This is a genomic window from Streptomyces deccanensis (assembly GCF_022385335.1).
GTDB classification, from domain to species: Bacteria; Actinomycetota; Actinomycetes; order Streptomycetales; family Streptomycetaceae; genus Streptomyces; species Streptomyces deccanensis.
Genome location: NZ_CP092431.1, coordinates 1656918 through 1886969, shown reverse-complemented (window position 1 = coordinate 1886969; position 230052 = coordinate 1656918). Strand labels below are relative to the sequence as shown.

Sequence of the window (230052 nt, the reverse complement as noted above, 5' to 3'; positions counted from 1 at the left end):
CTCGTGCATGTGGCCGGAGAGGTCACGACCAAGGCGTACGCGCCGATCGCCCAGCTGGTGCGCGACACCATCCTGAACATCGGCTACGACTCGTCGAAGAAGGGCTTCGACGGCGCCTCCTGCGGTGTGTCGGTGTCGATCGGCGCGCAGTCCCCGGACATCGCGCAGGGTGTGGACACGGCCTACGAGTCGCGGGTCGAGGGCGACGAGGACGAGCTGGACAAGCAGGGTGCGGGCGACCAGGGCCTGATGTTCGGTTACGCGTCGGACGAGACGCCGACGCTGATGCCGCTGCCGATCTTCCTGGCGCACCGCCTGTCGAAGCGCCTGTCCGAGGTCCGCAAGAACGGCACCATCCCCTACCTCCGTCCCGACGGCAAGACCCAGGTCACCATCGAGTACGACGGTGACAAGGCGGTCCGCCTGGACACGGTCGTCGTCTCCTCGCAGCACGCCAGCGACATCGACCTGGAGTCCCTCCTCGCCCCGGACATCCGCGAGTTCGTGGTGGAGCCCGAGCTGAAGGCCCTGCTGGACGACGGCATCAAGCTGGACACCGAGGGCTACCGCCTGCTGGTCAACCCGACCGGCCGCTTCGAGATCGGCGGCCCGATGGGCGACGCCGGCCTGACCGGCCGCAAGATCATCATCGACACGTACGGCGGCATGGCCCGCCACGGCGGCGGCGCCTTCTCGGGCAAGGACCCGTCCAAGGTCGACCGCTCGGCGGCGTACGCGATGCGCTGGGTCGCCAAGAACGTCGTCGCGGCCGGCCTCGCCTCGCGCTGCGAGGTGCAGGTGGCGTACGCGATCGGCAAGGCCGAGCCCGTCGGTCTCTTCGTGGAGACCTTCGGCACCGCCAAGGTCGACACCGACCGGATCGAGAAGGCCATCGACGAGGTCTTCGACCTCCGTCCGGCCGCCATCATCCGTGACCTCGACCTGCTGCGCCCGATCTACGGCCAGACCGCCGCGTACGGTCACTTCGGCCGCGAGCTGCCCGAGTTCACCTGGGAGCGCACGGACCGCGTCGAGGAACTGCGCAAGGCCGCGGGCCTCTGAGCCCTCCTGACCCACTGCCTCTTCCGCTCCACGGCGAGGCCCGGCACCCCTTCGGGGGTGCCGGGCCTCGCCGCGTTCCCCGACCCTCGCGGCCGCCGGACTGCCGGGTGCGCACCCCGCGCCCGCCGCGCACCGGGGTCTCGGGCGGCGTCGGCTGTCAGTGGGGTTTGGGAGGATGGGGGTGTGAGCAGCGAGGACGGTACGAGGGGCGGGGGCGCGGCGGGGGGCGGGGAGCCGGAGCAGTTGGCGCTCGTCCGGGAGGCGGTGCGCAAGGCCAAGGTGCCGCGGGCGAAGCCTCGGACCTGGCGGGGGGCGGCGCTGGCCAAGGAGTTGCCGGTCGCCCGGGTGCTGGTCGACAAGGGGGTGCTGCATCTCGACCGGTACTTCGACTACGCGGTGCCGGAGGAACTGGACGCGGACGCCCAGCCGGGGGTGCGGGTGCGGGTGCGGTTCGGCGCCGGGGGGCGCAACGTCCGCGAAGGGCGGCGCGAGGGCGGCTCGCTGATCGACGGGTTTCTCGTCGAACGGGTCGCCGAGTCGGACTACAGCGGGCCGCTGGCCGCGCTCGCCCAGGTCGTCTCCCCCGAACCGGTGCTGGGGCCCGAGCTGTTGGGGCTGGCGAGGGCCGTGGCCGACCGGTACGCGGGGAGCCTCGCCGATGTGCTGCAGCTGGCCGTTCCCCCTCGGCACGCTCGCGCGGAGGCCGTGCCGATGGGCGAGCCGGCCGCCCCGCCCGCCGCGCCCGAGCCGGGATCGTGGCTGCGGTACGGGCGGGGGGAGGGGTTCCTGCGGGCGCTGGCCGGCGGGGGTGCGCCCCGGGCCGTGTGGACCGCGTTGCCGGGGCCGGAGTGGGCCGAGGAGATCGCGCGGGCCGTGCAGGCGACGCTGGCGTCGGGGCGAGGCGCGCTCGTGGTCGTACCGGCCGGGCGGCCCGCGGCTCGGGTCGACGAGGCGCTCGGGCAGTTGCTGGGGGAGGGGCGGCACGCGCTGCTGACCGCCGACGCCGGGCAGGAGAGGCGCTACCGGGAGTGGCTGGCCGTGCGCCGGGGGGCCGTACGGGCGGTGGTGGGGACCCGGGCGGCCATGTTCGCGCCGGTGCGGGATCTCGGGCTGGTCGTCGTCTGGGACGACGGGGACGCCAGTCACAGCGACGACAACGCCCCCTTTCCCCATGTGCGCGAGGTGCTGGAGCTGCGGGCCACCCGGGACAAGTGCGGCTTCCTGCTGGGGAGTTGGAGCTGCACGGTCGAGGCCGCCCAACTCGTCGAGAGCGGCTGGGCGGCGCCGATCGTGGCCGGGCGGGAGCAGGTGCGGGCCGCCGCGCCGCTGGTGCGGACCGTGGGGGACGCGGACCTCGCGCGGGACGAGGCGGCTCGGGCGGCTCGGTTGCCGAGCCTCGCCTGGCAGGTCGCGCGGGATGGCTTGCGGGACGGGCCCGTGCTGGTGCAGGTGCCCCGGCGGGGGTATGTGCCGCGGATGGCCTGCGCGCGGTGCCGGGAGCCGGCTCGGTGCCGGCACTGCGCGGGGCCGCTGGCGGCGCAGGACGGTGCGGGGGCCCTGCTGTGCGGATGGTGCGGGCGTGAGGAGAGCGGCTGGCACTGCCCCGAGTGCGGGAGCAACCGGCTGCGGGCACAGGTCGTGGGGGCGCGGCGGACCGCCGAGGAACTGGGACGGGCGTTTCCCGCCGTGCCCGTACGGACCTCCGGCCGGGAGCAGGTGCTCGACACCGTGCCCGGGACGCCCGCGCTGGTCGTGAGCACGCCCGGGGCCGAGCCGGTCGCCGAGGGCGGGTACGCGGCGGCCCTGCTGCTCGACGGCTGGGCCATGCTGGGGCGGCCCGATCTGCGGGCCGGGGAGGACGCGCTGCGGCGCTGGATCGGCGCGGCCGCGCTCGTACGGAACCAGGGGGCCGGCGGCACGGTCGTCGTGGTCGCCGAGCCGATGCTACGGCCCGTGCAGGCGCTCGTGCGGTGGGACCCGGTGGGGCACGCGGTGCGGGAACTCGCCGAACGGGCCGAGCTGGGCTTTCCGCCGGTGTCGCGGATGGCCGCCGTGTCCGGACCGGTCCAGGCCGTGGCCGAGTTCCTGGCGGCGGTCGAACTGCCGCCGGACGCCGAGGTGTTGGGGCCTGTGCCGGTGGCCGGGCCCGCGGTCCCCGGGTCGGGTGCGGGTCCTGCGGCCGGTGGGGCACGAGCGCGGCGGGCCGGCGGGCCGACGACGGCGGAGCACTGGGAGCGTGCGCTGATCCGGGTGCCGCCGGGGAGCGGGGCGGCCCTGGCCGGTGCGCTGAAGAGCGCGCAGGCGGCGCGGATGGCACGCGGGGTGACTGAAGGGGCGCGCGTGCGGATCCGGGTGGATCCGTTGGACATCGGGTGAGCGGGCGCGGGGTGGGAGGCTTCGGCATGGGTCTGCCTCCCGCAACGGGTCTGCCTCGCCTCCCGGCATGGGACTGCCTCCCGGTCGGACACCGGGAGGCAGGGGTGCGGGTGGTCAGCCGTTGCGCGGGCCGGGGAAGGCCGTGGGTCTCACGTCGTCGCGGAGGGTGGGGCTGCCCGACGTCGGCTGGGTCGGCATGTGCGCGGGGACCGGGGCGGGCAGGGGCGCGGGCATCGAGCGGGCCGCCGGGACGGTGGGGATGCCGGAGCCGACGTTGACGGTGCGGGTGCCCTGGGGTTCCCCCGTGCGTTCCGCTTCCGCGGCGGCCTGGGCGGCGGCACGGCGGGCGCCGTAACGGCGGTGAACGGCCTGCTTGGTGACGCCGAGGGCCGAGCCCACCGCGTCCCATGAGAAACCGAGCGAGCGGTCGAAGTCCACGGCTGCCGTGACCAGGGTCTCGACACTGTCCCGCAGCTCCTGGGCGAGGCGGACGGTCGGGGCGGGGGCGCGTCCGTAGACGACGAAGCCCGTGGAGGGGCCGGAGCGGCGCGGGCGGTAGACGTTGCCCAACTGGGCGGTGAGGGTGCGCAGTGCGTCCACCTGCCGGCGGACCCGCTCGATGTCCCGCACCAGCAAGTGCAGGCTGGCCCGAGCCTGGGCGTCGTGGGTTGCGTGGTCGGCCATGAACAAGCCTCTCGAACCGGCGTTGAAAAAGGGGAGGTGCCGCGATTGCGGCGCGTATCGGTCAACTCTTTCTTGACCAACGCGAATTCGCTCCGCTGGTAACGGGGTGGGGGCGTGGGGGCATATGCGTGGGGCGCGTGGGTGGGGGTGCGCCCCCGCTGGGGCTGGGGTCCGGCCTGTTTTTCCCACCCGCGCACCGCCCGTTGCTCCTTCGTCGAGAAGTACGGGTCTCCCGTGGGGGTTCCTCGCCGTCGGCGGCCGCGGGCCGTCGGGGTGGTGGGGGTGGAACATAGACTGGGGTGTTGTCCCCGTTGCCGCGTGGGGCGTACGAACTTTTGTCCGAGAGGCCGTCAGACATTCATGAAGCTTGTCTTCGCCGGTACCCCAGAGGTCGCTGTTCCCGCGTTGGACGCGTTGATCGCGTCGGGGAGGCATGAGGTGGCCGCGGTCGTGACGCGGCCGGACGCGCCGGCGGGGCGGGGGCGGCGGCTGGTCGCCAGCCCGGTGGCGCAGCGGGCCGAGGAGGCCGGCATCGAGGTGCTGAAGCCGCACCGGCCTCGGGACGAGGATTTCCTTGCGCGGCTGAGGGAGATCGCGCCCGACTGCTGCCCGGTCGTCGCCTACGGCGCCCTGCTGCCCCGGGTCGCCCTCGACGTGCCCGTCCACGGCTGGGTCAACCTGCACTTCTCCCTGCTGCCCGCCTGGCGGGGCGCCGCCCCCGTCCAGCACTCGATCATGGCCGGGGACGAGATCACGGGGGCGTCCACCTTCCTGATCGAGGAGGGGCTCGACTCCGGACCGGTGTACGGGACGGTCACCGAGGAGATCCGGCCGACCGACACGAGCGGGGATCTGCTGACCCGCCTCGCCTTCGCCGGCTCCGGGCTGCTCGCCGCGACGATGGACGGGATCGAGGACGGGACCCTGAAGGCCGTGCCCCAGCCCGCCGACGGGATCACCCTCGCGCCGAAGATCACCGTCGAGGACGCCCGGATCGACTGGGCCACACCCGCGCTGCGTGTCGACCGGGTCGTGCGCGGCTGCACGCCCGCGCCGGGCGCGTGGACGACCTTCCGCGGCGAGCGGCTGAAGCTCGTCCAGGTCGTGCCGGTGCCCGAGCGGACGGAACTCGCCCCGGGCGCACTCGAAGTCGGCAAGAACCACGTGTACGTCGGGACCGGGTCGTACGCCGTGGAACTGCTCTGGGTGCAGGCGCAGGGCAAGAAGCCGATGCGTGCCGCCGACTGGGCACGCGGCGTCCGCATCGACTCCGGCGAGTCGGTCGGAGACTGACCGGTCGCGGGGGGGGGGGCCGACACGGCCCCCGCCCCCGCGGCGTACCCTGGGCCTGGTATCTCGTCCCGTATCCGGAGCACCTTTTTCGTGAGTGAGCAGTCCCGTCCGCGTAAGCCGGGCAAGCCGTACCGTCGTCCCCAGAAGGACCCCGTCCGTATGCTCGCCTTCGAGGCGCTCCGGGCCGTGGACGAACGGGACGCGTACGCGAACCTCGTTCTGCCGCCGCTGCTGCGCCGGGCACGGGAGAAGGAGGGGCCCGAGAAGTTCGACGGGCGGGACGCGGCGCTGGCGACCGAGCTGGTGTACGGGACGCTGCGACGGCAGGGGACGTACGACGCGGTCATCGCGCAGTGCGTGGACCGGCCGTTGCGCGAGGTCGACCCGCCGGTGCTCGATGTGCTGAGCCTCGGTGCGCACCAGCTGCTGGGCACCCGGATCCCGACGCACGCCGCCGTGTCCGCCTCCGTCGATCTCGCGCGCGTCGTGCTCGGCGACGGGCGGGCCAAGTTCGTGAACGCCGTGCTGCGCAAGATCGCACAGCACGACCTCGACGGCTGGCTGGAGCGCGTCGCGCCGCCCTACGAGGACGACCCGGAGGACCATCTCGCGGTCGTGCACTCGCATCCCCGCTGGGTCGTCTCCGCGCTGTGGGACTCCCTCGGCGGCGGGCGGGCCGGGATCGAGGATCTGTTGGAGGCCGACAACGAGCGGCCCGAGGTCACCCTCGTCGCCCGGCCCGGACGGTCGACCGCCGAGGAACTGCTCCGGGAGGAGTCCGCGGTGGCGGGGCGCTGGTCCCCGTACGCCGTGCGGCTGTCCGAAGGCGGGGAGCCCGGTGCCGTGGACGCCGTACGGGAGGGCCGGGCCGGTGTGCAGGACGAGGGCAGCCAGCTCGTGGCGCTCGCCCTCGCCAACGCCCCGTTGGAGGGTCCCGACAAGGCCTGGCTCGACGGGTGTGCCGGGCCCGGCGGCAAGGCCGCGCTGCTCGCCGCCCTCGCCGCCGAGCGCGGCGCCGTGCTGCTCGCCTCCGAGAAGCAGCCGCACCGGGCCGGGCTGGTCGCCAGGGCACTGGACGGCAATCCGGGGCCGTACCAGGTGATCGCCGCCGACGGGACCCGGCCGCCCTGGCGGCCGGGCGCGTTCGACCGGGTGCTGATGGACGTGCCCTGTACGGGGCTGGGGGCCCTGCGGCGGCGCCCCGAGGCCCGTTGGCGGCGGCGGCCCGAGGACCTGGACGGGTTCGCCCCGCTCCAGCGGGCGCTGCTGCGGACCGCGCTGGAGTCCGTACGCGTCGGCGGGGTCGTCGGCTACGCGACCTGCTCGCCGCACCTGGCCGAGACCCGCGCGGTCGTCGACGACATGCTCAAGCAGTACGGCGACGCGGTCGACCTGATCGACGCGCGGCCCCTCCTGGAGGGCGTACCGGCGCTGGGCGACGGGCCCGACGTCCAGCTGTGGCCGCATCTGCACGGGACGGACGCCATGTATCTGGCCCTCATCCGCCGGGTCGCGTGACGCTCCGGCCCCTCAGCCGTCCGGTCCCGCTGTGCTGCCCGCCGGTTGTTTCGGTGGCGGTGGGGGTGTGCCGCCGCCGTCCTCCCGGGCCAGTCGGTGGGGCCACCACACCTTCGGGCCGACGTCCAGGAACAGGGCCGTGACCAGCACGGATCGCACGATGAAGGTGTCCAGGAGGACGCCCAGGGCGACCGCGAAGCCGATCTCGGCGAAGGCCACCATGGGGAGCGTGCCGAGGGCGGCGAAGGTGCCGGCGAGGACCAGGCCGGCCGAGGTGATCACCGCGCCGGTCGTCGCCAGGCCCGTCACCACGGCCTTGCGGGTGCCCTGGCGGGCGGCCTCCTCGCGGATACGGGTGGTCAGGAAGATGTTGTAGTCGATGCCCAGGGCGACCAGGAACACGAAGACGAACAGGGGGAAGTCGGTCGACTCGCCCGCGTAGTCGAAGAGGTGTCTGAACGCGAGCGCGCTGATGCCCAGCGCGGCGGCGAAGGACAGGATCACCGTTCCGATCAGCAGGAGCGGCGCGATCAGCGCGCGGAGCAGGGCGCAGAGGATCAGCAGGACCACGACCAGCACCAGCGGGATGATCAGGATGTTGTCGTGGGTCGTCGCCTCGTCCATGTCCAGCAGGGCCGCTGTACCGCCGCCCACCTGGGCGTCGGCGTCCGGGACCGCGTGCACGGCGTCCCGGACCCGCTCGACGGTGTCCTTCGCGGCCTCGCTGTCGGCCGGGTCGGACATGGTCGCCTCGAAGAGGACCTTGCCGTCGTTCGCGGGTTTCGTGCCGGGCGGCAGGCCGAGCGAGTCCGCGACGACGCCTTCGGTGTCGGCGACCACGCGGCCCACCTCGCGGGCCTGCGCCTGGTTGCTGATGATCACCAGGGGATCGCCGCTGCCCGCGGGGAAGTAGCGTGCGGAGACCTCCTGGCCGACGATCGAGTCGGGTTTGCCGGTGAAGGCGTCCGCATTGCTGATGCCTTCCGCGCGCAGCTGGATCAGGCCCAGCGAGCACAGCGCGAGGGCGGCCGCCGTCGCCACCCAGACCGTCCGGGGGCGGCGGGAGAAACGATGGCCCATGCGGGCCCACACACCCCGCTCGGTGGGGTCGGCGCTGCCCAGGTGCGGGATCACCGGCCAGAAGATCCAGCGGCCGAAGATCACCAGCAGGGCCGGGAACAGCGTCATCATCGCGAGCAGCGCGACCGCCACACCGATGGCCGCCACCGGGCCCAGACCGCTCGTGGAGTTCATCTCGGCCGCCAGCAGCACCAGCATGCTCAGCACCACCGTCGCGCCGGACGCCAGCACAGCCGGGCCCGCCCGGTGCAGGGCGAGGGCCATCGCCTCGTGGCGGTCCTCGTGACGGCGCAACTCCTCGCGGTAGCGGGCCACGAGCAACAGGGCGTAGTCGGTGCCCGCGCCGAACACCAGGACGGTGAGGATGCCCGCGCTCTGGCCGTTCACCGTCAGGCCGGCGTGTTCCGCGAGCAGATAGATCAGTGCCTGGGCCGTGAACAGAGCCGCGATGACCGCGAGGAGCGGCACCAGGATCAGGGTCGGACTGCGGTAGGTGAGCAGGAGCATCACGATGACGACGGCCATCGCCGACAGCAGCAGCGTGGAGTCGATGCCCTCGAAGGCTTCCGAGAAGTCGGCGGACGTACCGCCCGGACCCGTGATGTGCACGGCGAGCCCGTCGCCGCCCTCACCCACGTCGTCCCGGATCGAGTCCACCGCGGGCGCGATCCGCTCCCAGCCCTTCTCGTCCATCGTGATCGGCACATAGACCTGGGCGGCCCTCGGGTCGGTCGCGCGGTCGTAGACGGGGCCCCGGGTCTGGTCACCGATGATCTTGTGAGCGGTCAGCTGCTTGAGCTCCCGTACGTCCGCCTCGATCGTCGCCCGGTCCTCGGCGGTCAGGCCGCTCTCCCGGGCGTAGACGACCACGGCCGGGATCTGCTCGGGCCGGAAGCCCTCGGAGATCTCCAGGACCTGCGTGGACTCCGCCGAGCCCGGCAGCCACGAGGCGGCGTCGTTGTCCTGCGCGTCCGTGAGCTTCGTGGCGAACGGCGCCACCACGAACAGCACCACCAGCCACAGCCCCAGCACGATCCACTTGGCCCGCCGCCCGCAGACGAGATGCCCGATGCCGCGCTTCCCTGTCATACCGACCTCCACGACCGCGCCCCGTGAGGGGCGCGGGACTGTGACATCTGCGGCTCCGCCGCGTGGGCGCGCTCAGCCGAAGACGGCCCGCAGCCGGAGAACAACGGTCCCCAGGACGGACCGATGCCCGCAACCCCTGGAGGGCATGGCAGTCTTGGCCCATGGCCGCGCAGATCAACCCCAGCATCCTGTCCGCCGACTTCGCCCGTCTCGCCGACGAGGCGAAGGCGGTCGAGGGAGCCGACTGGCTCCATGTAGACGTGATGGACAACCATTTCGTCCCGAACCTCACGCTCGGTGTGCCGGTCGTAGAGTCCCTGGCCCGTGCGACGGAGACGCCGCTGGACTGCCACCTGATGATCGAGGCCCCCGATCGGTGGGCGCCCCAGTACGTGGAAGCGGGTGCCGGTTCCGTCACCTTCCACGCGGAGGCGGCCGCCGCACCGGTGCGACTCGCCCGTGAGATCCGGGCCAAGGGTGCCCGGGCCTCCATGGCGCTCAGGCCCGCGACGCCGATCGAGCCGTTCGAGGACCTGCTGCCCGAACTCGACATGGTGCTGATCATGACGGTCGAACCGGGCTTCGGTGGCCAGGCCTTTCTCGACATCATGCTCCCGAAGATCCGCCGGACCCGCGAGTTGATCAGCAAGCACGGCCTCGACCTGTGGCTCCAGGTCGACGGCGGCGTCGCCGAGTCCACCATCGAGCGCTGCGCCGAGGCGGGCGCGGACGTCTTCGTCGCCGGTTCCGCGGTCTACGGGGCCGAGGACCCGGCCGAGGCGGTCCGGGCGCTGCGGGCGCGGGCGGAGGCCGTGACGGCGACCGCGGGCTGGGCCTGCGGCCACTGAGACACGGCGGAACGGCCGTGCGAACGCCGAGGCGGGCGGGGCACGTCGTGCGTCCAGAGGGCCAAGGAAACGTGAACGGCTTTCCTTCGGGCTGATCGAAAACGCCGGATCTGCAAGGATGAACGGCGTATCCATGTGTGAAGAGCAGTGAGGAGATGGCCGTGTCGGGTATGTCGGCGGGCCGATCAGCCATGCGGATGGGACCCGCTGAGCTGGTACAGGCGGCGGCCATGGCTCGCCGCTTCTACCTCGAGGGCAAGTCCAAGATCCAGATCGCCGAGGAGTTCGGCGTGAGCCGCTTCAAGGTGGCCCGGGTCCTGGAGACCGCCCTCGAGCGGGATCTCGTACGAATCGAGATCCGCGTCCCCGCGGAACTGGACGCGGAGCGCTCCGACGCGCTGCGGGCCCGCTACGGCCTGCGGCACGCCGTGGTCGTCGAGTCACCGGCCGACGCCGAGGAGTCCCCCGACCCGGAGAACCTCGGCGAGGTCGCCGCGGACCTGCTCGGCGAACTGGTCAACGAGGGCGATGTGCTCGGCCTCGCCTGGGGCCGCTCCACCATCCACATGGCGGCGGCGCTCGACCGGCTGCCGCCGTGCACGGTGGTGCAGTTGACCGGCGTGTACGACGCCGGGACCGCCGAGCGCGGCTCGGTCGAGGCGGTACGGCGGGCCGCGCAGGTGTCGGGCGGCGACGCCCACCCCATCTACGCGCCGATGCTGCTGCCGGACGCGGCCACCGCGGCCGCGCTGCGCCACCAGACCGGGATCGCGCGGGCCTTCGAGTACTTCGACAAGGTCACCGTCGCCTGTGTCTCCATCGGCTCCTGGGAGGCGGGCATCTCCACGGTGCACGACATGCTCAGCGACGAGGAGCGGGGGCACTACGCCTCCCTCGGGGTCGCCGCCGAGATGTCGGCACACCTCTTCGACGCGGACGGCCGCCGGGTCGGACGTGACCTCGGCGAGCGGTGCATCACGGTCAAGGCCGACCAGCTCCGCCGTATCCCCGAGGTCGTCGCGATCGCCGGCGGGCAGCGCAAGGCGGCCGCGATCGACGCCGTCCTGCGCTCGGGGCTGGTGACCAGCCTCGTCACGGACACCTCGGCGGCGGACTACCTGCTGACGGCCGGTCAGACACCGCGTCCGGCGCTCAACCGGGCGGACCCGGACGGGGTGTAGCGCTCCGTCCGGGTCCGCCCGGTGGGGCGTGGGAGCGTCTGCCGGGTCGGGGTCCGGGGGCGGCCGCAGGTCGTGTGGGGTCGATCGCGCGGTTCCCCGCGCCCCTCGCGGGGCGCGGGCCGTGCTCGCTCTCGGAGGATCCTCCCAGGTCGCCCGACGCCCCTCTGGAGGATCCGTCGGGGCCGCTCATACCCGCCGACATGGGACAATGAGGTACGTGCTCTTCCCCCTGGCGGTCCTGTCAGGGGGTCACCTCTGATCGACCGGGATGTGCGGCACGTGCGTTTCCTCAATGACATCCAGCCCGCGTACGACCTGACGTACGACGACGTCTTCATGGTTCCGAGCCGTAGCGCCGTCGGATCGCGGCAGGGTGTGGACCTGGCCTCACCGGACGGCACGGGGACCACCATCCCGCTCGTCGTCGCCAACATGACCGCCATCGCCGGCCGCCGGATGGCCGAGACGGTCGCCCGCCGCGGTGGCCTGGTGGTCGTCCCGCAGGACATCCCGATCGAGGTCGTCACCGACGTCATCTCCTGGGTGAAGAGCCGCCACCTCGTCCTCGACACCCCGATCGTGCTCAACCCCCACCAGACGGTCGCCGACGCGCTGGCCCTGCTGCCGAAGCGCGCGCACAACGCGGGCGTCGTCGTCGACGACGCGCTGCGGCCCGTCGGCGTCGTCACCGACGCGGACCTCACCGGCGTCGACCGCTTCACCCAGCTCGAAGTGGTCATGTCCCGGGACCTGTTGCTCCTCGACGCCGACATCGACCCCCGTGAGGCCTTCAACCGGCTCGACGCGGCCAACCGCCGGTACGCGCCCGCCGTCGACCGCGACGGCCGTCTCGCGGGCATCCTGACCCGCAAGGGCGCGCTCCGCGCCACGCTGTACAGTCCCGCCGTCGACGCGAACGGCAAGCTGCGCGTGGCCGCCGCCGTCGGCATCAACGGTGACTTCGTGGACAAGGCGAAGCAGCTGCTCGCCGCGGGCGTCGACACGCTCGTCATCGACACCGCGCACGGCCACCAGGAGTCGATGATCAACGCGATCAAGCTGGTGCGCGATCTCGACCCCCGGGTGCCGATCGTGGCCGGCAACATCGTCGCCGCCGAGGGCGTGCGGGACCTGATCGAGGCCGGCGCGGACATCGTCAAGGTCGGGGTCGGGCCGGGTGCCATGTGCACGACCCGGATGATGACCGGCGTCGGGCGTCCGCAGTTCTCCGCGGTGCTGGAGTGCGCGGCCGAGGCGAAGAAGTACGGGAAGCACGTGTGGGCCGACGGGGGTGTGCGGCACCCCCGCGACGTCGCCATGGCGCTGGCCGCTGGCGCGTCCAACGTGATGATCGGGTCGTGGTTCGCGGGGACGTACGAGTCGCCGGGCGACCTCCAGCAGGACGCCGGCGGGCGGCTGTACAAGGAGTCCTTCGGGATGGCGTCGGCGCGGGCCGTTCGCAACCGTACGAGCGAGGAGTCGGCGTACGACCGGGCGCGCAAGGCGTTGTTCGAGGAGGGCATCTCGACGTCGCGGATGTTCCTGGATCCGGCGCGGCCGGGGGTCGAGGACCTGATCGACTCGGTCATCGCGGGGGTGCGGTCGTCGTGCACGTACGCGGGGGCCGGGTCGCTGGAGGAGTTCGCTGAGCGGGCGGTTGTGGGGATTCAGAGTGCGGCCGGGTACGCGGAGGGCAAGCCGTTGCATGCGAGTTGGAGTTAGGGGCGCCTGAGAGCTCGGGGGGAGCTGTGCGGTGGCGGGTGCGGGTTCGTCGTGGTTGTTCGCGCGGTTCCCCGCGCCCCTGACCATGGTTGCGCGCAACGCTCTGAACCGGCCATGCAACGAAGCTTCGCGCACCCGCCGGTAACGCAACGATCTTGCGTTGGTGCGCAAGGTTGCCGCATTACGCTCGCGAAGCTCTGGCTCATAGGGTCAGGCGCTGTACGTGGCGTGGCGGGGACCTCCTGCTCGGTGGCCCCCTGCTGTTCGGTGCTGTCGGTCCTCACCCGCCCTGACCGGCAGCGATGAAGGAGCCACGCGTGCTCGACCAAGGCGCACCCCCACAGCACGAGAATCGGTCCGCCCCGCCCTCCAGAGGCCTCGGGGCGGGGCTGATGCGCCGCAAGCCCGTGGAACGCCTGGTCGCGGAGGGTGGCCAGGGCGAGGGAGGGTCGCTGCGGCGCACCCTCGGGCTGTGGCAGCTGACGATGATCAGCATCGGTGCCACGCTCGGCACCGGCATCTTCGTGGTCCTCGGCGAGGCTGTCCCGAAGGCCGGCCCCGCCGTCACCCTCTCCTTCGTGATCGCGGGTCTCACCGCGCTGTTCTCCGCGCTGTCGTACGCGGAACTGGCCGGCACCATCCCGGTCTCCGGGTCCTCGTACTCGTACGCGTACGCAACGATGGGCGAGCTGGTCGCCTGGGTCTGCGGCTGGTGTCTGGTGCTGGAGTACGGGGTGTCGGTGTCGGCGGTCGCCGTCGGCTGGGGCGAGTACCTCAACGAGTTGCTGGACGGGACCCTCGGTGTGACCATCCCGGCCGCGCTGTCCGCGCCGCCCGGCGACGGGGGCATCTTCAACCTGCCCGCGCTGATCGTCGTCCTGCTGGCGATGGCCTTCCTGCTGGGCGGCGCCCGGGAGTCCGCACGGGCCAACACGGTCATGGTCGTGGTGAAGATCGCCGCCCTGCTGCTCTTCTGCCTCATCGGCCTCCAGGGCTTCCGGTCCGGCAACTACGAGAACTTCATGCCGCTCGGCATGGCGGGTGTCAGCGCGGCCGGGGCCACGCTCTTCTTCTCGTACATCGGGTTCGACGCGGCCTCGACCGCCGGTGAGGAGGCGAAGAACGCCCAGCGCGACCTGCCGCGCGCCATCATGCTGTCGCTGGTCATCGTCACCGCGCTGTACGTGCTGGTGGCCGCCGTCGCGATCGGGGCACGGCCCTGGGAGGGGTTCGGCGAGTCCGAGGCCGCGCTCGCCGGGATCATGAAGGACGTCACCGGGGACGCGTTCTGGGGCACGCTGCTGGCGGCCGGGGCCGTCATCGCCATCGCGAGCGTGGTGCTCACCGTGCTGTACGGGCAGACCCGCATCCTGTTCGCCATGTCCCGGGACGGGCTCGTGCCGAGGGTGTTCTCGCGCGTGCACCCGAAGACCGGGACGCCTCGCGTGAACACCGTGATCGTCTCGCTGTTCTGCGGTGTGCTCGCCGCCGCCATCCCGCTGGGGCAGCTCGCGGACGCCACGAGCATCGGTACGCTGTTCGCGTTCGCGCTGGTCAACGTGGCTGTCGTGGTGCTGCGGCGGACCCGGCCGGAGATGCCGCGGACGTTCCGGGTGCCGTTGTCGCCGGTGCTGCCCGCGCTGGGATTCGCGTTCTGCGTCTGGATGATGGGCAGCCTCGACAGCGTGACCTGGGTCGTCTTCGGGGTCTGGATGGCCGCCGGGCTCGTGTTCTACTTCAGTTACGGCTACCGCCGTTCCCGTCTCGCGACTCCAGAGAAGTGATCCACCCGCAGTGCTGAACGATCTCGACGAACGCATCGTGCACGCCCTCGCCGAGGACGCCCGCCGCTCCTACTCCGACATCGGCCAACTCGTGGGGCTCTCCGCGCCCGCGGTGAAGCGGCGGGTGGACCGGCTCCGGGCGACCGGGGCGATCACCGGATTCACCGTCCGGGTGGACCCCGCCGCGCTCGGGTGGGAGACCGAGGGGTTCGTCGAGATCTACTGCCGGCGGAACACCTCGCCGGAGACGATCCAGCGGGGGCTGGAGCGGTATCAGGAGGTCGTCGCCGCCTCCACCGTCACCGGGGAGGCCGACGCCGTGGTTCAGGTGTTCGCATCTGATATGCGGCACTTCGAGCGGGTGCTGGAGCGGATCGCGGGGGAGCCGTTCGTCGAGCGGACGAAGTCCGTGCTCGTGCTGTCTCCGTTGCTGCGGCGGTTTTCTTCCGGATCGCCCGCCTGAGAGCTCGGGGCGGCCGGTGCGTTGGCGGGTGCGGGTGCGTGGGGGTTGTTCGCGCCCACGCGGCGGAGCCGCATATCGAATACCGCCCCGCGCCCCTTCAGTGCCCGGGGTTCTCCAGTCACTCCGCAGTCACTCCGCGGTCTTCCTCGCCAAGGCGTTGTTGCCGATCGAGTTGTGGACGCTGAAGCTCACGGCGTCCGGGCGGTAGCGGTCGTCGGACCATTCCACCGGGCGGCCCTCGCGGGTGGTGGTGACACGGCGGACCCGGAGGAGGGGGCTGGTCCTGCGTACGGCCAGGAGTTCGGCGTCCCGGGCGCCGGCCGCCACCGCGTCGATGACGTGCTCCCCGTAGGCGAAGACGAGGCCCGTGTCGTCGAGCAGGCGCTGGGTCACGGAGGGGCAGTCCGCCTCGATGGGCTCGACGGCGGGGGAGATCCAGTCGGCGTAGACCGTGCGCTCCAGCAGGACCGGCTGCCCGTCGAGACCGCGCAGCCGCAGCACGTGCAGGACCTGGGCGCCCGGGGCGAGGTGGAGACGTACCCGGTCCTCGGCGCCGGCCGTCCGGTACTCCTGGGCGATCACCCGGCCCGTCGCCTCGCGGCCCATCGCGCGCGCCCACTGGGCGAAGCTGCGCAGCTCCGCGAAGCTCTGGCTGCGGCGGCCGGCCAGGACCACACGGCGGGCACCCTGTCGTGAACCGATGAGGCCCTCGGCGGTCAGGGTCGCCACCGCCTGACGGACCGTGCCGCGCGAGACGCCGTAGCGGGCCGCGAGTTCGGTCTCCGGCGGCAGCAGACTGCCCACCGTGTACTCCTCACGGTCGATCGCCCGCCGCAGCGCCTCGGCGATCTCCTCGTGTCGCGCCGCCATGCTCCCCCTCCGCTCGTCCGGTCGTCCGCTGTGTGCAGCACGACCAGCCTAACGAGGTGGGGAAGCCGCCGGTGAACAACGCCCTCGGCCCACGTTTGTGCGGGAAATCGTGCACGAGTATTTCGCCGCCGTTTACGTGCGTGATATGAAGCGCGGACCTAATGAGGCCAACTTGTTCAGACAAGTGCTCCACCCAGATCGTCCCTGCGCGTACCCCTGGAGAGCTCGTGAACCTCTTCCTGCCGAGAACCGCCGTACTCGGCGGCAGCCTCGCCGTCGCCGCCGCACTCACCCTCAGCGCCTGTGGCGCGGCCCCCGAGAGCACCACCACCGCCGACGGCAAGAGCGCGGCCACCGCGACCTCGGCCGAGGACTTCGGCGGCATGGACGCGCTGGTCGAGGCGGCCAAGAAGGAGGGCAAGCTCAACGCGATCGCCCTGCCCCGCGACTGGGCCAACTACGGCGCGCTGATCGACGGCTTCGAGAAGAAGTACGGGATCAAGGTCGAGGTCGAGAACCCGGACGGCGCCAGCCAGGACGAGATCAACGCCGTCACCTCCCGCAAGGGACAGGACCGCGCTCCCGACGTGCTCGACCTCGGCAGCTCCTTCGCCCTCAGCGCCGCCCAGCAGGGGCTGCTCGCGCCCTACAAGGTGGCCGCCTTCGCCGACATCCCCGAGGGCCAGAAGGACCCGAAGGGCCAGTGGTACAACGACTACGGCGGCTACATATCCATCGGGTGCGACGCGAAGCGGGTCAAGGAGTGCCCGGAGACCTTCGCCGACCTGCTGCAGCCGAAGTACAAGGGACAGGTCGCGCTCAACGGCAACCCCACCAAGTCCGGTTCGGCCTTCGGTGGCGTCTGGGCGGCCTCGCTGGCGAGCGGCGGTTCGTTCGACGACATCCAGCCCGGTCTCGACTTCTTCGCCAAGCTGAAGAAGAACGGCAACTACACGCCCGTCGAGTCCACACCCGCGACCGTCGAGAAGGGCGAAACGCCCATCAGCATCGACTGGGACTATCTGAACGCCGGGTACGCCGACGAGTTCAAGTCCAAGGGCGTCGACTGGAAGGTCGTCGTCCCGGAGGACGGCAAGTTCTCGCAGTACTACTCCCAGGCCATCAACAAGGACGCCCCGCACCCGGCCACCGCCCGCCTCTGGCAGGAGTACCTCTACAGCGCCGAGGGCCAGAACCTGTGGCTCGCCGGCTACGCCCGCCCGGCCCTGATGCCCGCCATGGAGAAGGCCGGCACGCTGGACGAGAAGGCCGCCGCCAAGCTGCCGAAGGTGTCGGGCACCCCCGAGTTCCCGACCGAGGAGCAGCAGACCAAGGCCAAGGACGCGCTCGCGCAGGGCTGGGCCAAGGCGGTCTCCGGGTGACCGCCGTCGCCACCGGGGCCGACCCGGCGCTCGGGGCCGCCGCTTCCGTGAAGCGGCGGCCCCGCCGCGGCGGATGGCTCGCCGTGCTCCCGCTGCTGGCCTTCGTCGCGATCGCCTTCGGGCTGCCCGCCGTCGCCATGCTGAACGGCGCGTTCACCGTCAAGGACCCGGCGACGGGCGCCACGTCGTACACCACGGCGAACATGTCGGCCTCCGTGCAGGGGGCCTACCTCACGGCCATGCTCGGCAGCGTGAAGCTGTCCGCCGTCGCGGCCGGGCTCGCCGCCGTCCTCGGGCTGCCGCTCGCCCAGGCCGTGGTGACCTCCCGCTTCCCGGCGCTGCGCGAGGCCGTGCTCACCGCCTCCGGGGTGCTCGCCAACTTCGGCGGAGTCCCGCTCGCCTTCGCGTTCGTCGCCACCCTCGGCAACTCCGGTGTGCTGACCCGGGAGTTGGGCCTCACAGACAAGGGCTGGGACCTGTACAGCTTCTGGGGACTGGTCATCGTCTACCTGTACTTCCTGATCCCGCTGATGGTCCTCACCATCACCCCCGCCCTCGACGGACTGCGCGTCCAGTGGCGGGAGGCCGCCCAGAACAACGGCGCCACCGGCCCGCAGTACTGGCTCCACGTGGCCCTGCCCGTCCTCGCGCCCTCGCTGCTCGGCGGGCTGGTCCTGCTCTTCGGCAGCGCCTTCGCCGCGTACGCCACCGCCGCGGCCATGGTGGGCAGCTCGATCCCGCTGGTCACCCTGCAGATCGCCGACGCCATCTCCGGCAACGTCCTGGTCGGCCAGGAGAACGTGGCGCTCGCCCTCAGCCTCGACATGGTCCTGATAGCCGGGCTGGTCATGGCCGTCTACCTGCCCCTGCAACGACGGAGCGCCCGATGGCTGGCCTGAACCCGGGGCGCCCGGCCGCGCGCCGCCCCGCCCTGCGCCGTCCCGCCCTGCGCCGCCCCGCCCTGTGGCGCCCGCTCGTCCTCGCCTGTGCCGGGCTGTACTTCCTCGTCCCGCTCGCCGCCTCCGTGATCTTCACGGTCGACGTGCCCGGCGAGGGCCTCACCTTCGACGCGTACACGCGGATCCTCGGCACCGACGGCTTCGTCTCCAGCCTGCTGCTGTCGCTGGAGCTGGCCGCCGCGACCATCGCCGTCGTGCTGCTGCTGATGGTGCCCGCCATGGTCGCGCTGCGCCTCGGCGCCCCCAGGCTGCGGCCCGTGGTGGAGGTCGTGTGCTCCCTGCCGCTGGTGGTGCCGCCCATCGCGTTCGTCGCCGGCCTGGGCACCGTCCTCAAGTGGGGGCCCGAACACCTCTCCCGGACGCCGCTGTTCCAGACCTTCGTCGCGGTCCAGAACCCCGACTTCCCCGTGGTGCTGGTCCTCGCCTACGTGGTGATGGCGCTGCCTTTCGTGTACCGGGCACTCGACGCCGGCCTCCGCGCCATGGACGTCCGCACCCTCGTGGAGGCCGCCCGCAGCTGCGGGGCGAGCTGGCCGCAGGCGCTGGTGCGGGCCGTCCTGCCCAACCTGCGCGGGGCGCTGCTCAACTCGGCCTTCCTCACCCTGGCGCTCGTGCTCGGCGAGTTCACCGTCGCCCAACTGCTGGGCTTTCGGCCGTTCGCCGTGTGGATCGTCAACGTCAGCGGCTCGCAGGCCCAGCTGTCCGTGGCCGTCTCGGTGCTCAGCCTCCTCGTCACCTGGGCCATGCTCCTCGCGCTCGCCTCCTTCGGCGGACGTACCCGAACCGCTTCCGCCTCCCGGGGATGAATCATGACCGTGCTTGAGAAGACCGTGACCGACACCGCCGCCACCGTCGAATTCCGTGGCCTGCGACGGGAGTTCGGCGCCACCGTCGCCCTCGACGGCCTCGACCTGACCGTGCGCCCCGGCGAACTGCTCGCCCTCCTCGGCCCCTCCGGCTGCGGCAAGACCACCGCCCTGCGGATGCTCGCCGGCTTCGAACACCCCGACGCCGGCGAGGTGCTGGTCGACGGCGAGGACGTCACCCGTGTCCCGGCCCACCGGCGCGACGCCGGGATGGTCTTCCAGTCGTACAGCCTCTTTCCCCACCTCAGCGCCCTCGACAACGTGGCCTTCGGGCTGCGTATGCGCAAGGTACGCACGGCCGAACGGCGGTCCAGGGCGGCCGAGTTGCTCGACCTCGTGGGCCTCGCCGACAAGGGTGCCCAGTACCCGCACCAGCTCTCCGGCGGCCAGCAGCAGCGCGTCGCCCTCGCCCGGGCGCTCGCCCTGCGCCCCCGTGTCCTGCTGCTCGACGAACCGCTCTCCGCCCTCGACGCCAAGGTGCGGCTCACCCTCCGCGAGGAGATCCGCCGGCTCCAGCAGGAGCTGGGCATCACCACCCTCTTCGTGACGCACGACCAGGAGGAGGCCCTCTCCATGGCCGACCGGGTCGCCGTGATGCACGCCGGACGGCTCGAACAGTGCGCCACCCCCGTCGAGTTGTACGGCCGCCCCGCCACCGCCTTCGTCGCCGAGTTCGTCGGCACCATGAGCCGGATCCCGGGACGGCTGGACGGGACGACGGTCGAGGTGCTGGGCCTGCGGCTGCCCGTCGACGGGACGGCACCCACCACCCCGGAGGTCGACGTCCTCGTCCGGCCCGAGACGGTCGCCGTGCGGGCGGACGACACCGGCGACGCCCGCGTCGTCGCCACCGCGTTCCTCGGCGCCGCCACCCGCCTCACCGTACGGCTCGCCGACGGCACCGAGGTCAAGGCCGACCTGCCCACCCACGAGGCGGCGGCCCTCGGCGCCGGAAGCTCCGTGACCGTCAGCCTCCCCGAGCGGCCGGTGCTCGTGGCGGCCCGCCCCGCCGGCTGAGACAGGGGTGCCCGCCCCCACGGCGGACACGCGGTCCCGACACACCCCCCACGGAAAGAGAGTCCCGTGTCCCGATCCCCGCTCCAGGCCGCCCTGTTCGACATGGACGGCACGCTCGTCGACACCGAGCGGCTGTGGTGGGACGCGGTGGCGGAGGTGGCCGCCCGCCTCGGACGCGCGCTGTCCGAGGCCGACCAGCCGGACGTCCTGGGCCGCCCCGTCGAGCACACCGCCGACTGGCTCGCCGCGCTCACCGGCGCCGACCGGGACGCGCTCGCCGCCGAACTGCACCAGGAGTTCGCCGACCGGGTCCGCACCGGGACCGTGCCCCGCCCCGGCGCGCTGGAGCTGCTGCGGGCCCTGGCCCGCGAGGACGTCCCCACCGCCCTGGTCACCGCCTCGCCGCGGGCCGTCGCCGACACCGTCCTCGACGTCCTCGGCCGCGACCTGTTCGCCGTCTCCGTCACCGCCGACGACACCGAGCACACCAAGCCCGCCCCCGATCCGTACCTCGCCGCCTGCCGCGCCCTCGGCGTCGACCCGGCCGCCTGCGTCGCCGTCGAGGACACCAGGACCGGCGTCACCTCCGCCGAGGCCGCGGGCTGCGTGGTCCTCGCCGTCCCCTCGCTCGCCCCCATCGAGGAGGCACCCGGGCGGACCGTCCGCGAGAGCCTGGAGGGCGTGACACCGGCGAGCCTGCGCCTGCTGGTCGCGCCCGATGGTCCCGTCCTGCGCGTGATGACCTGGAACCTCTGGCACGGCGGCACCAAGGTCCGCGACCACCGCGCCAAGCAGCTCAAGGTGATCACCGAGACCGGTGTCGACGTGGTCGGCCTCCAGGAGACGTGCGGCACCGCCGCCCAGGAACTCGCGGAGGCCCTCGGCTGGCACCACCACCGGGCCGGCGACAACCTCGGCATCATCAGCCGCCACCCGATCACCGAACGCCTCGGTGACCCCGACGTCGGCTTCTACGGGGCCACCGGAGTCCGGATCAGGACCGACTCCGGCACCGAGGTGGACGTGTGGAGCGTCCACCTGGACTACACGCCGTACGGCCCCTACGAGGCCGCCTTCGACGGGCTGCCCGCCGCCGAGCTGATCGCCCACGAGGAGGTTCGGCTCACCCAGCTGCGGGACTGTCTGCGCCGGATCGACGACACCGCGCCCGGCGCGCCTGGCGCGGCCCCCGTGCCCGTCGTGCTCGTCGGCGACTTCAACAGCCCCTCGCACCTCGACCGGCCGGACGTCGGCTGGCCGGTGACCAGGGCCGCCGAGGCGAGCGGCCTGCGCGACTCCTACCGCGAGGCCCACCCCGACCCCGTACGGGAGCCAGGTCACACCTGGTCGCCGATCCACACCGTGCACGAGGACGGCAGCGGCCGGCCCGAGCCGCAGGACCGGATCGACTTCGTGCTGCACCGCGGCCTGGCGGTGCTCGACTCCCGCACCCACGTCAGCGGCACCCCCAGCCCCTGGCCGGACGTCGAGGACAACGACTGGCCGTCGGACCACGCCGCCGTGATCACCACGTTCGCGCTGGAGCCGGGCGCCCGCGAGTGATCCCCGATATCCCCTGGGCCGGACGGGGGCGGCCCGGCTAGCATCGGTGCCATGACCTGGCGACATTGATCCACCAGCCGCGCCTCCCGAGGACCGCCTCGGACGCCGTACCGACGACGTCCGATCCGCTCCTTCCGGAAGGCCTCATGACTCTCTCACCCGCGCGTGAGCCCGCTGTCGCGACCACCGGTGTCCGACGGCTCACGGCCACGCTGTACGGCTACGCGTTCCTCGACGACTTCGTGCTGCTCTATCCGGTGTACGCGCTGCTGTTCAGCGACACCGGGCTGTCGATCTGGCAGATCTCCTCGCTGTTCGCCCTGTGGTCGATCACCGGGATCGTGCTGGAGGTGCCCTCCGGTGCCTGGGCCGACGCCGTCTCCCGGCGGCTGCTGCTGTGGGTGGGACCGCTGCTCACCGCCGCCGGCTTCGCCCTGTGGGTGATCACCCCCTCGTACTGGGCCTTCGCCCTCGGGTTCGTCCTGTGGGGCGTGCGGGGCGCGCTCGGTTCCGGCGCCCTGGAGGCGCTGGTCTACGACGAACTCGACCGGCTCGGCTCGGCCGACCGGTACGCCCGGATCGTCGGCCGGGCCCAGGCGGCCGGGATGGTCGCCGTGATGGCCGCGATGGGACTGGCCGGTCCGGTCCTCGACCTCGGCGGCTACCCGGCCGTGGGCGCGGCGAGCGTCCTGGTCTGTGTGCTGACCTCGGTGGTGGCCACGCGGTTCCCGGAACACCGGGAGGCGGCGCCGGGGCCGAAGCACGCCTCCACCCTCGCCACCCTGCGGGCCGGGCTCACCGAGCTCCGCCGGGACCGTTCCGTACGGGGCGCGATGCTGCTCGTGCCGGCCGTCGGGGCGGTCTGGGGCGCGCTCGACGAGTACACGCCGCTGCTGGTCCGGGACACCGGGGTGGCCGAGCAGACGGTGCCGTATCTGCTGCTGGTGATCTGGGTGGGGCCGGCGATCGGCAGCCTGCTCACCGGCGTGGGGGAGCGGATGGGCTCCGCCGGGCTGGGGGTGGTGCTGGCCGGGGCGTCGGTCGCGCTGGCCGTGGGGGCGTTGATGGGGACGCCGGCCGGGATCGGGCTCGTCGCCGTCGCCTTCGGGGGGTTCCAGCTGGTCAATGTGCTCGCCGACGCGCGGTTGCAGGACCGGATCGAGGGGGCGCGGCGGGCGACGCTGACGTCCGTCGCGAGCATGGGGACGGAGACGGCGACGGTCGCCGTCTTCGCCGTATATGCCGTGGTCGGGGGTGCGGGGTATGCGCACGGGGTGGTGTTCGCCGTGTTCGCGGTGCCGTATCTCGTGACGGCGGGTGTGTTGGTGGTGCGGAGGGGCGCGTAAGGGGGTGGGGCGTGGGGTTCGTGGGCGGCCGCGGGTTCGGTGTGGCTGGTCGCGCAGTTCCCCGCGCCCCTGAAGGGCGCGGGTGGAGCCCTTTTTCAGGAGCGCAACGAATCGTCGTGCGGGCCCGGCCGCACGCAACGAATCGCCCATCGGTGCGCAATGGCCGCCGCTTGTCCCGTTCGGCGCGGCGGCCGTACCGTCTTTCTGGCCCCCGAATCCCCCTTTGTCCCGGTGAGGAACACGCATGCGTACCGCCCTGCTCCAGAGCTCCGGTCGGCCCGGCTCCGTCGTCGGGAACCTGAAGGTGCTCGACGAGGCCGCGGCGCGGGCCGCCGAGGCCGGGGCGGGGCTGGTGGTGGCGCCGGAGATGTTCCTGACGGGGTACGCGATCGGGGACGACATCGCGCGGCTCGCCGAGGCGGCCGACGGCGACTCGGCCGACGCGGTCGCGGAGATCGCCGGGCGCCACGGGATCGCGATCGTCTACGGGTACCCGGAGCGCGCCGGTGAGACGGTCTTCAACTCGGCGCAGCTCGTCTCCGCCGACGGCGTCCGGCTGGCGAACTACCGCAAGACCCACCTCTTCGGCTGCTTCGAGCGCGACCACTTCACGCCGGGCGAGCGGAGCGTCGTCCAGGCCGAACTGGGCGGCCTCCGCGTCGGGCTCCTGATCTGCTACGACGTGGAGTTCCCCGAGAACGTCCGCGCCCACGCCCTCGCCGGCACCGATCTGCTGGTGGTGCCGACCGCCCAGATGCATCCGTTCCAGTTCGTCGCCGAGTCGATGATCCCGGTGCGGGCCTTCGAGAACCAGATGTACGTCGCGTACGTCAACCGGGTCGGCCGCGAAGGGGAGTTCGAGTTCGTCGGGCTGTCCACGCTGGCGGGGCCCGACGGGATCGCGCGCACCCGCGCCGGACGCGAGGAGGACCTCGTCCTCGCCGACGTCGACCCCGCCGTCGTCGTGGCCTCCCGCGAGGCGAACCCGTACCTCCAGGACCGTCGCCCCGGGCTCTACGGCTCCCTCGTCTGAGCCCCGCCCCGCCCCACCCCGAACCCCCGTTCCACCGCAAGGAGTCCGTACCCCATGACGTCCACCGTGCCCAACGCCGTCGAGCACGCAGACGAGCAGCAGCCGCCGATCACCATGTTCGGCCCGGACTTCCCATACGCGTACGACGACTTCCTGGCCCACCCGGCCGGTCTGGGCCAGATACCGGCCACCGAGCACGGGGCCGAGGTCGCGGTCATCGGCGGGGGCCTGTCCGGCATCGTGGCGGCGTACGAGCTGATGAAGATGGGGCTCAAGCCGGTCGTCTACGAGGCCGACCGGATCGGCGGGCGTCTGCGGACGGTCGGCTTCGAGGGCTGCGACCCGTCGCTCACCGCCGAGATGGGGGCGATGCGCTTCCCGCCGTCCTCCACGGCACTCCAGCACTACATCGACCTGGCGGGTCTGGAGACCCGGCCGTTCCCCAACCCCCTCGCGGAGGCGACGCCGTCGACCGTCGTCGACCTCAAGGGCGAGTCCCACTACGCCGAGACCATCGACGACCTGCCGCAGGTCTACCGGGACGTGGCCGCCGCCTGGAAGGCCTGCCTCGAAGAGGGCGCCGACTTCTCCGACATGAACCAGGCGCTGCGCGAGCGGGACGTGCCGCGCATCCGGGAGATCTGGGCGAAGCTCGTCGAGCGGCTCGACAACCAGACCTTCTACGGCTTCCTCTGCGACTCCGAGGCCTTCAAGTCCTTCCGGCACCGCGAGATCTTCGGCCAGGTCGGCTTCGGCACCGGCGGCTGGGACACCGACTTCCCCAACTCCATCCTGGAGATCCTGCGCGTCGTCTACACCGAGGCCGACGACCACCACCGCGGCATCGTCGGCGGCAGCCAGCAACTCCCGCTGCGGCTCTGGGAACGCGAGCCCGAGAAGATCGTGCACTGGCCGTACGGGACGTCCCTCAGGTCCCTGCACACTGCGGGGGAGCCCCGGCCCGCCGTGACCCGGTTGCAGCGGACCGCCGGCAACCGGATCACCGTGACGGACGCGAACGGCGACATCCGCACCTACCGGGCGGCGATCTTCACCGCGCAGTCCTGGATGCTGCTCTCGAAGATCGCCTGCGACGACTCGCTCTTCCCGATCGACCACTGGACGGCGATCGAGCGCACCCACTACATGGAGTCCAGCAAGCTCTTCGTGCCCGTCGACCGGCCGTTCTGGCTGGACAAGGACGAGGTCACCGGCCGGGACGTCATGTCGATGACGCTCACCGACCGCATGACGCGCGGGACCTATCTCCTCGATGACGGCCCGGACAAGCCCGCCGTCATCTGCCTCTCCTACACCTGGTGCGACGACAGCCTGAAGTGGCTGCCGCTGTCGGCGAACGAGCGGATGGAGGTCATGCTGAAGTCGCTCGGCGAGATCTACCCGAACGTCGACATCCGGAGCCACGTCATCGGCAACCCGGTGACCGTCTCCTGGGAGAACGAGCCGTACTTCATGGGCGCCTTCAAGGCGAACCTGCCCGGCCACTACCGCTACCAGCGGCGCCTGTTCACCCACTTCATGCAGGACCGGCTGCCCGACGACAAGCGGGGCATCTTCCTCGCCGGCGACGACATCTCCTGGACGGCCGGCTGGGCGGAGGGCGCGATCCAGACCGCGCTCAACGCGGTCTGGGGCGTCATGCACCACTTCGGCGGCGCCACGGACGCGACCAACCCCGGCCCGGGAGACGTGTACGACACGATCGCCCCCGTCGAACTCCCCGAGGACTAGGGCGGTTTCGCGGGAGGAGCCACCCCCGGCCGCACGAGCCGGGGGTCACCCGCGAGGACGGCAGTCGGCGCGTTCGGGCATCGGGGTCAGCAGCATGCGGCCCGCGAGGCCCACCGCCGCGTCCAGCCGGTGGGCGAACTCCTCGGCGAGATCGGGGAGACCGCGCAGCGCCCACAGCGCTCGGGCGGCCGACCAACTGGCCTCACGGGCGCGTTCCAGGCTCCACGCGCCGAGCAGATGCGTGAGCGGATCGGCGATCTGGAGAAGATCGGGACCCGGCATCAACTCCTCGCGGATACGTTCCTCCAACGACACGAGCACATCGCCCACCTGCTCGAACTCGTCCTCCAGCTCGGCCGGTTCGCAGCCGAGCGTACGACAGGTGTCCACGACGGCCAGCGCGAGATCGTGCCCGATGTGCGCATTGATGCCGCAGAGGGCGAACTGCAGCGGCCGTACCCCGGGGTGGCGCCGGAACTGCAGCAGCGGCCGCCAGCACGCGGGCGCGTGCCCGCCCTCGGCGACCCGCAGATACCGCTCGGCGAAAAGCACGTCCAGGGTGATCGCGGCCTCGGCGTCCGGGAAGTGACCGGTGTCCAGGCGCCGTCCGATGGCCTCCGTGACAGCGAGGTAGACGCCGTTGAAGACGGCGATCCCGTCCCGCTCGGGAAGGACGGCGTCCAGAGCGCGCATACGGGAGACGACCGTGTCCACGGGATCGTCCGCCGGGTCCACGGAAGGGGTGAAATGTTGCGACTGCGCCATAGTTGGCAGGGTCGCAGGCCTACGCTGACACCGGTGCCGCCGTGCCCTGCGCGTCCCCGGAACGGGGTAACGCGGGCGCGGCGGGAAGTACCGGGAAGCCGACGGAGCGCGGTCCGGGGAACAGGGGGGAGCACCACGTGTCAGGCTTACGCGCCCAGCGTCTGGCCGCACGCCGAGCCGAACGCCGGCGGGCGGCGAGGCGCGGCGCCATGACGGCGGCGGCGTCGCTCATGGCCGTCGTCGGGACGATCACCGGCATGGTGGCGGCGATGGGCGGTGAGAGAGGCGCCGACGAGGCCCGACCGCGGACGAGCCGCTCATGGGCCCTTCCGTCCGACCCCTCCACCCCTTCCGGGCTCTCCGGCCCGACCGGAGGGAGCGGGCCCGCCCCGGACCGCTCCACCCCGGCGCGCGTCCCGTCCTCGTCGTCGCCCCCGCCCGGCCCCTCGGTGAAGGCCGGAGCGCGGCCCCCGGCGGAGCGGACCGCACAGCGCGCGGCGCCCGGGACCGGCCCCGGTGTGCTCTACCGCCACCCCGACTCCCAGGTCCTCGACTGGGTCCGTGACCACCCCGACGACCCGCGCGGCGCCGCCATCGAGTCCGGCATCGCCGACCGCCCCGCCGCCGTCTGGTTCACCGCCCCCGACCCCGCCGCCCTCACCTCGCAGGTCGCGGCCGTCGCCTCCGGGGGCGCCGCGCGGGACCAGGTGCCGGTCCTCGTGGCGTACGCGATCCCCGACCGCGACTGCGGCGGTGCCTCCCAGGGCGGGGCACCGAACCTGGACGCGTACGACGCCTGGATCGACGCGTTCGCCGCCGGGCTCGGCTCGGAGGACGTCATCGTGATCCTGGAGCCGGACGCGATCGCCCAGTCCGACTGTCTCTCCGCCGACGGCCGCGCCGACCGCTTCGCCTCGCTCGCCCGCGCGGGCCGGGTCCTCAAGGCGGCCAACCCCGACGCCCGCGTCTACTACGACGCCGGGCACTCTCGGTGGAACACCCCGGGCAAGCAGGCAGCGCTCCTGCGCCGGGCGGGCGCCGCCGCCCCCGACGGCTCCGACGGCGTCTTCAGCAACGTGTCGAACTTCAACCGCACGGAGGCCGAGGTCGCCTACACCCGCCGGGTCCTCGACGCCCTCGGCGCTCCCGCCGGGCTCGGCGCCGTCATCGACACCAGCCGCAACGGCAACGGCGCCCCGGCCGACGGCGCCTGGTGCGACCCCACCGGCCGCGGCCTCGGCCGCCCGCCCACCCTCACCACCGGCGAGCCCCGCGTCCACGCCTACCTGTGGGTGAAACTCCCGGGCGAGTCCGACGGCTGCCGAGGGCGGGCCGGGGCGTTCTCGCCGGCATACGCGTACGAGCTGGCGCGGGGCTGAGCGAGGCGTCGCGGGCGGCCGGATCAGGCCTTCGGGTCGGGCAGCGTCACGTTCGGCAGGGGCACCCGGGGGCGGTCGGAGTCGCTGGTGCGCAGCACGCCCGCGAAGGCGACCAGGCCGCACGCCAGCACGGTCACCAGGCCGAACGACACGACCAGACTGGTCAGTTGAGCCAGACCGCCGATCGCGCTCGGCGCCACGAGCCCGGAGGTGTACGTGATGGTCGCGACCCCCGCGATGGCCTGACTGGGGTTGGGCCCGCTGCGGCCGGCGGCGGCGAAGCAGAGCGGTACGACGACCGCGATGCCGAGGCCCATCAGCGCGAACCCGGTCATCGCGACCGCCGGCGCGTTCGCGACGACGATGAGGACCCCGCCGAGGGCGGCCAGCACGCCGCTGACCCGGACCGTACGGACCGAGCCGAAGCGGTTGACCACCGCGTCGCCCGCCAGCCGGGCGACCGCCATGGTCAGCATGAACCCGGTGGTGCACGCCGCCGCGAGCCCGGCCGAGGTCTCCAACTGGTCCCGCAGATAGACCGCCGACCAGTCCAGGGCCGCCCCCTCCGCGAACACCGCGCAGAAGCCGACCGCGCCGATCAGCAGCGCCGACTTCGGCGGCAGCGCGAACCTGGGCGGCGGCTCCTCGTCCTCGGTGGGCCGCAGATCCAGTACCCACTGGCAGGCGACCAGTCCGAGGACGGTGAGCGCGGCCGCCGCGAGCACGTGGTGCAGCCGGGCGTCCGAACCGAGGTGCGCCGCGAGGGTGCCGGCCGCCGAGCCGACGAGGGCGCCCGCGCTCCACATGCCGTGGAGACCCGACATGATCGACTTCCCGAGGCGGCTCTCGACCTCGACACCGAGCGCGTTCATGGCGACGTCCGACATGCCCGCCGACGCGCCGTACACGAACAGCGCGAGGCAGAGCGTCCAGAGGTTCGGCGAGAGGGAGGGCAGGACCAGCGCGAGCGTCCACATCGAGAGCAGTCCGCGCAACGCCGTACGGGCGCCGAACCGGTGACTGATCCGACCCGCGAGCGGCATCGCCAGCGAGGCGCCGATCGCCGGGAAGGCGAGGGCGAGACCCAGTTGGCCCGCGCTGACCCCCGCATGGTCCTGGATCCACGGCACACGGGTCGCGAACGAGCCGGTGACGGCGCCGTGCACCGCGAACACGGCCGCCACGGCGTAGCGCGCCCGCCGCACCTCGCGCTGCTCGTAGATCACCGCACTCATTCTCCGCCTCCCTGAATCATCCGCCCGCCGCCCTCGACCCTCCGGTTCCCGGATGTCCTCGGCCCACCCCGACCCCGTAGCGCTCGCGTAAACTATCAGGAACCCTGCCTGATAGATAGTGAGCGGGGTGGGGAGCAGACGCTTCGGGCCGACCGCCCCGCGGTGCCGCCTATCTGGGAGGATCCCGGCATGCCCGCATCACCCAGCACCGCCCGAGCCATCAACGACCGGCTCGCCCTGCGACTGCTGCAGCAGGAAGGGCCGCTGACGGCAGGGCAGTTGAAGCAGCTCACCGGCCTGTCCCGGCCCACCGTCGCCGACCTCGTGGAGCGCCTCACGGCCGCCGGCCTGATCGAGGTCGTGGGGGAGTCCGGGGAGCAGCGGCGCGGGCCCAACGCCCGCGTCCACGGCATCGTCGCCGACCGCGCGCACCTCGCCGCCGTCGACGTGCGCACCGAGGGGGTCTCGGTCGTCGTCACCGACCTGATCGGTACCGAGCTGACGCGGGCGTCCGTCCCGATCGCGGACGACGCCGGCACGGGGCCCGCGGTCGAGCAGGCGGTCGCCCTGGTGGAGCGCGCCGCCAAGGAGGCGGGCGCCGACCGGCTGCACACGGTGGCGATCGGCGCCCCCGGTCTGATCGACCCGGCCACCGGCGAACTCCGCGACTCCAGCGGCCTCCCCGCCTGGCACCGCCGCCTGGTCGCCGCCCTCGGCGAACGGCTCCCCGCCCGCGTCCTCGTGGAGAACGAGACCAACCTCGCCGCGCTCGCCGAACAGCGCGACGGAGCCGCCCGCGACCGCGACACCTTCGTCCTCCTCTGGCTCGGCCTCGGCACCGGCGCCGCCGTGGTCCTCGACGGCCACCTCCGGCGCGGTGCCTCCGGCGGCACCGGCGAGATCGGCTTCCTCCCCGTCCCGGGCACGGCCACGGTCCCCTCCGCCGTCGACTGCGAGGGCGGCTTCCACTCCCTCGGCGGCGCGGCGGCGGTGGTCGCGCTGGCTGCCGCCCACGGCCTCAGGGCCGAGGCCGCGGCGCACGAGCCGTACGCGGCGACGCTGGTGCGCACGGCGGCGACCGCCCTCACGACGCCCGGCGGCACGGCGGCCTCGACGACGCCTGCCTCTCGCACGGCCTCCGACGCCGCCCTCATGGCGCCCGGCGGCGCGGCGGCCTCGACGCCGCCCGCCTCTCACGAGGCCTCCGACACCCCCTCCGACACCACCCCCCACGCCGCCTTCCTCGATGCCCTCGCCGACCGTGTGGCCATCGGCGTGGCCTCGGTCGTCGCCGTGCTCGACCCCGGCTGTGTGGTGCTCGGCGGCGAGGTCGGCCGGGCCGGCGGTCGCGAACTCGCCGGCAGGGTGGGGAAGCGGCTGGCGGCGATGTCGCCGTTGCCGACCGAGGTGCGAGCCAGTGGCCTCGGCGGGGCCGCCGTGCTGCGCGGCGCGCTGCTCATGGCCCGGGAGGCGGCCCAGGACGACCTGTTCGGCTCGCCCGCGCGGTAGCCCGGGCGCCCCCTTGCCCGTTACCCCTCACCCCTCACCCCTTGCCCGGCGCCGCCCCGAACCGCTGCTCCAGGTACTGCGTGAACGTCACCGTGCCCACCGCGCGCCCCGGCGTGAGATGGCCGCCGGCGCGGAAGCCCCGGTAGGCCTTGCCGAACAGCGGGACGTTCACGAGCGGGCGGCGGCGGCCGGTGGCCGACAGATAGGCGCGGGCCAGCTTGGGGAAGCTGAGGACCTCCGGGCCGCCCAGGTCGTCGACGCGACCGGCGGGGGCACCCACGGCCAGCTCCGCCAGCCGGTCCGCGACCTCGGTGACGGCGACGGGCTGGTCGCTCACCCCGGCGGGGAGCATCATGACCGGCGGCTTGGAGAGACTCTGGAACAGCAGCACGACCAGGTCGTGGAACTGGGTCGCGCGCAGGATCGTCCAGCCCAGCCCGGACCCCTCGACCAGCCGCTCGACCGCCAGCTTGGACCGGTAGTAGCCGAGCGGCACCCGGTCCACCCCGACGATCGAGATGTAGACGAGATGGCGCACCCCGGCCCGCCGCGCCGCCTCGATCAGATGCTCCGCCGCCTTCTCGTCGCCCCCGCGCGGCGACGTCGCGCAGTGCACGATCGTGTCCACCCCCGCCACGGCCTCGTCCAGCCCGCTCCCGCCCGCGACGAGGTCGACGGCGTACGGCTGGGCGTGCCGGCTGAGGACGCGTACATCGTGTCCGGCCGCCCGCAGCCGCTCGGTCAGGGGGTGCCCGAGGACGCCGGTGCCACCGGTCACCAGGATTGTGGTCATGCTGTTTCCTTCGCGTCGGCGAGCGGAACCAGCCCGCGCGGCTGCCGTCCCGCGACCTCCAGCCTGCGCGTCCCGGCCCCGGTCGGCAGTGCGGGGGACCCGGCGGCGGGGCAAGGGCCGTCGTCACCGCCGCCGGGCCGTTCAGGGCGGGTACCGCGACCGCAGACTTTAAAAGGACTAGACCAAGCTGGTCAATGGGTTTCGGCCCCTTCGAGTGGTGTCACGGCCACGGAAGTTGACCCTTGGTCAGTGATAGCCGAAAACCGGCGGTGCTCGCCGGAGAAGTCCAGCGAAGTCGTCTGTGAGCCACCCCACAGCCCTCACCCGCATGGGTGCCGATCGGGCGTGGCACACTGGCCATGTACCAGAAGCAGCGCACTCCGGGGTCGGTGAAAGTCCGAACCGGCGGTTATAGTCCGCGACCCGGTCGCTTCCAGCGGCCGGTTGACCAGGTGAAATTCCTGGACCGACGGTTAAAGTCCGGATGGGAGGCAGTGCGCGGCGGGCGGGCATGCGTGCGCGCCGCCGTCTGTTTTTGGCCTACCCCGACAGGGGTGGGTCTTCTACGCGGCGTCGCCCCCTGTGCCGCTGTCCGCTCTGTCTGTCGTCTTCGACAGCCCCGGAGTCCGTGCCCCACGAGGCAGGAGGACCCGGGAAGTGTTCACCGGAATCGTCGAAGAGCTGGGTGAGGTCACCGCCGTCGAGAATCTCGGCGACTCCTCCCGCTTCCGTCTGCGCGGCGCCGTCGTCACCGAGGGCGCGAAGCACGGCGACTCCATCGCCGTCAACGGCGTCTGTCTCACGGTCGTGGAGCACGAGGACGACTGGTTCACCGCCGACGTCATGGCGGAGACCCTCGAACGCTCCAGCCTCGGCGCCCTCGGCGTCGGCTCCCGCGTCAACCTCGAACGCCCGATGGCCGTCGGCGAGCGCCTCGGCGGGCACATCGTGCAGGGCCACGTCGACGGCACGGGCCAGGTCATCGAGCGCAAGCCCTCCGAGAACTGGGAGATCGTCAAGATCTCGCTCCCGGCGGACCTCACCCGGTACGTCGTCGAGAAGGGCTCCATCACCGTCGACGGCATCAGCCTCACCGTCGTCGACGCGGGCCCCGACTACTTCACGGTGAGCCTCATCCCGACCACACTCGACCTGACCACGCTCGGCCGCAAGCAGCCCGGCGACCCGGTCAACCTGGAGGTCGACGTCATCGCCAAGTACGTCGAGCGCCTGCTGGGCAACCAGGGAGCGGCGAACACCGGGGGAGCGGGACGGTGAACTCCCTGAACACCGTCGCCTTCACGGCCTTCGGCCAGCAGATCCTCTGGTCGGACATGATCGGCAACGTCCTCGGACTGATCGCCCTCGCCCTCGGCGCGATCCGCTCCCTCTGGAACTGGCCCGTGCAGTTCCTCTCCGGCCTCGTCCTCTTCGGCGCCTTCGTCGGCCACCTCACCGGCAGCGCCGGCAAGCAGGTCATCGTCATGGTCGTCGCCGCGTACGGCTGGTGGCAGTGGAACCGTACGAAAGGTCAGTCCGCGGACGGTGCCATCACCCCGCGCTTCGCCACTTGGCGCGAGCGCGGGTACCTGATCGCCGGCGCCGTGCTCGGCACCCTCGCCGTCGGCGGCCTCTTCACCGCCTTCCCGACCCTGTCCTGGGACCCCTGGCCGGACGCCTACATCTTCACCGGCACCATCGTCGCCATGTACGCCCAGGCGCGCGGCATGGTCGAGTTCTGGTTCGCCTGGCTGCTCGTCGACCTCGTCGGCGTCCCCCTCAACTTCGCCAACGGATACGCGTTCTCCGGATTCGTCTACATCATCTACGGCGCGCTCGTCCTGTGGGGCATGCGCGACTGGTGGCTGCGCTCCCGCAAGCCCGCCCTGGAAGGAGCCCCCGCATGAGCACGGCGCCGATCCTCTACAGCACCGACGACATCGAGGAGTTCGGGCTCGACCCGGTCGAGCAGGCCATCGCCGACATCGCGGCGGGCCGCCCCGTCGTGGTCGTCGACGACGAGAACCGCGAGAACGAGGGCGACCTCGTCATCGCCGCCGAGAAGGCCACCCCCGAGATCATCGCCTTCATGATGAGCGAGTGCCGGGGCATGATCTGCGCCCCCATGGAGGCGGACGAACTGGACCGGCTCGAACTGCCGCAGATGGTGCAGCAGAACACCGAGTCCATGCGCACCGCCTTCACCGTCACCGTCGACGCGGGCCCCCAGCACGGTGTCACCACCGGGATCTCCGCCTCCGACCGCGCCACCACCCTCCAGCTCCTGGCGAGCGGCACCGCCGAGCCCGGCGACTTCGTCCGGCCCGGCCACATCTTCCCGCTGCGCGCCCGCTCCGGCGGGGTGCTCGTGCGCGACGGCCACACCGAGGCCGCCGTCGACCTCGCCCGTCTCGCGGGCCTGCGCCCGGCCGGCGCGATCGTCGAGATCGCCGGCGAGGACGGCCGCATGCTGCGCCTGCCCGAACTGATCCCGTTCGCCCGCAAGCACGGCCTGACGATCATCTCCATCGAGGACCTGATCGCCTACCGCCGCAGCTCCGAGCCCACCGTCAAGCGCGAGGCGAAGACCCAACTCCCCACCGCCTTCGGTGACTTCACGGCCTACGGCTACCGCTCCACGGTCGACGGCGTCGAACACGTCGCCCTCGTCCACGGCGAGATCGGCGACGGCGAGGACGTCCTCGTCCGGGTCCACTCCGAATGCCTCACCGGCGACATCTTCCATTCCCTGCGCTGCGACTGCGGCCCCCAGCTGGAGACCTCCCTCCAGCGCATCGCCGCCGAGGGCCGGGGCGTCGTCGTCTATCTGCGCGGCCACGAGGGCCGCGGCATCGGACTGCTGTCCAAACTGCGCGCGTACGAGCTCCAGGAACTCGGCCGCGACACCCTCGACGCCAACCTGGAGCTGGGCCTGCCCGCCGACGCCCGGGACTACGGGGCCGGGGCGCAGATCCTGCGGGACCTGGGTGTGCGCGGTGTGCGCCTGATGACCAACAACCCCGAGAAGACCGACGCCCTCGTCCGGCACGGCCTCGTCGTCACCGACCGCGAGCCGATGCCCGTCCGCGCGGGCGAGCACAACCTCCGCTACCTGCGCACCAAGCGGGACCGGATGGGCCACGACCTGCCGTGGCTGGACACGACCAGCGCGTCCACCTGCGGCAACCAGTAACACCAGCGGCAAGATCCACGAAGAAGAGTTCCAGGAACCAAGGAGCAACGTGAGCGGCAAGGGCGCACCCGAACTGTCCGTACGCAACTGCGGCGACCTGCGCGTCGCGGTCATCGCGGCGCAGTGGCACGAGAAGGTGATGGACGGCCTCGTCGAAGGCGCCCTGCGCGCCCTGCGCGACCTGGGCATCACCGAGCCGACCCTGCTGCGGGTCCCCGGCAGCTGGGAACTCCCCGTCGTCGCCAAGGTCCTCGCGGGCCGCGGCTACGACGCCATCGTCGCCCTCGGTGTCGTCATCCGCGGCGGCACCCCCCACTTCGAGTACGTGTGCCAGGGCGTCACCCAGGGCCTCACCCAGGTCTCCGTCGACACCGGCGTCCCCGTCGGCATGGGCGTACTGACCTGCGACACCGAGGAGCAGGCCCTGGACCGCGCGGGCATCGAGGGCTCCAACGAGGACAAGGGCCACGAGGCGGTGACGGCGGCGGTGGCGACAGCGGCCACGCTCCGCTCAGTATCTGAACCGTGGCGCTGACGAAACGCCGGTGTGGCATAGGCTGAGCGTCACCATGTCCAAGAAGACGTTCGAGGAGCTCTTCACCGAGCTCCAGCAGAAGGCCATCACCGGCGACCCCGCCACTTCCCGCACCGCTGAACTGGTCGAGAAGGGCGTCCATGCCATCGGCAAGAAAGTCGTCGAGGAGGCCGCCGAGGTGTGGATGGCCGCCGAGTACGAGGGCAAGGAAGCCGCCGCCGAGGAGATCTCGCAGCTGCTCTACCACGTCCAGGTGATGATGGTCGCCCGCGGCATCTCCCTGGACGACGTGTACGCCCACCTGTAAGTCAGCCCGTTCCGCACCTCACCTCTCACGCAAAGGAAGCTCGCCTCATGCTGCGCATCGCCGTCCCCAACAAGGGTTCCCTGTCCGGCCCTGCGGGGGAGATGCTGCATGAGGCCGGCTACCAGCAGCGCCGGGAGTCCAAGGAACTGCGGATCGTCGACCCGGTCAACGAGGTGGAGTTCTTCTACCTCCGCCCCCGCGACATCGCGATCTACGTCTCCTCCGGCCGTCTCGACATCGGCATCACCGGCCGGGACCTGCTCATCGACTCCGGCGCCAACGCCGAGGAGATCCTCCCGCTCGGCTTCGCCCGCTCCACCTTCCGCTTCGCCTCCAAGCCGGGCACGGCGAACGGCGTCGCGGACCTCAAGGGCAAGACGGTCGCCACCTCCTACGAGGGCATCGTCGCGGGACACCTCGCGGACAACGGCGTCGACGCCTCCGTCGTCCACCTCGACGGCGCGGTCGAGACCGCCATCGAGCTGGGCGTCGCCGAGGTCATCGCCGACGTCGTCGAGACCGGCACCTCCCTGCGCAACGCCGGCCTGGAGGTCTTCGGCGAGCCGATCATGAAGTCCGAGGCCGTCGTCATCCGCCGCGTCGGCGCCGCCACGGCCGCGGAGTCCGCGGAGTCGTCGGAGCACGAGGCCAAGGTGCAGCAGTTCCTGCGCCGCCTGCAGGGCGTCCTCGTCGCCCGGACCTACGTGATGATGGACTACGACTGCCGCGTCGAGCAGTTGGAGAAGGCCGTCGCGCTCACCCCGGGCCTGGAGTCCCCGACCGTCTCGCCGCTGCACAACGAGGGCTGGGTCGCCGTCCGCGCGATGGTCCCCGCCAAGGAGGCCCAGCGGATCATGGACGATCTGTACGACATCGGGGCCCGGGCCATCCTGACCACCGCCATCCACGCCTGCCGCCTCTGACGGCCGGGGAGTCGTACGCCATGCCGGACCAGCCCTCCCTCCCCGCCCTGCCCGTCACTTTTCGGCCGGGCCGCACCCGGGCCGTGCTGCTGACCGCAGCGGGCGCGATCTTCGTCGTCATCACCGTCGTCGCGGTGCTGTTGCCCACGCTCGGCCCCGGGGAGCGCCTCAGCTTCGTCTTCACGGCGGCCATGCTCGCCGGGGTGCTGTGCATGCTCTCCCGGCCCAAGGTGGTCGCCGACGAAGCCGGGGTGACCGTCGTCAACATCACCGCGCGGCGGCAGCTGGGCTGGGCCGAGATCGTGCAGGTGAACCTGCGGGTCGGCGACCCGTGGGTCTTCCTCGACCTCACCGACGGCACCAGCCTGCCCGCGCTCGGCATCCAGCCGGGCATCGCCAAGCAGCACGCCATCGAGGACGCCCGGACCCTCCGAGCACTGGTGGAGAGCCGCTCGGTCGCCGAGCCGGAGCAGCAGCAGGGCTGACCCGACCGAAGCTCAGGACTGACCCGACCGAAGATCAGGGCCGACTCGTGGCCGTCGCCCCTGCCGCACCGGCCCCTGTCTTGATTAATCTGTTGGCGGAGGCGTTTTCGTCGCGCCTCCGCCTCTGTCGTTCCACCCCGGAAGGCAGGGGCTCCCTGCTATTCGAGGAGTGACTCCCTCCAGCGATGGACGGATCGTCCTGTAGTACCTGCGCCGCCCCCTCCCGAGATACCGAGGCGGCGGCATGACCATCCCCCTGCTGCTCCTCGGAGCCGCGTTCCTGCTGATCCTCGCCAACGGCTTCTTCGTGGCCGCCGAGTTCGGCCTCGTCACGGTCGAACGACCGGAGGCCGAGAAGGCCGCCGCCGAGGGCGACCGCCGGGCCCACAAGGTGGTGGACGCGCTCAAGGAGCTGTCGTTCCAGCTCTCCGGCACCCAGCTCGGCATCACCATCACCTCGCTCGTCGTCGGCATGCTCGCCGAACCGGCGCTCGCGGAGATACTCCACGGCCCCTTCACCGCCATCGGCATACCCGAAGGCGCCGTGTCCGGTGTGTCCGTGGTCGTCGGCATGCTGCTGGCCTCCGCCGTGCAGATGGTGATCGGCGAACTGGTCCCCAAGAACTGGGCGGTGTCGAAGCCCATGCAGGTCGCCCGCTTCGTCGCGGGCCCCCAGCACGTCTTCTCCCGCCTCTTCCGCCCGGTCATTGCCGCCCTCAACGCGGTCGCCAACCGCCTGGTCCGCGCCTTCGGCGTCGAGCCCACCGACGAGCTGGCCTCCGCCCGCACCCCGGGCGAACTGGTCTCCCTCGCCCGGCACTCGGCCCAGGCCGGCGCCCTGGAACAGGACACGGCCGACCTGTTCGTCCGCACGCTGTCCCTGGGCGACCTGACCGCCGAGAACGTGATGACACCGCGCGTCAAGGTCAGCGCCCTGCAGTCCTCGGCCACCGCCGAGGACGTGGTCAACCTGACCCGCGCCACCGGCCTCTCCCGCTTCCCCGTCTACCGGGAGCGGATCGACGAGATCGTCGGCATGGCCCACCTCAAGGACGCCCTCGCGATCCCGGCCCACGACCGACTGCACACCCCGGTCGGCCGGATCGCCAAGACCCCGCTCCTCGTCCCCGAGTCGCTGCCCGTGCAGCCGCTGCTGGCCCGGCTGCGCAGCGAGCAGCCCATCGCCGTCGTCGTCGACGAGTACGGCGGTACGGCCGGGGTGGTGACCCTGGAGGACATCGTCGAGGAACTGGTCGGCGAGGTGCGCGACGAGCACGACGGGCACGAGCGGCCCGAACTCGCCGCCGCCCCGCCCGAGGACGGCCACCTCGCCTGGGACGCCGACGGCAGCTGCCGGGTCGATGTGCTCCAGCGCATCGGCCTGGACGTCCCGGAGGGCCCCTACGAGACGGTCGCCGGCCTCGTCGCCGACCTGCTCGGCCGCATCCCGGCCCCCGGCGACCGCGCCGAGCTGCCCGGCTGGCGGCTGTCGGTGCGCCAGGTCGGCCACTACCGCGCGGAGCGCGTACGCCTGATCCGCACGACTCCCACCAAGGAGACCGCCCCTGACGCGGGCACCGTCTCCGCCAGGGAGACCGTCCGCGTCAGGGAGACCGTGGCCGTCAGGGAGACCGTCCTCACCACGGAGGGGACCCGCGCCACGGGCCCCACCCCCGGCACGAACCCCGCCTCGGCCGTGGAGGCAACCCGATGAGCATGCTCCAACTCCTGTTCGCCCTGCTCCTCGTGCTCGCCAACGGCTTCTTCGTCGGCGCCGAGTTCGCCCTGGTCTCCGTCCGCCGCAGCCAGATCGAACCACTGGGGACCACCCGGGCCCGCCAGGTCCTCTACGGCCTGGAGAACCTGCCCCAGATGATGGCGGCGGCCCAGTTCGGCATCACCGTCTGCTCACTGACGCTGGGCGCGGTCGCCGAGCCGACCGTGGCCAAGCTGCTGGAGCCGGTCTTCGAGGCCGTCCACCTGCCGCACGGCATGATCCACCCCCTCGGCTACGTCATCGCGCTGGCCGTGGTCGTCTTCCTCCACCTCGTCATCGGAGAGATGCTGCCGAAGAACCTGGCGATGGCGGCGCCGGAAAAGACGGCGCTGTGGCTGAGCCCGGCGCTGGTGGCCTTCGCGCGCCTGTGCAAGCCGGTCACGATCGGTCTCGGTGCCTGCGCCCGCGTGGTCCTGCGGCTCTTCCACGTCGAGCCGAAGGACGAGGTCGAGGCCGTCTTCACCAGCGTCCAGCTGGGCCGACTGGTCGAGGACTCCGGTCAGGCCGGGCTGCTCGACCCCGAGGAGCAGGAGCGCCTGGAGGACGCGCTGGAGCTGGGCTCCCGCCCGGTGACGGACGTCCTGCTCAAGCGCGACACCCTGGTGACGGTGGGCCCTTCGGTGACCCCCGCGCAGGTGGTGGCGCTGACGGCCCGTACGGGTTACTCCCGCTTCCCGGTGGTCGCGGAGAACGGCGCGTTCATGGGCCGCTACCTCCACGTCAAGGACGTCCTCGACCTGGAGGACTCCGAGCGCGCCGTCCCCCAGCAGATCTGGCGCCCCATGACCACCCTCCGCGCGGAGCTGCCGCTGGACGACGCGCTGACGGTGATGCGGCGGGCCGCCACGCACCTGGCCCAGGTCGCGGACGCCTCCGGCAAGGTGCTGGGTCTCGCGGCCCTGGAGGACGTCCTGGAACTCCTGGTCGGCGAGGTCCGCGACCCGGCCCACCGTGATCTCCAGCCGGTCCGCGTGACGGAACCAAGGGGCAGCGAATCCCCGAAGGAGGCCCTCGCAGGCTGATTCAGCTCTCCGCGCCCCTGATGAAATGGCCGCAGGCCTATCAGGGGCGCGGGGAACTGCGCGAGAAGCCCCACCGGACGGACGTATGGGGGTCGAAGGGGCGCAGCCCCTGGGACGGGACGGGTAGGGGCGGCGGGGGCGAGAAAACCTCACATGGCCGATGGTTCCCCGGGCCCCCGCCCCGACAGAACCTCCCCGTACGCCTGCATCAGGTCCGGCAGACGCAACGTCGACAGATCGTCCCGCGTGGGAATCGACGGATACCCCGACAACCGCAGATCCCGATACGCGCAACTCTTCTCGTACAACGTCCGCAAGAACCGCCCGTTCCCGAGCTCGTCGATCCACCCCTGCTCCACGACATGCCCGGAGATCGACCGCAACTCGTCGAGCGCCTCCTCGTCCCACACGTCCCCGTTGTCCGCCGCGAGCACCTCCCCGATGGAGGTCAGCTCCAACGGCCGGTAGGACGGGAAGTCGACACGCGTCGTGAACCGGGACGACAGCCCGGGATTCGCCGCCAGCAGCCGGTCCATCCCCTCCGGGTACCCGGCAAGGATCACGACCAGATGATCCCGGTTGTCCTCGGCCCGCTTCAGCAGCACCTGAAGCGCCTCGTCCCCGTACGCGTCCCCCTTCCCGTACCCGGAGTTGGACAGGGAGTACGCCTCGTCCACGAACAGCACCCCGCCGATCGCCGAGTCGATCAGCTCGTTCGCCTTCACGGCGGTCTGCCCGAGGTACTCGCCCACGAGATCCGCCCGCTGTGCCTCGACGAGGTGATCACCGCCCAGCAGCCCGAGCGCGTAGAAGACCCGGCCCAGTATTCGGGCCACGGTCGTCTTCCCGGTCCCCGACGGCCCGGAGAAGACGAAGTGCCGCTTGGGCGGCTGCACCGGCAAACCCTGCCCCGCCCGCAACCGCGCCATGTTCAGCTGCGCGGACAACGCCTTGACCTGCCGTTTCACCGGCTCCAGCCCGACCATCCGCTCCAGCTCCGCGAGCGCCTCCTCCAGCAGCTCGGGATCCGTCGGCCCGGCCGGCAGGGACAGCGGCTCCACCGGCACCACGGCGGACTTCTCCCGTACGAAGGTGTCGCCCGCCTCGGGCGGAAGCCCGCCCGACGGCGGCGGTCCGGGATCCGACACCTTCAGATCCCGGCCCTCGGCGTCGAAGAACGGCTCCAGGCCGTCCCCGTCGAGCACGTCCTGCCCGATCCCGGCGAGCGCGATCGCGGCGAAGTCGCTCGCGTCGTCGTCGTACCCGTCCCCCTCGGCGATCGCGGCCAGCCGCGCGGAGGTGTCCATGAAGGCGGGGTCGACCCGGTGCACCGCCCGGTACAGCGGCAGCGCGGCCGCGCTGCGCCCCGTGCCCTCGTGGGCGCGGGCCAGCCAGTACCGCAGCTCCTTGCGCTGCGGCTGCTCGCTGCGGCAGCGCATCAGCGCGGCGGAGAGCAGCGGCTCGGCCTGCCCGTACGTCTCCAGCCGGACCCGGGCCATCCCGCCGAACAGGCCGGCCTCGATCCCGAGCAGTGGATCGTCGAGCAGTGGATCGGTGTGCCGGACCAGCTGTTCCCAGTCCTTGACCAGGTAGGCGCGGCAGGCGTGCAGGAACCGCACCTGGTGGTCCGCGTCGACCGGCGGCAGCCCCGCGAGCGCCCGGTCCAGCTCGGGCACATGGCGCCCGTCCAGCCAGTGCGAGGCGTGCGCGAGGAGCAGATCACGCGGGCTCTCCAGCACCGGCTGCACCCACCAGCCCAGCCAGTACCAGGAGTTGAGCGTGCGACGGTGCCGGGAGCGCTGCTCCCCGAAACGCTCGCGGTGCCGGAACATCCTCAGCAGCGCGGTCGTCGTGTCCACCCGCAGCGCGTGCAGCCCGAGCCAGCCGTCGGCCATCCCCGGGTCCATCCGCACCGCGGCGCGGAACTCCTCCTCCGCCTGCGGATAGGCGCCCATCGTGTAGGCGTCCACGCCTCGCAGCCAGGCGAGGTCGGCCGGGGCCTCGGGGCCCCGCGAGCCGAAGTCCATCCCGTCCCCCACAAACCGTGCCCCCGCTGGAAACCGAACGGGCCGGTGCCCGTCGGCAGCCTTCGTCGAACCGCTGTGCCGCGGACGGGAGTTGCGCCGGTGCGTTGCCGCTGCCGTCCGAAGGTCGCACCTTGGGCATCGTACCTGCGGGTCCCTCGCCCTTCGAAGGGTGCCGCAGCCCTCGTCCTACGAGGTGGGAGCAGAGGGGGCGCGTTGCGGACGGTGACCGAGGGTGAAGGAACGGTGTGCCGGGAGTTCCCGAAAGCCGCGAAAAGGCAGAACGAAGCCCCCGATCACGGGGGAACAACCGGGGGCTTCGCGTATGGGGGCGGTATCGAATGACCGCACATTGAGAACGTAAGTCCTGTACGGCCCCTCGGTCAAGCCGAGTTGGAGCACTCGGAGAACTTCTCGGACGGCCGTCTTCACAAGTTCAGCACATTGCGGACGGCTCGTCACCCTGAGTGAGGCGAGGTGCCGATCCGGGAGTCGTCGCAGGTCTCGTGAGCACCTCGTACCCCCTGTTTCCCGGCCGAATCAGCTGATCGGCGAACGGCCGAGAAGGATCCCCGGCGAAATGCCGGCGTTCCGCCCGGACCCATCCGGCCCAGAACTCGCCCTGCTCCGCCCCGTCCCGTGCGCGCCCCCGCGCCCAGGCCGTCTCTTCCGCCACTTCCATCCACACCAGCCACGCCAGATGCGGCCGCAGCGCACGCCGGCCCGCGCCCACCCCCTCGACGACGACCACGGGCGCGCTCGGCAGCACGCGCGCCGGGCCGAAGCGGCGCTCACGCCAGTCGTACGGGGCATAGCGCGCGCTCCGCCCGTGGCGCAGCGGCTCGATCACCTGGTCCAGCAGGCGATCCGTCCACGCGAACAGTTCCTCGTGCGTGGCGATGTCGTCGAGGTGGAGGACCGGGGCACCGCCGAGCGCGTCGGCCAGCCGCCCGGCGAAGGTGCTCTTCCCGGACCCGGCGTGCCCGTCGACCCCCACCAGCCGGACCGGCCCGCAGGACGGCGGCAGCCGTCGCAGCCGGGCGGCGAGGGCGTCGACGGCGGGGTCCGCGGGGGAGGGGGAGGCATGCATACGTGGATTGAACACCGTGCCCGGCGCCTCGGGGTACGCCACCGGTGTCGACCAATATTGGCGGGCGTGGCGCGGCGCGCGGTGCTGGCAGAAGTCGTTCCCCGGCGTCCATAGTGGGCGAACAGCCGTGCGTCTGAACCGTTCCTTCCGGACCACTGGGGGTCACCCACAGATGACGAGCCTCTCCGAGCCGTCCCGCAGGACCGTCCTGACCGCAGCCGTCGCCACCGCCGCCGCGGCGGCCGGAGGAGCGACGAGTCAGGCGGTCGCAGACACCACGAGCGGTCGGGGCGAAGCCCTCGTCCGCCCCGCGCGAGCACCGGAACGCTTCACCGACTACCGCGCCTGGACCGCGTACGCCGACTGGTGCTCGGGCAGCGCCCGGGGCACCCTGGCGAAGGCGGGGACGCGGCCGGGGCTGGTGATCGACACGCCGCTCGGGACCACCGACTACACCGACCCGCACACCGGACGCACGGCCGCCTGGGAGTACGCGACCTGGACCTCCCCGGTGCACCGGCTCACGGTGCCCGCCACCGAGGCCATCGCGTCCTGGAACGCGCACACCCCCGACGGCACCTGGATCGGGATCGACCTCCAGGGCACGTACTCGGACGGCACCGACACGCCCTGGTACGTGCTCGGCCGGTGGGCGGCCGGGGACCGGGACATCAGACGGACCTCCGTCGACGGCCAGAAGGACGGCAGGAGCAGCGTCTGGACGGACACCTTCGCGATCGACGACCCGGCGACCGGCCTGCGTCTGGCCTCGTACCGGCTGCGCCTGACCCTGTACCGCACGCCCGGCACCCGGCTCACCCCCACGGTCTGGCGGCTCGGCGCGATGGGCTCCGACGTCCCCGACCGCTTCACCGTCCCCGCCACGACGCCCGCGGTCGTCCGGGAGCTGGACGTCCCGCGCTACTCGCAGGAGACGCACAAGGGCCAGTACCCCGAGTACGACAACGGGGGCGAGGCCTGGTGCAGCCCCACCTCCTCGCAGATGGTCATAGAGTTCTGGGGCCGGAAGCCCAGCGCCGCCGACCTGGCCTGGGTCGACCCGGCGTTCGCGGACCCGCAGGTGTGCCACGCGGCGCGATTCACCTTCGACTACCAGTACGAGGGCTGCGGCAACTGGCCCTTCAACGCCGCGTACGCCGCCACCTACAAGGACCTCCAGGGTGTGGTGACCCGGCTGGGCTCGCTCACCGAGCTGGAGACGCTGATCGCGGCGGGCATCCCGGCGATCACCTCTCAGTCGTTCCTGGCGGAGGAGCTGACGGGCGCGGGCTACGGCACCGCCGGGCACCTGATGACGGTGATCGGCTTCACCGCCGACGGCGACGTCATCGCCAACGACCCGAACTCGCCCACCAACGAGGCCGTGCGCCGGGTCTACCGGCGGCGCGAGTGGGAGAATATCTGGCTGCGCACCAAGCGGTACAACGCCTCCGGCAAGGTCGTCTCCGGCACCGGCGGCGTCTGCTACCTGTACTTCCCGGCGCGCCCCACCGCCCGCCAGCGTGCGGCGCTCTCGGCGGTGGGCATCCGCTGACACGGCATGCCCTGTGCGGCGCGGCTCCCGGACGACGGGGGGCCGCGCCGACGTGTGACCAAGGTCTCGGCCGCGAACCGCCCATGCGGTAGCAAGGTGGACACTGCGGTGGGGGGAGCCCACCGCACACCGATCACACCAGCGAGCTGCCATGACCGCGACCTCCGCCACCGCCACCCGCGTCCGGACCCGCACGGGCGGGCCCGAGGACGACGGCCCGAAGATCGTCGAGCACGTGATGGGCTGGACCCTGGTCGTGGTCGTCGCGATGCTGGTGGCCCAGCTGGGTCTGCTGTGACCTGATCCGCCGGTCGATTCTGTCGATCAGAGTCGAACAAGCTGGTGGTGAGGGTCTGCCATACTGCGGTTGTCCCGCTGGCAGTTGGAGACCAGGACCGAAATTGAATAGCAGTCAACAGCGTGGAGTCGAACCGCCGCGGGCCCGTGGCACCGACCGTTCGCTGGCGCGCCGCGCCGAACTCATCTCCATCGGGCGCAAGTTGTTCGCCGACACCTCGTACGACACGTTGTCCATGGACGACATCGCGCGACAGGCGCACGTGGCCAAGGGACTGATCTACTACTACTTCAAGTCCAAGCGCGGCTACTACCTCGCGATCGTCGAGGACTCGGTGGCCGACCTGATCACCTTCGCGGCGAGCGGGCTCCAACTGCCGCCCGTGGAACGGGTCCACCGGACCATAGACTGCTATCTGCGGTACGCGGAGGACAACCAGGCCGCCTACCGCACGATCGTCAGTGGCGGCGTCGGCTTCGACGCCCAGGTGCACGCCATCCGGGACGGCGTCCGCGAGGCGATCGTCGCCACCATCGCCGAGGGCGCGTACGGCAGGACCGACATCGAACCGGTGGCCCGCATGGGCCTGTTCGGCTGGGTGTGCGCGGTCGAGGGCGCCACCCTCGACTGGATCGCCCGCCCGGAGCTGCCCCGCGACACCATGCGCGATCTGCTCGTCAAGATGCTGGGCGGTTCGCTGCGCGCCATCGAGGAACTCGCCCCGGCCCATCTCGCGCCGGAGCCGGCCCGCCGGGACGTCTGAGCCCGCGCAGCCGCGTGGAACGCACTCGGGGTGGGGGTCCGCCGACCGACCCCCACCCCGAGTCCCCCGTCGCGACGGTTACTTGATCGCCTTGATCAGCTCACCGTCGGCGGTGTCGCCGCTCAGCTCCCAGAAGAAGGTGCCGCCGAGACCCTGTGCGTTCTTGTACGCCATCTTCCCCTTGATGGTCCGCGGGGTGTCGTAACTCCACCAGTCGTCCCCGCACTTGGCGTACGCGGTGCCGCCGACGATGCCGTTGGCCGGGCACTTCTCCTTGAGCACCTTGTAGTCCTCGTAGCCCGCCTCGTACGTGCCGGCCGCCGGGCCGGTCGCCGTACCGCCGGGCGCCGACTGCGTGACACCGGTCCAGCCGCGGCCGTAGAAGCCGATGCCGAGCAGCAGCTTGGAGGACGGGATGCCGAGGCTCTTCAGCTTGTGGATGGTGGCGGCCGTGTTGAAGTGCGGGTCGGCGACGCCCGGGTACGGGTACAGCGGCGAGTGCGGGGCGGTGGTCGCGTCCCACGAGCCGAAGTAGTCGTACGTCATCGGGTTGTACCAGTCGACGTACTTGGCAGCGCCCGCGTAGTCCGCCGCGTCGATCTTGCCACCGGGCTTGGCGTCGGCCGTGATCGCCGCGGTGACGAGTTCCTTCTTGCCGAATCGTTTGCGCAGCGCGGCCATCAGGTCCTCGAAGGCCTCGCTGCCGCTGGTGTCGCAGGTGAGGCCGCAGGCGTTCGGGTACTCCCAGTCGATGTCGATCCCGTCGAAGACGTCCTTCCACTTGGAGTTCTCGACGAGGTCGTAGCAGGAGTTCGCGAAGGCCTCCGGGTCCTTGGCCGCCTCGCCGAAGCCGCCGGACCAGGTCCAGCCGCCGAACGACCAGACGATCTTCAGCTTCGGGTGCAGCTTCTTCAGCTTGAGCAGCTGGTTGAAGTTGCCGCTCAGCGGCTGGTCCGCGGTGTCCGCGACGCCGTCCACGGACTCCTCGGCGGTGAACGGCTTGTCGGTGTCGGCCCAGGCGTCACCGAGGGCGCACTTGCCGTCGACGACGTTCCCGAAGGCGTAGTTGATGTGCGTGAGCTTCTTCGCCGAGCCGGACGTCTCGATGTTCTTGACGTAGTACTTGCGGCCGTAGATGCCCCAGTCGATGAAGTAGCCGACGACCTTGGACGGGGCCGCGCCGGGGGTGCGGTGCTGGGAGCCGGGCTGCGCGGAGGTGGCGGTCGCGGTGCCCGCTCCGGCGAGGAGCCCGGCGCCGAGGGCGGCGCAACACGTGGCGGCGACAAGCGTCCTGACGGGGACGCGGGGGCTGTGCGGTCTGAGCATCGTGACTCCGGGGGAGGGGAGCGAGACGGGGAGGGGTGCTGCCTGGACCTGCGGTGCCGAGGGGCGTGAACGCGGTGTCGCGTTGTTGGGGGAGAACGTAGAGGACTAGACCACTGGGGTCAATGGTTCGGACCAATTCGGGCCCGGCGCGGCGGACCGTCGAATGTGTCCTAATGAACGGTCGTTAACTGGTGACTCGCTGCTCCGGATCGGGCATACTCCAAGCGCCACCGCCGCTGATCAGCGGCTTCCGTGATCCGGAGGAGGACCATCGGCCGTGGCACGTGAGACCCGGCGGCACCACCTCATCCCCGGTGCGTGTCCGCCGCAGTGCCCGACAGGGAGGAGAGCGTCGCCATGCCCGACCGCGCCGCGCAGCCGGTGGACCGTCAATTGCCCACGGAAGAGGCCCGGGATCTGATCTCGCTCGTCCGTGAGATCGCGCAGCGGGAGATCGCCCCGCACGCGGCCGAGGAGGAGGACGCCGGCCGCTTCCCCCGCGAACTCTTCGGCCTGCTCTCCGAGTCGGGACTGCTCGGCCTGCCGTACGACGCGGAACACGGCGGCGGCGACCAGCCGTACGAGGTCTACCTGCAGGCCCTGGAAGAGCTGGCCATGGCCCGGCTCACCGTCGGCCTCGGGGTCAGCGTCCACACCCTCGCCTGCCATGCCCTCGCCAACTACGGCACCAAGGAGCAGCAGGTCGAGCATCTGCCGGCGATGCTCGGCGGCCGTCTACTCGGCGCCTACTGCCTCTCCGAGCCCTCCTCCGGATCGGACGCCGCGTCCCTGCGGACCAAGGCCGTGCGGGACGGCGGCGACTGGGTGATCAGCGGCACCAAGGCCTGGATCACCCACGGCGGCCTCGCGGACTTCTACACGGTGATGGCCCGCACGGGCGGCGAGGGCTCCGGCTCCCGGGGCATCACGGCCTTCCTGGTGCCGGGCGACGTCGAGGGGCTGAGCGCCGCGGCGCCCGAGAAGAAGATGGGCATGAAGGGCTCACCCACCGCGCAGCTCCACTTCGACGGGGTGCGTGTCGCCGACAGCCGGCGGATCGGCGAGGAGGGCCAGGGCTTCGCGATCGCCCTGTCCGCGCTCGACTCCGGGCGGCTCGGCATCGCGGCCTGCGCGATCGGCGTGGCCCAGGCGGCCCTGGACGAAGCGGTCGCCTACGCCACCGGGCGGCAGCAGTTCGGACGGCCGATCTCCGACTTCCAGGGGCTGCGCTTCATGCTCGCCGACATGGCGACCCAGGTGGAGGCGGGCCGCGCGCTCTACCTCTCCGCCGCACGGCTGCGCGACGCGGGCAGGCCGTTCTCCAAGCAGGCGGCCATGGCGAAGCTGCTGTGCACCGACGCCGCGATGAAGGTCACCACGGACGCCGTCCAGATCCTCGGCGGGTACGGCTACACGGCGGACTTCCCCGCCGAGCGGTACATGCGCGAGGCCAAGGTGCTCCAGATCGTCGAGGGCACCAATCAGATCCAGCGGATGGTCATCGCCCGTCACCTCGCGGGGCCCGAGTCACGCTGAACGAGCCACGGAAGAAGTCGGGCGCCGCGAAGGGGTCCGAGGGGGTGCCGAACTGGTCGAGGCCGCGCGGCGGCGTCACCAGTCGCACCCACTCCGGATCGTGACGCCCCGGCAGGGTGCGGCCCCGGTCGGCCCACGTACGCATCAGCGCCCGGTAGATGGGCGGGTCCTGCTGCTGGGCCGACCCTTGCGGAAGCGATTCTGCCGAAGCCGGCACGAAGATGTGACGCCGACTCCCGGTCACCGAAAAAGTTGGGGTCATACCGGGCAAACGCGCACGAGGGCGAGCCGGTCACCGTTCCCGGGAATCGTGTCTGAGTTCGCGCCGGAACCGAACGGGGCAGGACGTGCCTGCCCGCCGGGCGCGGAGAGGGTGCGCCGAAGCGGCCCCGGAATCAGGCGGCCTGGCGCTGATCGGCCTGGCGCTGCTCGGGCTGCTGACGCCGCATCACCGGCACGCGCATCGGGCGCGAGCCCGGGCCGCCGACGTGCGAGAAGGGCTGGGTCCGCCAGTCGAGTCCCTGAGGGAGCGTCAGCAGCAGCGCGGTCTCCTGCTCCTGCGGCTCCACGGACTCGTCGGCCGAGCGGGCCTCGCTCGCCGAACGGCCGGTGCCGGCGCAGACCGTGAGCCCGAAGGGATTCCACGGCGACACGACGCGCGCGTGCTCGGGCAGGCTGTCCTCGTCGGACAGCAACGCGATGGGCTGAGCGCAGTCCGGGCAGATCACCCGGAACATCTCGAAGGTGTCGTACGCGTCGAACTCGTCGTCCGGTTCGACGCCCTCCGGCTCGGGCTCGACGACTGCCTGAAGCCGCTTGGGCGCGGTACGACCAGGGCGCTTAAGACTCTGCATGGGATTCTCCCCCTCGAACTGGGCCGTGAAGGCGCTGCGGCCTCGACCACAGCAAGCACTTCCCGTCCCGTCTCGGCGGTAATCACGAGATCATCACGAAGCCTGTTCGGGTGCTGTGGTCTTCGTCACATGCCGCTCGCGGTTGCCCCGCATGGTCCGGCTGTCACCCGTATGGCTCACAGGTGGCTCTCAGGCACATCACGAACCGGGCATGACCTGCGCCGCTCAGGTATCGGAGGAGATCAACCGCCCTGTAGGTTCTTGCGCCATGGAGGAGCTGGACCGACAGATCGTGCAGCTGCTCGTCGCGGACGGGCGGATGAGCTACACCGACCTGGGCAAGGCCACGGGCCTGTCCACGTCGGCGGTGCATCAGCGTGTGCGCCGACTCGAGCAGCGTGGCGTCATCCGGGGCTATGCCGCGGTCGTCGACCCGGAGGCCGTCGGGCTGCCGATGACCGCGTTCATCTCGGTCAAACCGTTCGACCCCAGCGCCCCCGACGACATCGCCGAACGCCTCGCGGGCGTCCCGGAGATCGAGGCCTGCCACAGCGTCGCCGGCGACGAGAACTACATCCTCAAGGTCCGTGTGGCGACCCCGCACGAACTGGAGGAACTCCTGGCGCGGCTACGGTCCCTGGCCGGTGTCTCGACCCGGACGACGGTCGTCCTCTCCACGCCGTACGAGGCGAGGCCCCCGCGGATCTGAGCCGCACGGTACGGGCGGCGGAAGGCCGTCGGCTGTTCACCACTGTGCGCAATCGTTCCGCAGGGCGGAACGGGTGGGCACAGCCGACAGCGCCGGATGCTCGGAACCGCGGCCCACGTGCGTCGCGGCACCCCGCACGCGCGAGACTGTCCCCATGAGTGATCGCACCGCCCCGTCGGACACCGTGCTGCTCCGCGGTGGAGAAGTCCACAGCCCCGCCGACCCGTTCGCCACCGCGATGGTCGTGGAGCACGGCCAGATCGCCTGGGTCGGCTCCGAGGGCGCCGCCGACGCCTTCGCGGCCGGCGTCGACGAGGTGGTCGACCTCGAAGGCGCCCTGGTCACCCCGGCCTTCACCGACGCCCATGTGCACACCACCGCCACCGGCCTCGCGCTCACCGGCCTCGACCTCTCCGCCGCCCCCTCCCTGGAGGCCGCGCTCGTTCTCGTACGGGAATTCGCAGCCGCCCGCCCCTCCGACCGCGTCCTCCTCGGCCACGGCTGGGACGCCGCCCGCTGGCCCGGGGGCCGCCCCCCGACCCGCGCCGAACTCGACGAGGCCACCGGCGGGCGCCCGCTCTACCTGAGCCGGATCGACGTCCACTCGGCGGTCGTCACCACCGCCCTGCTGGACCTGGTCCCGGGCGCCGGCGCCTTCGAGGACGGCCCCCTCACCCGCGACGCCCACCACGCCGTACGCGCCACCGCCCTCGGCGCCATCACCCCCGCCCAGCGCACCGAGGCGCAGCGCGCCGCGCTCGCCCACGCCGCCTCGCTCGGCATCGGCTCGGTCCATGAGTGCGCGGGCCCCGAGATCTCCTCCGAGGACGACTTCACGGGGCTGCTGCGGCTCTCCGCCGAGGAGCCCGGCCCGCGCGTGGTCGGCTACTGGGCGGAGCGCGACGTGGAGAAGGCGCGCGCCCTCGGCGCGGTCGGCGCCGCCGGTGACCTCTTCGTGGACGGCGCCCTCGGCTCGCACACGGCGTGCCTGCACGAGCCGTACGCCGACGCCGCCCACACCGGCACGGCCTACCTGGACGCCGACGCCGTGGCCGCCCATGTGGTCGCCTGCACCGAGGCGGGCCTCCAGGCGGGCTTCCACGCCATCGGGGACGCGGCGGTGGCCTCGGTCGTCGACGGTGTGCGGGCCGCGGCCGAGAAGATCGGTCTGCCCCGGGTGCGGGCGGCCCGGCATCGTGTCGAGCATGCCGAGATGCTCACTCCCGACACCGTCGCCGCCTTCGCCGAACTCGGCCTCACCGCCTCCGTCCAGCCCGCGTTCGACGCGCTGTGGGGCGGGGAGGAGGGCATGTACGCCCAGCGGCTGGGCGCCGACCGCGCCCGCACCCTGAACCCGTTCGCGGCCCTGCTGCGCGCCGGCGTGCCCCTGGCGTTCGGCTCCGACAGCCCGGTCACGGCCCTCGACCCCTGGGGCACCGTCCGCGCGGCAACCTTCCACCGCACGCCGGAGCACCGGATCTCCGTGCGCGCCGCGTTCACGGCGCACACGCGGGGCGGCTGGCGGGCGATCGGACGGGACGACGCGGGCGTTCTCGTGCCGGGAGCGCCCGCCGACTACGCGGTGTGGCGCACCGGCGAACTCGTCGTCCAGGCCCCCGACGACCGCGTCGCCCGCTGGTCCACCGACCCCCGTTCCGGCACCCCCGGACTGCCCGACCTGAGCCCCGGCTCCGACCTGCCCGTCTGTCTGCGGACCGTGGTGGCGGGGCGCACGGTTTTCGTACGGCCGGGCGAGTGATCTCCCGGGACGACGCGGAGCCGATCATGGCCCGCCGGCGCGCCGCGCGACCTGCGGATCCTCCCCGCCGACCAGGCATTTGAGGGAATCGTCGCAGGTCAAACGGCGGTTGACAGTTGGCGGCGGGGGGCGGGTAGGTTCTGCCGGGTCCACCACCGGACGTCCGACCGGGGAACTTCCGCGCGGTCGTCGAAGCGCCGCTGGGTCAGGGGGCGGTGTGCCGCACCGGCGCACCACCACTGGGAGCCAGGCCCAGGGTTCGCGCTCCGGCGAGGGAACGTTCCGGCCCGGTCGGGTAGGTGTGACCCGGGTGGGGCCCGGACGCTCAGTAGACAACGGCTTTCGGTCGACCCGCAGCCAGCGGGCCCCAGGTCGGCCCGAAGGGCGCCGGGCCCCCATCCGCAGCGCGCGGTACCCACCCCCTGTCTGTCGCGTTGTCCGTTGAATCGACACCCCTCTGGACACCGGCCGACACTCCAGCGCAGGCCGTGGCCACTATGGTGGTCCTCTGCGTACGGAGGACTTGAAGGGGCAGCAGTGAACGACGGCGACGGGACCCTCGCGGCTCAAGGCCAGGAGAGGCGGTTCGGCCCGCTCGGCACGGCCTTGGTGATCATCCCGACCTACAACGAGGCGGAGAACATCAAGGCGATCGTGGGCCGGGTGCGCAAGGCCGTTCCCGACGCACACGTGCTGGTGGCCGACGACAACAGCCCCGACGGCACCGGCAAGCTCGCCGACGAACTGGCCGTCGAGGACGACCACGTCCAGGTGTTGCACCGCAAGGGCAAGGAAGGGCTCGGCGCGGCCTACCTCGCGGGCTTCCACTGGGGGATGGAGAACGGCTACGGCGTCCTCATCGAGATGGACGCCGACGGCTCGCACCAGCCCGAGGAACTGCCCCGCCTGCTCACCGCGCTCAAGGGCGCCGACCTCGTCCTCGGCTCCCGCTGGGTGCCGGGCGGGCGCGTGGTGAACTGGCCCAAGTCCCGCGAGTTCATCTCCCGCGGCGGCAGCCTCTACTCCCGCGTGCTGCTCGACGTCCCCGTGCGTGACGTCACCGGCGGCTACCGGGCGTTCCGCCGCGAGACCCTCGAAGGGCTCGGCCTCGACGAGGTCGCCTCCCAGGGGTACTGCTTCCAGGTCGACCTCGCCCGCCGCGCGATCAAGGCGGGCTACCACGTCGTCGAGGTGCCCATCACGTTCGTCGAGCGCGAGCTGGGTGACTCCAAGATGAGCCGCGACATCCTCGTCGAGGCGCTGTGGCGGGTCACGGCGTGGGGCGTGGGGGAGCGGGTCGGCAAGGTGCTGGGGCGGGACGACAGGCTGGGACGGGACGTCAGGGCGCCGGAACGGGACGACAAGCCGGAACGGGACGACAAGAAGGCCTGATCATCCCCTTATCCCGTGCTGAGCCCGGTCCAGGCACACTGGGAGCATGACGACTGGCGTTCCGTCCTCGACCCAACCCGCCCGGCCCCGGCGTTCCCGGCTGCGCACATTGCTGCCGCTGGGCGTCGCCGCGTGGCTGGTGCTGGAGATCTGGCTGCTCACGGTGGTCGCGGGCGCGGCCGGCGGATTCACGGTCTTCCTGCTGCTCGTCGCCGGGTTCATCGGTGGTTCCGCTGTGGTCAAGCGGGCCGGGCGGCGGGCGTTCCGGGCGTTGTCCGAGACGCTGCAACAGCAGCAGGGCGGGGCGGCCGGGGCCGAACCGGGTTCCGGTTCCGGGTCTGGTTCGGGGAAGAGCGAGGGCAACGGCTTCCTGATGCTGGGGGGTCTGTTGTTGATGCTGCCGGGGCTGGTCTCGGACGTGGTGGGGCTGGTGCTGCTGGTTCCGCCGGTGCAGCGGGCGTTGGGGCGGTACACGGAGCGGACCTTCGAGCGGAAGATTCGTGAGGCGGGGGCGGGGAGTTTCGGGGACGCGTTTCAGCAGGCGCGTATTCATCGGCCCGACGGGAAGGTCGTGCCGGGTGAGGTGATCCGGGACGACGCGCCGCCGGCTGGGCCGTATCCGCCGCTCAGCAACTGAGGGGTTTCTCGCCCCCGCCGCCCCTGCCCGTCCCTCCCCCACTCTCGGCTTCGCTCGAGCGGGAGGTGCCCCCACCAAGGGGCTGCGCCCCTTCGACCCCCAGGCGTCCGTCCGGTGGGGGCTGGTCGCGCAGTTCCCCGCGCCCCTCAAAAAGCAGGGGCTGCGCCCCGTGCTTTTTGCCCGCACCCGACCACGCATGACAAAGACCGCGGGCGCCGTACATGTTCGTACGGCGCCCGCGGTCTTTGGTTGCGCTGTGTGTCCGCCCGACCCCCGGAGGGGCTACGCGGACTTGCGGCTGTCTCGCGGATGTACCGCGATGTTCATCGCGCCGGAGCGGAGGACCGCAAGGCGCTCTTCGAGGACCTCTTCGAGTTCCTCACGGGTGCGCCGCTCCATCAGCATGTCCCAATGTGTACGCGCGGGCTTGGCCTTCTTTTCCTCAGGGCCGTCGCCGTCCACGAGGAGTGCTTGGGCCCCGCAGACCTTGCACTCCCACTCCGGCGGAATCTCCGCCTCGACCGAGAAGGGCATCTCGAAGCGGTGCCCCTTCTCGCATGCGTACTCCACGGCCTGGCGCGGAGCCAAGTCGATGCCGCGGTCCGTCTCGTAGCTGGTCACCACGAGGCGCGTGCCGCGAAGAGCTCGCTCACTCATGAATCGTGCCTCCCGGGCTTGTCGCCCACAGGACAGGTGTCGCTGTCGTCGTCATCCGGTCAACGTCCGGTCGGCGGTAAAGATTCCCGTTCCGTGTCCCGTTCCGGGTCATGCGTCGCCGTCGTAGCCGCCCTTGTTGTACCCACCGGCGCCCGGTTTGTCACATCTGACAGCAGATGTCACCCAGCGTTTCGGCATCTTTGACGCGCAGTAACGGTACGCCTGGCAGGCCAAACGCGTACACTACAGCCCTTTCGCTTCCGGCGCTAAATCCTGTCCGGCACGGGGTTGCCCGCGTCGCTGATCGCCCGGCGCACCGGAACCCTCGTGAGCAGGGCGAACCCCAGGACGAAGAAGGCCACCAACGAGATGATCGCGTCCCGATAACTTCCGGTCAGCTGGTAGGTCACGCCGAACAGCAGCGGGCCCAGCCAGCTCATGCCGCGGTCGCTCATCTCGTACGCGGCGAAGTACTCGGCCTCCTTGCCGGGCGGCACGAGGTGGGAGAAGAGGGAGCGGGACAGCGCCTGGCTGCCGCCGAGGACCAGGCCGATGCCCGAGGCGAGGACGAAGAACCACAGCGGCGCGCTCGCCGGGAGGAAGTAGCCGGCGGCGAGGATCAGTGTCCAGGCGACCAGGGAGCCGAGGATCGTGCGCTTGGCGCCGTAGCGGCGGGCGAGTCGGCCCATGCCGAGGGCGCCGCCCACCGCCAGGACCTGCACCAGCAGCACGGCCACGATGAGCGTGGACTGCTCCAGGTCGAGTTCCTCGGAGCCGTACACCGAGGCCTGGGAGATCACCGTCTGGATGCCGTCGTTGTAGACGAGGTAGGCCAGGAGGAAGCTCAGGGTCAGCGGGTGGCGGCGCATGTCACGGACGGTGGCGGCCAGTTGACGCAGCCCTGGGGCCGTCGCCCCCTCGGCGCCCGCGGACTCTCCGGCCGGTCGACGCCGGTCGCGCAGACGTTTCAGCGGGATCAGGGTGAAGGCGCCCCACCACAGGCCCGCCGAGGCGAGACAGATACGGACGGCCATGCCCTCGGAGATGCCGAACGAGTCGTGGGCGGTGAAGAGGATCAGGTTCGCGACCAGGACCAGGGAGCCCGCCGCGTAGCCGAAGGCCCAGCCACGGGAGGACACGGCGTCGCGTTCCTCGGGCGGGGCGATCTGGGGCAGGTAGGAGTTGTAGAGCATCATCGCCACGGACTGCGCCGCGTTCGCCACGATCAGCAGGGCGCCGCCGAGGAGATAGCGGTCGCCGTCCAGGAAGAACATCCCCGCCGTCGCGGCCGCCCCGACGTAGGCGGTCGCGGCCAGGAGGGGCTTCTTGCGGCCCGTACGGTCGGCGGCCGCGCCCACCAGCGGCATGATCACCACGGCGAGGATCACCGACAGGGACACCGAGTACGCGAAGAAGGAGCCGGCGCGGACCGGTATGCCCAGCGGGTGGACGTAGCCGTCAGGGTCGGCGGCGGACTTGGCGACCTCGGTCAGATAGGGGCCGAGGAACACGGTCAGGACGCTGGTGGAGTAGACGGAGCAGGCCCAGTCGTAGAAGTACCAGCCGCGCTGTTCGCGCCGCCTGCCCGCGGCCTCGTCGGCCTCGTCCGTCCGCACGGTGTCGGTGCCCACCCGTGCCCCTCGCTTCCCCGTGAACGGGCCGCGCGAGGGCCTCAGACCCAGGCCCCCCGGTCCTCAAGCACCTTGCGCAGCGTGTCGATGTGATCGGTCATGATGCCATCGACGCCCAGGTCCAGGAGTCGGTGCATACGTTGCGGTTCGTTCACGGTCCAGACGTGCACCTGCAGCCCGCGCGCGTGGGCCGCGCGCACGAACCGGTGGTCGACCACGGGCACCCCCGCGTGCGACTCGGGCACCTGCGCGGCGACCGCCGAGCGCCGCACCGTGGCCGGGACGCCCCACGACCGCAGCCGCAGCCCCAGGACGCCGCTCGTGCCGTACGAGGTGGCCAGGCGCGGACCGGCGAGGCGCTGGGCGCGGGCCACCCGGGACTCGGAGAAGGAGCCGACGCAGACCCGGTCCCAGGATTCGGTCCGGGCGATGAGGTTGAGCAGGGGGTGGAGGGCCGACTCCGCCTTGACGTCGATGTTCCAGCGGACGTCGGGGAACTCCTCCAGGAGATCCTCGAAGAGGGGGACCGGCTCGGCGCCCGCCACGCGCGCGCGGCGGATCTCCTTCCACGGCAGGTCGGCTATCCGGCCCGCCCCGTCGGTCATCCGGTCCAGGGTCGAGTCGTGGAACGCGACGAGCTTGCCGTCGAGCGTGGCGTGGACGTCGGTCTCGATGTAGCGGTAGCCCGACTCCACCGCCCGCCGGAACTGGGCGGTGGTGTTCTCCAGGCCGTCGGCCGCCCCGCCCCGGTGGGCGAAGGCGATCGGGCCCGGGTGGTCGAGGTAGGGGTGGCGTATGAGGGCGGTCACCCGGGCAGTATGGCTCGCTTCGATGGACCGGTGGCAACGACCGTGCTGCCGGATCCCGAGGGCACGGCGAACACCCGAAGGAAGAACTGGGCGAGGGGACCGATGCAGAGGGCGTAGAGCAGGGTGCCCACCCCGACCGTGCCGCCGAGGGCGAAGCCGGTCGCCAGCACCGCCACCTCCACGGCCGTCCGCATCAGCCTCAGCGAGCGGCCGGTGCGCCGGTGCAGCCCCGTCATCAGGCCGTCACGCGGGCCCGGACCGAAGCGGGCCGCGATGTAGAGGCCGGTCGCCGCGCCGTTCAGCACGACCCCGGCGGCCAGCAGGGAGATCCGTACGGCCATGGAGTGCGCCTCCGGCACCAGCGTCAGGGTGGCGTCCATCGCGATGCCCACCACGAAGACGTTGGAGACCGTGCCGAGACCAGGGCGCTGCCGGAGCGGGATCCACAGGAGCAGCACCACCGCGCCCACGGCGATCGACACCACCCCGATGGTCAGCCCGGTCAGCTCCGCCAGGCCCTGGTGCAGCACGTTCCACGGCTCCAGGCCGAGACCCGAGCGTACGAGGAGCGCCGAGCTGGCGCCGTACAGCGCGAGACCGGTGTAGAGCTGGACCAGCCGGCGGCCCGTGTGCCTCCGGAGTCCGTGTGGTGGCTCGTGTCGTGGTTCGTGGCGTGCGGACAAGATGTCCCCCCTGGTGGTGCCGGTGGCCTGACGCATGACACTCTGTGGCTTGGAGAAAGTTGGCATCCATGGCCAATTCGCGGAAGGTGGACTGGAATCATGGCGCAGTGGACTTCGGCGGTCGGCGCGGCACAGCTCGCGCGGCTGCTCACCTCGCAGCAGGAGCGTCCCGCCGGCCCCGGCACGCGCCGCCCGCCCGCCTATCGCGCGCTCGCCGACGGGATCCGTCTGCTGGTGCTGGAGGGCCGGGTGCCCGTCGCCGCCCGGCTGCCCGCCGAGCGGGAGCTGGCGCTCTCCCTCTCCGTGAGCCGTACGACCGTGGCGGCGGCCTACGAGGCGCTGCGCACGGAGGGGTTCCTGGAGTCCCGGCGGGGAGCGGGCAGCTGGACCGCCGTACCGGCGGGGAAGCCGTTGCCCGCGCGCGGCCTGGAGCCGCTGCCGCCCGAGGCGCTCGGCTCGATGATCGACCTGGGCTGCGCGGCCCTGCCCGCGCCGGAGCCCTGGCTCACCCGGGCCGTGCAGGGCGCCTTGGAGGAACTGCCGCCCTACGCCCACACGCACGGCGACTACCCGGCCGGGCTGCCCGCCCTGCGCTCCATGCTCGCCGAGCGGTACACCGCGCGCGGCATCCCGACGATGCCCGAGCAGATCATGGTGACCACCGGAGCCATGGGGGCCATGGACGCCATCTGCCATCTCTTCGCGGGGCGCGGTGAGCGGATCGCGGTGGAGTCGCCGTCGTACGCGAACATCCTGCAGCTGATGCGGGAGGCGGGCGCGCGGCTGGTGCCGGTCGCCATGGCGGACGGGCTCGCCGGGTGGGACATGGACCGGTGGCGGCAGGTGCTGCGGGACGCGGCGCCCCGACTGGCGTACGTCGTCGCCGACTTCCACAACCCGACCGGGGCGCTCGCCGACGAGGACCGCAGGCGTGGGCTCGTCGACGCGGCTCGGGGCGCCGGGACGGTGCTGGTCGCCGACGAGACGATGAGCGAGCTGTGGCTCGACGACGACGTGGAGATGCCGCGGCCCGTGTGCGCGTTCGATCCGGCGGGGTCCACGGTGATCACGGTCGGGTCGGCCAGCAAGGCGTTCTGGGCGGGCATGCGGATCGGCTGGGTGCGGGCGGCGCCGGATGTGATCCGGAGTCTGGTCGCGGCTCGGGCGTACGCGGACCTGGGGACGCCGGTGTTGGAGCAGTTGGCCGTGAACTGGCTGATGAGTACGGGGGGTTGGGCGCAGGCCGTGGGGGTGCGGCGGGAGCAGGCCCGGGAGAACCGGGACGACCTGGTGGCCGCCGTGCGTCGGGAGCTGCCGGACTGGGAGTTCTCGGAGCCCCGGGGTGGGTTGACGCTGTGGGTCCGCACCGGGGGACTCTCGGGGTCGAGGCTCGCCGAGGTGGGGGAACGGGTGGGGGTCCGTGTGCCGTCCGGGCCCCGGTTCGGGGTGGACGGGGCGTTCGAGGGGTATGTGCGGCTGCCGTTCACGGTGGGGGGAGCGGTGGCCGAGGAGGCGGCGGTGCGGTTGGCGGCGGCGGCGCGGTTGGTGCGGGACGGGGCGTCGGGTGGGGGCGAGGGGCCGCGGACCTTCGTGGCGTGAGGGGTCGGTGGGCGGGTGTGCGGCGGGTGCCGCCGCCCACCCGTGCCGCCCGCACGACTGCCCGCGGTGGGGCTCACGTCTCCGCCGGGGCCGCCTTCGTGAACGCGTCCGCTGCGGGTGTGTGGGGCGGGAGCAGGTCCAGGACTGCCTGGCGGTGGGGTTCCGGGGTGGTGTCGTCGTAGGGGTCCGGGGTGGTGGGGACCTGGAGGCGGAGCGCGGGGGCCGGGCCCAGCCGGGCGTAGCCGCGGCCCGGCGGCATGTCCGGGGTGGGCGTGGTGGGGGGCGCGGCGCCCAGGACCGTCTCCACCTGTTCGGGGGAGGCGGGACCGAGGACGACACGCGCGCGCGTGTGCTGACGTACCGCGTCCGTGAGGGAGTCCAGGTGGTCGAACTGTTCGGTGATCACGACGGCGACGTCGACCGCGCGGCCGTGTCTGAGGGGGATCTGCAGGAGGGACTGCGGGTCGGTCCTGCCCTCGGCCGCGGCGAGGTGGGACAGCACGCTCGGGCGGTCGAGGAGGAGCCAGAGGGGCCGGCGGATGTCGTCCGGCGGGGGATGGCCCGCCTGCCGGGCCCGGTTCGTGGCGATCAGCCGGCGCTCCGTCTCCTGGGACGCCCACTCCAGGCTCGCCAGGGCCCCGGAGAGTCCGCTCTCCACGGCGAGCACGCCGTCGCGGCCGGTCAGACACGCGTACTCGCCGCTGCCGCCGCCCTCGACGATGACGACGTCGCCGTGCTGGAGCGCCTGGAGGGCGATCGAGCGGAGCAGGGTCGTGGTGCCGCTGCCGGGCTCGCCCACGGCCAGCAGATGCGGTTCGGTGGACCGGACGCCGGTGCGCCAGACGACCGGCGGCACGTCCCGCTGCTCCTCCCCGGAGGACAGGGGAAGGGTGCGCTGGACCTGGGTCTCGTCGGTGAAGCCGAGGACCGTCTCGCCCGGTGCCGTCACGAAGCGCTGGGCGGTGATGTCGGTGGCGAGCGGGGGGAGGACGGCGACGGTGAGCTCGTTGCCCTCCTCGTCCCAGGTGAACCGGTACTCGCGGCCGCGGCCCGCCTTGGTGTGCAGCAACTGCTCGACGCGTGCGCGGGCCTCGGCCTCGCCGTCCGGGAAGTACGCCGGGTAGCGGATCAGCAGATGGCAGACGCGGCCAGTGCCGTCGAACGCGTACGTGGGGAAGGCCTTGTCCCAGGCGCCGCCGTGCGTGTAGAGCGGCTCGGGGTCCTCCGCGGCCGAGAAGGAGGGGACCAGCGCCTCGTAGAGGGAGCGCAGGCGCTGGGTCTGGGACTCGTCCGGGCCGGCCGGCTCGGTGACGGCGCCCTCGCGGCCCGCCCACGCCGCCGCCGCCATCAGCGCGATGACGGCGAGCAGCGGGCCGTACGGCACCAGGGTCACGACCAGGACGATCGAGGCCGCCAGGAAGAGCAGTGACCCGCGACGGTCCTTCGGGGTCTCGGCCCATCTGAGGCGGCCGGCGGCGACCAGCCGGCGCAGTCCACGCGTGATCGTGATCAACGGGTGGAGGACGTCGGTGGCGCCGTCGGCCGCCGTCCGGGCCAACTCCCGGCTCCTGGCGAGGTGCGCGCCACCGGTGCTCAGAATGCGGGGGAGGGGGACCCGGGCCACAGCTGTCTCCTGGGGGTGCGTGCGGATGGGGGCGGGGTCAGAACTTGATCCCGCCGAGGAGGCTCGCGAGGCTCTCGCCGCCCGCTGTGATGCTCGGGGCGATGCCCGTGCTGGCGAGGTAGAAGCCGAAGAGCGTGACGACGATGCAGTGCGATGCCTTCAGGCCGTCCTTGCGGAAGAACAGGAAGACGATGACGCCGAGCAGGACGACGCCTGAGATGTTCAGGATCATGTGGGCTCTCCTGGTTGATGGGGACAATCACCATGAGTTCTTCCAAGGTCACAGGATGTATCCATACGATAAAAGGTGCATATGGGTGAAATATCGAGGATTTCGCCCAGTCGGCCGCATCGGGACTGGGCCGTCCGGGCTGGGCTGTTGCGCGCGACGGGACTCGGTGTGATCTTTGCCTCGGCTCTGTCCGCTGATGTGCGCGTCGAGCCAGTACCCTGACGATTCACCCGTTCGGCTCGAAGTGCGTATGTGAGAGGTGGTCCCGGCGATGAGCGAAGCCCCCGACCCGGCGGTCGTGGAGCTGGCGACCAAGATCTTCGATCTGGCCCGTAGGGGCGAGACCGAGGCGCTCGTGGGGTACGTCGACGCGGGCGTGCCGGCCGACCTCACCAACGACCGCGGCGACTCGCTCGTGATGCTCGCCGCGTACCACGGTCACGCCGACGCCGTACGGGAGCTCCTGGCCCGTGGCGGGGAGGCGGACCGGGTCAACGACCGCGGTCAGACTCCCCTCGCCGGGGCGGTTTTCAAGGGCGAGGAGAGCGTCATCCGGGTCCTCCTGGAGGCCGGGGCCGACCCGGCCGCGGGCACGCCGAACGCGGTCGACACCGCACGCATGTTCGGAAAGACGGAACTGCTCGAACTGTTCGCAGCACACTGATCAACATGTTCTGACCAGGTAAAACGCAAAAGACGGGGGAGGCGGTACGGGGCCGCCGGAAATTTCGGTCGCGGCAGGAAGAACCGCCGGGTCATCATGACGTCGTGATTCACGGACATGACGGCTGGGCAGGTGTTGCCGCACCGCGTGGGCCGTGACGCGGTCCGCATGGGCCACCGACGAGAGGCAGAGGAAGATGGTCTTCAGCAAGCAAGAGACGGCGGGCGCACCGACGTGTTGTCACGCGGCCAGGTAATGCAGGATCCCCGGTTGCGTCGACGCTTGATGTGAGGCTGTTTCCCATGTTCGAACCGGTCATAGCGCCCAGCGGTACGCTGCTCGGCCTGCTGCAGCGGGGCCGCGGCGACGGCACCCTGCACGCGCTCACCGCCCCGCGGGCCGAGGCGCTCGCGGCACTGAACCACTGTGTGCTGAGCGACCCCCGCCACGACTGGCAGGTGGAGAACCGCTCCCTGTACTACGCCCGTCTCTACCTCGACCTGAGCGGCGAGCTCGACGAGATCGAGCGGCACCTCTTCGACGCCGAGGACGTGCTCGACACCGACGAGTCGCGCACGGGCCTGGCCCTCGCGGTCCTCGGGCACCTCGCCTCGTACGGCAGGCGGGACGCCCTCGCCCTGCTGCGCAGGTACGCCGCCGTGGGCACCAGCTGGGCCTGGGCCCTGGACGAGCTGGCCCTCCGGGACGACGACGAGGGACTGCGCTCCCTCGCCGAACCCGTCCTGGCCCGTTTCGCCACGGATCCGGAGGGCGAGGCCGAGCTGGCCGCCGCCGTCCGTGACGCCTTCGAACCCCGGCCCTGGCGGCTGTGGGCCGACGATCCCCGTGAGGCGATCGCCACCCGTGTGCGGGCCGCCCACGAGACCGGCTGTTTCGACCGCTGGCAGCGGCAGATGCGACCGAGCGGGCCCCGGCCCGGATGGAGCGTCGCGGCCGTGTTCGAGTGGGCCCAGCAGGGCATCGAACGCGGAGCCGTCCTCCATGTGCCGGCCGCCCGGTGTCTGACCGCCGTCGCCGGCCCCGAGGACCGGCCCGAGATCCTCGCCGCCGCCCGCTCGGGCGACGACGGCGCCCGCTGCACCGCCTTGCGCTACCTCGCCGACGGCAACGATCCCGACGCCCTCGACCTGATCGAGGGCGCCGTGACCGACGGCACGACGATGGTCGTGGAGGCCGCCGTCGACGCCTTCGAACGGATGCGCAGCATGGCCGCCGTCGACCGGGCACGCGGCTGGGTGCACCGGCCCGACCCCCTCGGCGCCGCCGCGGGACGCATGCTCGCCTGTCTCGGCGGGACCAAGGACAGCGACCTGGTGCTGGGCGCGCTGCGCGAGGCCGTACGCGGCGAAGGACCGGACGCGCAGACCCTGTGGACGCTCGTCGACGGCGCCGGACGCCTCGGCATCGTCTGCGCCGCGCCCGTCCTGCGCCACATCTACCGTGAGACCGCCTCCTCCCACCTCCGCGGCCGCGCCGCCCGCGCACTCGCCGCCACCGACCCCTCCTTCGCGGCCGGCTTCGCCGTCGAATGCCTCTGGGACTGCGAGGAGACCACCCGCGAGATCGCCGCCCGGCACGCCGAGACGGGAGACGCGCGCGTCGTCGACCAACTCCGCAGGCTCGCCGCCGACCCGGCCGAGGAGGCCGAGGTCCAGACAGCCGTACGCAGCCGAATCGGTCCTGACATGCCCGCAATGTGAACACCCCGTGACCCGGAGGTCAGGAGGGCATGGACACGGTCTGACCTGGACATGTGTGCAGCGCAACGCTCATGGGACGTTCCTCGTCCGGAAAGATCCACGTTGACGCGGCCACGTCCAGCACGACGACAACACCCCTATGCGTGTCGTCATAGTGACCGAGTCCTTTCCCCCCGATGTGAACGGCGTGGCCCACTGCGCCCTGCAGACCGCGCGGCACCTCGTCGCGCGGGGGCACGCCCCGCTCGTCGTGGCCCCGGCCACCGCCCAGGGAACCGGAGCCGGAGCCGACCTCCAGGCACCGTGCCCCGTCGTCCGCGTCCCCTCCCTCCCGCTCCCGGGCTATCCCCAGGTCCGCGTCGCCCTGCCCAGCCGCAGGGTCGCCGCGGCGATCGTCGAGCACCGGGCCGACATCGTCCACCTGGCCAGCCCCTTCGTCCTCGGCGTGCGCGGCATGGCGGCCGCCGCCCGGCTCGGTGTGCCCGCCGTCGCCATCTACCAGACCGACCTCGCGGGATACGCCCGCACCTACGTCCACGCCGGTGAGGCGGCGGCCTGGCGGCGCATCCGCTCCGTGCACGCCGCAGCCGACCGCACCCTCGCCCCGTCCAGCGCGGCCCTGCGCGACCTGGAGGCACACGGTGTGCCCCGCGTGAGCCTGTGGCCGCGCGGCGTCGACACCGTCCGGTTCCGCCCCGAGCTGCGCGACGAGGCCCTGCGCCGCGAACTGGCGCCGAACGGTGAGCTGATCGTCGGCTACGTCGGCCGTCTCGCCCCCGAGAAGCAGATCGAACTGCTCGCGGGTGTGTGCGGGCTGGAGGGAGTGCGGGTCGTCGTCGTGGGCGACGGGCCGAGCGAACCGGGGCTGCGCGAAGCCCTGCCGGGAGCCGTCTTCCTGGGGCGCCGCACCGGCGACGAACTCGCGCGGATCTTCGCCTCGTTCGACGTCTTCGCCCACACCGGCCCCTTCGAGACCTTCTGCCAGACCGTGCAGGAGGCCATGGCCAGCGGGGTGCCCGTGGTGGCGCCCGCCGCCGGGGGCCCGCTGGACCTCGTCGCCCACGGGCGCACGGGGCTCCTGGTCCCGCCGCGCGACGCGGCCGCCGTACGCGACGCCGTGTGGTCGCTCGCCGCCGACCCGGCACTGCGGGCCGCCTACGGGGCCGCCGGACGGGCCATGGTCGAAGGGCGCACCTGGGCGGCCGTCGGCGACCAGCTCATCGGGCACTACGCCGACGTGCTGACGGCGCGGACGGCGGTGGCGGCATGACCGGGAACGCTGTCGAGGGAGCACCGAGGGACGGTGCCCGGACCGGGCTGCGGATCGTGCGGCTCGCCAACTTCGTCGCCCCCTCCTCGGGCGGACTGCGGATCGCGCTGCGGGAACTGGGCAGGGGATACGAGGCGGCCGGGCACGAGTCGGTACTGATCGTGCCCGGCGAGCGGTACACCGACCGCGCGACCGAGCAGGGCCGGGTGATCACCCTGCCAGGACCGCTGCTGCCGGGCACCGGCGGCTACCGGGTCCTCATGGACAAGGGGCGGGTGGCCGGCCTCCTGGAGTCGCTGGGGCCCGACCGGCTGGAGGTCTCCGACCGCACCACGCTGCGCTGGACGGGGAAGTGGGCGCGGCGGGCCAGGGTGCGCGCGGTGATGGTCTCGCACGAGACCGCCGACGGGGTCCTGCGGACCTGGGGGCTGTCCGAGGGCATGGCCCGACGGGCCTCGGACGCCCTCAACGTCCGTACCGCCCACACCTACTCGCGAGTGGTGTGCACCACCGAGTTCGCCGAACGGGAGTTCGTGCGGATCGGGGCGCGCAACGTCGTCCGGGCCCCCCTGGGCGTCGACCTCGTGGGACGGCACCCTGCCCTGCGCGACCCGGGGCTGCGGGAGCGGCACGCGCGCGAGGACGAGGTCCTGCTGGTGATGTGCTCCCGGCTGTCCGTGGAGAAGCGGCCGGGCACGGCCCTCGACGCCCTGGAGGCGCTGCTGCGGCGCGGACGGCGGGCCGTGCTGGTCGTCGCCGGTGACGGCCCGCTGCGCGGCAGGCTCGAACAGCGGGCCAAGGGGCTGCCGGTGACCTTCCTCGGGCACGTGGGCGACCGCGAGACGCTGGGCGCCCTGCAGGCCTCCGCCGACGTCGCCCTGGCCCCCGGGCCCGCCGAGACGTTCGGGCTGGCCGCACTGGAGGCCATGGCCTGCGGTACCCCCGTGGTGGCCAGCTCCTCCTCGGCGCTGCCGGAGGTCATCGGCTCGGCAGGCGCCACGGCGGCCGACAACGGGGAGTCCTTCGCGGACGCCGTCGAACTGCTGCTGGACCGCACCGAGGGCGAGCGCAGGGAGGCGGCACGCGCGCGTGCCGAGTGCTTCGGCTGGCAGACCGCGGTGGACGCCTTCCTCACCGCGCACGACGCGACCGTCGGGCGCCCGGTGCGGGAGGGCGTGGGATGAGAGCCCTGCGGTTCGTGGCCCTCGGCGACTCCCTCACCGAGGGCGTGGGCGACCCCGTCGAAGGCGGCTGGCGGGGCTGGGCCGCGCTGCTCGCCGAAGGGCTCCGAGCGGACGTGGGGCCGGGCGGTGGGGCGGATGCGAGGCCGGGCCGTGGGCCGGATGGGGGGCCGGGCGGCGGGTCGGGGGTGGGGCTGCACGCGGGGTCGGGCCCGGGGCTGCATGCGTGGCCGGGCGCCGGGCCCACCGTGGAGTTCACCAACCTGGCCGTCAGCGGCTCCCAGACGCGTGACGTCCTGGAGCGGCAGCTGTCCGCCGCGCTCGACCTCCGCCCGGACATCGCCTCGGTCGTCATCGGCGTCAACGACACCCTGCGGTGCACCTTCGACATCCACGCCGTCACCGCTCGCCTCGACGCCGTCTACGCGGCGCTCCGGGAGCGCGGAGCGGTGCTGCTCACCGCCTGTCTGCCCGATCCCGGGGCGATGCTCGGTCTGCCGGGGGCGCTCGCCAGGCCCCTCGCCCGGCGGCAGCGGGCCGTCAACACCGTCGTGCACGCCCTGTCCGAGCGCCACGGAGCCGTCCATCTGCACGCTTCGGAGGGCGCCTGGCTGACGGACCGCGCGATGTGGAGCGCGGACCGGTTGCACCCCGGCGAACGGGGACACCGGCAGCTCGCCCTCCGCTTCCACGCCCTGCTCACCGAGGCGGGCATCGCCACGGGCCCGGCGCCCTCCGCCGAGCCCGAGTTCGAGGCGCCGGGCCGCGCCGCCGGCTTCTGGTGGCTGGCCACCGCGGGCACGGGCTGGGTGGCCCGGCGCTGCACCGACCTGCTCCCGCAGCTCCTGGCCCTCGCCGCCGCCGAGGTACGCCACAAGGCGCGCGGCACCAGCGCCCGGCTGGACCTGTCCGCCTCCCACGCGGTCGCGTCGGCCCTGGCCGCGCTGTCCGCCCCCGAGCAACGGCCGGAGGTGGCGTGAGGCGGCCCGGGGCGACCGGACCGACGCCGGGCGCCACCCCTGGTCAGCGGCGGTGCCGTACGGCGACGAACCGTACCGGCGTGCCCGGCGTGGCCTGGGCCGCGCCGGGCAGGTCCGCCGGGTGGACGACCGCGATCACCGGATAGCCCCCGGTGGTCGGGTGGTCGGCGAGGAAGACGACCGGACGGCCGTCCGGCGGCACCTGGACGGCGCCCAGCACCATTCCCTCGCTGGGGAGTTCACCCGGCCGGGAGCGCTCCAGGGCGGGCCCCTCCGTGCGCAGCCCGATGCGGTTGCTCGCGGACGACACGGCGTACGGATGCCTGGTGAGGGTGCGCAGCGCCGTGTCCGTGAACCAGTCGTCGCGTGGTCCCAGGGTGACGCGCAGCACCAGCTCCGAGGGCGGCGCGGGGTGCGGGACGACGTCCACGCGCGCGTGCGGGCGGCACGGGCGGCCGAGCGGGAGCACGGTGCCGTCCGTCAGCGGGGGCGGACCGAGGCCCGACAACAGGTCCGTGGAGCGGCTGCCCAGCACCGGTTCGACGGCCACACCACCGGCGACGGCGAGATAACCGCGTACGCCGGAACGGGCGGGGCCGATGTCGAGGAGGGCGCCGCCGGGGACACGTACGGGCGCGCCCCACGGGGCCGGGCGGCCGTCCACGGTGACCGGACCGGGGGCACCGCCGACGGCCACGACGACCGCCGAGCGGGGCCGCACGGAGCAGCCGTTGAGGGTGGTCTCCAGCACGGCCGCGTCCGGGGAGTTGCCCACCAGACGGTTGACCAGGGCGGCCGCCGGCGCGTCCAGGGCGCCCGAACGGGGCACGCCGAGGTGGGCGTGCCCGGGGCGGCCCCGGTCCTGGACGGTGGTCAGGGCGCCCGCGCGGACCACCACGAGGGCATCGTCCGTCACGGCGTCTCCAAGGGGGTGAAGCGGACCCGGGTGCCCGGCGCCAGCAGCGCGGCCGGCACGCGCGCGGGGTCCCACAGCACCGCGTCCGTCGTGCCGATGAGCTGCCAGCCGCCGGGGGACGCGCGCGGGTAGACGCCGGTGTACGGGCCGGCCAGGGCGACCGACCCCGCGGGGACCGACGTGCGCGGGGTCGCCCGGCGCGGGACCTCGCGGGGCAGCCCCGTGAGGTAGCCGAAGCCGGGGGCGAAGCCGCAGAACGCCACGCGGTACTCGGCGCCCGCGTGGGCGCGGACCACCTCGGCCTCGTCGACACCCCAGTGCGCGGCGACGTCCGGCAGATCGGGGCCGTCGTACCGCACGGGGATCTCGACGACCTGCTCCGCGCGCGGCGGGACCGGCGGGATGTCCCAGGAGACGAGGCGTTCGGCGAGGCGGGACGGGGCGTCGAGGCCGTCCAAAAGGACCGTACGGGCGGCCGGGACGATCTCGGTCGCCGACAGGTCGCCCGTCGCGCGGCGGCGGAGCAGCTCGGCGTGCAGGGCTTCGGCCTCCTCGCCCGTCCCCACTTCGATCAGCAGGGCGCGGTCTCCGACCGGCAGGGCTCTCATGAGAACGCCTCCACGCGCACGCCGGCGGCCGCCAGCGAGGACCGCACCCGCCGGGCCAGCTCCACCGCGCCCGGTGTGTCGCCGTGCAGACAGAGGGAGCGGGCCCGGACGGGGACGCGTACGCCGGAGTGGGACACGACCGTGCCGTCCGTGGCGAGGCCCAGCGACCGGGCCACCACCGCGTCGCCGTCCGTGATGACGGCACCGTCCTGACCGCGCGGCACCAGCGTGCCCAGGTCGGTGTAGGCGCGGTCCGCGAACGCCTCGGTGACGGCGGGCAGTCCCGCCCCTTCGGCCAGCGCGAGGAGACGCGAGCCGGGCAGGCCGAGGACGGGCAGCGCGGCGTCGGCGAGGCGCACTCCGTCGACGACCGCCGCCGCCTGTTCCTCGTCGTGCACGACGCGGTTGTAGAGCGCGCCGTGCGGCTTCACGTACGACACGCGCGTGCCCGCCGCGCGTGCGAAGACCTCAAGAGCACCGATCTGGTAGGCCACTTCGGCCGCCAGTTCGGCGGGCGGCACGTCCATCGCGCGTCGCCCGAAGCCCGCCAGGTCGCGGTACGAGACCTGGGCGCCGATCCGGACACCGCGCTCGGCCGCCAGCTCGCAGACCCGCCGCATGGTGACCGGGTCCCCCGCGTGGAAGCCACAGGCCACGTTGGCGCTGGTGACGACGGACAGCAGCCGCTCGTCGTCGGTCAGCGTCCAGCGGCCGAAGCCCTCGCCGAGGTCGGCGTTGAGATCGATCGAGCCCATGAATCCCATTCTCTCGCTTGTATGTCAGAGCACGCGGTACTGCTCGTCGCGGGCGTCGGTCAGGAACATCTGCCCCGGGGCGTGCGTGATCGCGAACGGCGGGCGTGACGCCATCACGGCGGCCTGGGGTGTCACCCCGCAGGCCCAGAACACCGGGATGTCGTCCGGTGCGGCGTCGACCGGGTCGCCGAAGTCCGGACGGGACAGGTCCTCGATGCCGAGGCCCGTCGGCTCGCCGCAGTGCACCGGGCCACCGTGCACGGCCGGCAGCAGACTGCTCTCCCGGATCGCCGCCGCCAGGTGCTCGGGCGGCACCGGACGCATCGACACCACCAGCGGGCCACGCACCCGCCCGGCGGGCCGGCACCGGCGGGAGGTGACGTACATCGACACGTTGCGGCCCTGCTCGACGTGGCGCATCGGGACGCCCGCCCCGGTCAGCGCCGACTCGAAGGTGAAGCTGCAGCCGATCAGGAACGACACCAGGTCCGCCCGCCAGACGTCGACCACGTCCGTCGGCTCGGCCACCAACTCGCCGTGCTCCCAGACCCGGTAGCGCGGCAGGTCGGTGCGCAGGTCCGCGCCCCGGGCGAGCGGGGTCGTCCACGCGCCGGCGTCCGTGACGTCGAGCACGGGGCACGGCTTGGGGTTGCGCTGGCAGAACAGCAGCATGTCGTACGCCCAGTCGGCGGGCACGGAGATCAGGTTCGCCTGGGTGTGTCCGGCGGCCACTCCCGCCGTGGGGCCCGCGGCACCCGTACGGAACCGGGCGCGCGCCTCCTCGGGGGTCCACGCGTGCGCGTGCGGGTCGACGGAGGCGAAGGGCCGGTCGTGCGGGGCGGCTGCCGGGTCGGGGTGCCGCGTGGTCAGGGGGTTCACAGCAGTTCCCTTCCGCGTGTCTCCGGGAGGCCGAGCAGGGCCACCGCCGCCAGGCCGTAGCCGATCGCGCCGAAGACCAGCGCGCCGCCGACGCCCCAGCTGTCCGCCAGGAAGCCGACCGTGGTCGGGAAGACGGCGCCCACCGCGCGCCCGGTGTTGTACGTGAAGCCCTGCCCGGTGCCGCGGACGGCCACCGGGTACAGCTCGCTGAGGTACGAGCCGAAGCCGCTGAAGATCGCCGACATGCAGAACCCGAGGGGGAAACCCAGCACCAGCAGCAGGGTGTTGGCGCCGTTCGGGATGTTCGCGTACGCCAGGATGCACAGCGCCGAGAGCACGGCGAAGAGCCAGATGTTCCGGCGGCGGCCCAGCAGGTCGGTGAGATAGCCGCCGGTGAGGTAGCCGATGAAGGCGCCGGAGATCAGGAACGTGAGGTAGCCGCCGGTGCCGACGACCGACAGACCCCGCTCCGTCTTCAGATAGGTCGGCACCCAGGTCGCCAGCGTGTAGTAGCCGCCCTGGACGCCGGTGGAGAGCAGCACCGCGAACACCGTGGTGCGCAGCAGCCCCGGCGCGGAGGCCGTGCCCGGCCGGAAGATCACCGCGAACGAGCCCTTCTCGGCGCTCCGTTCGCGCGCGGCCGCGGCCTGCGGGGCGTCCTCGACCGACCGGCGCACCCAGATCACGAGCAGCGCGGGCAGGGCGCCGGTCCAGAACATCACGCGCCAGGCCAGGTCGTCGTCGAGGAAGGAGAAGACCATCGTGTAGACGATCACGGCCAGACCCCAGCCGACCGCCCAGGAGCTCTGGATCGCGCCGAGCGTACGCCCCCGGTGCTTGGCGCTCGCGTACTCGGCGACGAGGATCGCGCCGACCGCCCACTCCCCGCCGAAGCCGAGCCCCTGGAGGGCGCGGAAGACCAGCAGCGTCTCGTAGTTGGGCGCGAAGCCGCAGGCCACGGTGAACACGGCGTACGTGATCACGGTGATCATCAGCGCCTTGACCCGGCCGATCCGGTCCGCGAGCACACCGGCCGCGGCGCCGCCGATCGCGGACACGACCAGCGTGACCGTGGTGAACAGCCCGGTCTGGCCGTTGTCCAGGCCGAAGTAGGCCGTGAGCGCGACCATGCTCAGCGGCAGCGTGAAGTAGTCGTAGGAGTCGAGGGCGTAGCCGCCGAACGCGCCGCCGAAGGCGCGGCGGCCGCGCGGGCCGAGGGCCCGCAGCCAGCCGAGGGGGCCGTCGTCGGCGGGCCGGCCGTCGGGGTCGGGTTCGCTCGTGGAGGTCAGGGCCTGGGAAGGAGGGTTCGTACTCATGTGCACCTCGCGGTGAGGGGGGAGGGTGCGTGAGGACTGAGCCGTGGTGCGGAGGGCGCCTGTCCAGCAAGGTAGAGGATCGTTGAACGATCCTTCAATACCCCTGTTGTTTCGTTCTCCTCTCTGCGATTGAATTCCGGCATGGCCGCCGAACTGACGGGACTTGCCGACGACCGCGCCCTCCTGGGGCGCACCAGCACCGCCGAGCGGGTCTCGGACATCCTCCGCAGCCGCATCGCCGAGGGCTTCTTCCCGCCCGGGACCCGGCTGTCCGAGGACAGCATCGGCGGCGCCCTCGGTGTCTCCCGCAACACCCTCCGCGAGGCGTTCCGCCTGCTCACCCATGAACGGCTCCTCGTCCACGAGCTCAACCGGGGCGTCTTCGTACGGGTGTTGACCGTCGAGGACGTGGAGGACATCTACCGCACCCGCCGCCTCGTCGAGTGCGCCGTCGTGCACGGGCTCGGGGAGCCGCCGTACGGTCTGGACGGGCTCGCCGCGGCCGTCGCGGAGGGGCAGCGCGAGGCCCGCGAAGGCGACTGGAAAGGGGTGTCCACCGCCAACATCCACTTCCACCGCGAACTGGTCGCCCTCGCCGGCAGCGCCCGCACCGACGAGCTGATGCGCAGCGTCTTCGCCGAACTCCGGCTCGCCTTCCACGTGGTGGACAACCCGCGCAAGTTGTACGAGCCGTACCTGGCGCGCAACCAGCTCATCCTGGAGACGCTGCGGCGGGGGGAGCGGGACGAGGCCGAGCGGATGCTGGCGGCGTATCTCGACGACTCGCTCCGGGGACTGGTGGAGGTCTACGGACGGAGGGTCCGCGACAGCGCCCCGTGAGCGACAGCGCCCCGTGAGCGGCGCGGGGGCTCGCCCGGCGGCGCGTTTGGGTCGATGTCAGACCCAGGACCTAGTCTGTGCACCGTGACTTCACCCGCATCGACGGACAGTGTTCCGCCCCAGCTCAGCGCGGGGCCGCGCCCCGCGCCGGGGCCGGCCGCCGACGAGGGACTGGCGCGGCGGCTGCGCGCGCTCGCCTGCACCGCGCCGCTGCACGACCTGGACGCGCGCAAGGCGAACCTCGCCGGTGAGTACACGGTGTACGGCATGGCCGAGGTCGCCCTCGCCGCCATCGACCTGGTCACCCTGAACATGGACTTCGACACGGGCGCGGACCACGACCAGATCGTCGCCCGCCTCATCCCGCGCATCGCCGCCCAGGCCCCCCGGCGGCCCGTCGAGGAGCACGAGCGGGTGGCCCGCTGGGTCCTGGAGAACCTGATCAACGTCGGCAGCGTCGACCGCGGCTTCCGCGCCGTGTACGGGACCTTCGCGCCCGACGGCACCTACGTCCGCCGCGACTACGACTTCAAGCTGATCGAGGAGGTCCCCGGCTACGGCGGCGGTGTCTACCTCCGGACGACCGACGAAGCCGTCAACGTCCTCGTGGGCGCCCTCGACACCGATGTCACCAGCGCCCAGATCGCCGCCGAGGTCAAGCTGGAGGTCCTGATCAGCCGGGGCCGCCTCGCCGACGCCCAGCTCGCCGCCGAGCAGGCCCGCTACCGGACCGTGCAGTACTCCGAGACCCTGCGCAGGGCCCTGGACGCCACCCGGCGCAACGTCCGCGCGGTGGACTGGCTGCGGACCGTGCCCGACATGATCGCCGAGGCCCTCGACCACGTCGCCGACCGCTACCGCCACGAGAACGCGATCCTCACCAACATCCGCAAGGCCCGGGACGAGTCCGAGGAACCCGAGCAGAAGCGGCGCGCAGCCGAGCTCGTCGACATCGTCAAGGACTGCATCCGGCGGCACACGCAGTTGCAGTCCCGGCTGCTGGAGGCCGGACCGCTGTTCCGCGCCGAGCAGGACCGGCAGGCCTTCGCCACGCCGATGACGACCTCCGGGATAGATCTCTACGGGCATCTCGTCGGACCACTGCTGCCGCTGCCCGTGGAGCAGGCCCGGCGGGTGACCGACGCGTTCTTCGCGCGCGGCACCGGCTTGCGCACGCCCGGGTCCGTGCGGGTGGGGGACCTCGTGGAGCTGCTGTTCACCCCGCCCGTCGAGCGGGAGCACCTCGGGGCGGAGATGCCGGAGCCGGACCTGATCGCCACGCCCGACGACAGCCGGTTCAGCGAGGAGCAGTTGGCCGCGGCGAAGCGGCTGCTGGACCTGCCGGCGGACGCTCCCCGGCGGCTGTCCGGGCTGTTGGCCCAGGCCCGGCTTCAGGACCCCGAACTGCCGTATCTGGTCGCCCTGTTGGCCGTCCACGCGGCGAGCCCCCCGGTCGGTACGGCCTATCGGCAGGGCGAGGAGAAGCTGCTCTTCGCCGTGGACGACGGGGTGGAGCTGGACGATCCCGAGTTCGGTGGAGCGGATCTGATCGTGGGGATGGCCCTGCTGGACTCCGCGGGGATGGCAGCGGAAAGGGAGGCCGTGTGAGAACGCCGTCAGGATTCCCGCCGCCGGCCGAGTGCGGCTCGCCCGTGGCCGGTCGCGCCCACGCGGCGGAGCCGCCTCTGTCACAGTCCCGCGCCCCCGCGAGGGCGCTCGCCGTACGCCCTGGTTATGAGATCGAGGAGTTCTTGTCGTGAGTGAGCATGTCGAGTGGAGCGAGCCGGAGACGTCGGCCGCTCCGGTGGCTGCCGCCCTCACTCCCGCCGACGCCGCCGATGCCGCTCGGCTCGTCGCCTTCGGGCTGCAACCGAAGTTGCAGCCCGCCCGTGACCAGGAGTACGGCGAGCTGCTGCGGCGGTACCGGGAGGATCCGGCGTTCGCCCGCCTCGCCGACGCCGTCGCCACCGGGCTGGGGCTGGTCGTGCTGGAGGTGTCGCCGCGGGCCGGCATGGCGGTGACCGCCGCCGAGGACTCGGTGTTCGCCGTGCGGATGGGGGAGTACGCACGGCGGACGTCGGCGGACTCGGTGGACCGGTTCCTGCACGGGCTGGCCCATCTCGCGGTGGCCGCGATGGCGTTCCCCCGCCCCGAGGACCTCGCGGACGACGGCTACATCGGACGGGTCTCGGTCAACGGGGTCGACGCGTTCGTACGGCAGGCCTGTCGGCGGCTGGAGGAGCGGGCCGAGGAGCAGGGGGAGAACACCGACCCGGCGACCGACGCGCCCGGCCTGGAGTCGGCCTGGCGGATCTGGGCCAGACGCAGCTCCACCGGGGCCACCAAGGACGCCCGCCGGCTCGCCGGGTCCACCACCGGCATCATCGCCAAGGCGGTGGGCTTCCTGACCGACTCGGGTTTCCTCCAGCGCACGGGCGACGACAACGGCGGTACGTACCGCACGACCGCGCGCTACCAGCTCCAGGTACGGGACATGGCGGGCAGCGCCGCGATGGCCGAACTGCTGGAGCTGGGCGTGGTCCCGGTCACCGACGGTTCGGCGACGCTGCTGCCGGCCGAGGACACCGACGACCTGGAGCTGGTGGCCGACGCGGGACTGCCGTTCCACTCACCTTCCTGACCCCGCGACTGCCCTGACTCCGAAACCGCCCTGACACCGCGACCGCCCTGATCCCACAACTGCCCTGATCCCCCCGCACGATCCACCGTCACGACCGCGAAAGTCCGCCGCCATGTACGAGCTGTCCCGGGTCCGCCTCTACTCCATCGGGCCGGCCGGTGCGCGCTACGCCGACACCGTGCTGGACCTGAGAGGTGTGGGCGAGTTCGTGCCCGACCCCGCGCCGCGGCAGGCGGAGTTCTTCCAGGAGGAGCCGACCGAAGCACCACGCCGGCCGGCGCCGGCCGGCGTGCTCTTCCTGGAGAACGGCGGCGGCAAGTCCGTGCTGCTCAAGCTGATCTTCTCGGTGATGCTGCCGGGCCACCGCAACACCCTGGGCGGTGCCAGCTCCGGAGTGCTGCGGAAGTTCCTGCTGGCGGACGACTGCGGGCACGTCGCCCTGGAGTGGCAGCACACCCTGACCGGCGAGTGCGTGGTCGTCGGCAAGGCGAGCGAGTGGCGGGGGCGGCAGGTCTCCAACGATCCACGGAAGTTCGCCGAGGCCTGGTACTCCTTCAGGCCCGGCCCGGGGCTGAGCCTCGACAATCTGCCCGTCGCCGAGTCCACCGCCGTACGGCCGCCCGTCGAGGGCGCGTCCGGCGCGCAGGGGCGGCGGCGGACCATGAAGGGGTTCCGGGACGCCCTCACCGAGGCGGGCAAGGCGTATCCGCACCTCGAAGTGCACTGGGAGGAGATCCACGACCGCTGGAACGAGCATCTGACGGACCTCGGTCTCGACCCCGAACTCTTCCGCTACCAGCGGGAGATGAACGCCGACGAGGGCGAGGCCGCCGGTCTCTTCGCGGTGAAGAAGGACTCCGACTTCACCGACCTGCTGCTACGGGCCGTGACCGACACCCGTGACACGGACGGACTGGCCGACCTCGTCGCCGGGTTCGGCAACAAGCTCGGGCGGCGGGCGGAGCTGATCGCCGAACGCGACTTCACGGCAGGGTCCGTGGATCTGCTGGGCCGCATCGTGGAGGCGGCCGAGGCGCGCTCCCGGGCCCGGGACGTCCACGCGGGCGCCGAACGCCGCACCCGCACCCTGGCCCGGCGACTGTCGGCACGCGCCGCCCAGGAGCGACTGCGGGGCACCGATCTCGCCCAGCGGGTCACCGCCGCCGCGTACGCGGTCACGCACTCCGAGGCCGCCCGGGACCGCAGCGCGCTCATCGCCGCCGAACTGGCCTACCGGCACGCCTCGTTGGCGCTCGCCGCCGCCGAGAAGACGGCCGCCGCGCAGAAGCGGGAGCTGGCCGACGCACGCACCCTGCACTCCGCCTGGCAGGCCGCCGAGGCCGTGCTCAGGCACCGGGCCGCCGCCGACCGCGTCGCCCGGGTGGCCGCCGCCATCCAGGAGGCCGAACGGGACGCCGCCCCCGCGCTCGCCGCCCGCGCCAAGGCCGCCGTCGACCTCGTACGCGCCCTGCACGCCGCCGCCGAGAGCGCCGAGAACCTGGCGAACGAGGGTGAGGAGAAGTCGGCCGCCCTTCAGGAGGTCGGCGAGGCCGCCCACCGGGATGCGACCGTCGCCGCCACCGAGGCACAGCGCGCCCGCAGCGAGATCGGGCACCTGAAGCAGCGGCTCAGCGAGGTCGAGCAGGAGACCGCCGAGGCGGTCCGCGCGGGCTGGCTGGACGACAGCGCGCCGGACGCCGACCCGGCCAGGGCCGCCCTCGCCGCCAGCGACGCCGAGAAGACGGCCGTCGCCGCCTGGGACACCGCGCGCGAGGCCTCGCGCCGCGCCTCCGAGCAGGCCCGTGAGGCGGCGTCCGCCGAGTCCCGCGCGGAGCTCACGGCCGCCCGCGCGGCGGACGCGGCGATCGCCGCAGAGCGGGCCTACGACGGGGAGCGACGCACCGCGGAGGCCCTCGCCGGGGAGGAGCGGCTGGCGGAACTGCTGAGCCTGCCGGGTGCCGTGGGCAGGGCGGCGGGAGGGGTGCCAGGTCCTCGTAGGGGCGGGTCTGAAGCTGACGCCGACGGCGGGACCGGTGTCGGCGCCACCGCACGGGCGGCCGGCGCGGACGCCGTCGGCGGTCCGGGTGGTGCGCGGGGCGGCGCGGGCGGCGCGGCCGGGGCGAACGGCCTTGGGGGCGCGGGCGGTTCGGGTGAACGCGACGCCACCGAGGGCCCCCTCACCCCCGAGGAACTGGACCGCTTCGCCGACGAACTGCGCGAACTGCTCGACGAGAACGTGTCGTCCGCCGAGCGCCACCTCTTCGAGCTGCGCACCGCCGCGGCCGACGACTCCCGCATCCTCGGCGCCCTCGGCGACGGCGGACTGCTGCCACCGGGCCCGGACGTCCTGGCGACCGTCGAGTTCCTCGGTGAGCACGGCATCCCGGCCCTCCCCGGCTGGCGCTACCTCGCCCAGGCCGTGGATCCCACCGACCACGCGCGGGTGCTCGCCGCGCGCCCCGAGCTGGTCGACGGTGTGATCATCACCGACCCCGACTCGCACGCCCGGGCCCGCGAGGCACTGAGCGACGCCGCTCTCCTCCCGAGGTCCGCCGTGGCCGTCGGCACGGCCGCGGCCCTGCTGGCACCGACACCGCCCATGAACGGCGGCGAGGGGCCCTCCTCCGACGTCTTCCTCGTGCCGCCGAACCCGGCCATGCACGACGAGCACGCCGCCGACGAGGAGCGGCAGGCGCTGCGCGCGCGGGCCACCGCACGGGACGAGGAGATCCGGGAGCTGGCGGCCCGGCTCGGCAAGGACCGGGAACTGGCGGCCCGGCTCTCCTCCTGGCGCACGGGCTGCCCGGCGGGACGCCTGACCGAGCTGGCCGACACCGCGCGGGAGACCCGCGCGTTCGCCGAGGAGGCCGAGGCGGAGCTCTCGGAGGCGCGCACCGTGCGGGCCGAGGCCGAGGAGGCGGCCGCCGAGGCGGCCCAGGTGCGGGACGAACGGCAGGAGGCCGCGCAGAAGGCCCGCCGCGCCGCCGACGCCCTCGCCGGACTGGCCTACCGCCTGCGCGAGCGCGCCGGCTGGCAGGCGAAGCTCCGTGAACTCGCCGACGAGGCCGCCGAGTCCGAGGCCCGCGCCCAGTCCTGCCTGGAGCGCGCCCGAGCCGCCGACGAGGACCGGCGTGCCACCCAGCGCGGCGCGGACGACGCCCGCCGCACGGCGCGTGCGCTGCGCGCCGAGCGCGCCGAGATCGCGGGCGCCCCCGACGACGTACCGGCGACGGACTCCGACGCGCCCCGGCAGCCCCTCGCGGCTCTGCGTGAGGCCTACCGGGCCGCGTCCCAGGTGTACGAGAAGGTCGGCGTCGGTGCCGATCTGCGGGCCGAGCAGGCGCGGGCCGAGAGCGACGAGAGCGCCGCGATCGCCGAGCTGGACCGGCTGACCAACAAGGTCCGCAACCGCGCCGAGCAACTGCTCCAGTCGCCCGACGGCTCCGACGGGCCCTCGCGGCAGGCGGCGGCGGCGCGCGCCGAGGAACTCGTCCAGCTGCTGGAGACGCGGATGTCCACCGCGAGCGAGCAGCTCGGCCGGTTGCGCGGCGAGGCCGAGCGTCTCGCCCCGGAGGACGGCGAGACGCACACCGAGCTGCCGGAGGAACTGCTCCCGCGCGACGCCGACCACGCGCAGGCCCTGCTGCGCACGGCCACCGCCGAACTGGCGTCCCGCGCCGAGGCGTTGACCCAGGCCCGGGAGGCCCACGCAGAGCTGCTGGAGTCCCACCGCGCCGCCGAGGACGCGGCCGGCGGCTTCGACGAGACCGCCGCCCTCCTGCGGGACCTCCTGCGCGACCACTCCACCGACGACGAGCAGGAGGAGCCCGAGCCCTACCCCGGCGGGCTCGAAGAGGCCCGCAGGGCGGCCGCGGAGGCCCGCCGCTCCCTGCGGGGCTGCGCCGCCGACCTCTCAGCCGCCGAGGGCTCCGTGCGGGAGGCGAGCGACGTCCTCGTACGCCACGCCAACTCCACACGCTACGAACAGGTCCGTACGCCGGCCCGCCAGCAGATCCGGGAGCTGCCCGCCTCCTCGCTCCCCGAGCACGCCCAGAAGTGGGCCGACGCGTTCGCGCCCCGACTCCGGGTCCTCACCGACGAGTTGGCCCAGCTGGAGCGCAACCGGGACTCGATCGTCGACCGGCTGCGGGGCCTCGTGGAGTCGGCCCTCGCGACCCTCCGCTCCGCCCAGCGGCTCTCCCGGCTGCCCGAGGGCCTGGGGGAGTGGTCGGGCCAGGAGTTCCTGCGGATCCGCTTCGAGGAGCCCGACCAGGCCACCCTCACCGAACGTCTCGGCGAGGTCGTCGACGAGGCGACCCGCGCGGCCGTGAAGAAGAACTCCGACATGCGCCGCGACGGCATGTCCCTGCTGCTGAGGGGCGTCAGCGCCGCGCTCCAGCCCAGGGGCGTCGCCGTGGAGATCCTCAAGCCCGACGCGGTGCTGAGGGCCGAGCGGGTCCCCGTCGGCCAGATGGGCGACGTCTTCTCCGGCGGCCAGCTGCTCACCGCCGCCATCGCCCTGTACTGCACGATGGCCGCGCTGCGCAGCAACGACCGCGGGCGGGACAAGCACCGTCACGCCGGGACCCTGTTCCTGGACAACCCCATCGGCCGCGCCAACGCGACGTACCTGTTGGAACTCCAGCGCGCGGTCTCGGACGCCCTCGGCGTCCAGCTCCTCTACACCACCGGCCTCTTCGACACGACCGCCCTGGCGGAGTTCCCCCTGGTCATCCGCCTCCGCAACGACGCCGACCTACGAGCGGGCCTCAAGTACATCAGCGTGGAGGAACACCTGCGCCCGGGCCTCCCCCAGCCGCCCCAGCCGGGGGAAACGGCCCACACGGAGATCACGGCGACACGCATGTACAAGAGGCCCACCACAGCCGCGCCCTGAGGGGTGTGGGGTGACTGCGCGACCAGCCCCGACGGACCCGCAGTCACCCCACGCCCCCAGCCACCCAACCCCTCAGACGTCGGCCTTCAAAAGATCCGCGCACTTCTCGCCGATCATCATCGTCGTGATGCACGGATTCACGGTCACCAGATCCGGCATCACCGACCCGTCCGCCACCCGAAGCCCCTCGATCCCCTTCACCCGCAGCCGCGCGTCCAGCGGGGCCGAGGCGTCGTCGTCCGCGCCCATCTTCACCGTGCAGGCCGGGTGGTAGACGGTGTTGTGGGTCTTGCGGATGTAGTCGAACAGCTCGTCGTCGGTGCGGACGTCGGGCCCGGGCGCCAGCTCGGCCCCGGCCCACCCGCTCAGCGCGGGCTGCGCCGCGATCTGCCGGGCGAGCCGCAGCCCGTACGTCATCACGCGCACGTCGTGCTCGTGCGTGAAGTAGCGCGGGTCGACCTTCGGCTTGTCCCGGTAGTCGCGGGTGCGCAGCCGCACAGTGCCCCGGGACTTCGCCCGCGTCACGTTCGGCGTCAGACAGAACGCGTTCTCGGACGTGGGATAGCCGTGCCGGGCCGTGTTCATGTCGAACGGCACGGACCCGTAGTGGAACATCAGGTCGGGCCGGTCCAGGCCCGGTTCGGTGTCGTAGAAGATGCCCGCCTCCCACCACTGGTTGGACGTCGTGGGCATCGGCTGCGCGGCCTCCCACATGATGACGCCCTCGGGGTGGTCCTGGAGGTTCTCGCCGACGCCCGCGGAGTGCACGACCACGTCGACGCCGACCTCGCGCAGCTGTTCGGCGGGGCCGATGCCGGAGAGCATCAGGAGCTTCGGGGTGTCGATGGCGCCGCAGGAGACGATGACCTCACGCCGCGCGCGCACCGTCCGGGTGTGGATCAGGTCCGGGTCCAGATACTCGGCGCCGACGCAGCGCCGCCCGTCGAGCACCAGCTTCTTGGCGCGGACCCCGGTGCGCACCTCCAGGTTCGGACGCCGGCCCATGATCGGGTGCAGATACGCCACCGACGAGGACTGGCGGATGTTGTTCTCGTCGGAGTTGATCTGGAACCAGTTGGCGCCCCGGATCACCGTCTTGCCCGTGTTGAACGGCGTCGTCGGGATACCCGCCTGGGCGCACGCCTCCAGCAGGGCGTTGCCGCAGGGGTCCTCGCTCTTGATGGTGCGGAGCTTCACCGGACCGCTGCGGCCGTGGTGGTCGCCGGGCGCGTCGTTGGTCTCCAGCCGCTGGTAGAGCGGGAAGAGGTCGGCCGCCGACCAGCCCGTACAGCCGGCGGCCGCCCAGTCGTCGAGGTCCTCCGCCGGTGCCCAGAAGGCGATGCAGGAGTTGTGGGACGAACAGCCGCCGAGCACCTTCGCCCTCGCGTGCCGCATGAAGCTGTTGCCGCGGGCCTGCGGTTCCACCGGGTAGTCCCAGTCGTAGCCGGACTCCAGCAGGCCCATCCAGCGTTCCAGCTTCAGGACGTCGTCGTCGCCGACGTCACTGGGGCCGGCCTCCAGGACGCACACCGTGACCGACGGGTCCTCGGAGAGTCTGGCCGCCACCACGTTTCCCGCGGTGCCGCCGCCGACCACGACATAGTCGAACTCGTCTTCGATCATGGGGAGTTGACCTCCTGGGTGCTGTGCTGTCGAGCTGCTGTGCTGTGCTTGCTCTGCTGTCCTGTGTCTGGGTGGTGCTCTGCCGTGTGATGCCTGGTGGGGGCTCTCAGTCCGCCGCGGGCGTGGCGAGAGGAGCGGCGGGCGGTGCCGACGGGGCGGCCCCGGCCTCGGAGGCCACGCGGTGCTCGGCCAGCACACCCGTCTTGTGCCGCTGGACGAACCAGTAGTAGGCGAAGCCGCCACCGGCGATGATCCCGACGAAGAGGACGGCACCCCACTGCAGGTACCAGTGGAAGGGGGCGGCCGCGTTGTAGACCGCGGCGCGCGGCCAGATCAGGTTGAGGGTCATGCCCGCGCCCCACAGCACGGCGAGGATGTTCACCGGCAGTCCCCAGCGGCCCAGCGAGAACCGGCCGTCACCGGCGGGCTGCCACGTGCCGCGCAACCGCGCCACCAGCATCGGCACGGTGACGCCCAGATAGGCCAGATAGATCATGATGATGCCGATGCTGGTCACCACGGTGAAGATCTGCGGCTGACGGATGTTGACCACCAGGATCGCCAGCGCCAACACCCCGATGATCACGGTCGGCAGCACCGGCGTCTGGAAACGCGGGTGGATCTTGGCGAGCTTCGAGGAGGCGGGCAGGTTGTTGTCCCGGGCCATGGCGAAGGTCAGCCGGACGGCGGCGGTGTGCACGGCCAGGGCGCACACGGTGACCGCGATCAGGACGCACCACAGCATCGCCTTGCCGGCCGTCGGGCCGAGCACGTTCAGCACGACGTACTGCAGCCCGTCCGTGGACAGTTGCTCGCCCTTCAGGCTGGAGACGCTCATCAGCGCCAGCAGCAGGATCAGACCGCCGAGGACGAACGAGGCGACGATCGCCCGGATGATCGCGCGCGGCGCGTTCCGGGTCGGGTCCAGCGACTCCTCACCGAGCGAGGCGGCCGTGTCGAAGCCGTACATGACGTACGCCGACGCCAGCGACGCCACCAGGAACGCGCCCAGATAGCCGTTGCCGTAGCTCGCCCCGGTGCCGTTGGTCTCCAGGACCACCTGCGGACCACGGGTGATGTGCACGGCGAACAGCACGATCAGCACGACGGTGGCGATCAGCTCGATGAACACGCCCGCCGTGTTGATCCGCGCCATCAGCTTGACGCCGAAGGCGTTCACCAGCGTGGTGAAGAGGATCAGCACCGCGGCCAGGATGACCGCGTTGGTCGCCACGTCGTACGTGCCCGTGCCGTCCCCGACGATCTGGAACACGTCGGAGATCTGCGGCAGCGTCAACTGGTAGGCCAGCGCGACCGCCGCGATGGACACGATGGAGGCGGTCAGCATCATCCAGCCCGCGAGCCAGCCCAGATGCGGATTGCCTATCTTCTTCGACCAGTTGTAGACCGACCCCGCGACCGGGTAGCGGGCCGCCAGCTCGGCGAAACAGAGCGCGACCATGAACTGGCCGACGAACACCATCGGCCACGACCACCAGTAGGCCGGGCCGCCGCTGGCGAAACCGAAGTAGAACAGCTGGAACGTGCCGGTCAGGATCGAGATGTAGCTGATCCCGGCGGCGAAGGTGTGGAAGTTGCCCAGGGTGCGCTTGAGTTCGGGCTTGTAGCCGAACTCGGTGAGTTCGGTGTCGTCGGACGCGCTCTTCGGTCCGGTGGGTTGCTCAAGGGTCGTCATGAGCGGACTCCTGATGGGCCTGGGGGAGGGGAGGGGGGAGTGGCTCTGCGGGTGCCGAGAACGACGGTCGGCCGAGAACGACAGGCCGGCCGAGAACGACAGGCCGGCCGAGAACGACGGACTAGGCGAACCAACCCTGCGGTGCCGGAGCCGTGTTGCGCCAGATGTGCTTCGCCTCGCGGTACTCGGCGAGCCCCGCGGGCCCGAGTTCACGGCCGAAGCCGGACTGCTTGTACCCGCCCCATTCGGCCTGCGGCACATACGGGTGGTAGTCGTTGATCCACACCGTGCCGATCCGCAGCCGGGCCGCCATCCGCTGCGCCCTGGCCTCGTCGGTCGTCCACACGGCACCGGCCAGACCGTAGATCGTGTCGTTGGCCAGCCGTACGGCCTCGTCCTCGGTGCTGAACCGTTCCACCGTCAGCACGGGCCCGAACGACTCGTCCTGGACCACGGACATCGCGCCCGTGCACTCGTCCAGGACGGTCGGCAGGTAGTAGAACCCCTTGTCGTACGCCTCGCCGCTCGGCCGCTCGCCGCCGCAGCGCAGCACCGCGCCCTCGGCGATGCCCCGGGCGACGTACTCCTCGACCTTCGCGCGGTGGGCGGCGGAGATGAGCGGGCCGGTCTGCGCCCGCTCGTCGAAGGGACCGCCGAGCCGGATCTCCCGCGCCCGGCGGACGACCTCGTCGACGAACCGGTCGTGCAGCGAGTCCTCCACCAGCAGCCGGGCGCCCGCCGAGCAGACCTGCCCCGAGTGCAGGAAGACGGCGGTCAGCGCCATGTCGACGGCCGCGTCGAAGTCGGCGTCGGCGAAGACGATGTTCGGGTTCTTGCCGCCGAGCTCCAGGGCGACCTTCTTCACGCTCGCGGCGGCGTTGGCCATCAGCCGGCGGCCGGTCTGCAGGCCGCCGGTGAAGGAGACCAGGTCCACGTCCGGGTGGTCGGAGAGCGGGGCACCCGCCTCGGGCCCGGCGCCGAGGACGAGATTGGCCACGCCGTCGGGCACCCCGGCCTCCGCCAGCAGCCGCATCAGATGGATGGCGGTGTGCGGGGTCAGCTCGCTCGGCTTCAGCACGAAGGTGTTGCCGGCCGCGAGCGCCGGGGCCACCTTCCAGGCCGTCTGCAGGAGGGGGTAGTTCCAGGGGGTGATCAGCGCGCACACCCCGACCGGCTCGTACACGACCCGGCTGTCGACGCCCGGCTGGCCGGTGTCGACGACGCGGCCCGTCTCGGCGGTGGCCGCCCGCCCGAAGTAGCGGAAGCAGTTCGCGATGTCGTCGATGTCGTACTCGCTCTCCACCAGCCGCTTGCCGGTGTCGAGGGACTCGGCGCGCGCGAGCGCGTCCTTGTCGCGTACGAGAAGGTCCGCCACCCGCAGCAGCAGGTCACCGCGGTCGGCGGGCGAAGTGGTGGGCCAGGGGCCCTCGTCGAAGGCGCGCCGCGCGGCGGCGATGGCCTCCACGGTGTCCTTGGCGCCGGCCTCGTCGACGACCGCGACCAGGCTGCCGTCGGCGGGGCAGCGGATCTCACGCGTCCGGCCGTCGAGCGCGGATCGCCATGCGCCACCGATGAAAAGTTCGGGCATGTCTCTCGTTCCTCCTGGTCAGCGCCGTGCGACAGGCGCCCTCGCGGCTGAGCGCCTAACCGGAAGACCGTGTTCTATGCCCAAGAGCGGGTCAAATGTGACCGCCGACACGCCTGGCCAGGAGAACCGCCCTGGTGAGAGAGGCGGTGAGAGAGGCCAGGAGGGGGTGCGAGAGGTGTCAGGAGGGGCTAGCGCGAGCCCGCCCGGAGGGGGCGTGCGAGCCCGTCAGGAGAAGGCGGCTGTCATCGCCGCCCGGAGAGGGCGGGCCCTTCTCGGAAGGCCCGCCCCGGTCGCCCTACGGGTGCGACAGCTGCCCGGCGCCACCCCGACGGCGTATTCGCTCCTGCGTACGCTCCGCGGCGCGCGCCTCGCGGCGGGCCCGCCGCCGCTCCCGGCGCAGGGCCCGCGCGGTGCTGCTGGGGGTGGAGACCACCCCGTTGCGCTGCTTCCACACCTGGCGGGTCACCCAGACGTCCAGGACGCCCCAGGTCGCCGCGATCGTGCTCGCCACGCTGCTCAGCACCATGGGGAACGCCAGCCAGGAACCCGCGAGGGTGCACAGGAACGCCACCATCGCCTGAAGCAGTGTCACCGCGATGATGAGGACCGCGCGCACCGCCGCCGTCCGCACCGGATCGGGCAGCCGTCGCCTGCGCGCCGGCTCCTCGATCCACAACGGCCGGTAATACACCCGCTCTTCGTCGGCGCGCGGGGAGCGCCCCCGTTCTTCCACCGCGACGCCGACCCCCGCCAGGAGGCCATGATCCGGTGTCTGCGCGCTTCGCGCCGCCACCTCGGGCGTCGCCGCTCCGTCCCCGGACGCTGCGCGCCGCTCCGCCGTGCCCATCAACTCGTCACTCCCCACCGCCGGTGGACCAACAGATCCGGATCCGTGGACCCGGCCCCCCACTGGTGCCCGACTTCCTCTGGTTTACGCCGCCTGGAAGCGGCCTGCGGGATCTGTGGCCGATTCCGCCCTCGATTCCCGTACAGAAAGACGATCGACGTACGCCGAAGATTCCCGCGGAACGAAAAAATCCGGCCAACCGGCAGACTTCCCCGACGGGATGTCATTGGTTCAAGTGCCGGACAGCGGGCGGCAATCTCCCCCAATGGACGGACAACTCCCCCTGTCCGGTTAGCCCCTGGTGCCGTGGCTGCCTGGACGGCTCTTCGAGATACACGCGAGTCGGTAGTAGGCTCACGCCGTTTGTTGACGCACATGTGTGCCCCCGGGCCTGGCGGGGGTCGAGCTGGGGGAGGCCATGCGCTTTCGCGGGAAATCGATCCGCCGGAAGATCGTGGCGCTGTTGCTCGTGCCCTTGGTGGCCCTGACGGGTGTCTGGACGTTCGCCACGGTGCTGACGGGCCGTGAGGCGAGCGATCTCTTCAGGGTGGCGGACATCGTCGAGGAGGTCGGCTTCCCCACCGAGGACACGATCCGTGTGCTCCAGCAGGAACGCCGCCAGACCCTCGTCTACCTCGCCGACCCCAAGTCCACCGAGGCGGCCACGGCGCTCGACCGCAGCCGGGCCGCCACGGACAAGTCCGTCGAGGAGTTCCGCGCACACGCCCGTGACGCCGACCTGCGCGAGGAGATGGGCGAGGCCACCTCGCTGCGGCTGACGACGATCCTGGACGCCCTCGACACCCTGCCCTCCCTGCGGACCACCGTCGAGAGCGGCACCGTCACCGTCACCCAGGCCCTCGGCCACTACAACGAACTCGTCGACCCCTGCTTCACCCTGCTGTCCAACCTGCCCGCGCTCGACAGCGTGGAGATGGACAAGCAGGGCCGCGCCCTGGTCAACGTCGGCCGCGCCCGCGAACTCCTCTCCCGCGAGGACGCGCTGCTCAGCTCGGTGCTCGTCGCGGACCGCATCACCAAGGAGGAGATCCGCGACTTCTCCGACCTGGTCGCCCAGCGCACCCTGATGTACGACATCAGCCTGCCGCAGCTGCCCACCGAGGACCGCGACCGCTTCGCCGACTACTGGAAGGGCGCCAGCACCGCGCCCCTGCGGTCGGTCGAACAGGCCGTCATCGGCTCCGACCCCGGCAGGCCCACCAAGTTCACCGCGAAGGGCTGGGACACCTCGGTCGAGCCCGTGCTCGCCGACCTCCGCGACCTCAGCGTCGAGGCGGGCGACCGCTACCAGGAGCGGGTCCGCCCACTGGTCACCAACGTCATCCTGAAGGCCGCCGTGGCCGGCGTCCTCGGCCTCTTCGCCCTGCTCTTCTCACTCTTCATGTCCGTCCGCATCGGCCGCGTCCTCATCCGCGACCTGCGCCGGCTCCGCCAGGAGGCCCACGAGACCGCCGGGGTGCGGCTGCCCAGCGTGATGCGCCGGCTCGCCGCGGGCGAACAGGTCGACGTGGAGACCGAGGTGCCGCACCTGGAGTACGACAAGAACGAGATCGGCGAGGTCAGCCAGGCTCTCAACACCCTCCAGCGGGCGGCCGTCGAGGCCGCGGTCAAGCAGTCCGAACTCCGCAGCGGCATCTCCGAGGTCTTCGTCAACCTCGCCCGCCGCAGCCAGGTCCTGCTGCACAAGCAGCTCACCCTCCTCGACACCATGGAGCGCCGGACCGAGGACACCGACGAACTCGCCGACCTGTTCCGTCTGGACCACCTGACGACCCGTATGCGCCGCCACGCGGAGGGCCTGGTCATCCTCTCGGGCGCGGCCCCCTCCCGGCAGTGGCGCAAGCCCATCCAGCTCATGGACGTCGTCCGCGCGGCCGTCGCCGAGGTCGAGGACTACGAGCGCATCGAGGTCCGCCGGCTGCCCCGCGTCGCCGTGACCGGCCCCGCGGTCGCCGACCTGACCCACCTGGTGGCCGAACTCCTGGAGAACGCCACGGTGTTCTCGCCCCCGCACACCGCCGTGCAGGTGCACGGCGAGCGCGTCGCCAACGGCTTCACCCTGGAGATCCACGACCGAGGCCTCGGCATGTCGGCCGAGGCCCTCCTGGACGCCAACCTCAAGCTCGCCGAGACCCCCGACTTCGAACTCTCCGACACCGACCGGCTAGGCCTCTTCGTCGTCAGCCGGCTCGCCCAGCGGCAGAAGGTCCGGGTCTCCCTCCAGCCCTCCCCGTACGGCGGCACCACGGCCGTGGTGTTCATCCCCGACGCCCTGCTCACCGACGACGTCCCCGACACCAACGGCATCGGCTTCCGCCTCGACCGCGCCCACCCCACCCGCGAGGCCGAACTGGAGGCGGAGCGCAACGCGGCCCTCTCCCAGGTGCCGGTCCGCCTCCCCGGGCTCACCGCGGGCATTCTGGACGGTCCGGTGGAACTGGAGGCTCCGGTCGACCTGGAGCCCCTGGGCGGCTTCCCGGGCGCCCTCGGCGACGAGGAGCCCGAACAGGGCGGACTGTTCCGGCCCCGCCGCTCCCTCTCCGGCGTCACCGACGAACAGCGGCAGCCGGCGCGCGACGGCGAAGGACGGCAGGCACCGCTCACCGACCCCGACCCGACGCTCGGCCCCGTGCCACTGCCGCAGCGCCGGACCCCGCACCTCGTCAGCTCGCACGGCCGTTCGGTGACCGGGGCCAGGGCCAGGCACCCGGAGGACGAGCCCGGCCAGGGCCGTACGGCGGGTCCTGACGAGACCGCCGACACCCGGCCGCTCACCGCCCTGCCCCCCGGCGGGTTCGACGGCCCCGCGCTGCCCCAGCGCCGCCGTACGGCCCCGGCGGGCGACCCGGCCGGCACGACCTCGCCGTACGGCGCGGGCGAACCCACCCCGCGCGCGGACACGACGAACGGCCAGGCAGAATCAGCTCCGGGGCCGCTGCCCCGTCGCGTCCGACAGGCCAGCCTGGCACCGCAGTTGAAGGAGGGACCCGACCGGCGCACCGAACGCGAGAGGTCCCGCCCCGAGCGGCACCAGGACCCGGGCGAACGGGACGCCGACGAGGTACGCAGCCGTATGGCCTCGCTCCAACGGGGTTGGCAGCGTGGCCGCGAGGAGAACGCCGAGGGCGACGACGCCCGGGGCGTCTCAGCACCAAGAGGAACGACTAAGGGGGACGGTCGATGACCGCACCGAAGGCCGAGAGGACCGCGACCGGTACGTCCGGGGAGCTGAACTGGCTCCTGGACGACCTGGTGGAGCGTGTCGCCAGCATCCGCAAGGCGCTCGTGCTCTCCAGCGACGGACTGCCCACGGGCGTCTCCAAGGACCTCACCAGAGAGGACAGCGAGCACCTGGCCGCCGTCTCCTCCGGATTCCACAGCCTCGCCAAGGGCGTGGGCCGCCACTTCGAGGCGGGCAGCGTCCGGCAGACCGTCGTCGAGCTCGACGAGGCCTTCCTCTTCGTCACGGCCGCGGGCGACGGCAGCTGCCTCGCCGTCCTCGCCGACTCCGACGCGGACATCGGGCAGGTCGCCTACGAGATGACCCTCCTGGTCAAGCGGGTCGGCGTACATCTGGGCTCCGCCCCGCGCGCCGACGGCCCCCTCGGCGGGTAGTGGGACGGCATGAGCCGAGACGGTCAGGGAAGAAGCCACTGGTTCGACGACGAGGCCGGACCAGTGGTGCGTCCGTACGCGATGACACGCGGCCGGACCAACCACGCGATCCAGCACCGCCTCGACCTGATCGCCGTGGTCGTCACGGAACCGCACGTCGACGACCTGGAGGAGGACCACTCCCTCTCCCCTGAGCACGTCCGTATCGTCGAGCTCTGCCGCGACACCCCGCAGTCGGTGGCCGAACTGGCCGCCGACCTGGACCTCCCCGTCGGAGTGGTCCGCGTCCTCGTCGGAGACCTCGTGGACGAGGAACTCGTCCACGTGACCCGCCCCGTTCCGCCTGCCGAGCTGGTGGACGAGAGCATCCTGCGCGACGTCATCAACGGCCTCCGGGCGCTCTGAGCGCCACGGAGGCGGAGCGAACACGTGACAGACACCCCATCCAGCAGGAGAAAGACCGATGATCCTCGGGCGCACTGAGCGCGGCACACCCCCGGTCGAGCCCGTCACGCTCAAGATCCTCGTGGCCGGCGGCTTCGGCGTGGGCAAGACGACCTGCGTCGGCGCGGTCAGCGAGATCAAGCCACTGCGCACCGAGGAGGTGCTCACCGAGGCGGGCCGCCCGGTCGACGACACCAGCGGTGTGGAGAACAAGACGACGACCACCGTCGCCATGGACTTCGGCCGCATCACCCTGCGGGAGGACCTCGTCCTGTACCTGTTCGGCACCCCCGGGCAGGACCGCTTCTGGTTCCTCTGGGACGAGCTCGCCTCCGGCGCCCTCGGGGCCGTCGTCCTCGTCGACACGCGCCGCCTGGAGGACTGCTTCGCCGCCGTCGACTACTTCGAGCGGCGCTCCATCCCCTTCGTGATCGGCGTCAACTGCTTCGACGAGGCCGCGCGTTACCCGGCCGAGACGGTCCGCCAGGCCCTCGACCTCGACCCCGACGTACCGGTCGTCCTGTGCGACGCCCGACAGCGTGACTCGGTCAAGGACGTCCTCGTCGCCGTCGTCCGGCACGCGATGGCCCAGGCGTCGGGGCAGCGCCAGACCGTCACCACCTGAGGCACGGCCCGTACCCCCGCCGACAGGGGTACGGGCCGTGGCTTCATGGGCACGCGCGCGTGGAGTCCCTTGCGACGCCGACGACGCCGTACGCGCGCGTGGGTCCCGCCGCCTGCTCGCGCGGGCGGCCCGCGTCGTCAGCTCGCGTCGTCAGCTCGCGTCGTCCTCGTGCCAGCCGAGGCTCTTCTCCACCGCCTTGCGCCAGTTGTGGTACTCGCGGTCCCGTACGGAGGCCTCCATGGCGGGCGTCCACTCGACGTCCCGCTGCCAGTGCGACTTCAGCTCGTCCAGGTCGTTCCACACCCCGGTCGCGAGACCGGCGGCGTAGGCGGCGCCCAGGCAGGTCGTCTCCGAGACCCGGGGCCGGATCACGGGCACGCCCAGGACGTCCGCCTGGTGCTGCATCAGCAGGTTGTTCTTGGTCATACCGCCGTCGACCTTGAGCGTCGTGATGGGCACCCCCGAGTCCTGGAACATGGCGTCCACCACCTCGCGCGTCTGCCAGCTCGTCGCCTCCAGCACCGCGCGCGCGAGGTGCGCCTTGGTGACGTACCTCGTCAGGCCGGTCACGACGCCCCGCGCGTCCGAGCGCCAGTACGGGGCGAACAGGCCCGAGAACGCGGGCACGATGTACGCGCCGCCGTTGTCGTCGACGCTCGCCGCCAGCGGCTCGATCTCGTCGGCGCTGCGGATGATGCCGAGCTGGTCGCGGAACCACTGCACCAGGGCGCCCGTGATCGCGATCGACCCCTCCAGGCAGTACACCGGCGCCTCGTCGCCGATCTTGTACCCCATGGTGGTCAGCAGCCCGCTCTTCGACGGCACGGGCCGGTTCCCGGTGTTGAGCAGCAGGAAGCTCCCGGTGCCGTAGGTGTTCTTCGCGGTGCCCACGTCGTAGCAGGCCTGGCCGAAGATCGCCGCCTGCTGGTCGCCGAGCGCCGAGGCGACGGGAACGCCGGCGAGGGGGCCCACGGCCGTGCCGTACACCTCGGCGGAGGACCTGATCTCCGGCAGGACCGCCTCCGGGACGTTCATCGCGGAGAGGATCGAGGTGTCCCACTGGAGGGTCTCCAGGTTCATCAGCATGGTGCGTCCGGCGTTGGTGACATCGGTGACGTGCCGGCCGCCGTCCGTGCCACCGGTCAGGTTCCAGATCAGCCAGGAGTCGATCGTGCCGAACGCGATCTCGCCGCGCTCGGCACGGGCCCTGAGCCCCGGCACGTTGTCGAGCAGCCAGGCGGCCTTCGGCCCGGAGAAGTAGCTGGCCAGGGGCAGACCGGTCTGCTCACGGAAGCGATCCTGCCCGTCCGTGCCGCCGAGTTCGTTGCACAGCGCCGAGGTACGGGTGTCCTGCCAGACGATCGCGTTGTGCACGGGCTTGCCCGTGGCCCGGTCCCACAGGACGGTTGTCTCCCGCTGGTTGGTGATGCCGAGCGCGCTGATCTGGTCCGCCCGCAGGCCCGCCTTCGCGATGGCCCCGGCGACGACCGCCTGCACCTTCGACCAGATCTCCGTGGCGTCGTGCTCCACCCACCCCGGCTTGGGGAAGATCTGGCGGTGCTCCCGCTGGTCGACGGCGACGATGGCCCCGCCCTGGTCGAAGATGATGCAACGGCTCGAAGTGGTCCCCTGGTCGATGGCGGCGACGTACTTCTGGGCGTTGTCCGGCATGACATCCCCTCACGTCTTGGGTCGATTCGCGTCCTACGGCGGTGGGTCAGAAGGCTGCGTTGTAGACGAGGCCCGCGAGGACCCCGCCGACCAGGGGGCCGACGACCGGGATCCAGGCGTAACCCCAGTCCGAGGTGCCCTTGTGGGGGATCGGCAGGAAGGTGTGCACGATGCGCGGGCCGAGGTCACGGGCGGGGTTGATGGCGTAGCCGGTGGGCCCGCCCAGGGAGAGGCCGATGCCGACGACCAGGAACGCCACCAGCAGGACCGAGATGCCGGAGCCGTAGATCCCGGCCTCCTCGCCGGGGATCTGGCCGATGCCGATGCCCGTGTTCCGGCCGAAGGCGAGGATCGGCAGCACCAGGGCGATCGTCGCGATGATCTCCGTGATCAGGTTGGCGACCGGGTTCCGGATCTCCGGGATGGTGGAGAAGATCCCGAGGGTCGGCGTCGGCTCGTCCGCCGTGCCCTCCGTGGTGCCCTCCTTGCGGACGTTTGCCTGGAACTGCGCGAGGTACACGAGATAGGCGAGGACGGCGCCGAGCATCGCACCGACCATCTGGCCGAGCAGATACACCCAGACCTTGTCCCAGACCTCCGTGTCGACCGCGATCCCGAGGGTCACCGCCGGGTTGAGGTGCCCACCCGACAGGGGAGCGGCGGTGTAGGCGCCCGCCAGCACGGCGAAGCCCCAGCCGAACGCGATCACGATCCAGCCCGACGCCCTCGCCTTCGAGAACCTGAGAGTGACGGCGGCGCACACACCGGCGCCGAAGAGAATCAGGATCGCCGTACCGATGACCTCACCGACGAATATGTCTCCGTTGCTCATGGCGGCTCCTTGGCCCCGGCCCGGAGCGATCGGCCCCGGACCTCCGTGACGAGCGTGCCGGTGCGGCCGCATCGCCCGTGGGGGATGGCCTGTTGCAGGCGGGGAGCCCGAGCGGCGCGGTGCACAAAGACGCCCGAATCCGGCGATGCCGACCGACACCGGAAGTGTTCACCGGCACCCAGGGGGCGTCAAGAATCCGCACAACAACGGTTGAAGGCGCCTACGGGGCGCACATGTCGGCGCGAACAGCACGCAGCGCCCGACGACGCCCGCAGCACCGCGCCGGATCACGCCGCGACGATCACCGAACCGCCGTGGCCGAAGCCCTCATCACCCGACGGCCCCCCAACCCGCCCTCACCGAACCGCGATCACCGCCGACCCGTGCCCGAACAACCCCTGGTTCGCGCTGAGCGCCACCCTCGCCCCCGCGACCTGCCGCTCGCCCGCCTCGCCCCGCAACTGCCGGACCAGCTCGCACACCTGGGCGATCGCCTGCGCCGGAACCGCCTCCCCGAAGGAGGCCAGCCCTCCGCTGGAGTTCACCGGTATGCGGCCGCCCGGCGCCGTCGCACCGTCCCGCAGCAGCTTCGCGGCCTCGCCCTCACCGCACAGCCCCAGGTCCTCGTACCACTGCAACTCCAGCGCGGTGGACAGGTCGTAGACCTCGGCGAGCGAGAGGTCCTCGGGCCCGACGCCCGCCTCCTCGTACGCCGCCCGCGCGATCGACGCCCGGAACGTCTCGTCCGGCGGCGCCACCGCGACCGCCGAGTCCGTCGCGATGTCCGGCAGATCCAGCACCGTGTTGGGATAGCGGGGCGTCACCGTGGACACCGCCCGTATCCGCACCGGCTCGGCCACCCCGTGCCGCCGCGCGAACTCCATGCTGGACAGCACGAGCGCCGCACCCCCGTCCGAGGTCGCGCAGATGTCCAGCAGCCGCAGCGGATCGGCGACGACGGCCGAGGCCGCGACCTCCTCGGCGGTCACCCGCTTGCGATAGCGCGCGTGCGGATTGAGCGCCCCCATGGCGGAGTTCTTCACCTTGACCCGCGCGAAGTCCTCCCGCGTGTCCCCGTGCACCGCCATCCGCCGCCGCGCGTACAGCCCGAAGTACGTCGGATTGGTGGCCCCGAGGACGCGGAACCGCAACCAGTCCGGATCGTCCGCCCGATCCCCGCCCGCCGGCCGGAAGAAGCCCTTCGGGGCCGAGTCCGCGCCCACCACCAGCACCACGTCCGCGAGACCGGCGAGGATCTGGGCCCGCGCGGTGCCGACCGCCTGCGCCCCGGAGGCACAGGCCGCGTACACACTCGTGACCCGGGCCCCCTGCCAGCCCAGCGCCTTCGCGAAGGTCGCCCCCGCCACATAGCCCGGATAGCCGCCCCGGACCGTGTCGGCGCCGACGATCGAGCCGACGTCCCGCCAGTCGAGCCCCGCGTCGGCCAGCGCCGCCCGCGCGGCCACCGTCCCGTACTCGACGAAACTCCTGCCCCACTTGCCCCACGGGTGCATGCCCGCGCCCAGCACCGCCACCTCGCCCGTCATGTCCCCGCCCCCGTCGGCCGCCACTGCCAGGTCGTCCAGGCCGTCTCCGCGTCCTCGTTCAGCACCCCGGGGACGACCTCCACCTCCATGCCCACCGCCAGATCGGCGCAGGTCACCCCGGGAACGGCCTGCCCCAGCACCACGAGGCGTTCCTCGGCCAGTTCCACAGCGATCAACGCGTACGGCTCCCAGGGAAGTTCCGGATCCGACACGTAGGGTGACGGAGCCCGGTACCGTCCGTCCGTGTACGACCACACCCGGCCCCGCCGCGACAGCGCGACCTCGCGCAGCTCACCGCCCGGACAGGCCGGATTGCGGCAGAAGGCGTCCTCGCGGGGGAAGAACACCGAGGCGCACGCCGCACAGCGCGTGCCGAGCAGCCGGAACCCCTCGCCCTCCCCGGTGAACCAGCCCGCGACCACAGGTGTACGACTGCGCGCCAAAGCCCCTCCCCGACTACAGATCTGATGAACCGTCAGAACTGTCAGAGTCTGGCACGGGCTCCGCGAATTGGGCAGGCCCCGGGAGAACCGACGAGCCCCGTCCGGCGTCGGAGTATCGGGAGGGCCGGCCGGGGCCCACGGGGGTGGTTCCGGCCGGCCCTCACCCGTACCCGCGAACCCGGCGGTGTGGCGCATTGCGCCGCCCCGACGAGACGACCAGCAGATGATCGGATACAGTCCGCCGCGTGTCCGCGAATCAACACCCACCCGCCAACTCCGCACCGGACTCGCATTGTTCGAGCTGCGGAGCGCCCTACGGAGAGGGCGTTTCCGGCTGGCCCCGCACCTGCGAGGCCTGCCAGATAGTGGCCTACCGCAATCCGCTCCCCGTCGCGGTGGCCCTCCAACCCGTGTACGACACCCAGGGCACCGCCCTCGTGGTGATCACACGGACCATCGCCCCCGCGCGCGGGGGCACCGCCCTGCCCGGCGGCTTCATCGACCACCGGGAGGACTGGCGCCACGCCGTCGTCCGTGAACTCAAGGAGGAGACGGGCATCTGCGCGGCCGACCGCGACGTACGCCTCGCCGACGCCATGAGCTCGCCCGCCGGCCATCTCCTGCTCTTCGGGCTCCTCCCGGAGCGCCCGGCCGCCGGCCTCCCGGCGCCCGTCCCCACCGACGAGACGGAGGGCTGGCACCTGCTGCGCAGACCCACCGAACTCGCCTTCCCCCTGCACACCCTGGCCGTCCAGGCGTTCTTCGACGGCCGCTACATCTGAGCCGAAGCCACACCCGAGCCGTACCCGGGCTCACTCCCGGTCGAGCCCGCGCACCCGCACGGGATACGCGGGCTCGACCGGACCCTCGTCCCCGTCCCGCTCCACGACCACCCGCGGCCCCTCCCAACGCGCCGTGTACCGCTCGACCTCCGGCTCGTCCCAGCCGTCGCCCGCGTCCGGCACCACGAGCCCGCCTCCCGTCCGCCCGCGCGCGGGTGCCCACACCTCCAGCTCCAGGCCGCCGTCGGCGCCCCGGACCGGCAACACGGCACCCGCGCGCGCGAGTACCGGGACACGCGACAGCGGCGCGTCCAGCAGCACCTGCCCCGGTCCCTCGTACGCCCGCCCGGTCACCGTGTCGTACCAACGGCCCCGCGGCAGCCGCACCGCACGCCGGTCCACGCCCGGCTCCAGCACCGGCGCCACCAGCAGACAGTCACCCAGCAGGAACGCGTCCTCGCAGTCACGCAGCGTCCGGTCCTCCGGCGCACCCCACCACAAGGGGCGTACGTACGGCGCCCCCGTACGACGCGCCAGATGCGCCAGCGTCATGAAGTAGGGCGACAGCCGCCGCCGCTCGACGAGCGCCACGCGCGCGTGCTCGACGACCTCCTCCCCGAACTCCCACGGCTCCCGCCGCCCCGCCCGCAGACTCGCGTGCGTACGGAACAGCGGCAGGTACGCGCCGAGCTGGAACCACCGCAGATACAGCTCCGGCGACGGACTCCCGTCGAACCCGCCCACGTCAGGCCCCGAGTACGGCACCCCGCACAACCCCAGCCCCATCACCAGCGCGAGCGACGCCCGCAGCCCCGGCCAGCCCGTCGCCACGTCTCCGGACCACGTCCCGCCGTAACGCTGCATACCGGCCCACCCGGAGCGCGAGAACACGAACGGCCGCTCCTCGGGCACCAGCTCCCGCAACGCCTCGTACCCGGCGCGGGCCATGCAGAGCGCGTACACGTTGTGCGCCTCACGGTGATCGCCGCCCCGGCCCTCCAGATCGTGCCGGACCGACCGGGGCAACGTGTTCTCCCCGAACGCCGTGAACGACGTCGGCTCGTTCATGTCGTGCCAGAACCCGGCGAAGCCCTGCGCCAGCCGCTCCTCGTAGAGACCACCCCACCACGCGCGCGTACGCGCACGCGTGAAGTCGGGAAAGACCGACTCCCCGGGCCACACGAGCCCCTCCACGACGTTCCCCGCGGCATCCCGCACGAACGCGTCCTCCGCCGTCCCGCTGTCGTACACCGCGTCGCCCGGCCGCACACCGACCGCCGCGTCGACGATCGACACCAGCCGGATCCCCTCCCGCCGCAACTCGTCGGAGAGCACCGACAGCTTCGGGAAGTTGTCCGTGTCGACCGTGAAGACCCGATGGGCGTCGTAGTGGTCGATGTCCAGATGCACCGCGTCGAGCGGCAGACCGTGCTCCCGGTAGCCCGCGACGATCCGCCGCACCTCCTGCTCGCTCCCGAAGCCCCACCGCGCGTGATGATGGCCGAGCGCCCACGCGGGCGGCAGCGCCGGAGCCCCCGTCAGCGCGGCCCAGGCGTGCAGCACGCGCGCGGGGGTGCCCACTATCACCCAACAGCGCAGCGGTCCGCCGTCCATCCGCAGCTCGGCCGTCCCGGCCCGGTCGTGCCCGGACCCGGCACCCTCCTCGCCCTCGCGCAGCGTCACCGTGCCGTCCCACGTGGTGTCGTGGAACACCAGGTGCGTCGCCGCGTCCGCCACCACCATCTGCACCGGCATCGTGATGTACAGCGGATCGTCACCCGGCACGAACGGATGACCGGGGTCCGTGTTCCACAGCCGATACGTCCCGTCCCGCAGCCGGGGACCCGACGCCCGCCCGCCCAGACCGAAGAACCGCGCGTCGGCCGCCACCTCCGAACGCTGCACCCACCGCGCCTCACCCCCGCCGACCGGCTCCCACCACCGGGGCGGCAGATCACGCCGCAGGACCACCCCACCGGGCGTACGGACCTCCACGGCACCGTTCCGCGACACCACCACCGTCACCCGCTCGGCCACGACCCGCCAGGCGCCGTCCTTGTCCGGCTCCAGCACGGCCCGCGGATCCGGCTCCGGACACCGGCCCGCCAGCGCGTACGACGGCTCCGGCCCCGCCCCGTCCCAGCCCCAGAAGACCGCGCCGTGCACATCGACGGTCACCCGCAGCTCGGATCTGCCGAACCGCACGATCCCGCCGCCGGGCCCCGGCTCCACCCCGATCACCGGCCCCGGCACCCTGGCACGCTCGGCCCCCCGTGCCGGCAGCGCGGCGGCGTCCGCACGCCTCCTGCGCCATGCGGCCCGCACGGTGCGCAGCCCCTGCGCCGCCCCCGCCGAACCGATCGCTTTCACCGAACGCACCAGGTCACGACCGTCCATGTGGCTCACCATGCCACTGACCGGCCGCTTCGTGTGAACCGTTCAACTTCCGTTCACCCGTGGTGAGGTCACATGTTCACGTCGACGTCCAACAGCGGCTCACCCTGGTGCGGAAGTCGATCACATGGCATCGTCCGTGTCAGCCGCGTCACGCGCACACCCCTGCTCGGGCGCGCACGACGCCCACCACGCGCACAGTCCCGGGAGCCGCCCCATGACCTCAGCGAACCCCTCGCCGCTCTGGCAGCCCGACGCGGACCGCGTCGCCCGGGCCCGGATCACCGCGTTCCAGTCCTGGGCGGCCGAACACCACGGAGCGCCCGCCGAGGGCGGATACCCGGCCCTGCACCGCTGGTCGGTCGACGAACTCGAGACGTTCTGGAAAGCCGTCACGGAGTGGTTCGACGTACGGTTCTCCACCCCCTACGCGCGCGTGCTCGGCGATCGCACCATGCCCGGCGCCTCGTGGTTCCCCGGCGCCACCCTCAACTACGCGGAACACGCCCTCCGCGCGACCGACACCCGCGCCGAGGAACCGGCCCTGCTCCACGTCGACGAGACCCACGAACCACGCCCGGTGACCTGGTCCGAGCTGCGCCGCCAGGTCGGCTCACTCGCCGCCGAACTGCGCGCCCTCGGCGTACGCCCCGGCGACCGCGTCAGCGGCTACCTCCCGAACATCCCGCAGGCCGTCGTCGCCCTCCTCGCCACGGCCGCCGTGGGCGGCGTCTGGACCTCCTGCGCCCCCGACTTCGGTGCCCGCAGCGTCCTCGACCGCTTCCAGCAGGTCGAACCCGTCGTCCTGTTCGCCGTCGACGGCTACCGCTACGGCGGCAAGGAACACGACCGCCGCGACACCGTCGCCGAACTCCGCCGCGAGCTGCCCACCCTGCGCGCCGTGGTCCACATCCCCGTCCTCGGCACCGAAGCCCCCGAGGGCGCTCTGGAATGGTCGGCCCTGACCTCCGCGGACGTCACCCCGACCTTCGAACAGGTCCCGTTCGACCACCCCCTGTGGGTGCTCTACTCCTCCGGCACCACCGGACTCCCCAAGGCCCTCGTCCAGTCCCAGGGCGGCATCCTCGTCGAACACCTCAAACAGCTCGGCCTGCACTGCGACCTCGGCCCCGAGGACCGCTTCTTCTGGTACACCTCCACCGGCTGGATGATGTGGAACTTCCTCGTCTCCGGCCTCCTCACCGGCACCACCGTCGTCCTGTACGACGGCAGCCCCGGCCACCCCGACACCGGCGCCCAGTGGCGCGTCGCCGAACGCACCGGCGCCACCCTCTTCGGCACCTCCGCCGCCTACGTCATGGCCTGCCGCAAGGCCGACGTCCACCCCGGCCGCGACTACGATCTCTCCCGCGTCCAGTGCGTCGGCACCACAGGATCCCCGCTCCCGCCCGACGGCTTCCGCTGGCTCCACGACGAGGTCCGCGAGGACCTCTGGATCGCCTCCGTCAGCGGCGGCACCGACGTGTGCTCCTGCTTCGCGGGAGCCGTCCCCACCCTCCCGGTCCACATCGGCGAACTCCAGGCCCCCAGCCTCGGCACCGACCTCCAGTCCTGGGACCCCAGCGGCAAACCCCTCGTCGACGAGGTCGGCGAACTGGTCGTCACCAACCCCATGCCGTCCATGCCGATCCACTTCTGGAACGACCCCGACGGCACCCGCTACCACGACAGCTACTTCGACACCTACCCCGGCGTCTGGCGCCACGGCGACTGGATCACCCTCACCTCCCGGGGCTCCGTCGTGATCCACGGCCGCTCCGACTCCACGCTCAACCGCCAAGGCGTCCGCATGGGTTCGGCCGACATCTACGAAGCCGTCGAACGCCTCCCCGAGATCAAGGAGTCCCTCGTCATCGGCGTCGAACAGCCCGACGGCGGCTACTGGATGCCCCTCTTCGTCCACCTCGCCCCAGGAGCGACGCTCGACGAGGCCCTCCTCACCCGCATCAAGCGGACCATCCGCGAACAGCTCTCACCGCGTCATGTCCCCGACGAGGTCATCGAAGTCCCCGGCGTCCCGCACACCCTCACCGGCAAACGCATCGAGGTCCCCGTCAAACGCCTCCTCCAGGGCACCCCGCTGGACAAGGCGGTCAACCCCGGCTCCATCGACAACCTCGACCTCCTGCGCTTCTACGAGGACCTGGCCCGCGAGCGAGCCTGACCCCCGCACGCGACCGCGTTGTCAGTGCCCTCGATTACTGTGAGTGAGCATTGATCGACCGTTCGCACAGGGGGAGAACATGGCACGCACCGACCACCAGAGCATGCGCCGCGTCCTGCGCCGCGAGATCGCGGGCACCATCGGCCTGCTGGCCGACGAACACGACTTCACCGCCATGCGGCGCTACCGCAGCTTCACCTTCGACGACCACACGACCTACCTCCGACAAGTGGAAGCCCTGCTCAGGACCCTCTCCGCGCAGGGCAACCACACCACGGTCGCCCTCTTCGACCCCGAGGAGTACGCGGAGTTCTGCGCCGACACCGGCCTCGAACCCGACACCCCCGCCAGCCGCACCCGCTTCACCGCCGAGCTGGCCGCGACGGGCGCCGCCGTCCCGTACGAAGGACAGCCCCTCACCGAGCTCGTCCCCGACCTCATCGACGAAGCCGTCCGCCTCGCCACCTGGGAGTACGCCACCACACTCCTCGCCCAGATCGGCGAGTGCGCCTCCTGCGGCGAGGACATCGGCCGCGCGGCCTTCTCCCGCGCCATGCACCTGCTCAAGCGCATCCTCGACACCGCCGACCCGGGCGAACGCCACCTCGTCTGCAGCGTCTCCGCCGAACCCCAGGCACTGGCCGCCGTCCTCCACGCCGACCAGGACACCGAAGGAGCCACTCGCATCGACGAGTCCGAGGCCCTGGAGTTCGCCACCGTCCTGGCCCTCGGCATCGCCACCCGAAGCCCCGGCGGACTCGTCATGCGCACCACCGCCCCGGACCGGACCGAGCGCGTCTACGGCTGGCACCTGCGCGGAGACGGCCTCGCCCCCCTCACCGCGGGAGAGGTCTTCGACGCCTACTGCACCGACCGGGAGTCCGGAGACCTCGTCTCCCCGGAGTCCGGCGTCGACTACTGCACCCCGCCCGACCTCGGGGACGACCCCGGCCAGGGAGGCCCGACCCAGCACGGCCACACCCACTGAACGGGCGAGGGGCGCCCCACCCGAAGGTGGAGCGCCCCTCGACACCGGCCGGTCCGCCGGTCTACTCGCCCGACAGCACCGCCTGCGCCGCGCCACGCGCCTCCTCGGCCGTGTCCGCGGCACGCGCGGCGGCGGCGGCCCGCTCGCACTGCGCCAGCGTGTACTTCGCCAAGGTCGCCCGCACATACGGAATCGACGCCGCACCCATGGACAGGGAGGTGACCCCCAGACCGGTCAGCACACACGCGAGCAGCGGATCCGACGCCGCCTCACCGCAGACACCACAGCTCTTGCCCTCGGCCTGCGCCGCCTCGGCGGACAGCGCGACCAGGTCGAGCAGGGCCGGCTGCCACGGATCCTGGAGCCGCGACACGGCACCCACCTGCCGGTCGGCCGCGAACGTGTACTGCGCGAGGTCATTGGTCCCCAGCGAGAGGAACTCGACTTCCCGCAGGATCGACCGCGCCCGCAGCGCCGCCGACGGGATCTCCACCATGGCACCGAACTTGGCCCGCAGCCCCGCCTCACGACACGCGTCGGCGAACGCCTTGGCGTCCGTGCGGTCCGCGACCATCGGCGCCATGACCTCGAGGTGGACCGGCAGCCCTTCGGCGGCCTTCGCGAGCGCCGTCAGCTGCGTCCGCAGCACCTCGGGGTGATCGAGGAGCGTCCGCAGACCACGCACACCGAGGGCCGGGTTCGGCTCGTCGGCCGGCGTGAGGAACTCCAGCGGCTTGTCGGCGCCGGCGTCCAGCACCCGCACCACCACACGCCCCTCGGGGAAGGCCTCCAACACCTGGCGGTACGCCTCGACCTGCTTGTCCTCGGACGGCGCCGCCTTGCTGTCGTCCAGGAAGAGGAACTCGGTCCGGAACAGCCCGACCCCCTCGGCCCCGGCCTCCACGGCCGCCGGCACGTCGGCGGGGCCGCCCACATTGGCCAGCAGCGGAACCCGGTGCCCGTCAGAGGTCGCCCCGGGTCCACTCGACGCGGCCAGCGCGGCCTTCCGCGCCGCCGCGGCGGCCTCCAGTTCGGCCTTCTTCTCCGCACTCGGGTTCACGAAGATCTCACCGGTGCTGCCGTCCACGGCGATCTCCGTGCCCTCGGCGAGCTCCCCGGCCCCCGGCAGCGCGACCACGGCCGGCACCCCGAGCGCCCGCGCCAGAATCGCGCTGTGACTCGTCGGCCCACCCTCCTCGGTCACGAAACCGAGGACGAGCGTCGGATCGAGCAGCGCCGTGTCCGCGGGGGCCAGGTCCCGGGCGATGAGCACGTACGGCTCGTCGCTGTCCGGCACCCCCGGCATCGGAACCCCGAGCAGCCGGGCGACGATACGATTCCGCACATCGTCGAGGTCGGCCACGCGACCCGCGAGGTACTCGCCGGCCCCGGCCAGCAGCGCCCGATACGCGGCGAAGGCGTCGTAGACACCACGCTCCGCCGTGCTCCCCACGGCGATACGTCGCTCCACATCCGCCATCAGCTCCGGGTCCTGGGCCATCAGGGCCTGGGCCTCCAGCACGGCCTGGGCCTCGCCCCCGGCCAGATTGCCGCGCGCGATCAGATCGGCGGCCACCGCGTCCACGGCCTTACGGGCACGCCCCTGCTCGCGCTCCGCGTCCGCCGCCGGGATCTGCTTGGCGGGCGGCTCCAGCACCGCCGTCCCCATGTGCCGAACCTCGCCGATCGCCACACCGTGGCTCACACCGACGCCTCGCAGCGTTGTCTCCATCTCACCTGTCTCCGATAGTGCGGCGGATCCCGCCGCCGCGGTGGTTGTGGAACGTGCGGGCCGGTACGGCCCCGAGGTCACCGCCAGCCGAAGAGCGTGTCGCCGGCCTTCACCTCGCCGTCCTCGCGGAGCTCGGTGAGGGAGTCGGCCGTGGCCTCCAAGGCCACCACAGGGCAGATCGGCGACTTTCCCGCGGCCTCCACGGCGGCGGGGTTCCAGCGCACCACGGACTGACCCCGTCGCACGGTGTCGCCCTTGTTCACGAGCACCTCGAAGCCCTCACCGTTCAGCTGCACGGTGTCGATACCGAGATGCGTCAGCACACCGTGTCCCTCACCGTCCACCACGACGAACGCATGCGGGTGCAGGGAGACGACGACCCCGTCGACGGGAGAGACGGCCTCGCCTGCCTCCCGCACGGGATCGATCGCCGTGCCGGGGCCGACCATCGCCCCCGAGAACACGGGATCCGGCACGGCGGTCAGTCCGATGGCGCGTCCTGCGAGAGGGGACAGCACGGTGGTCATGGGAAGCCTCCCAGGTGGAGATCTATGAGGGCGCCGCCCCCGTGGGTCCCGGGGCGGCGCGCTGAGCAGCAGGGTAGGTCAGTTGAAGTACCCGTTCCGCACGATAGCTCCGCGTTAGAGGTCTAGACCACCCCTCGAAGCGATTTGCACGGGCTCCGCGGCCCGATGTAGAGTCTTAGACCTGCCTCGGGGCGAGCGGCACTGTGTGTCCGACCCCGGCAGCACCGAACTCGTTCAGATCGTTCAGATCCTATCCCGGGATCGTCTTCTGCATGCCTGCAGGACGATGGTCAGGGGGCCGGAAAAACACTGATAGAGTTTGGAACACCGAAGGGAAGCGCCCGGAGGAAAGCCCAGGAAATAACTTGGGTGAGTACAAAGGAAGCGTCCGTTCCTTGAGAACTCAACAGCGTGCCAAAAATCAACGCCAGATTAGTTGATACCCCGTCTCCAGCATCTGCTGGGGCGAGGTTCCTTTGAAATAAACACAGCGAGGACGCTGTGAACCATCGGCTTATTCCGCCGGTGGTTCCGCTCTCGTGATGTGTGCACCCGATTACGGGTAAACATTCACGGAGAGTTTGATCCTGGCTCAGGACGAACGCTGGCGGCGTGCTTAACACATGCAAGTCGAACGATGAACCACTTCGGTGGGGATTAGTGGCGAACGGGTGAGTAACACGTGGGCAATCTGCCCTTCACTCTGGGACAAGCCCTGGAAACGGGGTCTAATACCGGATACGACACTCTCGGGCATCCGATGAGTGTGGAAAGCTCCGGCGGTGAAGGATGAGCCCGCGGCCTATCAGCTTGTTGGTGAGGTAACGGCTCACCAAGGCGACGACGGGTAGCCGGCCTGAGAGGGCGACCGGCCACACTGGGACTGAGACACGGCCCAGACTCCTACGGGAGGCAGCAGTGGGGAATATTGCACAATGGGCGAAAGCCTGATGCAGCGACGCCGCGTGAGGGATGACGGCCTTCGGGTTGTAAACCTCTTTCAGCAGGGAAGAAGCGAAAGTGACGGTACCTGCAGAAGAAGCGCCGGCTAACTACGTGCCAGCAGCCGCGGTAATACGTAGGGCGCGAGCGTTGTCCGGAATTATTGGGCGTAAAGAGCTCGTAGGCGGTCTGTCGCGTCGGATGTGAAAGCCCGGGGCTTAACCCCGGGTCTGCATTCGATACGGGCAGACTAGAGTGTGGTAGGGGAGATCGGAATTCCTGGTGTAGCGGTGAAATGCGCAGATATCAGGAGGAACACCGGTGGCGAAGGCGGATCTCTGGGCCATTACTGACGCTGAGGAGCGAAAGCGTGGGGAGCGAACAGGATTAGATACCCTGGTAGTCCACGCCGTAAACGGTGGGAACTAGGTGTTGGCGACATTCCACGTCGTCGGTGCCGCAGCTAACGCATTAAGTTCCCCGCCTGGGGAGTACGGCCGCAAGGCTAAAACTCAAAGGAATTGACGGGGGCCCGCACAAGCAGCGGAGCATGTGGCTTAATTCGACGCAACGCGAAGAACCTTACCAAGGCTTGACATACACCGGAAACGGCCAGAGATGGTCGCCCCCTTGTGGTCGGTGTACAGGTGGTGCATGGCTGTCGTCAGCTCGTGTCGTGAGATGTTGGGTTAAGTCCCGCAACGAGCGCAACCCTTGTTCTGTGTTGCCAGCATGCCCTTCGGGGTGATGGGGACTCACAGGAGACTGCCGGGGTCAACTCGGAGGAAGGTGGGGACGACGTCAAGTCATCATGCCCCTTATGTCTTGGGCTGCACACGTGCTACAATGGCAGGTACAATGAGCTGCGAAGCCGCGAGGCGGAGCGAATCTCAAAAAGCCTGTCTCAGTTCGGATTGGGGTCTGCAACTCGACCCCATGAAGTCGGAGTTGCTAGTAATCGCAGATCAGCATTGCTGCGGTGAATACGTTCCCGGGCCTTGTACACACCGCCCGTCACGTCACGAAAGTCGGTAACACCCGAAGCCGGTGGCCCAACCCCTTGTGGGAGGGAGCTGTCGAAGGTGGGACTGGCGATTGGGACGAAGTCGTAACAAGGTAGCCGTACCGGAAGGTGCGGCTGGATCACCTCCTTTCTAAGGAGCATTTCTAGGCTGCTACGGCAGTCCAGAGGCCAGATCATCAGCGAACGTCTGATGCTGGTTGCTCATGGGTGGAACGTTGATTATTCGGCCGGTTTCACGGGTCGGAGGCTGTTAGTACTGCTCGCAAGGGCGTGGAAAACATGATCTCCGGGCGGGAGCCGGCTGGGCACGCTGTTGGGTGTCTGAGGGAATGAACTTTCCTTCAGTGCCGACCCCGGTGAACTCACTGGCTTGTCCGGTGGGGTGGCGGGTGGTTGGTCGTTGTTTGAGAACTGCACAGTGGACGCGAGCATCTGTGGCCAAGTTTTTAAGGGCGCACGGTGGATGCCTTGGCACCAGGAACCGATGAAGGACGTGGGAGGCCACGATAGGCCCCGGGGAGTCGTCAACCAGGCTTTGATCCGGGGGTGTCCGAATGGGGAAACCCGGCAGTCGTCATGGGCTGTCACCCTTGCCTGAACACATAGGGCAAGTGGAGGGAACGCGGGGAAGTGAAACATCTCAGTACCCGCAGGAAGAGAAAACAACCGTGATTCCGGGAGTAGTGGCGAGCGAAACTGGATGAGGCCAAACCGTATGCGTGTGAGACCCGGCAGGGGTTGCGTATACGGGGTTGTGGGATCTCTCTTCTGTTGTCTGCCGGCAACAGGACGAGTCAGAAACCGTATGGGTAGGCGAAGGACATGCGAAAGGTCCGGCGTAGAGGGTAAGACCCCCGTAGCTGAAATCTGTACGGCTCGTTTGAGAGACACCCAAGTAGCACGGGGCCCGAGAAATCCCGTGTGAATCTGGCGGGACCACCCGCTAAGCCTAAATATTCCCTGGTGACCGATAGCGGATAGTACCGTGAGGGAATGGTGAAAAGTACCGCGGGAGCGGAGTGAAATAGTACCTGAAACCGTGTGCCTACAAGCCGTGGGAGCGTCGGATAGAAGCTTGCTTCCATCTCGTGACTGCGTGCCTTTTGAAGAATGAGCCTGCGAGTTTGCGGTGTGTTGCGAGGTTAACCCGGGTGGGGTAGCCGTAGCGAAAGCGAGTCCGAACAGGGCGACTTTAGTAGCACGCTCAAGACCCGAAGCGGAGTGATCTAGCCATGGGCAGGTTGAAGCGGAGGTAAGACTTCGTGGAGGACCGAACCCACCAGGGTTGAAAACCTGGGGGATGACCTGTGGTTAGGGGTGAAAGGCCAATCAAACTCCGTGATAGCTGGTTCTCCCCGAAATGCATTTAGGTGCAGCGTCGTGTGTTTCTTGCCGGAGGTAGAGCACTGGATAGGCGATGGGCCCTACCGGGTTACTGACCTTAGCCAAACTCCGAATGCCGGTAAGTGAGAGCGCGGCAGTGAGACTGTGGGGGATAAGCTCCATGGTCGAGAGGGAAACAGCCCAGAGCATCGACTAAGGCCCCTAAGCGTACGCTAAGTGGGAAAGGATGTGGAGTCGCAGAGACAACCAGGAGGTTGGCTTAGAAGCAGCCACCCTTGAAAGAGTGCGTAATAGCTCACTGGTCTAGTGATTCCGCGCCGACAATGTAGCGGGGCTCAAGCGTACCGCCGAAGTCGTGTCATTCATACAATAGGGCCAACGCCTGTATGGATGGGTAGGGGAGCGTCGTGTGCCGGGTGAAGCAGCCGTGTAAGCGAGTTGTGGACGGTTCACGAGTGAGAATGCAGGCATGAGTAGCGATACAAACGTGAGAAACGTTTGCGCCGATTGACCAAGGGTTCCTGGGTCAAGCTGATCTGCCCAGGGTAAGTCGGGACCTAAGGCGAGGCCGACAGGCGTAGTCGATGGATAACCGGTTGATATTCCGGTACCCGCTGTGAAGCGTCAAACATCGAACCAGGCGATGCTAAGTCCGTGAAGCCGCCCCGGATCCTTCGGGTGAAGGGGAGTGGTGGAGCCGACGAACCAGACTTGCAGTAGGTGAGTGATGGGGTGACGCAGGAAGGTAGTCCATCCCGGGCGGTGGTTGTCCCGGGGTAAGGGTGTAGGACGTCAGGTAGGTAAATCCGCCTGGCAATAGTCTGAGACCTGATGCCGAGCCGATTGTGGTGAAGTGGATGATCCTATGCTGTCGAGAAAAGCCTCTAGCGAGTTTCATGGCGGCCCGTACCCTAAACCGACTCAGGTGGTCTGGTAGAGAATACCGAGGCGTTCGGGTGAACTATGGTTAAGGAACTCGGCAAAATGCCCCCGTAACTTCGGGAGAAGGGGGCCATCACTGGTGATCCGATTTACTCGGTGAGCTGGGGGTGGCCGCAGAGACCAGCGAGAAGCGACTGTTTACTAAAAACACAGGTCCGTGCGAAGCCGTAAGGCGATGTATACGGACTGACGCCTGCCCGGTGCTGGAACGTTAAGGGGACCGGTTAGTCACTCTTCGGGGTGGCGAAGCTGAGAACTTAAGCGCCAGTAAACGGCGGTGGTAACTATAACCATCCTAAGGTAGCGAAATTCCTTGTCGGGTAAGTTCCGACCTGCACGAATGGCGTAACGACTTCTCGACTGTCTCAACCATAGGCCCGGTGAAATTGCACTACGAGTAAAGATGCTCGTTTCGCGCAGCAGGACGGAAAGACCCCGGGACCTTTACTACAGTTTGATATTGGTGTTCGGTTCGGCTTGTGTAGGATAGCTGGGAGACTGTGAAGCTCGGACGCCAGTTCGGGTGGAGTCGTCGTTGAAATACCAGTCTGGTCGTGCTGGATGTCTAACCCGGGTCCGTGATCCGGATCGGGGACAGTGTCTGATGGGTAGTTTAACTGGGGCGGTTGCCTCCCAAAGGGTAACGGAGGCGCCCAAAGGTTCCCTCAGCCTGGTTGGCAATCAGGTGGTGAGTGTAAGTGCACAAGGGAGCTTGACTGTGAGACCGACGGGTCGAGCAGGGACGAAAGTCGGGACTAGTGATCCGGCGGTGGCTTGTGGAAGCGCCGTCGCTCAACGGATAAAAGGTACCCCGGGGATAACAGGCTGATCTTCCCCAAGAGTCCATATCGACGGGATGGTTTGGCACCTCGATGTCGGCTCGTCGCATCCTGGGGCTGGAGTCGGTCCCAAGGGTTGGGCTGTTCGCCCATTAAAGCGGTACGCGAGCTGGGTTTAGAACGTCGTGAGACAGTTCGGTCCCTATCCGCTGCGCGCGTAGGAATATTGAGAAGGGCTGTCCCTAGTACGAGAGGACCGGGACGGACGAACCTCTGGTGTGCCAGTTGTTCTGCCAAGGGCATGGCTGGTTGGCTACGTTCGGGAGGGATAACCGCTGAAAGCATCTAAGCGGGAAGCCTGCTTCGAGATGAGTATTCCCACCCACTTGATGGGGTAAGGCTCCCAGTAGACGACTGGGTTGATAGGCCAGATATGGAAGCCCAGTAATGGGTGGAGTTGACTGGTACTAATAGGCCGAGGGCTTGTCCTCAGTTGCTCGCGTCCACTGTGTTGGTTCTGAAACCACGAACAACCCCACGTCTCCACGGAGCGTGGTGCGGTTGAGTGTTTCATAGTGTTTCGGTGGTCATAGCGTGAGGGAAACGCCCGGTTACATTCCGAACCCGGAAGCTAAGCCTTACAGCGCCGATGGTACTGCAGGGGGGACCCTGTGGGAGAGTAGGACGCCGCCGAACTTCTTTTAGAGCTCTGGCTCTTGGGCATGATGCCCAAGAGCCAGAGCTTTTTTGCGTTGAGGTAAGGTCAGGGGGCATCGTTGGCTCATTTCCCACAGGAGGCCCCCGGGTGGAGGTACAGGAGACCCGGGTCCAGACGGACCGGGTCCTCACCATCCCGAACATTCTCAGCATGGCGCGGCTCGTCGGCGTGCCCGTCTTCCTGTGGTTGATTCTCTGGCCCGAGTTCGGCGGTCCCAAGGTCGACGGCTGGGCGTTCCTGGTGATCGCTCTCAGCGGCGTGAGTGACTATCTGGACGGCAAGCTCGCGCGACGCTGGAACCAGATCAGCAGCCTCGGCCGGCTTCTCGATCCCGCGGCTGACAGGCTGTACATCCTGTCAACTCTGGTAGGTCTCACATGGCGCGAGATTCTGCCCCTGTGGTTGACCGCTGTACTGCTCCTGCGTGAGCTGGTCCTGCTGGTGATGGTGGGCATCCTCAGACGGCACGGCTATCCGCCGCCGCAGGTGAACTTCCTCGGCAAGGCGGCTACGTTCAACCTGATGTATGCCTTCCCGTTGCTGCTGCTCAGTGACGGAAGCGGATGGATCTCGTCACTCGCTGCTATTTTCGGATGGGCGTTCGCCGGATGGGGTACAACGCTGTATTGGTGGGCAGGGATCCTCTACGTGGTTCAGGTCCGCCGACTCGTCAGTGCGGACGCCATGGCCGATTGAGCCCGCCCAGTGGGCGGCCGTTTGTGGCTCGATGGCCCGCGTCGGAAAAGTGCGGGACAATCTGGACGGGTGAAGTCGGCTAGACCGTCTCTTCAAGGAGGACGCTTCCGACATGAAGGCCGTCGTGATGGCCGGAGGCGAAGGCACACGCCTTCGCCCCATGACCTCGAGCATGCCCAAACCGCTCCTGCCCGTGGCGAACCGCCCGATCATGGAGCACGTACTGCGGCTGCTCAAAAGGCATGGGCTCAACGAGACCGTCGTTACTGTCCAGTTCCTGGCGTCACTCGTCAAGAACTACTTCGGGGACGGCGAGGAGCTCGGGATGGAGCTCACCTATGCCAATGAGGAGAAGCCACTCGGTACCGCCGGGAGCGTCAAGAACGCCGAGGAGGCGCTGAAGGACGATGCCTTCCTCGTCATCTCCGGCGATGCCCTCACCGACTTCGACCTCACCGAGCTCATCAATTTCCACAAGGAAAAAGGCGCGCTCGTCACCGTCTGTCTGACCCGGGTACCGAACCCTCTGGAATTCGGTATCACGATCGTGGACGAGGAAGGGAAGGTCGAGCGTTTCCTGGAGAAGCCCACCTGGGGCCAGGTCTTCTCCGACACCGTCAACACGGGCATCTACGTGATGGAGCCCGAGGTCTTCGACTATGTCGAGGCCGATGTCCCCGTCGACTGGTCCGGCGACGTCTTCCCGCAGCTGATGAAGGAGGGCAAGCCGGTCTACGGCTATGTCGCCGAGGGCTATTGGGAGGACGTCGGCACGCACGAGAGCTATGTGAAGGCTCAGGCCGACGTGCTCGAGGGCAAGGTCGACGTCGAGATCGACGGATTCGAGCTCTCGCCCGGTGTGTGGATCGCTGAAGGTGCCGAGGTGCACCCCGACGCCGTGCTGCGCGGGCCGCTCTACATCGGGGACTACGCCAAGGTCGAAGCCGGCGCCGAGATCCGTGAGCACACCGTCGTGGGCTCGAACGTCGTCGTGAAGAGCGGGGCCTTCCTGCACAAGGCCGTGGTCCACGACAACGTCTACATCGGCCAGCACAGCAATCTGCGTGGCTGTGTGGTCGGCAAGAACACCGACATCATGCGCGCCGCACGGATCGAGGACGGCGCGGTGATCGGCGACGAGTGCCTCGTCGGCGAAGAATCGATCATCCAGGGGAATGTGCGTGTCTACCCCTTCAAGACGATCGAGGCCGGCGCGTTCGTCAACACCTCGGTGATCTGGGAGTCCCGCGGGCAGGCCCATCTGTTCGGTGCCCGGGGCGTGTCCGGCATCCTGAACGTGGAGATCACTCCCGAGCTGGCCGTGCGGCTCGCGGGAGCCTACGCGACGACCCTCAAGAAGGGCTCCACGGTCACCACCGCCCGTGACCACTCCCGAGGCGCCCGCGCGCTGAAGCGGGCGGTCATCTCGGCGCTGCAGGCCAGCGCCATCGACGTACGGGACCTGGAGAACGTGCCGCTGCCGGTCGCGCGGCAGCAGACCGCGCGGGGAAGCGCCGGCGGGATCATGATCCGGACGACTCCGGGGGTTCCGGACTCCGTCGACATCATGTTCTTCGACGGGCAGGGTGCCGACCTGTCGCAGGCCAGCCAGCGGAAGCTGGATCGGGTGTTCGCGCGACAGGAGTACCGGCGCGCGTTCCCGGGCGAGATCGGGGACCTGCACTTCCCGGCCAGTGTGTTCGACTCGTACACCGGCTCGTTGCTGCGGAACGTGGACACGACCGGGATCGCCGACTCGGGGCTCAAGGTCGTCGTGGACGCGTCCAACGGCAGCGCCGGTCTCGTCCTGCCGAGTCTGCTCGGCAAGCTGGGTGTCGACTCGTTGACGATCAACCCGGGTCTCGACGAGTCCAGGCCGACGGAGACCGGCGACATGCGGCGGTCGGGGCTGGTGCGGCTGGGCGAGATCGTCGCGTCCTCGCGGGCCGCGTTCGGCGTCCGGTTCGACCCCGTCGGTGAACGGCTGTCGCTCGTCGACGAGAAGGGCCGCATCGTCGAGGACGACCGGGCCCTGCTGGTCATGCTCGACCTGGTCGCCGCCGAGCGGCGGAGCGGACGGGTCGCGCTTCCGGTGACCACCACCAGGATCGGCGAGCAGGTCGCCGCCTATCACGGCACGCAGGTCGAGTGGACGACCACATCGCCCGACGACCTCACGCGGGTCGGCCGTGACGAGACGACCATCTTCGGCGGCGACGGACGCGGTGGCTTCATCGTGCCGGAGTTCAGCAGCGTCTTCGACGGGACGGCGGCCTTCGTACGGCTCATCGGACTGGTGGCGCGGACGCAGCTCACGCTCAGCCAGATCGACGCACGGATTCCGCGGGCGCACGTCCTGAAGCGGGATCTCGCCACCCCGTGGGCCGTCAAGGGCCTGGTGATGCGCCGGGTCGTCGAGGCGGCCGGGGACCGTTTCGTGGACACCACCGACGGGGTGCGGGTCGTGGAGACCGACGGGCGGTGGGTGATGGTCCTGCCGGACCCGGCCGAAGCCGTCACGCATCTGTGGGCCGAGGGGCCCGACGACGCCTCCGCGCAGTCCCTGCTCGACGAGTGGGCGGCGGTCGTGGACAGCGCCGGTCGCTGAATCGCCTCGCACGCGCGCGTGCCGGACAAGTGCCCCCAACGGGGCCTGTCCGGCACGCGGGTGGGGCCATTCGGAGGTAGTGGTCGCGACGTGCGACGATGTGCGGCATGCCGCAGCAGCCCCCCGTTCGGAGCACACCCGCGCGCCCGTCGCGTCCGGACGCCTCCATGTCGCTGCTCAACAACGTCATGGACCACAGCCTCGACGACGGATACGCCGAGGCGGCCGCCCGCAGGAAGGCCGCGGGCGCCGAGGGCATGCCGAAGACGGTGCGGGCCAAGCTGGGACTCGCGGTCGGTCTGGTCCTCGCCGCCCTGGTGGTGACGGTGGGTGCCGCGCAGGCGCGCATCAGCGCTCCCGTGGTCGCCAAGGAGCGCGAGGAGCTCATCGACCGTATCCAGGAGGAGACGGCCGCCGCGGACGAGCTCGAGGACTCCGTGGACGAGCTCCGGGACGACGTGAGCGCCCGACAGCGCAAGGCACTCAAGGACGACGGCGGCAGCGACGGTGACGACCTGGTGGGCATCCTGTCGGGCGCCGTCGAGGTGCACGGCCCCGGAGTCCGTCTCGTCGTCAACGACGCCAAGGGTGCCGGTCAGGGCGGTGACGGCGACCCGCGCGAGACGTCGGGCTTCTCGGACACCGGCCGTGTGCGGGACCGGGACATGCAGCGGGTCGTCAACGGGCTGTGGGAGTCCGGCGCCGAAGCCGTCTCGATCAACGGTCAGCGGCTCACCGCACTGTCGGCGATCAGGGCAGCGGGCGACGCGATACTGGTCGACAACAAGCCGCTGGCACCGCCCTACACGGTCCTCGCGGTGGGGGACGGGCAGCGGCTGAGCACCACGTTCCAGAACAGCCCCGACGGGCTGTATCTGCACGCCCTCCAGGAGAACTTCGGCATCCGGACGAGCATCTCCGTCGAGGACGACATCAAGGTGCCGGCCGCGCCGAGCGTGATCGTACGAACAGCAGAACCCAGCACAGAGAAGGGCACATCGTGATCGCCGTACTGGGCCTCGTCCTCGGAGTCGTGGCCGGACTGCTGGTCCGGCCCGAGGTACCGGCGGTGGTAGAGCCGTATCTCCCCATCGCCGTGGTGGCGGCGCTGGACGCCGTCTTCGGTGGTCTGCGCGCGATGCTGGACGGCATCTTCGACGACAAGGTCTTCGTCGTGTCGTTCCTGTCGAACGTGGTGGTGGCCGCCCTGATCGTCTTCCTCGGCGACAAGTTGGGCGTCGGCGCCCAGCTGTCCACGGGCGTCGTGGTCGTCCTCGGGATCCGCATCTTCTCCAACGCCGCGGCGATCCGCCGGCACGTGTTCCGGGCGTGAGGCCGATGAGCGACCAGGACCAGACGCCGGATCCGAAGCCGACCCCGGGCGCCGGAGGGGACGACACACCGACGGCCCGGCTGCGCCGGGAACTGCCCCAGGAAGTGGCCCCCGCGGCCGCCGAGGAGCCCGGTGCGGCGCCTCAGGAGGAGAAGGACAAGCTGACCGGGCGGCAGCGGCTGGCCCAGGGACTGTGGCCGCCGCGCTTCACCCGCGCCCAACTCATCGTGGCCCTGCTGCTGTTCGGCCTCGGCTTCGGGCTGGCCATCCAGGTGGCGTCCAACAACGACGACAGCGCGCTGCGCGGGGCACGTCAGGAGGACCTCGTTCGCATCCTCGATGAACTGGATGACCGTACGCAGCGTCTGGAGGAGGAGAAGCAGGGTCTCGAGGATCAGCGCACCGAGTTGGAGAACAGCTCGGACCAGGCCGAGGAGGCACGCAAACAGACGGTCGAGAAGGAGCGGCAACTCGGCATTCTGGCGGGCACGGTGGCGGCGCAGGGGCCCGGCATCACACTGACGATCGACGACACGAAGGGGACGGTCGAGGCGGATATGTTGCTCGACGCGATCCAGGAGCTGCGCGCGGCAGGCGCGGAGGCGATCCAGGTGAACGGCGTACGGGTCGTGGCCAGCACCTACCTGACCGATTCCGACGACGGGATCAGTGTCGACGGGAACAAGATCACCCAGCCGTTTCGTTTCAAGGTCATCGGTAATCCGCAGGACCTCGAGCCCGCACTGAACATCCCCGGAGGCGTGGTGCAGACACTGGAGAAGGAGCAGGCCACCGTGACCGTGCAGCGGGTGGACAAGATCGTCGTGGACGCCTTGCGAGCGGCGAAGCGGCCTGACTACGCTCGGTCGTCCTCCCAGTGAACCGCAGGTGCATGGGGCCCGTCCGGCCAGGGCATGAGGTTGCGGGGGGTCGGCGCACCGAATGGGTGGTGCGTGGTGGAAACTGTCCGGTGGGTACGGACGTTGTGAGGTTGTCCGGCTCGGCCGGTGTGTTCAGTCAGGGTTCGTCCTGCCCCACGGGCGGGTCTGTTTCGGTCAAGGGGAATCGCCCGTGAAGTTGTTTGCGAAGTTGTTCGGCAAGAGCGCGCGAGAGGGCAGCGACAACGCGACCTCCCGCCATCGCGCGCAGCCTTCGGAAGCGGAGGGCCAGGGCGGTGAGCGCCCCATGTTCCGGGACCAGGTCGCTGGTCCGGGAGGTGACATTTCCGGAGGTCAGGGCGCGCCGTCTGTTGACCCTGCCCAGTCGGGCCGCATAGGTTTCGGGGATCCGTCAACCTCAGGTGCGGGTGGAGGGTTTGCCTCAGACCCGTATGCGTCCAATGCCCCGGCGGGGCAGCCGCGGCAGGAGGATCCGTCGATGTCGGCCCTGGTGTGTACGAGGTGCGGTAACCGCAACGCGGAGAACAGCCGCTTCTGCTCGAACTGCGGTGCTCCGCTGCGGGCCGGGGCGACCCCCGAGCGTCCGTCCGAGACGACCTCCACGATCTCCATCTCCGGCCTCGAGGCGTACGACTCCGAGGTCACCGGCCAGACCCAGCTGCCGGCGCTCTCTCCCGAGGCCCAGGCCGCCGTCGACGCGCTGCCGCTCGGCTCGGCACTCCTCGTCGTGCGTCGCGGCCCGAACGCGGGCAGCCGTTTCCTGCTGGACGGCGATCTGACCACGGCGGGCCGTCACCCGCAGAGCGACATCTTCCTGGACGACGTGACCGTCTCGCGTCGCCACGTGGAGTTCCGCCGGGGCCAGGACGGCTCGTTCACGGTCGCCGACGTCGGCAGCCTGAACGGCACCTACGTCAACCGTGAGCGGATCGACCAGGTCGCCCTGCACAACGGCGACGAGGTGCAGATCGGCAAGTACCGGCTGGTCTTCTACGCGAGCCAGCGGGGCTACTGACCCTCCCCCGGACCGTGTCCGGGGGGACCCCAGGGAAGGTCCATGCTTCGAACTACGAGCGGTGGTGCCGACCACGGCACCGCCGCCGCGGACAGTGGCCTGATGAGCATCGGCACGGTGCTGAACGCGCTGCGCGAGGAGTTCCCCGAGGTAACCATCTCCAAGATCCGTTTCCTGGAGTCGGAGGGGCTCATCGAGCCGCAGCGGACCCCCTCGGGGTATCGCAAGTTCAGCGCCGAGGACGTCGAGCGCCTGGGACACGTCCTCAGGATGCAGCGGGACCACTACCTGCCGCTCAAGGTGATCCGTGAGTATCTGGAGGCCCTGGAGCGCGGCGAGGACGTACGGCTGCCGTCCGTGGGGCGTCAGCGGGACGTCGGCGACGGAGAGCGCCTGAGTGAGCTCTTCGGGGAGCCGGAGGAGCCGACGGCGGCCCGGATCGGGCGCGGTGAGCTGATGGCCGGTGCCGGGATCGACGAGGAGCAGCTGGCGGAGTGGGAGTCGTACGGGCTGGTGGCGGCGCTGCCGGACGGGTCGTACGACGCGGAGGCGCTGACCGTCGCCACGCTGGTGGTGGAACTGGGGCGCTTCGGTATCGAGCCACGCCATCTGCGGGTGATGCGGGCCGCCGCGGACCGTGAGGCGGGGCTCGTGGACCAGGTCGTGGCGCCCTTGCGGCTGCATCGGAATCCGCAGACCAGGGCCCATGCGGAGGATCGCACGCGGGAGCTGGCGGGGCTCACGGTGAAGCTGCACGCCGCCCTGGTGCAGAGCGCGCTGGGCGTGCGACTGCGCTGAGGCGGGGTGTTCGCCCGTGGCGGATCGGTCGGCCGATCTCTGCCCGACTACCCAAACATCCCGAGCACGGCCTAGGGTTGCTGTGTGAACGAGCTCGATGTCGTAGGTGTCCGGGTCGAAATGCCCTCCAACCAACCGATCGTGCTCCTGCGCGAAGTGGGAGGCGACCGTTACCTCCCCATCTGGATCGGGCCGGGGGAGGCGACGGCGATCGCGTTCGCCCAGCAGGGCATGGCCCCCGCGCGACCGCTGACCCACGACCTGTTCAAGGACGTGCTGGAGGCCGTCGGCCAGGAGCTCACGGAAGTGCGCATCACCGACCTGCGTGAGGGCGTCTTCTACGCGGAGCTGGTGTTCGCCAGTGGGGTCGAGGTGAGTGCGCGGCCCTCCGACGCCATAGCGCTGGCGCTGCGTACGGGTACGCCGATCTTCGGTAGTGACGGGGTGCTCGACGACGCGGGCATCGCGATCCCGGACGAGCAGGAGGACGAGGTGGAGAAGTTCCGCGAGTTCCTCGATCAGATCTCGCCCGAGGACTTCGGTACGAACAGTCAGTGAGCCCGGCGGGCGGTCGTGCGGGGCCGTGAAGCCCTGGCGCCGTCGGTCGCCGAGCCCTTACGGGTGGAGGTCTCCAGCCGCGGTGAGGGCGTCCGAGCGGGTCTTCCACGGGCCGGTGGTCGGCGTGCCGTCGGGCGGCTCGGCCGGAGGGCATTCGGCTAGCCTTTCCCCGCGGGAGGGCACGGGAAACCACTCTCAGGGTGATTATCACTCGGCGTGGCGAGTGCGGTGGTCGTTGACGCACCCCGGGTGGCTGCCTACCGTCGATGAGGCAGGTCAAGGACGGAGGTCGGCGTGAGAAGCAGCGGCGACGGTACGGCTGGGGGTGCCCCCGGACGCAGGCTGGGGGACGGCGGCCCGTACCAGCTTCACGGCAGCGCGGCCGGTCACGTCCCGCAGCGTCCCGCGGTGGTGCAGGACAGCGCTGAGGCGGCGTCCGAACCGCACGAGAACGTCGGCTACCGCGGCCCCACCGCGTGCGCGGCCGCCGGCATCACCTATCGGCAGCTCGACTACTGGGCCCGTACCGGCCTCGTGGAGCCGAGTGTGCGCTCCGCGCAGGGCTCGGGGACGCAGCGCCTCTACAGCTTCCGGGACGTCGTCGTCCTCAAGATCGTGAAACGGTTCCTCGACACGGGCGTCTCGCTGCAGAACATCCGCACCGCCGTCCAGCACCTGCGGGAGCGGGGCTTCAGCGATCTGGAGCGGATGACGCTGATGAGCGACGGGGCGACGGTCTACGAGTGCACCTCGCCGGATGAGGTCCACGCCCTGCTCCAGGGCGGCCAGGGGGTCTTCGGGATCGCCGTGGGGGTCGTTTGGCGTGATGTGGAAAGCGCTCTCTCCCAGCTGCACGGGGAGCGGGTGGACACGGGGGAGACGCTGGTCGGCCACAATCCGTCGGACGAGCTCGCGCGGCGACGCAACCGGGCCGTCTGAGGGAGGCGCCGCCGCGTCCGAGGGACGCGGGGCATTGTCAGTGGCGTAGGGCAGCATCGGAGATGTGAGAACCGCGCCCACCATCCTGCATCTCGACATGGATGCCTTCTACGCCTCGGCGGAGCAGGCGTCCAAGCCGAGTCTGCGCGGGAAAGCCGTTGTCGTGGGTGGGCTGGGGCCGCGCGGGGTGGTCGCGACCGCCTCCTACGAGGCACGGGTCTTCGGGGTGCACTCGGCGATGCCGATGGCGCAGGCGCGTCGGCTCGCGCCGAACGCCGCGTACCTCACGCCGCGCTTCACGTTCTACCGGGCGATCAGCGACCAGGTCATGGGGCTGCTGCGGGACCTGTCCCCGCTGGTGGAGCCGTTGAGCCTGGACGAGGCGTTCGTGGACCTGGAGGCCCAGGGGGCGGCCTGGGACGAGGAGTCCGCGCGACTGGTGGGAACGCGGTTGCGGGCGGACATCCGGGCGGTGACCGGGCTCACCGGTTCCGTGGGGCTCGCGGCCTCCAAGATGCTCGCGAAGATCGCCTCCGAGCAGGCCAAGCCGGACGGGCTCGTGCTGATCGAGCCCGGGACCGAGCGGGCGTTGCTGGGGCCGATGTCCGTGCGGATCCTGCCGGGGGTGGGGCCGGCGACCGGGGACCATCTGCGGCGGGCCGGGATCACCACGGTCGAGGAGATCGTGGAGGCCGGGGAGGACGAGGTCGTACGGCTGCTGGGCAAGGCGCACGGGCACGGGCTGTACGCGATGGCGCTGGCGCGGGACGACCGCGCGGTGGTGGCCGAGCGGGACACCAAGTCGGTGTCGGTGGAGGACACGTACGACGTCGACATCCATGACCGGGTGCGGGTGCGGATGGAGGTCCAGCGGCTCGCGGATCGGTGTGTGCGGAGGTTGCGCGGGGCCGGGCTGTCGGGGCGGACGATCGTGCTGAAGGTGCGGCGGTACGACTTTTCGACGTTGACCCGGTCCGAGACGTTGCGGGGGCCCACGGACGACCCCGCGGTGGTGCGGGAGGCCGCCGGGCGGCTGCTGGAGGCCGTGGACACCACGGGTGGGGTGCGGCTGCTGGGGGTGGGAGTCAGTGGCCTCGCCGACTACACGCAGGAGGACCTGTTCGCGCAGGCGGCCGGTGAGATGGAACTCGTCGAGGACGACGCCGGGGGCGCGGTGGAGGCGCCCGCGGTGGAGGAGCGTGCGGGTGGGGAGCGGCTGTGGAGGGCCGGGCATGACGTGCGGCATGTCGAGTACGGGCACGGATGGGTGCAGGGGAGTGGGCTGGGGCGGGTGACCGTGCGGTTCGAGACGCCGGATGACGTGGAGCCCGGGCGCGTGCGGACCTTCCGGACCGACGATCCGGGACTGGAGCCGGCGGAGCCGTTGCCGTTGACGCGGGGTCGGGTGCGGGGCTGAGGCCGGCTCGACCGCCGGTCGGCGGGGCTGCGGCTGAGCGCCGTTGCGGCGGGCATTGGGGGGCGGGGCCTGACGGAGGACCGGAAAGGGCGGTGCCGGGTGGGGGACGGGGCGAGATCGGGGCTGCGCTCGGCGCGAGAGGGGGCGTGATCAGGGGGCTTGGGAACAAGGGGTGGCATCGGGTGCGTGGAGGGTCGGGCGCGGTCGGATGCGGTTCGAGGGTGTGGAGGGTGTCCGCGGGCTGAGGTCGGCTGGAGGTGGGGCTCTGGGGGCGGTCAGGATTCGTCCTTGCCTGCCACGTTGCCGAAGTCGTGGTCCAGGGGTGGGGGTGGGGCCGTGTCCAGGCCGTAGTGGTGGTAGAGCTGGAGTTCTTGTTCGGGGGAGAGGTGGCGGCCGACGCCGAAGTCGGGGGCGTCCTTGATGAGGGCGCGTTCGAAGGGGACGCGGAGGGTGCCTTCGACCAGCTCGCTGGGCTCCAGGGGGACGAAGGCGTCGCGGCCGAAGAAGCCCATGCGTATCGCGGCCCACTCGGGTATGCCGGTGGCGTCGTCGAGGTAGACCTCGTCCACGGTGCCGATCTTGCTCCCCTTGCGGTCGAACGCCTTGCGGCCGATCAGGTGGCGCGGATCGATGTCGGTCTGCACGGGCCCTCCAAGTGGTCGCAGAGCGGCGGCGAATCATCTCTCACCCCTACGAAACGGCACATCGGGGGCGGCGGCCACTCGAAGGCCTGTGCGTTGACCGCGCTGATACGCTGGCAGCGGCTGTTGACCCCGTGCGGGAGAGTCCTCCGGACACCATCCGGAGGCGCCGAAGGAGCAAATCCTCCCCGGAATCTCTCAGGCTCACGTACCGCACGGACGAGGTCACTCTGGAAAGCAGAGCGGGTGTCACGGCTCCCGCTCTCACCGACGGTGAAAGCCGGCCCGAACCAGGACCGGTGAAGCTCTCAGGTTGAGATGACAGAGGGGGAGGCCGTCCGGGCACCCGCGCCGTGGTGCCCTCGCAGGTCGTGTCAGACCAGGAGGCCTCCGCAATGACCGCCCATCGCATTCCGCTCTCCGAGCTCGAACAGGGAATCCCCTTCGAGCGGCGCCACATCGGCCCGGACGTCGAGGCGCGGGCCAAGATGCTCGCGCACGTCGGATACGGCTCGCTCGACGAGCTGACGGCCGCCGCGGTCCCCGATGTGATCAAGAACGCCGAGGCTCTGGAGCTGCCGGGCGCCCGCACCGAGGCGGAGGTGCTGGCCGAGCTGCGTTCGCTGGCGGACCGCAACCAGGTGCTGGGCTCCATGATCGGGCTCGGGTACTACGGGACCTTCACGCCGCCCGTCATCCTGCGGAACGTCATGGAGAACCCGGCCTGGTACACCGCCTACACGCCGTACCAGCCCGAGATCTCCCAGGGGCGTCTGGAGGCGCTGCTCAATTTCCAGACCGTCGTCGCCGACCTGACCGGGCTGCCCACCTCCGGGGCCTCCCTGCTCGACGAGGGCACCGCGGCCGCCGAGGCCATGGCGCTGTCCCGGCGGATGGGGAAGAACAAGAAGGGGCTCTTCCTCGTCGACGCGGACGCCCTGCCGCAGACGATCGCGGTCATCCAGACCCGTGCCGAACCGACCGGTGTCGAGGTCGTCGTCGCGGACCTGAGCGAGGGCATCCCGGCCGGCATCGCCGAGCGGGAGATCAACGGGGTGCTGCTGCAGTACCCCGGCGCCTCCGGCGTCGTACGCGATCTGAAGCCGGTCATCGAGCAGGCGCACCAGCTCGGCGCGCTCGTCACCGTCGCCGCCGACCTGCTGGCGCTGACGCTGCTGACGTCGCCCGGTGAGCTGGGTGCCGACATCGCGGTGGGGACGACCCAGCGGTTCGGCGTGCCGATGGGCTTCGGTGGACCGCACGCGGGCTACATGGCCGTACAGGAGAAGTTCGCGCGGAGCCTGCCCGGGCGGCTCGTGGGCGTCTCCGTGGACGCGGACGGACACAAGGCGTACCGGCTCGCCCTGCAGACGCGGGAGCAGCACATCCGCCGGGAGAAGGCGACCAGCAACATCTGTACGGCGCAGGTGCTGCTCGCCGTGATGGCCGGCATGTACGCCGTCTACCACGGGCCGGAGGGGCTGCGGACCATCGCCCGGCGTACGCACAGGTACGCCACCGTGCTCGCCGCGGGGCTCGCGGCCGGTGGGATCGAGGTCGTGCACGGCGCGTACTTCGACACGCTCACCGTGCGGGTGCCGGGGCGTGCCGGCGAGGTCGTGGCGGCGGCGCGGGAACATGGCGTGAACCTGCACCTCGTGGACGCCGACCTGGTGTCGATCTCCTGCGACGAGACCACGACCCGGGCGCAGCTGGGTGCCGTGTGGACCGCTTTCGGCGTGGAGGGGGACGTCGAGGCCCTGGACGCCGCCGCGGAGGACACGCTGCCCGAGGCGCTGCTGCGGTCGGACGACTACCTCACGCACCCCGTGTTCCACGAGTACCGCTCCGAGACCGCGATGCTGCGCTACCTGCGGCGGCTCGCCGACCGGGACTACGCGCTGGACCGGGGCATGATCCCGCTGGGCTCCTGCACGATGAAGCTGAACGCGACCACCGAGATGGAACCGGTGACCTGGCCGGAGTTCGGGCAGCTGCACCCGTTCGCGCCCGCCGGGCAGGCGCAGGGCTACCTCACGCTCATCCGTGAGCTGGAGGAGCGGCTGGCAGAGGCCACCGGGTACGACAAGGTGTCGCTGCAGCCGAACGCGGGCTCGCAGGGGGAGCTGGCCGGGCTGCTGGCCGTACGCGGGTACCACCGGGCCAACGGCGACGCGCAGCGGACCGTGTGTCTCATCCCGTCCTCCGCGCACGGCACCAACGCGGCGAGCGCCGTCATGGCCGGTATGAAGGTCGTCGTGGTGAAGACCGCCGAGGACGGCGAGATCGACGTCGACGACCTGCGGGCGAAGATCGAGCAGTACCGCGACGAGCTGTCCGTGCTGATGATCACGTATCCGTCGACGCACGGCGTCTTCGAGGAGCACGTGGCCGACATCTGCGCGCAGGTGCACGACGCCGGTGGTCAGGTGTACGTCGACGGCGCCAACCTCAACGCGCTGGTGGGGCTCGCCAAGCCGGGGCACTTCGGCGGCGACGTCTCGCACCTGAACCTGCACAAGACGTTCTGCATCCCGCACGGCGGCGGTGGGCCGGGCGTCGGCCCGGTGGCGGTGCGCGAGCACCTCGCGCCGTACCTGCCCAACCACCCGCTGCAGCCCGCGGCCGGGCCGGAGACGGGCGTGGGACCGATCTCGGCGGCGCCGTGGGGCTCGGCGGGCATCCTGCCGATCTCGTGGGCGTACGTCCGGCTCATGGGCGGAGAGGGGCTCACGCGGGCCACCCAGGTGGCGGTGCTCAGCGCCAACTACATCGCCAAGCGCCTGGAGCCGCACTACCCCGTGCTCTACACCGGCCCTGCCGGGCTCGTGGCGCACGAGTGCATCGTCGACCTGCGGCCGCTGGCCAAGGCGACCGGGGTGAGCGTCGACGACATCGCCAAGCGGCTGATCGACTACGGCTTCCACGCGCCGACCATGTCGTTCCCGGTGGCCGGGACGCTGATGATCGAGCCGACCGAGTCGGAGGACCTCGGTGAGCTGGACCGGTTCTGCGACGCGATGATCGCGATCCGCGCGGAGATCGAGAAGGTCGCCTCGGGCGAGTGGCCGGCGGACGACAACCCGCTGCGCAACGCGCCGCACACCGCGGCGGCGCTCGGCGGGGCCTGGGAGCACGCCTACACTCGCGAGGAGGCCGTCTTCCCGGCCGGGGTCTCGCCCGCCGACAAGTACTGGCCGCCGGTGCGCCGGATCGACCAGGCCTTCGGTGACCGCAACCTGGTCTGTTCCTGCCCGCCGCTGGACGCCTACGAAGAGTAGTCGCCCGCGGATACGCGTCGGGGCCGGTTCGGAGAGTGCGCTCTCCGGCCGGCCCCTTCTTCCGTCCGGGTGGGCGTCCCGTGCGGGGACGCTCACCCTGTGCGCACGTCCGTGCGGCTCAGGCGGCTGTCACCACGGTGCCCATCGGGCGGTGCGGCGCGATGATCTGGCCGTCCGGCAGGAGCTCACCGGTGTCCTCGAAGAGCAGAACGCCGTTGCAGAGCAGGCTCCATCCCTGCTCCGGGTGGTGCGCCACGAGTCGGGCGCCTTCCCGGTCGGCGGATTCGGCAGTCGGGCACAGTGGCTGGTGCTGGCACATGGTTGTGGGGATCTTTCGGTTTGTCGTGTGGTCTGAGTTGGCTGGTTTGTCCGACCCGCGGCTTGAAGCCTCGTTCATGGCCGCCCCCCGTTGCGATAAATCGGTCCGGTCCCAGTGTTGCCCCACGGGCGTCAATCCGCAGGCATTTCGCAGCACGGCTTCTTCACAGGTTGATGACGCATCCCTCGCGCGGACGGTTCATCCCGACCGCACTGTCCCTTCGGGTGGTTCGCCATGGTCGGATGGGGCTAGTCAGGTGGCGAAGACAGCAAGCGAATAGCTCGTACGAGCGTATTGCCGCCCGTAAGAGCGCGCATTCCCGGCGGCGACAAGAGCGGAAAGAAGCGCCCCGCCGCCGGGAAATCGGCGGCGGGGCGCGGACGGTCGAATAAGCGGGGCGGTCTTGGTTCAGGCGGGTGAGCCCAGCAGGGGGGCGGGCGTGAGCCGGGTGGTCAGCACCGGGAGGAGTTCGGCGACCCGGTGCGGGCGGTGGGCGGCGATACCGGGTGGCGCGGGCGCCAGCGGGACCAGCAGATCGTTCGGTGCCGGATGGCCGGTGGCGCTGTCGGCGGTGGGGTCGGCGTGCAGCCAGAGCATGTGCATGTACAGCTCGGGCACCGACAGCAGGCGTGGCTGGTAGGGCTGTGGCATGGCCTCGGCCTGGCGCAGGGCGCGCTCGGCCGAGGTGATGTACGGGCCCTCGAAGAAGTACGAGAACACCCAGCCGTCCGGGGTCAGCCGGGTCTCGGCGGCGGCCACGGCGCGGTCGCCGCAGCGGATCAGGAACCGCCAGCCGGTGAGCCGGGCGGTGCCCGTGCCCTCCGGGGAGATCCGGTCGAGTACGTGGACGGGCAGCGGCAGTTCGGGTGTGGCGGGGCCCGAGGCGTTCTTCAGGGAAGGGGTTCGCGCCTCGTGGACGGCGGTGGGAGAACCGAGTGCCATGAGGACGGTGCGCAGGGCGGGCGCGGGAGCCGGGGGGACATGCAACGGCATGGTGGGTCGCCTCTCAGTTCGACAGGCACGATGGCGCGAGGGCGGGGGCGGACGGCGCTGTCAGCTCTCGGGGATCGGAGAGACGGGTGCCCGGGGTCCGGGTGCGTGGGTGGGTCCGCCGCGCGTGGCCTGACGGCGGGACCGAGGACCGCGAGTGCCGACTCTCAGCCTCGATTGCGGAGTTTATACGACACGTGTTCACACGAGGTTTCGTCTAGCCGTTCCGAATATGAAGAGCAAGGCGGTATCCGGTCGCCGGGACCTGTCCGGCACCCCGCTTTTCCAAGGGGGTGCGCCGGTGACCTCGGATTACCAGCACGTAGCGGACGGCCGGTTCTCGTCGGCGCTTTTCACGAAAGCGCAACAGGGGGAAAGCGCGTACTCATTCTTGCCCGCTGAATGTGCCAGAAGCACGCCGAGTGAATAGTGTCGGAGGTGACCGCCTTCAGCCTAGCGCGCGCAGGTCGCGCCGGGGACGTTATCAGCGGCTCCACCGGGGCATCATCATCCGTGGACCCGAGACAGCAGTGGCCGGTTGGTCGGCCTGCCCATCCAAGGAGGGACCCCTAGATGGGAGAGAAGGTCGTGGCGGGGCCGTTCGGCCTCTCCGATCGCCAGCAGTACCGCGACAAGTTGAGGCAGTGCCTGGCGGGGCTGGCGCGGCTGCTGGAGGAGAAGCGGTTCGATCGCCCCAAGAACCTCATGGGGGTGGAGATCGAGCTGAACCTCGTCGACGGCGACGGGCTGCCCAGAATGATGAATGCGCAAGTGCTGGAGCGGATTGCGAGCCGAGATTTCCAAACAGAACTCGCCATGTTCAATCTGGAAGTCAACATTGCTCCACATCGGCTCGGCGGCCGGGTATTCGACCAGCTTTCCGAGGAGCTGCGCACCTCCCTCGCGTACGCCGACCGCAAGGCGATCGAAGTCGGCGCGGGAATCGTGATGATCGGCATCCTGCCCACGCTGGGCCGGGACGACCTGGTCTCCTCGAACCTCTCCGAGGGCGACCGCTACACCCTGCTGAACGATCAGATCGTCGCCGCCCGGGGCGAGGACTTCACCCTGGACATCGACGGGGTGGAGCGGCTCGTCTGCACCTCGAAGTCCATCGCGCCCGAAGCGGCCTGCACCTCCGTGCAGTTGCATCTCCAGGTCACCCCGGGCCGGTTCGCTGACGTGTGGAACGCCGCCCAGGCGGTCGCCGCCGCGCAGGTCGCCATCGGTGCCAACTCGCCGTTCCTGTTCGGGCACGAGCTGTGGCGCGAGTCGCGACCGCCGCTGTTCCAGCAGTCCACGGACACCCGGCCGCCCGAGCTGCAGGCCCAGGGAGTGCGGCCGCGCACCTGGTTCGGGGAGCGCTGGATCTCCTCGGCGTTCGACCTCTTCGAGGAGAACCTGCGCTTCTTCCCGGCGCTGCTGCCCATCTGCGACGAGGAGGACCCGATGGCCGTCCTCGACGAGGGCGGCGTGCCCTCACTCGCCGAACTCACCCTGCACAACGGCACGATCTACCGCTGGAACCGGCCCGTCTACGGCATCGCCGACGGCGTCCCGCACCTGCGCGTCGAGAACCGGGTGCTGCCCGCCGGACCGACCATCACGGACGTGATCGCCAACGCCGCCTTCTACTACGGCGTCGTACGCGCCCTCGCCGAGGAGTCGCGGCCCGTGTGGACGCGACTGCCGTTCGAGGCGGCCGCCGCCAACTTCGACGAGGCCTGCCGGCACGGCATCGACGCGCGGCTGCAGTGGCCGCGCGGGCGCTACGGCGGGGTGGGGCCCGTGGACGCGGTGAACCTCGTCCGGGACGAGCTGCTGCCGCTCGCCGAGGCGGGGTTGGACGCGTGGGGGGTCGAGCCGGTCGACCGGGACTTCTACCTCGGTGTGATCGAGGAGCGCTGCCGACGCCGGGTCAACGGGGCGTCCTGGCAGGTCGAAACGTTCCACCGCGCTCTGGCCAAGGGGCTCGGGCGGGACGCGGCGCTGGCCGCCACAACTCGGCGCTACGGCGAGCTGATGCACTCCGGTGAGCCGGTCCACAGCTGGCCGGTGGGGCTGCCGGAGCCGGTGCCGCTGGGCTGAGCCGCCTTCGGAGGGGCCGTGGGTCGTTCCTGCCGGGCCGCGGGCCGCGGGCCGTTCCCGTACGGCGTCAGGTCCGTCCGGGGGAGCCGCTGTGCGGGGACGCCGCCGGAAAGTCGCGGACCGTCGCGGGTGATGATGGACCCTCGGCGGGGCCGGACAACTGGAGGCGTGGGTGCAAGGGCAGGCGGGGTCGGTGGAGGGCGCGGTGCCGGGGGAGCGGCCGAGTCGGCGGATTCTGAGGGACGAGACGCTCCTGGTGCTCGCGCTCTCGCTCGGCGCGAGCGGGGTGTCGGCGCTGATCAGTTTCATCGGATCGGTCACGAAACCGGGCGGGCTCAAGGACCAGGCGGCCACCATGAACGCCTCGGCCGCGCCGGGCCGGCCCTGGCTCGACCTCGCGTGGCAGCTCTTCGGGATCACGACCGCGTTGGTGCCCGTCGCGCTGGTCGCGCACTTCCTGCTGCGTGAGGGCGCCGGGCTGCGGACCCTCGGCTTCGACCGGACGAAACCGTGGCCCGACCTCGGCCGGGGCGCGGCGATCGCCGCGGTGATCGGCAGCACCGGGATCGCCTTCTACCTCGCCGCGCGCGGCCTCGGCTTCAACCTCACCGTGGTGCCGGAGGCGCTGCCCGAGGTGTGGTGGAAGTACCCCGTGCTGATCCTCTCCGCGATCCAGAACGCGGTCCTCGAAGAGGTCATCGTCGTCGGGTATCTGCTGCGTCGGCTCCAGCAACTGGGCTGGTCGCCGGGGAGCGCGTTGGCCGCCAGTTCGGTGCTGCGCGGCTCATACCACCTCTACCAGGGCATCGGCGGCTTCGTCGGCAACATGGTGATGGGCGTGGTGTTCGTCTGGCTGTACCGGCGGTGGGGGCGAGTGGGCCCGCTGGTGGTGGCCCACTCGCTGCTCGACATCGGGGCGTTCGTGGGGTACGCGCTGCTCGCCGGGAAGGTGGACTGGCTGCCCACGCCGTGACCGTTGGCCCGGCGGGCACCCGCCGCGCCCGCGACGGGCACGGCGAGCGTCCACCGGATGCGTCCGACGGTGGTGCCCGGCGGCCGTGCGTCAGGCGAGGAGTTCGCCGTCGATGACCGTGACCGCGCGGCCGGAGAGCAGGGTGCGGTCGCCGCGGAGCCCCGTGCGGACGTGCCCGGAGCGGGGGGAGGCCTGGAGACCGGTGAGATCCGGGCTGCCCAGACGTTCCGACCAGAACGGGGCGAGGGCGGTGTGGGCGCTGCCCGTGACCGGGTCCTCGTCGATGCCGATGTTCGGGAAGAAGCAGCGCGAGACGTAGTCGTGGCCGGTGGCCGGCTCCTCGGCGCGGGCGGTGGCGATGATGCCGCGCTCGGAGAAGCGGCCGAGAGACCGCAGGTCGGGGGCCAGACCGAGGACCGTCTTCTCGTCGGCCAGTTCGAGCAGCAGGTCGCCCACCTGCGGCCCGGTGTCGAAGGCGCTGACCGGCTCGGCGCCCAGGGCCTCGGCGACTCCGTCCGGGACGGGGACCGGGGTGAGGGGCGCGGTCGGGAAGTCGAGGGTGAGGGAACCGTCCGGCTGCGGCGTGGCGATGAGGACGCCGCTGCGCGTGGCGAACCGTACGGGGCCCTCGTGGGCGCGGGTGCTGTGCAGGACGTGTGCCGTGGCCAGGGTGGCGTGGCCGCACATCGCCACCTCGGCGACCGGAGTGAACCAGCGCAACGCCCAGTCGGCCTCGCCGCCCGCCGGGAGGGGGTGGGCGAACGCGGTCTCGGCGTGGTTGACCTCCTGGGCCACGTTCCGCAGCCAGGCGTCGTCCGGGAAGGCGTCGAGGAGAAGGACTCCGGCGGGGTTGCCGGAGAACGGGCGGTCGGTGAAGGCGTCGACGATTCGAATGCGCATGGGACGACGCTAGGCGGTGCCGGAAGCCACGGGCCAAGGCCAATTCCGGGTGGGTGGACCGGATTACGTGGGCCACTTCGCCTCGGAGGGGGCTAGTGGACGGAGAAGCCGCCGTCCACGAAGATCGTCTGCCCCGTGATGTAGCCGGCTGAGCGACCGGCCAGGAACACCGCGGCTCCGGCGAAGTCGTCGGCCAGACCGTTGCGGCCGGTCAGGGTACGGGCGGCGAGCGCGGCGACCTGCTCCGGGTCGGACGCCAGTCGGGTGTTGAGCGGGGTCGGGACGAAACCGGGGACCAGGGTGTTGCAGGTGACGCCGTGGGGCGACCACTCCTCGGCCTGCGAGCGCGCCAGCGACTCCAGGGCGCCCTTGGAGACGCCGTACGCGCCGCTGCGGACGAACGCCCGGTGTGCCTGCTGTGAGGTGATGTGGAGGATGCGGCCGTAACCCCGCTCGGCCATGCCGGGGCCGAAGCGCTGGCCCAGCAGGAAGGGCGCCTCCAGGTTCACCGCCATGGTGGTGTCCCACACGTCCTCACCCAGCTCCGTCAGCGGGGGACGCAGGTTGACGCCGGCGCTGTTGACGAGGATGTCCGGTTCGCCGAACGCCTCGACCGCCTGCTCCGCCGCCGCGCGCACGCCATCGCGGCTGCCGAGGTCGCCGCTCACCCAGGCGGCCCGGCAACCGTCCGCCGTCAGCCGGTCGACCGTGGCCGCCAGTTCCGCCTCCTTGCGCGCGACGATCACCACGCTCGCCCCGGCCCGGGCGAGAGCCGTGCTGATGGCCTTGCCGATACCGGAGCTGCCGCCCGTCACCACGGCGACCCGGCCGTCGAGCGAGAACAGTTCGGAGAGGTAGCTGGGAGAGATCATTCCCGCACCTTAGGACTTCTGAGCCCAGGGGGTTGTCGGCCGACAGTTTCCGATATATCGTTGAGCCATCGCGACAGATCAACGATGGAATGGAGTGATCGTGATGCGTTCCCGTGGACAGGACTTCGGATTCGAGCGTGGGCATGGACCGCGTGGTGGGGAGCACCCCCGCGGCTGCGGTGACTTCGATGCGCTGCGCGCCGCCTTCGGGCCGTTCGGGCCGGGCCATGGTGGTCCCGGACCGTTCGGGCCCTTCGGTGGGGGCCCCTGGGGTGGGCGCGGCCGAGGCGGACCCAGGGGAAGGGCACGGCGGGGCGATGTGCGTGCCTCGATCCTGGCCCTCCTCAAGGACAGGCCCATGCACGGCTACGAGATGATCCAGGAGATCGCCGAGCGCAGTGGCGGGGCGTGGAAGCCCAGCCCCGGCTCGGTGTACCCCACCCTCCAGCTGCTGGAGGACGAGGGGCTGATCGCCAGTGCGTCCGAGGGCGGCAAGAAGCTGTTCTCGCTCACCGAGGCCGGTCGCAGCGCGGCCGACGAGGGGCCCGAGGCCCCCTGGGAAGAGGCCTCGCGCGGGGTCGACTGGGAGGCGCTGAGCGAGATCCGACAGGCCGGCTTCGGTCTGATGGAGGCGTTCGGCCAGGTCTGGAAGACCGGCGACAAGGACCAGCGCGACAAGGCGCTGGCGGTGATCAACGAAGCCCGCAAGAAGCTGTACCTGATCCTCGCCGACGAGGACTGACGGACGGCTGAGCAGGTGAAGCGCGAGAGCGTCCCCGGAGGATTCCGTGGGGCGCTCTCGTGTGTGCGGGGGCGGGGTGCGGGTGGGGAGTGGTGCAGGTGAGGGCAGTGCCGGTCAGGTGACGAGTGCGCTGCTACTGGCTACCGGCTACGTCACCGGGTGGATCAGTGCCGCGTCGAACAGGTCCCATGCGCGGGGCAGGCGGCTCTCGTCGTGGCAGTGCCAGGCCTCCCAGAACAGGTCGGCGGGCCGGGCGTTCTCGGGGGCGTACACCCGGTACACGTACTGCCTGCCGTCGATCGCCGGCAGGGTCACCAGCCAGCACCCGCTCTCCATGGGGTGAGGGACGAGCGCCGGTGCCATGCGGTTGCGTGCGGGGCGTGGGGCGAGCGGGCGCGCGCCCCTGGGGCGTGAGCGTCGGATCTCATCCGTAGGGAGGAGAAGCGGGTGCTCCCTACGCAACCTGTGTGGGACCCGAAGATGCTTCCTCCCGTGGATGACCCGGGGGCGGTGGGACTGATGGGGTGGAGGGCGTGCGACCCCCTTTCCCCCGGCAGTCGGCCGTAGACCATGGTTCGGACCACGTGGAGATCGAGGGCAGGCTCACGGACGAGCTGGCCTCGGCGATCGCCGCCGCGCGCAGACGGGTCCTCCGGGACGGGGACCGGCAGATCGACACCGCTCATCTGCTGCACGCGCTCATGGAGTCGGACCCCGACGTGCGCGCCTTCTTCGACGGACCCCAGGTCGCCCGGCTGCTCGGGTATCTGGTGCAGCGCAGCATCGGCTATGGACTGCGCTGGCAGATCGGCGTCGAGGACGCGGGAGTCGTCCCGGGGGCGCCGGGCACGCCCGGCTGGTCGCCCGTGGCGGCCCGTGCGATGCGCCAGGCGTACGACCGCGCCCAGCGGCGGGGTGAGCGGTCGGCGCACGGCGTCGATCTGCTCGCCGCACTGGTCGTCGCCAACGGGTCGCGCGCCGTGGAGGTGCTGGGCACCGTGGGTCTCGACGTCGGGCTCGTGGCGCGGCGGGTCGTGCAGACGCCGGTCGCGGGGACTCGGGTTGTGAGCGCTCCGCTTGTGGAGACGCCGGTAGGGGAGACGCCGGTCGTGGGGCCGGACGTCGTGGGGACGGGCGACGGCTGCTGATTCCGTGCGGTGATCCCAGGCCCTGAGTCGGGGCCGGTCCAGTCGGTGAGACAGGTGTCAACGGGGGTGAAGCTCCTGTCGTCGGCTGTCATCATGTGCCGGTGCATACGTCTCAGGGGAGTCACGGACAACGCGGTCGGGGTGTCGGGCTGGTGCTCGCGCTCGGCTCGGCGCTCGCGTTCGGCGGATCGGGTACGGCGGCCAAGCCGCTCATCGAGGCGGGGCTCGACCCGCTGCACGTGGTGTGGCTGCGGGTCGTGGGCGCCGCCCTGGTGATGCTGCCGCTGGCCGTGCGGCACCGGGACCTGCTGCTCAGGCGGCCCGCGCTGCTCGTCGGTTTCGGGCTGTTCGCCGTGGCCGGTGTGCAGGCCTTCTACTTCGCGTCCATCTCCCGTATCCCCGTGGGGGTCGCCCTCCTCGTGGAGTACCTCGGGCCCGCCATCGTCCTCGGGTGGGTGAGGTTCGTGCAGCGACGGCCGGTGACGCGTGCCGCGGCCGGTGGTGTCGTCCTAGCGGTCGGCGGCCTCGCCTGTGTCGTCGAGATCTGGTCGGGGCTGAGCTTCGATCCGCTGGGGCTGCTGCTGGCGCTCGGGGCCGCCTGCTGTCAGGCCGGGTACTTCGTGCTGTCCGACCAGGGGAGCGAGGCGGGCACCGAGGCGCCGAACCCGCTCGGTGTCATCGCCTACGGGCTGCTGGTCGGAGCCCTGGCGCTCACGGTGGTGACGCGGCCGTGGGGGATGGAGTGGGAGGTGCTCGGCGGTGTCGCGTCGATGAACGGGACGGTCGTACCGGCGTGGCTGCTGCTCGGGTGGGTGGTGCTGATCGCCACGGTGCTCGCCTACGGGACCGGGGTGATGGCCGTGCGGTGGCTGTCTCCGCAGGTGGCGGGGGTGCTGGGGTGTTTGGAGGCGGTGGTGGCGACCGTGCTCGCGTGGGTGCTGCTGGGCGAGCATCTGGGGGTGGCGCAGATCGTCGGCGGGCTGGTGGTGCTGGCGGGGGCGTTCGTCGCGCAGCGGTCCGCGCCGGGCAGCAGGGGGTCGAGGAAGGTGGCGTCCGGTGGGGAAGGGGTGGCGACCGAGGTGTCGGTGGGGCGGGGGTGACCCGAGCGCCGGGGGCTTGCGGCGTGCGGGACGGGGGCGGGGGCGTCCGTCGGCTGCGGACAGCAGGGTGAGTGTGGCTGATCGCGCAGTTCCCCGCGCCCCTTGCGGGGGCGCGGGTTCGGTTCTCGGTTACAGGGTCTTGAGGTAGGCCGGGAGTTCCGTGGCCGGGGGCAGGTCGGGGTCCGGGATCGGGGGCTCGTAGCCCTTTCGGAGGGGGACGACGCCGGCCCAGTGGGGGAGCGTGAGGTCCTCGGGCTCGTCGTTGACGCCGCCGGTGCGGGTCTTGGCCGAGACCTCGTTCAGGTCCAGGCGGATCACGGCCGTGGCCGCGAACTCCTTGCCGTTGGCGGGGCGCGAGTCCCGCGAGCGGCCCGGTACGACATGGTCGACCAGGGCGTCCAGGGCGATCCGCCGCTCCTCCGGGTCGGTCACCTGGTGTGCGGTGCCGTGCACCACCACGGACCGGTAGTTGATCGAGTGGTGGAAGGCGGAGCGGGCCAGGATCAGCGCGTCCACATGGGTGACCGTCAGGCACACCGGGAGGCCCGGGTCGGCCCGGCCCGTCATCCGCAGCGGGCGCGACCCCGTCGAACCGTGCACGTAGAGCGTCTCGCCCACCCGGCCGTACAGCGTCGGCAGCACCACCGGGGCGCCGTCGCGGACGAAGCCGAGATGGCAGACGTACCCCTCGTCGAGTATCGAGTGCACCAAGTCCCTGTCGTACGAGGCCTTCTGGGCGCCGCGGGTGGGGACGGTGCGCTCGGTGGGGTTGTAGGCGGCGGGCGGTGGTGTCGTCGGTTCGGGTGTCGTCGACCGCGGGGTCCCCGTCATTGCGCTCTCCATTGCACTAGTGCATAATCGTGTTTGTGCTAGGAGAATACCGGATCACTGGACGGCGCGCAGCCGAGATTGCGGCGAGCGTCGAGGAGGCCGTGGGCTCGGGCGGGCTGGAGCCGGGTCAACTGCTGCCTCCCATGCGGGAGTTGGCGGATCGGCTCGGGGTGAATCCCAATACCGTCGCGGCCGCCTACCGCACGCTGCGCGAGCGCGGGGTCATCGAGACCGCCGGACGCCGGGGAAGTCGAGTGCGGTCCAGGCCGGCGACGACGGGGCGGGAGTACATCCGGGTGGAGGTGCCCGAGGGTGTCCGGGACCTCGCCGACGGCAATCCCGACCCCGCGTTGCTGCCGCGCCTGGCGGAGGTCTTCGCGGCCGCCGCCGAGCAGGGCGACCGCGAACCCGTCTTCTACGGATCGGGCGCGGTGGAGCCCGAGTTGGCGCGGATCGCGCGGGCCGACCTGGACGCCGACGGGGTGCCGGACGGACCGGTCGCCGTCACCTCGGGGTCGCTCGATGCCATCGAACGGGTCCTGGCCGTCCACCTCAAACCCGGGGACGCCGTCGCCGTCGAGGACCCCGGTTGGGGGAGCGTGCTCGACCTGGTCCCGGCGCTCGGGTTGCGGGTCGTGCCGGTCGGCGTGGACGACGAAGGGCCCCTCCCCGACGACGTGCGCAAGGCGCTGGAGGGCGGGGCGCGGGCCCTGATCGTCACCGACCGGGCGCAGAACCCGACCGGCGCGGCCGTGAGCGCCGCTCGCGCGCGTGCCCTGCGGTCGGTGCTGCGGGAACATCCGGAGACCCTGCTCATCGAGGACGACCACGGCTACCGGATCGTCGAACAGCCCCTGCACCCGCTCGCCGGGGGCACCCGCAGCTGGGCCTTCGTGCGGTCGGTCGCCAAGGCGTACGGCCCCGATCTGCGGCTCGCGGTGCTCACCGGCGACGCGGCCACCGTCGACCGGGTGCGGGGCCGACAGCGGCTGGGGCCGGGCTGGGTGAGCCGGCTGGTGCAGCGGGCCGTCGTCCGGCTGTGGTCCGGAGGTGCGGTGGACGCCGTGCGCGTGGCGGCGGCGTACGGGCTGCGGCGGGACGCGTTGATCGGCGCCCTCGCGCGGCGCGGGGTCGAGGCGCACGGGGTCAGCGGGATGAACGTGTGGATCCGGGTGCCGGACGAGACCGGCGCGGTCGCCCGGCTGCTGCACGCGGGCTGGGCCGTCGCGCCCGGGGCGCGCTTCCGGATGAGCGCCCCGCAGGGGATCCGGATCACCGTCTCCACCCTCACCGAGGAAGAGATCGGGAGGGTGGCGGACGCGGTGGCCTCGGCGATCGGGCCGGGGCCGGGGTCGGGTTACGTGTGACGGCGCCTCGGGCGGTGCGTGAGCGTGGCGCGGGTGCGCGGCCTCGCCTGCGTCAGTGCCGCACCGGCCAGGACGATCGCCGCGCCGACCGGCGTCGACCAGGCCAGGGACTCGCCGAGGAGCGCGACACCGGCCGCCGTGGCGATGACCGGGATGAAGTACGTGACCATCTGGGCCGTCGTGGGGCCGACCTCGGAGACGAGGCCGTACTGGAGGAGCATCGCGACCCCGGTGCCGAGGGCGCCCAGCGCGACGACCGCCAGCAGGGGCAGCACCGGGAAGCCGCTCGGCGCGGTCGTGAACAGCGGGGTGACGACGGCCAGTTGGGCGGTGGCGAGCAGCAGTTGGGCCCCGGTGAGGGAGAGGTGCGACGCGGTCGTGCCGGCCAGGGTGCGGCGGACGTAGATCCAGCCGACGGGATAGCTGAGGGAGGCCAGCAGGGCCATCGCCGTGCCCGTGGCGTCCAGGCCGTGGAAGCCCTGCCAGGCGCCGAGCACGGTGAGGACACCGAGGAAGCCGAGGCCGAGGCCGGCGACCCGCAGCCGGGTCGGGCGGTCCTCGGAGAGCGCGACCAGGGAGAGGGCCATGCCCCACAGGGGTGAGGTCGCGTTGCAGATGCCGGCCAGCGTGGACGGGATGGTCAGCTCCGCGTAGGCGAACAGGGAGAACGGCAGGGCGTTGAGGAAGAAGGCGGCCACGGTCAGGTGTGCCCAGGTGCGGGCGCCCCGGGGGAGCCGCTCCCGCCTGACCGCCATCGCCGCCGCGAGGACCAGGGTGCCGAACAGCAGCCGCCCGAAGGTGACCTGGAAGGGCGCGTACGCCTGTGTGCCCACCTTGATCAGCAGGAAGCTGAAGCCCCAGACGAGGGAGAGGAAGGCGAAGCGCAGCCGCCAGTCGACGGCGGCGCGAGAGCGGTCGGGGACACGACCGGGGGCTCGGGTGGGCGTGGCGGTGGTCATGCGCACCACGATGGCGCCCCGCGATCTCGTAGCACAAGCGAGATTTGGTGAGCCGATTCTCGTAGCATCGCTTACATGTTGAATCTGGAGCGCCTGCGCACCCTGGACGCCCTCGCCCGGCACGGCTCGGTCAGCGGGGCGGCGGAGGGGCTGCATGTGACGACCTCGGCCGTCTCGCAGCAGATGGCCAAGCTGGAACGGGAGGTGGGGCAGCAACTCCTCGCCAAGAACGGGCGGGGCGTGCGCCTCACCGACGCGGGGCGGTTGCTCGCCGAGCATGCCGCGCGCATCCTGTCGCAGGTCGAGCTGGCGCAGTCGGCACTGGAGGCGCAGCGGGGGCAGGTGGTCGGCGAACTCCGGCTGGCCGCGTTCCCGACGGCCGTTCGGGGGTTGTTCCCCGCCGTCTTTCGGGCGCTGCGCGAGCAGCATCCGGCGCTGGGTGTGCGGTCGCGGGAACTGGAGCCCGAACTCGCCGTCGACGCGGTGATCCGGGGCGATGTCGACCTGGCCGTCGTCCTCGACTGGTACAACAAGCCGCTGCCCGTGCCCGAGGGGCTGGCCAGGGCCGCGATCCTCGACGACCCGGTGGAGGTGGCCCTGCACGAGGACCACCCGCTCGTCGGACGCGACGAGATCGACCTGCGGGAGCTGGCCCAGGAGCCGTGGGTCGCCTGGCCCGAGGGCGAGTTCTGCCACGAATGGCTGCTCTACACACTGCGGGCCAACGGCATCGAGCCCCACATCGCCCACCGCGCCGGCGAACACCACACCCAACTCGCTCTGGTCGCCGCGGGGTTGGGCGTCTGCATCGCACCCCGGCTCGGCCGTGACCCGATGCCGGCCGGGGTGCGGACCGTGCCGGTGCGTCATCGGGTCCACCGCAGCGTCTACGCGGTCTGGCGTTCGGACGCCGACCGGCGGCCGTCCATCAGGGCGGCGGTGGAGGCGCTACGGGCGGCGGGGGAGCGTGAGGGGGTGCTCCGGGCGGCGGGGGACGCGTGAGGGCTGCTCCGGGCGGCAGGTGGGGTGACGGCTGAGGGCGGGCGCGCCTGCTTGTGGTGCGCTGCGGTTCGCGGGGGCCGACGCCCCACCCGGACGGCGGGGCCCGGTTACGCGGACCCCAGTTTGCGGAAGTCCCAGGACGCGACGGCGGTCGGGGTCAGGCGCAGCCAGGCATGTCGGCCGTCGTGGGGCACCTCGTCGATGCCGAAGTTCTTGCGGGCGAACAGCCGCTCCACCTCGACGAGTTCGGGAACCGGCTCGCCCGTGCGCGGCGCCTCGCCCACGAACTCGACGGTGCCGGACAGTTCGACGCCGCGCAGTTCGCCGTACTCCTCGCCCGCGTCGACGACGACGGCCACGCGCGGATCGCGGCGCAGCGCGGACCAGCGCTTGCTGCGCGTGATCGAGTAGAGCCAGAGTGAGGTGCCGTCCCAGACGAACCAGAGCGGGCTGACGTGCGGGGCGCCGTCGGGCGCGACCGTCGCCACCCGGCAGGTCCGCTGTGCGCTCAGGAACTCGTCGAGTTCGGCGGGTTCCATCATGATCTTCCGGCCCCGGCGCTGGGTGACGGTCATGGACTCCCCTTTTCTGACGTGGCGTCAGAAGAGCATCGGTCGTCTTCCGTCCCCGCGCAAGGGGCGTTACGCTCCACCGCCCGATCGCCGGTGACAGGGGGACGTCATGCCCGCGCACGCGAGTGAGTCGAAGCGGCGGCGGGAGCTGGGCGGGCTCCTCGATCCCGCCACCACCGTCCTGCTCACCGTGGAATGCCAGCAGGGGGTCGTGGGGCCCGACGGTGCCCTGCCCGAACTCGCCCGGGAGGCCCGGTCGTCCGGGGTGCTCGGCCGGGTCGCCCGGCTGGTCACCGCGGCCCACGGGTGCGGGGTCCAGGTCCTGCACGCCGTCGCCGAGCGGCGGCCCGACGGCCGGGGCGCCAACCGCAACGCCCGGCTGTTCCGCGCGGCCGAGCGGCTGCCCGTACGGCAGTTGACGGGCACCGCGGCCGTACGGGTCGCGCCGCCCATCGAGGTCGCCGAGGAGGACCTGATCGTACGGCGGCTGCACGGGCTGTCCCCGCTGGCGGGCACCGACGTGGACGCTCTGCTGCGGAACCTGGGCTGCAGCACCCTGGTCGTCGCCGGGGTCTCGGCCAACGTGGCCGTGCCGAACGCCGTGTTCGACGCGGTCAACCTCGGCTACACGGTCGTCGTGCCCGGTGACGCCATCGCGGGGGTGCCTGCCGACTACACCCCCGCGATGATCCGCCACACCCTCGCGCTGGTCGCCACGGTCGCGACCACGGACGAGGTGGTGGCCTGCTTCGAGCGGCCCGCGGGCCGGTCCACGGGCGCCTAGCGCACGCTAGGCGAGGGTGATCGAGTCACCGGACACGGTGACCGTCTTGGCCGGCAGCGCCTTCGTCGCCGGCCCGCTCTTCACACTGCCGTCGGCGATCGAGAAGTTGCTGTTGTGACAGGGGCAGTTGATCACTCCGTCGGCGATCGTCTTCACCGCGCACCCCTGGTGGGTGCACGCGGAGGAGAACGCCTTGAAGGTGCCCGCCTCGGGCTGGGTGACGACGACGCCCTCGCTCTCGAAGATCTTGCCGCCGCCCTCGGGGATGTCCGAGGTCTTGGCGATCTCCTTGCCGCCCGCGCTGTCGCCGCCGCCCGTGCTGCCGCCGGTCGTGTCACCACCGGTGCTGCCACCGGTCGTGTCACCGGCCCCGGCGCCGGACGAGACGGAGGTCGACGAGTCGTCGTCCGATCCGCACGCGGTCAGCGCGACGGCGAGCCCCGCCACGCCGGCGGCCGCCATGACGGTGCGACGGCCCGGGATCGAAGCGGGTTTGGTCGTTTCGCTGGTCATGCTGACGGTTCCTTCCGAGATGGCTTCGCGCTTTCGCCCATGGATACGGCGAACCTGTCCTTGAACGTTCAGGCAGGTGCACATCTTGGCCTGTCCGGGATCACGACAGTGTCAAAACCAGCTGTCCGAAAGCTGTCGGTCGGCGATCGGCGATCGGCGACCGACAGCGGAAGGGCGGCGCCGTGCGGCTCAGGCCGTGGCCTCTGCCGTCGCGTCCGTCCGGGTCGCCTTGCCCGCAGGGGCCGACTGTGTCGTACGGCGGCGGCGGACCGGCATGCCCACGGTCGGGTGGGCCACCGCCCAGGCGGCGCCCAAGCAGATGATCTCCTTGTAGACGGCGGCGATCCGGCCCGTGAGGGCCTTGGGCAGGGCCTGGTCGTCCGCGGTCACGAACTGGATCAGGCCCTCCTTGCGGCCGAGCGAGATGCACTGCTGGTAGTAGCGGGCCTCGATCTTGGGGAGCTTTCCGCCGGTCAGGCGAGCCGCGATGGTGTCGGCGGCCTGCCACGAGGTGGGGACCCCCGAGGCGCACGACATCCGCAGCGGCTTGCCGCCGGGGCCCATCACGAGGGCCGCGTCGCCGATGGCGTACACCTCGGGGTGCGAGACCGAGCGCATGGTTTCGTCGACCACGATCTGACCCGTGCCCGAGACCTCCAGCGTGCTGGCCCCGGCGATCGGGTGGACGGCGAAACCGGTGGCCCACACGGTGACCGCGGCCGGGACGGGCGCGCCGTCGGTCAGCACGCGGTCGGCCTCGACGGCGGTGACGGCGGTGTGCTCGTGCACGGTGACGCCGAGCCCGGCGAAGACCTTCCGCAGATGTCCCCGGCCCTTGTCGGAGAGCCAGTCGCCGAAGCCGCCGCGGGCCACGAGCGCGACGTCCAGGTCCGGGCGGGACTCGGCGATCTCCGTCGCGGCCTCCACGCCGGTGAGACCGCCGCCGACGATCACCACGGGCTGCCCCGCGTCCAGCCCGGCCAGCCGCTCGCGCAGCCGGAGCGCGCCGGTGCGGCCGGAGATCTCGTGGGCGTGCTCGGCGGTGCCGGGGACGCCCTGCGGGTTCCAGCCGCTGCCGAGGGCGTAGACGAGGGTGTCGTACTCCAGTTCCTGCTGTCCGGCGCCGTGCTTGTCGACGACGGTGACGGTCCTGCGGTCGGCGTCGATCCCGGCGACCTCGGCGAGCTTCACCTCGACGCCGGTGCCCGCGAACATCTCGTCGAAGGGCCGGGGCTTGAGCTCCTGGCCGACCGCGAGCTGGTGCATCCGGACGCGCTCGACGACGTCGGGCTCGGCGTTGACCAGGGTGATGGCGACGTCCGCGCGGTGCAGCCGCTTGGCGAGGCGCCCGGCGGCGGTCGCTCCGGTGTAGCCGGCTCCGAGGACGATGATCCGGTGCTGCATTTCCTGCTCCTGTCTGCGCGGGTTCGAGGCTTGCCGTTGCTCGGTGACGCCCCTTGAACCGGGCAGCCCGCGCTTTCCTGACAGGAACAGGATGTGAAGCACGTCACACCGCGCCGGAGGTGGGCCCAGCGGGCTCGGCAGCCGCGATCGGGCAGCTCAGAAGGCGTGGAACAGGGGTTCCCCGTGCTCGGTGGCCGCCCACACCTCGGTCGCGCGTTCCAGCTTGTCGGGGTTGACCTGGCTGCGGAACGCGGCGATGCCGTCCGCGCCGATCTCCAGGCAGATGACCCCGACGACCCGGCCGTCGACCACCGCCAGGATGGCGGGGCCGCCGTTGGCCGTCGAGATGTGGATCGCGGGTGAGCCGCCGACCAGGGCCCGCTTGGCCGGAGCCGGCTTGAACAGGCCCCGCATGAACTTCGCGACCGCGAGGGCGCCCTCGAACGCCCTGGCGCGGGCCGGGACCTTTCCGCCGCCGTCGCCGACCGCGATGGCGTCCGAGGTGAGCAGCTTGACCAGCGGCTCGGTCTTCCCGCTGGTGGCCGCCGCGAGGAACTCCTCGACGATCCGCCGGACCGCCGCCTCGTCGATCTCCGTACGGGCCTTGCCCGCCGCCACGTGCTTCTTCGCGCGGTGGAAGATCTGCTGACTCGCGGCCTCGCTGATGTCGAGGATCTCGGCGATCTCCCGGTGCGGGTAGTCGAAGGCCTCCTTCAGCACGTACACCGCACGCTCGTTGGGGGAGAGGCGCTCCAACAGGGTGAGGACCGCGTACGAGACGGACTCGCGCTGTTCGGCGGTGTCGGCGGGGCCGAGCATCGGGTCACCGGCGAGCAGCGGCTCGGGCAGCCACTGGCCCACGTACGTCTCCCGGCGGGCGCGGGCCGAGGTGAGCTGGTTGAGGCAGAGGTTGGTGAGCACCTTCGTCAGCCACGCCTCGGGCACCTCGATCCGGTCGACGTCGGCCGCCTGCCAGCGCAGAAACGTCTCCTGCACCGCGTCCTCCGCCTCGCTCGCCGAGCCGAGGAGGCGATAGGCGATCGCCTCCAGACGGGGCCTCGCCGCTTCGAACCGGTCCACGTCGTGCATCGTCAGCGCCATGTCCCGGATCCTAGTGCGAGGCGGAGGCCCGTGATCACCCTTGGTTACTATGCTCACTTCATGCCGGAGGCAGGCAGCTCGGTTCGATCGTCGATCGCGAGGCTGAAGAGATGGGTGGCCCGGGAACGTGCTGAAAGAGGTCGCCGCGACCCGCTACATCACCCCTCTGCGCGAGGGCGGCTCGCTGCCCGGTCTCGTCGAGGGCGACGACCGGGGGACGTACGTCCTGAAGTTCACGGGCGCGGGTCAGGGCCGCAAGACGCTGGTCGCGGAGGTGGTCTGCGGGGAGTTGGCGCGGCGGCTCGGACTGCGCGTGCCCGGTCTCGTGACCCTCGACCTCGACCCCGTCCTCGGCCTCGGCGAACCCGACGAGCAGGTGCAGGAGCTGATCAAGTCCAGCGGCGGCACCAACCTGGGCATGGACTTCCTGACCCGGGCGATCGGCTTCGACCCGCTGGCCTTCGAGGTGAGCCCCGAGGAGGCCGGGCGGATCGTCTGGTTCGACGCGCTGATCAACAACGTCGACCGGTCCTGGCGCAATCCCAACCTGCTGATGTGGCACGGTGAGTTGTGGCTCATCGACCACGGCGCCACGATGATCTGGCACCACCACTGGCCCGGCGCCCGCGCCTCCGCCGCCAAGCCGTACGACGCCGCCGACCACGCCCTGGCCCGCTTCGGCCCCGATGTCGCGTCGGCCGCCGCCGAGTTCGCACCCCTGGTGACCGAGGACCTGCTCGCCGAGGTGACCGCCGAGATCCCGGACGTCTGGCTGGCCGACGAGCCCGGCTTCGAGACGCCGGACGCGCTGCGGCGGGCGTACGCCGAACCCTTGCTCGCCCGTGCCGCCGGCATTCACGAACGCATCGAGGGGATCAAGTGAGCGACCGCTTCCTGGGGACCGGCGCGACCGGGCGGGACGTCTACGAGTACGCGCTGCTGCGGATCGTGCCCCGCGTCGAGCGCGGCGAGTGCTTCAACGCGGGCGTCCTCGTCTACAGCCGCTCCCGGGCCCTGGTGGCGGCCCGTACCCACCTCGATGAGGCCAAGCTGCTCGCCCTGGACCCCGGGGCGGACGTGGCGGGCGTACGCGCCGCGCTGCGCGCCGTGGAGGGCGTGTGCGCCGGCGGAGAGGCCGCCGGGCAGGCCGCCCGCGACGACGCCGGACGGCGGTTCCGGTGGCTCGTCGCGCCCCGGTCCACGGTCGTCCAGGCGGGACCCGTGCACACTGGGCTCACCGCGGATCCGGCGGCGGAGGCCGAGCGGCTGCTCGCCCTGCTGGTGAAGTGACCCGCCGACACAAGGCAACCCACCGACGTTAGGCATCACACCGACGTTAGGCATCACACCTGGTGGAACGTTGACACCGGGTGCCAGGACTTCTAGCGTCACGTGTGCTGAAGGTACTAAGCGGTCGCTCACCAGATGGGAGCGCCGCAGGAGCCGCATCCCAAGGGCGAGGAGAACCAGCAATGTCCACCACTGAGCAGCGTGTCGCCGTGGTCACGGGTGGCGCGCGCGGCATCGGCGCCGCGACCGCCGTACGACTGGCCGCCGAGGGGCGGGCCGTCGCGGTGATCGACCTCGACGAGGCCGCCTGCAAGGACACCGTGGAGAAGATCACCGCCGCGGGCGGCAGGGCGCTCGCGGTCGGCTGCGACGTCTCCGACGAGGCCCAGGTCGAGGCCGCCGTCACCCGGATCGCCGACGAGCTGGGCGCCCCGACGATCCTGGTGAACAACGCGGGCGTGCTCCGCGACAACCTGCTGTTCAAGATGAGCGCGTCCGACTGGGACACGGTCATGAGCGTGCACCTGCGCGGCGCCTTCCTGATGGCCAAGGCGGTGCAGAAGTACATGGTCGAGGCCAAGTTCGGCCGGATCGTGAACCTGTCCTCGTCGTCCGCGCTCGGCAACCGGGGCCAGGTCAACTACTCCGCCGCCAAGGCCGGTCTGCAGGGCTTCACCAAGACCCTGGCCATCGAGCTCGGCAAGTTCGGCGTCACCGCCAACGCGGTCGCCCCCGGCTTCATCGTCACCGACATGACCGCCGCCACCGCCGCCCGCGTCGGCATGGGCTTCGAGGACTTCCAGGCCGCCGCGGCCACCCAGATCCCCGTGCAGCGCGTGGGCCGCCCGGAGGACATCGCCGGAGCCATCGCCTACTTCACGGGCGAGGACGCCGGATTCGTCTCCGGCCAGGTGCTGTACGTCGCCGGCGGACCGCTCAACTAAGGGATCACGAACATGACTTCGGTGGAACTCCCCGAACTCTCGGGCAAGGTCGCCCTCATCACCGGCGCCAGCCGCGGCATCGGCTACGGCATCGCCGAGGCCCTCGTCGCACGCGGCGACCGGGTCTGCATCACCGGCCGCAACGAGGACGCGCTCAAGGAGGCCGTCGAGCAGCTCGGCGCCGACCGTGTCATCGGCGTCGCCGGCAAGGCCCACGACGAGGCCCACCAGGCCCTCGCCGTCGAGCGCACGATGGAGGCCTTCGGCCGCGTCGACTACCTGGTCAACAACGCCGGCACGAACCCGGTGTTCGGTCCGATCGCCGACCTCGACCTGAACGTGGCCCGCAAGGTGTTCGAGACCAACGTCGTCTCCGCGCTCGGCTTCGCCCAGCGGACCTGGCACGCCTGGCAGAAGGACAACGGCGGCGCCATCGTCAACATCGCCTCCGTCGCCGGTGTCTCCGCGTCGCCGTTCATCGGCGCGTACGGCATCAGCAAGGCCGCCATGATCAACCTGACCGTCCAGCTGGCGCACGAGTACGCGCCCAAGGTGCGGGCCAACGCGATCGCGCCCGCCGTGGTGAAGACCAAGTTCGCCCAGGCCCTCTACGAGGGCCGGGAGGCCGAGGCGGCCGCGTCGTACCCGCTCGGGCGGCTCGGTGTGCCCTCCGACATCGGGGGCGCCGCCGCGTTCCTCACCTCCGAGCAGTCCGACTGGATCACCGGACAGACCCTCGTGGTCGACGGCGGCATCTTCCTCAACGCCGGGGTGGGCTGACAGAGTACGGACGGGCGCCGGTGCGCGATTCACCGAACATCTCCGGCGCCCGTCCGCACCCTCACGGGACCTCGACAACGCCGTCACACGCGGACTGACCAAGGGCTCCACCGGCCGGGCGGAATCGGCTCCGGGGCCTGCGGTATCGTTCGGCCACTCTTGGTACGGCATTTCGAGGAGCATGCACGTGTTCAACCGGAACCGATACTTGCCGCCACTCGCGGTGATCGCGTCCATATCCGTGGTGACCGGGTGCGGTGTGTTCTCCTCGGACGCCTCCGACGACGCGGACCCCATCATCGTGGGGACCACCAGTACGCCCAGCACCCTGGACCCGGCCGCCGCCTGGGACAGCTCCTGGGAGCTGATGCGCAACGTCTTCCAGCCGCTGCTCGGCTACTCGCCCGGCGGGTCCGAGCCCGAGCCGGACGCCGCCGAGAACTGCGAGTTCACGGACAGCTCCAGCACGGTCTACAGCTGCACCCTGCGCGAGGGCCTGAAGTTCTCCAACGGGCACACGCTGGACGCCAAGGCCGTCAAGTACTCGTTCGACCGCATCAAGAAGATCAACGTCAACGGTGGCCCCGCCGGTCTGCTGACCACCCTCTCCCGGGTCCAGACGAAGGGCGACCGCGAGGTCGTCTTCCACCTCAGCCAGCCCGACGCGACCTTCCCCCTGGTGCTCACCACGCCCGCGATGTCGATCGTGGACCCCGCGGAGTACCCCGCGGACAAGCTCCGCGAGGGCACGGACATCGTCGGCTCCGGCCCGTACAATCTCGCCTCCTACGAGGACGGCAAGACGGCCGAGCTGGTCCGCAACGACAACTACGAGGGCATCGCGGACCTCAAGAACTCCGGCGTCACCATCCAGTACTTCCAGCAGTCCGACGAGATGGTCAAGGCGCTCAAGAACAAGGACATCTCGGTGATCTACCGGGGTCTCGGCGCCTCGGACATCGTGGACATCCAGGCCAACCACGACGAGGAGGGGCTCCAGATCGTGGAGAACCCCACCACGGAGATCAGCTACCTGGTGTTCAACCCCAAGGACCCCTGGACGAAGAACCCCGCGGTCCGCAAGGCGGTCGCCCAGGTCCTCGACCGGCCGGCGCTCGCGCACAACATCTACAAGGACACCGTCGAGCCGCTGTACTCCATGATCCCCAGGGGTCTGGTGGGCCACACGACGGGCTTCTTCGACGACTACGGCAACCCCAGCGCGACCAAGGCGAAGTCCATCCTCACCGAGGCGGGCATCACCGAAACGGTTCCTCTCGAGCTCTGGTACACCACCGACCGCTACGGCTCCCAGACCAAGCCGGCCTTCGAGGAGCTCAAGCGGCAGCTGGAGGCGTCCGGACTCTTCAAGGTCACGCTGAAGAGCCGCCCCTGGAAGGACTACTCCAAGGGCTACCAGAACGGCGAGTACCCGGTCTTCGGACGTGGCTGGAACCCCGACTTCAACGACGCCGACAACTTCATCGCCCCCTTCGTGGGCGAGCAGAACGCGCTCGGCACCCCGTACAAGTCCCCCGAGATCACGGACAAGCTGCTCCCGGAGTCGCGCGCCGAGAGCGACCGCGGAGCCGTCGCCGAGGAGTTCGAGGAGGCCCAGCAGATCCTCGTGGACGACGCCCGCCTGATCCCGCTGTGGCAGGGCAAGGCGTACACGGCCGCGAACGAGGAGATCGCCGGCCTGGAGAACGTCATCGACCCCGCGACGATGATGACCATGTGGCAGCTGTCCTGGAAGACCAGCTGGTGATTCCGGGTGCCGGGCCCCGTTGTCAGTGGGCGCCTGTAGGTTCTGTGCTCTGACGGCGGCCGCGCCTCGCGCGGCTGCCCATGGCCGCGCCTTCCGCGGCCGTGAAGTGAGCGCACACCGGAGGAAGTTGACGTGACCGACATCGCCATGCTGCCCGAGTCCTGGCGCGGGGTCCTGGGGGACGAGCTGCAGCAGCCCTACTTCAAGGAACTCACCGAGTTCGTCGAGGAGGAGCGCGCCAAGGGTCCCGTCTACCCTCCCCGTGAGCAGGTCTTCGCCGCGCTCGACGCCACGCCGTACGAGAGCGTGAAGGTCCTCGTCCTCGGCCAGGACCCCTACCACGGCGAGGGCCAGGGCCACGGGCTGTGCTTCTCCGTGCGGCCCGGGGTGAAGACCCCGCCCTCGCTGCGGAACATCTACAAGGAGATGCAGGCCGAGCTGGGCACCCCCATCCCGGACAACGGCTATCTCATGCCGTGGGCCCAGCAGGGCGTGCTGCTGCTCAACGCGGTCCTCACGGTCCGCGCGGGCGAGGCCAACTCGCACAAGGGCAAGGGCTGGGAGAAGTTCACCGACGCCGTGATCCGCGCGGTCGCCGACCGGCCCGACCCGGCCGTCTTCGTGCTGTGGGGCAACTACGCGCAGAAGAAGCTCCCGCTGATCGACGAGGAGCGCCACGCGGTGGTGAAGGGCGCGCACCCCTCGCCGCTGTCGGCGAAGAAGTTCTTCGGCTCCCGGCCGTTCACCCAGATCAACGAGGCCGTCGCCCGGCAGGGCCACGAGGCGATCGACTGGACGATTCCCGACCTCGGCTGACGGGCCCGGCTGCTCGCCGTACGGCGGCCGGGGCGGCCCCGCGGTCGTACGGAGCGGCCTGACCGGGATCGCCGGTGCCTGCCGTTAGCGTCGGGAGGGACAGGCGGACACGGGCCGACGAGTGCGGAGGACGCGGTGGTGGAGCGACAGGAGCGGATGGCGTCGGACGCCGTGATGACCCGGATCGGGCAGGCGGTCATGCTGCACCACGGGGGTGACCGAGAGGAGGCCCGGGACCGTCTGCTGCGGCTGTGGGCGGAGATCGGGGAGGACGGCGCCCCGCTCCACCGCTGCACCCTGGCGCACTACATGGCCGACACCCAGGACGACCCCGACACCGAACTGGCCTGGGACCTCCGGGCGCTGTCGGCGGCCGACGAACTCTCTGACGGCCGTCCGGCGGAGGACCGGGACGAGCTCGCGGCGCGGGCCTTCTACCCCGCGCTCCACCTCAACCTCGCCGCCGACTACGCCAGGCTGGGCCGCCACGACGCGGCCCGCAGCCATCTGCGACTGGCTCGGGGAGCGCTGGCCACGCTGGGGGACGACGGCCACGGCGACGGAGTGCGCACCGCCCTGGCCCGCCTGGAGGCCCGGCTCGACGAGACGGGCCCCACCGGCGGGGAGACACCGGGGCCGCCGCGACAGCGGCCCTAGCGGGCGTGGGGTGCGGCGCGGGCGGTCCGTTCGCGTGCCCGCCGGGGGTCAACGGCCGTAGACGTCCTTGCAGATGGCCGCCTGGGGGGTGTCCCTGCCCCAGCCGCCGTAGCGGTGGCCGAGTGCGCACACGTCGGCGTTCTTCGGCGGGGTCGTCGGGACGGACTTGGGCAGGGGCGGGATCTCGACGGGGGCGCGGGAACCGGGCGGCGGGTCCCGCCGCTCGCGGGGCGCCGGTCGCTCGTCGCGGGGTGGTGGGGGCGCGGCGGGGGCCGGGGCGGCGTCGGTGGCGGGCGGAGCGGACGGGGCGGGCCTCGGCTCCGGGGGCGCGCTCGGGGTGGGTTCCCTCGGCGGGCCGACCAGTCTCAGGGCCTCGCGCGCCGGGGCCTCCACGATCTGGGTCTCCGTGATGCCGTCCGGGCGGGGCTCGGACGGCCGGGACGGGACGGGCGACGCCTGCGGCGGGGGCGGGTCGTGCGCGGTCACGCAGCCGGTGAGAGCCGAGACGGCCACGGTGACCAGGAGCGTTGCGGTGGTGGTCGGTCGATGCACGCGCGCAACTCTGCTGTGTCCGTGCGGCTTTGGGGAGAGGACGGACGGATGATGCCCCCACATGGGTGACGCCCGCGGCCCCTCGACGACGCCTTCCGCCCCGCTCAGTACCCGGTGGCCCCGTCGATCCGCTCCCTGAGCAGGTCCGCGTGACCGTTGTGCCGCGCGTACTCCTCGATCATGTGGGTGTAGAGCCACCGCAGGCTCGGTGCCTCGCCCGACCGCCGGTGCACGGCCTTGGCGACGTCGTCCAGGGCGAATGCCCCGGCGTTGCGGCGGGCGATCGCGATCTCCGCCTGCCAGGTCCCGTACGCCTCCTCCCAGGTGTCCGCCTCGGTCGGATGGAACTCCCCGTCCGGGTCCGCCTCGCTGAAGTAGATCGGGCCCTGGTCGTCGTCCACCAGCACCTTGCGGAACCAGATGCGCTCGACCTCCGCCATGTGCCGGACGAGACCGAGGAGGGAGAGCTCGGAGGGCGGCACCGAGGCGGTCCGCAACTGGGCGTCGTCCAGGCCCGCGCACTTGAGCGCGAGCGTCTGCCGGTGGTAGTCGAGCCAGCCCTCCAGCATCGCCCGTTCGCTAGCGGTGACGGAGGGTTCGGTGCGCTGTTCGGTCATGTCGGCCATCCTCGCAGCCCCCGTATGCTGCCGACGAGGCATTTCGACGGCACACCGTGGACGGGAGACCCCTGTGAAGGTCGGCTGCGTCGGGCTCGGCGACATCGCGCGGAAGGCGTATCTGCCGGTGCTCGGCACCCAACCGGGGCTCGAACTCCATCTGCAGACACGGACGCCCGCCACCCTCACCCGCGTCGCCGACAGCCTCCACCTCCCGCCCGGCCGGCGCCACACCGACCTCGACGCGCTGCTGGCCCAGGACCTCGACGCGGCCTTCGTGCACGCGCCCACCGTGGCCCACCCCGAGATCGTGGAACGCCTGCTGGAGGCGGGTGTGCCGACGTACGTCGACAAGCCGCTCGCGTACGAACTCGCCGACTCGGAACGGCTCGTACGGCTCGCGGAGGACCGCGGCGTCGGCCTCGCCGTCGGGTTCAACCGGCGGTACGCGCCCGGGTACACGCAGTGCGCCGACCATCCGCGCGAGCTGATCCTCATGCAGAAGAACCGCATCGGCCTGCCCGAGCTGCCGCGCACGATGATCCTGGACGACTTCATCCATGTCGTGGACACCCTGCGGTTCCTGGTGCCGGGCGAGATCGAGGACGTGACCGTACGGGCCCGGACCGAGGACGGACTGCTGCACCACGTCGTGCTCCAGCTCTCCGGGGCCGGATTCACCGCGCTCGGTGTCATGAACCGGCTCAGCGGCTCGGCGGAGGAGATCCTGGAGGTCTCCGGTCAGGACACCAAGCGACAGGTCGTGAACCTCGCCGAGGTGATCGACCACAAGGGGCAGCCGTCGACGAGGCGGCGGGGCGACTGGGTGCCGGTGGCCCGGCAGCGCGGCATCGAGCAGGCCGTCCTCGCCTTCCTCGACGCGGTGCGCGCGGGCAGGGTGCTCAGCGCGCGGGACGCGCTGGCGACCCATGAGCTGTGCGAGCGGGTGGTGCGGGCGGTGGAGGACCGGTCCGCCGCCTGAGCCGCAGGGCCCGCCCGCCCTCGAAGGCGCCCCAGGCGAGCAGCGTCAGCAGCGCCGCGTCCACCGGCCAGTCCCCGAAGCGGACGTACGGCGTCGTGCCGCTCGCCAGCGGCACGTCGTACACCGCCGTCGTGCTCTCGTCGGTGCCGAGCCGGGGGCCGACGCGCTCGCCGTCCGGGCCGTGGACCGCCGAGACGCCGGTGAGCGTCGCGTGGGCCATAGGGCGGCCGGTCTCGGCGGCCCGCAGCGCCGCCAGCGAGGCGTGCTGCTCGGGGGCCCAGCTCTGCTGGAACGTCGAGGTCGCCGACTGTGCGAGCAGCAACTCGGCGCCGTCCCGGGCGAGATGACGGCTCATGTCGGGGAACGCGGACTCGAAGCAGACCATGGGGCCGATGCGGAGCCCCTCCCCGGAGTCGAACACGACCTGCTCGGTACCGCGCCTGCGGTCCTCACCTGCCGCCTCGCCGACGGAGGTGGCCCAGCCGAGCAGCGAGCGCATCGGGATGTACTCGCCGAAGGGGACCAGGCGCATCTTGTCGTAGCGGTCGCCGGTCGGGCCGTCGGGACCCACGAGCACGGAACTCTTGTAGATGCCGGGACGGTCGGAGCGGCGGGCGTCCACGTTCACCAGGATGTTCGTGTCCGTCTCGCGGGCCAGCGCGGCGATCCGGTCGGAGAGGTCGGGGCGGTCGGCGAGGTCGTGACCGACGCTGCTCTCCCCCCACACGATCAGGTCGAGGTCCTGCCCGGCGAGCCGGCGGGTGAGCGCCTCCTCACGGTCGAACCGGTTGTCGGGGCCGTCGGTCACCCCGGGCTGCACGACGGCGATCCGCACCTCGCCCCGGACGTCGGGGCGCGGCGCCCACAGCCAGACCGCCGACGTCGCGGTGGCCGTCGCGACGAGACCGGCGAGCGCCGACGCCCGTGACCGGCGCACGGCGACCAGCACGGTGACCGCGACGTTGACGGCCACCAGCAGGAAGCTGATCAGCCAGACCCCGCCGACCGAGGCCAGCCGCAGCGCGGGCTCCACCTGCCACTGGCTGGACCCCAGCAGGCCCCACGGCCCGCCGAGGCCCTGCCAGGAGCGGACGAGTTCGATCACCAGCCAGCCCGACGGCACGACCAGCAGCGCGGCCGCGACCCGGCCCGGTGACGGCGTTCCGGCCAGGAAACGGCGCACCAGCCAGGCCCAGGGCGCCCACAGCGCGCCCAGCAGGCCCGCGATGACGAAGGTGAACACATGGAGGTTCGGCAGCAGCCAGTGGTGCATGGCCAGCATGAACGCGCATCCGCCGAGCCAGCCGTCGTACAACGCCCGGCGGCCGGTCGGGGCGGTGCGGACCACGAGCATCCACGGCACCAGCGCCGCCCAGGCGAACCACCACAGGCCCGGCTCCGGGAACGCGAGCACGGGCAGGGCTCCGGCCACGACGAGGGCGGCTCGCCGCCGCCAGGGGGAGGCCAACCAGTCCGCCGTCCGCCGCGGCCATGGGGTGGCCACCCAGTGCGCTGTCCGCCGCCGCCATGGGGAGGCCACCCAGTCCGCCGTCCGCATACAGCGCCTCCCTCCCCACCGGTGAGTCCTTCCAGTGTGCGCGCCGGGGACGATCTCCGACAGGGGGCCTGGGTGGGGGTGGGGTTGGGAGGTGCGCGGGGTGCGGGGCGCGGGTCTGTGCGCGGTGACAACGGGGGCGTGGCCGAGGTGTCCGGGTGAGTGGTGCGGTCAGGCCGGGGACGGGTGTTGGGTGGGGGTGAGGCCCTCGGGGGTTCGGCGCCATTTCTCCTGGACCACGACCTCGCGCAGGCGCCAGCCGTCCGGTGTGCGGACGAGGGCGAAGGCGTAGCGGCCGCCGCAGACGAAGTCGGGGGCGGTGGATCCCCCGTCGTGGCCGGCGAAGCGCATCGGGTTGATGTAGTCCGCCTGGACCCGGGCCGTGTCGCCGGTGTCCTGCTCCAGGAGGTCGAAGCGCACCCGGCGGTTGACGATGAGGTGCTGGCGCATGGGGAACAGCTCCATGCTCCGCGCCAGCCACCCGGCGACCTGCCCGGCGTCGCCCTCGATGCCACCGGCCGAGCGGTAGTCCGCGCGGCCCCGCGGTGCGAACAGGTCCCGGTACGCCGCCCAGTCGCCGTCGTCCACCGCCACCGCGTACTCGGTGATCAGGCCATCGACGGCGAGCCGGTCCATCACGGTCGCGAGCTCCACACGCTGCGTCATCGGCTCAGTCTTGGGGCAGGACACGCGCCACGCCAAGGGGCGTGCGCTCGGATGGGGGATATTTCCGGGACGGCGGAGCTGTCGGGCCCGTGACCGGCCGCGCGTCGGCCGTGGATATTCGGTGGCCCGGCGGCGTCGCCGTGACCGAACCTGGTGCCCGTGACTGAAAGTGAACGCCTCTCAGCGACCGAGCCCAGGTTCCGCGTCCGTGCCCGCCACACCGCCGACACGGTCACCGTCTACCAGGCGTACCGCCCGGAGATAGGCGGCCCGGCCGCGCGGAACGGCCGGTTCCCGGCCACGTGGAAGCGGGACCGGATGACCTGGATCAAGCCGTCCTTCCTCTGGATGATGTACCGCTGCGGCTGGGGTCTGAAGGAGGGGCAGGAGACGGTTCTGGCCGTGGAGATCAGCCGTGAGGGCTTCGAGTGGGCGTTGCGCCACTCCTGCCTCTCGCACTACGTCCCCGAGCTGCACGAGAGCCGGGCCGCCTGGCAGCGGGAGGTACGCCGGTCGCCCGCCCGCGTCCAGTGGGACCCCGAGCGCGACCTGCGGCTCGCCCCGCTGCCGTACCGCTCGCTCCAGCTGGGCCTGTCGGGTGAGGCGGCGGCGCGGTACGCGGACGAGTGGATCGTCGGCATCGAGGACGTGACGCCGCTCGCCAGAGAGGTCCACGGCCTCGTACGGGCCCGTGACCTGGACGCGGCCGCCGCGCTGCTTCCAGCGGAACGGCCGTATCCGGTCGCGGACGACGTGCTGGCCCATCTGCGGCGCTGAGCCCGGAGCGAGGCGCGTGTCAGGGCGCGGGGAGTGTGGCGTGCTCAGCGGCGGCGGGGGCCGAGCAGTGCGCAGACCGCGTTCTCCTCGACGGCGCGGAGCCTCTCCAGCAGCTCGGGGTTGAGCGTCCTGTTCACCTGGGTGGTGAGCGAGAAGGTGAGGGATCTGCGGCCGTCGGGGGTCGCGGCGATCAGCTGGGTGTAGCCGGGGAAGTTCCCCGTGTGGCCCAGGACCACCCCGCAGCGCGTGTCGTAGCGGAAGATGGCCAGTCCCGCCCTGTTGCGGCCGGGCCCGGCCGGTTCGGACGCCCCCTCGATCCAGCGGCGCTGCTCGCGCAGGACCGATCTCGACGTCAGCTCCCCGGCGGCGTAGCCCCGGATGAACCGCGTCATGTCACGCGGGGTGGAGACGATCCCGCCCGAGGCCCACACACCGGACGCGCTGAGCGCCTCGCTGACGTCCTCCGGCGGCGCGGGCGGCTCGACGGCGTACCCGTGCATGTACGGCTCCGGCATCTCGTACCCCAGGGGAAGGCTGGTGTCGGTCAGCCCGAGCGGCCGGTAGACGATCCGGCGCAGGAGGTCCTCGTACGGCCTGTGGGTCGCGGCCTCCGCCATCAGCGCGACGGCGATGTTGTCGGAGTTGGAGTACTGGTACCGGGAGCCCGCCGGGAAGCGCAGCGGTTCGTCCGCGACGAAGTCCAGCAGCCGGCGGGGGTCGAAGGTGCGGCGCGGGTCCGCCAGGAGCAGCTCCAGGAACCCCGGGTCCTCGCTGTAGTCGGGCAGTCCGCTGGTGTGGTTCAGCAACTGCCTGAGCGTGACGGATCCCCAGGCGTCCGGCAGCCGGGGGAGGGTGTCGCCGAGGGTGCTGTCGAGGGAGAGTTCGCCCTGCTGCACGAGGCGGAGCGCGACGGCACCGCTGAACGCCTTCGCCGTGCTGGCGATGCGCATGTGGTCGGTGGGCTCGATCGGACGGCCCGTCTCCACGTCGGCGACACCGGCGCGCAGGACACGTGGTCCGCCGTCCCGTTGCAGGACGACGATCACGCCGGGTGGGCCTCCGGGGGTGCGGACCAGTTCTTCGAGCTGCCGTTGCAGGGCGCGCTCGCCCCTGCCGCCACCGCCGTCGGCGGCGGCGCCCGCTGTCGGGGCGAGGAGCAGACCGCCGAGGCAGGAGGCGCCGAGCAGGGCGACGAGGGCGGGGCGGAGACGGGGACGGGGGCGGAGCCGAGGGCGGGGACGGGCGGAACCCGGACCGGTGTCGCGGTGGGCGCGGGGGCGCGGGTGGGTGGCGGGCGTGCGGGGCGTGAGGGGCGTGAGGGGCATGAGGGTCCCGTGAGGTTCGGTCGGCAGGGGCACCCTCAGCTTCGGCCGGGACCGCGACGACGCGCGCGTGTGCTTACGCTGTCCGGCCGATCGGCCGGACTTACGCTGTCCGGCCGATCGGCCACGCGAGCTGTTTGCGGTCCCTGGCCTCCCTCCACGCCGATGCGAGCCGTCCTCCGTGGGAGAAGGTGGCCCGGTCAGCGCGGAGCGAACTGCACCCCGGTCCGCTGCACGACGTCAGGCCGCACCGGGAGGCCCTCCACGGTCAGCTGCTCCCCGTAGATGTCGGTGATCCGCAGCGCGCCGCCGCACCCGCCGCCCTGTTCGGAGAGGAAGTAGTTGTACTCGGTACGGGGCAACGGGGTCCAGGCGCCGCCGGCGCGGACCTCCAGCCGGGCCACCGGGTTCCGGTGTCCGAGGACCTGGATGCCGCACCAGTACTGGCTGGACCCGGTCTTGTAGCGGATCGAGAGCGGGTCGGCGGCGGCGGGGCTCAGCAGGCTCCAGGTGATCGGTATCTCGCCGCGCGAGGGCGCGGCGAGCTTGGCGAAGGCCTCGGCGCTGAGGTCGAGTTGACCCGGCTTGCAGGGGGACGGGCACTCGTTGGTGATCCGGACCGTGACGGCGGCGCCGCCCGCGCGGACGCGCACATACGCCCCGCACGCCTTGGACACCTCGTAGTCGGTGGTGTTCATCGCCGCCGTCATGACGTCGTCGCTCGCGCCGAACGAGCAGGCGCCGCCCCCGCCGTTCCCGGCGTCGTAGAAGGTGGCGACCCCCGTGTAGTCGACCCCGGGGCGGATCCGTCCCGCCAGCTCTCCCGAGGAGGATCCGGAGCGGCCGGTGGCGGCGGCCGCCGGCCGGGTGGGCTCGTCGGTCGGGGTCGCCGACGGGGTGGTCTTGGAGGCCGACGGGGAGGGGGACTTCGAGGGGGTGGCGGAGGGCTTCTTCCGCTGCGGTGCGCCGGAGGGCGGTGCGGACGTCCGGGTCGTGGCCGCGACGGGGGTGGCCCCGGCCTTTCCGGCGGCCTCGGTGTCGGTGTCGGTGTCGCGGTCGGGGCCGAAGGCGATCACGAGCGATGCGGCGAGCCCGACGGCCGCCACGGCGGCGACGGACACGAGGGTGGTGCGCCGCCTGGGTGGGCGGGCGGAGCGGTGGGAACGGGCTGCCACGTTCAAGTCCTTCTGTTCCGTGCCGGGTTCGGGAGGATATGTGATGCGTGTGGGGCTCGCGTGAAAGGAGCTTGCCACTCATGGGTTGCCGCCGGGGTCGGAATGGTTGCCTTCGAGGCGCGGCGGGCGCGAAGCTGCGATCGTAGGATGATCGATCGTTTGTGTTCGGCTGGGTTCGTCGGGGAGGTCGGGATGTCACGTCCGGTCACGGTGGTCACGGGTGGGAGCCGGGGGATCGGTGCCGCCACCTGCCTGCGGCTCGCCGAGGACGGGCACGACGTGGTGGTGGGCTATCTGAACGACGGCGCGGCGGCCGAGTGGATCGCGACGGGCGTGCGGGCGGGCGGTGCGCGCTGCGTCACGGTGAAGGCGGACACCTCGGTGGAGGCCGATGTGGACCGGCTGTTCGAGACGGCGGCGGACCGGCTCGGACCGGTGACCGGGCTGGTCAACAACGCCGGGGTGACGGGCCCGTTCGGGAGGCTGGCGGACACGGACACGGAGGTGCTGCGGCGGGTGGTGGAGGTCAACCTCCTCGGTGTGCTGCTGTGTTCGCGCCGGGCGGCGAAGGTGATGGCGGCTTGGGGGAGCGGCGTCATCGTCAACGTGTCGTCGGCGGCGGCCACGTTGGGCAGCCCCGGTGAGTACGTGCACTACGCGGCGACCAAGGCGGCGGTCGACACGCTGACCATGGGGCTGGCGAAGGAACTCGGGCCGGACGGCATCCGGGTGAACGCGGTCGCGCCCGGGGTGATCGACACGGAGATCCACGCGCGGATGGGGGACCCGGAACGTCCTGACCGGATCGCCGCGTCCGTGCCGCTGCGGCGACCGGGGCGTGCGGATGAGATCGCCTCGGCCATCTCCTGGCTCCTGTCTCCGGAGGCCTCGTACACGACGGGGGCGGTGCTGCGGGTGTCGGGGGGTCGGTGAAGCGCCGTCGGGGCCTGGTCACCGGCCGACTGCGGGCGGTACGTGGTTGCTCCCACAGTTCCCCGCGCCCCTCTCAGGGCGCGGGGACGGTCCGCCCGTGGTGCAAGTCCCGCTGTCTGTCGCGGAGTCGCTCGAACGCCGTCGGTCTCGGCCGGTCGGGCAGGAACTCCTTGATGCGGGAGGCGCATTGGAGGGGGTCCGCGCGGCTCGTGTCGCACTCGATGTCGTAGAGGCCGTGGGCATGCACCTGCTCCAGCTGCCGGGCCGCGAGCCCCAACGGCCGGTCACCGCGCTCCCGTTCACGCCGCGCGAGCTCGTCCGGGCCGCAGCGCACACCGACGAAGACGACGTCCTGGGGCACGAACAGGTCGAGACAGTCCCGCAGCCGCCATTCCGCGCTCAGGACGTGGTCTATGACGATGTTGTTGTCCGCGGCGGCCATGCCGGCGACCGCGCGGTGGTAACCCCGCCAGGTGCGATGCAGGACAGCCGTGAGCTGGTCGGGCGGCAGCTCCTGACGGGTCCGCATGACGTGGAACGCGTCGACAGGGATGTGGAAGTAGGGCTCGTCGAGAATGCGCAGCAGCTCCGTCGCGATGCTCGACTTCCCCGAACTGGACGTGCCGTTCAGGAAGATGATCACGCGGCCTCGATCACGTCTCCCCGCATCGCCGCCGCCCATTCCACGACCAGCAGTTCGTACTCCGCCCGCTCCTGCGCCGACAGTGACGCGCCCGCGTGGCGCCACAGCGCTCTGATCCGGTCGTTCAGGTCGTCGGCGGACCGCACGGAACCACGGGCGGGGAAATCGGGGGACATGCCGAACAGAGTAGGCGCCCGGACTGACAGTGCGCTACCGGGCGGCTACGGAAGCCGTATGTGGTTGGTCACGGAGGGGAGTTGGAGACCAGGTGTGAGTAGTCGAGGTGCATGAAATCCCGGCGAGAACGATCATGGTCTGCGAGCATGCGCGATCGGTCTGGCGCGGGGGTTCGGAGGAAGATCCTCGATCGCTGCCGGGGCATGGCTACCGTCCGCCGCCCTCGGCCGCCCTCGGCCTGGTCCTCAACGCCGTGGTCCTGTGGAACACCCGCTACCTGGACGCCGCCATCACCCAGCTCCGCGCCGGGGGCCACGACATCAAGGACGAGCACGTCGCCCCACACCACCGGAACCACCAAGCCGCCGCGCCGAAACCCTTCAGCCTGAACTCGCCCGCCCGGTGGACTCCAGTACCGCAGTCAGAAAGCGATGCACCGTCTCCAACTCGCCCGCCTCGAAACCATCCGCGGCCGCCACCACCTCCCCGATCACCGGCCCGAAGAAGGCCCACCCCAGTTCCATGGCCTTCTCCTCCACCTCCAGCAGCACGCGTCGCCGGTCTGCCGTGTCCCTGCTGCGCTGGACCAGCCCGAGCCGCTCCAGCCGATCCACCAGGGCAGTGGTCCCAGCAGAGTTCAGTCGCAGTTGCTCGCCGAGCCACCCGGGCGTGGCCCGCTCACCGGCGCGTGCCGCGTCCAGCAGGTGGATCAGCGCGCGCACATCGGTGGGGTGCAGCCCGTGGCGCGCGGCGAACTCGGCGCCGAGCAGGTCGAACTTCACGGTGACCGCGCGCAGCAAGTGAACCAGTCCCATCACCGGGCTCTGATCGTCCATGCACACTCCTCGAAGTCACGTAATATCTCGCTGACCGAGATTATCGCCTGGCGAGAGGAATGCTCGTGTCCCTGCCCGCCTTCGACCTTGCCTACGACGAGCTTCGCGCCCGCTGGCCCGAGTCCACAGAGGAGCACGATGTCGCCACGCCGTACGGGCGCACCCGGGTCCATGTGTACGGCTCAGCGGACGGCAGCCCGCTGGTGCTGCTGCCCGGCGGCTCTGCCACCGGCCTCGCCTGGTTCGCCAACGCACCGGCCCTCGGTGAGCGATACCGGGTCCACGCGGTGGATCTGCTGGGCGACGCCGGCCGCACCGAACGCCGGGGCACACCATTGCAGAACGCCGACGATCTGACGGCCTGGCTGGACGCACTGCTGGACGGCCTCGGGCTCGCCCGCACGCACCTGTGCGGCCACTCGTACGGCGCCTGGCTGGCCGCCAGGTACGCACTGCACGCACCGCGGCGTGTGGACCGCCTCGCCCTCGTGGACCCCACCCAGGTCTTCGCCGGATTCCGGCTCGGCTACCTGCTGCGCGCGCTCCCCACCCTGATCCGTCCGAGCGAGGCCCGCGCTCGCGCGTTCCTGGCCTGGGAGACGGCAGGCACGCACCCGGACGAGACCTGGCAGCGCCTCTACGCGCTGGCCACCACCGTTCCCGGCCGGAAGCTGGTCACCGGCGTCCACCCTCGGACCGCCGACCTCCTCATGCCGGTCCTGGTCCTGCTCGCGGAACACAGCCGCGCCCACAACGCTGTCAAGGTCGCCGACCGAGCCCGCCGGATGCTCTCGCAGGGTGAGGTGGCAGTGCTCCCCGGAGCCACCCATCACTCTCTGCCGCTCACCGAGCCGAAGCAGCTGAACGACCGGCTGATGACTTTCCTGGACTGACAACGCCGAACGCTGCCCGCCGCACCGCCCCCGAAGCCTCCGGGCAGCCACGCTGTCCGGAGCGACCCCGGTCAGCCGCCCGACTCGCCCGCGTGCGGGCTCAGGACCCCCGTGGAGACCAGGACGACGATGACGATGCCGAGGGCGATGCGGTACCAGACGAACGGCATGAAGCTCTTGGTGGAGATGAACTTCATGAACCAGGCGATGACCGCGTAGCCGACGAAGAAGGCGATGACCGTGGCGAAGATCGTCGGGCCCCAGGAGACATGGCCGCCCTCCATCGCGTCCTTGAGCTCGTAGCCGCCCGAGGCGATCACGGCCGGGATGGCGAGGAGGAAGGAGTAGCGGGCGGCGGCCTCGCGCTTGTAGCCCATGAGCAGGCCACCGCTGATGGTGGCGCCGGAGCGGGAGACACCGGGGATGAGCGCCATGGCCTGGCAGAGGCCGAAGATCAGGCCGTCCTTGACGCTGAGCTGTTCGAGGCTCTTGCGCTCCTTCGCGGCACGGTGCTTGCCACCGGTCTCGTCGCGCGCGGCGAGCCGGTCCGCCACACCCAGGACGATGCCCATCACGATCAGCATCGTGGCCGTGAGGCGCAGATCACGGAACGGCCCCTCGATCTGGTCCTTGAGGGTCACGCCGAGGACACCGATCGGGATGGAGCCGACGATCACCAGCCAGCCCATCTGGGCGTCGTGGTCGGCGCGCATCTCCTTGTTGAACAGGGAACGCCACCACGCCGAGATGATGTTGGCGATGTCCTTGCGGAAGTAGATCAGCACGGCGGCCTCGGTGCCGATCTGGGTGATCGCGGTGAAGGCCGCGCCCGGGTCCTCCCAGCCGGAGAAGGCCGCGGTCAGGCGCAGGTGCGCGCTGGAGGAGACGGGGAGGAATTCGGTCAGCCCCTGGACGAGTCCGAGGATGAGGGATTCAAACCAAGACATGAAGTTACGTGGTCCAAGCGCTGATCGTGGAGGGCCGACGGAAGACGTGCCGCGCCGCGGGGCGGGTGATCACAGGTGCTGGGGGCAGCCTAGCGCCCCCTGGGGACGGGGCTGCCACAGGGGTTTCACGGGACCGTGCGGGGCCCGGGCGGCGGGTGTGCGGGGGACGGGTGGAGCGCGGGTGTCCCGAGGCGTGGAACGGCCGGATCCGTGGTGTTGACCAGTCACTATGTCCGCACATACGTTGCTGGCGAGGGAAAGCGCTTGCCGTGATGAGGGTCGCCGGTCCGTCGGGCCCCCGTCACCAGGCGCCCGCCACCGTCCGATGTCCCGTTCGATGTCCCGTTCGATGGAGTGCTGATCACGTCCATGCCCACACCCAGCAACGACCCGAGCCCGACTGCGGACCACCTCCCCGACCGCCGCCCGGCCCCCCTGACCGGCCGCCGCGTCCGGGCCGCGATCGTCGGCATCGGCGCCATCGGCGGCGGCTCTCATCTGCCCGCGCTCGCGCGCCTCGCCGAGGAGGGCGAGACCGAGGTCGTCGCCGCCGTCGACATCGACGCCGACGCGGTGGCCAAGTTCTGCGCCGAGCACGGCATCCCGCACGGCTACACCGACCTGGACCGCATGCTGGCGGAGCAGCGGCCCGACCTGGTCAGCATCTGCACCCCGCCGACCCTGCACCGCGACCAGACGATCACCGCGCTGCGGGCCGGCGCCTGGGTGTGGTGCGAGAAGCCGCCGGTGCCGACGCTCGCCGACTTCGACGCCGTCGAGGCCGAGGAGGGCGCGGAGACCGAGGGCCCGTACGCCTCGATCGTCTTCCAGCACCGCTTCGGTTCCGGCGCGCGGCACGTGCGGAAGCTGATCGCCGAGCGGAGCCTCGGGCGTCCGCTGGTCGCGCACTGCCAGACCACCTGGTACCGGGACACCGCTTACTACGCCGTCCCCTGGCGCGGCCGGTGGGCCACCGAGGGTGGCGGGCCCGCCATGGGACACGGCATCCACCAGATGGACCTGCTGCTCGATCTGCTCGGTCCGTGGAGCGAGGTCCGCGCCATGGCCGGGCGGCTGGTCCACGACGTGGAGACCGAGGACGTCTCCACCGCCCTCGTGCGCTTCGAGAGCGGCGCGCTGGCCACCGTCGTCAACAGCGTCCTCAGCCCCGACGAGGTCAGCCGCATCCGCGTCGACTGCGAACGCGCCACCGTCGAACTGACCCATCTGTACGGCCACTCCAACGCCGACTGGTCCGTCACCCCCGCCCCGGGCACCCCGGAGGCGGACGCGGCGGCCTGGCGGGACTTCGGCGAGGACGTGCCCAGTTCGCACCTGGCCCAGCTGCGCGAGCTCGTGGCGAGCATGCGCGCCGGTGAACGCCCGCGCAGCAGCGGCGCCGACGGGCGGACGAGCCTGGAGCTGATCGCCGCCCTGTACAAGTCGGCGTTCACGGACGCGACCGTACGGCGTGGGGAGATCGGCCCAGGGGACCCGTACTACACGGCCATGCACGGAGGCGCCCCCGGCTGGGCGCCCGGAACCGCCCCGGTGTCCGCCGACGCGAGCCCCGCCGTCGCGGGCTCCGCCGGCACGAGTGAGGAGATCACCGCATGACGTTCCACGACGGGCTGCGCGTGGTCCACGCACACGGCGACCGGATCACGGTCACCGAACCCACCACGGGCGTCGAGCTGTTGAGCTACGTCTACCGGCCCGAGGCGGCCTGGGAGGCCCCGAAGCCGTATCTGCACCCGATCCGGACGCTGGCCGGGGACGTCGTCACCGACTTCCGGCCCAACGACCACCGCTGGCACAAGGGCCTCCAGCTGACGGCCTCGCACCTGTCGGGCCAGAACCTGTGGGGCGGCAACTCCTACGTCCACGGCGAGGGTTATCTGCCGATCCCCGAGCGGGTCGGCTCGATGGCGCACGTCGGCTTCGACGTCGTCGAGTCGGACGGCGAGCGGGTCGTGATCGCCGAGCGGCTGACCTGGCACCCCTACACCGGCGAGCTGTGGGCGGACGAGGAGCGGCGGATCGAGATCCACGACGTGGACACCGAGTCCGGATCGTGGGCGCTGACCTGGACGAGCGCGATCACCAACCGCCGGGACGAGCCGCTGCTGTTCGGCAGTCCGACCACCGCCGGGCGGGAGATGGCCGGCTACACCGGTCTGTTCTGGCGCGGTCCGCGCGCCTTCCGGGACGGGCGGATCATCGGGCCCGACTCCGAGGGACCCGAGCTGATGGGCGGGCAGGCGCACTGGCTCGCGTACTCGGGCGAGCACGACGGCACCGACGGCCACGCCACGCTCGTCTTCGCGCACGCCCCCGAGAACGACCACACGGGAGCCGACGGCGCCCATCCGGCGCACTGGTTCGTCCGCAACGAGCCGTTCGCCGCCGTCGCTCCCTCCTGGGCGTTCTTCGAGGAGCTGGAGCTGGCTCCGGGCGAGACGCTCACCCGCCGCTACCGGGTCGTCGTGGCCGACGGTTCCTGGGAGCGGGAGGAGATCGCCAAGTACCTGGAGGCGCACCCGTGGTGAGCGGCTACGAGGGACTGCCGGGCGGGGTCGCCCTGTCGCATCTGTCCGTGTACGACTGGCCGGCGGCGGACGGGGTCTGCGGCGGCACCCCCCACATGCACCTGACCTGCTCGGAGGCGTACGTCGTCACCGGCGGGCGCGGGGCCGTGCAGACGCTCACGGCCTCCGGCTTCGAGGTCACGCCGCTGGCGCCCGGGACGGTCGCCTGGTTCACGCCGGGCACCATCCACCGGCTGGTCAACGAGGACGAGCTGCGCATCACCGTCCTCATGCAGAACAACGGGCTCCCCGAGGCGGGCGACGCGGTCCTCACGCTGCCCCCGGAGTACCTGACCGATCCGGAGACGTACGCCGCGGCCACCCGCATCCCGCCCGACGCTCCGGAGGAGGAGCGGGAGCGCGTCGCCCGCGCCCGGCGTGACCTCGCCCTGGAGGGCTACCGGGCGCTGCGGGACGCCTCCGGGCCCGAGCCGCTCGCCGCGTTCCACCGGGCCGCCGCGGCGCTCGTACGGCCACGGCTCGCGGAGTGGCGGGCGCGCTGGGAGCGGGGCGCGCGGGCGGCTGCCGCCGCGACGGGGGAGCAGCTCGACCGGTTGGAGCGGGGGGACGTGTCCCATCTGGCCGACGCCGGGGTGTGGGCCGAGAAGCCTTCCGAGTCCGGGAAGTTCGGGATGTGCGGGCGGTTGGACGTCTACAAGGGGGACTGAGCAGGGGGTCCGGGCGCCTCAGAGTCCGGGGAGTGCTGTTTTCGAGCGGCCGCGGGTGGTCTGTGGTTGCTCGCGCAGTGCCCCGTGCCCCTACGGGGCGGGGGTTGTCGGGCCCTTCACCGACCAGCCCGGGGTCTGCGGGTGGGCCTTGAGGTCCTCGTGATGGATCTCGGTGGCGCAGGCCCCGCAGGTGACCTTCGGGAGCAGAGGCTCGCCGCAGGAGTGCTCGATCACCATGGGGCGGTCGTCGTCCGTGTGGAGGTGGCGGTCGCCCCAGGCCATGAGGGTCATCAGGACCGGCTCAAGTTCGAGCCCCGCCCGGGTGGGCCGGTACTCGAAGCGCTGCGGGCGCTCGTGGTAGGCGTGCTTGTGCAGGACGCCCGCGTCCACCAGGCGCCTGAGGCGGGTCGCCAGCACGTCGCGCGGCGCCCCAATGTTGCGGACCAGCTGGTCGAAGCGGCCGTTGCCGAGACAGACCTCGCGCAGGACCAGCAGGGAGTACTTCTCGCCGACGATCGCCAGGGTGTCGGCGATGGAACAGGGGCGTGGATCTCCGGAGGCGGGCATGTGCCCAGTCTAGGGGAGGGTTGGTTTTTCCAACTCTCCCCGCTCCATCTCCTGTGCTCGGAGTTTCCGCCCGACCTCAGCGGGCGCGCAGGTGGTGGCGTTTGCGCCAGGCCAGGGTCGCGCCGATCAGGGCCGGGACCGCGATGCAGGCCATGGCGATCAGGAAGGCCGGGGACGTCGGGGACGAGGCACGGGCGCCGGCCACGGCGTACGCGGCGGTGTTCGGGATGGAGCCGAGGGCGGTCGCCAGGAGGAAGGGCAGGTAGCCCATCCGGGAGACCGAGGCGCAGTAGTTGGCCGCCCAGAAGGGCACCCCGGGGAAGAGGCGGGCCGCCAGCATCGAGCGGAAGCCGTGGCGGCTGAGCTGGCCGTCCGCCGACTTCAGCCAGCGATGGCGCAGCAGCGGGCGCAGGGCGTCCTGACCGAGGACCCGCCCCAGACCGAAGGCCAGGCCGGCGCCGAGGACCGTGCCCGCGAGCGCCGACGCCAGACCGAGCTGGGAACCGAAGAGGGCGCCCGCCGCGATGTTGAGGATCGGACGGGGGACGAAGGCGACCGTGCAGAGCCCGTACGCCACCGCGAACACCACCGCCGCCGCGGCACCGCCCAGTTGGGGCGGCCAGCCGTCGGCCAGCAGCCGCTGCGGCTCGAACAGCAGCACCGTGGAGACGGCGGCCAGGAGCAGCGCGACGAGCAGCGAGAACCGCGCCCACGGCGAGAGCAGCACTCTGCCCCAGCGGGCGGCGCGCCCCGGCGGCAGGGCCGGGACCGTGACGGGAGTGGCGACGGCGAGCTCCGTGGCGGCGGTCCGGGGAAGGACCGTGGCGGTGCCCCCAGAGCGGGTGGTGGCATCGAGCATTCGACGACGGTAACCGACCCGTGTGCGTGTATGCCGTACGGAACGTCTCACGGGCGTCACAGGAAGCGGAACAACAGGCTCGCCGGGCACCGCGCGCCCGGACCTCCGCCGGGCACCGCGCACCTCGCGGCCTGCGCCTTCCGGACCACGGGCCCGACCCGCGCACCGTTCACCCCGTACGCCGTCCTGTGAAGCATCTCTCTTCCGCTTTCTCCCGGAACTCCCGCGCACCGAAAACCATTCGACGCGGGCCGACTTGTCGACGATGATCGGCGTCATGTTCCGGTACGCCTTCGCTCTCGCCGCATCCGCCACAGGCGCGGATGCCCCGAAGGCTGCCCTTCTGATCGTCGTGGCCGCCGCGGACGGCGCCCGAAGCTGACCCTTCCCGGACATTCCGGCGGACCCCGCAGGGGGAGGGTCGGCAAGACCTCGGGGTCCCCGTCCCGGCCGCCGTTCCGTGCCGCCGGGGCCATCACTCAGTACCGCTGAAGAGGCTTCGAGGTACCGCCATGTCCAAGACTGCTTACGTCCGTACGAAACCGCATCTCAACATCGGCACGATGGGTCACGTCGACCACGGCAAGACCACCCTGACCGCCGCCATCACCAAGGTCCTCGCCGAGCGCGGGGCCGGCACCTTCGTCCCGTTCGACCGTATCGACCGCGCCCCGGAGGAGGCGGCGCGCGGCATCACCATCAACATCGCGCACGTCGAGTACGAGACCGACACCCGGCACTACGCGCACGTCGACATGCCCGGCCACGCCGACTACGTCAAGAACATGGTCACCGGCGCCGCGCAGCTCGACGGGGCGATCCTCGTCGTCTCCGCGCTCGACGGGATCATGCCGCAGACCGCCGAGCACGTGCTGCTCGCCCGGCAGGTGGGCGTCGACCACATCGTCGTCGCCCTCAACAAGGCCGACGCGGGCGACGAGGAGCTCACCGACCTCGTCGAGCTGGAGGTCCGCGACCTGCTCACCGCGCACGGGTACGGCGGTGACTCCGTACCCGTGGTCCGGGTCTCCGGACTCAAGGCGCTCGAAGGGGACCCGCGGTGGACGGCGTCGATCGACGCGCTGCTGGACGCCGTGGACACCTACGTCCCGATGCCGGAGCGGTACCTGGACGCGCCGTTCCTGTTGTCCGTGGAGAACGTGCTGACGATCACGGGTCGGGGGACCGTCGTCACCGGGGCCGTCGAGCGCGGCACGATCCGTGTGGGCGACCGCGTCGAGGTGCTCGGTGCCGGGATCGAGAGCGTCGTCACCGGCGTCGAGACCTTCGGCAAGCCCATGGAGGAGGCGCAGGCCGGGGACAACGTGGCGCTGCTGCTGCGCGGGGTGGGACGCGACGCCGTCCGACGCGGGCACGTCGTCGCCGCGCCCGGCAGCGTCGAGCCCCGGCGGCACTTCACCGCGCAGGTGTACGTGCTGTCGGCGCGCGAGGGGGGCCGTACGACCCCGGTGTCCAGCGGGTACCGGCCCCAGTTCTACATCCGCACCGCGGACGTGGTGGGGGACATCGACCTCGGTGAGGTCGCCGTCGCCCGGCCCGGGGACCGCGTCACGATGAGCGTGGAGCTGGGCCGGGAGGTTCCGCTGGAGCCGGGGCTCGGGTTCGCGATCCGTGAGGGCGGTCGGACCGTCGGAGCGGGGACCGTGACGGCCGTTCAGTAGACGGTCGCGCCGTGGGCGGGGGACCGCAGGCCGGCACTCAGCTGGTCGCGCGGTCCCCCGCGCCCCTGCCGGGCGTTCCCCGCGCCCCCCGCCGGGCGTGCCCTGCACCAGAATGGGGACCGTGAACGAAGCCATACCCGTGTCCCGGGCCATCGACCGGGGCACCGCCAAGCTCATGCCCGACGTCGACCGGGAGCGGGCCTGGCTGTTGACCGTGGACGGGGCCCCGCAGTCGTACGTCGATCTGGACGAGCCCACCCACCTGGAGTTCGAGTACGCGCGGCGGCTCGGGCACGTGCTGGACACCGTGGCCGAGCCGGGGATGCCGCTCGACGTGGTGCATCTCGGCGGTGGCGCGCTCACCCTGCCCCGGTACGTGGCCGCCACCCGGCCCGGGTCCCGGCAGCGGGTCGTCGAGTACGACCGGGGCCTGCTCGACCTGGTCGTCGAGCAGTTGCCGCCGCCCGGCGACGCGGGGATCGCGCTGCACGGGGCGGACGCGCGGGAATGGCTCGAAGCGGCCCCCGCCGACTCCGCCGACGTCCTCGTGGGCGATGTGTTCGGCGGCTCACGGGTCCCCGCGCATCTGTCGACTGTGGGGTACGCGCGGGCCGTCGCCCGGGTGCTGCGCGCGGACGGTGTCTATCTCGCGAACCTCGCCGACGCCGCGCCCTTCGCCTATCTGCGGTCCCAACTGGCCACATTGGCAACGGTGTTCGAGGAGCTGACGCTGATCGCCGAGCCGGCGGTGCTGCGCGGCAGGCGGTTCGGCAACGCCGTGCTGGTCGCCGCCCACCAGCCGCTCGACAACGCCGTCCTGGCCCGGCGGACCGCCGCCGACGCCTTCCCCGCGCGGGTCGAGCACGGTCCGGCGCTGCGCGCGTTCATCGGCGGTGCCGCGCCCGTGCGCGAGGAGGACGCCGTACCGTCACCCGAGCCGCCCGACGGGGCCTTCGGCATCGGCTGAACCGGACTCGTCGCCGGTCTCGGGGCCCGTCTCGGGGCCGGGCTCGACCTTGGCCGGCGGCGTACCGCGCCGGGTCAGGTTGCGTACGTCCCGCACGCACAGCACTGCCGCCGTCGCGGCCACGCACAGCCCGGCACAGCCCCACAGGGCCGCCGTACGTCCGAAGGCGCTCTCCGCCGGGCCCGCCAGCGCGGCGGCGAGCGGCACCATGGCCACCGAACCGAACCAGTCGTACGCGGAGACCCGGGACAGCTTGTCCTCGGGGATCTCCTGGTGCAGCGCGGTCATCCAGGAGACCCCGAAGACCTCGATCGACAGACCGCTGACGAACATGGCCAGACACAGCGCCGCGATCGGCACCGGCACGGCCAGCGCGGCGGACGGCAGGGCGAAGGGGAAGACGCAGAGGACGCCCACGAGGAGGAGACGGCGTGGTTTCCAGCGGGCCATGAGCAGCGCTCCGGCGGCGTTGCCGGCCCCGAAGAAGGCGAGGGCCAGGCCCCAGGGCCCCGGCCCGCCCAGGCTGTCCCGGGCGACCTGCGGGCCGTAGACCGCGTCGGCGGCGACGATGACCGCGTTCACCAGGGAGAACTGGACCACGATCGCCCACAGCCAGGTCCGGCCGGTGAACTCCCGCCAGCCGTCCCGGAGATCCGCGAGCAGCCCGCCGCCCGCCCCGCGCTCGGGTATGTGGCTCACGTCGAGGAAGGCGCGCAGGGCGCCGGCCAGGGCGAACGCCGCCGCGTCCACCGCGAGCACCCAGCCCGGGCCGATCACCGCGATCAGGGCGCCGCCGAGTGCCGCGCCGCTCATGGTCGCGCCCTGCGACGCGAAGCGGAACAGCGCGAAGGCCCGGCCCGCCTGTTCCGCGGTGACGGACGACAGGAGCATGCCCTCGGCGGCCGGACCGAAGAAGGCCTGGCCGACGCCGCCGAGCGCGGAGAGCAGCATCATCTGCCACAGCCGCGCCTCGCCGGTGAGGACGAGGACGGCGAAGGCGGCCTGGGAGAGGCAGTTGAGGCCGTTCGCCGCGACCATGACCCGGTGCCGGGGGAGCCGGTCGGCGATCGCGCCGCCGACCAGCAGGAACAGCACGAGCGGCAGGGTGCGCGCCGCCGCGACCAGGCCGACGTCACCGCCGTCCCCGCCGGCGTCCAGGACCGCGAACGCGGCCGCGATCAGGGCGCCGTTGCTGCCCAGGTTGGTGACGACCGCGGCCGTCGTCAGCAGGGTGTAGTTGCGGCCGGCCCAGGCGGGGCGGCGACGGGGGGCGGCGGGAGTGGTCACCCGCCGACTATCGCCGCCCCGGCACCTTCTGCCAAACCGTTTCGGCACAGGGTGGGGCGGGATCGGGCCAGGTGGGGCGGCCACCCTGGGGAGCCGACCCCTTGGGGGCGTCGGGCGGTCGAACCCGGGAGTCGGCGCCGAGAGTCGAGCTCTCGGCGCCGACCCCGGCACCGGTCCGTGGGGTGGGCGAGTGTCTGGTCAGCCGCCTGTGGGTTCGCCGTACAGCCGAACCGTGCTGAGGATCTTCTGCACCGTGGCGTCCGGGACCTCTTCCTTCACGTCCTTGTCGCCGTGGAAGGTCCAGGAGACGTAGTCACCGGCCGAGTTCTTGAAGGCGAACGTGGTCGCCTTGCCGTCGGTGTCGCACTTGCCCTTCTGGGCGGCGCCCTTCGAGTACGTGGTGGCGACACTGCCCTCGACACCCGACGCCGTGGTGTACGCCTCGGGCTTGCCGACGGTCATCTTCTTCTTGGAGGCGGGCTTCTGGTCGGTGTAACCGCCGAAGACCCACCACGCCGAGTCGTTGCGGGCGATTTCGTCGGTGCTCTTGGCTCCCTGCTGGCCCTTGGTACCCGCGGCGGCGAGGGAACTCGACTCCTTGTGGCCGTCCTTGTCGTCGTCCGAGGTGCAGTACTTCTCCTTGAGGACGGCGGGTGCCGACATCCCGATGAGGACCGAGCCGTCGCCCTTCTCGGAGTCCTCGAAGCCCGTGAAGGTGTCGGGCGACTGCACGTCCCAGTCGGCGGGCACGTCGAAGGCCGTACCCCACTTGGGGTTGACGACGACCTTCCAGCCCTCGACGGTCGGCTTCGCGCCGGCGTCCTCGCCGCGCGGGTTGTCCTCGGTGCTCTCGGACGCGGTCGGCGACGACGAGGCCGAGGGCGCCGACTGGGTCTTCGACTTGTCCTTGTCGCCGTCACCGCCGAGCACCAGGAAGCCCGTCACACCGGCCGCCACGACGACGGCCGTGGCCGCGATGATCGCGATCAGCTTCGTCCGGTTGCCGCCGCCTCCGCCCGGCGGCACCGGCGGGCCCGCGGGGGCCTGCGCGCCCCACTGCGGTTGCTGCCCGTACTGGGCCTGCTGGCCCGTCGACTGGTATCCGGGCTGCTGGTAGGGGTTCGGCTGCTGGTACCCCTGCTGTTGGTATCCCGGCTGTACCGGCTGTCCGGACTGGTCGTACCCCGGCTGCTGGTACGGGTTCGGCTGCTGCGGTTGGTGCTCGCCCCCGGGCGGCTGCTGCTGTCCTGGCCACATGGCTCGTAACCATAGATGCGGCGGGGGGCGGGGTGCCACGGGAGTCCACGAAGCCGCTTTGCAGTCGGGACGAACGGCTTCAAAACGCCCCGGCCCGACGACTTTTGACCCGACGTCCTGCGGGGCGCCGGGAGGCGGTCGGCTCCTCGCGGAGGCGTCGGGTTCTCGGGCGCGAACGTCGTCGGGCTGCGGGCGGCCCTGGTCATGGCTGTCTACTCGTGGGTAACATCGCGGCATGAGCGCAGACCAGATGTCGATCGGCGAGATGCTCGCCGCCACGGTGCCGATGGCCAGGACCCTGAAGCTGGAGTTCCTGGAGACCACTCCGGAGAAGGCCGTCGTGGTGCTGCCGGACGACGGCGAGTTCCACAACCACGTCGGCGGGCCGCACGCCGGTGCGATGTTCACTGTGGGGGAGACGGCGAGCGGGGCGGTGGTGCTCGCCGCGTTCGGGGACCAGCTCTCGCGTGCCGTGCCGCTCGCGGTCCGCGCGGAGATCGCGTACCGGAAGCTCGCGATGGGGGCCGTCACGGCGACCGCGACGCTGGGCCGCCCGGCGGCCGAGGTCGTCGCCGAACTCGACGCCGGACAGCGCCCGGAATTCCCCGTCACCATCACCATCCACCGCGCCGACGGCGCCGTGACGGGCGAGATGACGGTGGTCTGGACCCTCCGCCCCAACGCCTGACGTCCCCGCCGGGAGGGCTGGGCCGGTGTCTCGCCGTCTGGCGCCCGCGTGGGGAGGGGGCTGGGGTGGTGTCTCGCCGTCTGGTGTCCGTGCGGGGAGGGGGCTGGGGTGGTGTCTCGCCGTCTGGTGTCCGTGCGGGGAGGGGGCTGGGGTGGTGTCTCGCCGTCTGGTGTCCGCGCGGCGTGGGGGCTGGGGTGGTGTCTCGCCGTCTGGCGTCCGCGTGGGGAGGGGGTTGGGGTGGTGTCTCGCCGTCCGGCGTTGGTGCGGGGAGGGGGCTGGGGTGGTGTCTCGCTGTCTGGTGTCCGCGCGGCGTGAGGGCTGGGGTGGTGTCTCGCCGTCTGGCGGTCGCGCCGGGAGGACTGAGGCCGGCGTCTCGTCCTCTGGCCTTTGCGCCCGGGGGCTGGGCGGCGGCCCGGTGACTGGCGCCGGCGCGCGGATGCCCGGGCCCGGCACTCCGTGCCCGAACCTCGGCGGCCCCGCTTCTCGCGTGGCTATCGCGACGTCTGGCTCGGCACTCTGACGCTCACTCCCCGGCATTCCGGTCCCCAAGTGCGGCGTCCGGGTGCCCGATGTCGGCGTCCGGGCGTCTGGGCTCGGTGCCTGTGGTCTGGTCTCGGCGCCCCTGATCCCGACCCGGCGAGCCCGCGTCTGACGGCGGCGGCCCCAGGCATGGGGCCCGTGTCCAGGCCCGCGGGCCTACCGGCCCCGTCCTCCTCCTTCCCGTCCACCTCCCGGCCCTCAACGGCGTGGCCACGGCGGCTTGTCAGGGCTGTTGACACGAGTCACTGACGGCTCTAGGTTCCCCGCCGACACGCGCGCACGACGTTCCCCACGACGGCCTGCACGAAGGAGTGACGGCTCATGTCAGAAACCGTGTTACGGCGTTGCGGCGCCCTTCGCACGAGACGGTGGGGCGCGGCCGCGACCGCCCTCGTGGCCGCCCTCGCCGCCGCCCTGCTCACCCCCGCACCGGCGCGGGCGGCGACCCCGCAGTCGGCCCTCGTCCGGACCGACGCGGGCTGGGTCCGGGGCGAGACCACCACCGAGGGCGGCCGGCAGTTCCTCGGCATCCCCTACGCCCAGCCGCCCGTCGGCGACCTCCGCTGGACCGAGCCACGCCCCGTGCGGCCCTGGCAAGGGGTGCGCGAGGCGGACGAGTTCGGCGACCGATGTGTGCAGACGGCCAGTTGGGACCCCGGCTACGAGCAGCCGAGCCACACCGAGGACTGTCTGGACCTCAACGTGTACGCCCCGCAGGGCAGCACCCACCGACCGGTCATGGTGTGGCTGCACGGCGGCGGGCTCACCGCGGGCGCGGGCGAGGACGTCGTCCCGGACGCCTTCGCCCGCCGCACCGGCACCGTCGTCGTGACCGTCAACTACCGCCTCGGCGCGATGGGTTTCCTCGCCACGTCCGACCTCGACGACGAGGCCCGCGACGGGGTCTCCGGCAACTTCGGGATGCTCGACCAGCAGGCCGCCCTCCGCTGGGTCCGGGCCAACATCGCCCGCTTCGGCGGCGATCCGCGGAAGGTCACCGTCGCGGGTGAGTCCGCCGGTGGCCGCTCGGTCTGCACCCAGCTGGCCTCGCCGACCGCGCGCGGCCTGTTCCGCGCCGGGATCGTGCAGAGCGGCGCGTACGGCGACTGTGCCGCCCGTACCCACGAGGAGGCGGTCGACCAGGGTCGGACCTTCCTCGCCCGGCTGGACTGCGCGGACGTGGCCTGCCTGCGCGACAGACCGGCCGAGGAGATCCTCGCCGCCCAGGCGGGCCTGAACTGGGGCCCCGTCGTCGGCGGCGCCTTCCTGCCCGTGCAACCGGCCCGGGCCTTCGCCGAGGGTGCGGCGGCCGGCGTTCCGGTCCTCAACGGCGCCAACCAGGACGAGGGCCGGCTCTTCGCGTTCGGCCGCTTCGACGGGGCCGGCGCCCCACTCACCGCCGAGCGGTATCCGGCCGTCATGCGCACCGACTTCGGCGACCGTGCCCTGGAACGCTACCCTCTGTCCGCCCACCCCTCGCCGACCCTCGCGTACGCCACCGCCCAGGGCGACCAGCGCTTCGCCTGCCCCGCGCTGCGGCTGAACCGGACCCTCGCCGGACGTGGCCCGGTGTACGCGTACGAGTTCGCCGACCGCACCTCCCCGCCCTTCGCCTCGCTGCGCGACCTGGACACGGACTTCGACTTCGGCGCGACGCACGTCAACGAGGTGCAGTACCTCTTCCGTCACTTCGGCCTGGAGTCGCCCCTGAACGCCGAGCAGCGCCGGCTCTCCCGGCAGATGACCGACTACTGGGGCTCCTTCATCCGCGACGGCGTGCCGCGCGTCGCGGGACAGCCCGTGATCCCGGCGGGAGGCGGGAAGATCCTCACCCTGCGAACCGCCGCACAGGGTGGCAACGCACTGAGCACGGCCGTGCACGGTGAGCACCGGTGCGACCTGTGGGACAACCCGTAGGACTCCGGCGCCGTCCGAGTAAGCGGGTAGGCTGCCCCGGCGCGCGCTCCGTCGCGAGCGTGCGCCGGGGCCCCGAGATCCGCCAGACCCGCCAGACCCACATGATCCGCCTGCACGGGAGGAACGGCTTTGCACGTCCAGGAGTGGCTCGAAACAGTGCCCCCGCTCGCCATCTACCTGTTGGTGGGGCTGGTGATCGGCCTGGAGAGCCTGGGCATCCCGCTGCCGGGCGAGATCATCCTGGTCTCCTCCGCGCTGCTCGCGTCCCAGCACGGAGAGATCGACCCGTTCGTCCTCGGGGCCTGCGCCACCGCCGGCGCGATCATCGGCGACTCGATCGGCTACGCCATCGGCCGCAAGGGCGGGCGCCCGCTGTTGGCCAAGCTCAACCGGCGGTTCCCCAAACACTTCAGCGAGAGCAACATCGCCGTCGCCGAGCGCTCCTTCGACCGGTGGGGCATGTGGGCCGTCTTCTTCGGCCGCTTCATCGCCCTGCTCCGCATCTTCGCCGGGCCCCTCGCCGGCGTCCTGCAGATGCCCTACTGGCGCTTCGCCGTCGCCAACGTCCTCGGCGGCATCCTCTGGGCCGGCGGCACCACCGCCGTCATCTACTACGTCGGTGTCGTCGCCGAGGCCTGGCTCAAGCGCTTCTCCTGGCTGGGCCTGGTCCTGGCGGTCCTGATCGGCGTCACCTCGATGCTGGTGATCAAGCGCAAGGCGAAGAAGGCGGCCGAGAAGGCGGAGGGCGAAGCCCAGGGGGAGCTGGTGACCGCCGGGGACTAGCCACGCACGGGAGGGGGCGGGACCGTGTCGCTGTCGCTGTGTGGCTCCGCCGCGTGGGGCGTGACCAGTCGCGCCGCCGGGTCGGTGGACGGTCTACGCCCCGTACTCCTCCTGCGCCTCCCGGTGCGCCTTGGCCAGCTCCGAGTAATGGGTGCCGTTCAGCGTCACCAGCTCCCGCTCCTCGTCGGTGAGCGGTCGCTTCACCTTCGCCGGGACCCCCGCCACCAGCGACCCGGGCGGCACCCGCATCCCCTGCGGCACCAGGGCCTGCGCGGCGACCAGGGACCCCGCGCCGATCACCGCGCCGTTCAGCACGGTCGCGCCCATCCCGATCAGACAGTCGTCCTCGACGGTCGCCCCGTGCACCACCGCGTTGTGCCCGATCGACACCCGCTCGCCGATCGAGACGGGAAAACCGGGATCGACGTGCAGCGTGCAGTTGTCCTGCACGTTGGCGTCCGCGCCGATGACGATCGGCTCGAACTCGGCCCGCAGCACCGCCCCGTACCAGACGCTCGCCCCCGGCCGCAGGGTCACGTCGCCGATCACCGTCGACGTGGGGGACACGAACGCGGCCTCCTCCACCTCCGGCTTCTTGCCGCCGAACGTCGTGATCAGGGCCCGCTGCCGGTTCATCGCCGCCTCCAGATGCTGGGTGAAGATCAGTCCTCACCCGCACCGTAAGCCATGGGGAGCGCGTCGCGTGGGGTGAAGATCACAGCCGTACGACGTCATGCGGGTGCCGCCCGGTGAGTACGGTGAGCGGGTGCCGAAGAAGAACACGTTCTCGTCCTGGTCGGGCCGCCTCGCGCAGCGCGCCGTCCACGCGGGCTGGGCGTGGCTGCAGCGCACGGGGTCGGTGACGGCCGAGCGGCCCGGCCGCTTCCGCTTCGGCGCGATGGGAACGGGTACCAGGCTGGCCTTTCCGCTCGGCACCGTCTTCGGCGAGCCGTGGATCCACCTGGGCTCCCACTGCATCATCGGCGAGCAGGTCACCCTCACCGCCGGACTGATGCCCGACCTGGACCTCGGCGCGGAACCGATCCTGCGCATCGGGGACGGGGTCGTGCTCGGGCGGGGCAGCCATGTCATCGCCGACACCACCGTCACGATCGGCAGCGACTGCTACTTCGGGCCGTACGTGTACGTGACCTCCACCAACCACTCGTACGACGACCCCCACCAGCCGATCGGCAAGCAGTGGCCCCGTATGGATCCGGTGTCGATCGGGCCCGGCTGCTGGATCGGTACGGGCGCGGTGATCTTGCCGGGGGCGCGAATCGGGCGCAACGTCGTGGTCGCGGCGGGGGCTGTGGTGCGCGGGGTGGTACCGGACCACTCGGTGGTGGCCGGGGCGCCCGCGCGGGTCGTGCGCCGGTGGGACCCGGCGGAGGGATGGCAGCCGCCGATCCGCACGCCCGCGCCGGTACCGATCCCCGACGGGGTCACCCCGGAACAGCTGCTGGCGCTCGCCGAGTGGGACGCGGAGGGGGCGGGGGAGTCCGCCCAGCAGCCCTGAGGGGGCGCGGTCCTCGCAGTACAGTTCGGTGAACGTCGGGTGCGCCCCACCTCGTTCGTCGTGTTGGACTCTGTCACCGAGATATTGGACGGAACGTGTCGGATCTCGATCTGCTGACCCAGTCCCTGGCGCGGAACGTCAGGCGTTGGCGCACCGAGCGGGGGTTCACCCTGGACACCCTGGCGGCGCGCGCCGGAGTCAGCCGCGGGATGCTCATCCAGATCGAACAGGCCCGCACCAATCCCAGTCTCGGCACCGTCGTCAAGATCGGCGACGCCCTCGGTGTCAGCATCACCACCCTGCTCGACTACGAACAGGGGCCCAGGGTCCGGGTCGTGCCGGCCGAGCAGGTGGTCCGGCTGTGGCACACCGAGACGGGTAGTTACAGCAGGCTGCTGGCCGGCACGGAGGCGCCCGGCCCGCTGGAGATGTGGGACTGGCGGCTGATGCCGGGCGAGGGCAGCCGGTCGGACCCGCACCCCGTGGGCACCGTCGAGATCGCCCATGTCACGGCGGGCGAGCTGACCCTCACCGTCGACGGCGCCGAGTACCGGGTCCCGGCCGGCGCGAGCGTCACCTTCGAGGCGGGCGCGGCCCACGAGTACGCCAACCGCGGCGACGTGCCGACCGAGATGGTGCTCACGGTCTCGGTGCCGGCGGTGCACTGAGACACCGGATCAGGGCGTCCACGGGCTTTGTTACCGTGCGGCCCATGCGCGCGCCCATCGGAGACTTCGACCACGCCACCCCCGCCCCCGACTGCCTGGACGACCTCGTCCGCCCGGTCGCCGACGCCGTACGCGCCTGGCCCGGCACGGTGCCCGCCGACCAGATCCTGTACGTCGAGACGGACCCCGCGTGGGCCGACACGGCCGTGTTCGTCCAGCACTACGGGCAGGACCTGCTCGAACAGTCCGCGAACTGCGTGGTCGTCGCGGGCAAGCGGGGCGGCGAGTCGAGCCTGGCCGCCTGTGTCGTGCTCTCCACCACCCGCGTCGACGTCAACGGTGTGGTCCGCCGCCAACTGGGCGCCCGCAAGGCCTCGTTCGCGTCGATGGACACCGCCACCGGGGAGACCGGGATGGAGTACGGCGGCATCACCCCCGTCGGGCTGCCCGCCGCGTGGCCGGTCCTGGTCGACTCGGCCGTGGTCGACCTGCCGTACGTCCTGGTCGGCAGCGGACGGCGGCGCGGCAAGCTGCTGGTGCCGGGGAAGGCGTTCGCGGAGCTGCCGAACGCGGTGGTGCTGGAGGGGCTGGGCGTCACCGCCTGAAAAACACTGTGCCGCTGCCGCTGCCTTGCAGCGGCTTCCTCGCTGTCGCTGCCGGAACGCCGACGTCGGGCCCGGGCGGTGGCCCGGAACCCGACGTGGTGTTGGCTGAGGACGGGCCTCAGGCGGCGGCGGTGCCCGCCTTGGTGGTGAGCTGGTTCAGGACCTCGGTGAGGCCGGTGACGACCTCGGCGTCGTCGGCCGGGTGGGTCTCGGCGAAGCGGACGACCGAGCCGGGGATGGAGAGCTTGGCCTCCTCCAGGACCGTGGCGCCGGCGATGCCGACGGCCTTGCGGGTCTCGTCCTGCGCCCACACGCCGCCGAACTGGCCGAAGGCGGTGCCGACCACGGCGACCGGCTTGCCGGTGAAGGAGCCGGCGCCGTACGGGCGGGACAGCCAGTCGATGGCGTTCTTCAGGACGGCGGGGATGGTGCCGTTGTACTCGGGGGAGAAGAGCAGGAAGCCGTCGGCCCGGCCGGCGGCCTCGCGCAGCCGCGCCGCGGTGGCCGGGAGGGCGGCCTCGTTGTCGATGTCCTCGTTGTAGAACGGGACGTCGGCCAGACCCTCGTACAGCTCGATCTCGACGCCCTCGGGGGCGTGCTTCACGGCGGCCTCGGCGAGCTGGCGGTTGTGCGAACCGGCACGAAGGCTGCCGACGAGCGCGAGGATGCGTACGGACATGAGCTGACTCCTAGCAAAGATGTGCACGTAGAGGGCACGTGAGGCAAAGTCGGCGGACCGGGGCCTGCGGAAGAACTAAACGGACCGGGGTCCGTTGAAATTTGTAGCAGCTATCCGGACCGGGGTCCACTTGTGTGTGGTGAGCGTTACGCTCTTTTCATGAAAGAGTCGCTGCCGCCCTTCCCGGCGCCTCAGGATCCGGACCCCCTCGACGGACTGCTGAACCTCGCCCCCACCGCCACCGACCAGCCCCGACTGCGCGCGGACGCGGCCCGCAACCGCACGCGGCTGCTGGAGGTGGCCGCCCGGCTCGCGAACGAGTGCGGAGCCGCCAATCTGACCATGGAGGCCGTGGCGACCGCCGCCGAGGTGGGCAAGGGCACCGTCTTCCGGCGGTTCGGCGACCGGTTCGGACTGATGGTCGCGCTCCTCGACCATCAGGAGCGGGAGCTGCAGGCGGCGTTCCTGTCCGGCCCGCCGCCGCTCGGTCCCGACGCGCCCCCCGTCGACCGGCTCCGGGCCTTCGGCCCCGCCGTCATGCGGCACGAGTACGCCCATCGCGACCTCTATCTAGCCGCCCGCGCGGACGCCACCCGCCGGCACGCCAACCCGGCCACCCAGCTCCGCCTCGGCCACCTGTGCATGCTGCTGCGCCGCGCCGGGACGCAGGGCGACATCGAACTGCTGGCGCAGACCCTGCTGGGCTATCTCGACATCAACCTGGTCGACCACCTGGTGGAACGGCGCGGGATGTCCCTCGACCGGCTGGAGCGCGGGTGGGGGGAGCTCGTCGCGCGGCTGGTCGTGGCGGCGTAGGGCGGTCAAAGCGACCGCTTGGTAACTTGGGGGCGGGTGTCGGGGAGGGGCCTCGTACGCCGGGCGGAGCGGGAGGGGCCACGATGACCGACACGAACGCGGTGAGCGACGGGAACGGCGAGAGCGCCGCAGGTGGTGGGCAAGGGCGGACGGACTTCGCCGGGACCGGCTTCTTCTCCTCCGTGGAGGACGTCTCGGCACAGCTCGCCGCGGCGGGCTACCTGGCCTCCACCGCCGTCGCCACCACGGTCTTCCTGGCCGACCGGCTCGGCAAGCCGCTGCTGGTGGAGGGCCCGGCAGGCGTCGGCAAGACCGAACTGGCCAAGGCCGTCGCGCAGGTCGGCGCCGCCCGCCTGGTCCGGCTCCAGTGCTACGAGGGCATCGACGAGTCCCGCGCCCTGTACGAGTGGAACCACGCCAAGCAGTTGCTGCGCATCACCGCCGGGCGCGACGAGGCCTGGGACGAGACCCGCTCCGACATCTTCAGCGACGAGTTCCTGCTCACCCGCCCCCTGCTGACCGCGATCCGGGGCGACGAGCCGACCGTGCTCCTCATCGACGAGACCGACAAGGCCGACGTCGAGGTCGAGGGGCTGCTGCTGGAAGTGCTGAGCGACTTCCAGGTCACCGTCCCCGAGCTGGGCACGATCACCGCGACCCGGCGCCCCTTCACCGTGCTGACCTCGAACGCCACGCGTGAACTCTCCGAGGCCCTGCGCCGCCGCTGCCTCTTCCTCCATCTGGACTTCCCCGACGCCGAGTTGGAGCGGCGGATCGTCACCCTCAGGGTCCCCGGCCTGGACGACACCCTCGCCGACTCCCTGGTCCGGGTGGTCGGCGCGCTGCGGGAGATGGAGCTGCGCAAGGCCCCCTCCGTCGCCGAGACCATCGACTGGGCGCGCACCCTGCTGGCCCTCGGCGCCGACAGCCTCGACGAGAGCGTCGTCCGGGACAGTCTCGGCGTGATCCTCAAGCACCAGGACGACATCGAGAAGGCCGCCCGGAAGCTGACGCTGGTATGAGCGCCGGGGCCCGCGGCGCGAGCGGTACGACCCCGGCAGCCACGCTGCCCGACCGGCTGACCGCGTTCGTACGGGCGCTGCGCGGCCACGGGATACGGATCGGGCCCGGCGAGACCGTGGACGCGGCGGCCGTGCTGGAGGTGCTGGGCCTCGCCGACCGGGAGCGGATCCGGGAGGGGCTGGCGGCGGCGCTGCTCCGTGCCGACCGGCAACGGGCCGTCTTCGACGCGGCCTTCGAGCTGTACTTCCCGCTCGGTGTGGGGGAGTTGGCGGGGGCGCGGGGCGCGTCGGCCGGGGACCGGGACGAGTTCCGCGAGCGGCTCGCCGCGGCGCTGGCCGCGAACGACACGGCCGCGCTCACCCGGCTCGCCGCCGAGGCCGTGGAACTGTTCGGCCGTTACGGCTCCCCCGGCTCGGACGGCTGGTCCGCCCACCAGACGCTGGACCGCCTCCGACCGCAGACGCTGCTGGCACGGATCCTGGCGGACGCGCGGGCGGGAGGGGCCGGCGGGTCCGGTGGCGGGGCCGGCGGTGGCTTCCGTATGGGGTTCGGTGGGGGTCTCGACCTCGGCTCGGGGGCGGGGGCCGGAGCGGGAGGGGGCTCCGGGGCCGGGCTCGGTGCGGGCGGGTTCACCGAGCGGTTGGACGCCGACGAGATCCGGCGCCGGATCGAGGACTTCCGCGACCGTGTGCGTACGGAGGCGCGGCGGCGGGTCGCCGAGCGCCGGGGCGCGGAGATGATAGCCGAGCGGGGGATCGCGCCGAGCGCCGACCAGGTCGACTTCCTCGTCGCCAGCCGTGAGCAACTCGTCGAACTGCGCCGTACCGTCCAGCCGTTGGCCCGTAAGCTCGCGACCCGGCTGGCCGCCAGGCGGCGCCGGGCCGCGCGCGGTCAGATCGACATCCGGCGCACGCTCCGGCGCTCACTGTCCACCGGGGGCGTGCCATTGCGCCCCGCCTATCGACGGCACCGGCCGGCGCGCCCCGAGATCGTGCTGCTCTGCGACGTGTCCGGGTCGGTCGCCGGGTTCGCGAACTTCACGATGCTCCTGGTGCAGGCGATGCGGGACCAGTTCAGCAAGGTGCGGGTCTACGCGTTCGTCAACCGCGTCGACGAGGTCACCGGCCTCGTCACCACCGGGCAGGCGGATCCGGCCGAACTCGGCCGCCGGATCGCCACCGAGGCCGCGATCACCGGGTGGCACGGCAGCAGCGACTACGGGGCCGCGCTCGGTGAGTTCGCCGAGCGCCATCTCGACGCCGTGGGGCCCCGTACGTCGGTGATCGTGCTCGGGGACGCCCGCACCAACGGGTTCGACCCCAACGCGGAGGCGCTGCGGCGCATCGTGGCCCGGGCCCGCCGCGTCCACTGGCTGAACCCCGAGACGCCGAGCACCTGGGGGATCGGTGACTCCGCCGCCCCGGTCTACGCCGAGATCGTCGACATGCACACCTGCCGGAACGCGCGGCGGCTCGGGGAACTGGTGACCCGGTTGCTGCCGGTCTGAGCCCTCACCCCCGGCCGGTGTCGATCACGCAGAAGCGGTTGCCCTCCGGGTCGGCGAGGACGACGAAGTCGGCGTCCTCCGGGTAGTCGTCCCAATCGACCCGCAGCGCCCCGAGCCCCACCAGCCGCTCGACCTCGGCCGCCTGGTCCTCCGCGTTCCCCGCGTAGAGGTCCAGGTGCACCCGCGGCCGGTCCTGCACCGGGGTCTCGCTGAGGCCCAGGGAGAGCTGCGCGCCGAGACCCTGTGGATGCACCAGGACGACCCAGTCGTCCTCCGGCTCCTCGCGGGGGACATACCCGAGGGCCTCCCCCCAGAACGCGGCCGCCCGCCGCACGTCGGACGCGCCCAGTACCACGGATCCGATTCTCAGCATGGTCCGATTCTCGCCCCTGCGGATGCCTCGCCCTGCGGCGATGCTGGAGAGAGGCCTCGACCTCAGGAGGTGCGCCCATGTTTCGCACCGTCACCGTGGGCATCGACGGTTCGCGCGAGAGCCTCGCCGCCGCCGAGTGGGCGGCCCGGGAGGCACGGCTGCGCGCGCTGCCGCTGCGCCTGCTCAACGTCTGGGAGATGGTCCCCGAGCCGATGGGGCGGGCCCCGGCGCTGGGGGCGGAGGCGGACGCGGGAGCGGAGACGGTGGCGGAGCCGGGCGTCGGGAAGGTGCTGCGGGAGGCGGCCGACGGGATCCGGCTGCGCCATCCCGGCGTCGACGTCAGGGTCGAGCAGTTGACGGGGCGGGCGTCGGAGGAGCTGGTGAAGGCGGCTCCGGAGGCCGCGCTGCTGGTCCTCGGCTCCCGGGGGCTGAGCGGGCTCGCCGGCTTCCTGCTCGGTTCCGTGGGACTGCACGTGATCGCGCACACCGAGCGGCCGGTCGTCCTCGTACGGGCGGGGGAGCGGGCGGAGGACGAGCACGCGCCGGGTCCGGCCGGGGCCCCGATCACGGCGACGCTGTTCCGGCCGGTCGTGCTGGGCGTGGACCTCGCGCACCCGGACCCCACCCTGATCCGGTTCGCCTTCGAGGCGGCCGCCGTGCGCGGGACCGCGCTGCGCGTCCTCCACGACTGGAGTCCGCCGCCCCGCTCCGGCCTGCGGGAGAGGCCAGGCCTGGCCGCCGATCTCGACGCCGACCTGGGCCGAGCGGACGCCGCCGGGCTGAGCGAGGCGCTGCGGCCCTGGCGGCTGGAGCACCCGTCCGTCGAGGTGGTGGAGGAGTCACGGCGCGGGAAGGCCGCCGACCATCTGCTGGAGGCGTCCCTGGACGCCTCCCTGGTCGTCGTCGGGCGGCGCGTCCGCCGCTCGCCGCTCGGGGCGCACATCGGCCCGGTCGCCCACGCGGTGCTGCATCACGCCGGGGTACCGGTAGCGGTCGTTCCGCACGATTGAGGCTCCGGGTGAGGCTCCAAGGCCGTTAAGACCCGTCGATATCGATCACAAGGCGACCAACGTCAGTCCTAGAATGCCCTCTTGCAGTCGCACGCCACCGACGTCATGTCGCGGTCCGGTCCGTGCGGTTGGAAACGGGGGGTTCGGTGGGGGAAAGAGCGGTGCCTGCGGGCTTATTACGGTTCATCGTGCTGCGGGCGTGGGCGTACCGAGTGCTCCTCGGCGCCGTGCTGCTGACCGTGCTGCTGACCACAGTCGTGCTGGCAGCGCTCACCGCCTACTCGGGCGCGATGGGCGACGCGGCGTTGCGGCGGTCGCTCGCGGAGCAGCGCACCGCCGCCGAGGCCGCTCTGGTGCTCAAGGCCGACGTGCCGGCCGAGGAGCGGCAGGCGGCCGACGAGGCCGTGCGGACGGGGGCCCGTACCGTCTTCGACGGGCTGCCCGTGCGGGTACGGACCCTGCTGCGGTCCGGGCCCTACGCCCTGCCGGGGGCGCTGCGGCCGCCCTCCGCGCGGGGCGGGAACCCGGACCTCACCTACTTCGCGGCCCTGGACCGCACTCAGGTGCGGACCGTCGCCGGGCGGCTCCCCCGTGAGGCCGTGACCGCCGGGCCCCTGGAGGTCGCCCTGCCGCAGAGCGCCGCCAAGCGGCTGGGGGTGGCGCCCGGCACCCGGCTGACCGTCACCGACCAGCTGGACGGCCCGGCGGTACCCGTGCTGATCACCGGCGTGTACCGGCCGGTGGACGTCCGGGCGCCCTACTGGCGCCTGGACGACCTGGGCGGCCGCGGTGTGAAGGCGTCGAGCTTCACGACGTACGGCCCCCTGCTGACCGCCTCGGGCGTGCCCACGTCCGGCCGGGTGAGTGTCGGCGCCTCGGGCTGGCTGGTCTCCGCCGACTACTCCTCGCTGACCACGGACCGGATCGGCCCGCTGCGCGAGGCGGCCCGCGCGGGGAGCGCCGAGCTGCGCGAGCGCCCCGCGCTCAGCAGCGCGACCGTGGCCGACACCGCCCTGCCCGAGGTCCTGGACCGCGTCGAACGCTCCCTGCTCGTCTCCCGTGCCGGCCTGCTGATCGTCGCCGGTCAGCTCGGACTGCTCGCGGCCTGCGCCCTGTTGCTCGTCGCCCGCCTGCTCGACTCCGACCGCGTGGCCGAGACCCGGTTGCTGCGTGCGCGCGGTGCCACCCGCGCGCGGCTCGCGGGCCTGGCCGCGCTGGAGGCCCTGCTGATCGCCGTCCCGGCCGTGGTGCTCGCGCCGCTGCTGGCGGGGCCGTTGACGCGGCTGCTGGTCGCGCGGGGCGCGCTCGGCCGGACCGGGGCGCGCGTCGACCTGCCGGCCGCGGGCCGACCCGAGGTGTGGGCGGTCGCCGCGGGCGTGGCCGCCCTGTGCGCGCTGGCGGTGGCCGTCCCGGCATGGCGGGCGTCCTTCGCGGACGCCGTCCCGACGCGGGCGAGGGCGCTGCCCGCCTCGCTGCGCGCGGGAGCCGACGTCGGGCTGCTCGCCGTCGCCGGTGTCGCCTTCTGGCTGCTAGGCAGCCAGGACTCCGGCGCCGTCACCGCCGACCGCGAGGGCGTCCTCGGCGTCGATCCGCTGCTGGTCGTGGCGCCCGCTCTCGTCCTGCTCGCCGGAACTGTCCTGGTGCTGCGGTTGCTGCCGCTGCTGGCGCGGGTCGGCGAGCGACTGCTGACCCGCGGGCACGGGCTGACCGCCGCCATGGTCGGCTGGCAGTTCAGCCGCCGCCCCATGCGCGGGGCCGGGCCGGTGCTGCTCCTGGTCATCTCCGTGGCGCTGGGCGTGGTGGCGATCGGGCAGGACGCGTCCTGGCGTCGTTCCCAGGCCGACCAGGCCGACTTCCGCGCGGGCGCCGAGGTGCGCGTGCAGAGCTCCGGGGGAGGCGTGGTGGGCCGTACGGACGTCTACGCGGACCTCCCGCACGTGGACGCGGTCGCCCCGGCGGTCCGCGGCACGATGCCGCTCTCCGGCGGTCGCAAGGCGACCGTCGTGGCCCTGAACACGACGGAGGCCGCCGTGCTGGCGCGGCCCGATCTGACGGACGGTTCGCTGCTCGCCGGGCTCGCGCCACGCGGAGCGCCCGCGGGCGTCGACATACCCGAGCGCACCACCCGGCTCACCCTGACCGCCGCCCTGCACAGCAGCACGCCGGGGACGGAGGCGGACGTCGCGCTCACGGTGCGGGACCGGCACGGAACCTCCTACGAGGTGCCGTCCGGTCACCTCCCCGCCGACGGCCGCCCGCACCGGCTGACCCCGGATCTGGCCGGCGCCCGGGGCCCGCTGGCGCTGACCGGGCTCCGGCTGAGCACGACGCAGCCGACCGAACGTCCGCACCGGCACCGCCTGGTCGTCAGCGCCCTCACGGCGACCACGGGCGACGGCGACGTCCGGAAATTGACCCTGCCGACGAAGTGGACGACCGCCATCGAGGCCGACCTGGGCGCCGCCCCGCCCGAGGACGACGCCCGGCCGGCCCTCCCCGAAGTCACCTCGACGGCACCCGTCACCCTCACCTACAGCACCGGCTACCAGATGTCCGACCTCCTGTCGCCCGCCCTGCCGCTGGAGGTCCGGCTCAACGTCGTCCAGCCCGCCGCGCCCGAGATCGTCGCGGTCGCCACCGACCGGTTCCTCGACGCGTCCGGAGCGCGCGAGGGGCAGCGGGTGGAGGTGACGTTCGACGGCCGCTCCGTCCCCGTACGCATCGTCCGTACCGCGAGCGCCCTGCCCACCACGGAAGCCACCGACCAGGACGGCGGGGCCCTGCTGGTCGACCTCAGGGCCGTCAACGAGGTCCTCCAGGCCCGCCACGGAACCAGCCTGAAGCCCACCGAGTGGTGGCTGAGCACGGCCGCGCCCGGGGCCACCGCTGCGGCCGTGCGCGCCCTGCCCGACGTCGATCCGGAGCAGGTGACGGTGCGCGACGAGCTGGCGGCGAAGCTGCGGGACGACCCGTTCGGGGCCGGCCCTGAAGCCGCGCTGATCGCGGCGGCGGCGGTGACGGTGCTCTTCGCCTCGCTCGGCTTCGCGGTGAGCGCGGCGGGGGCGATGCGCACCCGGGACGGCGAGTTCGCCGTGCTGCGCGCCCTCGGGACACCACGCCGCAGGCTGGCCCGGCTCGTCGCCGTGGAGCACGGCGTCCTGGTGACCCTGGCGCTGCTGGTCGGCACGGCCCTGGGCACGGTGCTGACGCACGCGCTGGTTCCCCTCGTCGTCCTGACCCAGGAGGCCACCCGGCCGATCCCACCGGTGCTGGTCGAGCTGCCGCTCGGGCGGCTGACCGCCCTGCTGGCCGCCCTCGCGGCGGGCCCCGCCCTCGTGACTTTGGCCCTCGCCCTGCGCCGGGCGAGACCCGTGACGGCTCTCCGGGACGAGGTGACGCAGTGACCCCCGAGCCGACGCCCCCTCGCGACGGAGGGACGAAGCCGACGCCCCCTCGCGACGGAGGGACGAAGGCGACGCCCCCTCGCGACGGAAGGACGAAGCCGATGACCCCTCGGGACGGCGGGACGAAGACGTCGCCCCCTGGGAACGCGGGTACGAAGGCGGCGCACGCGCGCGTACGGGCCGGGTTGCGGATCCGGCTGAGGGCCTTCGCCGGTACGTCCGTGGCCCTCGCACTGCTGGTGGCCGTGACCGCGGCACTGGCCGCCGCGTATCCCCGCGCCGTCGACCGGTACGCGGACGCGGGCCTGCGCCGGGCGGTCGAGCAGGCCCTGCCCGACCAGACGACCGTGCAGACGCGGGTCCCGCTGCCCTGGATGGACTCCGTCGCGGAGACGGAGGCCGCCCTGCGCGTCGGTCCGCTCGACAAGGCGCGGGCGGAGATCCTCGCCGCCGCCGAGGCGCCGCTGCTTCCCGACCCCGCGCAGTCGTCGTACGGCGTCCGCACGACCGTCCCCATGGAGGCGTCCGACCCCTGGCTCCCGCAGCCCGGCGGCCGCCCCGCCCAACTGGTGCTCGCCGCCCAGCAGGAGCTGGCCTCCCACGCCCGGCTCAGCGCGGGCCGGCTGCCGCGCACCACCGGCGCGCCGGTGACCGCGGCGACCGCGCGGGTCGAGGCCGCCGTCACCGTGGAGACCGCGCGCACGCTCGACATCCGGGTGGGCTCGGTGATCCACCTACCGGGCTCGGCACGCGCCCCGCTCGCCGTCCGGATCACCGGGATCGTCGTCCCCCGCGTGCCCGAGGGCGCCTACTGGTCGGCACTGCCGGTGCTGCGCACCCCCGCGCTGAGCCGCCGTCCCGACCTCCCGCCGAACGAGGTCCACTGGCTCGGCGGCCTGCTTCTCGCCCCCGACGCCGGCCCGGTCCTCCTGGGAACCCCGGGCCGCCCGGAGCGGTACTGGAACGTGGCCCCGGACATCGACACCCTGCGCGGCCACGACCTCGACCGGCTGGCGTCCGCCGTGGCCGCCCTGGAGTCGGGGCCGGGAGTGCAGCGACTGCGGACCGTCGTGGACGCCGGCCTGGAGGCCGAGACCAATCTCGACGAAGTCCTCGCGGACCACGCCCGACTGCGCTCGGGGATCGCCCCGTTGCTGCTCCTCGCGGCCGTCGGGACCGGCAGCCTCGCCGTGATCGTCCTGGCCATGGCCGGCGGTGTGGCAGCCGACCGGCGGCGCGCGGAGCTGGCCCTGCTGCGGGCCCGCGGCGCCTCCCTGCCCGGCCTGGCCGTCCGGCTGCTGGCGGAGACGGCGGCGGTGGCCGTGCCCGCCGGCGCTCTCGGACTGACCGCCGCACTGCTCGTCCTGCCCGGTGCCCGTACCGCGCCCGCCTTGACCGCCGCCGTCACCGTCACCCTGCTCGCCTGCGTCGCGCTGCCCCTGCGCGCCCTGGTCGCACACCGCACGGTACGGATGCACGACGGGCGGGAGGACCTCGCCGACACCCCGCCCTCGCGGCGCCGCACGGTGGTCGAACTGACCGTCCTGGTGATCGCGGTGGGGGCGGTCGCCGCACTGCGCCGACAGGGATCCGGCAGCACCGCTCTGGTGGCCGCCGCCCCGCTGCTGACGGGCGTGGTCGCGGCTCTGCTGCTGGCACGGCTCCACCCCTGGCCGCTGCGTGCGCTGAGCAGGGCGACCACGCGCATGCGGGGCCTGGTGCTCCCGCTGGCACTGGCCCAGGCGGCCCGCGCCCCCGGCTTCGCCGTGCTGCCCCTGCTCGCCCTGCTCAGCGCCCTGACCACGGCCGCGTTCGGCGGCTCGGTCCTGGCGGGCGTCACAGCGGCCCGCGACGCGGCCGCCCTCGCCCACGTCGGCGCGGACGGCCGCATCGAGACCACCACGGGTGAACTCCCCCGCACCCTGCCCGACCGCGTGCGCCGGCTGCCCGGCGTACGGGACGTGGCGGAAGCGAACGTCACCCACGACGCGAAGCCACGACAAGGCAGTCAGCTGCTGCCGTTGGCCGGTGTGGACCCCGACGCCTACGCGGACCTCTCGCGCCGCACGGGCCTCGGTCCGTTCGACGCGGCGAGCCTCCGGCAGGCGGACGACGGTACGACGGACGCCGGTACGACGGACGCCGGTACGAAGGGCGGCGGCACGAAGGGCGGCGCCGACCGGCCCCTGCCCGCGCTGGCCTCGCCCCGCGTGGCCGAGGAGTACGGCACCGGCCCCTACTCCGTCCTGCTCCCGGACGGCACCTCCGTCACCGTCCGCGTCGTCCTGGTCCGGGACCGCACCCCGGCCGTGTCCGGCGACGACTTCCTGGTCGTGGACCGGGCCGGCCTTCCCCGAGGGGCGGCACGGGCGACGACCCTGCTGCTGACCGGCGACGCCCTGAACGGCCGGGAGCTGCGCTCGACGGCGCGGGACACATCGGCGACCGTCCGGCTGCGCACCGAGGAACGCACGCGCCACGTCGACTCACCGCTCCAGTCCGGCGCGGAACGTCTGTACGGGGTCGCGGTCGCCGCCGGCGCCGGGTACGCGGTCCTCGCGCTCGTCCTGACCGTGCTGCGCACCGCGCCCGCGCGCGGCGCCCTGCTCGCCCGGCTGCGCACGATGGGCATGACCCGGTCCCAGGGCCGCCGACTGCTGATCCTCACCGCCCTGCCCCAGGCGTTCCTGGCCGCGGCCGGCGGCGTGCTGACCGGCTGGGCCGCGATCCACCTGTTGTCGCCCGGCGTCGACATCACGGCCGTCGCCCTGGCCTCCCCGTCCGCCGTCGAGGGGGCCGTGCTGCGCACCGATCCGCTCTCGCTTGCGGTCCCGGCGCTCGCCGTGCTGCTCCTGGCCGTCGGTGTGCCCGCCGGCCAGGCCTGGTGGACCGGCAGGCGTGGCTCGGTGCGCGAACTGAGGCTGGGTGACTCGTAGACAGTGACCAGAACGTCGAGAACAAGCGCCCTCCGGCACCGGCCCGTGGCCCGGCGGCCCGTGCCCCTCCGACCGCCCAGGAGCAGCCGATGACCAGCAGCCCGACCTTCCACGAACTCGCCGACCGCGCCCTCGCCGCGCGCGACGCCGCCGCCTACGGCCAGGACGCCCTGATCAGCTGCGACCGGCTGGTACGGATCTTCACCGCCGACGGAGTGGAGGTCCAGGCCCTGCAGGGCCTCGATCTCCTCGTCCGCGAGGGAGAACTGCTGGCCCTGGTCGGCGCCTCCGGCAGCGGCAAGTCCACCCTCATGAACATCCTGGCCGGACTGGACAGACCCACCGCCGGCGCGACCCGTGTCGCCGACCACGACCTGGTCACGATGTCCTCCAAGGAACGGCTCGCCTACCGTCGGAAAACCGTCGGCTTCGTCCGGCAGCAGACCTCCCAGAACCTCCTGCCCTATCTCACCGCCGCACAGAACGTCGCGCTGCCCCTGCAGTTGGCTCGCGCCCGGGGCGGGCGCCGGACCCGGGCCGAGCGGGTCATGGAACTCCTCGGCCTGCTGGGCGTCGCCGAGTGCCGCGACCGCCGGCCGCACGAGATGTCCGGCGGCCAGCAGCAGCGCGTCGCCCTCGCCGTCGCCCTCGCCAACGATCCCGCGGTGCTGCTCGCCGACGAGCCCACCGGCGAACTCGACTCCCACACCGCCGAACAGGTCTTCGCCGCGTTCCGCACCGCCAACGAGGAGTTGGGGACCACCATCGTGATCGTCACCCACGATCAGTCCGTCGCCGGTGAGGTACGCCGTACGGTCGCCATCCGGGACGGCCGCACGGCGACCGAGGTGCTGCGCCACAGCGAGGTCGACTCCGCCACCGGCCAGGAGAGCCTGGTCGCCCGCGAATACGCCATGCTCGACCGGGCCGGCCGCCTCCAACTCCCCGCCGAGTACACCCGGGCCCTGGGGATGCGCGACCGCGTCGCCCTGGAGTTGGAGCCCGACCACATCGCCGTCCGCCCGGACGACGCCCGGAACGGCCGTCAGGAGAACGACGGGCCCTGAGCCTCGGTGATCTCGCTGATCTCGCCGTCCTTCAGCTCCAGCACACGGTCGGCGAGGTCGAGCAGGGTCGTGTCATGGGTGGCCACGAGAGCCGTGATCCGCTCGCTGCGGACGACCGCGCGCAGCAGTTCCATCACGGAGTGCCCGGTCTCCGCGTCCAGTTGGCCGGTCGGCTCGTCGGCGATGAGGATCGAGGGACTGTTGGCCAGGGCACGGGCGATCGCCACCCGTTGGCGCTGCCCGCCCGACAACTCGCCCGGGCGCTGCGCGGCATGGTCCGCGAGCCCCACGAGGGACAGCAGCAGCTCGACGCGCTCCCGCCGCTCGCGCGGGTCCGCCTTCCGCAACCGCAGGGGGACGCCCACGTTCTCGGCGGCCGTGAGGATGGGGATGAGCCCGAACGACTGGAAGACGAAGCCGATGCGCTCCCGGCGGAGGGCGAGGAGGGCGTCCTCGCCTTGGTCGCGGAGGTTCAGCCCCTCGATGGTGACCTGTCCGGCGTCCGGTTCGTCCAGACCGCCGACGATGTTGAGCAGGGTGGTCTTGCCCGAGCCCGAGCGCCCCTTGAGGGCGACGAGTTCCCCCTGAGGGACCTCGAAGGAGACGCCGCGCAGGGCGTGGACGGCGCCGGCGCCCCGACCGTACGACTTGTGCACATCCGCCACCCGCAGCATGGCAGCGGTCACCGCCTGGCCCATCACGCCCCCCGTAGTTCCCCGATTCCGCGGCGCACCAGTGTCTCACCCGGCACGACACCCGGCCAGGTCCGATCACCGTCAGCCCAGGCGGGGGATCTCGATCGCCGGGCAGCGGTCCATGACCATGTCCAGGCCGGCCTCGCGGGTGCGGTGGTAGGCCTCCTCGTCGATCACACCCAGCTGGAACCAGACCGCCTTGGCACCGACGCGGGCCGCCTCGTCGGCGACGGGCCCGGCCAGGTCGCTGTTGACGAAGACGTCGACGACGTCCACCGGGAAGGGGATGTCGGCGAGGGAGGCGTAGCCCTGCTCGCCGTGGACCGGCTCGGCCTTGGGGTGCACCGGGACGACCCGCTTGCCGTAGCGCTGGAGGACCTCCGCGACGCCGTACGCCGCGCGGTCGCGGTTGGTGGACAGGCCGACGACCGCCCAGGTGTCGCCGAGTTCCGTCAGGATCTTGCGGATCGTGGCCGGGTCGCCGTACATGTTCCGTCTCCTCTGTCCGTCAGTCGTCTGTCTGCCTGATTGCCTGTCTGCCTGTCGGCAAGTCATTCAGTCATTCAGTCAGTCGGTCCGTCTGTCCCGTGGGCCCGTCCGTGCCCGCCTGTTCGGTGCGCGAGTGCCCGGTGGCGAGGCCTGCCTGCGCCAACAGCGTGCGGTGTCCGGCGATTCCCGGCGCCGCCCCGCAGAGGCGCGCGCACCGGGACGCGCCGACCGGAAGCGTGTCCTCCGCACTGCGTTCGACCGCTTCCGCGCCTACGCTCACCCCGTGCTGCGTATCACCGACGCCCGGACCGGCGAGCCCGCCGAGATCCGCAGGGCGCTCACCCGGGTCCACGCCCGCGTGCCGGCCGAGGACACCTCGGCCCTGCGGGTCCTGCTGGTCGCCGACGTCCTCGCCCGTGCCCTGGAGCTGGGCGGGAGTCCCGTCCTCCTCGTCGCCGACCCGCCCGCCGCGTTGCGGCGGCGCGCCGACGACCTCGGCGTCCGGCCGAGCGAGACAGCCGCGACGCGGGGCGGTGGCGGGCGGGTGCTGCGGGTGACCGGCTCGGGGGACACCGACACTGACACCGATACCGACACCGATGCCGACATCACGGTCGAGGTCGCCCCGGTGAGGGGGACCGAGGCGCCGGTCGCGTCGGGCACCACCCTCCGGTTCGCCCTGCTCAGCCACCCTCGCCGTACCCCCGTGACCCTCGACGCCACCGCGCTCACGGAGGCCGCCGACATGCTCGACCACTGGCGCACGGCGGTCGCCGCGTGGGCGACGCGACCGTCACGGCCGGTTCCCGAGCCCGTACGGCAGGCCCTGCGCGCCGCCTGGGAGGACGACCTCGACGTACCCGCGGTGCTCGGCGTACTGCGGGACGTGGAGGGTGCGCGGGACGTGCCGGACGGCGCGCGGTTCGAGACGTACGCCTACGCCGACCGGCTCCTCGGGCTGGAGCTCACCCGGCAGATCGGAGCATCGGCATGATGGCGCGCGCCGGAGCGGGCCCGCTGCGCAGACTGATCGTCCTGCGGCACGCCAAGTCCGCCTGGCCGGTGGGCGTCCCCGACCACGAGCGGCCGTTGGCGCCCCGGGGCCGCCGTGACGCCCCCGCCGTCGGGCGGGCCCTCGCCGAGGCGGACTGTCTGCCCGACCTGGCCGTCTGCTCCACGGCCGTACGGGCCCGGCAGACGTGGGAACTGGCCGCCGCGGAGTGGGGCACGCCGCCCCCGGTACGGCACGACGAGCGGGTGTACGCGGCCGAGGTCCCCGAGTTGCTGGACGTGGTCCGCGAGACCCCCGACCATGTGCGGACGCTGCTCCTCGTCGGCCACAACCCGGGGCTGGAGGAACTCGTCCTCGACCTGGCCGGAGACGCCCTGGACGACGCGCTGGACGACGTGCGTGCCAAGTTCCCGACCTCGGCGATCGCCTTCCTCTCCTGGCACGGCGAGACCTGGGCCGCACTCGCCCCGGGCACGGCCCTGCTGACGGACCTGATCGTGGCCAGGGGCAGGAAGGACGCGAGGGGAGGGAAGGGCGAGAAGGGCCGGAAGGGCGCGAAGGGCGCCTGATCGGCTCCCGGAGAGCGTCCCGCGCCCCGGCCGACCCCCGGACGCCCCCCGGACGATGCCCCGTCCCGGCGTGCGCCGGCGTGCGCATAGGCTGGCCCGATGCAGGACGAGTACCGCACCGTCGCCCGCGCCGGAGTGCACGAGACCGAGGTCAACCGCTCCCGTTTCGTGTGCGCGCTCGCCCCTGCGGCCACCGAGCAGGAGGCGCAGGACTTCGTCGCGGCCGTCCGCAAGGAGCACGCCGACGCCACGCACAACTGCTTCGCCTACGTCATCGGCGCCGACGCGTCCGTCCAGCGGGCGAGCGACGACGGGGAGCCCGGCGGCACCGCGGGCGTCCCGATGCTCCAGATGTTGCTGCGCCGGGACATGCGGTACGTCGTCGCCGTCGTCACCCGGTACTACGGCGGGGTCAAGCTGGGCGCGGGCGGCCTCATCAGGGCGTACGGCGGCGCCGTGGGCGAGGCGCTCGACGCGCTCGGTACCCTCACGCGCCGGCGCTTCCGGCTCGCCACGGTGACCGTCGACCACCAACGGGCCGGGAAGGTGCAGAACGACCTGCGGTCCACCGGGCGCGAGGTCCGTGACGTCCGCTACGGCGAGGCCGTCACCATCGAGATCGGCCTCCCCGACGCCGACGTGGACGCCTTCCGCGCCTGGCTCGCCGACACCACCGCGGGCACGGCCGGGTTCGAACTCGGCGGAGAGGCGTACGGGGACACCTGAGCGAAAACGCCCCCCGCGTCCCCTGAGGGCGACGGTGTCCGATTCTCGCCGGTCCGCGTTAATTATGTGGACTGAGGGCCTCCGTCGACGGGACACTTCGGACTTCCTAACTCCGGGAGTGTGATGGGGACTACAGAAACGCACGGGTCGACGCCGGGCAGGAGCGCGGTCGTTCTGGCGCTGCGCCGCTACGGTCGGGAAATGCTGCGCCTGCGACGACTGGCTCTGCCGGCGCTGGTGCTGCCGGCCGTGGGCAACATCGGCATCCGCTATGTCGCCCCCCTGCTGATCGCCAAACTGGCAGGTCAGGCCGCCGACGAGGGCGGTCTCACCCTCGGCTCGGCACTGCCGTACGTGCTGGCCTTCGGTGCGACACTGCTGCTCGCCGAGGCCGTGTGGCGGGTCGGGCAGCACTGCCTGAACCGGGTGGACGCCCTCGGCATGGAACACCTGTACGTGAGCGGCATGGACGAACTCCTCGCCAAGGACGCCGCGTTCTTCCACGACAACTTCGCCGGCTCCCTGACCAAGCGGGTGCTGAGCTTCGGCAAGCGCTTCGAGGACTTCGTCGACACACTGACCTTCCGGATCGTGGGGAGTGTCGTCCCCCTGCTGTTCGGGGCCGTGGTGCTGTGGACCTACGAACCGATGCTCGTCGTCGGCCTCCTGCTGATGATCGCGGTGACCGTGGTGGCCGCGACCCCGCTGATCCGTCGCAGGCAGCGACTCGTCAGCGACCGTGAGGCTGCCGTCGCCCGGGTCTCCGGCCACGTCGCCGACAGCCTCGTGAACATGGAGACCATCCGGGCGTTCGCGGCCGAGCGGCGGGAGGCCGAGGAGCACCGCGACCGGGTCGCGGACTCCCGGCGCCTGACGCTGCGGTCGTGGGACTACGGCAATCTGCGCGTCGACACCTTGATCGCCCCCATGTCCGTACTGACCAATGTGCTCGGGCTGTTGGTCGCCATCGTCCTCGGGGGCTCGGGCCGGGGGGTGGAGGAGGTCGTCGTCGCCTTCACCTACTACTCCAACGCGACCCAGATCATGTTCGAGTTCAACCAGATCTACCGGCGCCTGGAAACCTCGATGACCGAGGCCGCGCAGTTCACCGAACTGCTGCTGGATCCGCCCACGGTGCTCGACCCCCCGGAGCCCGAACCGCTCGCACCGCGCGACACCGGCGTCCGCTTCGAGGCGGTGACCTTCGCCCACGCGGGCGCGAAACCCATCTTCCAGGGACTCGACCTGGACGTGCCGGCGGGCGCGCGTATCGGGCTGGTCGGCAGGTCCGGCGGCGGCAAGACCACGCTCACCCGGCTGCTGCTGCGCATGTCGGACATCGACGACGGCCGCATCCTCATCGGTGGACAGGACATCAGCCGCATGCGCCAGGCCGACCTGCGCTCACTGATCGCCTACGTCCCGCAGGAACCCGCCATGTTCCACCGCAGCCTGCGGGACAACATCGCCTTCGCCCGGCCCGGCGCCACCGACAAGGAGATCCACGCCGCGGCCGAGGCCGCGCACGTCACCGAGTTCGTCGGCCAGCTCCCCGACGGCTTCGCCACGCTGGTGGGTGAGCGCGGGGTGAAACTCTCGGGCGGGCAGCGCCAGCGCGTCGCCCTCGCCAGGGCCATCCTGCGCGACGCCCCGGTCCTGCTCCTCGACGAGGCGACCAGCGCGCTGGACTCGGAGAGCGAGATCCTCGTCCAGGACGCCCTGTGGCGGCTTATGGACGGGCGGACCGCCCTCGTGGTCGCCCACCGGCTGAGCACCGTCGCCGGCATGGACCGTCTCGTCGTCCTCGACCGCGGGAACGTCGTCGAGCAGGGCACCCACGAGGAACTGCTCACGGCGAACGGCGCCTACGCCAAACTGTGGCAGCACCAGTCGGGCGGCTTCCTGGGCGAGAACGCCGAGCCGGACCTCGCGGGACCGGTCGGCGGAGCCGGTCTCGACGGCCTGCCCGCACCGGCCGCGCCCGCCGGTCACGAGGCGGCGGAGCGAGGTGTGTGACGGACCACGTGCCGACAGGCGTTAGCGTGGTCGGTGCTGAGAGCGGGCCGTAGCGGTCCGGTGCCGGGGCCACGGGGACAGAGGGGGACGCATGCAGGTCGGAGCAGTTTCTTGAGAATTCTGCACACATCCGACTGGCATCTCGGCCGGTCGTTCCACCGCGTGAACATGCTCGGCGCGCAGGCCGAGTTCATCGGTCGGCTGGTCGCGACGGTGCGGGAACGCGACGTGGACGCGGTGGTCGTGGCGGGCGACGTGTACGACCGGGCGGTGCCGCCGCTGGCCGCGGTCGAACTCTTCGACGACGCCCTGCACCGCCTGGCCGAGCTGGGCGTGCCCACGGTGATGATCTCCGGGAACCACGACTCGGCGCGACGGCTCGGCGTCGCGGCGGGCCTCATCGGCCGGGCCGGCATCCACCTGCGAACGTCGGCCTCGGCCGCCGGCACCCCCGTGACCCTCCCGGACGCCCACGGCGACGTCGCCTTCTACGGCCTGCCCTATCTCGAACCCGCCCTCGTGAAGGACGAGCTCGGGGTCGAGAAGGCGGGCCACGAAGCGGTGCTCGCCGCCGCCATGGACCGGGTCCGGGCCGACCTGGCCGGGCGGCCGGCGGGCACCCGTTCCGTGGTCCTGGCCCACGCCTTCGTCACCGGCGGCCAACCCAGCGACAGCGAGCGGGACATCTCCGTCGGCGGCGTCTCCGCCGTGCCCGCCGGTGTCTTCGACGGCGTCGACTACGTGGCGCTGGGCCATCTGCACGGCAGCCAGACCCTCACCGACCGGGTGCGCTACTCCGGTTCCCCGCTGCCGTACTCCTTCTCCGAGGCCGACCACCGCAAGAGCATGTGGCTGGTGGACCTCGGCGCCGACGGGTCGGTCGACGCCGAGCGGATCGACTGCCCCGTGCCCCGCCCCCTCGCCCGGATCCGGGGGCGGCTGGACGACCTGCTCGCCGACCCGGACCTGGCCCGCCACGAGGAGGCCTGGGTCGAGGCCACCCTCACCGACCCCGTCCGGCCCGCCGAGCCCATGGCCCGGCTGTGCGCACGCTTCCCACACACCCTCAGCCTCGTCTTCGACCCCGAACGGGCCCCCGGCGACCCCGACGTCTCCTACGCCCGGCGCCTCGCCGGCCGGGACGACCAGGAGATCGCCGAGGACTTCGTGGCCCACGTCCGCGGCACCGGCCCCGACGCACACGAACGGACCGTGCTCAGGGACGCGTTCGACGCCGTACGGGCCGACGAGACGGTCCGGGAGGTCGCCCGATGAGACTCCACCGGCTCGACCTCGCCGCCTTCGGCCCCTTCGGCGGCATCGAGTCCGTCGACTTCGACGACCTCTCGGCCGCCGGACTCTTCCTGCTGCACGGCCCGACCGGCGCCGGCAAGACCTCGGTCCTGGACGCCGTCTGCTACGCGCTGTACGGCTCGGTGCCGGGCGCCCGCCAGAGCGGCCAGGGCATGAACCTGCGCAGCGACCACGCGGCACCCACCACCCGCACCGAGGTCCGCCTCGAACTCACCGTCGCCGGACGCCGGTTGGAGGTCACCCGGCAGCCACCCTGGGAGCGGCCCAAAAAACGCGGCGCGGGCACCACCGTCGAGAAGGCGCAGAGCTGGCTGCGCGAGTACGACGCGGCCGCCGGCTCCTGGAAGGACCTCAGCCGCTCCCACCAGGAGATAGGCGAGGAGATCACCCAGCTCCTGGGGATGAGCCGCGAACAGTTCTGCCAGGTCGTGCTGTTGCCGCAGGGCGACTTCGCCCGGTTCCTGCGGGCCGACGCCGAGGCACGCGGCAGGCTTCTCGGCCGCCTCTTCGACACCCACCACTTCGCCGCCGTCGAGAAGCGGCTCGCCGACCGCCGCCGGGAGACCGAGGCCAGGGTGCGCGAGGGCGACGCGGCACTGCTCGCCGACGCCCACCGGATGCAGCAGGCGGCGGGCGACGCCCCGGACCTGCCCGACCTGGCCCCCGGGGACCCCGGTCTCGCCGACGCCGTCCTCGCCTGGGCCGCCGTCGCCCGCAGCACCGCCCGGGAACGGCTCACCATCGCCCACTGCGCGCGGGCTGCGGCCCAGGCGGCCCGGGCCGAGGCCGACCGCGTGCTGGACGACGTACGCGAAGTGGCGCGGCTGCAACGGCGGTTCGCGGAGGCGAGGGAACGTGCCGCACGGCTGGAGGAGCGGGCGGACACCCACCGGGAGGACCGGGCGCGGATGGAACGCGCCCGCAAGGCGGAGGCCGTGGCCCCGGCACTGGACCTGCGGGACGCCGCCGAGGCCGAGCACCGGCGGGCCAGGGCGGAGGAGGAGGACGCCCGAGCACGCCTGTCGGGGGAGTACGCCGACGCGGGTGCCGCCGGACTCGCGGCCGCAGCCCGCAGGGCCTCGGAGGAGCTGGGCGCGCTGGAGTCGGCCCGGCGTGCCGAGCGACGGCTCGCCGTACTCCTCACCGAGCAGGCCGAGTTGGACGACGAGGAGCGGGCGGACGAGGGCGTCCTCCAGGACGCCGAGGGCTGGCTCGCCGAGTGGGAGACCACCCGGGCCGGGCTGCAGAGCCGTATCGAGTCCGCGCAGGAGGCCGCCGCCCGCGCCGAACAGCTCGCCGTGCGGCGGGAACCCGCCGAGCAGCGGCTCGCCGCCGCACGTCAGCGCGACCAGCTCGGCCGCGACACCGACGCGGCCCAGGCCCGGGTGCTCCGGCTGGCCGAGCGGGCGTCCGAGGCCCGCACCCACTGGCTGGACCTCAAGGAACAGCGGCTGTCGGGGATCGCGGCGGAGCTCGCCGCCGGACTCGTCGACGGGCGGCCCTGCGCCGTCTGCGGAGGCACGGAACACCCCGCGCCCGCCCAGAAGGTCGCGGGCCATGTGGACCGGGAGGCGGAGGAGGAGGCACTCGCCGCGTTTCAGCGGGCCGACGAGGAGCGGGTCGGGGCGGAGCGGCAACTGGCCCTCGCGCAACGGGCGTTGGCCGCCGCGAGTGCCGAGGCGGGCGACACGCCCACCGAGCGGCTCGCGGCGACGGTGGCGGAGCTGGAGCGGGAGCACACCGAGGCCCGGCGGCGCGCCGTCGACCTCCACCCCGCGCAGGAGGCGCTGCTCCACGCCGAACAGGAGCGCGACCGGCGGGCCGCCGCACGACAGGAGGCCGCGATCCGGGCCGCTTCGCGCGACACCCGGCGCGACACCCTGGAGCGGGAACGGACCGCTCTGGAGGCCGAGTTGACGCAGGCCCGGGGCGACGCCGAGAGCGTCGCCGAGCTGGCCGGGCGGCTGGAGGCGCGGGCCGCGCGGCTCGGCGCGGCCGCCGAGGCCGCCCGGGTGGCCGACGACACCGCGCAACGCCTGAAGGACGCCGACGCGCGCCTCGCCGACGCGGCGTTCCGGGCCGGGTTCGACACCCCGCGCGACGCGGCCGCCGCCGTGCTCGACGACGCCGCCCACCGGGACCTCCAACACCGCCTGGACGCCTGGCAGTCGGAGGAGGCCGCCGTGCGGGCCGTGCTCGCCGAGGCCGAGACGACGGCCGCGGGCGCGCAGCCGCCCGCCGACCTCCAGGCCGCCGAACGGGAGGCCGAAGCCGCCGCCCGACGCCTCCAGAACACCGTCTCCGCGTGGGACGCCGCCGAGCGGCGCCGCATCGAACTCGACCGGCTGTCCGCGCGGGCCACCGCCGCCGTGCGCGGACTGGCACCGCTGCGCGAGGAGTACGACCGTGTCGCCCGGTTGGCGGGGCTCGCGGCCGGCACCTCCGCCGACAACGAGCGCAGGATGCGCCTGGAGGCGTACGTCCTCGCCGCCCGGCTGGAACAGGTCGCCGCCGCCGCGACCGTACGGCTCCAGCGGATGTCCTCCGGCCGCTACACCCTCGTCCACTCCGACGACCGCGCCGGACGCGGTCGCAGCGGCCTCGGGCTGCATGTCGTCGACGCCTGGACGGGGCGGGAGCGGGACACGGCCACGCTCTCCGGCGGCGAGACGTTCTTCGCCTCCCTCGCGCTCGCCCTCGGTCTGGCCGACGTCGTCACCGACGAGGCAGGCGGGGTGCGGCTCGACACCCTCTTCATCGACGAGGGGTTCGGCAGCCTCGACGACCAGACCCTCGACGAGGTCCTCGACGTCCTCGACGCGCTGCGCGAACGCGACCGAAGCGTCGGCATCGTCAGCCACGTCGCCGACCTGCGCCGCCGCGTGCACGCCCAGCTGGAGATCGTGAAGGAGCGGACGGGATCGGTCGTACGGCAGCGGGGTCGGTGACCCAGGGGGCGGCGGGGCAGTGGCGAAGTCAGTGGCCCAGCGGGCGGCGGGGGAGCGGTGAGGAGTAGACGACGCTCGTCGTCACCGACCCCAGCGCGCCGATCTTGCCCGACACCTCCTCCAGATGCCGCATCGAACGGGCCGCCACCTTGATCACAAAGCAGTCGTCGCCCGTGACGTGGTGCGCCTCCAGGATCTCGGGCGTGACGGCCACCAGATCGTGGAACGGCTTGTAGTTCCCATTGGGGTAGCGCAGACGCACGAACGCCAGGATCGGCAGCCCCAGCCGCTCCGGGTCCACGACGGCCGCGTAGCCCCGGATCACGCCCGCCTCCTCCAGCCGCCGCACCCGCTCGGTCACCGCGCTCGCCGACATCGACACGGCGCGGGCGAGCTCGGCGAAGCTGGCCCGGCCCTCGCGCTGGAGGACCTCCAGGATGCGCCAGTCGGTGGCATCCGGCAGATACGGGGAATTCGCGGTCATGCCCGATGGATAGCAGGGGAATCCCCGGCCGATCAAGGCCCCGGCCGTGGATCGCCCCTTCAGGCGGATGATCGTCCGACGTAGATTTCCGGTGAGGGAAACAAGGGCTTCCCCGAGGGAAAGGCCAGCTCATGACCGTCGCCACCGCATCCGCCGTCAACCCCGTCCTGCGGATCGCCCCCGCCGCCCCTGCCGAGGCCGCCGCGTACTTCCGGGCCAGCCTCGTCTTCCACGCCGACGTCTCCGACGTGGCCGCCGCGCTCGCCGCCGACGGCGACCCCGGCTTCGTCGTCCTGGACTCCCGCTCCACCGCGTCCTGGGACCAGGGGCACATCCCGGGCGCGGTCCACCTGCCCACCGCCCTCATCCCCGAGCAGGCCGAGCAACTGCTCGACAAGTCCGTGCCGGTCGTCACCTACTGCTGGGGCCCCGGCTGCAACGGCGCGACCCGCGCCGCCCTCGCCCTCGCCGAACTCGGCTTCCAGGTCAAGGAGATGCTCGGCGGCTTCGAGTACTGGGCGCGCGAGGGCTTCGCGTACGAGACCTGGGAGGGTGAGGCGCGACGGGCCGCCGACCCGCTGACCGCGCCCGTGGACGCCGAGGACTGCGGCTGCTGACCCGGTCGCCGTCCCGAGGCCGCCGCCGTTGCTGACAGACTGTCAAGAAGCGCTGAGGGGCGGCGAGTTCGCACCGACGGCCGCCGTGTAACTTCTGGGCATGGCTGGATACGCGGACGTGGCGGTGGTGCCCGATGTGGTGCGGTGGGTGGAGTCGAGCGGTGGACCGCTCATAGCGATACCTGAGGCGGTGCTGCCGTTCTGGGCGGGCGCCGACGGCGACGAGACGTCCTCGGACTACGACCGCGCCTGTGACGTCGACGGACCCGTGGGCCTGCTGCCGGTCGGCGACACCCGCGCCCTGGTCCTCGGCGACGAACCCGCGTCCACCGCGTATCTGCCCCGCCACGGCGTCTTCGTCCGCTGCTACGCGGCCGACTCCGAGACCGAACTCCTCGCGGGAGTTCCGGCGACGCTCGACACCGCGGCCTGGGAGCCGGAGCTGCGCTGGCGGGTGCCGGGCCCGGTCGTCCTTTTCGACGCCGTCTGGCCCGGCAGGTCCCTGCGGGAGACCGACCACGTACGGGTGGAGCTGGCTCCCGGCCCGTACGGCATCAGCACCGCCCGGGTCTCGACGGGCCCGGAGACCTGGCTGGGCCTGATCCGGGTGAGACCGCTGGCCGACAGGTGAGGTGAGGCCGGCCGGGAGCGCGATTGCCCGAGAACCGGCAACGCGGCGGCCGGGCCCCCGCCGTGGGTGGTGGTGGGCCCGACCGGTCCGGGTCAGAGGCGGGACAGCTCGTCCACCAGGTCGTCCAGGCCCAGCGACCCCTGGGACAGCGCGGCCATGTGCCAGGCCTTGGCGTCGAAGGCCTCGCCGTGACGCTCCTTGGCCTTCTCCCGGCCGAGCAGCCAGGCCCGCTCGCCGAGCTTGTAGCCGATGGCCTGGCCCGGCATCGTCAGATAACGCGTCAGCTCGCTCTCCACGAAGTCCGCCGGACGACTGCTGTGGGCGCCGAAGAACTCCTGGGCCAGATCCACGGTCCAGCGCTCGCCCGGGTGGAACGGTGAGTCCGCCGGGATCTCCAGCTCCAGGTGCATGCCGATGTCGACGATGACCCGGGCCGCGCGCATCATCTGGGCGTCCAGGTAGCCGAGCCGTTCCTCCGCGTCCTTGAGGAAGCCCAGCTCGTCCATGAGCCGCTCCGCGTACAGGGCCCAGCCCTCGGCGTTGGCGCTGACCCCGCCGATCGTGGCCTGGTAGCGCGACAGGTCGTCCTTGACGTACACCCACTGCGCGAGCTGGAGGTGATGACCGGGAACGCCCTCGTGGTACCAGGTGGAAACCAGGTCGTACACCGGGAAGCGGGTCGCCCCCATCGTCGGCAGCCAGGTGCGGCCGGGGCGGGAGAAGTCCTCGGTCGGGGCCGAGTAGTAGGGGGCCGCCGCGCCACCGGGCGGGGCGATGCACGACTCGACCTTGCGGACCGGCTCGGCGAGGTCGAAGTGGGTGCCGTCCAGCGCCTCGATCGCCTCGTCCATCAGCGACTGCAGCCACGCGCGGACCTCGTCGACGCCCTCGATGTGCCGGCCGTGCTCGTCCAGGTGCGCGAGCGCCACCCAGGGCGTCTCGGCGCCGGGCAGGATCTTCGCGGCCTCCTGCCTCATCTCGCCGAGCAGCCGGTGGAACTCGGCCCAGCCGTACGCGTACGCCTCGTCGAGATCCAGGTCCGACCCCGTGAAATAGCGGACCAGCCTGCCGTAGCGCTCCCGGCCGACCGTGTCCGGCGCCCCCTCGACCGCCGGGGCGTACACGTCGCGCATCCAGTCGCGCAGCTCCACCACGGCCCTGGTGGCGCCCCGAGCCGCCTCGTCCAGCTCGGCGCGCAGCGACTCGGGACCCGCCGACGCGAAGTCCTCGAACCAGCCGCGCCCCGAACCGTCCGTGTCCGCCCACTCGGTGAGCTGGCCGATGAAGGTCGCGGTCGGGCGCGGGCCCGCGTACAGCTTCCGCTCCAGCCCGAGCGCCAGGGACTCGCGGTACCCGGCGTAGGCCGTCGGCACCGCGCGCAGCCGTTCGGCGATCGCCGCCCAGTCCTCCTCGGTCTCCGCCGGGGTGATCGTGAAGACCTCGCGCACCTCGTGCGGGGGCGTGACCATGTTGCCGACGGCGCGCAGCCCCTCCTCGGCCTCGTGCACGGCCAGCTCCGCCGTCAGCCGCTCGCGCAGCAGGCGCGCGCACCGGCGCTCGACGTCGCTGTCCGCGCCCGGTTGCCGCTCCGCCTCGTCGAGCCGCGCGAGCGTCGTCCGGATCAGCTCCGCACGGGCCTCCTGCCCGGCCGGCGAGGTGTCCGGCAACCTGCCGGAACTCTCCTTCACACCCAGATACGTACCGGTCACGGGGTCGAGGGCGATGAGATCGTCGACATACGCGTCGGCGACCTCACGGGGCAGGGGGCTCTTGGTGTCAGACATGCCGACAATCTTGGTACGGCCACGGGTACGACGTCAGCTCCTCAACGGGCGCTTGAGCCTTACCGCGGCCGGATTCCGCTCAGGGCGTGAGCCGCTGTCGTGGAATGTGAGGGCCGTCCGGGGCCGGTCGATGTTCGGCGGGTCAGGGCGAGGGCCGGTCGGCGTCCGGCGGCAGGAGCGGCCCGCAGTCCCACTGCTGGAAGATCAATCGGGTCTCCACCCGCGCCACCTCGCGCCGCGAGGTGAACTCGTCGAGGACCAGACGCTGCAGATCCGCCATGTCCGCGACCGCGACATGCACGAGATAGTCGTCCGGTCCGGTGAGGTGATAGACGGTCCGCGACTCCGGCAGCGCCCGGATCCGCTCCACGAACGGCCCCACCAACTCCCGTCGGTGCGGTCTGACCTGGACCGACAGCAACGCCTCCAGACCCCGACCCAGCTTGGCCGGATCCAGCCGCAGCTGATGGCCGACGATCACGCCCGCACGCCGCAGCCGCGTCACCCGGTCCAGACAGGTGGACGGCGCGACCCCGACCTGCGCCGCGAGATCCCGGTACGTCGTCCGGGCGTCGTTCTGCAACAGCCGCAGCAGATGGAGGTCCACCGGATCGAGTACGACGGAATCGGCCATTGTTCGAACGTAACACGGTGTTCGATCCCCGAGTCCCGGTCGATGTTCACCCTGACGTCCATGAACTCAGCGAGCACGCACGCGTACGACCACGCACGCTCCACGCCGAGAGCACTGGCCACCGAGGCCGTGCACGCCGGCCGCGACGACCTCGCGCGCCAGGGCCTGCACGCTCCGCCGATCGACCTGTCGACCACCTATCCCTCGTACGACAGCCGGGGCGAGGCCGCCCGCATCGACGCCTTCGCCGGCGACGGCGCTCAGCCGGAGGGACCGCCGATCTACGGTCGGCTCGGCAACCCGACCGTCGCCCGCTTCGAGACCGCCCTCGCCCGCCTCGAAGGCACCGAGAGCGCGGTCGCCTTCGCCAGCGGCATGGCCGCCCTGAGCGCCGTCCTCCTCGTCCGCGCGTCGATGGGCCTGCGCCATGTCGTCGCCGTACGGCCCCTGTACGGCTGCAGCGACCATCTCCTCACCGCGGGGCTGCTCGGCACCGAGGTCACCTGGGTCGACCCGGCCGGCGTCGCGGACGCGCTGCGCCCCGACACGGGCCTGGTCCTCGTCGAGACCCCGGCCAACCCGACCCTCGCCGAGCTCGACCTCCGGGCCCTCGCCCACGCCTGCGGCTCGGTCCCGCTCCTCGCGGACAACACCTTCGCCACGCCCGTCCTGCAACGCCCCGTCGAACAGGGCGCGCGGCTCGTCCTGCACAGCGCCACCAAGTACCTCGGCGGGCACGGGGACGTCATGGCGGGAGTCGTGGCCTGCGACGAGGAGTTCGCCGGACGGCTCCGCCAGGTCCGCTTCGCCACCGGCGGCGTCCTGCACCCGCTCGCCGGCTACCTCCTCCTGCGGGGCCTGTCCACGCTCCCGGTCCGTGTCCGGGCGGCCTCCGCGACCGCCGCCGAACTCGTCAGCCGCCTCGCCGCGGACCCCCGTGTCGCCCGCGTCCACTATCCGCGCATCGGCGGCGCCATGATCGCCTTCGAGGTCCACGGCGATCCGCACGACGTCATCTCCGCCGTCCGCCTGATCACCCCGGCGGTGAGCCTCGGCAGCGTGGACACGCTCATCCAGCACCCGGCCTCGATCAGCCACCGCATCGTGGAGGAGTCGGACCGCCGCGACGCCGGCGTGTCCGACCGTCTCCTGCGCATGTCGGTGGGCCTGGAGGACCCGGAGGACCTGTGGGCGGACCTCGACCGCGCGTTGGGAGAAACGGTCACCGGCCTGCCGCGAGAGTGGAGCAAGGACGAGGGGCCCGCGCTCTCGACGGGGCGCGCCTAGCGGCGGGGTGCCGACGTTGGACCCCGCGCCCCGTCAGGGGCGCGGGAACCGCGCGACCAGCCCTCACTCAGGCACTCGATCCACCCGGCCCTCGACTCACCCCACCCGTCGTCGTCCCTCCGCCGTTTCCGCGACCTCCACCTCGGACAACCGCGCGGTGATCACCAGCGTTCCTTCCTCGATCTGATAGTCGAGCGGCAGTTCGAGACCCCGCATCGCCGCCACCATCCCCGTGTTGGACGCCTGCGTCACCACGTACACGTTCTCGCACCCCGCCGCGGCCGCCATCTCCACCAGACGACGCAGCAGCTCACTGCCGATGCCCCTCCGCTGCCACTCGTCCTCGACGAGCAGCGCGATCTCGGTCTCGTCGCCGTCCCAGAGAAGGTGTCCCAGCCCGACGAGGCGCCCCGAGGCCGTCTGCACGGCGAGCGTCCGCCCGAAACGCGGGCTGAGCAGGTGCTTGAGATACCGATCGGCGTCCCCCACGGGCCCGTGGTACCGCATGGTCAGCGTGCGCGCCGAGCACCGCTCGTGCATCGCCTTGGCCGCCCGCAGGTCGCCGGCGTCCGCGCGGCGCACCGTGATGTCGTTGCCCTCCGGCAGGGTCAGCACGTCGTGGCTGCGCGGGATCCGGGGCCCGAGCCGCGCGTCCAGCTCCACCAGGGCCCGCGCCCGCGCGAACTCCGTCGGCGTGAACGGCAGATACGGCCGCTCCACCGTGATCACCCCGCCCTCAGGCGCCCGCAACCGCATCACGGTGTCCTCCAGGGCCCCTTCGACCGGGACGCTCTCCTGGGCCCGGCCCGAGCCGGGAGCGGTGGCGGGCAGCGAGCGGATGGTGCAGCGGCCGAGCAACTGCCGCAGGGCGAGCGGCAGTTCCGCCGCGTCCAGGGCCGTGCGCGTGGCCAGACCGAGGATCCGGGTCGGCGCGTCCACCAGGTCGTGGGCGTCACCGCGCTCGATCCAGGTCTCGGTGCCGCCGGCCTCCGAGACGGCCCGGCCGATCTCGGTGGAGGTCAGCTCCTCGGGCGCCCGGAGGAGGAACTCGTCCACGGTGCCCTCGGCCAGCGGATGCGTCTGCAGGCTCAGGATGTCGACCCTGTGCTCCGCGAGGGCCGTGCACAGGGCGGCCAGCGAACCGGGTTCGTCCTTCACCGTCGTCCGCATCCGCCACATCAGGGTCGCACCGGTGAACACCGGGGCGGCCGCCCCGGACGGCCCGGCCTGCCGCCCTACGGCGAGCGGCGGCCGGGCCTCGGTATCGATCGTCGGCGGCGCGTGTCCGTGGCGCCGTTCCCACCAGCCGCGGAGCCCCGCCGTAGCCGACAGCAACCGGTGGCGCACCGGGCGACCGTTCTTCGCGCGCGTCACATCAGACATGTCTGGAGTCATGTGGCCACTGTGAACGAACGGTGTTGCGTGATCACGAACGCTTTGTGACTGACCGGTAAAAGCATCGATCCGCACCTTTTGTTTCTTTTTGTACGACTGGTGCTGTCCTAGTCGATGCCAAAGGTGACCGTCACTGACCGACGAGCCCCGGCTGGAGCACCTTCGTGTACAGCACGGTCCCGTCCTGCTCCCGCAGCCGCACCGTCAACTCCGCGCTGTGGCCGTCGATGTCGACCTCGCCGAAGAACTGGTAGCCGCCCGCCGGAGAGACGTTCGCCGTGGTCGGCGCCTTGACGAACACCCGCTCGGGGCCGAAGGTGCCGTCCAGCGCGTTCGCCGGGAAGGCACCGGCGTTCAGCGGGCCGGAGACGAACTCCCAGAACGGCTCGAAGTCGGTGAAGGCCGCCCGCGACGGCTGGTAGTGCTGGGCCGAGGTGTAGTGCACATCGGCCGTCAGCCACACCGTGCCGGTGACCTTGCGGTGCTTGATGAACCGCAGCAGCTCGGCGATCTGCAGCTCCCGCCCCAGCGGAGCGCCCGGGTCGCCCTGCGCCACGGCCTCGATGTTCGGCTTGCCGTCCCCGGTGTCGGGCACGACGAGGCCGAGCGGCATGTCGGAGGCGATCACCTTCCACACCGCCCGCGACCGCGCCAGCTCCCGCTTGAGCCACTCCAACTGCTCGGCTCCGAGGATGCCCACCGGGTCGGTGGTCTGCGTACCGGGCGAGTTGGCGTCGCGGTACGTCCGCATGTCCAGCACGAACACGTCCAGCAGGGGACCGTGGCGCACCACCCGGTGCACGCGGCCCTCCCGGGCGCCCGGCCGCAGTGTGGAGATCGGGAAGTACTCGCTGAACGCCCGCCGCGCCCGCGCCGCCAGCACGTCCACGCTCTTCTCGGTGTACCGGGCGTCGGTGAGGATCTCGCCCGGGTACCAGTTGTTGGTGACCTCGTGGTCGTCCCACTGCACGATCGCCGGGACCTGCGCGTTGAACCGCTTGAGGTTCTCGTCGAGCAGGTTGTAGCGGAAGTTGCCCCGGAACTCGGCGAGCGTCTCCGCGACCTTGGACTTCTCCTCGGTGGTGACGTTGCGCCAGGTGCCGCCGCCGGGAAGCGCCGCCGTCGCGGCGATCGGGCCGTCCGCGTAGATGGTGTCACCGCTGAACAGGAAGAAGTCCGGGTCCAGCGCGCCCATCGCGTCGAAGATCCGGTAGCCGCCCCGGTCCGGGTTGATGCCCCAGCCCTGCCCGGCCAGGTCGCCCGACCACACGAACCGCGCCCCGGAGCGCCGCTTCAGCGACGTCGTACGGAACGTCCCGGTGACCGGCTCCCCGGTGCGGCGCGGGTCGTCCGGATCGGCGAGCAGCACCCGGTAGTGGATCTGCTCGCCCGCCGGCAGCCCGCGCAGCCGCGTCGTACCGGTGAAGTCCGTGCCGGCGCCGAGCAGCGGGCCGTGCCATCTGCGCGGGTTGCGGAACGACTCGGTGGCGGACGTCTCGACGATCATCCGGGCCGGCCGGTCCGACCGCACCCACACCAGCCCGGAGTGCGCGGTCACGTCCCCGGCCTGCACACCCCAGCCGGCCTGGGGCCGCCCCGACAGGGCCAGCGCCGGAGCCGAACCGAGTGCGACGGAACCGGGCAGCGCCAGCGCCGCCGACGCGGCGAACGAGCCGCGCAGCACGCTGCGGCGACCGGGCAGGGAACTCGGCGGACGGTGTGACATGAATGCGCCTCCAGCGACGGATCCGGCCAATGTGCACAGCCACAACTACGCGCACGCCGCAGCGCACACGGAAACGACAAGTGAACAACTGCGCGGGGTGCGGGGGAAGCCGACGCGCGTCAGAGCTCGGGGGTACCTGTGCGTCGGCGGCTGCGGGTGGGTGGGGGCTTCTCGCGCAGTTCCCCGCGCCCCTGAAAAAGCGGGGCTGCGCCCCTGCTTTTTCGCCCCTGAAATGGCCGTAGGCCTTTCAGGGGCGCGGGGAACTGCGCGACCAGCCCCCACCGGACGGACGCTTGGGGGTCGAAGGGGCGCAGCCCCTTGAGGATGGGACGGGTAGGGGCGGCGGGGGCGAAAAACCCAGCCGTCACCCCACCACCCCCGCCAACACCCCCACCCCCTCCCGAATCCGCGCAGGAGAAAGATGCGCGTACCCCAACACCAACCGCACCCGCCCGTCCGGCACCCTCCCGTACGCCCCCAACCCCCGCACCCCCACCCCACCCTCTCCGGCCCGCTCCAGAAACCGCCCCACCACCCCATACCGCTCCGGCAGCGTCACGATGACATGCAACCCCGCGGCGATCCCCGACACCTCCGCCCCCGGAAAGTGCTCGGCGAGCGCCGACACCAGCACGTCACGCCGCTCCCGATACGCCCGCTGACACCGCCGCAACTGCCGGTCGTAGTCCCCCCGTTCAACGAACCGCGCGAAGAGCGCCTGATCGAGGGTGGGATGCCCGAGATCCATGGTCCGCTTGCGCTCGACGACCTCCTCCGCCAGCCACGCCGGGACGAGGAGCCAGCCGAGCCGCAGCCCCGGCGCGAGGGACTTGCTCACGGACCCCGTGTACGCGACCCGCTCGGGGTCGAGCCCCTGCAACGCCCCCACGGGCGCGCGGTCGTAGCGGAAGTCCCCGTCGTAGTCGTCCTCGACGATCAACCCGTCCACCGCCCGCGCCCAGTCGAGCAGCTCGCCCCGCCGCCGCGCGGAGTACGCGATCCCGGTCGGGAACTGGTGCGCCGGCGTCGTCACCACGGCCCGCACCCCCGACTCCCGCAGCGGCCCGACCGCCAGCCCCTCGTCGTCCAGCGGCAACGGCACGGTGCCGAGCCCGGTGGCGGCGTACAGCGTCCCGTGCTCGGGGCTGCCGGGGTCCTCGACGCCGACGACGCGTGTCCCGCGCGCGTGGAGCACGGATCCAAGCAGTGTGGTGGCCTGGGCCACCCCGGAGACGACGACGATCCGCTCCGGGTCGGCGACCACGCCCCGCCGCCGGACGAGCAGTTCGGCGAGCGCGGTGCGCAGCCGGGGCAGCCCGCGCGGATCCGGGTAGCCCAGCTCGTGATGCGGCAGCTCCGCGAGGACACCGCGCTGGGCCGCCGCCCACGCCGCACGGGGGAACAGCGACAGGTCGGGCGTGCCGGGCACGAAGTCGGCGCGGGCGCCCGGCGGACGCGGAGCGAGGTCACGCGCGCGTGGCGGCTCGGACGTGCGCACGGCGGCGCCCACCCAGGTCCCGGCGCCCCGGCCGCTGCGCAGATACCCCTCCGCGACCAGCTGCTCGTACGCCTCCGTCACCAGCCCCCGCGAGACCCCGAGGTCGGCTGCCAGCTCCCGGCTCGCCGGCAGCCGCGTCCCCCGCGCCAGTCGCCCCGACCGGATCGCCTCCCGCAGCGCCGTCTGCAACGTGCGTCCACGCGCGCGTGCGGGCGCGTCCGCGACGGGCAGCAGCAGCTCCCAGGCGGCGGCCCAGGGAGCGGATCCCGAAAGTGCCGCGCCGTGGTCGGAATTGGTCCCCGATGACGTCATGGAAGTGGACCTTAAAGCGGGACCGCCGACCTCCCTAACGTCGCGACCATGAAGCCCACGCCCACCGTCCCGACCACGACGACCGGCACACCCCGGACCCCGTCCGCGCTCTCCGGTTCCCTCCTCGCCGCCCTCGCCTGCGTGCTCGTCGGCGGGTCCTTCACCGCCAACAGCGTCCTGGGCGACTACCCGTACGCGGGCGGCCAGTTCCTCCGCTACGGCCTCGCCTGTCTCCTGCTGCTCCCGCTGCTCGGCCGGGACGGCACGGCACCGCTGCGCCGTCTCACCGCACGGCAGTGGGCGCGGCTGGGGCTGCTCGCGGCGGTCGGCATGGTCGGCTTCAACATCGCCGTGCTCGCCGCCGAACGCTCGGCGGAACCGGCGGTGCCGGGGGTCTTCGTGGGCTGCGCCCCGGTGGCCGTGGCCGTCCTCGTCCCGCTGACGGAGGGGCGGCGACCCCAACGGGTGGTCCTGCAAGGGGCGTTGCTGGTGGCGGCCGGCGCGTTCACCGTCCAGGGCTGGGGCCGTACGGACGGAGCGGGCATCGCCTTCTCGGTGTGCGCGCTGGCGGGCGAGATCGGCTTCGCCGTGCTGGCCGTGCCGGTGCTGCGACCGCTCGGGCCACGGCTGCTGTCGGCGACCGTGTGCGCGGTGGCCGCGGTCGAGTCGGCCCTCGTCGGCGTGGTCGTCGACGGCGGCGCGTGGTTGCGCCGCCCGGACGGCACGGAGTCGGTCGCGCTGCTGTGGCAGGCGGCGGTGGTCACGGTGGTCGGGTTCGTGTGCTGGTACATGGGCATGCAGCGCATCGGCGCCGAGCGCGCCACCCTGTTCTCCGGACTGATTCCGGTGGCCGCCGCCTGCACGGCGCCCCTCGTCGGCACGGGCTCCTACGGTGCCGCACAGGCCGTCGGCAGCGCGCTGGTCGGTGCCGGGGTCGCCCTGGGGTCGGGGGCGTTGACCCGCCGGTCAGCGGCTGCCGTCGGCGGCCGGTCAGCGGCTGCCGTCGAGGATGACGCGGGCGACCAGCGCGGGGTCGTCGTTCATGGGGCAGTGGCCGCAGCCGGGCAGCCGCACCAGCCGGGCGCCGGGGATGACCCGCTTGGCACGGACACCCTGACGGCGGACGAGCAGCCAGTCCCGGGTGCCCCAGGCCACGGTGACGGGGAGCCCGGGGACGTCGTCGGTGAACAGGACGCTGCCACCGGCCCGGAGGGTCTCGTCGAACCCGGTCGCGCCCGCCAGGGCGAGCGTCTCGGCGACCACCGCCTCGGGTGAACGGCGGCTCGGACGGGCGTAGATGGTGCTCGTCAGGGCGGTGCGGCCGACCGCCGACCGGGACAACCGTTCGACCAGCGGCAGCGGCAGCCGCCGCGCGATGTGCCGCATGGTGAGCAGCACGCCGAACGCGTAACGCCGCTCGGCCTCGTTCCAGAACCCCGCCGGGGACAGCGCCGTGACGGACCGTACGAGTTTCTCGCGGCCCAGCTCCAGGGCGAGCAGACCGCCCAGGGAGTTGCCCGCCACATGGGGGCGGTCGAGCTCCAGCGCCTCGCAGAAGGCACCGAAGACGGCGGTCGTCGTGGGCAGGTCGTAGGTGAGCCCGTCCGGCAGCGCGGGCGACGCGCCGAAGCCGGGCAGGTCGACGGTGATGACCTCGCGCTCCGCCGCCAGGATGTGCGTCACCGGGTCCCAGGCCTGCCGGTGGTGGCCGATGCCGTGCAGCAGGAGCAGCGGCTCACCGGTGCCCTCGCGGGTGTAGGAGACCGTCACGGACCGCGGGCCGAGCGGGGAGGGGACCTGGAAGGAGACCGTGGCGGCGGACATGGTGCGACTCCTCGTCTGGGCGGATGGACACGCCGGCGCACGGCGTCGTAGACAGCTTGTCAGCAACTGCTACCGGCGGGTAGTCCCCGGGAGTAACAAGCCGCGCGCAACGCCGGAATCGCCTGGACACGGCCCCGCCCCTCGGGTTGGGATGGAACGGTGACCACCGACATCGCGATCGACCTCTTCGAAGAGCACCGCCCCGTCCTGATGGGAGTCGCCTACCGCATGCTCGGCCGGGTCGCCGACGCCGAGGACGTGGTCCAGGAGGCCTGGCTGCGCTGGTCCGGCGCCGACCGCTCCGAGGTGCGCGAACCGCGCGGCTACCTGGTCCGTGTCACCACCCGCCTCGCCATCGACCGACTGCGCCAGGTGCAGTCGCGCAACGAGGCCTACCCCGGCCCGTGGCTCCCCGAGCCGTACATCACCGACTACGCGGACACCGTCCCGGACACCGCCGAGCGGGCCGTCCTCGCCGACACCGTCTCCCTCGCCGTCCTGGTCGTCATGGAGTCCCTCTCGCCCCTGGAACGCGCCGTGTTCGTGCTCCGGGAGGCCTTCGGCTACCCGTACGCCGAGATCGCGGCCATGATCGACCGTGCCGAGCCCGCCGTGCGCCAGCTCGCCGGGCGGGCCCGCAGACACGTCGACGAGCGGCGCCCGCGCTACGAGGTCGATCCCGTCGAACGCCGCGAGCTGACGGAGAAGTTCCTCGCCGCCGCGGAAGGCGGCGACCTCGACCAGCTCATGGCGCTGCTCGCCCCCGACGTCCGTCTGGTGGGCGACGGCGGCGGCATCGGCAAGGCCCCGGTGCGGGTCCTCGAGACCGCCGACAAGGTGGGACGGTTCGTGCACGGCGCGGCCGGCAAGGGCGTGCGGGCCGCCTCGTTCCGCTTCATGGAGATCAACGGCGGCTTCGCCGTGGTCCTCCTGACCGGCGACACGGTCGACAGCGTGTTCCAACTCGACGTCGCCGACGGGCGAATCCAGTGCGTCTACATCGTCCGCAACCCGGAGAAGCTGCTCTCCCTGGCGGCCGTGAAGCCTTGATGAACGCTGCCCGGCGTCCGACCTGTCGAATGCCCGAGGGTTCGATGATTGGTCTTGACCAAGGGTGGGGGCCCGCCTATGGTCGCAAGAAAGTGCAACAACCTTTAATAAACAAGGGCGCTAAAAACGCCGCCGGGCCACGGCGAAGCAGCGGAGGACAGGGTGGGGACCCAGCAGCTGGAATCGGTGCCGGAACCGAAGTACTGGCATCTGAAGACCGTGCTCAGTGAGGCATTGGACTCCGAGTTCTCGGTGGGGGAGATCCTGCCCAACGAACGTGACCTCGCGGCCCGCTTCGGCGTCGCCCGGGCCACCCTCCGCCAGGCGCTGGAGCAGCTCGAACTGGAGGGCCGACTGCAGCGCCGTCGCGGTGTCGGCACCACGGTCGCGCCCCCGCGCGTGGGCGTCGCCGTCGGCACCGAGCAGCACGCGTGGCCGGGCACCGTCGGCGACGCCTGGCAGGCCGTCGACTGCACGACCGCGGCACCGCCCGCCGCGGTCGCCGACCTCCTGGAGAGCGTCCACGGCGAGCAGGTGCACGTCGTGCGCCGCTCCCGGATGTCGCACGGCCAGCCCGTCGCCGCCGAACTGCTCTACATCCCGGCGGCCTCCGTGCCCGCCCTCTCCGCCATAGACGCCCCCTCCGGTGCCGCACGCGCGCGTGCGGTCCTGCGTGAGCTGCAGCGCCTGGAACTGGAGGGCCAGGACCGCTCGGTGGAGCTGGGCTCAGCCCGCGCGGACGACGCCAAGGAGCTCGACCGGCTGCCCGGCGCGCCCGTCCTGGTCGTCACCACCCGCTTCTTCGCCGAGGCACGTACGGCGGCGGTCTCCCTGGCCACCTACCGTGCTGACACGTGCCGCCTGACCTTCGGTGCCTCGGGCGGCGTCGAGATCCACCACGGCCCGGAGCGCCACGCGTCCTGACGCCACGGGCAGAGCCTCCCCGCCGTACCCGCCGTGCCCCTCTCGCGGGGCACGGCGTTCGCGTGCCCGGCGGCGGCTCAGCGGCGCGCCGTCACCGTGCCCTCCACCGCGAAGAGCTGCTCCTCGACGTGGTCCAGGGCGAGCCGCAGCGCGCCCATGGCGACGGCCGCCTCGCCCAGCCGGGAGAGGGCGACCCGGGGCGGGCGCAGGCAGTACCGGGCCAGCTCGCCGCGGAGGGGGTCGAGGACGTCGTCGATGCCGGCCGCCCAGCCGCCGACCACGACCAGCTCGGGATCGAGGGCCAGGACAAGGGCCGTCACGTCGTGGACGAGGCGCTGTATGAAACGGTCGACAGCCGCACGGGCCCGTACGTCGCCCTCGCGCGCGTGCTTGAAGACCTCGGCGACCGCCTGCTCGTCCAGCGGGTGCAAGGGCTCGCCCGTGGTGGACAGCAGCGCCTCGGGGGTGGCCTCCCGGCCCAGCAGGTGCAGCGCGCCGATCTCCCCGGCCGCGCCGCCGTACCCCCGGTGCAGCCGCCCGCCGATCAGCGAACCGGCGCCGGGGCTCAGCCCCGCCAGCACCAGCACCACGTCGTCGGACTCGGTGGCGGCCCCCTTCCAGTGCTCGGCGACGGCGGCCGCGTTGGCGTCGTTCTCCACCAGCACGGAGCACTTGAAGGACCGGCTGAGCCGCTCGCCCAGGTTCAGCCCCGTCCACTCCGGCAGGGCCGCGCACAGGCGTACGACGCCACCGGCCTCGATGACCCCCGGGCTGCCCACGCCCACCGCACGCAGCGAATCGCGCGACACACCGGACCTGCGCAGCAGCTCGGCGACGGTCGAGCGCAGCCGCTCCAACCGTTCCTCCGCCGACGCCGACTCGGAGATCTCCTTGGACAGCGAGCCCAGCACCCGTCCGTCGAGGTCCGCGAGCAGCGCCGCCACCCGGTGCGAGCCCACGTCCAGTCCCAGCAGATGGCCGGCCTCGGCCCGGAACCGGTAGTGCCGCGCCGGGCGCCCCTGCCGCCGGGCCGCGCCCTCCTCAGCTGCCTGCTCGACCACCAGACCGGCCTCGACCAACCCCTCCACGACGCCCTCGACCGTGGGCCGGGACAGGCCGGTGACCCTGGTGATCTCGGTCAGCGTCGCGTGGTCCGTGGCCCGCAGCGCGTGCAGCACCACGGCCGAGTTGATTCTTCGAAGCAGAGAAGGATCCCCGCCGGTCAGTGGCCCCAACGCCCGTCCTCCCAGCTCGCGCCCGTGTCTGCCGGATCGTACTCGCCACGACGCACCCCGGCGAGTGCCCGCCGCCCCCGACCTGCGCAATCCCCGCGAGCGCCTGGCCGGGCCAGGCCGCGGCGGCCCCACGCGCCCGGGTGCCGTGGTCGCCCGCTCCCGTGCGCCGACGACCCGGAGGCGACGCCTGACGGCACGCCAATTGTCAGTGGCCCGCGCTTTACTGGAGCACATGACCATCGCGCGGCATCTCGTCACGATCGACCGGCTGTGTTCCGAGGAGTTCCCCACGGCGCACGGCCGGTCGGACGTCGGCGCGGCCGGCCCCGGTTACCACCTCGCCGAGTTAGCGACGAGCGAGGATTTCTGGGACGACGACGGTACGGCACGGGAGGAGACGGAGGTCCAGTTCGAGGCGGACCGCGACGCCCTGTCCGAGCGCCTCGCCGAGCGGTGGGGGCCGCCGGACGTGTTCAGTCTGTGGAGCGTGTCCAGCCGCTACCAGGAGGGCGAGGACATACCCGAGCCCTGGGGCCCGCTCAGCGCACACGTGCCCGATGTGCACCTCTGGCAGGCCGACGGCCACGGCCGCTGGGTCGCCCTCGGCGTCTCCCAGTGGGACAAGGAGCTGCCGTTCCAACTCGTCGCGCTGATAACGGAGACAGACCCTCCGTGACCCCCGACCGCGGGCCGGTCGGTCAGTCCCCCGCAGCCACGCGCAGCCGCGCGAACTCCTCCGCCATCGTCGCCGCGGTCCAGTGCGCGTTCAGCCCGCTGGGGTTGGGCAGCACCCACACGCGTGAGGCCCCGATCGTCCGCTCCTGCGGTCCGACGGCGGCCTTGCGGTCGCCGAAGGCGGCGCGGTACGCGGTCACACCGACCACCGCGAGCCAACGCGGGCGCAGCCGCTCCACCTTGGCGGTCAGCAGCCGGCCGCCCTCCACGTACTCCTCGGCCGTCAGCTCGTCGGCGCGTGCCGTGGCACGGGCGACGACGTTGGTGATGCCGAGCCCGTACGACGGCAGCTCGCCCTGCTCGGACGGCTTCAGGAGCCGGGGCGTGAAGCCGGACAGGTGCAGCACGGGCCAGAACCGGTTGCCGGGGCGGGCGAAGTGGTGGCCCGAGGCGGCCGTCATCAGCCCCGGGTTGATGCCGCAGAAGAGGACCCGGAGGCCGTCCGCGGTGACGTCCGGCACCAGCCGGTCGCGGGCGGCCTCCAGTTCGGCCTGGGTGAAGCGGGTCAGAGGATCGCTCCCGGCGTGTAGCCGGCGGCCTCCGGGCGCTGCTTCACGATCTCCTCGATCCGGGCGACGACGACGCCGACCTGGTCGGCGGCGGCACCCGTGAAGGAGAGCTTGTCGGCCATGAGCGCGTCCAGCCCGGCACGGTCCAGCGGGATGCGGTCGTCGGCGGCGAGCTTGTCGAGCAGCTCGTTGCGCTCGGCGCCCTGCTCGCGCATGGCCAGCGCGGAGGCGACGGCGTTCTCCTTGATGGCCTCGTGCGCGACCTCGCGGCCGACGCCCGCGCGCACCGCGCCCATCAGCACCTTGGTCGTGGCGAGGAAGGGGAGGTAGCGGTCCAGCTCACGCGCGACGACCGCCGGGAACGCGCCGAACTCGTCGAGGACGGTCAGGAAGGTCTCCAGCAGACCGTCCAGCGCGAAGAACGCGTCCGGCAGCGCGACGCGGCGCACCACCGAGCAGGACACGTCGCCCTCGTTCCACTGGTCGCCCGCCAGCTCGCCGGTCATCGAGGCGTAGCCGCGCAGGATGACCATGAGGCCGTTGACGCGCTCGCAGGAGCGGGTGTTCATCTTGTGCGGCATGGCGGACGAGCCGACCTGGCCCGGCTTGAAGCCCTCGGTCACCAGCTCGTGCCCGGCCATCAGCCGGATCGTCTTGGCGATCGACGAGGGCGCCGCCGCCAGCTGGACGAGAGCCGTCACGACCTCGTAGTCCAGCGAGCGCGGGTAGACCTGGCCGACCGAGGTGAACGCCTGCGCGAAGCCGAGGTGCCCGGCGATCCGGTCCTCCAGCTCCGCCAGCTTGCCGGCGTCCCCGCCCAGCAGGTCCAGCATGTCCTGGGCCGTGCCCACCGGGCCCTTGATGCCGCGCAGCGGATACCGGCCGAGCAGCTCCTCGACCCGGCCGTACGCCACGAGCAGTTCGTCGGCGGCGGTCGCGAACCGCTTGCCGAGGGTGGTGGCCTGCGCGGCCACGTTGTGCGAACGGCCGGCCATGACCAGCTCGCCGTACTCCCCGGCGAGCTTGCCCAGCCGCGCCAGCACGGCCACCGTACGGTCGCGGACCAGCTCCAGGGAGAGCCGGATCTGCAGCTGCTCGACGTTCTCGGTGAGGTCGCGGGAGGTCATGCCCTTGTGCACGTGCTCGTGCCCGGCGAGGTCGTTGAACTCCTCGATCCGCGCCTTCACGTCGTGCCGCGTGACCTTCTCGCGCTCGGCGATGGAGGCCAGGTCGACTGTGTCGAGGACCCGCTCGTAGTCGGCGAGCGCCGCGTCCGGCACCTCGATGCCGAGGTCCTTCTGGGCCCGCAGCACGGCCAGCCAGAGCTGCCGCTCCAGCCTCACCTTCTGCTCGGGCGACCAGAGCGTGGCGAGCTCGGCGGAGGCGTAGCGTCCGGCGAGGACGTTCGGGATGCGGGGCTTGGCTGGCGCAGAAGTCACGTGGACGGAGTTTACCCGGCACCCGCGGCGGGTCACGCGTCCTGTTCGGGCTGGTCCGGGGGGTCGGTCAGGCGGTAGCCCATGCCCCGTACGGTCTCGATGCGGTCGCGGCCCAGTTTGTTTCTCAGGTAGCGGACGTACACGTCCACGATGTTCGAGCCCGGATGGAAGTCGTACCGCCACACCTGGGACAGCAACTGCTCGCGCGAGAGCACCTGGCCGGGGTTGCGCAGGAAGCACTCCGTCAGGACGAACTCCCTGGCCGTCAGGTCCACCACACGGCCGTCGACATGGATCCGCCGGGTGCGCAGGTCCAGGGAGAGGCGGCCGTGCCGCAGCACGGTCGGCTCCGCCGTACGGTTCACCCGGAGCCGCAGCCGGATGCGCGCCAGCAGTTCCGCGAACTGGAACGGCTTGACCATGTAGTCGTCGGCGCCGCCTTCGAGCCCGGCGACCGTGTCTTCGGTCGAGTCGCGTGCCGTGAGGATGACGACGGGCAGGTCCGCGTGCTCCAGCCGCAGCCGGCGCAGCACGGTGAAGCCGTCCATCAGGGGAAGCCCGAGATCGAGGACGAGCAGGTCGCACTCCCCGTTCGTGGCGCGGTCGAGCGCGGCGGCCCCGTCGCCGACCACCGTGGTGACGAACCCCTGGGCCCGCAGGCCCTTCTCCAGGAAGGCGGCGATGCGCGGTTCGTCCTCCGCGATCAGGATCCGGCTCATCGGACAGGAGCCCGGGTCGGGAGGCCGCTGTGCCGGGCGGCGAGGTCGCGTGGGACGACGAGGGTGAACGTGGCACCGCGCCAGGGGTGCGAGTCGAGCACGACGCGTCCGCCGTGCGCCTCGGTGATGGCTCTGACGATGGACAGGCCCAGCCCGGAACCGCCGCGGCGGCACGTGGCGCCGCGCTGGTGGCGGCCGAAGATGCAGGCCGCGTCGTCGGGCGTGACTCCCGGGCCGGTGTCGCGGACCCACAGCCGCACGGACCCGTCCGCCTCGTCGACCGCGGAGCCCAGAGCGACCGTGTCGTTCTCCCCGGTCAGCGTGACCGCGTTGTGCGCCAGTTCCAGCAGCGCCTGGGTGAGACGTTGGTGATCGCCGCGCAGTTCGGCCTCCGCCCGGGCGTCCACCCGCCAGCGGCGGTCGCCGAGTGCGCGCGCCTTGTCGCAGACCTCGTCGATCAGGCTTCCGACGTCGACCGTCGTGAGGCGCAGGAAATCCGGTTGCTCCGCCCGCGCCAACAGCAGCAGGTCGTCGACCATGCGCGCCATCCGGTTCAGCTCGTCGATTACCAGTGCTCTGACCTCGTCCACCTCGGCCGGTTCTCGGCTGTCGACCAGTTCGAGATGGCCGCGCACGACGGTGATCGGGGTGCGCAGCTCGTGCCCGACGTCGTCCAGGAAGTGCCGCTGATCGGTGAACGCCTTCTCCAGACGGCCGAGCATCACGTTGAAGGTGCGTCCCAGTTCGGCCAGGTCGTCGTTGCCGCTGACCCTGATCCGTTGGGTGAGGTCGGTGTCGGTGATCCGCAGGGCCGTGCGCCGCATGACCGTGATGGGCGCCAGCAGCCGTCCGGTCACGAACCAGCCGGCGAGCGCCGCCAGCAGCAGAACCCCGAGTGCCGTGACGATGTAGGCCCGCATGACGTCGGCGAACTCGGCCGCCTCCCTCTCGGTCCAGTGCGCGATGACCCAGGCTCCCGTGCGCCCCTGGTGGGTCACGGGCCGCACGGCCAGCTGCACGCGTCCCGCCGTGGTGTCGACGACCCGGAGGGCCGGCCGTTCGCCGTCGATCACCGTGTGCACCGTGCGCAGGAACGCCCGGTCGGCGCTGAGGAGTCCGGCCTCGGACTCGGGAGTCGAATAGCGCACGGCGCCGTCGATCAGCGAGAGCAGCGCCTCGTGCTCGTCGGGAACGTTGCGCCGGGTGGCGGTGAGCAGCAGCCGTTCCAGGGACGCGAACGGCTTGCCGGTCTCCGGATCGACGGCGGTGGCGTGGAATCGCTCGAACTCCGTGGCCTCCCGGTTCACATGCAGCCGCACCCGGTGGTCGATCCGGGTCTTCTGCACCACATAGATCGCGACCCCGGTGAGCGTCATCCCCAGTGCGGTGAGCAGCAGGATGGAGGCGAGCACACGCACGCGGACCGACCGCACCACGGTGAGGGTGCGCACCCGGTTCCGCAAGGTCGTCTTCATCGCACTCATCGTGAGTTGCGCCGCCACCCCCGGCACTCCCGGTACGCCCGTCAGGGGCGGATCCGCTCCGCGCGCGCGGGCGCGGTATGGACCAGACGCCGGGTGACGAGCAACTCGGTGGCGATGCCCAGAGCGGCGCGGACCAGCAGGAACACCGCCAGACCCCACACGTCCCACAGCATGGCGGCGATGACCGGCCCGGCGGCCTCGCCGACCGACAGCGCGGTGTCGAGGCCTGCGGCGACTCGACCGCCCCGGGGCCCGGCGCCGCGCGCCGCCTGGGCCAGCAGGCTTCCCCACGGTGGCCGGAAAGCCGCCTTTCCCGCGTCGTCGACCAGCCGGCCGCTCAGCATGCCGGCGGCCGTCGGGAAGGCCAGGTACAGAACGGAGGACAGCGTGTTCGCGATCCCGCGCGCTCCGGTGAGCGGCGCCGCGCCGAACCGGTCGGCGGCCAGGCCCGCCAGCGGCCCGACCAGGAGCAGGACGAACACGGACGCGGAGTAGATGGCGCCGATCTGCCCGGGAGTGAGGCCGGCGACCTCGGCGGCCAGGATGGGGAACAGACCGTGGGTCATGTGGGCGGTCATTCCGGCGAGCAGCCCCAGCGCGCACAGCAGCCGTAGCCGACGGTCGGCGAACAACCGTGACCCTGCCGGGCTCCGGTCCTTCAGCGGGTGCCCACCCGGTGACTCGACGGCCGTCGGGTCACCGGTCGTCGCGTCGGCAGGGTCGGGGTCGGTGTCGGGGTCGGGGTCGGGGTGGGTGGTGGGGTCGGCGGGGTCGGCGGGCACCGAGTCCGGCGGCTTCCGTTCGGGAGGCGGCACCCAGAGCCAGACCACGACGACCGGTACGAGGGAGATGGCCGCGACGAAGGCCCACAGCAGCCGGAAGTCGTTGCCGCTCCCGGCCAGCAGGAGTCCGCCGAGCGCCCCCGCGGAGACGGCGCCCAGGTCCTTCGCGCCGAACGACAGCGAGAAGGCCCGCCCGAGTCTCTGCTCGCCGGAGTCGGCCACCACACTGATGGACGCCGGATCGCGTGCCGCCGACGCGGCGCCCTGGACCAGGCGCGTCGCGTACAGGGAGGCGGGTGTCGTTGCGGTGAGCAGCAGCACCGACGCGACCAGACGTACCGTCACCGCGGTCAGATAACCGCGTCGGGCACCCCACCGGTCCACCGCCCGGCCCATGAAGGGTTTCACGGCCGGTTCGACCAGCGCTTTCATCGCGACGAGCGCGCCGATCTCCGTCAGTGACATGCCGAGCTGCCGGGCGTACAACGGCATCGCGAAGATCACCACGCCGAACGCGAGCCGGGTGGTGAAGCCCTCCACGACGACGGCCCGCACCGGATGGGGGCCGAGAACACCGGCCCGGTGGAGACTCTTCAATACGCCCATGCCGGCCTCCCGCCACCCACGCGGGTGTCCGCCGTGGCGAGGGCCGCGTCCGCGATCCATACGGCCGCGTCCGGCACACCCCGGTAGCCGGGGAAGGTGTTGACGTCGACGACGACCGGACCGTCGGCGCCCACGACGACGTCGACGCCCCAGCAGACCAGTCCGCACACCTCGGCGGTACGCAGCCCGAGCCGCGTCAGACACGGGTCCGGGTGCGGCACGGGCACACGCGGCACATCGAGGCGGCCGGGTTCGACCCGGACCCGCAGCACCGCGGCCCGGCGGCCCACACCGCAGACCTTGTAGTCGTAGCCGGGCCCGTCCACGACCTCCTGCACCAGCCACGGGCCGGCGCCCTCCGGGCGTTCCCCCGGGGACAGCACACCCGTTCCCCGGCCGAGCCGCCCGCACAGCGGTTTCACGAACCGGGGAGCGCCTGCCGCACGCAGCAGCCCCGCCACCGCGTCGGCGTCGGCCGCCACGGTCGTCGCCGGGACCGGCAGCCCCGCCCGGCCGAGCAGCGACAGGACCCGGGCCTTGTCGATGACCCGCAGTGTCGTGTCCAGACCGTTGAGACAGACGCCGCCCGCGTCGGCCACGGCCCCGGCGGCGCCGAGCACCGCGGGATCGCCGCCCTTGATCAGGAACACCTCGGCCGACGGCAGATCGCAGGGGCTCCAGGGCGCGGTGGCGTCGAAGGCCGTGCACCGCGCGCCGCGTGCGGCGAGCGCCGAGCGCAGCGGCCGCAGCAGCGGATTGCGGCCCGGGTCCGCGCCCGCCTCGATCAGGACGCAGACCCGCGGGCGGCTCACCGCGTCACCTGACCGGGGAGCGGCTCCCTCCGTCGGGAGACGGCGTCGGCGCGGGCGACGATGTCGGGGAGCGGGGCCGTCGGCGGGAAGCGCACGCCGTCGTCGGTGAACACGAAACCGTGGTAGCGGACGGCGATCGCGGCGGCGAACGGGTCGTCGGCCGCGAGGCCGCACACACCGGCCAGTACGGCGGACACACCCCGCTCGTCCAGCAGTCGGCGCAGCCGCCGCGCCGATGTGTCGGCCGCGGGCACCGCCTCGTCGTCGTACCCGTACAGCAGTGCCGCGGCGATGCCCAGGGCGAAGTGCGCCGGGACCCGGTGGCGGGTTCCGCGCAGCAGGGCGACCGGGCCCAGGAGGCGGTCGCCCGGGGAGAGCTTGCGGAGCGGTTCGCGGGCCACCCGGGTGACCGGGTCGGCGAGTTCGGTGTTGCCGTAGCGGGCCAGCGCCTCTGCCACCGGCCCGTGCACGTCGCCGCACTGGTCCACCTGCGGGCCCCGCCGCAGTCCCGGATACGCGGCGAGGATCGCGCGCCGCCCCTCCAGCAGGGCGCCGGCCACCACCGGCCGGACGAACGGGTCACCGATCGCCGCGTCGACGGTGCGGTGGCCGCGCAGCCAGCCGAGGTACGCGGCGAGCGCGTGACCCGCGTTGTAGACGAACAGCTTCTCGTGCAGCCGGGCGCGGTACTGGCCGGTGGCACGCACGCCGGGCAGCGTGGGCGGTGCCGTGAGCAGGGGACGGGCGTCGACGGCAAGCTGTCGCGGGGTGTCGCGGAGGAACTCGGGCACCCCCGGCTCGCGCCAGCAGCCATGGCCCACGGTCACCCGTGCGACCGCCCCGGCGACCCCGATCGGGGGGAGCGCTACTCCGCGGGCCGCGGCGGTGTCGCGGAGCGCCTCGGTCACCCGGTGGGCACATTCGGCGTTCTCCACCACCCACACATCCACCGGCCGCCCTCGGCGGGCGGCGAGCCCGGGCACCAGGCTCCGGGCGGCCTCGGCGGCGTTGGCCACACCGACGCTGAGCACGACCAGGTCCGCGGCCGTCACGGCCTCGTCCAGCTCCGCGCCCACCGACGCGGTGGTGACGTCGTGGACCTCCTCGGGTCTTTCTCCGGTGACTCGCACACGCCAACCGCCGGCGCACCGGATGCGATCCGCCGTGTCACGGGTCCGGCAGCCGAGCACCACCTCATGTCCCGCTTCGAGGAAAAGGGGCACCAGATAGCCGCACCCCAGTTTTCCGGCACCGACGACGACCACGCGCATGGCGGCTCCCTACAGGTGGCCCAGCAGGTGGTCGAAGAGGAGACCGGGCGCACCGGGTACTCCCTTGAACCCGGGAAAGGCGTTCACGTCGACGATCACCGGTCCGTCCGGCCCGTCGATCACGTCCACGCCGTAGGCGCAGAGCCCGAACACGTCGCCCGCGGCGAGCGCCAGTGCCGTCAGGCGGGAGTCCAGGCGCAGGGGGCGGCCCCACTTGTCCGACAGCGACCGGGCGGGCCAGCGGCGCAGCGTGCCGTGGACGTGCGACCCGATCACGAACAGCTTGCGGTCCCAGCCGTCGCCCGGGATCCGGTCCTGGACCAGCCAGGGGCCCCGGCCGGCGACGGGACGGCTGTCGCCCTGCTCCAGCACCGTCACCCCTTCCCCACGGCTGCCCAGCGGGGTCTTCGCGACCACCGGCCCCTCCGCCGCCATGGCGGTCACCGCCCGCGGATCGCGCACGACCCGCGCGGCGGGCACCGGGAGGTCCGCCGCCAGGAGCCGCCGCCAGGTCTCCACCCGGTCCGCGACCACCGCCGTGGCCTCCGGCGGATTGCACCACGAGGCCTCCGGTGGGGCGCCGGCCCGCGCCAGATCCGCGGTGACGGGGTGGACGGAGCGCAGGACGACCAGGTCGGCGCCGGTGAAGACGGACCGGGGAAGATCCGGGGCGTCCTGCCAGGTGCCGATGCGGGCACCCTCGGCGCGCAGTCCCGCCAGCACGGTCCAGACGATGGAGTGGGGTGTGGGCTTCTTGCCGTGGACCAGGACGACGCGCCTTCCGGCCAGGGTCGCGGTCATAGGGGGACCACCTCCGTCAGCCGGGACTCGACGAGATCGGCGACCGCGTCGGGGGCCTCGGCGATACCTGTGTAGTTGGGGAAGTCGTTCACATCGACCACCAGCGGCCCGTCGGGGGACGGAAGTACGTCCACGCCGTACAGTTCGAGGCCGGAGGCGTCCCGGCAGGCGAGCGCGAGCGTCCGCAACTCGTCGGTGACCGGCAGGGGAACCGGCTCGCTCCGTTCCGCCGACGGGAGCAGCGGCGAGGGGCGCCGCACCGCCCACACCACGTCGCCCGCTCCGTACAGCTTCACGTCGACCCCCGCCACATCGACGTAGTGCTGGGCCAGCACCATGCCCTCGGACCACGGCAACCGCCGGAGCTCGCCGGGGGAGTCCACCCGTACGATCCCGAGGCCGTTGTCGCCGTACGGGGGCTTCAGCAGCAACGGCCAGGCGGTGTCCGGCAGATCGGCCAGCGAGTCCGGCCGGTCGGCGAGGAACGTGACCGGTGTGGGCACCCCGGCCCGGGCCAGGAGCTGCACGGTGTACGGCTTGTCCCGTACGGCCTGGACGGCCTCCCAACGGTTGACCGTGCGCACACCGCTCAACTGGGCCCGCAGCAGCAGTGACAGGGCGAACGCGTTCCGGGTCCGGGGCACGACCAGGTCACCCGGCCGCAGCGCGAGCAGCGCCCTTCGGGTCGCCACCCGCCCCGGTGCGGGGTCCTCGTCCGCCCCGACCTCGGCGACCAACCGGTCCGCCGGGGCCAGCACGGCGGGCGCGGCCCGTCCACGCAACGCGTCGACCAGGGCTCCCGGCATACGCTGCGCGAGATACCGGGCGTCCGTGAGGATCACCACGCGGTTCATCGGCAGCCCCAGGCGGCTGCGGCCCCCGCCACGGCGAGCTGCTCACGCACCGCGCCGCGCAGCGCGGTGACGGTGAACGGCTTGGTCAGGAACACATTGGCCCCGGCGGCCAGACACTCCGCCCGGTGCTCGGGATCGTCGTACCCGGTCAGCACCACGACCGGCAGCTCCTGATGGTCCTCGCGCAGCATCCCGAGCATCGCCCCGCCCGGCAGTCCGGGCAGGCCGAGATCGAGAACGACACAGTCGACGCCGTCCGCCTCGGCGATGAACAGCCCCACTTCGCCGTCTTCGGACAGCACGACGTCATGCCCGTCCCGGCGCAGCGCCTTGACCACGAGGGTCGCTATGTGCGGCTCGTCCTCCACGACCAGGATGCGCGACATGGTGTCCTCCGGGTGAACGCAAGGTGAAGCGAAGGTGTCTTCAGCTGACCTTCAGCTTGAGCCGCCCCGGTGAATCAGGTGTGAGAGGGGAATGAGTGACTTCTCATGCCGCCGACGTGCGGCGACGATCCGCAGGGTGCCTGCGGGGACTACGCGTCCGCCAGCTCCGCCAGGATGTCTCCGTGGCACGGCTCGGGCGCGCACCAGCAGGCCAGCGTCCTGCCGCGCAGCTCCGGGACGAGGGCCATCAGCTCGGGGTCGGCGGTCAGGTACTCCCGGTACTTCGCCATCACCTCGGCCCGTGTCCCGTCGCGCTTCTTCTTCTCGGTGTCGTACTGGAACGGGTTGTAGAGCGGGTGCTGCGGCAGGTCCCAGTGGCCCATGGTCCAGCGGCGTCCGATGTAGACGAGGTCGCTGGGGGCGAACTCGAGCCGGGGGCCGAAGTCGCGGATGCGGCCCTTCAGGTTGATCACGGTCGTGGTCACGCAGGCCTCCCGGTAGGACGGCTCCCTACGCTAGTGGGCCCTCGTACGGCAGCAACTCGGGGCGCTTGGCCGGCCTGCCGTCGCCGGAGGAGCGGCCGGTGAGACGGCGCCCTATCCACGGCAGCAGGTACTGCCGGGCGAACCGCGCGTGGGCCACCTGGCGGGCGGTCCAGCCGGGCGGCGGGGTGACCGGCATCGGCGTCCGCCACTCCGGGTCCTCCGCCTCGTGGCCGAGCGTCTGCCAGACCGCCTCGGCGACCCGGCGGTGCCCTTCGGCGGTCAGGTGCAGCCGGTCCACGTCCCACATGCGGGGATCGCTCAGCGAGGCGGCGCCGTAGAGGTCGACGACGAGGGCGCCGTGCCGGGCGGCCAGGTCGTCGACGCACGCGAACAGCTCCTCCATGCGCGGCCGGAACCGTTCCAGGACGGGGCCCTGGCGGCCGGGGCTGCGCATCAGGACGAGCTGCTTGCATGAGGGGGCGAGACGCTCCACCGCCTCCTCCAGCAGGCCGCGCACCCGGCCCATGTCGCACTTCGGCCGGAGCGTGTCGTTCAGGCCGCCGACCAGGGTGATGACGTCCGCCTCCATCGCGGCCGCGACCTCCACCTGCTCGGCGACGATCTGGCCGATCAGCTTCCCGCGCACCGCGAGATTGGCGTACCGGAAGCCGGGCGTCCGCGCGGCCATGCGGCCGGCGAGGAGGTCCGCCCAGCCACGGTACGTACCGTCGGGGAGGAGGTCGGACATGCCTTCGGTGAAGGAGTCCCCGACCGTGACGAGGCTGGTGTACGCGGGACCGGGGGCGGGAGAACCGGCGGGGCTGGAAGTCGTCTGCATGGCGTCAAAAATGGTACCCCGAAGCACATACCCAGCGGTCGGTCACCTTGCTCACAGCCGCCGTCCGCCGCCAGCTGCCAGCCGCCGGCCGCCGGCCGCCGGCCGCGCCGCAGAGCAGCCGCCCGTCAGTCAGCCGACCAGCCGTTCGCCCGCCGTCGCCGCCATCGGCCGTCTGCCGGCCGCCAACCGTGAGCTGCCAGCCCCCAGCCCCCAGCCCCCAGCCGAGCGCCGACACGGACGGTCGCCGGCCGTCCGAGCCCGCCGAGCAGCCGCCCGCCGCCAGGCGACCGCCGACCACCGCCCGCCGCCAGGCGACCGCCGACCACCGTCCGCCGTCCGCCGACCGCCGTCCGCCGACCACCGTCCGCCGTCCGCCGCCAGCCGTCCGCGCCGCAGAGCAGCCGCCCGTCAGTCAGCCGACCAGCCGTCCGCCCGCCGTCGCCGCCATCGGCCGTCTGCCGGCCGCCAACCGTGAGCTGCCAGCCCCCAGCCCCCAGCCCCCAGCCCCCAGCCGAGCGCCGACACGGACGGTCGCCAGCCGTCCGAGCCCACCGAGCAGCCGACCAGCCGCCCGCCGCCCCCGGCCCGAGGCGGGCGGCGGGCGGGCGGGCGGCGGCGGATCACGCGGCGATCGGCAGGATGCCTCAGGCGGTCGGCTGGCCGAACAGTTCCCGGAGGACGTCCTCCATGGTGACGATGCCCGCGAGTCGGCCGTCGCCGCCCAGTACGGCCGCCAGGTGCGTGCGGCTGCGGCGCATCGCGGTGAGGACGTCGTCCAGCGGTGTGGTCTCCCGGACCCGGGCGATGGACCGCATGTCCCGGACGGAGAACGGCACGTCCCGAGGGGCCGCGTCGAGCGCGTCCTTCACATGGAGGTAGCCCACGATCCGGCGCCCCTCGTCGACCACGGGGAAGCGGGAGAACCCGGACTCGGCCGACAGCCGCTCCAGCTCCTCCGGTGTGACCCCCATGCCCGCGTAGACCACCCGCTCCAGCGGGAGGACGACGTCGCGCACGGGCCGGCGGCCCAGTTCGAGCGCGTCCCGCAGCCGTTCCTGCGCGCGGTCGTCGATGAGGCCGGCCTCGCTGGAGTCCGCGACGAGACGGGCCAGCTCGGTGTCCGAGAAGGTCGCCGCGACCTCGTCCTTCGTCTCGATCCGCATCAGCTTCAGCAGCGTGTTCGCGAAGGCGTTGACGGTGAAGATCACCGGGCGCAGCGCCCGCGACAGCGTCACCAGCGGCGGCCCGAGCAGCAGGGCGCTGCGCACCGGCTCCGCGAGGGCGATGTTCTTCGGCACCATCTCGCCGAGCAGCATGTGGAGATAGGTGGCGAGCGTCAGGGCGATCACGAAGGAGATCGCGTGCCCGGCGCCCTCCGGCACACCCATCGCGTGGAACAGCGGCTCCAGCAGGTGCTCGATCGCCGGTTCCGCGACGACACCCAGGACCAGGGTGCACAGCGTGATGCCGAGCTGCGCGGCCGCCATCAGCGCGGAGACGTGCTGCAGACCCCACAGCACGCTGCGAGCTCTGCGGTCGCCCTGTTCGGCGTACGGTTCGATCTGGCTGCGGCGTACGGAGATCAGGGCGAACTCGGCGCCCACGAAGAAGGCGTTGACGACCAGCGTCGCGAAACCGATCAGCAGCTGGACGGCGGTCATCGGGTCTCCTCCTCGTGCTCCTCGGCGGACGCCACCGGCGCGTGCAGCAGCACCCGCGCGGCCCGGCGCCCGGCCGCGTCCACCACGTCGAGCCGCCAGCCGACGACATCCACGCTGTCTCCGACGGCCGGGATACGGCCCAGTTCGGTGGCGACGAGGCCCGCGAGGGTCTCGTACGGTCCCTCGGGCGCGCGCAGGCCGACGCGGGCGAGCTGGTCGGTGCGGGCCGAGCCGTCGGCCGAGTACAGCTCCCGGCCGTTCTCGTCGGTGCCGACGGGGGCCAGGTCGGGTGTCTCGTGCGGGTCGTGCTCGTCGCGGACCTCGCCGACGACCTCCTCGACGATGTCCTCCAGGGTCACGACGCCGGCGGTGCCGCCGTACTCGTCGATGACGACGGCCATCGTGCGCTTGCCGGAGAGCCGGTCGAGGACCCGGTCGACGGTCAGCGACTCGGGCACGAGCAGCGGCTCGCGCAGCAGTTCGGCGACGGACGTGCGCAGCCGGCGCTCGGCGGGCACGGCGAGGACGTCCTTGATGTGCACGGTGCCGACGACCGTGTCCAGGCCGCCCCGGTAGACGGGGAAGCGGGACAGGCCGGTGGCCCGAGTCGCGTTGGCCACGTCCTCGCAGGTCGCCTGGGCCTCGAGGGCGATGACCTGGACGCGCGGGGTCATCACGTTCTCCGCGGTCAGATCGGCCAGGTTCAGCGTGCGCACGAACAGCTCGGCGGTGTCCTCCTCCAGGGCGCCCTCCTTGGCGGAGTGCCGGGCGAGGGCCGCCAGTTCCTGGGGGCCGCGCGCGGAGGCCAGCTCCTCGGCCGGCTCGATGCCGAAGAGCCGTACGAGACGGTTGGCGGTGTTGTTGAGATGGGTGATGAACGGCCGGAACGCGGCGCTGAACCAGCGCTGCGGGTTCGCCACCTTCTTCGCCACCGGCAGCGGCGCGGAGATCGCCCAGTTCTTGGGCACCAGCTCGCCGACGACCATCAGTACGACGGTCGACAGCGCCGTACCGATCACGAGGGCCACCGAACGCGACGCGGAGCTCGGTACGCCGACCGCCTCCAGCGGGCCCGCGATCAGCTTGGCGATGGACGGCTCGGCGAGCATGCCGACCACCAGGTTGGTGACGGTGATCCCGAGCTGGGCGCCGGAGAGCTGGAACGTCAGGTTCCGTACGGCCTTGAGGGCGCCCGCGGCACCCCGTTCGCCGCGCTCCACGGCCCGCTCCAGGCGGCCCCGGTCCACCGTGGTGAGGGAGAACTCCGCGGCGACGAAGGCGCCACAGATCAGCGAGAGCAGCACCGCCACCAGAAGGAGGAGCACTTCGATCATCGGGTCACCTCCGTCCCATGGTCGGACAGGGGCGGGAGGATCGCGCGACGTCGGGCGCCGGCGCTGGTACTGGGAGGCTCGCCCATGGGCGGACGCTCACAACCTTTCCGTAGAGGTTGACGGGTCCACCCATGGTAAAGGATCGGCAAAGGCGTGTCGGTCACACGTTCCCCGGTTCCCTCACCGCGTGATCGAGCGGTGCGCGACGGTCAGTCTCCGAGCGGCTTCACCCAGCGCCGCCACTTCTCCTCCGGCGCGTACCCCGCCGCCCGCCAGGCATGCTGGGCCGTCTCGTTGCGGACGAGCACCATCGCGTCGCCGCGCCGCCCGCCGAGCCGTACGAACCGCTCCTCGGCCGCGGCGAGCAGCGCCGAACCGATGCCCCTGCGGCGCCGCCCGGGGTGCACCGCGAGCCGGTACAGATGGCACCGCCAGCCGTCGAAGCCGGCGATCACAGTGCCCACCAGTTCGCCGTCCAGCTCGGCGAGGATCAGTGTCTCGGGGTCGCGGGCCACCAGCCGTTCGACCCCCTCCCGGTCGTCACTGATGCTCGTCCCCTCGGCGGCCACCTTCCAGAAGGCGAGCACGGCGTCGAGATCGTCGGGCGTCGCGGCCCGTATGCGCAGATCGGTCATGAGCGGATCCGATCACGAGCGCCGGACCGCGACCGGGAATTCCAGGATCCGGACGGGCCGGACGGGGTCACCTGCCCTGGAGTGCCTCGATGACCTTCGCGAAGATCTCCATGTTCGGTTCCAGGACGGTCAGATACGAGAAGCCGTACCGTTCTCGCTGGGACAGGACCTGGGCGACGATCTCGTCCAGGGTCCCCACCAGGACCAGCGGCAGTTGCAGGACCTGTTCCTCGGTCAGGTTCGGCAGGTGGCCGAGCCACGGCCGCACGGCGGCGGCCCGGTCCTCGGTCAGTTCGACGATCTGGATCAGCAGGTTGAGTTCGGCGGGTTCCTTCCGCCCGGCGGCGAACTCCTGGTACCGGCCCACCCGTTCGTCCAGCTCCTCGGCGGTCAGCGGTTCCAGCTTCCCGCCCGCGACCGTCCGCGCGCCCGTGAACGCCGCGATGTCCGCGTGCTCGGCGGTGAGGCGCAGCATCCGGTCACCGTTGGCGCCGATCAGCAGCGGCACCCGGGGCCGCTGCGCGGGGCGGGGTTGGTAGTCGGCGGAACCGAGGAGCCGGTCCAACTCCTCGACCGTGCGCAGCAGATGGTCGACCCGCTCGCCAGGCGACCCCCACGGCAGCCCCGCCGTCTCGTGCTCGGCCTCCACGTACCCGGTGCCGAGTCCCAGCTCCAGCCGCCCCCCGGTCAGCGCGTCCGTGGTGGCGACCTCACGGGCGAGCAGCGTCGGGTTCCAGAAACCCGCGTTGAGCACGAACGTGCCGAGCCGGGGCCGCTCGGTCGCCTCCGCCGCGGCCACCAGGGACGGGAACGGGGCCGGCATGCCCAGATGGTCGGGGACCAGGATCACGTCGTAGCCGAGCTGTTCGGCGCGGCGGCACTTCGCGCGCCACTCCCCGCCCGACGTGGGGCTGAGCAGATTGACTCCGAAACGGAACGGGCGCGGCATGAACTCTCCTCACTCGAAAGGGACTT

Annotated in this window: 201 protein-coding genes, 3 rRNA genes, 2 pseudogenes and 2 riboswitches (1 of these 208 cut by a window edge); of the genes and pseudogenes, 118 read left to right on the top strand and 88 right to left on the bottom strand. The window is 72.0% G+C overall.

From position 1 onward, the window contains the following. Window positions 1–1062 carry the 3' portion of a methionine adenosyltransferase gene (gene metK / locus L3078_RS08395; protein ID WP_215450995.1) on the top strand. The gene continues 147 nt to the left of window position 1, outside the view, so 1062 of the gene's 1209 nt are visible here — the last part of the coding sequence; its start codon lies off the left edge, out of view; its stop codon occupies window positions 1060–1062. A 183-nt stretch (window positions 1063–1245) separates the two neighbouring features. Then, the gene (locus tag L3078_RS08390) at window positions 1246–3438 is read left to right on the top strand and encodes a primosomal protein N' (protein ID WP_239752412.1); all 2193 of its coding nucleotides are present in this window, start codon (window positions 1246–1248) and stop codon (window positions 3436–3438) included. A gap of 114 nt (window positions 3439–3552) precedes the next feature. Here the strand turns inward: L3078_RS08390 and L3078_RS08385 are convergent, their stop codons facing one another. Further along, the gene (locus tag L3078_RS08385) at window positions 3553–4122 is read right to left on the bottom strand and encodes a hypothetical protein (protein WP_239752411.1); all 570 of its coding nucleotides are present in this window, start codon (window positions 4120–4122) and stop codon (window positions 3553–3555) included. 360 nt (window positions 4123–4482) lie between these two features. Between L3078_RS08385 and fmt the strand changes: the two genes are divergently transcribed. After that, window positions 4483–5415 (top strand): methionyl-tRNA formyltransferase, encoded by a 933-nt coding sequence (gene fmt / locus L3078_RS08380; protein ID WP_239752410.1) that lies wholly within the window; start codon window positions 4483–4485, stop codon window positions 5413–5415. Window positions 5416–5505: 90 nt separating this feature from the next. Beyond that, entirely contained in the window at window positions 5506–6933 is a 1428-nt protein-coding gene (locus L3078_RS08375; protein WP_239752409.1) for an RsmB/NOP family class I SAM-dependent RNA methyltransferase, read from the top strand. A 12-nt stretch (window positions 6934–6945) separates the two neighbouring features. On the opposite strand, the gene L3078_RS08370 is transcribed toward L3078_RS08375, so the two are convergent. Then, window positions 6946–9102 carry an MMPL family transporter gene (locus tag L3078_RS08370; protein ID WP_239752408.1) on the bottom strand — a complete coding sequence of 719 codons (2157 nt, stop codon included), beginning with the start codon at window positions 9100–9102 and terminating at the stop codon, window positions 6946–6948. A gap of 161 nt (window positions 9103–9263) precedes the next feature. Between L3078_RS08370 and rpe the strand changes: the two genes are divergently transcribed. From rpe to L3078_RS08345, 5 genes are all read left to right on the top strand, one after another. Then, complete coding sequence (gene rpe / locus L3078_RS08365; protein ID WP_033532548.1) at window positions 9264–9950, top strand: ribulose-phosphate 3-epimerase; 687 nt, start codon at window positions 9264–9266, stop codon at window positions 9948–9950. Between the two features lie 137 nt (window positions 9951–10087). Then, on the top strand, window positions 10088–11131 hold the full coding sequence (locus tag L3078_RS08360; RefSeq protein ID WP_239752407.1) for a sugar-binding transcriptional regulator: 1044 nt from the start codon (window positions 10088–10090) through the stop codon (window positions 11129–11131). A gap of 279 nt (window positions 11132–11410) precedes the next feature. Continuing rightward, window positions 11411–12853 carry a GuaB1 family IMP dehydrogenase-related protein gene (locus L3078_RS08355; protein WP_239752406.1) on the top strand — a complete coding sequence of 481 codons (1443 nt, stop codon included), beginning with the start codon at window positions 11411–11413 and terminating at the stop codon, window positions 12851–12853. 317 nt (window positions 12854–13170) lie between these two features. Further along, window positions 13171–14637, top strand: coding sequence for an amino acid permease (locus L3078_RS08350; protein ID WP_239752405.1), 1467 nt, complete (start codon window positions 13171–13173; stop codon window positions 14635–14637). A gap of 10 nt (window positions 14638–14647) precedes the next feature. Then, complete coding sequence (locus L3078_RS08345; protein WP_045557267.1) at window positions 14648–15100, top strand: Lrp/AsnC family transcriptional regulator; 453 nt, start codon at window positions 14648–14650, stop codon at window positions 15098–15100. Between the two features lie 129 nt (window positions 15101–15229). On the opposite strand, the gene L3078_RS08340 is transcribed toward L3078_RS08345, so the two are convergent. Next, window positions 15230–15970: a GntR family transcriptional regulator gene (locus L3078_RS08340; protein WP_239752404.1), complete on the bottom strand. Its 741-nt coding sequence runs from the start codon at window positions 15968–15970 to the stop codon at window positions 15230–15232. 227 nt (window positions 15971–16197) lie between these two features. Between L3078_RS08340 and L3078_RS08335 the strand changes: the two genes are divergently transcribed. The 8 genes from L3078_RS08335 to L3078_RS08300 all read left to right on the top strand — a co-directional run bounded on the left by L3078_RS08335 (window position 16198) and on the right by L3078_RS08300 (window position 25888). Continuing rightward, window positions 16198–17352, top strand: a complete 1155-nt coding sequence (locus tag L3078_RS08335; RefSeq protein ID WP_239752403.1) for an ABC transporter substrate-binding protein — start codon at window positions 16198–16200, stop codon at window positions 17350–17352. Beyond that, window positions 17349–18251 carry an ABC transporter permease gene (locus L3078_RS08330; protein ID WP_239752402.1) on the top strand — a complete coding sequence of 301 codons (903 nt, stop codon included), beginning with the start codon at window positions 17349–17351 and terminating at the stop codon, window positions 18249–18251. The genes L3078_RS08335 and L3078_RS08330 overlap by 4 nt, the downstream gene beginning before the upstream one ends. Continuing rightward, a complete protein-coding gene (locus L3078_RS08325; RefSeq protein ID WP_239752401.1) occupies window positions 18239–19117 on the top strand; it encodes an ABC transporter permease in 879 nt (292 codons plus the stop codon). The genes L3078_RS08330 and L3078_RS08325 overlap by 13 nt, the downstream gene beginning before the upstream one ends. Window positions 19118–19120: 3 nt before the next feature. Beyond that, window positions 19121–20194, top strand: coding sequence for an ABC transporter ATP-binding protein (locus tag L3078_RS08320; protein WP_239752400.1), 1074 nt, complete (start codon window positions 19121–19123; stop codon window positions 20192–20194). Window positions 20195–20260: 66 nt separating this feature from the next. Continuing rightward, the gene (locus L3078_RS08315) at window positions 20261–21757 is read left to right on the top strand and encodes an HAD-IA family hydrolase (protein WP_239752399.1); all 1497 of its coding nucleotides are present in this window, start codon (window positions 20261–20263) and stop codon (window positions 21755–21757) included. A gap of 146 nt (window positions 21758–21903) precedes the next feature. Further along, window positions 21904–23103: an MFS transporter gene (locus L3078_RS08310; protein WP_239752398.1), complete on the top strand. Its 1200-nt coding sequence runs from the start codon at window positions 21904–21906 to the stop codon at window positions 23101–23103. Between the two features lie 244 nt (window positions 23104–23347). After that, complete coding sequence (locus L3078_RS08305; RefSeq protein WP_239752397.1) at window positions 23348–24136, top strand: carbon-nitrogen hydrolase family protein; 789 nt, start codon at window positions 23348–23350, stop codon at window positions 24134–24136. A 54-nt stretch (window positions 24137–24190) separates the two neighbouring features. Next, window positions 24191–25888, top strand: coding sequence for a flavin monoamine oxidase family protein (locus L3078_RS08300; protein WP_239752396.1), 1698 nt, complete (start codon window positions 24191–24193; stop codon window positions 25886–25888). Between the two features lie 45 nt (window positions 25889–25933). Here the strand turns inward: L3078_RS08300 and L3078_RS08295 are convergent, their stop codons facing one another. Beyond that, the gene (locus L3078_RS08295) at window positions 25934–26653 is read right to left on the bottom strand and encodes a DUF5995 family protein (protein ID WP_239752395.1); all 720 of its coding nucleotides are present in this window, start codon (window positions 26651–26653) and stop codon (window positions 25934–25936) included. Window positions 26654–26862: 209 nt separating this feature from the next. On the opposite strand from L3078_RS08295, the gene L3078_RS08290 reads away from it, so the two are divergent. Continuing rightward, entirely contained in the window at window positions 26863–28032 is a 1170-nt protein-coding gene (locus L3078_RS08290; protein WP_239760247.1) for a glycoside hydrolase family 6 protein, read from the top strand. A 23-nt stretch (window positions 28033–28055) separates the two neighbouring features. On the opposite strand, the gene L3078_RS08285 is transcribed toward L3078_RS08290, so the two are convergent. Continuing rightward, window positions 28056–29267 (bottom strand): MFS transporter, encoded by a 1212-nt coding sequence (locus tag L3078_RS08285; RefSeq protein ID WP_239752394.1) that lies wholly within the window; start codon window positions 29265–29267, stop codon window positions 28056–28058. Between the two features lie 189 nt (window positions 29268–29456). Between L3078_RS08285 and L3078_RS08280 the strand changes: the two genes are divergently transcribed. Beyond that, complete coding sequence (locus L3078_RS08280; RefSeq protein ID WP_239752393.1) at window positions 29457–30776, top strand: ROK family transcriptional regulator; 1320 nt, start codon at window positions 29457–29459, stop codon at window positions 30774–30776. 34 nt (window positions 30777–30810) lie between these two features. Here L3078_RS08280 and L3078_RS08275 read toward each other — a convergent pair whose 3' ends face one another. After that, window positions 30811–31569 (bottom strand): SDR family oxidoreductase, encoded by a 759-nt coding sequence (locus tag L3078_RS08275; RefSeq protein WP_239752392.1) that lies wholly within the window; start codon window positions 31567–31569, stop codon window positions 30811–30813. 371 nt (window positions 31570–31940) lie between these two features. Further along, window positions 31941–32071, top strand: a riboswitch (FMN riboswitch). A 155-nt stretch (window positions 32072–32226) separates the two neighbouring features. Here L3078_RS08275 and L3078_RS08270 point away from each other — a divergent pair. From L3078_RS08270 to L3078_RS08230, 9 genes are all read left to right on the top strand, one after another. Further along, window positions 32227–32847, top strand: a complete 621-nt coding sequence (locus tag L3078_RS08270; protein ID WP_239752391.1) for a riboflavin synthase — start codon at window positions 32227–32229, stop codon at window positions 32845–32847. Further along, a complete protein-coding gene (locus tag L3078_RS08265; RefSeq protein WP_239752390.1) occupies window positions 32844–33476 on the top strand; it encodes a nicotinamide mononucleotide transporter family protein in 633 nt (210 codons plus the stop codon). Before L3078_RS08270 ends, L3078_RS08265 begins: the two co-directional genes overlap by 4 nt. Then, complete coding sequence (locus tag L3078_RS08260; protein ID WP_239752389.1) at window positions 33473–34762, top strand: bifunctional 3,4-dihydroxy-2-butanone-4-phosphate synthase/GTP cyclohydrolase II; 1290 nt, start codon at window positions 33473–33475, stop codon at window positions 34760–34762. The genes L3078_RS08265 and L3078_RS08260 overlap by 4 nt, the downstream gene beginning before the upstream one ends. 49 nt (window positions 34763–34811) lie before the next feature. Next, complete coding sequence (ribH, locus tag L3078_RS08255; protein WP_045557284.1) at window positions 34812–35297, top strand: 6,7-dimethyl-8-ribityllumazine synthase; 486 nt, start codon at window positions 34812–34814, stop codon at window positions 35295–35297. A gap of 34 nt (window positions 35298–35331) precedes the next feature. After that, window positions 35332–35604 carry a phosphoribosyl-ATP diphosphatase gene (locus L3078_RS08250; RefSeq protein WP_239752388.1) on the top strand — a complete coding sequence of 91 codons (273 nt, stop codon included), beginning with the start codon at window positions 35332–35334 and terminating at the stop codon, window positions 35602–35604. A gap of 47 nt (window positions 35605–35651) precedes the next feature. Beyond that, complete coding sequence (gene hisG, locus L3078_RS08245) at window positions 35652–36527, top strand: ATP phosphoribosyltransferase (RefSeq protein WP_239752387.1); 876 nt, start codon at window positions 35652–35654, stop codon at window positions 36525–36527. Between the two features lie 20 nt (window positions 36528–36547). Next, window positions 36548–37012, top strand: coding sequence for a PH domain-containing protein (locus L3078_RS08240; protein ID WP_239752386.1), 465 nt, complete (start codon window positions 36548–36550; stop codon window positions 37010–37012). A gap of 244 nt (window positions 37013–37256) precedes the next feature. Beyond that, a complete protein-coding gene (locus L3078_RS08235; RefSeq protein ID WP_239752385.1) occupies window positions 37257–38726 on the top strand; it encodes a hemolysin family protein in 1470 nt (489 codons plus the stop codon). Beyond that, a complete protein-coding gene (locus L3078_RS08230; protein ID WP_239752384.1) occupies window positions 38723–39811 on the top strand; it encodes a hemolysin family protein in 1089 nt (362 codons plus the stop codon). Before L3078_RS08235 ends, L3078_RS08230 begins: the two co-directional genes overlap by 4 nt. A gap of 149 nt (window positions 39812–39960) precedes the next feature. On the opposite strand, the gene L3078_RS08225 is transcribed toward L3078_RS08230, so the two are convergent. Continuing rightward, window positions 39961–41838 carry an AAA family ATPase gene (locus L3078_RS08225; RefSeq protein ID WP_239752383.1) on the bottom strand — a complete coding sequence of 626 codons (1878 nt, stop codon included), beginning with the start codon at window positions 41836–41838 and terminating at the stop codon, window positions 39961–39963. A 433-nt stretch (window positions 41839–42271) separates the two neighbouring features. Next, window positions 42272–42925 (bottom strand): uridine kinase family protein, encoded by a 654-nt coding sequence (locus tag L3078_RS08220; protein WP_239752382.1) that lies wholly within the window; start codon window positions 42923–42925, stop codon window positions 42272–42274. A 172-nt stretch (window positions 42926–43097) separates the two neighbouring features. Here L3078_RS08220 and L3078_RS08215 point away from each other — a divergent pair, with 172 nt between their 5' ends. The 3 genes from L3078_RS08215 to L3078_RS08205 all read left to right on the top strand — a co-directional run bounded on the left by L3078_RS08215 (window position 43098) and on the right by L3078_RS08205 (window position 45541). After that, on the top strand, window positions 43098–44480 hold the full coding sequence (locus tag L3078_RS08215) for a peptidase C39 family protein (RefSeq protein ID WP_239752381.1): 1383 nt from the start codon (window positions 43098–43100) through the stop codon (window positions 44478–44480). Between the two features lie 151 nt (window positions 44481–44631). Continuing rightward, window positions 44632–44778 (top strand): SCO1431 family membrane protein, encoded by a 147-nt coding sequence (locus L3078_RS08210; protein ID WP_107073705.1) that lies wholly within the window; start codon window positions 44632–44634, stop codon window positions 44776–44778. Between the two features lie 103 nt (window positions 44779–44881). Next, complete coding sequence (locus L3078_RS08205; RefSeq protein ID WP_239752380.1) at window positions 44882–45541, top strand: TetR/AcrR family transcriptional regulator; 660 nt, start codon at window positions 44882–44884, stop codon at window positions 45539–45541. A gap of 78 nt (window positions 45542–45619) precedes the next feature. On the opposite strand, the gene L3078_RS08200 is transcribed toward L3078_RS08205, so the two are convergent. Next, window positions 45620–46867 (bottom strand): glycoside hydrolase family 18 protein, encoded by a 1248-nt coding sequence (locus tag L3078_RS08200; protein WP_239752379.1) that lies wholly within the window; start codon window positions 46865–46867, stop codon window positions 45620–45622. Window positions 46868–47224: 357 nt separating this feature from the next. Between L3078_RS08200 and L3078_RS08195 the strand changes: the two genes are divergently transcribed. Beyond that, the gene (locus tag L3078_RS08195) at window positions 47225–48403 is read left to right on the top strand and encodes an acyl-CoA dehydrogenase family protein (RefSeq protein ID WP_239760246.1); all 1179 of its coding nucleotides are present in this window, start codon (window positions 47225–47227) and stop codon (window positions 48401–48403) included. Here the strand turns inward: L3078_RS08195 and L3078_RS08190 are convergent. Beyond that, a complete protein-coding gene (locus L3078_RS08190) occupies window positions 48366–48665 on the bottom strand; it encodes a hypothetical protein (RefSeq protein WP_239752378.1) in 300 nt (99 codons plus the stop codon). The two genes, L3078_RS08195 and L3078_RS08190, sit on opposite strands and share 38 nt — an antisense overlap. A gap of 133 nt (window positions 48666–48798) precedes the next feature. Continuing rightward, on the bottom strand, window positions 48799–49257 hold the full coding sequence (locus tag L3078_RS08185) for a hypothetical protein (RefSeq protein ID WP_239752377.1): 459 nt from the start codon (window positions 49255–49257) through the stop codon (window positions 48799–48801). 268 nt (window positions 49258–49525) lie between these two features. Between L3078_RS08185 and L3078_RS08180 the strand changes: the two genes are divergently transcribed. The 4 genes from L3078_RS08180 (at window position 49526) to fxsA (ending at window position 53754) form a co-directional block, all read left to right on the top strand. Further along, window positions 49526–49966, top strand: coding sequence for an Lrp/AsnC family transcriptional regulator (locus L3078_RS08180; protein WP_033532524.1), 441 nt, complete (start codon window positions 49526–49528; stop codon window positions 49964–49966). Window positions 49967–50120: 154 nt separating this feature from the next. Then, window positions 50121–51725, top strand: a complete 1605-nt coding sequence (locus L3078_RS08175) for an amidohydrolase (RefSeq protein WP_239752376.1) — start codon at window positions 50121–50123, stop codon at window positions 51723–51725. Between the two features lie 537 nt (window positions 51726–52262). Continuing rightward, window positions 52263–53117 (top strand): polyprenol monophosphomannose synthase, encoded by an 855-nt coding sequence (locus tag L3078_RS08170; protein ID WP_239752375.1) that lies wholly within the window; start codon window positions 52263–52265, stop codon window positions 53115–53117. A 46-nt stretch (window positions 53118–53163) separates the two neighbouring features. Continuing rightward, entirely contained in the window at window positions 53164–53754 is a 591-nt protein-coding gene (fxsA, locus tag L3078_RS08165; protein WP_239752374.1) for an FxsA family membrane protein, read from the top strand. Window positions 53755–54036: 282 nt separating this feature from the next. Here fxsA and L3078_RS08160 read toward each other — a convergent pair whose 3' ends face one another. The 4 genes from L3078_RS08160 to yczE form a co-directional block, all read right to left on the bottom strand. Beyond that, a complete protein-coding gene (locus L3078_RS08160) occupies window positions 54037–54411 on the bottom strand; it encodes an RNA polymerase-binding protein RbpA (RefSeq protein WP_003977404.1) in 375 nt (124 codons plus the stop codon). Between the two features lie 266 nt (window positions 54412–54677). After that, on the bottom strand, window positions 54678–56042 hold the full coding sequence (locus L3078_RS08155; RefSeq protein WP_239752373.1) for an MFS transporter: 1365 nt from the start codon (window positions 56040–56042) through the stop codon (window positions 54678–54680). A gap of 41 nt (window positions 56043–56083) precedes the next feature. Further along, window positions 56084–56851, bottom strand: coding sequence for a glycerophosphodiester phosphodiesterase family protein (locus L3078_RS08150; protein ID WP_239752372.1), 768 nt, complete (start codon window positions 56849–56851; stop codon window positions 56084–56086). Then, window positions 56848–57570: a membrane protein YczE gene (yczE, locus tag L3078_RS08145; protein WP_239752371.1), complete on the bottom strand. Its 723-nt coding sequence runs from the start codon at window positions 57568–57570 to the stop codon at window positions 56848–56850. The genes L3078_RS08150 and yczE overlap by 4 nt, the downstream gene beginning before the upstream one ends. A 63-nt stretch (window positions 57571–57633) precedes the next feature. On the opposite strand from yczE, the gene L3078_RS08140 reads away from it, so the two are divergent. After that, window positions 57634–59133, top strand: coding sequence for an SCO1417 family PLP biosynthesis transcription factor (locus L3078_RS08140; protein ID WP_239752370.1), 1500 nt, complete (start codon window positions 57634–57636; stop codon window positions 59131–59133). Window positions 59134–59206: 73 nt separating this feature from the next. On the opposite strand, the gene L3078_RS08135 is transcribed toward L3078_RS08140, so the two are convergent. Beyond that, a complete protein-coding gene (locus L3078_RS08135; RefSeq protein ID WP_239752369.1) occupies window positions 59207–60757 on the bottom strand; it encodes an ABC transporter ATP-binding protein in 1551 nt (516 codons plus the stop codon). Window positions 60758–60794: 37 nt separating this feature from the next. After that, window positions 60795–60989 (bottom strand): hypothetical protein, encoded by a 195-nt coding sequence (locus tag L3078_RS08130; RefSeq protein WP_005485586.1) that lies wholly within the window; start codon window positions 60987–60989, stop codon window positions 60795–60797. A gap of 271 nt (window positions 60990–61260) precedes the next feature. Between L3078_RS08130 and L3078_RS08125 the strand changes: the two genes are divergently transcribed. The 5 genes from L3078_RS08125 (at window position 61261) to L3078_RS08105 (ending at window position 66805) form a co-directional block, all read left to right on the top strand. Next, window positions 61261–61653, top strand: coding sequence for an ankyrin repeat domain-containing protein (locus L3078_RS08125; RefSeq protein WP_239752368.1), 393 nt, complete (start codon window positions 61261–61263; stop codon window positions 61651–61653). Window positions 61654–61955: 302 nt separating this feature from the next. After that, window positions 61956–63374 (top strand): HEAT repeat domain-containing protein, encoded by a 1419-nt coding sequence (locus tag L3078_RS08120; protein WP_239752367.1) that lies wholly within the window; start codon window positions 61956–61958, stop codon window positions 63372–63374. A gap of 139 nt (window positions 63375–63513) precedes the next feature. Continuing rightward, complete coding sequence (locus tag L3078_RS08115; RefSeq protein ID WP_239752366.1) at window positions 63514–64644, top strand: glycosyltransferase family 4 protein; 1131 nt, start codon at window positions 63514–63516, stop codon at window positions 64642–64644. Beyond that, window positions 64641–65828: a glycosyltransferase gene (locus L3078_RS08110; RefSeq protein WP_239752365.1), complete on the top strand. Its 1188-nt coding sequence runs from the start codon at window positions 64641–64643 to the stop codon at window positions 65826–65828. The genes L3078_RS08115 and L3078_RS08110 overlap by 4 nt, the downstream gene beginning before the upstream one ends. Then, on the top strand, window positions 65825–66805 hold the full coding sequence (locus L3078_RS08105) for an SGNH/GDSL hydrolase family protein (protein WP_239752364.1): 981 nt from the start codon (window positions 65825–65827) through the stop codon (window positions 66803–66805). The genes L3078_RS08110 and L3078_RS08105 overlap by 4 nt, the downstream gene beginning before the upstream one ends. Before the next feature lie 43 nt (window positions 66806–66848). Here L3078_RS08105 and L3078_RS08100 read toward each other — a convergent pair whose 3' ends face one another. From L3078_RS08100 to L3078_RS08080, 5 genes are read right to left on the bottom strand one after another with little or no spacing between them, the layout of a single operon-like run. Continuing rightward, window positions 66849–67721 carry a 5-oxoprolinase subunit C family protein gene (locus L3078_RS08100; RefSeq protein WP_239752363.1) on the bottom strand — a complete coding sequence of 291 codons (873 nt, stop codon included), beginning with the start codon at window positions 67719–67721 and terminating at the stop codon, window positions 66849–66851. Continuing rightward, entirely contained in the window at window positions 67718–68329 is a 612-nt protein-coding gene (locus L3078_RS08095; protein WP_239752362.1) for a 5-oxoprolinase subunit B family protein, read from the bottom strand. The genes L3078_RS08100 and L3078_RS08095 overlap by 4 nt, the downstream gene beginning before the upstream one ends. Beyond that, window positions 68326–69084, bottom strand: coding sequence for a LamB/YcsF family protein (locus L3078_RS08090; RefSeq protein WP_239752361.1), 759 nt, complete (start codon window positions 69082–69084; stop codon window positions 68326–68328). Before L3078_RS08090 ends, L3078_RS08095 begins: the two co-directional genes overlap by 4 nt. A gap of 24 nt (window positions 69085–69108) precedes the next feature. Continuing rightward, the gene (locus L3078_RS08085; RefSeq protein ID WP_392311910.1) at window positions 69109–69954 is read right to left on the bottom strand and encodes a putative hydro-lyase; all 846 of its coding nucleotides are present in this window, start codon (window positions 69952–69954) and stop codon (window positions 69109–69111) included. A gap of 5 nt (window positions 69955–69959) precedes the next feature. After that, a complete protein-coding gene (locus L3078_RS08080) occupies window positions 69960–71279 on the bottom strand; it encodes an MFS transporter (protein WP_239752359.1) in 1320 nt (439 codons plus the stop codon). Between the two features lie 141 nt (window positions 71280–71420). Between L3078_RS08080 and L3078_RS08075 the strand changes: the two genes are divergently transcribed. The 4 genes from L3078_RS08075 (at window position 71421) to L3078_RS08060 (ending at window position 79657) form a co-directional block, all read left to right on the top strand. Then, a complete protein-coding gene (locus L3078_RS08075) occupies window positions 71421–72119 on the top strand; it encodes a GntR family transcriptional regulator (protein ID WP_239752358.1) in 699 nt (232 codons plus the stop codon). Between the two features lie 84 nt (window positions 72120–72203). Further along, window positions 72204–73727, top strand: coding sequence for a hypothetical protein (locus L3078_RS08070; protein ID WP_239752357.1), 1524 nt, complete (start codon window positions 72204–72206; stop codon window positions 73725–73727). A 148-nt stretch (window positions 73728–73875) separates the two neighbouring features. Further along, window positions 73876–74760, top strand: coding sequence for a hypothetical protein (locus L3078_RS08065; protein WP_239752356.1), 885 nt, complete (start codon window positions 73876–73878; stop codon window positions 74758–74760). Window positions 74761–74872: 112 nt separating this feature from the next. After that, complete coding sequence (locus L3078_RS08060) at window positions 74873–79657, top strand: hypothetical protein (RefSeq protein WP_239752355.1); 4785 nt, start codon at window positions 74873–74875, stop codon at window positions 79655–79657. Window positions 79658–79729: 72 nt separating this feature from the next. Here the strand turns inward: L3078_RS08060 and L3078_RS08055 are convergent, their stop codons facing one another. From L3078_RS08055 to L3078_RS08040, 4 genes are all read right to left on the bottom strand, one after another. Next, entirely contained in the window at window positions 79730–81280 is a 1551-nt protein-coding gene (locus tag L3078_RS08055) for a GMC family oxidoreductase (RefSeq protein WP_239752354.1), read from the bottom strand. 106 nt (window positions 81281–81386) lie between these two features. After that, window positions 81387–82976 carry an APC family permease gene (locus L3078_RS08050; RefSeq protein WP_239752353.1) on the bottom strand — a complete coding sequence of 530 codons (1590 nt, stop codon included), beginning with the start codon at window positions 82974–82976 and terminating at the stop codon, window positions 81387–81389. 121 nt (window positions 82977–83097) lie between these two features. After that, the gene (locus L3078_RS08045) at window positions 83098–84564 is read right to left on the bottom strand and encodes an aldehyde dehydrogenase family protein (RefSeq protein ID WP_239752352.1); all 1467 of its coding nucleotides are present in this window, start codon (window positions 84562–84564) and stop codon (window positions 83098–83100) included. A gap of 295 nt (window positions 84565–84859) precedes the next feature. After that, entirely contained in the window at window positions 84860–85411 is a 552-nt protein-coding gene (locus tag L3078_RS08040; RefSeq protein ID WP_239752351.1) for a hypothetical protein, read from the bottom strand. A gap of 418 nt (window positions 85412–85829) precedes the next feature. Between L3078_RS08040 and L3078_RS08035 the strand changes: the two genes are divergently transcribed. From L3078_RS08035 to L3078_RS08020, 4 genes are read left to right on the top strand one after another with little or no spacing between them, the layout of a single operon-like run. Next, a complete protein-coding gene (locus L3078_RS08035) occupies window positions 85830–88616 on the top strand; it encodes a sensor histidine kinase (protein ID WP_239752350.1) in 2787 nt (928 codons plus the stop codon). After that, the gene (locus L3078_RS08030; RefSeq protein ID WP_239752349.1) at window positions 88613–89047 is read left to right on the top strand and encodes a roadblock/LC7 domain-containing protein; all 435 of its coding nucleotides are present in this window, start codon (window positions 88613–88615) and stop codon (window positions 89045–89047) included. The genes L3078_RS08035 and L3078_RS08030 overlap by 4 nt, the downstream gene beginning before the upstream one ends. A 9-nt stretch (window positions 89048–89056) precedes the next feature. Next, window positions 89057–89452: a DUF742 domain-containing protein gene (locus L3078_RS08025; protein ID WP_239752348.1), complete on the top strand. Its 396-nt coding sequence runs from the start codon at window positions 89057–89059 to the stop codon at window positions 89450–89452. Window positions 89453–89510: 58 nt separating this feature from the next. After that, entirely contained in the window at window positions 89511–90116 is a 606-nt protein-coding gene (locus tag L3078_RS08020) for a GTP-binding protein (RefSeq protein WP_239752347.1), read from the top strand. A 150-nt stretch (window positions 90117–90266) separates the two neighbouring features. Here the strand turns inward: L3078_RS08020 and glpK are convergent, their stop codons facing one another. The 4 genes from glpK to L3078_RS08000 form a co-directional block, all read right to left on the bottom strand. Next, window positions 90267–91787, bottom strand: a complete 1521-nt coding sequence (gene glpK, locus L3078_RS08015; protein ID WP_239752346.1) for a glycerol kinase GlpK — start codon at window positions 91785–91787, stop codon at window positions 90267–90269. 46 nt (window positions 91788–91833) lie between these two features. Then, window positions 91834–92619, bottom strand: a complete 786-nt coding sequence (locus L3078_RS08010) for an MIP/aquaporin family protein (protein ID WP_239752345.1) — start codon at window positions 92617–92619, stop codon at window positions 91834–91836. Window positions 92620–92975: 356 nt separating this feature from the next. Next, entirely contained in the window at window positions 92976–94166 is a 1191-nt protein-coding gene (locus tag L3078_RS08005; RefSeq protein WP_239752344.1) for a lipid-transfer protein, read from the bottom strand. Then, the gene (locus L3078_RS08000; protein ID WP_239760245.1) at window positions 94163–94588 is read right to left on the bottom strand and encodes a Zn-ribbon domain-containing OB-fold protein; all 426 of its coding nucleotides are present in this window, start codon (window positions 94586–94588) and stop codon (window positions 94163–94165) included. Before L3078_RS08000 ends, L3078_RS08005 begins: the two co-directional genes overlap by 4 nt. A gap of 266 nt (window positions 94589–94854) precedes the next feature. Here L3078_RS08000 and L3078_RS07995 point away from each other — a divergent pair, with 266 nt between their 5' ends. After that, window positions 94855–95391, top strand: coding sequence for an NUDIX domain-containing protein (locus L3078_RS07995; RefSeq protein ID WP_239752343.1), 537 nt, complete (start codon window positions 94855–94857; stop codon window positions 95389–95391). 30 nt (window positions 95392–95421) lie between these two features. Here the strand turns inward: L3078_RS07995 and L3078_RS07990 are convergent, their stop codons facing one another. Then, window positions 95422–97788, bottom strand: a complete 2367-nt coding sequence (locus L3078_RS07990) for a glycoside hydrolase family 31 protein (RefSeq protein WP_239752342.1) — start codon at window positions 97786–97788, stop codon at window positions 95422–95424. A 214-nt stretch (window positions 97789–98002) separates the two neighbouring features. Here L3078_RS07990 and L3078_RS07985 point away from each other — a divergent pair, with 214 nt between their 5' ends. Both L3078_RS07985 and L3078_RS07980 read left to right on the top strand, forming a co-directional pair. Next, the gene (locus L3078_RS07985) at window positions 98003–99970 is read left to right on the top strand and encodes an acetoacetate--CoA ligase (RefSeq protein ID WP_239752341.1); all 1968 of its coding nucleotides are present in this window, start codon (window positions 98003–98005) and stop codon (window positions 99968–99970) included. Window positions 99971–100049: 79 nt separating this feature from the next. Continuing rightward, entirely contained in the window at window positions 100050–100958 is a 909-nt protein-coding gene (locus L3078_RS07980) for a hypothetical protein (RefSeq protein WP_239752340.1), read from the top strand. Between the two features lie 61 nt (window positions 100959–101019). On the opposite strand, the gene ptsP is transcribed toward L3078_RS07980, so the two are convergent. Next, window positions 101020–102690 carry a phosphoenolpyruvate--protein phosphotransferase gene (ptsP, locus tag L3078_RS07975; protein ID WP_239752339.1) on the bottom strand — a complete coding sequence of 557 codons (1671 nt, stop codon included), beginning with the start codon at window positions 102688–102690 and terminating at the stop codon, window positions 101020–101022. A 77-nt stretch (window positions 102691–102767) separates the two neighbouring features. Further along, the gene (locus tag L3078_RS07970; RefSeq protein WP_239752338.1) at window positions 102768–103217 is read right to left on the bottom strand and encodes a PTS sugar transporter subunit IIA; all 450 of its coding nucleotides are present in this window, start codon (window positions 103215–103217) and stop codon (window positions 102768–102770) included. A gap of 569 nt (window positions 103218–103786) precedes the next feature. On the opposite strand from L3078_RS07970, the gene L3078_RS07965 reads away from it, so the two are divergent. From L3078_RS07965 to L3078_RS07905, 13 genes are all read left to right on the top strand, one after another. Continuing rightward, window positions 103787–105313: ribosomal RNA gene (locus L3078_RS07965) — 16S ribosomal RNA — on the top strand. A gap of 306 nt (window positions 105314–105619) precedes the next feature. Further along, window positions 105620–108739 (top strand): 23S ribosomal RNA (locus L3078_RS07960). An 88-nt stretch (window positions 108740–108827) separates the two neighbouring features. Beyond that, window positions 108828–108944: ribosomal RNA gene (rrf, locus tag L3078_RS07955) — 5S ribosomal RNA — on the top strand. Together the 16S, 23S and 5S rRNA genes form the textbook arrangement of a ribosomal RNA operon. Window positions 108945–109053: 109 nt before the next feature. Continuing rightward, window positions 109054–109662: a cardiolipin synthase ClsA gene (gene clsA / locus L3078_RS07950; RefSeq protein WP_239752337.1), complete on the top strand. Its 609-nt coding sequence runs from the start codon at window positions 109054–109056 to the stop codon at window positions 109660–109662. A 112-nt stretch (window positions 109663–109774) separates the two neighbouring features. Next, on the top strand, window positions 109775–112270 hold the full coding sequence (locus tag L3078_RS07945) for a mannose-1-phosphate guanyltransferase (protein ID WP_239752336.1): 2496 nt from the start codon (window positions 109775–109777) through the stop codon (window positions 112268–112270). Window positions 112271–112368: 98 nt separating this feature from the next. Next, window positions 112369–113274, top strand: coding sequence for a DUF881 domain-containing protein (locus L3078_RS07940; RefSeq protein WP_239752335.1), 906 nt, complete (start codon window positions 112369–112371; stop codon window positions 113272–113274). Further along, window positions 113271–113603 (top strand): small basic family protein, encoded by a 333-nt coding sequence (locus L3078_RS07935; protein WP_009343209.1) that lies wholly within the window; start codon window positions 113271–113273, stop codon window positions 113601–113603. The genes L3078_RS07940 and L3078_RS07935 overlap by 4 nt, the downstream gene beginning before the upstream one ends. A gap of 5 nt (window positions 113604–113608) precedes the next feature. Then, window positions 113609–114484: a DUF881 domain-containing protein gene (locus L3078_RS07930; protein ID WP_239752334.1), complete on the top strand. Its 876-nt coding sequence runs from the start codon at window positions 113609–113611 to the stop codon at window positions 114482–114484. A 61-nt stretch (window positions 114485–114545) separates the two neighbouring features. Next, the gene (locus L3078_RS07925) at window positions 114546–115517 is read left to right on the top strand and encodes an FHA domain-containing protein (protein ID WP_078853998.1); all 972 of its coding nucleotides are present in this window, start codon (window positions 114546–114548) and stop codon (window positions 115515–115517) included. 42 nt (window positions 115518–115559) lie between these two features. Beyond that, entirely contained in the window at window positions 115560–116315 is a 756-nt protein-coding gene (ftsR, locus tag L3078_RS07920) for a transcriptional regulator FtsR (protein WP_239752333.1), read from the top strand. Window positions 116316–116399: 84 nt separating this feature from the next. Further along, complete coding sequence (locus tag L3078_RS07915) at window positions 116400–116873, top strand: bifunctional nuclease family protein (protein ID WP_005475662.1); 474 nt, start codon at window positions 116400–116402, stop codon at window positions 116871–116873. A 411-nt stretch (window positions 116874–117284) separates the two neighbouring features. Then, on the top strand, window positions 117285–117812 hold the full coding sequence (locus L3078_RS07910; RefSeq protein WP_374117277.1) for a MerR family transcriptional regulator: 528 nt from the start codon (window positions 117285–117287) through the stop codon (window positions 117810–117812). Between the two features lie 64 nt (window positions 117813–117876). Beyond that, window positions 117877–119229, top strand: coding sequence for a DNA polymerase IV (locus tag L3078_RS07905; RefSeq protein ID WP_239752331.1), 1353 nt, complete (start codon window positions 117877–117879; stop codon window positions 119227–119229). 275 nt (window positions 119230–119504) lie between these two features. On the opposite strand, the gene L3078_RS07900 is transcribed toward L3078_RS07905, so the two are convergent. Then, window positions 119505–119873 (bottom strand): PRC-barrel domain-containing protein, encoded by a 369-nt coding sequence (locus L3078_RS07900; protein WP_239752330.1) that lies wholly within the window; start codon window positions 119871–119873, stop codon window positions 119505–119507. Between the two features lie 124 nt (window positions 119874–119997). Then, window positions 119998–120094: riboswitch (glycine riboswitch) on the top strand. A 171-nt stretch (window positions 120095–120265) separates the two neighbouring features. Here L3078_RS07900 and gcvP point away from each other — a divergent pair. Next, a complete protein-coding gene (gene gcvP / locus L3078_RS07895; protein ID WP_239752329.1) occupies window positions 120266–123151 on the top strand; it encodes an aminomethyl-transferring glycine dehydrogenase in 2886 nt (961 codons plus the stop codon). A gap of 118 nt (window positions 123152–123269) precedes the next feature. Here the strand turns inward: gcvP and L3078_RS07890 are convergent, their stop codons facing one another. Then, window positions 123270–123470 (bottom strand): DUF5999 family protein, encoded by a 201-nt coding sequence (locus L3078_RS07890; protein WP_013005137.1) that lies wholly within the window; start codon window positions 123468–123470, stop codon window positions 123270–123272. Window positions 123471–123878: 408 nt separating this feature from the next. Then, window positions 123879–124463, bottom strand: coding sequence for a hypothetical protein (locus tag L3078_RS07885; protein WP_239752327.1), 585 nt, complete (start codon window positions 124461–124463; stop codon window positions 123879–123881). 570 nt (window positions 124464–125033) lie between these two features. Here L3078_RS07885 and L3078_RS07880 point away from each other — a divergent pair. After that, a complete protein-coding gene (locus tag L3078_RS07880) occupies window positions 125034–126548 on the top strand; it encodes a glutamate-cysteine ligase family protein (protein WP_239752326.1) in 1515 nt (504 codons plus the stop codon). A 172-nt stretch (window positions 126549–126720) separates the two neighbouring features. Beyond that, the gene (locus L3078_RS07875) at window positions 126721–127521 is read left to right on the top strand and encodes a CPBP family intramembrane glutamic endopeptidase (RefSeq protein ID WP_239752325.1); all 801 of its coding nucleotides are present in this window, start codon (window positions 126721–126723) and stop codon (window positions 127519–127521) included. Between the two features lie 90 nt (window positions 127522–127611). Here the strand turns inward: L3078_RS07875 and L3078_RS07870 are convergent, their stop codons facing one another. Both L3078_RS07870 and L3078_RS07865 read right to left on the bottom strand, forming a co-directional pair. Continuing rightward, window positions 127612–128421: a PhzF family phenazine biosynthesis protein gene (locus tag L3078_RS07870; protein WP_239752324.1), complete on the bottom strand. Its 810-nt coding sequence runs from the start codon at window positions 128419–128421 to the stop codon at window positions 127612–127614. A gap of 92 nt (window positions 128422–128513) precedes the next feature. Next, the gene (locus L3078_RS07865; RefSeq protein WP_239752323.1) at window positions 128514–129293 is read right to left on the bottom strand and encodes an SDR family NAD(P)-dependent oxidoreductase; all 780 of its coding nucleotides are present in this window, start codon (window positions 129291–129293) and stop codon (window positions 128514–128516) included. A gap of 103 nt (window positions 129294–129396) precedes the next feature. On the opposite strand from L3078_RS07865, the gene L3078_RS07860 reads away from it, so the two are divergent. Continuing rightward, entirely contained in the window at window positions 129397–130035 is a 639-nt protein-coding gene (locus L3078_RS07860; RefSeq protein WP_239752322.1) for a PadR family transcriptional regulator, read from the top strand. A 147-nt stretch (window positions 130036–130182) separates the two neighbouring features. Here the strand turns inward: L3078_RS07860 and L3078_RS07855 are convergent, their stop codons facing one another. Next, complete coding sequence (locus L3078_RS07855) at window positions 130183–130371, bottom strand: hypothetical protein (protein WP_239752321.1); 189 nt, start codon at window positions 130369–130371, stop codon at window positions 130183–130185. Window positions 130372–130568: 197 nt separating this feature from the next. On the opposite strand from L3078_RS07855, the gene L3078_RS07850 reads away from it, so the two are divergent. Both L3078_RS07850 and L3078_RS07845 read left to right on the top strand, forming a co-directional pair. After that, window positions 130569–131183, top strand: a complete 615-nt coding sequence (locus L3078_RS07850; RefSeq protein WP_239752320.1) for a Clp protease N-terminal domain-containing protein — start codon at window positions 130569–130571, stop codon at window positions 131181–131183. A gap of 95 nt (window positions 131184–131278) precedes the next feature. Beyond that, window positions 131279–132283 (top strand): EamA family transporter, encoded by a 1005-nt coding sequence (locus tag L3078_RS07845; RefSeq protein WP_239752319.1) that lies wholly within the window; start codon window positions 131279–131281, stop codon window positions 132281–132283. A gap of 129 nt (window positions 132284–132412) precedes the next feature. Here L3078_RS07845 and L3078_RS07840 read toward each other — a convergent pair whose 3' ends face one another. Continuing rightward, window positions 132413–133114 (bottom strand): pyridoxamine 5'-phosphate oxidase family protein, encoded by a 702-nt coding sequence (locus tag L3078_RS07840; protein WP_239752318.1) that lies wholly within the window; start codon window positions 133112–133114, stop codon window positions 132413–132415. A 35-nt stretch (window positions 133115–133149) separates the two neighbouring features. Between L3078_RS07840 and L3078_RS07835 the strand changes: the two genes are divergently transcribed. Continuing rightward, window positions 133150–134481, top strand: coding sequence for an aminotransferase class I/II-fold pyridoxal phosphate-dependent enzyme (locus tag L3078_RS07835; protein WP_239752317.1), 1332 nt, complete (start codon window positions 133150–133152; stop codon window positions 134479–134481). Here the strand turns inward: L3078_RS07835 and L3078_RS07830 are convergent. Further along, a complete protein-coding gene (locus L3078_RS07830) occupies window positions 134472–135440 on the bottom strand; it encodes a DMT family transporter (RefSeq protein ID WP_239752316.1) in 969 nt (322 codons plus the stop codon). The two genes, L3078_RS07835 and L3078_RS07830, sit on opposite strands and share 10 nt — an antisense overlap. A gap of 75 nt (window positions 135441–135515) precedes the next feature. Here L3078_RS07830 and L3078_RS07825 point away from each other — a divergent pair, with 75 nt between their 5' ends. Further along, window positions 135516–136442, top strand: a complete 927-nt coding sequence (locus tag L3078_RS07825) for a LysR family transcriptional regulator (protein WP_239752315.1) — start codon at window positions 135516–135518, stop codon at window positions 136440–136442. A 107-nt stretch (window positions 136443–136549) separates the two neighbouring features. On the opposite strand, the gene L3078_RS07820 is transcribed toward L3078_RS07825, so the two are convergent. Then, on the bottom strand, window positions 136550–137017 hold the full coding sequence (locus L3078_RS07820) for a pyridoxamine 5'-phosphate oxidase family protein (RefSeq protein ID WP_239752314.1): 468 nt from the start codon (window positions 137015–137017) through the stop codon (window positions 136550–136552). Between the two features lie 106 nt (window positions 137018–137123). On the opposite strand from L3078_RS07820, the gene L3078_RS07815 reads away from it, so the two are divergent. Further along, on the top strand, window positions 137124–137798 hold the full coding sequence (locus tag L3078_RS07815) for a cysteine hydrolase family protein (RefSeq protein ID WP_239752313.1): 675 nt from the start codon (window positions 137124–137126) through the stop codon (window positions 137796–137798). 6 nt (window positions 137799–137804) lie between these two features. Here the strand turns inward: L3078_RS07815 and L3078_RS07810 are convergent, their stop codons facing one another. From L3078_RS07810 to L3078_RS07800, 3 genes are all read right to left on the bottom strand, one after another. After that, window positions 137805–138311, bottom strand: coding sequence for a Rieske (2Fe-2S) protein (locus L3078_RS07810; protein WP_239752312.1), 507 nt, complete (start codon window positions 138309–138311; stop codon window positions 137805–137807). A gap of 189 nt (window positions 138312–138500) precedes the next feature. Then, window positions 138501–139715: an NAD(P)/FAD-dependent oxidoreductase gene (locus L3078_RS07805; protein ID WP_239752311.1), complete on the bottom strand. Its 1215-nt coding sequence runs from the start codon at window positions 139713–139715 to the stop codon at window positions 138501–138503. Window positions 139716–139871: 156 nt separating this feature from the next. Beyond that, window positions 139872–140816, bottom strand: coding sequence for an RNA polymerase sigma-70 factor (locus L3078_RS07800; protein ID WP_239752310.1), 945 nt, complete (start codon window positions 140814–140816; stop codon window positions 139872–139874). Window positions 140817–140943: 127 nt separating this feature from the next. Here L3078_RS07800 and L3078_RS07795 point away from each other — a divergent pair, with 127 nt between their 5' ends. From L3078_RS07795 to L3078_RS07765, 7 genes are all read left to right on the top strand, one after another. Then, window positions 140944–141699 carry a HipA family kinase gene (locus L3078_RS07795; RefSeq protein ID WP_239752309.1) on the top strand — a complete coding sequence of 252 codons (756 nt, stop codon included), beginning with the start codon at window positions 140944–140946 and terminating at the stop codon, window positions 141697–141699. Further along, window positions 141696–142106, top strand: a complete 411-nt coding sequence (locus L3078_RS07790; RefSeq protein WP_239752308.1) for a DUF3037 domain-containing protein — start codon at window positions 141696–141698, stop codon at window positions 142104–142106. Before L3078_RS07795 ends, L3078_RS07790 begins: the two co-directional genes overlap by 4 nt. Window positions 142107–142288: 182 nt before the next feature. Beyond that, the gene (fabG, locus tag L3078_RS07785) at window positions 142289–143050 is read left to right on the top strand and encodes a 3-oxoacyl-ACP reductase FabG (protein ID WP_239752307.1); all 762 of its coding nucleotides are present in this window, start codon (window positions 142289–142291) and stop codon (window positions 143048–143050) included. 12 nt (window positions 143051–143062) lie between these two features. Beyond that, window positions 143063–143830: an SDR family oxidoreductase gene (locus L3078_RS07780; protein ID WP_239752306.1), complete on the top strand. Its 768-nt coding sequence runs from the start codon at window positions 143063–143065 to the stop codon at window positions 143828–143830. A gap of 187 nt (window positions 143831–144017) precedes the next feature. Further along, the gene (locus tag L3078_RS07775) at window positions 144018–145598 is read left to right on the top strand and encodes an ABC transporter substrate-binding protein (RefSeq protein ID WP_239752305.1); all 1581 of its coding nucleotides are present in this window, start codon (window positions 144018–144020) and stop codon (window positions 145596–145598) included. 132 nt (window positions 145599–145730) lie between these two features. Further along, entirely contained in the window at window positions 145731–146414 is a 684-nt protein-coding gene (locus L3078_RS07770) for a uracil-DNA glycosylase (protein ID WP_239752304.1), read from the top strand. A 135-nt stretch (window positions 146415–146549) separates the two neighbouring features. Then, complete coding sequence (locus L3078_RS07765) at window positions 146550–147071, top strand: hypothetical protein (RefSeq protein ID WP_239752303.1); 522 nt, start codon at window positions 146550–146552, stop codon at window positions 147069–147071. Window positions 147072–147119: 48 nt separating this feature from the next. Here L3078_RS07765 and L3078_RS07760 read toward each other — a convergent pair whose 3' ends face one another. Together L3078_RS07760 and L3078_RS07755 are read right to left on the bottom strand one after the other, a co-directional pair. Further along, a complete protein-coding gene (locus L3078_RS07760; RefSeq protein ID WP_239752302.1) occupies window positions 147120–147623 on the bottom strand; it encodes a hypothetical protein in 504 nt (167 codons plus the stop codon). A 104-nt stretch (window positions 147624–147727) separates the two neighbouring features. Beyond that, window positions 147728–148240 (bottom strand): DinB family protein, encoded by a 513-nt coding sequence (locus L3078_RS07755; RefSeq protein WP_239752301.1) that lies wholly within the window; start codon window positions 148238–148240, stop codon window positions 147728–147730. Window positions 148241–148313: 73 nt separating this feature from the next. Here L3078_RS07755 and L3078_RS07750 point away from each other — a divergent pair, with 73 nt between their 5' ends. Beyond that, complete coding sequence (locus L3078_RS07750; protein WP_239752300.1) at window positions 148314–149222, top strand: Gfo/Idh/MocA family protein; 909 nt, start codon at window positions 148314–148316, stop codon at window positions 149220–149222. On the opposite strand, the gene lnt is transcribed toward L3078_RS07750, so the two are convergent. Together lnt and L3078_RS07740 are read right to left on the bottom strand one after the other, a co-directional pair. Next, the gene (lnt, locus tag L3078_RS07745; protein ID WP_239752299.1) at window positions 149143–150780 is read right to left on the bottom strand and encodes an apolipoprotein N-acyltransferase; all 1638 of its coding nucleotides are present in this window, start codon (window positions 150778–150780) and stop codon (window positions 149143–149145) included. The two genes, L3078_RS07750 and lnt, sit on opposite strands and share 80 nt — an antisense overlap. A gap of 168 nt (window positions 150781–150948) precedes the next feature. Beyond that, on the bottom strand, window positions 150949–151443 hold the full coding sequence (locus L3078_RS07740) for a nuclear transport factor 2 family protein (protein WP_239752298.1): 495 nt from the start codon (window positions 151441–151443) through the stop codon (window positions 150949–150951). A 159-nt stretch (window positions 151444–151602) separates the two neighbouring features. Between L3078_RS07740 and L3078_RS07735 the strand changes: the two genes are divergently transcribed. Next, a complete protein-coding gene (locus L3078_RS07735) occupies window positions 151603–152220 on the top strand; it encodes a DUF4291 domain-containing protein (RefSeq protein WP_239752297.1) in 618 nt (205 codons plus the stop codon). Window positions 152221–152264: 44 nt separating this feature from the next. On the opposite strand, the gene L3078_RS07730 is transcribed toward L3078_RS07735, so the two are convergent. Both L3078_RS07730 and L3078_RS07725 read right to left on the bottom strand, forming a co-directional pair. Continuing rightward, window positions 152265–153545 carry a serine hydrolase domain-containing protein gene (locus L3078_RS07730; RefSeq protein WP_239752296.1) on the bottom strand — a complete coding sequence of 427 codons (1281 nt, stop codon included), beginning with the start codon at window positions 153543–153545 and terminating at the stop codon, window positions 152265–152267. Window positions 153546–153742: 197 nt separating this feature from the next. Next, window positions 153743–154717, bottom strand: a complete 975-nt coding sequence (locus L3078_RS07725; protein WP_239752295.1) for an RlpA-like double-psi beta-barrel domain-containing protein — start codon at window positions 154715–154717, stop codon at window positions 153743–153745. A gap of 192 nt (window positions 154718–154909) precedes the next feature. On the opposite strand from L3078_RS07725, the gene L3078_RS07720 reads away from it, so the two are divergent. Next, window positions 154910–155650 carry an SDR family NAD(P)-dependent oxidoreductase gene (locus L3078_RS07720; protein WP_239752294.1) on the top strand — a complete coding sequence of 247 codons (741 nt, stop codon included), beginning with the start codon at window positions 154910–154912 and terminating at the stop codon, window positions 155648–155650. Between the two features lie 73 nt (window positions 155651–155723). On the opposite strand, the gene L3078_RS07715 is transcribed toward L3078_RS07720, so the two are convergent. Together L3078_RS07715 and L3078_RS07710 are read right to left on the bottom strand one after the other, a co-directional pair. Further along, a complete protein-coding gene (locus tag L3078_RS07715) occupies window positions 155724–156332 on the bottom strand; it encodes a chloramphenicol phosphotransferase CPT family protein (protein ID WP_239752293.1) in 609 nt (202 codons plus the stop codon). Next, window positions 156290–156469, bottom strand: a complete 180-nt coding sequence (locus L3078_RS07710) for a hypothetical protein (RefSeq protein ID WP_239752292.1) — start codon at window positions 156467–156469, stop codon at window positions 156290–156292. The genes L3078_RS07715 and L3078_RS07710 overlap by 43 nt, the downstream gene beginning before the upstream one ends. A gap of 230 nt (window positions 156470–156699) precedes the next feature. Between L3078_RS07710 and L3078_RS44910 the strand changes: the two are divergent. Continuing rightward, a pseudogene (locus tag L3078_RS44910) lies at window positions 156700–156810 on the top strand (Tn3 family transposase); the annotation flags it as partial. 40 nt (window positions 156811–156850) lie between these two features. Here the strand turns inward: L3078_RS44910 and L3078_RS07700 are convergent. Continuing rightward, window positions 156851–157306: a MarR family winged helix-turn-helix transcriptional regulator gene (locus L3078_RS07700; RefSeq protein ID WP_239752291.1), complete on the bottom strand. Its 456-nt coding sequence runs from the start codon at window positions 157304–157306 to the stop codon at window positions 156851–156853. 65 nt (window positions 157307–157371) lie between these two features. On the opposite strand from L3078_RS07700, the gene L3078_RS07695 reads away from it, so the two are divergent. Continuing rightward, on the top strand, window positions 157372–158199 hold the full coding sequence (locus tag L3078_RS07695) for an alpha/beta fold hydrolase (RefSeq protein WP_239752290.1): 828 nt from the start codon (window positions 157372–157374) through the stop codon (window positions 158197–158199). Window positions 158200–158270: 71 nt separating this feature from the next. Here L3078_RS07695 and L3078_RS07690 read toward each other — a convergent pair whose 3' ends face one another. Further along, window positions 158271–159146 carry an undecaprenyl-diphosphate phosphatase gene (locus L3078_RS07690; RefSeq protein ID WP_239752289.1) on the bottom strand — a complete coding sequence of 292 codons (876 nt, stop codon included), beginning with the start codon at window positions 159144–159146 and terminating at the stop codon, window positions 158271–158273. Between the two features lie 369 nt (window positions 159147–159515). Between L3078_RS07690 and L3078_RS07685 the strand changes: the two genes are divergently transcribed. The 3 genes from L3078_RS07685 to L3078_RS07675 are packed head-to-tail and all read left to right on the top strand — an operon-like array spanning window position 159516 to window position 162402. Next, window positions 159516–160763, top strand: coding sequence for a Gfo/Idh/MocA family protein (locus tag L3078_RS07685; protein ID WP_239752288.1), 1248 nt, complete (start codon window positions 159516–159518; stop codon window positions 160761–160763). Beyond that, on the top strand, window positions 160760–161695 hold the full coding sequence (locus L3078_RS07680; protein ID WP_239752287.1) for a DUF6807 domain-containing protein: 936 nt from the start codon (window positions 160760–160762) through the stop codon (window positions 161693–161695). Before L3078_RS07685 ends, L3078_RS07680 begins: the two co-directional genes overlap by 4 nt. Beyond that, entirely contained in the window at window positions 161689–162402 is a 714-nt protein-coding gene (locus L3078_RS07675) for a cupin domain-containing protein (RefSeq protein ID WP_239752286.1), read from the top strand. Before L3078_RS07680 ends, L3078_RS07675 begins: the two co-directional genes overlap by 7 nt. A gap of 90 nt (window positions 162403–162492) precedes the next feature. Here L3078_RS07675 and L3078_RS07670 read toward each other — a convergent pair whose 3' ends face one another. Together L3078_RS07670 and L3078_RS07665 are read right to left on the bottom strand one after the other, a co-directional pair. After that, complete coding sequence (locus tag L3078_RS07670) at window positions 162493–162969, bottom strand: winged helix-turn-helix transcriptional regulator (protein ID WP_239752285.1); 477 nt, start codon at window positions 162967–162969, stop codon at window positions 162493–162495. A gap of 76 nt (window positions 162970–163045) precedes the next feature. Beyond that, a complete protein-coding gene (locus tag L3078_RS07665) occupies window positions 163046–163828 on the bottom strand; it encodes a TVP38/TMEM64 family protein (RefSeq protein ID WP_239752284.1) in 783 nt (260 codons plus the stop codon). Between the two features lie 512 nt (window positions 163829–164340). Between L3078_RS07665 and tuf the strand changes: the two genes are divergently transcribed. Both tuf and L3078_RS07655 read left to right on the top strand, forming a co-directional pair. After that, on the top strand, window positions 164341–165510 hold the full coding sequence (gene tuf, locus L3078_RS07660) for an elongation factor Tu (protein ID WP_239752283.1): 1170 nt from the start codon (window positions 164341–164343) through the stop codon (window positions 165508–165510). A gap of 121 nt (window positions 165511–165631) precedes the next feature. Next, a complete protein-coding gene (locus tag L3078_RS07655; protein WP_239752282.1) occupies window positions 165632–166477 on the top strand; it encodes a spermidine synthase in 846 nt (281 codons plus the stop codon). On the opposite strand, the gene L3078_RS07650 is transcribed toward L3078_RS07655, so the two are convergent. Next, window positions 166439–167764 carry an MFS transporter gene (locus tag L3078_RS07650; RefSeq protein WP_239752281.1) on the bottom strand — a complete coding sequence of 442 codons (1326 nt, stop codon included), beginning with the start codon at window positions 167762–167764 and terminating at the stop codon, window positions 166439–166441. The genes L3078_RS07655 and L3078_RS07650 overlap by 39 nt on opposite strands. A gap of 198 nt (window positions 167765–167962) precedes the next feature. After that, entirely contained in the window at window positions 167963–169021 is a 1059-nt protein-coding gene (locus tag L3078_RS07645) for a DUF8017 domain-containing protein (protein ID WP_239752280.1), read from the bottom strand. Window positions 169022–169271: 250 nt separating this feature from the next. Between L3078_RS07645 and L3078_RS07640 the strand changes: the two genes are divergently transcribed. The 3 genes from L3078_RS07640 to L3078_RS07630 all read left to right on the top strand — a co-directional run bounded on the left by L3078_RS07640 (window position 169272) and on the right by L3078_RS07630 (window position 172949). After that, on the top strand, window positions 169272–169709 hold the full coding sequence (locus L3078_RS07640; protein ID WP_239760244.1) for a DUF4442 domain-containing protein: 438 nt from the start codon (window positions 169272–169274) through the stop codon (window positions 169707–169709). A gap of 861 nt (window positions 169710–170570) precedes the next feature. Next, window positions 170571–172166, top strand: a complete 1596-nt coding sequence (locus L3078_RS07635) for a carboxylesterase/lipase family protein (RefSeq protein WP_239752279.1) — start codon at window positions 170571–170573, stop codon at window positions 172164–172166. 129 nt (window positions 172167–172295) lie between these two features. Then, a complete protein-coding gene (locus L3078_RS07630) occupies window positions 172296–172949 on the top strand; it encodes a DedA family protein (RefSeq protein ID WP_239752278.1) in 654 nt (217 codons plus the stop codon). A gap of 93 nt (window positions 172950–173042) precedes the next feature. Here the strand turns inward: L3078_RS07630 and L3078_RS07625 are convergent, their stop codons facing one another. Next, a complete protein-coding gene (locus L3078_RS07625) occupies window positions 173043–173585 on the bottom strand; it encodes a gamma carbonic anhydrase family protein (protein WP_239752277.1) in 543 nt (180 codons plus the stop codon). 130 nt (window positions 173586–173715) lie between these two features. Here L3078_RS07625 and L3078_RS07620 point away from each other — a divergent pair, with 130 nt between their 5' ends. From L3078_RS07620 to L3078_RS07610, 3 genes are all read left to right on the top strand, one after another. Then, window positions 173716–174468, top strand: a complete 753-nt coding sequence (locus L3078_RS07620; RefSeq protein WP_239752276.1) for an acyltransferase — start codon at window positions 173716–173718, stop codon at window positions 174466–174468. 95 nt (window positions 174469–174563) lie between these two features. After that, complete coding sequence (locus L3078_RS07615) at window positions 174564–175136, top strand: helix-turn-helix domain-containing protein (protein WP_239752275.1); 573 nt, start codon at window positions 174564–174566, stop codon at window positions 175134–175136. Window positions 175137–175180: 44 nt separating this feature from the next. Further along, a complete protein-coding gene (locus L3078_RS07610) occupies window positions 175181–175741 on the top strand; it encodes a YbaK/EbsC family protein (protein ID WP_239752274.1) in 561 nt (186 codons plus the stop codon). Window positions 175742–175859: 118 nt separating this feature from the next. Here the strand turns inward: L3078_RS07610 and L3078_RS07605 are convergent, their stop codons facing one another. Beyond that, on the bottom strand, window positions 175860–176420 hold the full coding sequence (locus L3078_RS07605) for an NAD(P)H-dependent oxidoreductase (RefSeq protein ID WP_239752273.1): 561 nt from the start codon (window positions 176418–176420) through the stop codon (window positions 175860–175862). Between the two features lie 159 nt (window positions 176421–176579). On the opposite strand from L3078_RS07605, the gene L3078_RS07600 reads away from it, so the two are divergent. From L3078_RS07600 to L3078_RS07590, 3 genes are all read left to right on the top strand, one after another. After that, complete coding sequence (locus L3078_RS07600) at window positions 176580–177236, top strand: TetR/AcrR family transcriptional regulator (protein ID WP_239752272.1); 657 nt, start codon at window positions 176580–176582, stop codon at window positions 177234–177236. Window positions 177237–177319: 83 nt separating this feature from the next. Beyond that, window positions 177320–178258: an AAA family ATPase gene (locus L3078_RS07595; protein WP_239752271.1), complete on the top strand. Its 939-nt coding sequence runs from the start codon at window positions 177320–177322 to the stop codon at window positions 178256–178258. After that, entirely contained in the window at window positions 178255–179766 is a 1512-nt protein-coding gene (locus L3078_RS07590; RefSeq protein WP_239752270.1) for a VWA domain-containing protein, read from the top strand. The genes L3078_RS07595 and L3078_RS07590 overlap by 4 nt, the downstream gene beginning before the upstream one ends. 4 nt (window positions 179767–179770) lie before the next feature. Here the strand turns inward: L3078_RS07590 and L3078_RS07585 are convergent, their stop codons facing one another. Then, a complete protein-coding gene (locus L3078_RS07585; protein WP_239752269.1) occupies window positions 179771–180139 on the bottom strand; it encodes a VOC family protein in 369 nt (122 codons plus the stop codon). Window positions 180140–180216: 77 nt separating this feature from the next. Between L3078_RS07585 and L3078_RS07580 the strand changes: the two genes are divergently transcribed. The 4 genes from L3078_RS07580 to L3078_RS07565 all read left to right on the top strand — a co-directional run bounded on the left by L3078_RS07580 (window position 180217) and on the right by L3078_RS07565 (window position 188556). Continuing rightward, window positions 180217–181149 (top strand): universal stress protein, encoded by a 933-nt coding sequence (locus L3078_RS07580; protein ID WP_239752268.1) that lies wholly within the window; start codon window positions 180217–180219, stop codon window positions 181147–181149. A gap of 146 nt (window positions 181150–181295) precedes the next feature. Further along, window positions 181296–184553, top strand: coding sequence for an FtsX-like permease family protein (locus L3078_RS07575; RefSeq protein ID WP_239752267.1), 3258 nt, complete (start codon window positions 181296–181298; stop codon window positions 184551–184553). A 101-nt stretch (window positions 184554–184654) separates the two neighbouring features. After that, window positions 184655–187489: an ABC transporter permease gene (locus L3078_RS07570; protein WP_239752266.1), complete on the top strand. Its 2835-nt coding sequence runs from the start codon at window positions 184655–184657 to the stop codon at window positions 187487–187489. Between the two features lie 89 nt (window positions 187490–187578). Further along, window positions 187579–188556: an ABC transporter ATP-binding protein gene (locus L3078_RS07565; protein ID WP_239752265.1), complete on the top strand. Its 978-nt coding sequence runs from the start codon at window positions 187579–187581 to the stop codon at window positions 188554–188556. Here the strand turns inward: L3078_RS07565 and L3078_RS07560 are convergent. Continuing rightward, a complete protein-coding gene (locus L3078_RS07560) occupies window positions 188535–189254 on the bottom strand; it encodes an ABC transporter ATP-binding protein (protein ID WP_239752264.1) in 720 nt (239 codons plus the stop codon). The two genes, L3078_RS07565 and L3078_RS07560, sit on opposite strands and share 22 nt — an antisense overlap. Window positions 189255–189332: 78 nt before the next feature. Beyond that, window positions 189333–189740 (bottom strand): CoA-binding protein, encoded by a 408-nt coding sequence (locus L3078_RS07555; RefSeq protein ID WP_239752263.1) that lies wholly within the window; start codon window positions 189738–189740, stop codon window positions 189333–189335. A 283-nt stretch (window positions 189741–190023) separates the two neighbouring features. Between L3078_RS07555 and L3078_RS07550 the strand changes: the two genes are divergently transcribed. The 6 genes from L3078_RS07550 (at window position 190024) to L3078_RS07525 (ending at window position 198325) form a co-directional block, all read left to right on the top strand. Then, the gene (locus L3078_RS07550; protein WP_239752262.1) at window positions 190024–190734 is read left to right on the top strand and encodes a cysteine--tRNA ligase; all 711 of its coding nucleotides are present in this window, start codon (window positions 190024–190026) and stop codon (window positions 190732–190734) included. Beyond that, on the top strand, window positions 190731–191321 hold the full coding sequence (locus tag L3078_RS07545) for a SixA phosphatase family protein (protein WP_239752261.1): 591 nt from the start codon (window positions 190731–190733) through the stop codon (window positions 191319–191321). Before L3078_RS07550 ends, L3078_RS07545 begins: the two co-directional genes overlap by 4 nt. A gap of 99 nt (window positions 191322–191420) precedes the next feature. Beyond that, entirely contained in the window at window positions 191421–192047 is a 627-nt protein-coding gene (locus tag L3078_RS07540) for a YigZ family protein (protein ID WP_239752260.1), read from the top strand. A gap of 123 nt (window positions 192048–192170) precedes the next feature. Then, window positions 192171–194063 (top strand): ABC transporter ATP-binding protein, encoded by a 1893-nt coding sequence (locus L3078_RS07535; protein ID WP_239752259.1) that lies wholly within the window; start codon window positions 192171–192173, stop codon window positions 194061–194063. Window positions 194064–194174: 111 nt separating this feature from the next. Continuing rightward, window positions 194175–195338: an exonuclease SbcCD subunit D gene (locus tag L3078_RS07530; RefSeq protein ID WP_239752258.1), complete on the top strand. Its 1164-nt coding sequence runs from the start codon at window positions 194175–194177 to the stop codon at window positions 195336–195338. Next, on the top strand, window positions 195335–198325 hold the full coding sequence (locus L3078_RS07525) for an AAA family ATPase (protein ID WP_239752257.1): 2991 nt from the start codon (window positions 195335–195337) through the stop codon (window positions 198323–198325). Before L3078_RS07530 ends, L3078_RS07525 begins: the two co-directional genes overlap by 4 nt. A gap of 28 nt (window positions 198326–198353) precedes the next feature. Here the strand turns inward: L3078_RS07525 and L3078_RS07520 are convergent, their stop codons facing one another. Continuing rightward, window positions 198354–198809, bottom strand: a complete 456-nt coding sequence (locus tag L3078_RS07520; protein ID WP_239752256.1) for an Lrp/AsnC family transcriptional regulator — start codon at window positions 198807–198809, stop codon at window positions 198354–198356. 131 nt (window positions 198810–198940) lie between these two features. Here L3078_RS07520 and L3078_RS07515 point away from each other — a divergent pair, with 131 nt between their 5' ends. Together L3078_RS07515 and L3078_RS07510 are read left to right on the top strand one after the other, a co-directional pair. Then, window positions 198941–199426 (top strand): rhodanese-like domain-containing protein, encoded by a 486-nt coding sequence (locus tag L3078_RS07515; protein ID WP_239752255.1) that lies wholly within the window; start codon window positions 198941–198943, stop codon window positions 199424–199426. A 100-nt stretch (window positions 199427–199526) separates the two neighbouring features. Then, entirely contained in the window at window positions 199527–200057 is a 531-nt protein-coding gene (locus L3078_RS07510; protein WP_239752254.1) for an immunity 21 family protein, read from the top strand. Between the two features lie 92 nt (window positions 200058–200149). Here the strand turns inward: L3078_RS07510 and L3078_RS07505 are convergent, their stop codons facing one another. Beyond that, on the bottom strand, window positions 200150–201841 hold the full coding sequence (locus L3078_RS07505) for a DUF885 domain-containing protein (protein ID WP_239752253.1): 1692 nt from the start codon (window positions 201839–201841) through the stop codon (window positions 200150–200152). 142 nt (window positions 201842–201983) lie between these two features. Further along, window positions 201984–202475 (bottom strand): Lrp/AsnC family transcriptional regulator, encoded by a 492-nt coding sequence (locus tag L3078_RS07500; RefSeq protein ID WP_239752252.1) that lies wholly within the window; start codon window positions 202473–202475, stop codon window positions 201984–201986. A gap of 60 nt (window positions 202476–202535) precedes the next feature. On the opposite strand from L3078_RS07500, the gene L3078_RS07495 reads away from it, so the two are divergent. Continuing rightward, a complete protein-coding gene (locus tag L3078_RS07495; protein ID WP_239752251.1) occupies window positions 202536–203762 on the top strand; it encodes a trans-sulfuration enzyme family protein in 1227 nt (408 codons plus the stop codon). 96 nt (window positions 203763–203858) lie between these two features. Here the strand turns inward: L3078_RS07495 and L3078_RS07490 are convergent, their stop codons facing one another. From L3078_RS07490 to pdxR, 3 genes are all read right to left on the bottom strand, one after another. Next, window positions 203859–205145 (bottom strand): GNAT family N-acetyltransferase, encoded by a 1287-nt coding sequence (locus tag L3078_RS07490; protein WP_420864046.1) that lies wholly within the window; start codon window positions 205143–205145, stop codon window positions 203859–203861. 142 nt (window positions 205146–205287) lie between these two features. Beyond that, the gene (locus L3078_RS07485) at window positions 205288–206883 is read right to left on the bottom strand and encodes an alkaline phosphatase D family protein (RefSeq protein WP_239752249.1); all 1596 of its coding nucleotides are present in this window, start codon (window positions 206881–206883) and stop codon (window positions 205288–205290) included. A gap of 364 nt (window positions 206884–207247) precedes the next feature. Then, window positions 207248–208693, bottom strand: coding sequence for a MocR-like pyridoxine biosynthesis transcription factor PdxR (pdxR, locus tag L3078_RS07480; RefSeq protein ID WP_239752248.1), 1446 nt, complete (start codon window positions 208691–208693; stop codon window positions 207248–207250). Between the two features lie 48 nt (window positions 208694–208741). Between pdxR and L3078_RS07475 the strand changes: the two are divergent. Beyond that, window positions 208742–209575, top strand: a pseudogene (locus tag L3078_RS07475) (DMT family transporter); the annotation flags it as partial. Between the two features lie 108 nt (window positions 209576–209683). Here L3078_RS07475 and L3078_RS07470 read toward each other — a convergent pair. Beyond that, entirely contained in the window at window positions 209684–210517 is an 834-nt protein-coding gene (locus tag L3078_RS07470; protein ID WP_239752247.1) for an alpha/beta fold hydrolase, read from the bottom strand. Between the two features lie 159 nt (window positions 210518–210676). Between L3078_RS07470 and L3078_RS07465 the strand changes: the two genes are divergently transcribed. Continuing rightward, window positions 210677–211567 carry an RNA polymerase sigma-70 factor gene (locus L3078_RS07465; RefSeq protein ID WP_239752246.1) on the top strand — a complete coding sequence of 297 codons (891 nt, stop codon included), beginning with the start codon at window positions 210677–210679 and terminating at the stop codon, window positions 211565–211567. Between the two features lie 162 nt (window positions 211568–211729). Next, window positions 211730–212491: a GntR family transcriptional regulator gene (locus L3078_RS07460; protein WP_239752245.1), complete on the top strand. Its 762-nt coding sequence runs from the start codon at window positions 211730–211732 to the stop codon at window positions 212489–212491. Between the two features lie 77 nt (window positions 212492–212568). Here L3078_RS07460 and L3078_RS07455 read toward each other — a convergent pair whose 3' ends face one another. Then, window positions 212569–213726, bottom strand: coding sequence for an ROK family transcriptional regulator (locus L3078_RS07455; RefSeq protein ID WP_239752244.1), 1158 nt, complete (start codon window positions 213724–213726; stop codon window positions 212569–212571). A 232-nt stretch (window positions 213727–213958) separates the two neighbouring features. Here L3078_RS07455 and L3078_RS07450 point away from each other — a divergent pair, with 232 nt between their 5' ends. Continuing rightward, window positions 213959–214402 carry a hypothetical protein gene (locus tag L3078_RS07450; protein ID WP_239752243.1) on the top strand — a complete coding sequence of 148 codons (444 nt, stop codon included), beginning with the start codon at window positions 213959–213961 and terminating at the stop codon, window positions 214400–214402. A gap of 22 nt (window positions 214403–214424) precedes the next feature. On the opposite strand, the gene mug is transcribed toward L3078_RS07450, so the two are convergent. The 16 genes from mug to L3078_RS07370 form a co-directional block, all read right to left on the bottom strand. After that, window positions 214425–214922, bottom strand: coding sequence for a G/U mismatch-specific DNA glycosylase (mug, locus tag L3078_RS07445; protein ID WP_239752242.1), 498 nt, complete (start codon window positions 214920–214922; stop codon window positions 214425–214427). Window positions 214923–214966: 44 nt separating this feature from the next. Continuing rightward, on the bottom strand, window positions 214967–216409 hold the full coding sequence (purB, locus tag L3078_RS07440; RefSeq protein WP_239752241.1) for an adenylosuccinate lyase: 1443 nt from the start codon (window positions 216407–216409) through the stop codon (window positions 214967–214969). A gap of 32 nt (window positions 216410–216441) precedes the next feature. Further along, window positions 216442–217128 (bottom strand): response regulator transcription factor, encoded by a 687-nt coding sequence (locus tag L3078_RS07435; RefSeq protein WP_239752240.1) that lies wholly within the window; start codon window positions 217126–217128, stop codon window positions 216442–216444. Continuing rightward, window positions 217125–218603, bottom strand: coding sequence for a sensor histidine kinase (locus L3078_RS07430; protein ID WP_239752239.1), 1479 nt, complete (start codon window positions 218601–218603; stop codon window positions 217125–217127). The genes L3078_RS07435 and L3078_RS07430 overlap by 4 nt, the downstream gene beginning before the upstream one ends. A gap of 50 nt (window positions 218604–218653) precedes the next feature. Further along, the gene (locus L3078_RS07425) at window positions 218654–220000 is read right to left on the bottom strand and encodes an MFS transporter (RefSeq protein WP_239752238.1); all 1347 of its coding nucleotides are present in this window, start codon (window positions 219998–220000) and stop codon (window positions 218654–218656) included. Beyond that, window positions 219988–220812: an ATP-grasp domain-containing protein gene (locus L3078_RS07420; protein ID WP_239752237.1), complete on the bottom strand. Its 825-nt coding sequence runs from the start codon at window positions 220810–220812 to the stop codon at window positions 219988–219990. Before L3078_RS07420 ends, L3078_RS07425 begins: the two co-directional genes overlap by 13 nt. After that, window positions 220809–222083: a mannitol dehydrogenase family protein gene (locus L3078_RS07415; protein WP_239752236.1), complete on the bottom strand. Its 1275-nt coding sequence runs from the start codon at window positions 222081–222083 to the stop codon at window positions 220809–220811. The genes L3078_RS07420 and L3078_RS07415 overlap by 4 nt, the downstream gene beginning before the upstream one ends. Window positions 222084–222092: 9 nt before the next feature. Then, window positions 222093–222884 carry an ATP-grasp domain-containing protein gene (locus L3078_RS07410; RefSeq protein ID WP_239752235.1) on the bottom strand — a complete coding sequence of 264 codons (792 nt, stop codon included), beginning with the start codon at window positions 222882–222884 and terminating at the stop codon, window positions 222093–222095. Then, a complete protein-coding gene (locus L3078_RS07405; RefSeq protein ID WP_239752234.1) occupies window positions 222881–223738 on the bottom strand; it encodes an ATP-grasp domain-containing protein in 858 nt (285 codons plus the stop codon). Before L3078_RS07405 ends, L3078_RS07410 begins: the two co-directional genes overlap by 4 nt. Then, on the bottom strand, window positions 223735–224124 hold the full coding sequence (locus tag L3078_RS07400) for a response regulator transcription factor (protein WP_239752233.1): 390 nt from the start codon (window positions 224122–224124) through the stop codon (window positions 223735–223737). The genes L3078_RS07405 and L3078_RS07400 overlap by 4 nt, the downstream gene beginning before the upstream one ends. 149 nt (window positions 224125–224273) lie before the next feature. Beyond that, window positions 224274–224609 carry a DUF4326 domain-containing protein gene (locus L3078_RS07395; RefSeq protein WP_239752232.1) on the bottom strand — a complete coding sequence of 112 codons (336 nt, stop codon included), beginning with the start codon at window positions 224607–224609 and terminating at the stop codon, window positions 224274–224276. 25 nt (window positions 224610–224634) lie between these two features. Next, on the bottom strand, window positions 224635–225447 hold the full coding sequence (locus tag L3078_RS07390; RefSeq protein ID WP_239752231.1) for an SGNH/GDSL hydrolase family protein: 813 nt from the start codon (window positions 225445–225447) through the stop codon (window positions 224635–224637). Between the two features lie 644 nt (window positions 225448–226091). Further along, window positions 226092–227108 carry a hemolysin family protein gene (locus L3078_RS07385; protein WP_239752230.1) on the bottom strand — a complete coding sequence of 339 codons (1017 nt, stop codon included), beginning with the start codon at window positions 227106–227108 and terminating at the stop codon, window positions 226092–226094. Beyond that, the gene (locus L3078_RS07380) at window positions 227105–228442 is read right to left on the bottom strand and encodes a hemolysin family protein (protein ID WP_239752229.1); all 1338 of its coding nucleotides are present in this window, start codon (window positions 228440–228442) and stop codon (window positions 227105–227107) included. Before L3078_RS07380 ends, L3078_RS07385 begins: the two co-directional genes overlap by 4 nt. A gap of 209 nt (window positions 228443–228651) precedes the next feature. Then, window positions 228652–229077, bottom strand: a complete 426-nt coding sequence (locus L3078_RS07375) for a GNAT family N-acetyltransferase (RefSeq protein WP_239752228.1) — start codon at window positions 229075–229077, stop codon at window positions 228652–228654. A gap of 67 nt (window positions 229078–229144) precedes the next feature. Beyond that, on the bottom strand, window positions 229145–230026 hold the full coding sequence (locus tag L3078_RS07370; protein WP_239752227.1) for an LLM class F420-dependent oxidoreductase: 882 nt from the start codon (window positions 230024–230026) through the stop codon (window positions 229145–229147). Window positions 230027–230052 lie beyond the last annotated feature (26 nt).

Bases quoted from the DNA above. Each gene is read 5' to 3' on its own strand.
- L3078_RS07740 (WP_239752298.1), bottom strand. From the start codon at position 151,443: ATGACGCAGCGTGTGGAGCTCGCGACCGTGATGGACCGGCTCGCCGTC.
- L3078_RS07545 (WP_239752261.1), top strand. From the start codon at position 190,731: ATGATGGCGCGCGCCGGAGCGGGCCCGCTGCGCAGACTGATCGTCCTG.
- glpK (WP_239752346.1), bottom strand. From the start codon at position 91,787: ATGCCGGACAACGCCCAGAAGTACGTCGCCGCCATCGACCAGGGGACC.
- L3078_RS08180 (WP_033532524.1), top strand. From the start codon at position 49,526: ATGGAGGAGCTGGACCGACAGATCGTGCAGCTGCTCGTCGCGGACGGG.
- L3078_RS07470 (WP_239752247.1), bottom strand. From the start codon at position 210,517: ATGTCCGCCGCCACGGTCTCCTTCCAGGTCCCCTCCCCGCTCGGCCCG.
- L3078_RS07555 (WP_239752263.1), bottom strand. From the start codon at position 189,740: ATGTACGGCGACCCGGCCACGATCCGCAAGATCCTGACGGAACTCGGC.
- L3078_RS08385 (WP_239752411.1), bottom strand. From the start codon at position 4,122: ATGGCCGACCACGCAACCCACGACGCCCAGGCTCGGGCCAGCCTGCAC.
- L3078_RS08280 (WP_239752393.1), top strand. From the start codon at position 29,457: ATGCCCGCATCACCCAGCACCGCCCGAGCCATCAACGACCGGCTCGCC.
- L3078_RS08240 (WP_239752386.1), top strand. From the start codon at position 36,548: ATGCCGGACCAGCCCTCCCTCCCCGCCCTGCCCGTCACTTTTCGGCCG.
- L3078_RS07560 (WP_239752264.1), bottom strand. From the start codon at position 189,254: ATGGGCCAGGCGGTGACCGCTGCCATGCTGCGGGTGGCGGATGTGCAC.
- L3078_RS07810 (WP_239752312.1), bottom strand. From the start codon at position 138,311: ATGACCAGCGAAACGACCAAACCCGCTTCGATCCCGGGCCGTCGCACC.
- ptsP (WP_239752339.1), bottom strand. From the start codon at position 102,690: ATGGAGACAACGCTGCGAGGCGTCGGTGTGAGCCACGGTGTGGCGATC.
- L3078_RS07820 (WP_239752314.1), bottom strand. From the start codon at position 137,017: ATGACCGTCACCCAGCGCCGGGGCCGGAAGATCATGATGGAACCCGCC.
- L3078_RS08095 (WP_239752362.1), bottom strand. From the start codon at position 68,329: ATGAGAGCCCTGCCGGTCGGAGACCGCGCCCTGCTGATCGAAGTGGGG.
- L3078_RS08090 (WP_239752361.1), bottom strand. From the start codon at position 69,084: ATGGGCTCGATCGATCTCAACGCCGACCTCGGCGAGGGCTTCGGCCGC.
- L3078_RS08185 (WP_239752377.1), bottom strand. From the start codon at position 49,257: ATGCAGAGTCTTAAGCGCCCTGGTCGTACCGCGCCCAAGCGGCTTCAG.
- L3078_RS08035 (WP_239752350.1), top strand. From the start codon at position 85,830: ATGCGCTTTCGCGGGAAATCGATCCGCCGGAAGATCGTGGCGCTGTTG.
- L3078_RS07970 (WP_239752338.1), bottom strand. From the start codon at position 103,217: ATGACCACCGTGCTGTCCCCTCTCGCAGGACGCGCCATCGGACTGACC.
- L3078_RS07665 (WP_239752284.1), bottom strand. From the start codon at position 163,828: ATGCTCGATGCCACCACCCGCTCTGGGGGCACCGCCACGGTCCTTCCC.
- L3078_RS08250 (WP_239752388.1), top strand. From the start codon at position 35,332: ATGTCCAAGAAGACGTTCGAGGAGCTCTTCACCGAGCTCCAGCAGAAG.
- L3078_RS08105 (WP_239752364.1), top strand. From the start codon at position 65,825: ATGAGAGCCCTGCGGTTCGTGGCCCTCGGCGACTCCCTCACCGAGGGC.
- L3078_RS07425 (WP_239752238.1), bottom strand. From the start codon at position 220,000: ATGGGCGTATTGAAGAGTCTCCACCGGGCCGGTGTTCTCGGCCCCCAT.
- L3078_RS08370 (WP_239752408.1), bottom strand. From the start codon at position 9,102: ATGACAGGGAAGCGCGGCATCGGGCATCTCGTCTGCGGGCGGCGGGCC.
- L3078_RS07890 (WP_013005137.1), bottom strand. From the start codon at position 123,470: ATGTGCCAGCACCAGCCACTGTGCCCGACTGCCGAATCCGCCGACCGG.
- L3078_RS07830 (WP_239752316.1), bottom strand. From the start codon at position 135,440: ATGACCACCGCCACGCCCACCCGAGCCCCCGGTCGTGTCCCCGACCGC.
- L3078_RS08210 (WP_107073705.1), top strand. From the start codon at position 44,632: ATGACCGCGACCTCCGCCACCGCCACCCGCGTCCGGACCCGCACGGGC.
- L3078_RS08190 (WP_239752378.1), bottom strand. From the start codon at position 48,665: ATGACCCCAACTTTTTCGGTGACCGGGAGTCGGCGTCACATCTTCGTG.
- L3078_RS07690 (WP_239752289.1), bottom strand. From the start codon at position 159,146: ATGTCTTGGTTTGAATCCCTCATCCTCGGACTCGTCCAGGGGCTGACC.
- L3078_RS07755 (WP_239752301.1), bottom strand. From the start codon at position 148,240: ATGACCGAACAGCGCACCGAACCCTCCGTCACCGCTAGCGAACGGGCG.
- L3078_RS07435 (WP_239752240.1), bottom strand. From the start codon at position 217,128: ATGAGCCGGATCCTGATCGCGGAGGACGAACCGCGCATCGCCGCCTTC.
- L3078_RS07385 (WP_239752230.1), bottom strand. From the start codon at position 227,108: ATGACCGCCGTCCAGCTGCTGATCGGTTTCGCGACGCTGGTCGTCAAC.
- L3078_RS08295 (WP_239752395.1), bottom strand. From the start codon at position 26,653: ATGGCGCAGTCGCAACATTTCACCCCTTCCGTGGACCCGGCGGACGAT.
- L3078_RS07565 (WP_239752265.1), top strand. From the start codon at position 187,579: ATGACCAGCAGCCCGACCTTCCACGAACTCGCCGACCGCGCCCTCGCC.
- L3078_RS07855 (WP_239752321.1), bottom strand. From the start codon at position 130,371: ATGGAGAGCGGGTGCTGGCTGGTGACCCTGCCGGCGATCGACGGCAGG.
- L3078_RS08175 (WP_239752376.1), top strand. From the start codon at position 50,121: ATGAGTGATCGCACCGCCCCGTCGGACACCGTGCTGCTCCGCGGTGGA.
- fabG (WP_239752307.1), top strand. From the start codon at position 142,289: ATGTCCACCACTGAGCAGCGTGTCGCCGTGGTCACGGGTGGCGCGCGC.
- L3078_RS07635 (WP_239752279.1), top strand. From the start codon at position 170,571: ATGTCAGAAACCGTGTTACGGCGTTGCGGCGCCCTTCGCACGAGACGG.
- L3078_RS07540 (WP_239752260.1), top strand. From the start codon at position 191,421: ATGCAGGACGAGTACCGCACCGTCGCCCGCGCCGGAGTGCACGAGACC.
- L3078_RS07680 (WP_239752287.1), top strand. From the start codon at position 160,760: ATGACGTTCCACGACGGGCTGCGCGTGGTCCACGCACACGGCGACCGG.
- L3078_RS08010 (WP_239752345.1), bottom strand. From the start codon at position 92,619: ATGAGCAACGGAGACATATTCGTCGGTGAGGTCATCGGTACGGCGATC.
- L3078_RS07485 (WP_239752249.1), bottom strand. From the start codon at position 206,883: ATGTCACACCGTCCGCCGAGTTCCCTGCCCGGTCGCCGCAGCGTGCTG.
- L3078_RS07710 (WP_239752292.1), bottom strand. From the start codon at position 156,469: ATGTCCCCCGATTTCCCCGCCCGTGGTTCCGTGCGGTCCGCCGACGAC.
- L3078_RS08230 (WP_239752384.1), top strand. From the start codon at position 38,723: ATGAGCATGCTCCAACTCCTGTTCGCCCTGCTCCTCGTGCTCGCCAAC.
- L3078_RS07410 (WP_239752235.1), bottom strand. From the start codon at position 222,884: ATGACCGCGACCCTGGCCGGAAGGCGCGTCGTCCTGGTCCACGGCAAG.
- L3078_RS07640 (WP_239760244.1), top strand. From the start codon at position 169,272: ATGTCGATCGGCGAGATGCTCGCCGCCACGGTGCCGATGGCCAGGACC.
- L3078_RS08050 (WP_239752353.1), bottom strand. From the start codon at position 82,976: ATGACGACCCTTGAGCAACCCACCGGACCGAAGAGCGCGTCCGACGAC.
- L3078_RS08030 (WP_239752349.1), top strand. From the start codon at position 88,613: ATGACCGCACCGAAGGCCGAGAGGACCGCGACCGGTACGTCCGGGGAG.
- L3078_RS07800 (WP_239752310.1), bottom strand. From the start codon at position 140,816: ATGGCGCTGACGATGCACGACGTGGACCGGTTCGAAGCGGCGAGGCCC.
- L3078_RS07525 (WP_239752257.1), top strand. From the start codon at position 195,335: ATGAGACTCCACCGGCTCGACCTCGCCGCCTTCGGCCCCTTCGGCGGC.
- L3078_RS07860 (WP_239752322.1), top strand. From the start codon at position 129,397: ATGCGTTCCCGTGGACAGGACTTCGGATTCGAGCGTGGGCATGGACCG.
- L3078_RS07490 (WP_420864046.1), bottom strand. From the start codon at position 205,145: ATGTCTGATGTGACGCGCGCGAAGAACGGTCGCCCGGTGCGCCACCGG.
- L3078_RS08080 (WP_239752359.1), bottom strand. From the start codon at position 71,279: ATGAGTACGAACCCTCCTTCCCAGGCCCTGACCTCCACGAGCGAACCC.
- L3078_RS07985 (WP_239752341.1), top strand. From the start codon at position 98,003: ATGACCTCAGCGAACCCCTCGCCGCTCTGGCAGCCCGACGCGGACCGC.
- L3078_RS07840 (WP_239752318.1), bottom strand. From the start codon at position 133,114: ATGACGGGGACCCCGCGGTCGACGACACCCGAACCGACGACACCACCG.
- L3078_RS07605 (WP_239752273.1), bottom strand. From the start codon at position 176,420: ATGTCCGTACGCATCCTCGCGCTCGTCGGCAGCCTTCGTGCCGGTTCG.
- gcvP (WP_239752329.1), top strand. From the start codon at position 120,266: ATGACCGCCCATCGCATTCCGCTCTCCGAGCTCGAACAGGGAATCCCC.
- L3078_RS08285 (WP_239752394.1), bottom strand. From the start codon at position 29,267: ATGAGTGCGGTGATCTACGAGCAGCGCGAGGTGCGGCGGGCGCGCTAC.
- L3078_RS07515 (WP_239752255.1), top strand. From the start codon at position 198,941: ATGACCGTCGCCACCGCATCCGCCGTCAACCCCGTCCTGCGGATCGCC.
- L3078_RS07870 (WP_239752324.1), bottom strand. From the start codon at position 128,421: ATGCGCATTCGAATCGTCGACGCCTTCACCGACCGCCCGTTCTCCGGC.
- L3078_RS07380 (WP_239752229.1), bottom strand. From the start codon at position 228,442: ATGATCGAAGTGCTCCTCCTTCTGGTGGCGGTGCTGCTCTCGCTGATC.
- L3078_RS08340 (WP_239752404.1), bottom strand. From the start codon at position 15,970: ATGGCGGCGCGACACGAGGAGATCGCCGAGGCGCTGCGGCGGGCGATC.
- L3078_RS07720 (WP_239752294.1), top strand. From the start codon at position 154,910: ATGTCACGTCCGGTCACGGTGGTCACGGGTGGGAGCCGGGGGATCGGT.
- L3078_RS07990 (WP_239752342.1), bottom strand. From the start codon at position 97,788: ATGGACGGTCGTGACCTGGTGCGTTCGGTGAAAGCGATCGGTTCGGCG.
- L3078_RS08115 (WP_239752366.1), top strand. From the start codon at position 63,514: ATGCGTGTCGTCATAGTGACCGAGTCCTTTCCCCCCGATGTGAACGGC.
- L3078_RS08125 (WP_239752368.1), top strand. From the start codon at position 61,261: ATGAGCGAAGCCCCCGACCCGGCGGTCGTGGAGCTGGCGACCAAGATC.
- tuf (WP_239752283.1), top strand. From the start codon at position 164,341: ATGTCCAAGACTGCTTACGTCCGTACGAAACCGCATCTCAACATCGGC.
- L3078_RS07570 (WP_239752266.1), top strand. From the start codon at position 184,655: ATGACCCCTCGGGACGGCGGGACGAAGACGTCGCCCCCTGGGAACGCG.
- hisG (WP_239752387.1), top strand. From the start codon at position 35,652: ATGCTGCGCATCGCCGTCCCCAACAAGGGTTCCCTGTCCGGCCCTGCG.
- L3078_RS07580 (WP_239752268.1), top strand. From the start codon at position 180,217: ATGTTTCGCACCGTCACCGTGGGCATCGACGGTTCGCGCGAGAGCCTC.
- L3078_RS07505 (WP_239752253.1), bottom strand. From the start codon at position 201,841: ATGTCTGACACCAAGAGCCCCCTGCCCCGTGAGGTCGCCGACGCGTAT.
- L3078_RS08040 (WP_239752351.1), bottom strand. From the start codon at position 85,411: ATGGGCACGGCGGAGCGGCGCGCAGCGTCCGGGGACGGAGCGGCGACG.
- L3078_RS07865 (WP_239752323.1), bottom strand. From the start codon at position 129,293: ATGATCTCTCCCAGCTACCTCTCCGAACTGTTCTCGCTCGACGGCCGG.
- L3078_RS07430 (WP_239752239.1), bottom strand. From the start codon at position 218,603: ATGAAGACGACCTTGCGGAACCGGGTGCGCACCCTCACCGTGGTGCGG.
- L3078_RS08310 (WP_239752398.1), top strand. From the start codon at position 21,904: ATGACTCTCTCACCCGCGCGTGAGCCCGCTGTCGCGACCACCGGTGTC.
- L3078_RS07715 (WP_239752293.1), bottom strand. From the start codon at position 156,332: ATGGGCGGCGGCGATGCGGGGAGACGTGATCGAGGCCGCGTGATCATC.
- L3078_RS08140 (WP_239752370.1), top strand. From the start codon at position 57,634: ATGGCGCAGTGGACTTCGGCGGTCGGCGCGGCACAGCTCGCGCGGCTG.
- L3078_RS07370 (WP_239752227.1), bottom strand. From the start codon at position 230,026: ATGCCGCGCCCGTTCCGTTTCGGAGTCAATCTGCTCAGCCCCACGTCG.
- L3078_RS07780 (WP_239752306.1), top strand. From the start codon at position 143,063: ATGACTTCGGTGGAACTCCCCGAACTCTCGGGCAAGGTCGCCCTCATC.
- L3078_RS08235 (WP_239752385.1), top strand. From the start codon at position 37,257: ATGACCATCCCCCTGCTGCTCCTCGGAGCCGCGTTCCTGCTGATCCTC.
- L3078_RS07400 (WP_239752233.1), bottom strand. From the start codon at position 224,124: ATGTCGCGCATCCTGGTCGTGGAGGACGAGCCGCACATAGCGACCCTC.
- pdxR (WP_239752248.1), bottom strand. From the start codon at position 208,693: ATGACGTCATCGGGGACCAATTCCGACCACGGCGCGGCACTTTCGGGA.
- L3078_RS08160 (WP_003977404.1), bottom strand. From the start codon at position 54,411: ATGAGTGAGCGAGCTCTTCGCGGCACGCGCCTCGTGGTGACCAGCTAC.
- fxsA (WP_239752374.1), top strand. From the start codon at position 53,164: ATGACGACTGGCGTTCCGTCCTCGACCCAACCCGCCCGGCCCCGGCGT.
- L3078_RS07945 (WP_239752336.1), top strand. From the start codon at position 109,775: ATGAAGGCCGTCGTGATGGCCGGAGGCGAAGGCACACGCCTTCGCCCC.
- L3078_RS08275 (WP_239752392.1), bottom strand. From the start codon at position 31,569: ATGACCACAATCCTGGTGACCGGTGGCACCGGCGTCCTCGGGCACCCC.
- L3078_RS07495 (WP_239752251.1), top strand. From the start codon at position 202,536: ATGAACTCAGCGAGCACGCACGCGTACGACCACGCACGCTCCACGCCG.
- L3078_RS08200 (WP_239752379.1), bottom strand. From the start codon at position 46,867: ATGCTCAGACCGCACAGCCCCCGCGTCCCCGTCAGGACGCTTGTCGCC.
- L3078_RS08075 (WP_239752358.1), top strand. From the start codon at position 71,421: ATGGCCGCCGAACTGACGGGACTTGCCGACGACCGCGCCCTCCTGGGG.
- L3078_RS07885 (WP_239752327.1), bottom strand. From the start codon at position 124,463: ATGCCGTTGCATGTCCCCCCGGCTCCCGCGCCCGCCCTGCGCACCGTC.
- lnt (WP_239752299.1), bottom strand. From the start codon at position 150,780: ATGCGGACGGCGGACTGGGTGGCCTCCCCATGGCGGCGGCGGACAGCG.
- L3078_RS07625 (WP_239752277.1), bottom strand. From the start codon at position 173,585: ATGAACCGGCAGCGGGCCCTGATCACGACGTTCGGCGGCAAGAAGCCG.
- L3078_RS07500 (WP_239752252.1), bottom strand. From the start codon at position 202,475: ATGGCCGATTCCGTCGTACTCGATCCGGTGGACCTCCATCTGCTGCGG.
- L3078_RS08120 (WP_239752367.1), top strand. From the start codon at position 61,956: ATGTTCGAACCGGTCATAGCGCCCAGCGGTACGCTGCTCGGCCTGCTG.
- L3078_RS08005 (WP_239752344.1), bottom strand. From the start codon at position 94,166: ATGACGGGCGAGGTGGCGGTGCTGGGCGCGGGCATGCACCCGTGGGGC.
- L3078_RS07600 (WP_239752272.1), top strand. From the start codon at position 176,580: ATGAAAGAGTCGCTGCCGCCCTTCCCGGCGCCTCAGGATCCGGACCCC.
- L3078_RS07590 (WP_239752270.1), top strand. From the start codon at position 178,255: ATGAGCGCCGGGGCCCGCGGCGCGAGCGGTACGACCCCGGCAGCCACG.
- L3078_RS07520 (WP_239752256.1), bottom strand. From the start codon at position 198,809: ATGACCGCGAATTCCCCGTATCTGCCGGATGCCACCGACTGGCGCATC.
- fmt (WP_239752410.1), top strand. From the start codon at position 4,483: ATGAAGCTTGTCTTCGCCGGTACCCCAGAGGTCGCTGTTCCCGCGTTG.
- L3078_RS08110 (WP_239752365.1), top strand. From the start codon at position 64,641: ATGACCGGGAACGCTGTCGAGGGAGCACCGAGGGACGGTGCCCGGACC.
- L3078_RS07450 (WP_239752243.1), top strand. From the start codon at position 213,959: ATGACCATCGCGCGGCATCTCGTCACGATCGACCGGCTGTGTTCCGAG.
- L3078_RS07700 (WP_239752291.1), bottom strand. From the start codon at position 157,306: ATGGACGATCAGAGCCCGGTGATGGGACTGGTTCACTTGCTGCGCGCG.
- L3078_RS08325 (WP_239752401.1), top strand. From the start codon at position 18,239: ATGGCTGGCCTGAACCCGGGGCGCCCGGCCGCGCGCCGCCCCGCCCTG.
- L3078_RS07375 (WP_239752228.1), bottom strand. From the start codon at position 229,077: ATGACCGATCTGCGCATACGGGCCGCGACGCCCGACGATCTCGACGCC.
- L3078_RS08130 (WP_005485586.1), bottom strand. From the start codon at position 60,989: ATGATCCTGAACATCTCAGGCGTCGTCCTGCTCGGCGTCATCGTCTTC.
- L3078_RS07595 (WP_239752271.1), top strand. From the start codon at position 177,320: ATGACCGACACGAACGCGGTGAGCGACGGGAACGGCGAGAGCGCCGCA.
- L3078_RS07940 (WP_239752335.1), top strand. From the start codon at position 112,369: ATGTGCGGCATGCCGCAGCAGCCCCCCGTTCGGAGCACACCCGCGCGC.
- L3078_RS07925 (WP_078853998.1), top strand. From the start codon at position 114,546: ATGGGTGGTGCGTGGTGGAAACTGTCCGGTGGGTACGGACGTTGTGAG.
- L3078_RS07510 (WP_239752254.1), top strand. From the start codon at position 199,527: ATGGCTGGATACGCGGACGTGGCGGTGGTGCCCGATGTGGTGCGGTGG.
- L3078_RS07980 (WP_239752340.1), top strand. From the start codon at position 100,050: ATGGCACGCACCGACCACCAGAGCATGCGCCGCGTCCTGCGCCGCGAG.
- L3078_RS07390 (WP_239752231.1), bottom strand. From the start codon at position 225,447: ATGCAGACGACTTCCAGCCCCGCCGGTTCTCCCGCCCCCGGTCCCGCG.
- L3078_RS08045 (WP_239752352.1), bottom strand. From the start codon at position 84,564: ATGCCCGAACTTTTCATCGGTGGCGCATGGCGATCCGCGCTCGACGGC.
- L3078_RS07815 (WP_239752313.1), top strand. From the start codon at position 137,124: ATGCCCGCGCACGCGAGTGAGTCGAAGCGGCGGCGGGAGCTGGGCGGG.
- yczE (WP_239752371.1), bottom strand. From the start codon at position 57,570: ATGCGTCAGGCCACCGGCACCACCAGGGGGGACATCTTGTCCGCACGC.
- rpe (WP_033532548.1), top strand. From the start codon at position 9,264: ATGGCCGCGCAGATCAACCCCAGCATCCTGTCCGCCGACTTCGCCCGT.
- L3078_RS08225 (WP_239752383.1), bottom strand. From the start codon at position 41,838: ATGGACTTCGGCTCGCGGGGCCCCGAGGCCCCGGCCGACCTCGCCTGG.
- L3078_RS08215 (WP_239752381.1), top strand. From the start codon at position 43,098: ATGACGAGCCTCTCCGAGCCGTCCCGCAGGACCGTCCTGACCGCAGCC.
- L3078_RS07645 (WP_239752280.1), bottom strand. From the start codon at position 169,021: ATGTGGCCAGGACAGCAGCAGCCGCCCGGGGGCGAGCACCAACCGCAG.
- L3078_RS08305 (WP_239752397.1), top strand. From the start codon at position 23,348: ATGCGTACCGCCCTGCTCCAGAGCTCCGGTCGGCCCGGCTCCGTCGTC.
- L3078_RS07805 (WP_239752311.1), bottom strand. From the start codon at position 139,715: ATGCAGCACCGGATCATCGTCCTCGGAGCCGGCTACACCGGAGCGACC.
- L3078_RS07880 (WP_239752326.1), top strand. From the start codon at position 125,034: ATGGGAGAGAAGGTCGTGGCGGGGCCGTTCGGCCTCTCCGATCGCCAG.
- L3078_RS08195 (WP_239760246.1), top strand. From the start codon at position 47,225: ATGCCCGACCGCGCCGCGCAGCCGGTGGACCGTCAATTGCCCACGGAA.
- L3078_RS07730 (WP_239752296.1), bottom strand. From the start codon at position 153,545: ATGCCCCTCACGCCCCTCACGCCCCGCACGCCCGCCACCCACCCGCGC.
- L3078_RS08290 (WP_239760247.1), top strand. From the start codon at position 26,863: ATGACGGCGGCGGCGTCGCTCATGGCCGTCGTCGGGACGATCACCGGC.
- ftsR (WP_239752333.1), top strand. From the start codon at position 115,560: ATGCTTCGAACTACGAGCGGTGGTGCCGACCACGGCACCGCCGCCGCG.
- L3078_RS07415 (WP_239752236.1), bottom strand. From the start codon at position 222,083: ATGCGCGTGGTCGTCGTCGGTGCCGGAAAACTGGGGTGCGGCTATCTG.
- L3078_RS08220 (WP_239752382.1), bottom strand. From the start codon at position 42,925: ATGCATGCCTCCCCCTCCCCCGCGGACCCCGCCGTCGACGCCCTCGCC.
- L3078_RS08320 (WP_239752400.1), top strand. From the start codon at position 19,121: ATGACCGTGCTTGAGAAGACCGTGACCGACACCGCCGCCACCGTCGAA.
- L3078_RS07685 (WP_239752288.1), top strand. From the start codon at position 159,516: ATGCCCACACCCAGCAACGACCCGAGCCCGACTGCGGACCACCTCCCC.
- L3078_RS08020 (WP_239752347.1), top strand. From the start codon at position 89,511: ATGATCCTCGGGCGCACTGAGCGCGGCACACCCCCGGTCGAGCCCGTC.
- L3078_RS08300 (WP_239752396.1), top strand. From the start codon at position 24,191: ATGACGTCCACCGTGCCCAACGCCGTCGAGCACGCAGACGAGCAGCAG.
- L3078_RS08025 (WP_239752348.1), top strand. From the start codon at position 89,057: ATGAGCCGAGACGGTCAGGGAAGAAGCCACTGGTTCGACGACGAGGCC.
- L3078_RS08060 (WP_239752355.1), top strand. From the start codon at position 74,873: ATGTACGAGCTGTCCCGGGTCCGCCTCTACTCCATCGGGCCGGCCGGT.
- L3078_RS08260 (WP_239752389.1), top strand. From the start codon at position 33,473: ATGAGCACGGCGCCGATCCTCTACAGCACCGACGACATCGAGGAGTTC.
- L3078_RS07535 (WP_239752259.1), top strand. From the start codon at position 192,171: ATGGGGACTACAGAAACGCACGGGTCGACGCCGGGCAGGAGCGCGGTC.
- L3078_RS07670 (WP_239752285.1), bottom strand. From the start codon at position 162,969: ATGCCCGCCTCCGGAGATCCACGCCCCTGTTCCATCGCCGACACCCTG.
- L3078_RS07585 (WP_239752269.1), bottom strand. From the start codon at position 180,139: ATGCTGAGAATCGGATCCGTGGTACTGGGCGCGTCCGACGTGCGGCGG.
- L3078_RS07405 (WP_239752234.1), bottom strand. From the start codon at position 223,738: ATGAACCGCGTGGTGATCCTCACGGACGCCCGGTATCTCGCGCAGCGT.
- L3078_RS07825 (WP_239752315.1), top strand. From the start codon at position 135,516: ATGTTGAATCTGGAGCGCCTGCGCACCCTGGACGCCCTCGCCCGGCAC.
- L3078_RS08055 (WP_239752354.1), bottom strand. From the start codon at position 81,280: ATGATCGAAGACGAGTTCGACTATGTCGTGGTCGGCGGCGGCACCGCG.
- L3078_RS07930 (WP_239752334.1), top strand. From the start codon at position 113,609: ATGAGCGACCAGGACCAGACGCCGGATCCGAAGCCGACCCCGGGCGCC.
- L3078_RS07610 (WP_239752274.1), top strand. From the start codon at position 175,181: ATGCGCGCGCCCATCGGAGACTTCGACCACGCCACCCCCGCCCCCGAC.